The sequence below is a fragment of the Wolbachia endosymbiont (group A) of Lasioglossum morio genome (genome assembly GCF_947250585.1).
Lineage (GTDB): Bacteria > Pseudomonadota > Alphaproteobacteria > Rickettsiales > Anaplasmataceae > Wolbachia > Wolbachia pipientis.
Map to the genome: position 1 here is coordinate 865,072 of NZ_OX366327.1, position 230,686 is coordinate 1,095,757.

At 35.0% G+C, this 230,686-nt stretch carries 204 protein-coding genes, 7 tRNA genes, 1 other RNA gene and 8 pseudogenes (2 of these 220 running past the window's edge); 104 read left to right on the plus strand and 116 right to left on the minus strand.

Going from position 1 to position 230,686, the window contains the following annotated elements; translation table 11 throughout:
- Nucleotides 1–802: the 5' portion of a pyruvate, water dikinase regulatory protein gene (locus tag OOK89_RS04255; protein ID WP_006280267.1), read on the minus strand. Its footprint begins 29 nt before the window's first position; the window shows 802 of its 831 coding nt (coding positions 1–802); it begins with the start codon at nucleotides 800–802; its stop codon lies beyond the left edge, outside the window.
- A gap of 135 nt (nucleotides 803–937) precedes the next feature.
- On the opposite strand from OOK89_RS04255, the gene ccmC reads away from it, so the two are divergent.
- The 6 genes and pseudogenes from ccmC (at nucleotide 938) to OOK89_RS04285 (ending at nucleotide 7,754) form a co-directional block, all read left to right on the plus strand.
- The gene (gene ccmC, locus OOK89_RS04260) at nucleotides 938–1,648 is read left to right on the plus strand and encodes a heme ABC transporter permease CcmC (RefSeq protein WP_012673161.1); all 711 of its coding nucleotides are present in this window, start codon (nucleotides 938–940) and stop codon (nucleotides 1,646–1,648) included.
- Nucleotides 1,649–1,923: 275 nt separating this feature from the next.
- Nucleotides 1,924–3,201: an adenylosuccinate synthase gene (locus OOK89_RS04265; protein ID WP_264719322.1), complete on the plus strand. Its 1,278-nt coding sequence runs from the start codon at nucleotides 1,924–1,926 to the stop codon at nucleotides 3,199–3,201.
- A 103-nt stretch (nucleotides 3,202–3,304) separates the two neighbouring features.
- A pseudogene (locus OOK89_RS04270) lies at nucleotides 3,305–4,033 on the plus strand (IS5 family transposase).
- A 251-nt stretch (nucleotides 4,034–4,284) separates the two neighbouring features.
- A complete protein-coding gene (locus OOK89_RS04275) occupies nucleotides 4,285–6,804 on the plus strand; it encodes a coiled-coil domain-containing protein (RefSeq protein ID WP_264718808.1) in 2,520 nt (839 codons plus the stop codon).
- A 112-nt stretch (nucleotides 6,805–6,916) separates the two neighbouring features.
- Nucleotides 6,917–7,180 carry a translation initiation factor IF-1 gene (gene infA / locus OOK89_RS04280; protein ID WP_007550159.1) on the plus strand — a complete coding sequence of 88 codons (264 nt, stop codon included), beginning with the start codon at nucleotides 6,917–6,919 and terminating at the stop codon, nucleotides 7,178–7,180.
- Entirely contained in the window at nucleotides 7,158–7,754 is a 597-nt protein-coding gene (locus OOK89_RS04285) for a Maf family nucleotide pyrophosphatase (protein WP_007550161.1), read from the plus strand. The genes infA and OOK89_RS04285 overlap by 23 nt, the downstream gene beginning before the upstream one ends.
- On the opposite strand, the gene OOK89_RS04290 is transcribed toward OOK89_RS04285, so the two are convergent.
- From OOK89_RS04290 to OOK89_RS04315, 5 genes and pseudogenes are all read right to left on the minus strand, one after another.
- Nucleotides 7,746–10,400 carry a hypothetical protein gene (locus tag OOK89_RS04290; protein WP_264718809.1) on the minus strand — a complete coding sequence of 885 codons (2,655 nt, stop codon included), beginning with the start codon at nucleotides 10,398–10,400 and terminating at the stop codon, nucleotides 7,746–7,748. The two genes, OOK89_RS04285 and OOK89_RS04290, sit on opposite strands and share 9 nt — an antisense overlap.
- Nucleotides 10,401–10,512: 112 nt before the next feature.
- A complete protein-coding gene (locus OOK89_RS04295; RefSeq protein ID WP_264718810.1) occupies nucleotides 10,513–11,847 on the minus strand; it encodes an alanine:cation symporter family protein in 1,335 nt (444 codons plus the stop codon).
- Between the two features lie 282 nt (nucleotides 11,848–12,129).
- Nucleotides 12,130–12,633 carry a protein-disulfide reductase DsbD domain-containing protein gene (locus tag OOK89_RS04300; RefSeq protein WP_264718811.1) on the minus strand — a complete coding sequence of 168 codons (504 nt, stop codon included), beginning with the start codon at nucleotides 12,631–12,633 and terminating at the stop codon, nucleotides 12,130–12,132.
- Nucleotides 12,634–12,937: 304 nt separating this feature from the next.
- A pseudogene (locus tag OOK89_RS06650) lies at nucleotides 12,938–13,854 on the minus strand (IS5 family transposase).
- Between the two features lie 249 nt (nucleotides 13,855–14,103).
- Nucleotides 14,104–15,702, minus strand: coding sequence for a hypothetical protein (locus OOK89_RS04315; RefSeq protein ID WP_012673171.1), 1,599 nt, complete (start codon nucleotides 15,700–15,702; stop codon nucleotides 14,104–14,106).
- Between the two features lie 568 nt (nucleotides 15,703–16,270).
- On the opposite strand from OOK89_RS04315, the gene OOK89_RS04320 reads away from it, so the two are divergent.
- Both OOK89_RS04320 and lpdA (OOK89_RS04325) read left to right on the plus strand, forming a co-directional pair.
- Nucleotides 16,271–16,444 (plus strand): hypothetical protein, encoded by a 174-nt coding sequence (locus OOK89_RS04320; RefSeq protein ID WP_160142653.1) that lies wholly within the window; start codon nucleotides 16,271–16,273, stop codon nucleotides 16,442–16,444.
- A gap of 1,017 nt (nucleotides 16,445–17,461) precedes the next feature.
- A complete protein-coding gene (lpdA, locus tag OOK89_RS04325) occupies nucleotides 17,462–18,835 on the plus strand; it encodes a dihydrolipoyl dehydrogenase (RefSeq protein ID WP_151807945.1) in 1,374 nt (457 codons plus the stop codon).
- Between the two features lie 5 nt (nucleotides 18,836–18,840).
- Here lpdA (OOK89_RS04325) and OOK89_RS04330 read toward each other — a convergent pair whose 3' ends face one another.
- Nucleotides 18,841–19,233: a hypothetical protein gene (locus OOK89_RS04330; protein ID WP_006279962.1), complete on the minus strand. Its 393-nt coding sequence runs from the start codon at nucleotides 19,231–19,233 to the stop codon at nucleotides 18,841–18,843.
- Between the two features lie 69 nt (nucleotides 19,234–19,302).
- Between OOK89_RS04330 and murG the strand changes: the two genes are divergently transcribed.
- On the plus strand, nucleotides 19,303–20,334 hold the full coding sequence (gene murG / locus OOK89_RS04335) for an undecaprenyldiphospho-muramoylpentapeptide beta-N-acetylglucosaminyltransferase (RefSeq protein WP_007549072.1): 1,032 nt from the start codon (nucleotides 19,303–19,305) through the stop codon (nucleotides 20,332–20,334).
- Here the strand turns inward: murG and gshB are convergent.
- Nucleotides 20,319–21,248, minus strand: a complete 930-nt coding sequence (gshB, locus tag OOK89_RS04340; protein WP_007549071.1) for a glutathione synthase — start codon at nucleotides 21,246–21,248, stop codon at nucleotides 20,319–20,321. The two genes, murG and gshB, sit on opposite strands and share 16 nt — an antisense overlap.
- Before the next feature lie 60 nt (nucleotides 21,249–21,308).
- Nucleotides 21,309–21,905 carry a BON domain-containing protein gene (locus OOK89_RS04345; RefSeq protein ID WP_006279461.1) on the minus strand — a complete coding sequence of 199 codons (597 nt, stop codon included), beginning with the start codon at nucleotides 21,903–21,905 and terminating at the stop codon, nucleotides 21,309–21,311.
- Between the two features lie 140 nt (nucleotides 21,906–22,045).
- On the opposite strand from OOK89_RS04345, the gene OOK89_RS04350 reads away from it, so the two are divergent.
- The 5 genes from OOK89_RS04350 (at nucleotide 22,046) to lon (ending at nucleotide 28,004) form a co-directional block, all read left to right on the plus strand.
- Nucleotides 22,046–22,127, plus strand: a tRNA-Leu gene (locus OOK89_RS04350).
- Between the two features lie 158 nt (nucleotides 22,128–22,285).
- Nucleotides 22,286–23,620, plus strand: a complete 1,335-nt coding sequence (gene tig, locus OOK89_RS04355; protein ID WP_151808083.1) for a trigger factor — start codon at nucleotides 22,286–22,288, stop codon at nucleotides 23,618–23,620.
- 11 nt (nucleotides 23,621–23,631) lie between these two features.
- Entirely contained in the window at nucleotides 23,632–24,258 is a 627-nt protein-coding gene (gene clpP, locus OOK89_RS04360) for an ATP-dependent Clp endopeptidase proteolytic subunit ClpP (RefSeq protein WP_006280254.1), read from the plus strand.
- Nucleotides 24,258–25,535, plus strand: coding sequence for an ATP-dependent Clp protease ATP-binding subunit ClpX (gene clpX, locus OOK89_RS04365; protein WP_006279985.1), 1,278 nt, complete (start codon nucleotides 24,258–24,260; stop codon nucleotides 25,533–25,535). Before clpP ends, clpX begins: the two co-directional genes overlap by 1 nt.
- A gap of 15 nt (nucleotides 25,536–25,550) precedes the next feature.
- On the plus strand, nucleotides 25,551–28,004 hold the full coding sequence (gene lon, locus OOK89_RS04370) for an endopeptidase La (protein ID WP_264718813.1): 2,454 nt from the start codon (nucleotides 25,551–25,553) through the stop codon (nucleotides 28,002–28,004).
- A 12-nt stretch (nucleotides 28,005–28,016) separates the two neighbouring features.
- Here the strand turns inward: lon and OOK89_RS04375 are convergent, their stop codons facing one another.
- A complete protein-coding gene (locus OOK89_RS04375; protein ID WP_458694368.1) occupies nucleotides 28,017–29,798 on the minus strand; it encodes an ABC transporter ATP-binding protein in 1,782 nt (593 codons plus the stop codon).
- Nucleotides 29,799–30,084: 286 nt separating this feature from the next.
- Here OOK89_RS04375 and OOK89_RS04380 point away from each other — a divergent pair, with 286 nt between their 5' ends.
- The 5 genes from OOK89_RS04380 (at nucleotide 30,085) to recJ (ending at nucleotide 35,373) form a co-directional block, all read left to right on the plus strand.
- Nucleotides 30,085–31,092: a Na+/H+ antiporter NhaC family protein gene (locus tag OOK89_RS04380; protein WP_264718815.1), complete on the plus strand. Its 1,008-nt coding sequence runs from the start codon at nucleotides 30,085–30,087 to the stop codon at nucleotides 31,090–31,092.
- A complete protein-coding gene (locus tag OOK89_RS04385; protein ID WP_264718816.1) occupies nucleotides 31,037–31,381 on the plus strand; it encodes a Na+/H+ antiporter NhaC family protein in 345 nt (114 codons plus the stop codon). Before OOK89_RS04380 ends, OOK89_RS04385 begins: the two co-directional genes overlap by 56 nt.
- 34 nt (nucleotides 31,382–31,415) lie before the next feature.
- Complete coding sequence (locus OOK89_RS04390; protein WP_264718818.1) at nucleotides 31,416–32,675, plus strand: cbb3-type cytochrome c oxidase subunit I; 1,260 nt, start codon at nucleotides 31,416–31,418, stop codon at nucleotides 32,673–32,675.
- Nucleotides 32,676–33,211: 536 nt separating this feature from the next.
- Nucleotides 33,212–33,577 (plus strand): hypothetical protein, encoded by a 366-nt coding sequence (locus OOK89_RS04395; RefSeq protein WP_264718819.1) that lies wholly within the window; start codon nucleotides 33,212–33,214, stop codon nucleotides 33,575–33,577.
- Nucleotides 33,578–33,633: 56 nt separating this feature from the next.
- The gene (gene recJ, locus OOK89_RS04400; protein WP_264718820.1) at nucleotides 33,634–35,373 is read left to right on the plus strand and encodes a single-stranded-DNA-specific exonuclease RecJ; all 1,740 of its coding nucleotides are present in this window, start codon (nucleotides 33,634–33,636) and stop codon (nucleotides 35,371–35,373) included.
- An 897-nt stretch (nucleotides 35,374–36,270) separates the two neighbouring features.
- Here recJ and ygfZ read toward each other — a convergent pair.
- On the minus strand, nucleotides 36,271–37,077 hold the full coding sequence (gene ygfZ / locus OOK89_RS04405) for a CAF17-like 4Fe-4S cluster assembly/insertion protein YgfZ (RefSeq protein WP_015589111.1): 807 nt from the start codon (nucleotides 37,075–37,077) through the stop codon (nucleotides 36,271–36,273).
- Between the two features lie 186 nt (nucleotides 37,078–37,263).
- Here ygfZ and OOK89_RS04410 point away from each other — a divergent pair, with 186 nt between their 5' ends.
- Together OOK89_RS04410 and groL are read left to right on the plus strand one after the other, a co-directional pair.
- Nucleotides 37,264–37,545 carry a co-chaperone GroES gene (locus tag OOK89_RS04410; protein ID WP_173862882.1) on the plus strand — a complete coding sequence of 94 codons (282 nt, stop codon included), beginning with the start codon at nucleotides 37,264–37,266 and terminating at the stop codon, nucleotides 37,543–37,545.
- Between the two features lie 100 nt (nucleotides 37,546–37,645).
- Nucleotides 37,646–39,295: a chaperonin GroEL gene (gene groL, locus OOK89_RS04415; protein ID WP_010962503.1), complete on the plus strand. Its 1,650-nt coding sequence runs from the start codon at nucleotides 37,646–37,648 to the stop codon at nucleotides 39,293–39,295.
- A 223-nt stretch (nucleotides 39,296–39,518) separates the two neighbouring features.
- Here groL and OOK89_RS04420 read toward each other — a convergent pair whose 3' ends face one another.
- The 7 genes and pseudogenes from OOK89_RS04420 to OOK89_RS06655 all read right to left on the minus strand — a co-directional run bounded on the left by OOK89_RS04420 (nucleotide 39,519) and on the right by OOK89_RS06655 (nucleotide 49,005).
- Nucleotides 39,519–39,641, minus strand: a complete 123-nt coding sequence (locus OOK89_RS04420; protein ID WP_255703183.1) for a hypothetical protein — start codon at nucleotides 39,639–39,641, stop codon at nucleotides 39,519–39,521.
- A gap of 216 nt (nucleotides 39,642–39,857) precedes the next feature.
- Nucleotides 39,858–42,791, minus strand: a complete 2,934-nt coding sequence (locus tag OOK89_RS04425; protein WP_264718821.1) for a DUF3971 domain-containing protein — start codon at nucleotides 42,789–42,791, stop codon at nucleotides 39,858–39,860.
- Entirely contained in the window at nucleotides 42,784–43,221 is a 438-nt protein-coding gene (rnhA, locus tag OOK89_RS04430) for a ribonuclease HI (RefSeq protein ID WP_151807582.1), read from the minus strand. Before rnhA ends, OOK89_RS04425 begins: the two co-directional genes overlap by 8 nt.
- A gap of 176 nt (nucleotides 43,222–43,397) precedes the next feature.
- The gene (locus tag OOK89_RS04435) at nucleotides 43,398–44,285 is read right to left on the minus strand and encodes a heme o synthase (RefSeq protein WP_264718823.1); all 888 of its coding nucleotides are present in this window, start codon (nucleotides 44,283–44,285) and stop codon (nucleotides 43,398–43,400) included.
- A 1-nt stretch (nucleotide 44,286) separates the two neighbouring features.
- Nucleotides 44,287–45,837, minus strand: coding sequence for a cytochrome c oxidase subunit I (gene ctaD, locus OOK89_RS04440; RefSeq protein WP_006280406.1), 1,551 nt, complete (start codon nucleotides 45,835–45,837; stop codon nucleotides 44,287–44,289).
- A 15-nt stretch (nucleotides 45,838–45,852) separates the two neighbouring features.
- Nucleotides 45,853–46,617, minus strand: coding sequence for a cytochrome c oxidase subunit II (gene coxB, locus OOK89_RS04445; protein WP_015589127.1), 765 nt, complete (start codon nucleotides 46,615–46,617; stop codon nucleotides 45,853–45,855).
- A gap of 1,330 nt (nucleotides 46,618–47,947) precedes the next feature.
- Nucleotides 47,948–49,005 (minus strand): annotated as a pseudogene (locus OOK89_RS06655) (IS3 family transposase).
- A 579-nt stretch (nucleotides 49,006–49,584) separates the two neighbouring features.
- Between OOK89_RS06655 and OOK89_RS04475 the strand changes: the two are divergent.
- Nucleotides 49,585–50,496 (plus strand): Rpn family recombination-promoting nuclease/putative transposase, encoded by a 912-nt coding sequence (locus OOK89_RS04475; RefSeq protein WP_264718827.1) that lies wholly within the window; start codon nucleotides 49,585–49,587, stop codon nucleotides 50,494–50,496.
- On the opposite strand, the gene OOK89_RS04480 is transcribed toward OOK89_RS04475, so the two are convergent.
- The gene (locus OOK89_RS04480) at nucleotides 50,485–51,087 is read right to left on the minus strand and encodes a hypothetical protein (RefSeq protein ID WP_264718828.1); all 603 of its coding nucleotides are present in this window, start codon (nucleotides 51,085–51,087) and stop codon (nucleotides 50,485–50,487) included. The two genes, OOK89_RS04475 and OOK89_RS04480, sit on opposite strands and share 12 nt — an antisense overlap.
- Nucleotides 51,088–51,157: 70 nt before the next feature.
- Here OOK89_RS04480 and OOK89_RS04485 point away from each other — a divergent pair.
- Nucleotides 51,158–52,169 (plus strand): IS630 family transposase gene (locus OOK89_RS04485; RefSeq protein WP_094745768.1). Its coding sequence is split into 2 segments (ribosomal slippage): nucleotides 51,158–51,619 and nucleotides 51,621–52,169, totalling 1,011 coding nucleotides; the frame shifts between segments, so codons are not numbered across the junction.
- Between the two features lie 189 nt (nucleotides 52,170–52,358).
- Here the strand turns inward: OOK89_RS04485 and OOK89_RS04490 are convergent.
- The 4 genes and pseudogenes from OOK89_RS04490 to OOK89_RS04505 form a co-directional block, all read right to left on the minus strand.
- Nucleotides 52,359–53,294 carry an ankyrin repeat domain-containing protein gene (locus tag OOK89_RS04490; RefSeq protein WP_264718829.1) on the minus strand — a complete coding sequence of 312 codons (936 nt, stop codon included), beginning with the start codon at nucleotides 53,292–53,294 and terminating at the stop codon, nucleotides 52,359–52,361.
- 423 nt (nucleotides 53,295–53,717) lie between these two features.
- A pseudogene (locus OOK89_RS04495) lies at nucleotides 53,718–53,919 on the minus strand (transposase); the annotation flags it as partial.
- A gap of 183 nt (nucleotides 53,920–54,102) precedes the next feature.
- Nucleotides 54,103–56,706, minus strand: coding sequence for an ankyrin repeat domain-containing protein (locus OOK89_RS04500; RefSeq protein ID WP_208571662.1), 2,604 nt, complete (start codon nucleotides 56,704–56,706; stop codon nucleotides 54,103–54,105).
- A 240-nt stretch (nucleotides 56,707–56,946) separates the two neighbouring features.
- Nucleotides 56,947–58,803 carry a hypothetical protein gene (locus OOK89_RS04505; RefSeq protein WP_264718830.1) on the minus strand — a complete coding sequence of 619 codons (1,857 nt, stop codon included), beginning with the start codon at nucleotides 58,801–58,803 and terminating at the stop codon, nucleotides 56,947–56,949.
- Between the two features lie 634 nt (nucleotides 58,804–59,437).
- Here OOK89_RS04505 and OOK89_RS04510 point away from each other — a divergent pair.
- The 4 genes from OOK89_RS04510 (at nucleotide 59,438) to OOK89_RS04525 (ending at nucleotide 68,817) form a co-directional block, all read left to right on the plus strand.
- Nucleotides 59,438–62,251 carry a lipase family protein gene (locus tag OOK89_RS04510; protein WP_264718831.1) on the plus strand — a complete coding sequence of 938 codons (2,814 nt, stop codon included), beginning with the start codon at nucleotides 59,438–59,440 and terminating at the stop codon, nucleotides 62,249–62,251.
- A 422-nt stretch (nucleotides 62,252–62,673) separates the two neighbouring features.
- Entirely contained in the window at nucleotides 62,674–64,509 is a 1,836-nt protein-coding gene (locus OOK89_RS04515; protein ID WP_264718832.1) for an ankyrin repeat domain-containing protein, read from the plus strand.
- A gap of 317 nt (nucleotides 64,510–64,826) precedes the next feature.
- The gene (locus tag OOK89_RS04520; RefSeq protein WP_264718833.1) at nucleotides 64,827–65,846 is read left to right on the plus strand and encodes an ankyrin repeat domain-containing protein; all 1,020 of its coding nucleotides are present in this window, start codon (nucleotides 64,827–64,829) and stop codon (nucleotides 65,844–65,846) included.
- Between the two features lie 211 nt (nucleotides 65,847–66,057).
- Nucleotides 66,058–68,817, plus strand: coding sequence for an ankyrin repeat domain-containing protein (locus OOK89_RS04525; protein ID WP_264718834.1), 2,760 nt, complete (start codon nucleotides 66,058–66,060; stop codon nucleotides 68,815–68,817).
- 298 nt (nucleotides 68,818–69,115) lie between these two features.
- Here OOK89_RS04525 and OOK89_RS06660 read toward each other — a convergent pair.
- Both OOK89_RS06660 and OOK89_RS04545 read right to left on the minus strand, forming a co-directional pair.
- Nucleotides 69,116–70,312 (minus strand): annotated as a pseudogene (locus tag OOK89_RS06660) (IS3 family transposase).
- Between the two features lie 142 nt (nucleotides 70,313–70,454).
- Nucleotides 70,455–71,975, minus strand: coding sequence for an HlyD family type I secretion periplasmic adaptor subunit (locus tag OOK89_RS04545; protein WP_174516815.1), 1,521 nt, complete (start codon nucleotides 71,973–71,975; stop codon nucleotides 70,455–70,457).
- A gap of 266 nt (nucleotides 71,976–72,241) precedes the next feature.
- Between OOK89_RS04545 and fabG the strand changes: the two genes are divergently transcribed.
- Both fabG and OOK89_RS04555 read left to right on the plus strand, forming a co-directional pair.
- On the plus strand, nucleotides 72,242–72,976 hold the full coding sequence (fabG, locus tag OOK89_RS04550; RefSeq protein WP_264718835.1) for a 3-oxoacyl-[acyl-carrier-protein] reductase: 735 nt from the start codon (nucleotides 72,242–72,244) through the stop codon (nucleotides 72,974–72,976).
- Between the two features lie 95 nt (nucleotides 72,977–73,071).
- The gene (locus OOK89_RS04555; protein WP_151807567.1) at nucleotides 73,072–73,407 is read left to right on the plus strand and encodes a TrbC/VirB2 family protein; all 336 of its coding nucleotides are present in this window, start codon (nucleotides 73,072–73,074) and stop codon (nucleotides 73,405–73,407) included.
- A 27-nt stretch (nucleotides 73,408–73,434) separates the two neighbouring features.
- Here OOK89_RS04555 and OOK89_RS04560 read toward each other — a convergent pair whose 3' ends face one another.
- From OOK89_RS04560 to carA, 36 genes are all read right to left on the minus strand, one after another.
- A complete protein-coding gene (locus OOK89_RS04560; RefSeq protein WP_151807568.1) occupies nucleotides 73,435–74,715 on the minus strand; it encodes a M48 family metalloprotease in 1,281 nt (426 codons plus the stop codon).
- Nucleotides 74,716–74,786: 71 nt separating this feature from the next.
- A complete protein-coding gene (ribB, locus tag OOK89_RS04565; protein ID WP_007549343.1) occupies nucleotides 74,787–75,431 on the minus strand; it encodes a 3,4-dihydroxy-2-butanone-4-phosphate synthase in 645 nt (214 codons plus the stop codon).
- A 6-nt stretch (nucleotides 75,432–75,437) separates the two neighbouring features.
- Entirely contained in the window at nucleotides 75,438–75,932 is a 495-nt protein-coding gene (gene greA / locus OOK89_RS04570; protein ID WP_007549342.1) for a transcription elongation factor GreA, read from the minus strand.
- 9 nt (nucleotides 75,933–75,941) lie between these two features.
- Complete coding sequence (gene atpA, locus OOK89_RS04575) at nucleotides 75,942–77,483, minus strand: F0F1 ATP synthase subunit alpha (protein ID WP_012673176.1); 1,542 nt, start codon at nucleotides 77,481–77,483, stop codon at nucleotides 75,942–75,944.
- Nucleotides 77,480–78,040 (minus strand): ATP synthase F1 subunit delta, encoded by a 561-nt coding sequence (atpH, locus tag OOK89_RS04580; protein ID WP_264718836.1) that lies wholly within the window; start codon nucleotides 78,038–78,040, stop codon nucleotides 77,480–77,482. Before atpH ends, atpA begins: the two co-directional genes overlap by 4 nt.
- A gap of 41 nt (nucleotides 78,041–78,081) precedes the next feature.
- On the minus strand, nucleotides 78,082–78,432 hold the full coding sequence (locus OOK89_RS04585; RefSeq protein ID WP_012673177.1) for a YraN family protein: 351 nt from the start codon (nucleotides 78,430–78,432) through the stop codon (nucleotides 78,082–78,084).
- 23 nt (nucleotides 78,433–78,455) lie between these two features.
- A complete protein-coding gene (gene rplQ / locus OOK89_RS04590) occupies nucleotides 78,456–78,884 on the minus strand; it encodes a 50S ribosomal protein L17 (RefSeq protein ID WP_007550873.1) in 429 nt (142 codons plus the stop codon).
- 7 nt (nucleotides 78,885–78,891) lie between these two features.
- Nucleotides 78,892–79,959, minus strand: coding sequence for a DNA-directed RNA polymerase subunit alpha (locus tag OOK89_RS04595; RefSeq protein WP_012673178.1), 1,068 nt, complete (start codon nucleotides 79,957–79,959; stop codon nucleotides 78,892–78,894).
- Between the two features lie 21 nt (nucleotides 79,960–79,980).
- A complete protein-coding gene (rpsK, locus tag OOK89_RS04600; protein ID WP_012673179.1) occupies nucleotides 79,981–80,367 on the minus strand; it encodes a 30S ribosomal protein S11 in 387 nt (128 codons plus the stop codon).
- Between the two features lie 24 nt (nucleotides 80,368–80,391).
- Complete coding sequence (gene rpsM / locus OOK89_RS04605) at nucleotides 80,392–80,760, minus strand: 30S ribosomal protein S13 (protein WP_007550179.1); 369 nt, start codon at nucleotides 80,758–80,760, stop codon at nucleotides 80,392–80,394.
- Between the two features lie 59 nt (nucleotides 80,761–80,819).
- On the minus strand, nucleotides 80,820–81,461 hold the full coding sequence (locus OOK89_RS04610; protein ID WP_264718837.1) for an adenylate kinase family protein: 642 nt from the start codon (nucleotides 81,459–81,461) through the stop codon (nucleotides 80,820–80,822).
- Nucleotides 81,458–82,786, minus strand: a complete 1,329-nt coding sequence (gene secY, locus OOK89_RS04615) for a preprotein translocase subunit SecY (protein WP_264718838.1) — start codon at nucleotides 82,784–82,786, stop codon at nucleotides 81,458–81,460. The genes OOK89_RS04610 and secY overlap by 4 nt, the downstream gene beginning before the upstream one ends.
- 3 nt (nucleotides 82,787–82,789) lie before the next feature.
- A complete protein-coding gene (gene rplO, locus OOK89_RS04620; protein ID WP_006279863.1) occupies nucleotides 82,790–83,260 on the minus strand; it encodes a 50S ribosomal protein L15 in 471 nt (156 codons plus the stop codon).
- 3 nt (nucleotides 83,261–83,263) lie between these two features.
- Nucleotides 83,264–83,776, minus strand: a complete 513-nt coding sequence (gene rpsE, locus OOK89_RS04625; RefSeq protein ID WP_010962748.1) for a 30S ribosomal protein S5 — start codon at nucleotides 83,774–83,776, stop codon at nucleotides 83,264–83,266.
- Between the two features lie 12 nt (nucleotides 83,777–83,788).
- A complete protein-coding gene (gene rplR / locus OOK89_RS04630; protein WP_006279867.1) occupies nucleotides 83,789–84,160 on the minus strand; it encodes a 50S ribosomal protein L18 in 372 nt (123 codons plus the stop codon).
- Nucleotides 84,161–84,165: 5 nt separating this feature from the next.
- Complete coding sequence (rplF, locus tag OOK89_RS04635; protein ID WP_007551152.1) at nucleotides 84,166–84,711, minus strand: 50S ribosomal protein L6; 546 nt, start codon at nucleotides 84,709–84,711, stop codon at nucleotides 84,166–84,168.
- Between the two features lie 16 nt (nucleotides 84,712–84,727).
- Nucleotides 84,728–85,123 carry a 30S ribosomal protein S8 gene (rpsH, locus tag OOK89_RS04640; RefSeq protein WP_264718839.1) on the minus strand — a complete coding sequence of 132 codons (396 nt, stop codon included), beginning with the start codon at nucleotides 85,121–85,123 and terminating at the stop codon, nucleotides 84,728–84,730.
- 21 nt (nucleotides 85,124–85,144) lie between these two features.
- Nucleotides 85,145–85,453 carry a 30S ribosomal protein S14 gene (rpsN, locus tag OOK89_RS04645; protein WP_006279345.1) on the minus strand — a complete coding sequence of 103 codons (309 nt, stop codon included), beginning with the start codon at nucleotides 85,451–85,453 and terminating at the stop codon, nucleotides 85,145–85,147.
- Nucleotides 85,454–85,469: 16 nt separating this feature from the next.
- On the minus strand, nucleotides 85,470–86,003 hold the full coding sequence (rplE, locus tag OOK89_RS04650) for a 50S ribosomal protein L5 (protein WP_010962750.1): 534 nt from the start codon (nucleotides 86,001–86,003) through the stop codon (nucleotides 85,470–85,472).
- A gap of 6 nt (nucleotides 86,004–86,009) precedes the next feature.
- Nucleotides 86,010–86,327, minus strand: coding sequence for a 50S ribosomal protein L24 (rplX, locus tag OOK89_RS04655; RefSeq protein WP_006279347.1), 318 nt, complete (start codon nucleotides 86,325–86,327; stop codon nucleotides 86,010–86,012).
- Nucleotides 86,327–86,686 (minus strand): 50S ribosomal protein L14, encoded by a 360-nt coding sequence (gene rplN, locus OOK89_RS04660; RefSeq protein WP_006279348.1) that lies wholly within the window; start codon nucleotides 86,684–86,686, stop codon nucleotides 86,327–86,329. The genes rplX and rplN overlap by 1 nt, the downstream gene beginning before the upstream one ends.
- Before the next feature lie 13 nt (nucleotides 86,687–86,699).
- Nucleotides 86,700–86,936, minus strand: coding sequence for a 30S ribosomal protein S17 (gene rpsQ, locus OOK89_RS04665; RefSeq protein WP_007549925.1), 237 nt, complete (start codon nucleotides 86,934–86,936; stop codon nucleotides 86,700–86,702).
- The gene (rpmC, locus tag OOK89_RS04670) at nucleotides 86,929–87,132 is read right to left on the minus strand and encodes a 50S ribosomal protein L29 (RefSeq protein ID WP_006279350.1); all 204 of its coding nucleotides are present in this window, start codon (nucleotides 87,130–87,132) and stop codon (nucleotides 86,929–86,931) included. Before rpmC ends, rpsQ begins: the two co-directional genes overlap by 8 nt.
- 11 nt (nucleotides 87,133–87,143) lie before the next feature.
- The gene (gene rplP / locus OOK89_RS04675) at nucleotides 87,144–87,557 is read right to left on the minus strand and encodes a 50S ribosomal protein L16 (protein WP_010962752.1); all 414 of its coding nucleotides are present in this window, start codon (nucleotides 87,555–87,557) and stop codon (nucleotides 87,144–87,146) included.
- Between the two features lie 14 nt (nucleotides 87,558–87,571).
- Nucleotides 87,572–88,186, minus strand: coding sequence for a 30S ribosomal protein S3 (gene rpsC / locus OOK89_RS04680; protein ID WP_010962753.1), 615 nt, complete (start codon nucleotides 88,184–88,186; stop codon nucleotides 87,572–87,574).
- A 39-nt stretch (nucleotides 88,187–88,225) separates the two neighbouring features.
- The gene (gene rplV, locus OOK89_RS04685) at nucleotides 88,226–88,573 is read right to left on the minus strand and encodes a 50S ribosomal protein L22 (RefSeq protein ID WP_007549821.1); all 348 of its coding nucleotides are present in this window, start codon (nucleotides 88,571–88,573) and stop codon (nucleotides 88,226–88,228) included.
- A 5-nt stretch (nucleotides 88,574–88,578) separates the two neighbouring features.
- Nucleotides 88,579–88,863 (minus strand): 30S ribosomal protein S19, encoded by a 285-nt coding sequence (rpsS, locus tag OOK89_RS04690; protein WP_006279181.1) that lies wholly within the window; start codon nucleotides 88,861–88,863, stop codon nucleotides 88,579–88,581.
- A gap of 3 nt (nucleotides 88,864–88,866) precedes the next feature.
- Nucleotides 88,867–89,691 carry a 50S ribosomal protein L2 gene (gene rplB, locus OOK89_RS04695; RefSeq protein ID WP_015589143.1) on the minus strand — a complete coding sequence of 275 codons (825 nt, stop codon included), beginning with the start codon at nucleotides 89,689–89,691 and terminating at the stop codon, nucleotides 88,867–88,869.
- Between the two features lies 1 nt (nucleotide 89,692).
- Nucleotides 89,693–89,980 carry a 50S ribosomal protein L23 gene (locus OOK89_RS04700; RefSeq protein WP_015589144.1) on the minus strand — a complete coding sequence of 96 codons (288 nt, stop codon included), beginning with the start codon at nucleotides 89,978–89,980 and terminating at the stop codon, nucleotides 89,693–89,695.
- Nucleotides 89,977–90,591, minus strand: coding sequence for a 50S ribosomal protein L4 (gene rplD / locus OOK89_RS04705; protein WP_012673183.1), 615 nt, complete (start codon nucleotides 90,589–90,591; stop codon nucleotides 89,977–89,979). Before rplD ends, OOK89_RS04700 begins: the two co-directional genes overlap by 4 nt.
- Nucleotides 90,592–90,593: 2 nt before the next feature.
- Nucleotides 90,594–91,316 carry a 50S ribosomal protein L3 gene (gene rplC, locus OOK89_RS04710; protein WP_006279218.1) on the minus strand — a complete coding sequence of 241 codons (723 nt, stop codon included), beginning with the start codon at nucleotides 91,314–91,316 and terminating at the stop codon, nucleotides 90,594–90,596.
- A gap of 9 nt (nucleotides 91,317–91,325) precedes the next feature.
- Nucleotides 91,326–91,646: a 30S ribosomal protein S10 gene (rpsJ, locus tag OOK89_RS04715; RefSeq protein WP_012673184.1), complete on the minus strand. Its 321-nt coding sequence runs from the start codon at nucleotides 91,644–91,646 to the stop codon at nucleotides 91,326–91,328.
- Between the two features lie 14 nt (nucleotides 91,647–91,660).
- A complete protein-coding gene (tuf, locus tag OOK89_RS04720) occupies nucleotides 91,661–92,833 on the minus strand; it encodes an elongation factor Tu (RefSeq protein WP_010962759.1) in 1,173 nt (390 codons plus the stop codon).
- A 78-nt stretch (nucleotides 92,834–92,911) separates the two neighbouring features.
- Nucleotides 92,912–92,982, minus strand: a tRNA-Gly gene (locus tag OOK89_RS04725).
- 4 nt (nucleotides 92,983–92,986) lie between these two features.
- Nucleotides 92,987–93,069: transfer RNA gene (locus OOK89_RS04730), tRNA-Tyr, on the minus strand.
- A 114-nt stretch (nucleotides 93,070–93,183) separates the two neighbouring features.
- Nucleotides 93,184–94,275: a glutamine-hydrolyzing carbamoyl-phosphate synthase small subunit gene (carA, locus tag OOK89_RS04735; protein ID WP_264718840.1), complete on the minus strand. Its 1,092-nt coding sequence runs from the start codon at nucleotides 94,273–94,275 to the stop codon at nucleotides 93,184–93,186.
- 213 nt (nucleotides 94,276–94,488) lie between these two features.
- Between carA and OOK89_RS04740 the strand changes: the two genes are divergently transcribed.
- A complete protein-coding gene (locus OOK89_RS04740) occupies nucleotides 94,489–95,166 on the plus strand; it encodes an SDR family NAD(P)-dependent oxidoreductase (protein WP_264718841.1) in 678 nt (225 codons plus the stop codon).
- On the opposite strand, the gene OOK89_RS04745 is transcribed toward OOK89_RS04740, so the two are convergent.
- A protein-coding gene (locus OOK89_RS04745) for an IS5 family transposase (protein WP_264718686.1) occupies nucleotides 95,146–95,978 on the minus strand; the annotation gives its coding sequence in 2 pieces (ribosomal slippage) (nucleotides 95,146–95,612 and nucleotides 95,612–95,978; 834 coding nt in all). The two genes, OOK89_RS04740 and OOK89_RS04745, sit on opposite strands and share 21 nt — an antisense overlap.
- Nucleotides 95,979–96,298: 320 nt before the next feature.
- Between OOK89_RS04745 and OOK89_RS04750 the strand changes: the two genes are divergently transcribed.
- On the plus strand, nucleotides 96,299–96,775 hold the full coding sequence (locus OOK89_RS04750) for a hypothetical protein (RefSeq protein ID WP_264718842.1): 477 nt from the start codon (nucleotides 96,299–96,301) through the stop codon (nucleotides 96,773–96,775).
- Between the two features lie 420 nt (nucleotides 96,776–97,195).
- Here the strand turns inward: OOK89_RS04750 and OOK89_RS04755 are convergent, their stop codons facing one another.
- Nucleotides 97,196–98,563: a hypothetical protein gene (locus OOK89_RS04755; protein WP_264718843.1), complete on the minus strand. Its 1,368-nt coding sequence runs from the start codon at nucleotides 98,561–98,563 to the stop codon at nucleotides 97,196–97,198.
- 81 nt (nucleotides 98,564–98,644) lie between these two features.
- Nucleotides 98,645–99,571: a class II fructose-bisphosphatase gene (glpX, locus tag OOK89_RS04760; RefSeq protein ID WP_151807620.1), complete on the minus strand. Its 927-nt coding sequence runs from the start codon at nucleotides 99,569–99,571 to the stop codon at nucleotides 98,645–98,647.
- 189 nt (nucleotides 99,572–99,760) lie between these two features.
- Here glpX and OOK89_RS04765 point away from each other — a divergent pair, with 189 nt between their 5' ends.
- A complete protein-coding gene (locus tag OOK89_RS04765) occupies nucleotides 99,761–100,672 on the plus strand; it encodes an ankyrin repeat domain-containing protein (RefSeq protein WP_237357308.1) in 912 nt (303 codons plus the stop codon).
- 85 nt (nucleotides 100,673–100,757) lie between these two features.
- Here OOK89_RS04765 and ppdK read toward each other — a convergent pair whose 3' ends face one another.
- Entirely contained in the window at nucleotides 100,758–103,484 is a 2,727-nt protein-coding gene (ppdK, locus tag OOK89_RS04770; RefSeq protein ID WP_264719324.1) for a pyruvate, phosphate dikinase, read from the minus strand.
- A gap of 210 nt (nucleotides 103,485–103,694) precedes the next feature.
- Between ppdK and OOK89_RS04775 the strand changes: the two genes are divergently transcribed.
- Nucleotides 103,695–104,546, plus strand: a complete 852-nt coding sequence (locus tag OOK89_RS04775) for an Rpn family recombination-promoting nuclease/putative transposase (protein WP_015589151.1) — start codon at nucleotides 103,695–103,697, stop codon at nucleotides 104,544–104,546.
- Nucleotides 104,547–104,652: 106 nt separating this feature from the next.
- Here OOK89_RS04775 and OOK89_RS04780 read toward each other — a convergent pair whose 3' ends face one another.
- Nucleotides 104,653–106,008 carry a phosphomannomutase/phosphoglucomutase gene (locus tag OOK89_RS04780; RefSeq protein ID WP_264718845.1) on the minus strand — a complete coding sequence of 452 codons (1,356 nt, stop codon included), beginning with the start codon at nucleotides 106,006–106,008 and terminating at the stop codon, nucleotides 104,653–104,655.
- Between the two features lie 127 nt (nucleotides 106,009–106,135).
- On the opposite strand from OOK89_RS04780, the gene OOK89_RS04785 reads away from it, so the two are divergent.
- Nucleotides 106,136–108,241, plus strand: coding sequence for a coiled-coil domain-containing protein (locus OOK89_RS04785; RefSeq protein ID WP_264718846.1), 2,106 nt, complete (start codon nucleotides 106,136–106,138; stop codon nucleotides 108,239–108,241).
- An 83-nt stretch (nucleotides 108,242–108,324) separates the two neighbouring features.
- Complete coding sequence (locus tag OOK89_RS04790) at nucleotides 108,325–108,468, plus strand: hypothetical protein (protein ID WP_264718847.1); 144 nt, start codon at nucleotides 108,325–108,327, stop codon at nucleotides 108,466–108,468.
- A gap of 254 nt (nucleotides 108,469–108,722) precedes the next feature.
- Here the strand turns inward: OOK89_RS04790 and tsaD are convergent, their stop codons facing one another.
- The 4 genes from tsaD to OOK89_RS04810 all read right to left on the minus strand — a co-directional run bounded on the left by tsaD (nucleotide 108,723) and on the right by OOK89_RS04810 (nucleotide 112,900).
- Nucleotides 108,723–109,730, minus strand: coding sequence for a tRNA (adenosine(37)-N6)-threonylcarbamoyltransferase complex transferase subunit TsaD (gene tsaD / locus OOK89_RS04795; RefSeq protein WP_006280520.1), 1,008 nt, complete (start codon nucleotides 109,728–109,730; stop codon nucleotides 108,723–108,725).
- A gap of 140 nt (nucleotides 109,731–109,870) precedes the next feature.
- Nucleotides 109,871–110,002 (minus strand): hypothetical protein, encoded by a 132-nt coding sequence (locus OOK89_RS04800; protein ID WP_255407355.1) that lies wholly within the window; start codon nucleotides 110,000–110,002, stop codon nucleotides 109,871–109,873.
- Between the two features lie 203 nt (nucleotides 110,003–110,205).
- On the minus strand, nucleotides 110,206–110,943 hold the full coding sequence (locus OOK89_RS04805; RefSeq protein WP_012673220.1) for a WD_0702 family putative metalloprotease: 738 nt from the start codon (nucleotides 110,941–110,943) through the stop codon (nucleotides 110,206–110,208).
- Between the two features lie 820 nt (nucleotides 110,944–111,763).
- A complete protein-coding gene (locus OOK89_RS04810) occupies nucleotides 111,764–112,900 on the minus strand; it encodes a cysteine desulfurase family protein (RefSeq protein WP_264718850.1) in 1,137 nt (378 codons plus the stop codon).
- 155 nt (nucleotides 112,901–113,055) lie between these two features.
- Here OOK89_RS04810 and OOK89_RS04815 point away from each other — a divergent pair, with 155 nt between their 5' ends.
- Nucleotides 113,056–113,754, plus strand: coding sequence for an alpha/beta hydrolase (locus OOK89_RS04815; protein WP_151808056.1), 699 nt, complete (start codon nucleotides 113,056–113,058; stop codon nucleotides 113,752–113,754).
- A gap of 238 nt (nucleotides 113,755–113,992) precedes the next feature.
- Here the strand turns inward: OOK89_RS04815 and OOK89_RS04825 are convergent, their stop codons facing one another.
- On the minus strand, nucleotides 113,993–114,667 hold the full coding sequence (locus OOK89_RS04825; RefSeq protein ID WP_010962776.1) for an ABC transporter ATP-binding protein: 675 nt from the start codon (nucleotides 114,665–114,667) through the stop codon (nucleotides 113,993–113,995).
- A 39-nt stretch (nucleotides 114,668–114,706) separates the two neighbouring features.
- Nucleotides 114,707–115,168: a HesB/IscA family protein gene (locus tag OOK89_RS04830; protein ID WP_010081891.1), complete on the minus strand. Its 462-nt coding sequence runs from the start codon at nucleotides 115,166–115,168 to the stop codon at nucleotides 114,707–114,709.
- 47 nt (nucleotides 115,169–115,215) lie between these two features.
- Between OOK89_RS04830 and OOK89_RS04835 the strand changes: the two genes are divergently transcribed.
- From OOK89_RS04835 to tnpC, 3 genes and pseudogenes are all read left to right on the plus strand, one after another.
- Complete coding sequence (locus OOK89_RS04835) at nucleotides 115,216–116,415, plus strand: deoxyguanosinetriphosphate triphosphohydrolase (RefSeq protein ID WP_065106726.1); 1,200 nt, start codon at nucleotides 115,216–115,218, stop codon at nucleotides 116,413–116,415.
- Entirely contained in the window at nucleotides 116,415–117,497 is a 1,083-nt protein-coding gene (gene ribD / locus OOK89_RS04840; RefSeq protein WP_264718852.1) for a bifunctional diaminohydroxyphosphoribosylaminopyrimidine deaminase/5-amino-6-(5-phosphoribosylamino)uracil reductase RibD, read from the plus strand. Before OOK89_RS04835 ends, ribD begins: the two co-directional genes overlap by 1 nt.
- A 112-nt stretch (nucleotides 117,498–117,609) precedes the next feature.
- A pseudogene (gene tnpC / locus OOK89_RS04845) lies at nucleotides 117,610–118,965 on the plus strand (IS66 family transposase).
- Between the two features lie 143 nt (nucleotides 118,966–119,108).
- Here tnpC and rpe read toward each other — a convergent pair.
- Together rpe and OOK89_RS04855 are read right to left on the minus strand one after the other, a co-directional pair.
- Nucleotides 119,109–119,789 carry a ribulose-phosphate 3-epimerase gene (gene rpe, locus OOK89_RS04850; protein ID WP_264718853.1) on the minus strand — a complete coding sequence of 227 codons (681 nt, stop codon included), beginning with the start codon at nucleotides 119,787–119,789 and terminating at the stop codon, nucleotides 119,109–119,111.
- Between the two features lie 111 nt (nucleotides 119,790–119,900).
- A complete protein-coding gene (locus tag OOK89_RS04855; protein ID WP_182366253.1) occupies nucleotides 119,901–120,329 on the minus strand; it encodes a zinc-ribbon domain-containing protein in 429 nt (142 codons plus the stop codon).
- Nucleotides 120,330–120,404: 75 nt separating this feature from the next.
- On the opposite strand from OOK89_RS04855, the gene dapD reads away from it, so the two are divergent.
- Nucleotides 120,405–121,235, plus strand: coding sequence for a 2,3,4,5-tetrahydropyridine-2,6-dicarboxylate N-succinyltransferase (gene dapD, locus OOK89_RS04860; protein ID WP_264718855.1), 831 nt, complete (start codon nucleotides 120,405–120,407; stop codon nucleotides 121,233–121,235).
- Nucleotides 121,236–121,241: 6 nt separating this feature from the next.
- Here the strand turns inward: dapD and OOK89_RS04865 are convergent, their stop codons facing one another.
- Together OOK89_RS04865 and OOK89_RS04870 are read right to left on the minus strand one after the other, a co-directional pair.
- A complete protein-coding gene (locus OOK89_RS04865; protein ID WP_010962783.1) occupies nucleotides 121,242–121,526 on the minus strand; it encodes a DUF2610 domain-containing protein in 285 nt (94 codons plus the stop codon).
- Nucleotides 121,527–121,898 carry a hypothetical protein gene (locus tag OOK89_RS04870; protein ID WP_405196811.1) on the minus strand — a complete coding sequence of 124 codons (372 nt, stop codon included), beginning with the start codon at nucleotides 121,896–121,898 and terminating at the stop codon, nucleotides 121,527–121,529.
- A gap of 101 nt (nucleotides 121,899–121,999) precedes the next feature.
- On the opposite strand from OOK89_RS04870, the gene OOK89_RS04875 reads away from it, so the two are divergent.
- Complete coding sequence (locus OOK89_RS04875) at nucleotides 122,000–123,049, plus strand: class I SAM-dependent methyltransferase (protein WP_264718857.1); 1,050 nt, start codon at nucleotides 122,000–122,002, stop codon at nucleotides 123,047–123,049.
- A gap of 1,008 nt (nucleotides 123,050–124,057) precedes the next feature.
- On the opposite strand, the gene OOK89_RS04880 is transcribed toward OOK89_RS04875, so the two are convergent.
- A complete protein-coding gene (locus OOK89_RS04880; RefSeq protein WP_151807964.1) occupies nucleotides 124,058–125,632 on the minus strand; it encodes a penicillin-binding transpeptidase domain-containing protein in 1,575 nt (524 codons plus the stop codon).
- Nucleotides 125,587–126,426 carry a polysaccharide deacetylase family protein gene (locus OOK89_RS04885; RefSeq protein ID WP_065106681.1) on the minus strand — a complete coding sequence of 280 codons (840 nt, stop codon included), beginning with the start codon at nucleotides 126,424–126,426 and terminating at the stop codon, nucleotides 125,587–125,589. Before OOK89_RS04885 ends, OOK89_RS04880 begins: the two co-directional genes overlap by 46 nt.
- A 122-nt stretch (nucleotides 126,427–126,548) precedes the next feature.
- Between OOK89_RS04885 and OOK89_RS04890 the strand changes: the two genes are divergently transcribed.
- The 4 genes from OOK89_RS04890 (at nucleotide 126,549) to OOK89_RS04905 (ending at nucleotide 130,432) form a co-directional block, all read left to right on the plus strand.
- Nucleotides 126,549–128,051 (plus strand): YifB family Mg chelatase-like AAA ATPase, encoded by a 1,503-nt coding sequence (locus OOK89_RS04890; protein ID WP_264718858.1) that lies wholly within the window; start codon nucleotides 126,549–126,551, stop codon nucleotides 128,049–128,051.
- An 83-nt stretch (nucleotides 128,052–128,134) separates the two neighbouring features.
- Nucleotides 128,135–128,599, plus strand: coding sequence for a hypothetical protein (locus OOK89_RS04895; protein ID WP_264718860.1), 465 nt, complete (start codon nucleotides 128,135–128,137; stop codon nucleotides 128,597–128,599).
- Between the two features lie 238 nt (nucleotides 128,600–128,837).
- A complete protein-coding gene (gene ftsZ, locus OOK89_RS04900; protein WP_010962790.1) occupies nucleotides 128,838–130,034 on the plus strand; it encodes a cell division protein FtsZ in 1,197 nt (398 codons plus the stop codon).
- Entirely contained in the window at nucleotides 130,034–130,432 is a 399-nt protein-coding gene (locus OOK89_RS04905) for an EVE domain-containing protein (RefSeq protein ID WP_264718862.1), read from the plus strand. Before ftsZ ends, OOK89_RS04905 begins: the two co-directional genes overlap by 1 nt.
- A 228-nt stretch (nucleotides 130,433–130,660) precedes the next feature.
- Here OOK89_RS04905 and OOK89_RS06535 read toward each other — a convergent pair whose 3' ends face one another.
- Nucleotides 130,661–130,792 carry a hypothetical protein gene (locus OOK89_RS06535; protein ID WP_259348783.1) on the minus strand — a complete coding sequence of 44 codons (132 nt, stop codon included), beginning with the start codon at nucleotides 130,790–130,792 and terminating at the stop codon, nucleotides 130,661–130,663.
- A gap of 24 nt (nucleotides 130,793–130,816) precedes the next feature.
- Here OOK89_RS06535 and ybeY point away from each other — a divergent pair, with 24 nt between their 5' ends.
- Together ybeY and OOK89_RS04920 are read left to right on the plus strand one after the other, a co-directional pair.
- Nucleotides 130,817–131,269: an rRNA maturation RNase YbeY gene (ybeY, locus tag OOK89_RS04915; RefSeq protein ID WP_010082473.1), complete on the plus strand. Its 453-nt coding sequence runs from the start codon at nucleotides 130,817–130,819 to the stop codon at nucleotides 131,267–131,269.
- Between the two features lie 86 nt (nucleotides 131,270–131,355).
- Nucleotides 131,356–132,144 (plus strand): succinate dehydrogenase iron-sulfur subunit, encoded by a 789-nt coding sequence (locus OOK89_RS04920; protein WP_010082472.1) that lies wholly within the window; start codon nucleotides 131,356–131,358, stop codon nucleotides 132,142–132,144.
- Nucleotides 132,145–132,147: 3 nt separating this feature from the next.
- On the opposite strand, the gene OOK89_RS04925 is transcribed toward OOK89_RS04920, so the two are convergent.
- From OOK89_RS04925 to OOK89_RS04940, 4 genes are read right to left on the minus strand one after another with little or no spacing between them, the layout of a single operon-like run.
- Entirely contained in the window at nucleotides 132,148–133,284 is a 1,137-nt protein-coding gene (locus OOK89_RS04925; RefSeq protein ID WP_010962793.1) for a hypothetical protein, read from the minus strand.
- A 42-nt stretch (nucleotides 133,285–133,326) separates the two neighbouring features.
- Nucleotides 133,327–134,106: a GNAT family N-acetyltransferase gene (locus OOK89_RS04930; RefSeq protein ID WP_006280097.1), complete on the minus strand. Its 780-nt coding sequence runs from the start codon at nucleotides 134,104–134,106 to the stop codon at nucleotides 133,327–133,329.
- Entirely contained in the window at nucleotides 134,096–134,578 is a 483-nt protein-coding gene (locus OOK89_RS04935) for a phosphatidylglycerophosphatase A family protein (protein WP_006279290.1), read from the minus strand. The genes OOK89_RS04930 and OOK89_RS04935 overlap by 11 nt, the downstream gene beginning before the upstream one ends.
- Nucleotides 134,579–134,597: 19 nt before the next feature.
- Complete coding sequence (locus OOK89_RS04940) at nucleotides 134,598–135,581, minus strand: NAD(P)H-dependent glycerol-3-phosphate dehydrogenase (protein WP_151807959.1); 984 nt, start codon at nucleotides 135,579–135,581, stop codon at nucleotides 134,598–134,600.
- 325 nt (nucleotides 135,582–135,906) lie between these two features.
- Between OOK89_RS04940 and OOK89_RS04945 the strand changes: the two genes are divergently transcribed.
- The gene (locus OOK89_RS04945) at nucleotides 135,907–136,677 is read left to right on the plus strand and encodes a response regulator transcription factor (protein WP_010962797.1); all 771 of its coding nucleotides are present in this window, start codon (nucleotides 135,907–135,909) and stop codon (nucleotides 136,675–136,677) included.
- A 51-nt stretch (nucleotides 136,678–136,728) separates the two neighbouring features.
- Here the strand turns inward: OOK89_RS04945 and rnpB are convergent.
- From rnpB to OOK89_RS04960, 3 genes are all read right to left on the minus strand, one after another.
- An RNA gene (rnpB, locus tag OOK89_RS04950) (RNase P RNA component class A) lies at nucleotides 136,729–137,078 on the minus strand.
- Nucleotides 137,079–137,235: 157 nt separating this feature from the next.
- Nucleotides 137,236–138,888: a hypothetical protein gene (locus OOK89_RS04955; RefSeq protein WP_246165608.1), complete on the minus strand. Its 1,653-nt coding sequence runs from the start codon at nucleotides 138,886–138,888 to the stop codon at nucleotides 137,236–137,238.
- A gap of 308 nt (nucleotides 138,889–139,196) precedes the next feature.
- Entirely contained in the window at nucleotides 139,197–139,442 is a 246-nt protein-coding gene (locus OOK89_RS04960) for a hypothetical protein (protein WP_264718864.1), read from the minus strand.
- Nucleotides 139,443–139,666: 224 nt separating this feature from the next.
- On the opposite strand from OOK89_RS04960, the gene nuoE reads away from it, so the two are divergent.
- From nuoE to OOK89_RS04975, 3 genes are all read left to right on the plus strand, one after another.
- Nucleotides 139,667–140,167 (plus strand): NADH-quinone oxidoreductase subunit NuoE, encoded by a 501-nt coding sequence (nuoE, locus tag OOK89_RS04965; protein WP_010962799.1) that lies wholly within the window; start codon nucleotides 139,667–139,669, stop codon nucleotides 140,165–140,167.
- Nucleotides 140,168–141,385 (plus strand): tRNA guanosine(34) transglycosylase Tgt, encoded by a 1,218-nt coding sequence (gene tgt, locus OOK89_RS04970; RefSeq protein WP_264718865.1) that lies wholly within the window; start codon nucleotides 140,168–140,170, stop codon nucleotides 141,383–141,385. It abuts the gene before it with no gap.
- A 143-nt stretch (nucleotides 141,386–141,528) separates the two neighbouring features.
- Nucleotides 141,529–143,196, plus strand: a complete 1,668-nt coding sequence (locus OOK89_RS04975; RefSeq protein WP_264718867.1) for a hypothetical protein — start codon at nucleotides 141,529–141,531, stop codon at nucleotides 143,194–143,196.
- A gap of 122 nt (nucleotides 143,197–143,318) precedes the next feature.
- Here the strand turns inward: OOK89_RS04975 and OOK89_RS04980 are convergent, their stop codons facing one another.
- Complete coding sequence (locus OOK89_RS04980) at nucleotides 143,319–144,590, minus strand: M16 family metallopeptidase (RefSeq protein WP_264718868.1); 1,272 nt, start codon at nucleotides 144,588–144,590, stop codon at nucleotides 143,319–143,321.
- Nucleotides 144,587–145,207 carry a superoxide dismutase gene (locus OOK89_RS04985; protein WP_010082437.1) on the minus strand — a complete coding sequence of 207 codons (621 nt, stop codon included), beginning with the start codon at nucleotides 145,205–145,207 and terminating at the stop codon, nucleotides 144,587–144,589. Before OOK89_RS04985 ends, OOK89_RS04980 begins: the two co-directional genes overlap by 4 nt.
- A gap of 944 nt (nucleotides 145,208–146,151) precedes the next feature.
- On the opposite strand from OOK89_RS04985, the gene OOK89_RS04990 reads away from it, so the two are divergent.
- The 7 genes from OOK89_RS04990 (at nucleotide 146,152) to OOK89_RS05020 (ending at nucleotide 153,986) form a co-directional block, all read left to right on the plus strand.
- Entirely contained in the window at nucleotides 146,152–147,558 is a 1,407-nt protein-coding gene (locus OOK89_RS04990) for a cytochrome ubiquinol oxidase subunit I (RefSeq protein WP_138264951.1), read from the plus strand.
- Nucleotides 147,551–148,573, plus strand: coding sequence for a cytochrome d ubiquinol oxidase subunit II (gene cydB, locus OOK89_RS04995; RefSeq protein ID WP_010962802.1), 1,023 nt, complete (start codon nucleotides 147,551–147,553; stop codon nucleotides 148,571–148,573). Before OOK89_RS04990 ends, cydB begins: the two co-directional genes overlap by 8 nt.
- A gap of 166 nt (nucleotides 148,574–148,739) precedes the next feature.
- Nucleotides 148,740–149,624 (plus strand): GTPase Era, encoded by an 885-nt coding sequence (gene era / locus OOK89_RS05000; protein WP_010082484.1) that lies wholly within the window; start codon nucleotides 148,740–148,742, stop codon nucleotides 149,622–149,624.
- Nucleotides 149,617–150,438 carry a 3'-5' exonuclease gene (locus OOK89_RS05005; protein ID WP_264718870.1) on the plus strand — a complete coding sequence of 274 codons (822 nt, stop codon included), beginning with the start codon at nucleotides 149,617–149,619 and terminating at the stop codon, nucleotides 150,436–150,438. Before era ends, OOK89_RS05005 begins: the two co-directional genes overlap by 8 nt.
- Before the next feature lie 207 nt (nucleotides 150,439–150,645).
- Nucleotides 150,646–152,625, plus strand: a complete 1,980-nt coding sequence (locus OOK89_RS05010; protein WP_151808035.1) for a WD0745 family porin — start codon at nucleotides 150,646–150,648, stop codon at nucleotides 152,623–152,625.
- Nucleotides 152,626–153,061: 436 nt separating this feature from the next.
- Nucleotides 153,062–153,868, plus strand: coding sequence for a DUF2163 domain-containing protein (locus tag OOK89_RS05015; protein WP_044471259.1), 807 nt, complete (start codon nucleotides 153,062–153,064; stop codon nucleotides 153,866–153,868).
- 31 nt (nucleotides 153,869–153,899) lie between these two features.
- Nucleotides 153,900–153,986: transfer RNA gene (locus OOK89_RS05020), tRNA-Ser, on the plus strand.
- Nucleotides 153,987–154,092: 106 nt separating this feature from the next.
- Here the strand turns inward: OOK89_RS05020 and OOK89_RS06665 are convergent.
- Nucleotides 154,093–155,019: pseudogene (locus tag OOK89_RS06665) on the minus strand (IS5 family transposase).
- A gap of 357 nt (nucleotides 155,020–155,376) precedes the next feature.
- Here OOK89_RS06665 and OOK89_RS05035 point away from each other — a divergent pair.
- From OOK89_RS05035 to OOK89_RS05045, 3 genes are read left to right on the plus strand one after another with little or no spacing between them, the layout of a single operon-like run.
- Nucleotides 155,377–156,486, plus strand: coding sequence for an outer membrane protein assembly factor BamB family protein (locus OOK89_RS05035; protein WP_264718872.1), 1,110 nt, complete (start codon nucleotides 155,377–155,379; stop codon nucleotides 156,484–156,486).
- The gene (gene lpdA, locus OOK89_RS05040) at nucleotides 156,479–157,849 is read left to right on the plus strand and encodes a dihydrolipoyl dehydrogenase (protein WP_264718873.1); all 1,371 of its coding nucleotides are present in this window, start codon (nucleotides 156,479–156,481) and stop codon (nucleotides 157,847–157,849) included. Before OOK89_RS05035 ends, lpdA (OOK89_RS05040) begins: the two co-directional genes overlap by 8 nt.
- 2 nt (nucleotides 157,850–157,851) lie before the next feature.
- Entirely contained in the window at nucleotides 157,852–158,772 is a 921-nt protein-coding gene (locus OOK89_RS05045; RefSeq protein ID WP_264718874.1) for a tyrosine recombinase XerC, read from the plus strand.
- Here the strand turns inward: OOK89_RS05045 and OOK89_RS05050 are convergent.
- The 5 genes from OOK89_RS05050 to grxC form a co-directional block, all read right to left on the minus strand.
- The gene (locus OOK89_RS05050) at nucleotides 158,769–160,265 is read right to left on the minus strand and encodes an ankyrin repeat domain-containing protein (RefSeq protein WP_264718875.1); all 1,497 of its coding nucleotides are present in this window, start codon (nucleotides 160,263–160,265) and stop codon (nucleotides 158,769–158,771) included. The two genes, OOK89_RS05045 and OOK89_RS05050, sit on opposite strands and share 4 nt — an antisense overlap.
- 89 nt (nucleotides 160,266–160,354) lie before the next feature.
- The gene (trxB, locus tag OOK89_RS05055; protein ID WP_264718876.1) at nucleotides 160,355–161,302 is read right to left on the minus strand and encodes a thioredoxin-disulfide reductase; all 948 of its coding nucleotides are present in this window, start codon (nucleotides 161,300–161,302) and stop codon (nucleotides 160,355–160,357) included.
- The gene (locus tag OOK89_RS05060; protein WP_012673206.1) at nucleotides 161,289–161,888 is read right to left on the minus strand and encodes a peroxiredoxin; all 600 of its coding nucleotides are present in this window, start codon (nucleotides 161,886–161,888) and stop codon (nucleotides 161,289–161,291) included. Before OOK89_RS05060 ends, trxB begins: the two co-directional genes overlap by 14 nt.
- A gap of 876 nt (nucleotides 161,889–162,764) precedes the next feature.
- Nucleotides 162,765–163,637 carry a hypothetical protein gene (locus tag OOK89_RS05065; RefSeq protein WP_007550039.1) on the minus strand — a complete coding sequence of 291 codons (873 nt, stop codon included), beginning with the start codon at nucleotides 163,635–163,637 and terminating at the stop codon, nucleotides 162,765–162,767.
- 115 nt (nucleotides 163,638–163,752) lie between these two features.
- Nucleotides 163,753–164,091 carry a glutaredoxin 3 gene (grxC, locus tag OOK89_RS05070; RefSeq protein ID WP_264718878.1) on the minus strand — a complete coding sequence of 113 codons (339 nt, stop codon included), beginning with the start codon at nucleotides 164,089–164,091 and terminating at the stop codon, nucleotides 163,753–163,755.
- Nucleotides 164,092–164,159: 68 nt separating this feature from the next.
- On the opposite strand from grxC, the gene ribF reads away from it, so the two are divergent.
- The 4 genes from ribF to OOK89_RS05090 are packed head-to-tail and all read left to right on the plus strand — an operon-like array spanning nucleotide 164,160 to nucleotide 168,232.
- Nucleotides 164,160–165,092: a riboflavin biosynthesis protein RibF gene (gene ribF / locus OOK89_RS05075; RefSeq protein WP_264718880.1), complete on the plus strand. Its 933-nt coding sequence runs from the start codon at nucleotides 164,160–164,162 to the stop codon at nucleotides 165,090–165,092.
- The gene (gene lspA, locus OOK89_RS05080; protein ID WP_006279329.1) at nucleotides 165,089–165,565 is read left to right on the plus strand and encodes a signal peptidase II; all 477 of its coding nucleotides are present in this window, start codon (nucleotides 165,089–165,091) and stop codon (nucleotides 165,563–165,565) included. Before ribF ends, lspA begins: the two co-directional genes overlap by 4 nt.
- A gap of 29 nt (nucleotides 165,566–165,594) precedes the next feature.
- On the plus strand, nucleotides 165,595–166,935 hold the full coding sequence (locus OOK89_RS05085) for a M16 family metallopeptidase (protein ID WP_264718882.1): 1,341 nt from the start codon (nucleotides 165,595–165,597) through the stop codon (nucleotides 166,933–166,935).
- Nucleotides 166,922–168,232: a M16 family metallopeptidase gene (locus tag OOK89_RS05090; RefSeq protein ID WP_264374012.1), complete on the plus strand. Its 1,311-nt coding sequence runs from the start codon at nucleotides 166,922–166,924 to the stop codon at nucleotides 168,230–168,232. The genes OOK89_RS05085 and OOK89_RS05090 overlap by 14 nt, the downstream gene beginning before the upstream one ends.
- Before the next feature lie 2 nt (nucleotides 168,233–168,234).
- Here OOK89_RS05090 and purN read toward each other — a convergent pair whose 3' ends face one another.
- A complete protein-coding gene (gene purN / locus OOK89_RS05095; protein ID WP_077188224.1) occupies nucleotides 168,235–168,801 on the minus strand; it encodes a phosphoribosylglycinamide formyltransferase in 567 nt (188 codons plus the stop codon).
- Between the two features lie 304 nt (nucleotides 168,802–169,105).
- Between purN and OOK89_RS05100 the strand changes: the two genes are divergently transcribed.
- On the plus strand, nucleotides 169,106–169,522 hold the full coding sequence (locus OOK89_RS05100; protein ID WP_006279382.1) for a hypothetical protein: 417 nt from the start codon (nucleotides 169,106–169,108) through the stop codon (nucleotides 169,520–169,522).
- On the opposite strand, the gene OOK89_RS05105 is transcribed toward OOK89_RS05100, so the two are convergent.
- Nucleotides 169,515–170,045, minus strand: a complete 531-nt coding sequence (locus tag OOK89_RS05105) for a Na+/H+ antiporter subunit E (RefSeq protein ID WP_264718883.1) — start codon at nucleotides 170,043–170,045, stop codon at nucleotides 169,515–169,517. The two genes, OOK89_RS05100 and OOK89_RS05105, sit on opposite strands and share 8 nt — an antisense overlap.
- Before the next feature lie 68 nt (nucleotides 170,046–170,113).
- Between OOK89_RS05105 and OOK89_RS05110 the strand changes: the two genes are divergently transcribed.
- From OOK89_RS05110 to dapA, 10 genes are all read left to right on the plus strand, one after another.
- A complete protein-coding gene (locus OOK89_RS05110; RefSeq protein ID WP_264718885.1) occupies nucleotides 170,114–172,156 on the plus strand; it encodes an ankyrin repeat domain-containing protein in 2,043 nt (680 codons plus the stop codon).
- Between the two features lie 120 nt (nucleotides 172,157–172,276).
- A complete protein-coding gene (gene smpB / locus OOK89_RS05115; RefSeq protein ID WP_007548863.1) occupies nucleotides 172,277–172,726 on the plus strand; it encodes an SsrA-binding protein SmpB in 450 nt (149 codons plus the stop codon).
- Between the two features lie 6 nt (nucleotides 172,727–172,732).
- On the plus strand, nucleotides 172,733–173,524 hold the full coding sequence (lgt, locus tag OOK89_RS05120; RefSeq protein ID WP_264718888.1) for a prolipoprotein diacylglyceryl transferase: 792 nt from the start codon (nucleotides 172,733–172,735) through the stop codon (nucleotides 173,522–173,524).
- Nucleotides 173,525–174,214: 690 nt separating this feature from the next.
- Nucleotides 174,215–175,960, plus strand: a complete 1,746-nt coding sequence (locus OOK89_RS05125) for a type I secretion system permease/ATPase (protein WP_264718889.1) — start codon at nucleotides 174,215–174,217, stop codon at nucleotides 175,958–175,960.
- Between the two features lie 361 nt (nucleotides 175,961–176,321).
- Nucleotides 176,322–177,761, plus strand: coding sequence for a hypothetical protein (locus OOK89_RS05130; protein WP_264718890.1), 1,440 nt, complete (start codon nucleotides 176,322–176,324; stop codon nucleotides 177,759–177,761).
- A 4-nt stretch (nucleotides 177,762–177,765) separates the two neighbouring features.
- Entirely contained in the window at nucleotides 177,766–178,374 is a 609-nt protein-coding gene (locus OOK89_RS05135) for a hypothetical protein (RefSeq protein WP_015589194.1), read from the plus strand.
- A gap of 4 nt (nucleotides 178,375–178,378) precedes the next feature.
- Entirely contained in the window at nucleotides 178,379–179,185 is an 807-nt protein-coding gene (locus tag OOK89_RS05140; RefSeq protein WP_264719326.1) for a hypothetical protein, read from the plus strand.
- Between the two features lie 13 nt (nucleotides 179,186–179,198).
- Nucleotides 179,199–179,272, plus strand: a tRNA-Arg gene (locus OOK89_RS05145).
- 67 nt (nucleotides 179,273–179,339) lie between these two features.
- Entirely contained in the window at nucleotides 179,340–179,822 is a 483-nt protein-coding gene (gene ssb, locus OOK89_RS05150) for a single-stranded DNA-binding protein (RefSeq protein WP_010082448.1), read from the plus strand.
- Nucleotides 179,823–179,831: 9 nt separating this feature from the next.
- A complete protein-coding gene (gene dapA, locus OOK89_RS05155) occupies nucleotides 179,832–180,713 on the plus strand; it encodes a 4-hydroxy-tetrahydrodipicolinate synthase (RefSeq protein ID WP_264718892.1) in 882 nt (293 codons plus the stop codon).
- 38 nt (nucleotides 180,714–180,751) lie between these two features.
- Here dapA and ligA read toward each other — a convergent pair whose 3' ends face one another.
- Nucleotides 180,752–182,749 carry an NAD-dependent DNA ligase LigA gene (gene ligA, locus OOK89_RS05160; protein WP_264705399.1) on the minus strand — a complete coding sequence of 666 codons (1,998 nt, stop codon included), beginning with the start codon at nucleotides 182,747–182,749 and terminating at the stop codon, nucleotides 180,752–180,754.
- Between the two features lie 214 nt (nucleotides 182,750–182,963).
- Between ligA and gltX the strand changes: the two genes are divergently transcribed.
- From gltX to OOK89_RS05200, 8 genes are all read left to right on the plus strand, one after another.
- Nucleotides 182,964–184,286 carry a glutamate--tRNA ligase gene (gene gltX / locus OOK89_RS05165; protein WP_264718893.1) on the plus strand — a complete coding sequence of 441 codons (1,323 nt, stop codon included), beginning with the start codon at nucleotides 182,964–182,966 and terminating at the stop codon, nucleotides 184,284–184,286.
- Nucleotides 184,287–185,157: 871 nt separating this feature from the next.
- Complete coding sequence (gene dnaE, locus OOK89_RS05170; RefSeq protein WP_264719327.1) at nucleotides 185,158–188,487, plus strand: DNA polymerase III subunit alpha; 3,330 nt, start codon at nucleotides 185,158–185,160, stop codon at nucleotides 188,485–188,487.
- Nucleotides 188,488–188,535: 48 nt separating this feature from the next.
- On the plus strand, nucleotides 188,536–189,309 hold the full coding sequence (locus OOK89_RS05175; protein ID WP_010082465.1) for a 30S ribosomal protein S6: 774 nt from the start codon (nucleotides 188,536–188,538) through the stop codon (nucleotides 189,307–189,309).
- Nucleotides 189,309–189,584, plus strand: coding sequence for a 30S ribosomal protein S18 (rpsR, locus tag OOK89_RS05180; protein WP_007548890.1), 276 nt, complete (start codon nucleotides 189,309–189,311; stop codon nucleotides 189,582–189,584). The genes OOK89_RS05175 and rpsR overlap by 1 nt, the downstream gene beginning before the upstream one ends.
- 7 nt (nucleotides 189,585–189,591) lie before the next feature.
- Nucleotides 189,592–190,146 carry a 50S ribosomal protein L9 gene (gene rplI, locus OOK89_RS05185; protein ID WP_006279792.1) on the plus strand — a complete coding sequence of 185 codons (555 nt, stop codon included), beginning with the start codon at nucleotides 189,592–189,594 and terminating at the stop codon, nucleotides 190,144–190,146.
- 6 nt (nucleotides 190,147–190,152) lie between these two features.
- A complete protein-coding gene (locus OOK89_RS05190) occupies nucleotides 190,153–190,386 on the plus strand; it encodes a hypothetical protein (protein WP_077188215.1) in 234 nt (77 codons plus the stop codon).
- Nucleotides 190,383–191,675 (plus strand): adenylosuccinate lyase, encoded by a 1,293-nt coding sequence (purB, locus tag OOK89_RS05195; protein WP_264718894.1) that lies wholly within the window; start codon nucleotides 190,383–190,385, stop codon nucleotides 191,673–191,675. The genes OOK89_RS05190 and purB overlap by 4 nt, the downstream gene beginning before the upstream one ends.
- Nucleotides 191,675–191,747 (plus strand) — tRNA-Met (locus OOK89_RS05200). The genes purB and OOK89_RS05200 overlap by 1 nt, the downstream gene beginning before the upstream one ends.
- A 170-nt stretch (nucleotides 191,748–191,917) precedes the next feature.
- Here the strand turns inward: OOK89_RS05200 and OOK89_RS05205 are convergent.
- The gene (locus OOK89_RS05205; protein WP_151807590.1) at nucleotides 191,918–193,174 is read right to left on the minus strand and encodes an iron-containing alcohol dehydrogenase; all 1,257 of its coding nucleotides are present in this window, start codon (nucleotides 193,172–193,174) and stop codon (nucleotides 191,918–191,920) included.
- A 42-nt stretch (nucleotides 193,175–193,216) separates the two neighbouring features.
- Here OOK89_RS05205 and dapE point away from each other — a divergent pair, with 42 nt between their 5' ends.
- Nucleotides 193,217–194,413, plus strand: coding sequence for a succinyl-diaminopimelate desuccinylase (gene dapE, locus OOK89_RS05210; RefSeq protein WP_264718895.1), 1,197 nt, complete (start codon nucleotides 193,217–193,219; stop codon nucleotides 194,411–194,413).
- A gap of 117 nt (nucleotides 194,414–194,530) precedes the next feature.
- On the opposite strand, the gene nth is transcribed toward dapE, so the two are convergent.
- The 3 genes from nth to icd all read right to left on the minus strand — a co-directional run bounded on the left by nth (nucleotide 194,531) and on the right by icd (nucleotide 197,957).
- Nucleotides 194,531–195,169 (minus strand): endonuclease III, encoded by a 639-nt coding sequence (nth, locus tag OOK89_RS05215; protein ID WP_209472633.1) that lies wholly within the window; start codon nucleotides 195,167–195,169, stop codon nucleotides 194,531–194,533.
- A gap of 21 nt (nucleotides 195,170–195,190) precedes the next feature.
- The gene (locus OOK89_RS05220) at nucleotides 195,191–196,447 is read right to left on the minus strand and encodes a molecular chaperone DnaJ (protein WP_264718896.1); all 1,257 of its coding nucleotides are present in this window, start codon (nucleotides 196,445–196,447) and stop codon (nucleotides 195,191–195,193) included.
- Nucleotides 196,448–196,529: 82 nt separating this feature from the next.
- The gene (gene icd / locus OOK89_RS05225; protein WP_264718897.1) at nucleotides 196,530–197,957 is read right to left on the minus strand and encodes an isocitrate dehydrogenase; all 1,428 of its coding nucleotides are present in this window, start codon (nucleotides 197,955–197,957) and stop codon (nucleotides 196,530–196,532) included.
- Nucleotides 197,958–198,102: 145 nt separating this feature from the next.
- On the opposite strand from icd, the gene OOK89_RS05230 reads away from it, so the two are divergent.
- Nucleotides 198,103–198,639 carry an RDD family protein gene (locus OOK89_RS05230; RefSeq protein ID WP_006279799.1) on the plus strand — a complete coding sequence of 179 codons (537 nt, stop codon included), beginning with the start codon at nucleotides 198,103–198,105 and terminating at the stop codon, nucleotides 198,637–198,639.
- Nucleotides 198,640–198,661: 22 nt separating this feature from the next.
- Nucleotides 198,662–199,138: an RDD family protein gene (locus tag OOK89_RS05235; protein ID WP_006279800.1), complete on the plus strand. Its 477-nt coding sequence runs from the start codon at nucleotides 198,662–198,664 to the stop codon at nucleotides 199,136–199,138.
- Between the two features lie 270 nt (nucleotides 199,139–199,408).
- On the opposite strand, the gene rho is transcribed toward OOK89_RS05235, so the two are convergent.
- Nucleotides 199,409–200,812, minus strand: coding sequence for a transcription termination factor Rho (rho, locus tag OOK89_RS05240; RefSeq protein ID WP_007549497.1), 1,404 nt, complete (start codon nucleotides 200,810–200,812; stop codon nucleotides 199,409–199,411).
- A gap of 204 nt (nucleotides 200,813–201,016) precedes the next feature.
- Nucleotides 201,017–201,619 carry a cell cycle transcriptional regulator TrcR gene (locus tag OOK89_RS05245; protein ID WP_010082495.1) on the minus strand — a complete coding sequence of 201 codons (603 nt, stop codon included), beginning with the start codon at nucleotides 201,617–201,619 and terminating at the stop codon, nucleotides 201,017–201,019.
- Nucleotides 201,620–201,926: 307 nt separating this feature from the next.
- Between OOK89_RS05245 and OOK89_RS05250 the strand changes: the two genes are divergently transcribed.
- The 5 genes from OOK89_RS05250 (at nucleotide 201,927) to trpS (ending at nucleotide 207,092) form a co-directional block, all read left to right on the plus strand.
- Complete coding sequence (locus tag OOK89_RS05250; protein WP_151807587.1) at nucleotides 201,927–203,726, plus strand: peptidylprolyl isomerase; 1,800 nt, start codon at nucleotides 201,927–201,929, stop codon at nucleotides 203,724–203,726.
- A gap of 401 nt (nucleotides 203,727–204,127) precedes the next feature.
- Entirely contained in the window at nucleotides 204,128–204,448 is a 321-nt protein-coding gene (rpsP, locus tag OOK89_RS05255; RefSeq protein WP_006279266.1) for a 30S ribosomal protein S16, read from the plus strand.
- A 10-nt stretch (nucleotides 204,449–204,458) separates the two neighbouring features.
- A complete protein-coding gene (locus OOK89_RS05260; RefSeq protein WP_010962840.1) occupies nucleotides 204,459–205,445 on the plus strand; it encodes a polyprenyl synthetase family protein in 987 nt (328 codons plus the stop codon).
- A gap of 61 nt (nucleotides 205,446–205,506) precedes the next feature.
- On the plus strand, nucleotides 205,507–206,076 hold the full coding sequence (locus OOK89_RS05265; protein ID WP_182282656.1) for a nucleotide exchange factor GrpE: 570 nt from the start codon (nucleotides 205,507–205,509) through the stop codon (nucleotides 206,074–206,076).
- Nucleotides 206,077–206,093: 17 nt separating this feature from the next.
- The gene (gene trpS, locus OOK89_RS05270) at nucleotides 206,094–207,092 is read left to right on the plus strand and encodes a tryptophan--tRNA ligase (RefSeq protein WP_264718898.1); all 999 of its coding nucleotides are present in this window, start codon (nucleotides 206,094–206,096) and stop codon (nucleotides 207,090–207,092) included.
- A gap of 175 nt (nucleotides 207,093–207,267) precedes the next feature.
- Here the strand turns inward: trpS and OOK89_RS05275 are convergent, their stop codons facing one another.
- From OOK89_RS05275 to OOK89_RS05285, 3 genes and pseudogenes are all read right to left on the minus strand, one after another.
- Nucleotides 207,268–208,029: an alpha/beta hydrolase gene (locus OOK89_RS05275; protein ID WP_012673268.1), complete on the minus strand. Its 762-nt coding sequence runs from the start codon at nucleotides 208,027–208,029 to the stop codon at nucleotides 207,268–207,270.
- A gap of 1 nt (nucleotide 208,030) precedes the next feature.
- Nucleotides 208,031–208,558 carry a c-type cytochrome gene (locus OOK89_RS05280; protein ID WP_010082469.1) on the minus strand — a complete coding sequence of 176 codons (528 nt, stop codon included), beginning with the start codon at nucleotides 208,556–208,558 and terminating at the stop codon, nucleotides 208,031–208,033.
- 440 nt (nucleotides 208,559–208,998) lie between these two features.
- A pseudogene (locus tag OOK89_RS05285) lies at nucleotides 208,999–210,254 on the minus strand (IS4 family transposase).
- 181 nt (nucleotides 210,255–210,435) lie between these two features.
- Here OOK89_RS05285 and OOK89_RS05290 point away from each other — a divergent pair.
- From OOK89_RS05290 to OOK89_RS05310, 5 genes are all read left to right on the plus strand, one after another.
- Nucleotides 210,436–210,600, plus strand: a complete 165-nt coding sequence (locus tag OOK89_RS05290; protein ID WP_162829040.1) for a hypothetical protein — start codon at nucleotides 210,436–210,438, stop codon at nucleotides 210,598–210,600.
- Between the two features lie 353 nt (nucleotides 210,601–210,953).
- The gene (locus tag OOK89_RS05295; protein ID WP_264718899.1) at nucleotides 210,954–212,204 is read left to right on the plus strand and encodes a WH2 domain-containing protein; all 1,251 of its coding nucleotides are present in this window, start codon (nucleotides 210,954–210,956) and stop codon (nucleotides 212,202–212,204) included.
- Between the two features lie 102 nt (nucleotides 212,205–212,306).
- Nucleotides 212,307–213,575, plus strand: coding sequence for a proline--tRNA ligase (gene proS / locus OOK89_RS05300; protein WP_264718900.1), 1,269 nt, complete (start codon nucleotides 212,307–212,309; stop codon nucleotides 213,573–213,575).
- Nucleotides 213,572–213,928 (plus strand): holo-[acyl-carrier-protein] synthase, encoded by a 357-nt coding sequence (locus tag OOK89_RS05305; RefSeq protein WP_151807997.1) that lies wholly within the window; start codon nucleotides 213,572–213,574, stop codon nucleotides 213,926–213,928. Before proS ends, OOK89_RS05305 begins: the two co-directional genes overlap by 4 nt.
- A gap of 381 nt (nucleotides 213,929–214,309) precedes the next feature.
- Nucleotides 214,310–215,806, plus strand: coding sequence for a proton-conducting transporter transmembrane domain-containing protein (locus tag OOK89_RS05310; protein ID WP_264718901.1), 1,497 nt, complete (start codon nucleotides 214,310–214,312; stop codon nucleotides 215,804–215,806).
- Here OOK89_RS05310 and OOK89_RS05315 read toward each other — a convergent pair.
- The 5 genes from OOK89_RS05315 to OOK89_RS05335 all read right to left on the minus strand — a co-directional run bounded on the left by OOK89_RS05315 (nucleotide 215,803) and on the right by OOK89_RS05335 (nucleotide 219,407).
- Nucleotides 215,803–216,465, minus strand: coding sequence for a conjugal transfer protein TraJ (locus OOK89_RS05315; protein WP_264718902.1), 663 nt, complete (start codon nucleotides 216,463–216,465; stop codon nucleotides 215,803–215,805). The genes OOK89_RS05310 and OOK89_RS05315 overlap by 4 nt on opposite strands.
- A gap of 58 nt (nucleotides 216,466–216,523) precedes the next feature.
- Nucleotides 216,524–217,318, minus strand: coding sequence for a hypothetical protein (locus tag OOK89_RS05320; protein ID WP_012673269.1), 795 nt, complete (start codon nucleotides 217,316–217,318; stop codon nucleotides 216,524–216,526).
- A 73-nt stretch (nucleotides 217,319–217,391) separates the two neighbouring features.
- A complete protein-coding gene (locus OOK89_RS05325) occupies nucleotides 217,392–218,213 on the minus strand; it encodes an AAA family ATPase (protein WP_151807995.1) in 822 nt (273 codons plus the stop codon).
- A gap of 17 nt (nucleotides 218,214–218,230) precedes the next feature.
- Nucleotides 218,231–218,818, minus strand: coding sequence for an L-threonylcarbamoyladenylate synthase (locus tag OOK89_RS05330; protein WP_006280292.1), 588 nt, complete (start codon nucleotides 218,816–218,818; stop codon nucleotides 218,231–218,233).
- A 118-nt stretch (nucleotides 218,819–218,936) separates the two neighbouring features.
- Nucleotides 218,937–219,407: a hypothetical protein gene (locus OOK89_RS05335; RefSeq protein WP_010082479.1), complete on the minus strand. Its 471-nt coding sequence runs from the start codon at nucleotides 219,405–219,407 to the stop codon at nucleotides 218,937–218,939.
- 75 nt (nucleotides 219,408–219,482) lie between these two features.
- Here OOK89_RS05335 and miaA point away from each other — a divergent pair, with 75 nt between their 5' ends.
- The gene (miaA, locus tag OOK89_RS05340) at nucleotides 219,483–220,367 is read left to right on the plus strand and encodes a tRNA (adenosine(37)-N6)-dimethylallyltransferase MiaA (protein WP_006280293.1); all 885 of its coding nucleotides are present in this window, start codon (nucleotides 219,483–219,485) and stop codon (nucleotides 220,365–220,367) included.
- Here miaA and OOK89_RS05345 read toward each other — a convergent pair.
- Nucleotides 220,364–221,311, minus strand: a complete 948-nt coding sequence (locus OOK89_RS05345) for a hypothetical protein (protein WP_044471267.1) — start codon at nucleotides 221,309–221,311, stop codon at nucleotides 220,364–220,366. The genes miaA and OOK89_RS05345 overlap by 4 nt on opposite strands.
- A 298-nt stretch (nucleotides 221,312–221,609) precedes the next feature.
- Here OOK89_RS05345 and recG point away from each other — a divergent pair, with 298 nt between their 5' ends.
- The 3 genes from recG (at nucleotide 221,610) to OOK89_RS05360 (ending at nucleotide 224,950) form a co-directional block, all read left to right on the plus strand.
- Nucleotides 221,610–223,631 carry an ATP-dependent DNA helicase RecG gene (gene recG, locus OOK89_RS05350; protein ID WP_264718903.1) on the plus strand — a complete coding sequence of 674 codons (2,022 nt, stop codon included), beginning with the start codon at nucleotides 221,610–221,612 and terminating at the stop codon, nucleotides 223,629–223,631.
- A 595-nt stretch (nucleotides 223,632–224,226) separates the two neighbouring features.
- Nucleotides 224,227–224,427 (plus strand): hypothetical protein, encoded by a 201-nt coding sequence (locus tag OOK89_RS05355; protein WP_010962861.1) that lies wholly within the window; start codon nucleotides 224,227–224,229, stop codon nucleotides 224,425–224,427.
- Between the two features lie 235 nt (nucleotides 224,428–224,662).
- Complete coding sequence (locus OOK89_RS05360; RefSeq protein ID WP_264718905.1) at nucleotides 224,663–224,950, plus strand: hypothetical protein; 288 nt, start codon at nucleotides 224,663–224,665, stop codon at nucleotides 224,948–224,950.
- A gap of 15 nt (nucleotides 224,951–224,965) precedes the next feature.
- On the opposite strand, the gene OOK89_RS05365 is transcribed toward OOK89_RS05360, so the two are convergent.
- The 4 genes from OOK89_RS05365 to walE1 form a co-directional block, all read right to left on the minus strand.
- On the minus strand, nucleotides 224,966–225,424 hold the full coding sequence (locus OOK89_RS05365; protein ID WP_264718906.1) for a hypothetical protein: 459 nt from the start codon (nucleotides 225,422–225,424) through the stop codon (nucleotides 224,966–224,968).
- A 135-nt stretch (nucleotides 225,425–225,559) separates the two neighbouring features.
- Nucleotides 225,560–225,634 (minus strand) — tRNA-Gln (locus tag OOK89_RS05370).
- A complete protein-coding gene (gene cutA, locus OOK89_RS05375; protein ID WP_015589221.1) occupies nucleotides 225,625–225,960 on the minus strand; it encodes a divalent-cation tolerance protein CutA in 336 nt (111 codons plus the stop codon). Before cutA ends, OOK89_RS05370 begins: the two co-directional genes overlap by 10 nt.
- Before the next feature lie 776 nt (nucleotides 225,961–226,736).
- On the minus strand, nucleotides 226,737–228,260 hold the full coding sequence (walE1, locus tag OOK89_RS05380; RefSeq protein WP_264718907.1) for an actin bundler: 1,524 nt from the start codon (nucleotides 228,258–228,260) through the stop codon (nucleotides 226,737–226,739).
- 453 nt (nucleotides 228,261–228,713) lie between these two features.
- On the opposite strand from walE1, the gene hflK reads away from it, so the two are divergent.
- The 3 genes in view from hflK to OOK89_RS05395 are tightly spaced (at most 3 nt apart) and all read left to right on the plus strand, a layout consistent with a single transcriptional unit that may run on beyond the window.
- Nucleotides 228,714–229,748, plus strand: coding sequence for an FtsH protease activity modulator HflK (hflK, locus tag OOK89_RS05385; RefSeq protein WP_264718908.1), 1,035 nt, complete (start codon nucleotides 228,714–228,716; stop codon nucleotides 229,746–229,748).
- A 2-nt stretch (nucleotides 229,749–229,750) separates the two neighbouring features.
- On the plus strand, nucleotides 229,751–230,623 hold the full coding sequence (hflC, locus tag OOK89_RS05390; protein WP_155969359.1) for a protease modulator HflC: 873 nt from the start codon (nucleotides 229,751–229,753) through the stop codon (nucleotides 230,621–230,623).
- 3 nt (nucleotides 230,624–230,626) lie between these two features.
- Nucleotides 230,627–230,686 carry the 5' end (the start) of a DegQ family serine endoprotease gene (locus OOK89_RS05395; RefSeq protein WP_264718910.1) on the plus strand. It continues 1,425 nt past the right edge of the window, so 60 of the gene's 1,485 nt are visible here — the first part of the coding sequence; its start codon is at nucleotides 230,627–230,629; its stop codon lies beyond the right edge, outside the window.

Here is a 230,686-nt window from a genome sequence, read left to right on the forward strand (position 1 = left end):
ATTGTATAATTGTTGCTGATACTTCTTCAATTGACTTTTGCGTAACATCGATAATTGGCCAGTTATTCTGTTTAAAGAGCTCCTCTGCTTCTTTAATTTCCTTTTCTACTTTCTCAGGGTTAGCATATATATTATTATCTTCGTTGTTAATTGAAGTAAGTCTATTTTTGCGTATTTCTATTAGCCTACTTACGTCTATTGTTACCCCTATTGTCAGTTTATTTTTTAATTTTGCCAAGTCGACATAAAAGGGTACCCCACTAACAAAAGGAATATTTGCAACCTTATAGCCTCGGTAAGCTAAATACGTACTGGTGGGAGATTTTGATGTACGTGAAACTCCAACCAAAATTATATCTGCTTTATCAATATCTTGAATATTTTGTCCATCATCATGATTAATAGTGTAGTTTATTGCCTCAATGCGCTGAAAATATTCGTTATTTATCTCAGTATGCAAGTCAAGCTTTTCGTCTTTTTCAATTTCAAGATAAGACGAAATTTCTCTAATAATATGTGATAATATTGCTCTATAGGGAATTTTCAACTTTATACAGTTATCTTTTAGATATTTTCTTAGCTCATCATCAGTAATAGTGCATATAACAAAATTATGCTCATCACTTTTCCTATTAATTTCCTCCAGAATTTTGTCAATCTGCTCTTCTCCTTTTACAAAAGACCAAACATATTCGATCGTTTCTACAGAACGAAAGTGTTTCAGAGCTGATTTTGCAACTGATATAACAGTTTCACCACTTGAATCTGATACTAAGTGTAGATTAAGCTTTTTAAGGGTCATATACTAAAAATAATAGCTAGCAATCTGCTACTGAAATTATGCTAATTTGTTGACCTACGTAAATATAGAAAAACTATCCTGTTGATAAAACTCAAACTAATTGGTAAATTCTTAACACAATTATTCTCAAAATGAATGTTTTTATTAAAGCCTACAAATTTCTCTTATTTTTCTAAGAAAGCTCTACCTTGGCTTGGGGTGATTTGTTTCGCATGTTTTTTAATTGGAATGTCTTTGGCGTTATTCTTCTCCCCAGAAGATTATAAACAAGGAGAAATTGTACGAATTATGTATCTTCATGTGCCTTCTGCATGGCTTGCTCTTGGAATATATGGATTAATTGCATCACTCAGTTTCATTTCATTGGTGTGGAACAATAGCATTGCTAGTGTCTTGGCACATGCTGCTGCTCCTGCAGGGACAGTCTTTTCGGCAATATGTTTAATCACAGGCAGCATCTGGGGAAAAGGAACCTGGGGCACTTGGTGGGTATGGGATGCAAGGCTTACTTCAATGCTGATTTTATTTTTTCTATATGTTGGCTACCTTTCATTGTGGAGCGCTTTTGATAATGAAGCGAGGGCAGAAAAATCAGCAGCAGTATTTGCCATTTTTAGTGCTATAAATATTCCCATAGTAAAATTTTCTGTGAATTTATGGTCTACTCTTCATCAGCCTGCAAGCATTTTGAGAAGAGGTGGAGTAGCAATAGAAGGTTCTTTGCTGTTGCCACTCATTGTAATGTTTATGTTTTGTGCCACATTTTTTTTAGTAGTGTGGATACTGTATTCGCTTTACTTAATTAATTTATATAAGATAAAGAGAGAAATTAGTGTGCGGTATTAGATAGTCTTGCAATTCTATAGCTAAAGTGGCTTGGGTTTATCTACAATTTGAAAAACAACAAATTCGTCATTCCGCTACTCGTTAGCGGAATCTATGCTGAGATACCGCGAATGAATCGCGGTATGACGTAGGGAAACCATTCTTGCAATTCTATAGGAAAAATGTTTTATCTGGCTTGGAAACTCTTTATTTAAGAGGTGTAGGAAAGGCGTAGATTTCTCTTTCCATTTGTAGCGTACTGCATTAATATTTATGTATTAATCTAGAAAATAATGATGAATAACATTGTAATTGTTGGTCTGCAATGGGGTGACGAAGGCAAGGGTAAAATAGTAGATTATCTTTCTGAGAATGCAGATGTAGTTGTGAGATTTCAGGGAGGAAATAATGCAGGGCACACTATAGTAGTAGATGATGAGGTTTATAAATTAAATTTACTGCCCTCTGCTGTTTTGAGGCCAGGCAAAATATCTATCATAGGAAATGGCGTTGCTCTTGATTCACACGCTCTAATCTCAGAAATAGAGTCATTGAAAGTTAAAGGAGTAGACGTAAACTATAACAACTTGATGGTATCTGAGAGCTGTCCATTAATACTTAGCGTACATAAGGACAAGGAAAAGCTATTTGAAGATTTAAATGGAAATCACAAAATTGGTACAACAAATAAAGGGATAGGACCATGTTATGAAGATAAAGTTGGGAGGAGAGCTATACGCCTTTGTGACTTAGAAAACGCAGATGAGCTCAATAAAAGATTGGATACTCTTTTGAATTACCACAATGCTATCAGGAAAGGCCTTAACTACCAGGTAGTTAAAAAAGAAGAAATATTAAAGGAAATTCAAGAGATTTCAGAAAAAATTCTTTCATATAAAAAACCTGTGTGGAAGATATTAAATGACTTGATGAAAGAAGGTAAGAAAATAATATTTGAAGGTGCCCAAGGCGCATTTTTAGATATCGACCACGGAACTTACCCTTTTGTTACTTCAAGTAATACTGTAGCATCGCAAGCAATAACAGGCTCAGGGTTATCCTCCAATGCTTACATTATTGGTGTGGTAAAAGCTTATACAACAAGAGTGGGCAATGGCCCATTTCCTACTGAGCAGAAAAATGAAGTAGGAGATAGCTTGTTTACTATAGGTAAGGAACTTGGAACAGTGAGCAATAGAAGAAGGCGTTGCGGATGGTTCGATGCAGTTTTAGTGCGCCAGGCCGTACAACTCTCTGGAGTTTCAAGCATTGTATTAACCAAATTAGATGTGCTTAATTCTTTTGATACAATTAAAATATGCACTGGTTACAAGTATAGCGGAAAAATGTATGATTATTTACCCGCATCGCATTCAATACAAGGGGAATTAGAGCCAATATATGAAGAGTTTCCTGGCTGGAAAGAAAACACTCAAGGTAAAAGGTCGATTAAAGCATTGCCTATCAATTTAATAAAATATATAGACAGGTTAGAAAAATTAATAGGTGTACCAATTCATCTAATCTCAACTAGTCCAAAGAGAGAGGATGTTATTAAGCTTAAAGATTTCTGAAAACGTCTTTGTATCTTAGAGCCTGTACGTAATCTCAAAAAAGAGATAAAGTGAGAGGATAAAGTATATAAAGTAGGATATGCGAAGTTTATAACCAAGTGACATAAGTCGAGAAAAGTTTGAGATTATTGTAGCAGATCTGGAATCTTGCAGAAAGAAGACAAAACCAAGAACACTTGATTTACATGATGTATTTTGTGGAGTGTTATACGTGTTAAAAAGTGGTTGCCAGTGGAGAATGGTATCAAAAGAGTTCCCAAAATGGCGCAATTGTTACGACTATTTTAAGAAGTGGAGTGAAAAACCAGATGCAAATAAAGAAAGTGTTCTGGAGCTGGTATTAAAAAAAAATAATTGCGACAAAACAATGGTCGGAAAAGCTTCTGCATAATTGATGCACAGAGTATAAAAAATGCAGATACTGCTGAAGCTATGATGCAGGCAAGAAGATTTCAGGGCCGTATTGCAGTAGATACGCAAGCATGCAATTTATACAACAACAGCAGAGATAACTGACCGTAGCAGTGCTGTGAGAATGGTCGAAAATGCAAAAGAAAATCTCTCGGGAGTTAAAAATGTACTGGTTGATGCAGGCTATACTGGAGAGAATTTTGTAACTCAAATAAAAACGATTATTGGTGCAACCGTTGAAGTGATCAAAAGAAATGAATTACGTTCCTTTGTTGTATTGCCCAAAAGATGGGTTGTGGAGCGATCTTTTGCTTGGTTAGAAAAATGTAGAAGATTGTGGAAAAATTGTGAGCGAAAACTCAATACTAGCCTACAAATGGTAGTTCTGGCTTTCACTGCCTTACTTCTGAAAAAATTATGAACAGGCTCTTACTAACTCTTATCTAATAAAAAAAATACTTGTGTAACTTCGAATAGTCTATTATGCAAGACAGCAGTATAAACATGTAGTAAGAAATGTATAATGAAAAATAAAAGCTCAAGTTTAACACTTGCAGTTATTTTTACACAATTAAGTAATCATAAAAGTTAGTGTAGGACGAGGTTATACAGTTTGATTTCTTTTAATATATGTTAATTGGTATAATATAAATATAGTTAAGGAGGTGTATTATGATTGGAAGTTTGGCTAAAGAAGAAAAAACAGCAGAGGCAGGAAAAACAGGTGATCAACTTGAAAAGTGTATTGGACCAACTTCACTGAATAGGGAAGTTTATTACTCTACGCTTATCTACCATACATTGAAAGAGTTATATTCACAATTAGGTGATATCTCTTATGCTAATAAAACGGGATCAGAAAAAGAAATAATCGATTTTTATGTTCTACCTCAATTTGCACATTTTAAAGAAATTCTTGATGAAGGTATAAAAAAAGATCCTTTGTTTGCAAATTCTGCTATTGTAAAGTTTTGCTACTCAATTATAAAAGATAATAAATTATTTAAAGAATTAGAAGAAATGAATATTCCTGCCAAAAACTCTAGTGTAAAGGCAAGGATAAGCTTTCAACTGAAAAATCTGAAAGAAAAGGTGTGGTTCTTAAGAGAACTAAAGGAAAAAAAGAATTTCACTTACGTGCAGGGGGCTTTTGGGGATGGGTGGAGTTTTTATGACCTAATAAACGATAGAGATTTTAAACAAACGTACATAGATAAAGCAGTAACAGAGTCTGCTAATAAGAGCTTTAAGGAAGATATAGATAAATGCATAGAGTTGGCAGAGCAGGGAAAAAAAACTGCAAGTAAATATTTTGAGAGGAAAGACGTAGAGCTTCAAGCTTATTACACAGAAACTGATAATGCTCATAGAGTTTTGAATGTTAACCTTATTAATTACAATAAAAGTGAGCCAACAAGAATTAGTGACATTTTACAGCAAGAGAAAGATATTAAAAAATTGAATATCTATTGCAATAAAAAACATGAAATATACGCTTATCAAGAAGATAAGAAAAGATATTATGAATTTAAAGAAGGCACATGTTATGAAATGACAAGCACTTGGCCTATAAAGGATGAGTTCGGGAATGTTTCAATTTGTACCATGATTATGAATGTGAGTAGCGGTCGCATAACTGAAGTACTAAAATTTAATGGTGAAGATTTTGTTTCATCGGAGGAGATCTTAGAATTGATAAAGCAAAATGATGAATTATATATTCAAAGTCTCTCCTTATATGATGCTGTACTAGAAAAGGGTAAGGCTGCTGATGTTGTGCCTACTGCTAATAACAATTTTCAAAATGAATCTATAGTGGCCTATCGCAAGGAACCAGAGGGGGAATTAGACCCTAAAGTTGATGCTGACAATAGCCTTCCTCCTTCTATTAATAGCAATGCATCAACTCAAACAGAAGTTGCTTCACAACAAATCGAAACTCAAACGGAAGTCAATTTACAGCACACTGAAACTCAAACAGAAGTTGCTTCACAACAAATCGAAACTCAAACGGAAGTCAATTTACAGCACACTGGAACTCAGACAGAAGTTGCTTCACAACAAATGGATGAATTGATTTTAAATAATCAGATGCTGTCCGAAAAAAACGTTGAATTGAAGCAAGAAATGTCAAATTTGAAAAAAGAAGCTGTTGAATTGAAGCAAGAAATAGAAGCAGGGTTGCAAGTGATAAATAAAAAGCACCATGAATTAATACAAGAAAATCAGCGACTACAGGAGAAACTAGAAACAACCCAAGCAGAAGCTAATCAAACAATTGTAAAGTTAGAGAAGCAGAATAGCGATTTACAAGACAAGTTTGAAAAAGAGGAGCAAAAAAACACGGAATTGCAAACTGAACTGGCACAAAAAAATGAAGAATTAGCAGGTGTGTTAAAAGAGCTACAAGGGAAAGCACAAGAACTTAAAGGTGTATATGAAGAAAAAAGAAAGCTAAAGGAAGAGCTGAAAATTGTTAATGCAGGAAAGAAGAATTTGGAAAAAGAGCTAAATCAAGCACGAGAAGATGCGGAACAGATAATGGTTGAACGACGCCAGCAGAAAGAGCGCTTGAAAGATCAGCTAAGAGAATTAGATCAGGAATATAAGGTACAAGTAGAAATTGAGCAAAAGATTAAAGAATCAGATAGGCAGGATAGCGATTTACAAGATACACTTGGAGAAGAGAGACTAAAACTCAACATTGAAGAACTAGAAAACGAGTACGAGGAATTTCCAGGAGATAAGGTGCTTACACTTGAACTCACTAAAGATGAAGATAAAGTCGAAGAGTTAAGAAACGAGCTAGAGCGTGAGAAAGAAAAGTGTAAACAATTATTAGAAGAAGAAAATGAATGGGGTGATGAATTGGTAGGAATGCTTGATGGACTGGAAGAAAAAATTCGTGCTGATGAACAAAGGAGCTTCAACAATCAATTAACGGGAGAAATTTCTAATGAGTCTGGTAATGCTCCACGACAGAAGAAAAGGTTATCCAAATCTTCAAGCGTTGATAATGAGTCTTATGTTCCACTGAGAGAGAAGACAACATTACTCAGATCTTTAAGCGTTGATAGTGGACTTGATAGCGATGAAGAAAATTGTGATAATGATTTATCTTTCAACATAAGTCCTATAAGTTCTATTGAGAAGGTGGCAGAGAGTAGAAACGTAGGTAGGGTATCATTGTGAAGATGGTTGGGGTTAAGTTGCAACTTAAGTGGGGCGCAAAAGGTCTTTTGTGTTGATAATAATTTAAAATCTATAGTAGACTAAAAAAGATTATTAAATTATAATATAACATATGATAAAAGACGAGAAATCGAAAACAATTTTTGAAGTGGAAGGGGCAGTAACTGCTTTACTACCTGCAGCAGAATTTAGAGTGAAACTGGACAATGAACATGAGATTATCTGTCATGTATCAGGGAAAGTGAGAAGAAGTAAAATACGCATCATTATAGGGGATAGGGTGTTAGTTGAGATGAGCATTTACGATAGGAATGCGAGAAAGGGTAGGATCATTAGAAGGCTTAAAGGTACAAGTGACAGAACGATCTCTAAATAATCTTATTCTTGCTTCATCATCGAAAAGGCGTATAGCTTTACTAAAACAAATAAACATTGAGCCAGGTTTAATTTTGCCAGCAGATATAGATGAAGCCCCTTTAAAAAAGGAACTTCCGAAGGATTACTCAATCCGTATGGCAAAAAGTAAAGCGGAGAAAATACAAAGCTCAAATCCAAATTACTTTGTGCTTGGTGTTGATACAGTTGTTGCTTGTGGTAGAAGGATATTGCTCAAAGCTGAAAACGTTGAGCAAGCAGAAAAATGTATCCGCTTGTTATCAGGAAGAAGGCATAGAGTATACACCAGTGTATGTCTATTAACTCCCGATCAATCTAAACAACATATCAGGACTGTGGTTACAATAGTGAAATTTAAACGTCTCAGTGAACAAGAAATTAAGTATTATTTAGCATCAGAAGAGTGGAAAAATAGGGCGGGAGGATGCAACATACAAGGCCTAGCTGGAGTGTTCGTATTGTTCTTACGCGGCTCCTACTCTTCCGTTATAGGGTTACCATTACATGAAACCTATTGTTTGCTAAGCAATTATTTTAACTTCAATTTATATTGAAATACCTTTATTAGTATCTTTTTTTTGTTGTGACTCAGCAACCTGTTTAGCCCAATCTAGTGGTCTTTTATTTCTGTTAGCTAATGCAATTCTATTGCGATCATAACCATCAGTGTGTTCTGTTAAAGTATCTCCTCTTTCTTCTTCTATTACTCCAGCTTTCAGTTGTGCTTCATCTTTCTCTAGTAATTTATATAGTTCGCTATTTTTATCTACGGTTGGATTAGTGTCAGCATTTTCTCGTTCTGCCACTGTTTTTACATCTGTTGAGCTGTCTTTTAGCAACCCGGCTGCTAATAAATGTTCTTTGGTTTGTTCACTAATTCCTCTTTGATCCACTGGTTTTAGTGGAAACTTCTGAGTTTCTTTATCCAACTTACTGGTAAATTCCGTAAGTAGAGTATCATCTCTTTGTTCAACATTCATTAGGCTCGCTTTTAACTGTCCAGGATTTACTTGAGATCGTTCATTATTGTCATGAGTTGGAGATGAATAGCCCGAATCGTTTGCTTTTATGTCTGTTGAGCTGTCTTTTAGCAACCCAACTTCTCTCAAGCGTTTTTTAGTTTCTTCGCTAATCTGACTCTGATCAGCTGGTTTTAACCCGAGATTTTCTTGACCTAATGTATTTTTAAGTTCTTCAAATAGAGTTAGATTACTTTGTCTAATATGTTCTTCTAATTTCCTTCCTACCTGTTTTAAATCTGTTTGAGATTTACTATCACTATTAGTTGGAGATATATAGCCTGAATTACTTATACTATTTGGTGTTGAAGCAGAGACACTAACAGTTGGACCTTCCACTATTTTTACATCTGCTAAATCGTCTTTTTGCAATCCATCTTCTTTATCTTGTGACAGTTTATCAGTAGGATCAACTTGCCTTAATCCTCTATTATCCTGCTGTGATCTATCTCTGATTTCTTTAAGAAGATTTTCAGGTGGAGTTTGATCACTTTGTTCAATGTTCTCTAAGCTCTTCTTTAACTGTTCAGGATTTACTTGAGATTGTTCATTATTGTCATGAGTTGGAGATGAATAGCCCGAGTCACTTTTATTATTGAGTGCTGTAGCAGAGAGCGGCTGTTCACTTTCTTTCCACTTAGCATCACTAGCATCTTGGTTATCACTGTTATCTGGAGAAGATGAATAAGGAATTCTGTCCTTTAATGTCTCTAACGGTGATGGGTTATTTTTTCTACTTCCTGCAATTGATGCTTTCCTATCATCAACATCAATGTGCCGTAAGTTGTTTTTCTTGAAATTTCTGATGTCTTGTAACAGATCGCCTTTGCTATTTCCTTCTTGTTGCTGGGTTTTAGGTTGTTGCTGATCATTAGGTGTTTGCTCACTTCTATCTGGTTTTTGGCTTCCAGGTACAGCATGTCCAAATGTAGGATTGTCATACCGTTCATCTTCTTGCCTATTATCTTGATTGTGGCTTACAGACTTGGTGAAAGTAGAACTATCTGAAGAATCAGAAGTTGCACCTTTTTGCTGATTATTAGGTGTTTGCTCATTTTCGCGCAAGTCATCTGGTTTTTGGCTTCCAGATTTGGCTCCCCCTTGCTCATCGAAAACACCTTTTTTAGGTGGTAGTGAACTAGTTCTAGGTGGAAGTGGCGGAGGAGTTTTTTTGTTCTGAGGATTCTCCTCAAAAAGCGATTGTAGGTTATAAACTTGACCTCCCGAATTTGCTTCTCGTGCTGCTTGTCTAAGCTCACGCTTTTCTTTAGCCTCCTGAGAATTAATTTTATCGTCAAAATCTTTTCCAATTCCGCTATCGTAAGACTGCCTTCTGCTGTTAGATTGTGGTCCAAAATGTGAATGGTGATCTTCTTTTTTTCGAGTTATATCAGTAGCTTGAACGCTAACATCTCTATTAACATCAATTCTTGTTGTAGTTTCAGATGATAGCTCGTTACTGTCTTTATTATGTTGCATCTCATTCGCTTTTCCTTGTCCTTTCTCCCTGAATTGTATTTCATGCAAGAATAAACCACCTATTTTTACATCTCTGTTTACTTCTAACCGTTCTAGAGAAAAATCATCACCTTTAACAAGGTCTACACCGTTAGCATCAATCTTAATTTTGATCTTACATTCCTTCCCCTCCGCATACCACTTTAAAGTCATTTCATATGAACCATCAGTTACGACATAATGTCTTATTTTTTTCCCTTCTTCCTCGGCAACAAAACCATGCATTCCGCTCTTTCCATCACTATGCAATGTTGAAAATCCCGAGATTTCATTCTTCTCACAAAAATCACTGTTTAAAAATTCGCTGATTTTAAACTCTTTTTTGTTATTTCCCAGCGTAATACTTGCGTGATTACCGTATATTGAAACTCCTGCAACATCATCAACATACTCTTTCAACCTTTCTTTAACTTCACTTTCAAGGTCTTGTCCAGCTTTCTTTGTCTTGTCGCATTTCTGAAGAATAACTCCATATGCTTTATCTTTGTTTTCTTCTTCGTCCCAATTCCAGTTGGCGTGTTTTGTTAAAAACTTTACTGTGTTAAAATCAACTCTAGCATTATAAATTGGGTCGTCTTCCTTTTTTATTTTATCAAATAAAGGAAAAATTTCTTGAATGCGCTCATTATAAATGTGTTCTTGTTGTGTATCGTTAGTGCCCATATATCCCTCACTAATAACCCTCTGCCTTTAGTTCTAGCTAATACTAGCTAATATAATTATCACAAGCATTGGTTGAATTTTTATTAAGGAAGGTTGTGTTAGATGGCAACTTTTAGTTGGCGCCTAATTTCAAGTATCTGTCACTCATAGTAAACACTTCTGGATCTTGAGAGGTTAGCTTGAGTATAGCGAGTATGTTGATAAACAACAAAGCGGCGATCGAAATATCAGCAACATCCCATAGCAATTGAACTTTACCTATCGCACCAAGCGGAATAATCAAGGTAAAAATTACAACCCAGATTTTAGTGTATTTATTATCCATAGACACATAGCGTATTGTCTGTTTTGAGCAAAAAAACCAAGTAAAAATAGTAGTAAAAGCAAAACAAAACATTATGGCCATAATTAAATAGTCAATATAAGGCCAATTCATTGCCTTTCTAAAAGCAAATATGCACATGTTAGTGCTCTCTAAATCAGTGACCCAAGAATCTGTGACAAGCAGTACCATTGTTGTAATAAACACTATAAACGCAACTATAAAAGGCGATATTATCGTAATTAGACTCTGCTCAATAATAAATTTATTATTATTTTTCTTAGGAACAATTGAAGAATGTACGATTCCTTCAAGGCCAAGCCCTATATCTGTTGCAAAAATACCTCGCAAAGTTCCGACTTGAATAATAGTCAACATTTCTAGAATCAAACCTAGAGATAAACCAGAGTTAAAGCTACTGGTTGTAAAAAAACTGCTTGTTATTAGTTTTAGAGAAGGAAGAATATTTTCACTAAATTTAAATAATATGATACCGCAAAGTGTGAGGTAACTTACCGTCATTATCGGTATCATAGCCGATATAAAAATTTTAATTTTTTTTAAGCTGAGAGCTGCAACAACAAAAAATATTATGGCCATTACAATGCCACCAACAACTACAGGCACATCTATCATATTAAGTGGTATTGATAGAGAATTTACCTGAACAAGGTTACCAACTGTTATTGAAACCATCATCATGATAACTAGAAAGACAATTGTGGCCTTCCTAGAGTTAAACGCATCAGTCATGTAGGCTACAGGGCCACCTATAAACCGTTCGTTCTTTTCCTTTCTGGTTTTTATACTTAGATAACAAGTGACATATTTTATCACAGAAGTGATAACAATAATTATTGCCATCCATAAAATAGAGCCCGGTCCTCCGGTTTTTAGAGCAACAGCAGTTCCTGAAATATTTCCTACTCCTAAATTTCCCCCTAAAATTGTAAACAGAGCGGCTATAGAAGAAAATTTATTTTCTCCTTTTTTAGCTCCAAGGAGTGAAAGGGCGTATGGTAATCTAAATACCTGTAGCCATTTTAGTTTAATCGATAGGTAAACACCAGCAACTAGCATGAGTAATATTGTTGGCAGTAATAAAACAAACTTTACTATACCCATTTACATACTAAAAGTGAGTGTTTTGACTTAAGTATACATACAAAAATTGAAAATACCTAACCTATTTTCTATGTATGACTTCGTTTCTGTCATCCTAGCACCCCTTTCTGTCATCCTAGCGCTCCTTTCTTGTCATCCCAGTGCGTGACACTGGGATCTAAATTTTTTATGCGAAACCATTATGTTTATATACTTGTAGGCCCAAGTTCCTCACATAGTGAACAAAAAAGTAAATGAGATTCCAGTGTCACGCACTGGAATGACACCTACCCCATGAGAACTCTATTTTTCATACCACTCATTTATAAGTTCATTGACATCAGAATCTATAAAATTCTTTAGTGGCTGTTTGATTTTTATCTCAGCATTTTTAGGGATGCACCTATCTTTACATATCGCATAATTTATATGGAAGTTAAGGTCAATATACCCTTGATTTGAAAACACATTCATCTTAAAGGGAAATAACACCATGTCCTCATATACGTTACTGATAAATACCTCTCTTCCTACTTTATCTCTATGTTTTTTTGGAGTAGGCCAGTAAATATCTATGTTTAATGTGTTACCCTTGCAATCAAAAGAAGTGGGAAAACCGAAATCTCCAGGATCTTTATAATATATGTGCCAGCCTGGTTCTACTGTAACCTTTATTGCACCTTTAAGAGTGAAGCTTGCTTCATTTATCTCGCCAATAAGTAAATCAAATTTTGCAATTTCCTCGTCAGCATATAGTTGAGTGCAAGAAAAAAATAAAAACAATATTAAATATATATGTATTTTCATTAAGGTAAATTTCTCCTTTTATAGAGAAAGTAATTTAGATTTTAATTATTATATTTAATAGTATTATATAGATTATTTATTAATATAGCATTATGCTATAGCTAAACTGACTTACGACAATCTGAAAAACGACAAATTCGTCATTCCGCTACTTGTTAGCGGAATCTATGCCGAGATACCGCGAATGAATCCACAACTGTACGAACATTGTGATTTTGGCCCATAAGGAGGGTGTCATCCCAGTGCTTGACACTGGGATGGCTTTGTTGCATCACACTTTATGAGATGGTGATTTATGGTAAATTCATGTAACTATCTCAAATTTAGCCATACCAATATCAGTGAATTTATTAAGCAAATAGCATTTGATTAGCAGTTCTTTTTCTCGATTTATCTCAGATTTATTCCTAAAACTAAATCCGAATATTTGCTTTAATCTTGAGAAAAACCCTTCAATGTAAGATCTTTTCCCATAATTTACTTCTTTTTTCCATTCTTTCATGCCATCTTCACCGTATAATTTTATTAACCTAATAGCAGCATTCCTGTCAGACATATAATCTATTTCTGGATGTTCTGCCGCATTGTTTATTGGTGGAATTTTTGTCTTTATATCATATTCGTTACACAACTTATAAAACTTGTGCCTATCACATGCTCTATCTGCATATAGTGCTTTTATGGCATGCTGAAAATCAACTTCTTTTAGCAAATCACAAGCTCCATAGTGATCAGCCGTTACTGTATTTTACAGCTATGGCTTTTTTGTTGTTTATATTCAACATTACGTGCAATTTTCTCGTTTGCTCATAGCCACGATATTTTCTGTCAGTGCTATTTTCCTTGCTGTGTGTTGTTGTATATACTAATTCCTGTACTGTCTATAGCAATTTCGATATCTTCCATATTATTTTCTGCAATCATTTATCTTAATATTAAGTTTCTTTTGATGCTTGTGAATAGCTGCAAATCTCTTCCTATTTGTTGCAAATACCCTTTTATAAACCCGACTGTTTGTCTTAAACCAATTCTAAAGAAACTGACGATTATATGCACCAAAATCACAACTTTATCACTATAAATATAGTTGCCGCCCTGCATTTTTGGACAATTCTCGTACCAATTTTCTATGGCGTCATTGATATAACAAAAAATGCTTCCTCTTTCTTGGAGAAATTTGTTATATTCATGGCAGTTACTGACTCTCATTTTTTGTGGCATATTTTTTCTTCAACAGTTAAATGGCTATTTATAATGAATTTTGTCAGTAACTGCCAGTTCTTTTCACTTGAGCGATGCAACAAAGCCCACTGGGATCCAGAAAATTTGATTGTGTACTATACAACATTTTCGATTAAAAGCTGGATTCCAGTGTCAAGCACTGGAATGACATCACAGGGGCACTGGAATTTTTGTTTCAATATTTGTACATTAGCCATGCATCTGAACAGATACTGTAAATTAGCTATATTACATTAGCCCATCAGATGAGTTGTAATGGTTATAATTGTCTGATAAGTGATCTCTAACATCGTGACCTAACTCATTGGCATCAGGCTTAACTTCGTGATCTAACTCATTAGCATCGAGCTTAAACAAAGAAGGATTATCATCAGATTGTTGATTAGACTCTTTCTCTTTCGACCCAAATAACCATGAAAAGAGTGATGAGATAGAATCAATAATGGATTTAATTGTTGAAAAAATATTGGATAAGAAATTACTGGGTTGCTGAGTATCCTCTTCGGCTGATTCTGGTTCAGGCTCTTTTCCTGCTGTGTCATCCACATCTTCTTCAGGTTTACTTCTGCTTATAAGTGTCTTATCTAACCATTTGAATATATTCTTGTCTAGATTATGAAAATACATTTGACTTATCTCCTTATTTTCATCAACGTAAATCACTAAAGTTGTATTCTCATTCCCCAATCCATCACATTCACTAACGAGCGATTCATGAGAGTTCTTAATGTCTTTGATAAATTGAAGTTTTTCTTCTTCTGCTGAAAGATAATCTCTGTGTTCTGCTCTATAAGTGGTGCCTTTGTATTTAAAACTAAACATTGATTCACGATCTTCATATTCATCTAGTCCAGAATTCTTGACACGTTGTATAATTTGAAATTTCTCTGCTTCTGAAAGGTCCTTGAGGTATATACTACCAGTTGTATCTTTATATTTAAATTTAAACATCCATCCATGGTCTTCATATTCATCTAGTCCAGAACTCTTGACACGTTGTATAATTTGAAATTTCTCTTCTTCTGAAAGGTTTAGGCGGTATACACTACCAGTTGTACCTATGTATTTAAAAATAAAACTCCATCCATCGTATTTATATTCATCTACACCCATCTGCTTGCAAATAGCTTTATAATTTTTTTCTTCTACTTCTCGTCCAACAACATTTGCTATGAGTTCAGTATCCTGAGTACTCAAATCTTTGACTGTTGCCGATGGTGAAAAACGCAATTGAAATATGTGGCCTAGCTCATGACCTAGAACAAAATCCATGGCACTTTGCTTATATGTCAGAATATTCTGACAATCTGTTACTCCTCGTGTAATATATCCTGGACCACCATCTTCATCTATGCCGAGAAGATTGTTATACTTTGTATAATCGCTTCTATTATTAAAAATGTAAACCGTTATATCTTTAATTATGCTACTATCTTTGAAGCAAAACTTTTCTTTAAATGCCTCATAGGCAGTTTTAATGTCTGTTTCTATTTGGTTTTGTTCTTGCTCAGATAAGTTGTCGTATTTTATAGTACAATTTATATATCCGTATTTAACGGTAAAGCTGTTAGACAAAACATCATGTATATTTGTGGAAAAATAATTGAACTGCTTTGACTCAGCTTCCTTATACAATTGATGCCCATATTTATCCCTAGAATACTTTGGTAGTTTAGGTACTTTGGCAATTAAGTTTTTGTTACTATCAAAAAAAGAAATGTCTGTATTACCAATCCTAAAATCCGTTATAGATTGCCCGCAAGTACCATCGTTTGCACAATCATGATTATCTTTCTTATTAAACCATGCGTTGGTGTATTTTTCCATTTTGATACTTCACTACCAAATCTTACTATATTATTATCTTGGTAAAAATCATAATAATTCGTTAACTTGTGTTTTAAATTTATGTATCAAGTATATCCCATAAAGTGCCAATTGTGAGGCTAATGAACTTTATTTGTTTGAAACTTTGCTGAAATAGCTCTTTTTATACTATGTTTTATATAGCTAAACTGACTTACGACAATTTGAAAAACAAAAATTCGTCATTCCGCTACTATAGTATTTTCTAAAACGAATGATAAACGTCTAAAATGGTATTACCAACTAAAAGGTGTAAGTCTGTACATTGATGCATTAGAGGTCTGAGGCGACTTTTGATGGTGTGCCAACAATGCTCTATCGGATTTAGATCTTACTATTACCCACAAATATAAATGTTTGTTGCATAGCTCTTAATGGCATAACTTTTGCTTGAAATAACTGTTTATATGGTGCAATTTACAGCTTTTAGTTGCTAAAATTATAACTCTTAGTTTAATAATTTTAATCTAATAAGCTTTCAGGTTAATAAAATTAAATTATTTGAGTAAATACAATACTATGTTTTTATTTGTGGGTAATAGTAAGCGCTAACAAGCAGCGGGATGACGATTGTCAGGGTGTCATCCAAGTAGCCTCCCTCTCCTGTCATCCCAGTGCCCTCTTCTTGTCATCCCAGTGCCCCTATAATGTCATCCCAGTGCGTGACACTGGGATCTCATTTTACTTTATGATGATGTCATGAAAGTAGCTAACACTGGGATCCAGAAGACTTAATTTCAACCAAATAATAAAGGCTAGATCCCAGTGTCTGGGCACTGGGATGACAGCAGTCCTACGTCATACCGCGATTCATTCGCGGTATCTCAGCCGCTAACAAGAGATCCCGCTAACAAGCAGCGGGATGACGATTGTCAGGGTGTCATCCCAGTGCCCCTATGATGTCATCCCAGCACCCCCTATGATGTCATCCCAGTGCCCAGACACTGGGATCCAGAAAACTTAATTGCAAGTAATGCATTGGGTTTGGTGAGTATGGGTTTTGCGTTATAGAATGAAACATTTTTGGTGAATTTGTAAAGAAAACTGGATCCCAGTGTCTGGGCACTGGGATAACAGCAGTCCTACGTCATACCGCGATTCATTCGCGGTATCTCAGCCGCTAACAAGAGATCCCGCTAACAAGTAGCGGGATGACGGTTGTTGTTTAGCTACAAACGTTAAGAAATTTACCAAGTGAAAAAAAAGGCAAAAGAAGCCCTGGGGTTATTATCCGCTTTAAAATATTGGCGTTTTTTATGTTTTAAACGCTTGACAAGCGAAATTCAGCTGCTTTTAATTGCAACTAACCTACGCTGCAAATGTTTAAGAAATTTACTAAGCAGAAAAAAAGACAAAGAATCCCCGAGTTAGCTAGTCTTTTACTATCTCTGTCGAGTATTGGCATTTTTTGATGTCTTGTAACGCTTTATAAGCGCGTTCAGCTTATTTAGATAAAAATCTAGATGTAGATGAAGTTTTGTAAAGACATACAGTATCTATATACTGCAAAAAATTGAACATAAGACGCCGATACATTAAGTAATCCTTACCTTTTAATCTGCAGATTGGCGAAAGCAAATACAATAGCTTCAGTTTCATGATACGGGGGCTGGCGGAGTTTGTCAAGTAAGTTTTTCGTTTCTATGTTGTCAGCTACCTGAATATTGATCATACGGGTTCCATCTGTTATATATAATCTTTTTGAATACGAAGAAAACTGATGAATGAGTATGATATTACGGTTATAGGTAGCGGTCCTGGTGGTTATATAGCGGCAATTAGGGCGGCACAGCTTGGGTTTAAAACTGCAATTGTGGAAAAAGAAAAAAATTTAGGCGGTATATGCTTAAATTGGGGATGTATACCAACAAAATCACTGCTTAGAGCATCTGAGGTTTATAGGCTAATAAAAAGATCAAAAGAGTTTGGTATAGAAGTAAAGGGAGCGAATTTTGATATACAATCAATAGTGAAATACTCAAGAAACGTTGTTGATAAATTGTCAAGCGGTGTTGCATATTTGATGAAAAAAAATAATATCAAAGTTCATCAAGGTTTTGGTAAACTTGCAGGCAATGGTACTATAAAAGTCGTTAGCGATAAGGAAGAACAAGAAATTGTTTCCAAGCATATCATTTTAGCAACAGGCGTGAGGGCACGGAATCTGCCTGGAATAGAGGCAGATGGAGATTTAATATGGAATGCGCAGCACGCTATGACTCCAGAGAGATTACCAAAATCGCTACTAATTATAGGGTCTGGTGCAATTGGAATAGAATTTGCAAGTTTTTATAGTACTTTGGGTGTTGATGTAACAATCATAGAGATAAAGAGCACTATTTTGCCGCTGGAGGATAAGGACATTTCAGATTTAGCACAAGAAATATTCACAAAACAGGGGATAGAAATATATACAAGCAGTAGCGTAAAAGCTCTTACTAAAAGTAAAGACTCTGCTCAAGTGCTACTAAGTAGTGGTGAGAGCAAAGAATTTGAGAGGGTGATTGTTGCGGTTGGAATTCAAGCAAATATTGAAAATATAGGTTTAGAAAATACAAAAATTAAATTAAGCCCTTCTGGCTTTATTGAAACGAATGAATGGTATGAAACTAGTGAATCAAATGTGTATGCAATAGGTGATGTAGCTGGCCCACCATGTTTAGCACATAAAGCGAGCCATGAAGCCGTGATCTGCATTGAAAAGATTGCTGGTAAAAATGCTCATGCGTTAAAAAAAGAATGCATACCAAATTGCACTTATTCTCATCCACAAATAGCGAGCATCGGCCTTACTGAGGAACAGGCAATAAAAGGTGGGTATGATATAAAAATAGGAAAATTTCACTCTAACTTTAATGGTAAGTCTGTTGCACTCAGTGAAACTGAAGGGTTAGTGAAAACGATTATAGATAAAAAAACCGGAGAAATTCTGGGTAGCCACATGATAGGTGCAGAAGTAACGGAGTTAATTAGCAATTTTGCTCTTGCAAAGCAACTAGAAGGAACAGACTTCGACATAAAATCTACGATTTTTCCTCATCCAACCATTTCAGAGATGATACATGAATCAGTGCTTGCTGCAGATGTTAAATAGTTGAACTAACGTTCCATCGTTTTAGAGTTGTCAATGTCTTGAGTAGTAGTTTGATTAGGCACTTTAGTTTCAATAGATTGATTACCACCAGCATCAGAATTCTGTAACTCTTCTTTCAATCCCTTAGCTGCTTCTTTAACTTCAAGCTTTGCCTTTGGATGAAGATCTTCTGGGCCTTTTCCTTTAGTATCCAAACCTTGTTGTAGATTAGTGCTTTTCATTTTATTATGCTGCTCGTGCTCAGGTAGGTCAACGACCGAATTGAAAAGAATTTTTATTATATTTTTTAGCAGTTCTAAAAAACCTCCGCTTCTGCCTTCTCTTTGTTCTTGAGGTTTATTTTTCTCATTAGGTTCTTTTTTACTATTACTTTTAGGCATTTTTAACTCAACTATCATAACGCTTAATAAAATTCTACGTGCAAATTGTTAAATAACAGTTAACAATCTAGGATTTATTATTTACAGATGGATATTATTTTAGCAACAGGTGGCACAGGTGGGCATATCTTTCCGGCCATAGCTTTAGCAAAAGCACTAAAGACACAAGGATACAATTGCATATTATTCACTGATAAAAAAACAAATAAAAATACCGACATAGAAAGCTACACCTTACCATTACGTAGACCAAGCAGCAACAAATTTAAGTTTTTCCTTTTCTTGATATACAGCTCTATGTTAGCACTGTATCAAGTAAGAAAATTAAAACCAAAATCGGTCATTGGTTTTGGTAGCTATGCTTCTTTTCCAACTCTTCTTGCAGCAAGAGTTCTTTCTATACCTATAATTTTACATGAACAAAACACAGTTTTAGGGAGAGTAAATAGATTCTTTTTCAAGAGTGCAAAATTAATTGCAACCAGCTTTCCGGAGACTAAATATGCAGAGGGCAATAAATGTATTTTTACAGGAAATTTTGTTGATATAAAAGCACAGAGCCATTCTAGCACTGAGAAAATCCTAAATATATTGGTCATAGCAGGCAGCCAAGGTGCAAATTTTTTTGATGATGTAGTAAGCAGCGTAATTTGTGATTTACCTATTAAAATGAAAAAGAAAATTAGAGTGACGCAGCAATGTACGAAGAAAAATGTAAACAAGGTCAAAAGTCTATACAAAAGTGAAAAGATCGATTGTGAATTGAGTGAATTTTTTGATGATATGGAGAATAGACTGGCCAATGCTCACTTGGTAATTAGCAGAGCAGGAGCAACTTCAATAGCAGAGATCACTCTTGCTAGGCGTTCTGCTATATATATTCCTTACCCTTACTCAAAAGATAATCACCAATTTTATAACGCAAAATATATTGAAGACTCGAGAGCAGCTATAATAGTTAAGCAGAATAGTGAAGCAAAAAAAAATCTAACAGAGGTACTATTTGATCTATTAAATAATTCTCAAAAATTGCGTGATATGACCAATAGTACAGAAAAAACAGGGATAAAGAATGGGACTACTGAGTTTGTTAAGGTGATTGTTCACAGGTTTAGTTGATGGCTGCTTGCTTTTTCTTCAAACACGTCCCAAAGATCCTTTTCTAGCGATATATTATACAATTTATTGATATAAACTACTCCCGTGGGTGAAGTTGTGTTAATTTCGAGCAGGAAGTCATCTATAATATCAATACCAACAAATATTAGCCCTCTTTTCTTTAATTCAGGACCAATTTTGTTACATATTTCATTGTTTCTATCGTTCATTTGAGCGGGCTCAAAACTTGCTCCAAGTCGCATGTTTGTTCTGATCTCTCCACTGATTTTTGGAATTCGTTTCATTACACCAATTGGTTGGCCATAAAGTAGCAATATTCTTTTATCTTTATCTATGTTTTTACAAAATGATTGTGCAATCACAGGGCATTCGTATTTTGCTATCATGAGATCCACTACTACTTGAATACTATTCTCATCTTGTATTCTTATCACATCGTTTCCTCCATAACTATACAATGGCTTCAGAATAATATCTTGATAGTTGTAGTAGAAATCTCTAATCATTGATATATTTTCAGTAATCAAAGTTGGCGGAATTAGCTCTGGAAATAATGAAGTTATCAATTTTTCAGGACAATTTCTTATTTCTGTTGGATTGTTAATTACCAATGCGCTGGTTTTTTCTAAGATATATGTTGTTGTAATATAACGCATATCAAAGGGTGGATCCTGTCTGATAAATATGATGTCCATTTCATTCAAGTTGATTGCTACATCCTCTTTAGAGATAAAACTAAAATCATCAACGCTGACTTTCTGAGCCAGAGCAATTGGATGGTTTAGCTTTAGTGCTAAATTGTTAGGAGCATAGACAAAAACTTCGTGCTTCCTCCTTTGTGCTTCCTTTATTAGCACGAATGTAGTGTCAGTTTCAAAATTTATATTTTCATCCATCTGAAAGGCAACTTTCATTTATGTTCTCTACCTATTGTCACAATTGTACAAATGTTATAATTTGAAAGCGATTTTTGCCTAATGGCGTAACTTACTGTACCTATATCGTACATAACTTACAACTTGTTTTACTCCCTTTACTTTTCTTGCAATTGCTATTACAGCTTTTAATTCCGCTTTATTTTGGGCTATACCCATCAAATAAACAACTCTATCAACCGTATTAACGCTATAATTAATTGACTTAATATTTCTTTTTCCCAGGAGTCTTGTTCTTATTTCCGCTGTTATCATGCCATCTACAGTGGTGTCTAGCATGGAAGCCATTTGAATTGGTATTACTCTTATTTCATTTATCACTTCTTTAATTTCTTTTTGCTGCCAAGCTATTTTTTCTGCTGTAAGTTGTTTTTCAGGAGTGTCAACACTTCCAATGAGCAATACTCTTCCTTCACTTACTTTAACCTTTATGGATGAAAATAGCCCATGTTTTAAGAGCCCCTTATTAATTCTGATGACCATAGTCGTATCATCAATGATATTTCCCAAGGATTTGTCCTGCATTGTTATTGCTGTTGCTGTCGCTGTAGCCACCACACCACCTATTATAAGGGTTGTGCAACCACTTTGTGTAATCAAAAAAATTGCGAGTAAGAAGCTTGTTATTAATCTCATTATTGATTTTCAGGGTTTAGAGCTTTCATTAAGAAATGTTAATAAGCTTTTTTGATTGTGTAAATACCATAAATTAAGTAAGACTTTAAACCTTGAATATTTTTAATGGAATACCTATAATAGGGTACTGAAAATTTCTTGCGGATATGGCGGAATTGGTAGACGTGCCAGGTTTAGGTCCTGGTGAGCTTGCTCGTGGGGGTTCAAGTCCCTCTATCCGCACTTTAAAGTCATGTAACTTAGGTTTTAAGGGAAAATTTATAATCACTAAATACACTTTTGTTTGTGTAAAAACCTGTTCTTAAGGATTGTGTTTAACTTAAATTCTGGTAAAATGACTCTATTAAGATATGAATTAAAATGTTAATAAATGAATTATGATGTCTAATAATATACCTCAAAATACAGTCGAAGTAAGTAGCGTATATACCTACAAAGAGCTTAGTATAGATAAACTAAAGTATGAGTATGAAATCACAGTTGGTAGTGATTATATAAAACAAAAGGTAAATTCCAGGTTGCAAGAGATAGCAGAAAATGCAAAATCACCTGGATTTAGGGCTGGAAAGATGCCCTATGACCTTGTTGTTGCAAATTATAAAAACGAGGCTTTGGAATATGTGATAAATAATACAATTGATTATTGCTCAAGTGATTTGATGAAAAAAATTGAAGTCAAGTCTCACATTTATCCTAAGGTTGATGTTATATCATTACCAGATCTGGGCAAAGAAAATGAGGAGGGCAATTTTGTATACAAGCTATCTTTTGAGTCGATGCCTGAAGTACCGATGATAGATCTTGACAAAATAAACTTAAAGAAAATTGAAGCAAAGATTGAAGAGGAAGATATAAAAGAATTTATTGATTCTATCAAAACAAAGTTCCCCAATTTTGCCTCTGTTGATGATGCTTCTTATCAAGCGAAAGATGGGGATAAATTGATAATTGATTTTGAAGGGCGGATTAGGAATAAGCTCTTTCAAGGTGGAAGTAGCAAAAATTTTGCCGTTAATTTAGGGTCTGGCACATTTATTAATGGTTTTGAAGATCAATTAACTGGTATGAAAAAGGGAGAAACAAAGAACTTTAAGTTGAAATTTCCTGAAAATTACCAAGCCATTTCCCTTGCAGGACAGGAAGCTGATTTTTCTGTGCGAGTTAATGAGATTCAAATTGCCAAAGATTTTGAAAATGATGATGAAATAGCTAAGAGTATTGGGTTTAAAGATTATTCTTTGCTAATAAATCATGCAAAAAAAATGATTGGTGATCAGTGCACCGAAATGAGAAATCTCTTAATTAAAAAGGAGCTGTTTGATTATTTGGATGCTAACTATAGTTTTGATTTACCCACAGACATAGTAAAACAGGAGCAACAAAGAATGGAAGGAGAATTGGGTGCTCAAAATGATTCTCGTAAAGAAGCTGAAAAACGTGTAAAGCTTGCTATGTTATTTATGAAATTTAGTGCAGAACATAAAATATCATTAACTCAAAATGATGTTTTGAGTGTTATTGTAAATCAATATGTCAGTAAAGATGTGCAATTTGACAGAGTACTTAAGCATTTTGAATCAAATAAACAATTTCAAGAATTAGTTAGAGGGCAAGCGCTTGAGTATAAAGTGACAGATTATATAATAGAAAAAGTTAGTAAAGAAGAGCAGATTGTTTCTGTGAAAGAATTAAAGGAATTATTTGATAATATTTAGTAGGAAAAGGTATGACTCTTATACCAATTGTAGTTGAACAAACTAGTCGCGGTGAGCGCGCTTATGACATATATTCAAGACTAGTGAAAGAAAGAATAATTTTTGTAACAGGTCCTATTGAGGACAACATGGCCAGTGTAATAGTAGCACAGCTTTTATTTTTAGAATCGGAAAATCCCGATAAAGACATTTGTATGTACATCAACTCACCAGGTGGTGTTGTAACTGCTGGTTTGTCGATCTACGATACAATGCAATATATAAACCCAGACGTTTCAACTTTATGTATAGGTCAAGCTGCGTCTATGGGTTCTTTATTGCTTGCAGCTGGTACAAAAGGTAAGCGCTACTCTCTACCTCATTCAAGAATTATGATACATCAGCCATCTGGTGGTTATCATGGTCAAGCAACTGATATAGAAATACATGCTAATGAAATTTTGCGGGTTAAGAAAAAACTAAATCAAATTTATGAAAAACATACTGGAAATTCACTGAAGAAAATTGAAGGAATGATGGAAAGAGATAAATTCATGGATCCTGAAGAAGCAAGGAAAATTGGCTTAATTGACAGGGTGATAGCTGAGCGTACAGATATTGAAATTGAAAATATTAAAGTTAAACAAAAGGTGGGTTAATGGATAACAATAATGATTTACACTACTGTTCTTTTTGCAACAAGGCGCAAGATGAAGTAGATAAATTGATTACTAACTCTTCGGATGGTTTAAAGGTGTTTATTTGTAATGAGTGCATAGAATTATCCCATAAAGCAATAAGTCAAAAGAAAGATAGATCTTTTAATTCAGATCGTATATCTGATATGAAGCTATTACTAAAGAAACCTGAGGATATAAAAAACTTTCTCAGCAAGCATGTTGTAGGTCAAGAACACGCGCAACACGTTTTATCTGTAGCTATGTATAACCATTGTCAATCCATGGTACAATTTCATGCTATAAGTGATATTGAAATCGAGAAGTCAAATATAATGCTTATTGGTCCCACTGGTTCTGGTAAGACTTTGCTAGCCAAAACACTTGCTAAAGTTTCAGATGTGCCATTTGCTATGGCTGATGCGACAACTTTAACTGAGGCAGGTTATGTGGGTGATGATGTAGAAAGCGTGTTGTCGCGTTTATTACAAGCTGCAAATTATGACGTTGTAAAAGCACAGCGTGGTATAGTGTTTATAGATGAAATAGACAAGATTACAAGAAAATCTGAAAGCACTTCAATAACCCGTGACGTTTCAGGTGAAGGGGTCCAGCAAGCTCTGCTTAAGATTATGGAGGGTACAGTTGCTTATGTTCCGCCACAAGGAGGGCGAAAACACCCGCAACAAGAGTTTATACAAGTGGATACTAGTAACATACTGTTTATTTGTGGAGGAGCTTTTGAAGGCCTCGATAAAATTATTGAAGCGAGAAAAAAGGGAACGTCAGTTGGCTTTGGAGCAGATATAAGTCAGTCTAAAGAGCAAAAGAAAAAGAATGCTTTACATGATGTTCAACCTGAAGATTTAATCAAATTCGGTTTAATACCCGAATTTGTAGGGCGGGTTCCAATAACTGCTGTTTTAGATGAGCTGGATCATGAAGATTTAATACATGTGTTGACAGAGCCAAGGAATGCACTAATAAAACAGTACAAAGCATTGCTTGCGTTTAGCAAAGTAAACCTTGAGTTTTCAGATGAAGCAATATCAGCTATTGCTAAAAAGGCTATAAGCTACAAAACAGGTGCAAGAATGTTACGTGCTATCTTGGAGTCACTTTTGCTTGACATTATGTATACATCTGGAAACGGAGGCTTTGAAGGTAGCACTATAGTAATCACTAAGAAAATGGTAGAATTAGGAAAAGCAACGGTTAATCATAATAACAATGGCAATGTTATAACGGTTAATGATTAATTTGAGGCATATATTATGAACATTGAACGTTCTGTAAGCTCTAGTTTTACTGCATTGCCAGTATTACCTTTAAGAGATGTAGTAATTTTTCCAAATATAATGGTGCCTTTATTCATAGGCAGAGAAAAATCTGTTAATGCACTAGAGTATGCAATAAGTAGTAGTAATCACCAAAATGAGATTTTTCTTGTAGCACAGAAAGATGGCTCTGTTGATAATCCAGAGCCTGAAGATCTTTATGAAGTAGGTGTGTTAGCAAGCATTGTACAACCGTTAATAAAATTACCTGACAATGCAGTAAAAGTTATAATCCGGGGGATAAGAAGGGGAAGAGTTGTAGAATATATTAGCTCTCATACTTTATTACAAGCCAGGGTAGAGTTAGACAATCATTATAAAGAAGATGAAGACAATATTGATTTAGAAGCTTTAAGGCGGTCTGTTGTAGACGCGTTCGATAGCTGGTGTAAGCTAAACAAGAAAAATCAGCCCGAGGTTGCCATTAACTCCATTGATCAAATCAAAGAAGTTGATCAACTTGTAGACACGGTAGCTTCACATTTAAATATAAAAGTATCAGATAAACAAAGCATACTTGAGGCTTATGACCCAGAAGAGCGTTTAAAAAAAGCTTTTGCTTTTATTGAGAGAGAAATGAGTATTTTGAACGCACAAAACCGTTTATATAAGACAATTAAATCGCAAGTTGAAAGCACTCAGAAAGTTTACTACCTTAACGAGCAATTGAAAGCTATACAGAAAGAATTAGGCGAATTTGAGAATGGTGATGAAGGGAATATACTCAATGAATTTGAAAAAAAGATAAATGAAACAAAGCTTTCTCAGGAAGCAAGAGAGAAAGCTATAACTGATTTGAAGAGATACAAGAAAATGAATCCCATTTCTCCTGAAGCTACAGTTATATCTAGTTACTTGCATTGGTTGCTTGAGTTGCCATGGGGAAAGTACAAAGATGCAAAAATTAACTTAAATGCAGCTAAGAAAATCTTAGATGAAAATCATTATGGCATAGAGAAAGTAAAAGATAGAATAATAGAATTTTTAGCGGTATTAAAAAGAGTAAAAGAGATAAAAGGTCCTATACTTTGCTTAGTTGGACCGCCAGGTGTTGGTAAAACTTCTTTAGCTAAGTCTATGGCAAGAGCAGTAGGAAGAGATTTTGTTCGCATAGCTCTTGGTGGTGTGCGTGATGAGTCTGAGATACGAGGGCATAGGAAAACTTATATTGGCTCAATGCCTGGTAAAATCATTCAACACATGAAAAAAGCTAATTCATGCAACCCGCTTTTTCTGCTTGATGAAATAGATAAGATGGGTTCTGATTCGCGTGGCGATCCTGCATCTGCATTACTTGAGGTTTTAGATACTGAGCACAATAAACACTTTACGGATCATTACTTGGAAGTTGAGTTTGATCTTTCAAGTGTAATGTTTGTAGCTACGGCAAACAGCTTAAATTTACCACATCCTTTGCGTGATAGGATGGAAATTATACAATTGTCCGGGTATACTGAAGATGAAAAAATCAGTATTGCTACACACCACCTTATTCCGAAGTTAAAGAAGGAGCATGGTTTGTATCAGAAGGAATGGGACATAACTAATGAGGCGTTATACGAGTTGATACGTTTATATACACGTGAAAGTGGTGTGCGGAGTATGGAAAGGGAGCTTGCAAAGCTCATGAGAAAGGCAGTTAAAGAAATATTGACTGATAAAAATAAGAAAATATCCGTAGGGGTTGACAATTTACAAGATTATTTAGGGGTACGTAAATATACCTTTGGCATTGCGGAAAATGAGAGTTTAGTAGGAATAGTAACTGGGCTCGCCTATACTGAAACAGGTGGTGATATTTTGATGATAGAATCAGTCCTAATTCCGGGCAAGGGAGAAATAAAATACACAGGAAAGCTTGGAGAGGTTATGCAAGAATCTATAAAAGCTGCGTATAGTTATATTCGATCAAATTGTTTGTTTTTTGGTATAAAGCCCGAAAAATTCCAAAATAATGATATACATTTACATGTACCTGAGGGTGCGGTACCAAAAGATGGCCCTTCTGCTGGCGGCGCGGTATGTACGTCTATTGTTTCTCTTATGACGAATATACCAGTTAACAAAAATGTTGCTATGACAGGCGAAGTGACATTGCGTGGTAGAGTTTTAGCTATTGGGGGCTTAAGAGAAAAATTGCTTGCAGCGCTCAGAGGATCAATCAAAACTGTGATTATACCAAGTGAAAATGAGAAAGATATGCAAGAGATTCCGGCAAGCATCAAAGAGGGGATCAACGTAGTTTTTGCTAAGAATATTGATGAAGTTATGAAAGTTGCTTTAATGCACCCTACTACTCCAATTGATGGTGATGATAATCAAAATAGTGTGCCTTCCTCTATAGAAAATAAAGATGATACTTTTCCTATGTCGGAAACATTGAAGCATTAGATTAAGAAAATATTATACAATCTCCACTTCTTTTTTATCCGGCAAAAACCCACCAACTTGCGCATTCCATAGGGTCTTATACATTCCGTTTTTATCAAGAAGTTCCTGATGCGTGCCATCTTCTAAAATCTTACCTTGATCAAACACTAAAATGCGATCCATATGCAAAAGCGTAGATAGGCGGTGGGCTATTACTATTGTAGTTTTATCTTGCATCAACTCCCATAGAGATTCTTGAATATTACTTTCAGTCACAGAATCAAGCTGTGAAGTTGCTTCATCCAGAATTAATATAGGAGCATTTTTTAAGATAGCTCTGGCAATTGCGATACGTTGCCTTTGTCCACCAGAAAGTTTCACACCTCTTTCACCAACGAGTGAATCATAACCTTGGGGTAATTTTGAAATAAACTCATGAACATGTGCTTTTTTTGCCGCTTCAATTACTTCATCATCGCTAGCATTTGTTTTTCCATAGCGAATATTCTCCATCAAAGTCCTATGAAAAAGCGATGGATCTTGTGGGATCATTGCGATTTTTGCACGCAAAGAATCCTGCGTAACATTACAAATATCTTGATCATCTATGAGAATTGCACCATCAGTTACATCGTAAAGCCTTAATATCAGGTTCACAAAAGTAGATTTACCACCACCTGAATAGCCAACAAGTCCTACCTTCTGTCCAGCTTTGATAGCGATTGATTTATTCTGGAAAAGAGGTTCGGTACCATCGTAATGGAATTTGACATTATTAAAAGTGATTTGCCCACTATTACATTTGAGAGAAACTGCATCAAGTTTATCCTGAATTTCGCAATGTATCATTAATGAAATTAAACTTTGCTTACATCTACCGACTGCTTTATTGAATTCATCGACCTCTGACATGGTGAACCACATCATATGTCCTGTTTCCATCGATAAACCTAATATTAAAGCAAAATCACCTATAGCCACTAAGTTTTTGCTGTAAAGATAAATTAGAAAACAAGCAGAAGAAGCCATCATAATGGCTATTAATCCTCCTTGTATGGAGTGCATGATAAATGAGTAAAAATGGGTTGCTGTATACGCTTTTTGCTGATTACACAAAAATGGAATCATTCTTGAATTTTCATAAGACTTTCTAGAAAAATTTCTGACATTACTTTGATTAGATAGAGAATCAACCAGCTCACCTATCACTATCGATTCTTCTTTAGCTTGAACATCAGACAGCGAAATAAGCTTTCGTGACATCATAATGCTTGCACTTGCAAAGAATATGAACCAGACAACCAATATGAAATAAAATATAGAATTTACAGAGTAAGCAGCTATAAAAGCAGCCAACAACAATGAAGCTCCTCTTAAGAAATTCGGTGCAACTCTGCTTATCAGAATTTCAATTCCATCTGCTAGATTAGTAATTTGTCTTGAAATTTTTCCTGATAAATTATCCTGATAAAATTTATTAGATTTTCCGAGTACATGATCCATCACTTTTCCAATGACACTATTAATAACAACAGGAATAAATCTACAGCGTATATAACCAATTCCTCTCCAAGTGAAATTATCAAATACGATAAAATTCATGACAATCAGGCTTGATGGTAATATTAAAATTGAAATATCTCCATTCTGCACATGTGGTAGAAGGTTGATGATGTTCTTAATCAGTATGCTGTTCAACGGTCCCCAAAATCCCGCAAAGATTGCAAGGGAAACAAAAATCGAGACCGATAATTTGTATGGTTTCAAAAAATGCCAGATGAAAGAATATAAAGTTTTAGGTAGCTGATGATTCATTTGAACACTCAATTTCTTCACCTTCCTTTCTATCTGGCAAAAACCCACCAACTTGCGCATCCCATAAGGATATGACTTGCTTTGTTGTTATGTCATTCATATTTTTTACTTATTCTATCTCCCAGTTTAATTCAAGTAGATGATAACAATCATATTATAATAGTCCTTTTCATGGAAACCTTTTCTGGTAGATTGCTTTCTAGAAAAACATTGGTCAAGATGCTAACTGTGGTTTATAATAATATAAATTATATCATAGTTGATTTGCATTTATCAGAGCTGAGGTATGTTTTATCTTACAAATTTTTTGCCTATTTTACTGTTCCTCTTTCTTTTTGTAGGAAGTGGTATATATTTTACTATTCTTGGCGTGTCAAATGCTTTTTATCAGTTATCTCCACTGGTAGCCATTGTTCCTGCCATAGCTCTGGGTTGGGTTTTATACAAGGGCAATACTGAAGAAAAAATGTATGCCTTTCTAGATGGGGTAAGAGATCGTAATATTATCACTATGTGCATCATTTTTTTACTTGCAGGTGCATTCAGTGAAGTAACTAAAGCAATCGGTAGTGCTGATGCCACAGTTAATTTGGCTCTTTCATTTATACCAACACAATTTTTACTCATAGGATTATTTTTTGTAGCAGCTTTCATCTCCACTGCTATTGGTACATCAATGGGTACCATTGCAACAATTGCTCCTATTGCAGTTGAACTGACACAAGCTGGGATTTCTCCTTCCTTAGGAGTGGCAACCGTTGTAGGAGGAGCAATGTTTGGCGACAATTTATCTATTATCTCTGATACTACAATTGCATCTGTGATGTCTCAAAAGGCTGATATAAAGAAAAAATTAAAACTGAATGCAAAAGTGGCACTAATTGCTTCTATATTCACAATAATTATATTATTTTATAGCTCAAGCAATAGTGCTGCTATTTCAGTTAAGGAGTATTCTTTATTGCTTGTGACTCCTTACATCATACTTATATTGCTTGCAAACTTTGGAATCAATGTATTTACGGCGTTGGTTTTAAGCATAACTTTTGCTGGAATTATTGGATTTATAAATAACAACAATTATGGGTTATTGTTTTTAAGCCAAAACATCACCAAAGGGTTTATGAGTATGCATGAAATTATGCTACTGTCATTGATGGTTGGCGGACTTTCAGGACTGGTAGGTAAAAATTCTAAGGAGTTTGCAGATAAACTTTCATCTTGGGTTATGATACAACGTGGTGGACAAAAAAACTGCGCAATTATTTATTGCAAAAATAGTCAGCATATTTGATATTTTACTTGCAAATAACACCATCGCTATAATTTTTAGTGGTGAAATTGCTAGAGATATTGCTAAGAAATATGAAATACCGCCTCACTATAGTGCAACATGGTTAGGCACATTTTCTTGTGTATTTCAAGGATTAATACCGTATGGCGCTCAATTGCTTTTGGCTAGCACTATTGCTGGAGTTTCACCTTTGGCAGTCGTGCCACACGTATACTATTGCTATGTTTTAGGTATTATTGCAGTGTTATATATTGTATTGAACAAAATTGAGAAAAAAGATTGTGCTTAATATACAAGACAACGCTCCGCTCTGTAGAAAATGGATGTTCTTAGCAGTATGTGCCCTTGCTTGCTCTGGATTGTTGTCAATAATTGTTATTTTTCTACGATTGCCTTTTATCTCCTCTCTTGTTCCTTCTGCACAATATATTTTTGATAATGCGCTGGTGATACACGTGAACTTGTCAATTTTAGTGTGGATGTGCTCTATAATATCTCTGCTCTTTATCATAAACCTACAAAATACCAATAGTTGGTTTAACTTTTCATGGGTTCTATCAACCCTTTCGATGCTGCTCATGTTTATATCCGCATTCGTTCCAAACACTGAAGTTATCAAAAGTAATTATATTCCCGTGTTACAAAACAAATTATTTTTACTTGGACTCAGTTTATTTATTGCCAGTATATTAATAAATGCGGTTCTTGCATATATGTCAAATAAGCAAGCCTCATACCTCTGCGTGGGACAAATTGGACTGGTTATTATACTTGTATCATCATTTCTTTGCTTTGTTTTAGCATATAATAATATGCCTCCAGGTCTATATCACTCAGATAATAATTTATTTTACGAATATCTCTTTTGGGGAGGCGGACATTTATTGCAGTTTGCTTTTACTCAAGGAATGTTTTTAGTCTATTTAATAATGCTAAGTTCCAATGATATTAGTCTAGCTTCAAGCAATAAAATTACTATTTTACCACTATTTATAAACACGATTTTAGCTGTAGGCGCACCGTTTGTATATTTTGTTTATCCAGTTGATAGTGCCAAGTTAATACAGTTTTTTACTTGGCATATGAGAATTGCTGGAGCAGTTTTGCCGTGCTTTTTGATAATATTAGTGTGCTACAACATCAGAACTTTTATTAATGATAAAAGCAACTATTTATTACATTCATTTTTGTTGTTCACTTATGGAGATGTGCTCGGAGTGTTGACTATTGAAGGTAATGTCACGATTCCTGCTCATTATCACGGTTCTGTAGTTGGTATCACTATAGCTTTTATGAATTTTGTCTACTGGATGTTACCTAAATTAAACTTTAAAGAGATAAAAAGTTCCATGGTAAGATTACAGATTTATGCCTACAGTATAGGGCATTTTCTCCATATCACTGGCCTTGTGTGGCTTGGTGGATATGGTGCTTTAAGGAAGGTTGCAGATCTGCCAAGTATTTCGTCAATGTTAGCACGCACGTGCTTCATTATAGGTGGCGCTATATCAGTTGTTGGTGGAATGTTGTTCGTAATAATTGTGCTTTTACATCTGTTAAAAGGCAAAGCGCGTACCAACTGACCCATAGAAACGAAAAAACTTCCTTGACAAACTCCGCCAGCGCCCTTATCATGATACTGAAGCTATTTATTTATCTTCTCTGTACAGATTAAATGACAAAAAAACTCACGTATCTGGCGTCCCATGTTTAATTTTTTGCACTATGTGCATCTTATGTCTTTATAAAATTTCTAGGTTTTTACCTAATATAAGCTGAAATGCGCTTATAAAGCATTTAAAACATCAAAAAACGCCGATTTAAAAAATGGATAGTGAATAACTAGCTACCCTAGGGTTTCTTTTGCCTTTTTTTCTGTTTAGTAAATTTCTTAATGTTTATAATTTAGATTAGTTGCGGCTTAAAAGCAACTAAATCGCGGTTATTAAGCGTTTAGAATAAAAAAACGCCATACTTGAAAGTATAATGTAAGTAATTAGCCAACCACGGGGCTTCTTTTGCCTTTTTTTTCATTTGGTAAATTTCTTAATGTTTATGGCTAAAGATTGCACGAATGTTGCAATTACAAAAGCGTTTCTACTAGGAGGGTGTCATCCCAGTGCTTGACACTGGGATCCAGCCTTTCTGCAATCTCATCGGAAACGTTGTAACCACTTTCTATACTAGTTTGCTTGTGAGCAACCTGGATCCCAGTGTCAGCTACTCGGATGACACCGAAGGGGCTACTCGGATGACACCATTCTTTTTCCTGGATCCAAATAGTCAAGGCACTGGAATGACAAAAAAAGGAGGCACTGGAACGACAAAGTGGAGTGTCTGCTTCTGTCATCCTATGATAGCTAAAAAGACCTGGTCACGCGCTGGAATGACACCGAAGGGGCTACTGCCCTCTTGGATGGAGACCAGTGTCAGCTACTTAGATGATACCTTTTTGCTACTTAGTTTAGGTTATGCAGAAGTCTAATACAATTATAGAACAAGCTTAAAAATTCTGGTAAAGTAGTTTTATTTACAAAGAATATGCTACTTGAAATTGAAAAGCGCAGCATAACAAATGCATTGTGGAAGTTGCAAGAAGCAGATCAAAGGCAAATCTTAACTCTTACACAGAGATTTGAGTTACCAGAAATATTAGCAAGAATATTGGTTACTCGTGGTGTTAACATAGAAAATGCAAGCGACTTCTTATATCCACTAATCAGATCGCTATTACCAGATCCCTTTCACCTTCTTGATATGGATAAAGCTGTTTCTCGTATAATACGGGCAATAAAAAATGATGAAAACCTTGCAATATTTGGTGACTATGATGTTGATGGTGCAACGTCGTCAGCATTGATTAACAGGTACCTGAGAGCAATCGATATACACTCTATAATCTACATTCCAGATCGTGTTGATGAGGGTTATGGATTAAGCACAGATGCTTTATTACAACTTAAAAAGAATGGAATTGATTTATGTATTTCCGTTGATTGTGGTACGCTTGCATATCAACCAATAGAAGATGCAAAGGCTTTTGGTCTTGATATTATAGTTGTTGACCATCACCTTGGTACGGAAAAATTACCAAGCGCCGTAGCAATTGTGAATCCAAACCGCCTTGATGAGAGCTCTCCTTATAATAACCTAGCAGCAGTTGGAGTGTCATTTCTGCTAATTGTTGCTCTTAATAAAAGCCTACGTGAGCAAGGATTTTTTACCAACAAAAAAGAACCAGATTTATTTGATCTGTTGGATTTGGTTGCCCTGGGAACTGTCTGTGATGTTATGCAGATCACAGGCCTCAATAGAGCACTTGTCTCACAAGGATTAAAAGTGATGTCAGCAAGAAAAAACGTTGGCTTGCGTGTTTTATTTGATGCTTTGGGAATCCTTGAAAAACCAAGTGTTTCGCGGTTGGGGTTTAGCATTGGACCGTGCATAAATGCTGGAGGAAGAATTGGAGAAGCATCGCTCGGTGCAAGGTTGCTTTCCACCGATGATGAAGAAGAGGCACATTCAATCGCGCTAAAATTAATAGATTTGAATAATGCAAGAAAAGTGTTAGAAAATGAGGCTCTCTTGGAAGCTACAGCACAAGCGGAAGAGTCTGCCCAATCAGGTGCGAATTTTATAATGATAAGCGGCAACTGGCACCAGGGAATAATTGGTATAATTGCATCAAGGCTAAAGGAGCAGTTTCACTTGCCAACAGTAGTGATATCTTTAAATAATGGAATAGGAAAAGCAAGCTGTAGATCAATTTTGGGAGTTGATATCGGTGCTGCAGTCCTTTCCGCAAAGTTTATAAATTTGATTATTGAAGGTGGTGGCCATAGTATGGCGGCAGGATTTTCAATTAAAGAAGACAAAATAAATGATTTACATGATTTTTTTACTGAAAGATTTTCAAACTCTATAAATGAGAAAACTTTAAAAGCTGATAGTATAGTAACTGCTAAAGCAATAAATTTGTCTTTATGGAATCAATTGCAACGCTTGGGACCATTTGGAGTTGGGAATCCTGAACCAAGGTTTATCATTCAGGGAGCAAAGATAAGAAAGCCTGAAGTTATAGGAGTTGACCATATAAAATGTTTCATCGCTGATGATAATGTTATGGTGAAAGCTATTGCATTTCGCTCTGCAAATACTCACCTTGGCTCTGCTATCATGCAGGGTAATGTTAAAGCCGTTTTGGGTAAAATCTCTATGAATTACTGGAATGGCAATGAATTTGTACAATTTTTAATAGAAGATGTATTGACCATTAGTTGAGTGTATCTGTTCAGCAGAGTGGCAAAATAGGTAGACAAGATAAACCAAAAAATCGAGAAAAAGTGAGTTTACAACAACTGGTGTCATGAAATTATCTGACACTGATTTCCATCCAAGAGGGTGTCATCCCAGTGCTCCTATAATGTCATCCCAGTGCGTGACACTGGGATGACACCCTACTTAACCGTCATACCGCGATTCATTCGCGGTATCTCTTAGCCGCTAACAAGTAGCGGGATGACGAGCTTATCGTCATGCCACTGCGAACCGTCATACCGCCGCGAACCGTCATACCGCGATTCATTCGCGGTATCTCTAGATCCCGCTAACAAGCAGTGGGATGACGAGCTTATCGTCACGCCGCCACGAACCGTCATACCGCCGCGGCGCTAACAAGAGATCCCGCTAACAAGCAGCGGGATGACGGTTGTCGTTTAGCCATAAACATTAAAAAATTTACCAAATGAAAAAAAAGGCAAAAGAAACCCTAGTCATTGTCTATTTTCAGTATTGGCGTTTTTAAGTCTTAAACACTGCAATTTAGCTGCTTTTGAATGCAACTAACCTACGCTGCAAATGTTTAAGAAATTTACTAAGCAGAAAAAAAGGCAAAAGAAACCCCGTGTTAGCTAGTTGTCACTCTCTAATCCTGCAAATTGGCGTACTATACTGTCTTAAACGACTTATAAGCGCGTTTCAGCTTATATAGGTAAAAACCCAGAAATGTTGTGAAGACATAAGGTGCACATAGTGCAAAAAATTAAAAATAAGACGCCAACTACGTTGTTTTCTTGCTGTTTAATCTGCACAGATGAAGATAACTGAATACCTTCAATACCATGATAAGGGCGCTGGCGAAGGGTGTCAAGCAAGTTTTTCGTTTCTATATGCGCTACCTTAAGACTTCAACGTCTTAACGCACCTAACTCCATCTGCATATAAATTTGCATGGCTCTTTCCAGTATTAAGCAATGCAAATCCAATGTTGTCTACACTAGAGCGCAGTTCCCCTATTTCCTCATTGTTTTCATTTGTCACTTTAGTGCCAATATCTGGAAGTGCGTTATCCCCCTCAACAAGGTAAAGTTTTCTTCTGAATATTTCTTGTCTGCTCATTCGATTTACGACTTCCTGACCTATATAACACCCCTTATTAAAGCTTATACCGTTTACCTTATCGATTAAAAATTGCAGCGGAAACGATGAATTCTGCACCATATCTTTCGCTCCATCTGGAACGAGATTTTGAATTCTAACTTTTTCATACTGAGTAAAATCCCCAACCGGCTCTTTTATTTCATCTTTATGTATGATCCTCATTCCTAGCAGCTTGTGCCTTGGATCTTGAAAAATAACTTGTGACTTACCACTACACTCCGCCAACTTAGTATTAAACAAAACTCCAACCTTATATAGTGCGCTAACGTCTTTAATCTTCACTCTCAAGTAAGTTTTAAGCAAATCCAGTTTCTCGATTATTTGCTGCAAGTGCATGTTTTCGCACTCTAAGAGGGTGTATTTACCATATTCAATAAGAAAAAAATCATATAGATATTTTCCCTGAGGGCTAAGCAATAAAGAGTAAATGGCTTTTTGGCTATCCAACTTATTAATATCATTGGTTATAATACCCTGCAGAAAATCTCTAGTGTCAGGCCCATATAGCACTATCACACCACGACTTAAAAATGGTATATAACTCATGAAATCTCTATAAATAAATCTAAATTTTATTATATAACATTAGGCTTTTTTAGAAACTGCTTTTGGCGTGCATATTTTATAATGGCGTGCATATTTTACAAGCTCCAGCCCTTGAAATCTAACTTACGAGTATATATATATAAACTTATAAGTTAATTTGTTGATGAGGAAAAACAAATGTCAAGTATAAGTTTAAATGTATTAGATGATAGCGTGCTGATCAAGCCTATTAGCGAAGAAAAGCAAGGTGGAATTGTGCTTCCATCAAGTGCTGAAAAGAAACCTACTAAAGGTGAAGTTATAGCAATTGGTGAAGGTTCACGCAATTCAAGTGGCGAACGCGTAACTTTAACTGTGAAAGCTGGTGATAAAGTGTTCTATCGCCAATGGGCTGGTACAGAAATAGAACATAATGATGAAAAGCTTATCGTGATGAAAGAGTCCGATATACTTGCTGTCATTAAATAGCAGTCTTTATTTTACTAAACTTAAACAAAGCGCAACATGACGCATTGTGAATGATTTTATTATAGTTTTCTAAATTTTTTATTAACAAGAGGTGATAAAAATGACTAATGTAGTAGTATCAGGTGAGCAGTTGCAAGAAGCCTTTCGTGAAGTCGCAGCAATAGTGGATTCAACGGTAGCAATAACTGCAGGACCTAGAGGAAAAACAGTAGGGATTAATAAGCCCTATGGAGCACCAGAAATTACAAAAGATGGTTATAAGGTGATGAAGGGTATCAAGCCTGAAAAACCATTAAACGCTGCGATAGCAAGCATCTTTGCACAAAGTTGTTCTCAATGTAACGATAAAGTTGGTGATGGTACAACAACGTGCTCAATACTAACTAGCAACATGATAATGGAAGCTTCAAAATCAATTGCTGCTGGAAACGATCGTGTTGGTATTAAAAACGGAATACAGAAGGCAAAAGATGTAATATTAAAGGAAATTGCGTCAATGTCTCGTACAATTTCTCTAGAGAAAATAGACGAAGTGGCACAAGTTGCAATAATCTCTGCAAATGGTGATAAGGATATAGGTAACAGTATCGCTGATTCCGTGAAAAAAGTTGGAAAAGAGGGTGTAATAACTGTTGAAGAGAGTAAAGGTTCAAAAGAGTTAGAAGTTGAGCTGACTACTGGCATGCAATTTGATCGCGGTTATCTCTCTCCGTATTTTATTACAAATAATGAAAAAATGATCGTGGAGCTTGATAATCCTTATCTATTAATTACAGAGAAAAAATTAAATATTATTCAACCTTTACTTCCTATTCTTGAAGCTATTGTTAAATCTGGTAAACCTTTGGTTATTATTGCAGAGGATATCGAAGGTGAAGCATTAAGCACTTTAGTTATCAATAAATTGCGTGGTGGTTTAAAAGTTGCTGCAGTAAAAGCTCCAGGTTTTGGTGACAGAAGAAAGGAGATGCTCGAAGACATAGCAACTTTAACTGGTGCTAAGTACGTCATAAAAGATGAACTTGGAATCAAGATGGAAGATCTCACGCTTGATGATCTTGGTACGGCTAAAAATGTTAAAATTACTAAAGATAATACCACAGTTGTCAGCGAAAATAGCGATTCTGACAGTGTGAAAGCTAGAATCGAGCAGATTAAATCTCAAATTGAAACTTCAACTTCTGATTATGATAAAGAAAAGCTAAGAGAACGTTTAGCGAAATTATCAGGTGGCGTTGCTGTGCTCAAAGTTGGTGGAGCAACTGAAGTGGAAGTTAAAGAACGTAGAGATAGAGTCGAAGATGCGCTGCATGCAACAAGAGCTGCAATTGAAGAAGGCATAGTTCCAGGTGGTGGAGTTGCGCTTCTTTATGCTTCATCTGTTCTCGACAAATTAAAAGGTGCAAGTGACGAAGAGCAAATAGGCATAAACATTATCAAGAAAGTTCTCAGTGCTCCAATTAGAAGGTTAGTTAAAAATGCTGGTCTTGAATCTGCTGTTATAATTGACTATTTGATTAAGCAGAATGATAAAGAGCTTATATACAACGTTGAGGCTATGAATTACGCTAATGCATTTACAGCTGGTGTGATTGATCCAGCAAAAGTGGTGCGTATTGCTTTTGAAACAGCGGTATCTGTTGCGAGTGTGCTGATAACTACTGAATCTATGATAGTTGATGTACCAAGCAAAGAAAATGCTTCATCTCCTATGGGTGCAGGAGAAATGAGTGGCATGGGTGGATTCTAAGTAGAATGAAACCGTGGAGCAATTGCTCCACGGTAGTTCCAAAAAATCTCACATTTTACTATTCGTTAAAGGTAATACGTTTGGTGCAGAAATGCACTACTGTTTGCATCCGTTTCACTCCTTTATATTGTGGTTGTCTAATAACAAAAAGGCAGCATAAGAAAACTATAACCCCTAGTATATTTATACTATAGCTGACCCAAGCAACACGTCATACCGCGATTCATTCCACAACTGTACGAACATTACAATATGGCACATAGTAAACGATGTCATGAAAGTAGCTGACACTGGAATGACACCCTTTTGGATGGAAACCAGTGTCACGCACTGGCATGACACCCATTTGTTCCTATAGTTGTCTTTTCTCGTCTACCTTATTTTGCCACTCTGCTGAACAGATACAATTTACAACCACCCCCCTACCCTTTTTAGTTGTTCAGCAAATATAGAGAGGTTAAAGGGAGTGGTATTACTTAAACAACTAAATAAAAAACCAGGTAGATCATTCTGAAATTCTTGCATTTTTGTCCATAATTTTGTTAAATAACTTCCCTTTTGGTCATATCGAACCAAATTTCTTTTTCACGCCACCTTTTAAGCCACTTTCGTTAGTTTTTGTCATAATGCGATCAAACACTCCCAATAACCTCTTTAATAGGTTTGGAGTTAGCGAAGAGATAAGATCAACAGATACGTTATTGTTTTTGTCATCACCACTTGCTTTATAGTCTATTGAAACGATTCCCCTACTTTTCCCGCCAGTAAGAAATTTCCCAATTATAGGAATTTTTAACAAAGATTTATTAATTGAATATGCTGGTATTACCTGTCCTTCAACTTGGAATTTATAATTTCTAATGTCGAGCTTACCGCTAGTGCTAATGCCTAATTCCGCTCCTTCAAGCCAAGATTCTTCAATTTCGACAGAGCCGTCTTTGTATGAGAAAGGTGCATTGCATTTATAAAAGTATACACCTTCATTTTTTATGGCATTTACAATGCCAGGCAATGAAGACATCGACAATAAAGTAGTAAGTAGTGGAGCATCTTTGATGTAGAAATTGCTAATGGATAACGTACCATAATGTTCTCCACTTTCTCTCTGAGGAGAGAGATAAAAAGACAATTTGCCGTTTTTAATTGATTTACTAATGCCTAAAGAACGCGAAAGTATACCTGCATTATCCGCATATATTTCGAGCCCTATTCCACTGTATTCTGCTAGTATATTGCTGCTATCTTCCAGAAACTGCCCTGTAAATTGACTTCCATTGCAATTACCTTTAGTACAGGTTACATTCAGCTTAGCATTTTTGATAACGATGCCTTCTTTCATCATTGCATTGTCAACATTCATACTAATCTCTATATCTTTGTTTAATCCATTACTGTTTTTGCCAAGCAAGCCTAAAATATCACTTAAGTTAATTTCCTCACCATAAATAGTTATGGCATTTTTTTCCTTACCTGATTCAATTTCTATACTAAAATCATTATCAGGCAATTTAAAGCTACTAGAATTTAAATATAAATTTCCATTTTCTACTCTTCCGCTGAATTTTATATCTAGGTCATTTCCTACAACATCTAATTTGTCTATTAACAATTCACCTGCTCCTTTTAACCTTGTAGAAAACAAAATTTTATTGTGATCTTCAAAACGATTTTTCCATCCTAAATAACTTGAACGTGATTCAAGCTCTGATAAATCCATATTACCATTAACATGCCCCGTCTTATCTTGATTTATCACCGATTCTATATTTGTATTGACATAGCCACCTATATTTTCATCAAAATTAAGTATTTGAGCGGGTAAATCTCCGGTCAAATTCCAGGCGAAACTTTCATTCCTATTGCTACTTTTCAGGTCAAATAATAGCTGTGTGTTATTCACCATACCACTACCATTTAAATCTATAAAGTCACTGCCAAAACTAAGCTTAATATCATATTTACCAAGACTTGCATTATAGACGGCTAAATTGTCAATTTCAGAATGAAAATTGGCCGAAAAATCTACTTTTTTGTCATCAGCGTTTAGATTAAAAATGCGAAAATTAAATACGGATTCTGCCATTCCACTTACTTTATCCCTTTCAACCTTCACCACATCATCCAGCTTAAATTTTATAGGCTCATATAAACCATAAGCATCACTTACAGCTTGGCCATTAATGGTTAGAACTGAATTTTCCTTATCGAGAGATTTCATTTCAATATCACCACCATTAATAGTGAAATTCTGAAACTTAGCGCTATTTACAGTAATTTCAAGATCGTTATTCTTGATGATCAAATCACCCTTTAATTCCTTTACTTGCTCAAAATCTTCATCAAACTTTACGCTACCGTTTTCTATATCAGCAACAATTACAATGTCTGACAGATCGCCATCAACCAATTTGCCATTGAAACTTACAATGGTATTTAAAACATCCCCATCAATATTATCACAATACCAGCTTTTAAATTTATTATTCACTACACCATCTGGTACATAAGTACATAAATCTTTTGCAGCAAACTTACTAATATTAATTCTAAGCAAAGCATGGCTTGTACTAAAGTTCATTTTGCCTATTAAAGAGAGATACGTGCCATTTAACTTAAAATGAAAGTTTTTTACACTAATAATTCCATCACTATATGTTAAATTTATATTTACATTAGTTAAGGCCAAATTTTTGTTCAAATAATTTTCTGTATTCAATACGTATATATTTCCATCTACAATTTCATCCTTTTTATTAATTTTCACTGAGAAGCTTCCTTTGAATCCTATATTTTTGTCCAAATTGTAGCTTTTAACTAATGTAGAAAACTTGCTCAATAGTCCCAATTTTAGATCATAAAATGTCCCGTACACATTTAGCAAATTGTTGCGATTTTTTATCGTAATTGATAAATCATCCAAAAATCCCTTTCCATCTTTTGTATTCACATGAATATCTAAAACATTAAAATCTTCCCCCTTCCCTATATATAATTTATCAATAAAAAATTCATCTTCTGTGCTTTTATCAATAGCGATGTTAGTAAATTCAATTTTTGAATCCGCACTTAAGTCAAAAAAAAATTCCCTTATTGTTTTTACTGAGTTTTGCAGATTAAAATTTACTGCTTTAAAGTCAGCTTCTTTCTGATTGATACATACATGCACATTATCAGCTGAAACCTGAGAGAGATTTGTGCTAGCTTTAAATAAGGAACTTAACTTAAAATGTACAAAAAGCTCAGGAACTTTTATAGTAAAATTAGGGTTTGCTATTGCCAAATCTGTAATGACTAAATACGGATCTTTGCTACCTTTCTGCCAAACAACTGAGGTATTCTCCATATTAACGCTTGAGCCAACAAATATTTTTGATATTTTATGTTTAACATAAAAATTAATATAATTAATATTGATTTCTAAAGGCTTTAAAGAAATAAAGAAGCACAATATGAACAATAAAACTACGGAAAATAATATAGTAATTTTTTTAAGCATCGATTATTGCTTTTCTCGCTAAACTATCAGCCTCCTCATTATACTTATCGCCACTGTGTGCTTTAACCCACTTCCAATCAATTTCGTGTTGTGAAGCAACGTTGTCTAGCTCTTTCCACAATTCCATATTTTTTACTGATTTTTTATTACTTGTTTTCCAGCCATTCATTTTCCACTTATTTATCCACTCTGTTATGCCATGTTTAACATAAAGACTATCCGTATATAAATTAATATTACAAGAAAATTTCAATACTTTCAGCCCATTGATCACCGCTGTTAACTCCATTTTATTGTTTGTGGTATTTTCTTCTCTACCATAAATGTCTTTTCTGTAATCTTGAAATAATATGATAGCTGCCCATCCTCCCGCTCCAGGATTACCAGAACACGCCCCATCCGTATATATTGTCACTTCCTTTTTGCTCATCTTTAACTGTAATGAATTAATAAAGTATATAGTTGCTTCTATGAAAGCACAATTTCTAAAGGTAGTTTAAGCTGCACCTTTAAATTTTATTATAGAAACAAAAAAAAGTGTGACAACGAGCATTACCAAAAGGAAAAGTAAAAAATAGTTTTTATGCTTCTGCCGTTCTTTCATAATTAAAATAAATCAATAGAACAAAAAATAATACTGGCGAATAGGGAAAATAGATAAGAAATTGAGTAAGAAAACATTTGTTTCTGTGAGTTGTGGTTCTTGAATCTGAGAATTGATATAGCGTACCAAATAAAGATGCAACCTGCAAAAATTGCCATGCTTAGATAAAGTAAAGCCTTTTTCAAGAATAGAGCTGGAAGCAAGCTAGTTAGCACCAGCAACACACTATAAATTAATATATATTTTCTTGTTTTTTCCGGACCATAAACAATATTGAACATAGGAATCGATGCTCTTGCATAGTCTTCAGACTTATTTAAAGATAGGGCCCAAAAGTGTGGTGGAGTCCACATAAAAATTACTAAAAATAAAATGAAACTTTCCCAACTTACAGAATTAGTCACAGCTGCCCAGCCAATCATTGGAGGGAAAGCACCTGCTGCACCACCGATAACGATATTCTGCGGAGTGCGTCTTTTGAGCCAGATCGTATATACAAAAACGTAAAACAATATGCTGATTGCAAGTAAAGCAGCAGAAATATAGTTTACTGCTATTGCCATGATAAATACTGACAATATTCCAAGAGTTATACCAAATTCAAGCGCACTTTCTGCAAGAATTCTGCCTGAGGGTATAGGGCGGTTTTTTGTCCTTTCCATGAGCAGATCTATGTCTTTGTCATACCACATATTTATAGCACCTGCAGATCCTGAGCCAAGAGCAACACATATAAGAGATATTAGTGCTAGAAAAGGGTGCATACTACCTGGTGCAGTAACCATACCAGCAACTGCAGTAAATACCACAAGATACATTATCCTTGGCTTCAGCAAACGCCAAAAATCCAGTATTGTTGATTCAACATTTAGCAAAACACTTGTGTACATTCTATTTTACCACTGGTGGTTTTTCGAAAGTATGAAAAGGCGGTGGTGAAGATACCGTCCATTCCAAGGTGTCACCTCCCCAAGGATTATCTCCAGCTTTCTTGCCCCATTTAAAAAGATGTATAACTATAAACACAAAAAACATAACTGAAACAAAGGACATATACGAACCAATTGAGGATATATAATTCCAAGGGATAAACGCATCAGGATAATCAGGTATACGCCTTGGCATACCAGCTAATCCTAAGAAATGTTGAGGTAAAAAAGTGATATTGGTGCTAATAAAAGTAAGCCAAAAGTGGATTTGACCTAAGCGCTCATTATATTGTTTACCCGACATTTTACCAATCCAATAATAAAAGCCAGCAAAAGCTCCAAATAATGCAGCAAGTGACATGACATAATGGAAGTGAGCAACAACATAATAGGTGTCGTGCAGGAGCTTATCTATTCCACCATGAGAAAGAATTATTCCCGTTATGCCACCGCCAACAAACATAAAAATAAAACCTAGTGCAAATAGCATAGGGGTTTTAAACTCAATTGCTCCGCCCCACATAGTTGCAATCCAGCTAAAGACTTTTACACCAGTTATAACACCGATAAAAATTGTGGTAGTGCTAAAAAATGCAGCAGCGTCAGCACTAAGCCCAACAGTGAACATATGGTGAGCCCAAACCATAAAGCCAAATACTGCTATACCTATCATTGCATAAACCATCCCTATGTAACCAAATACAGGTCTGTGAGAAAAAGTTGATACAACCTGACTTATGATGCCAAATGCAGGAAAAATAATTACGTAAACTTCTGGATGACCAAAAAACCAAAATAGATGTTGAAATAACACAGGATCGCCACCACCGGCAGGATCAAAAAAGGAAGTACCAATATTGCGATCAGTAAGAAGCATAGTTATAGCACCGGCAAGCACTGGTAAGGCAACAATCAACATAAATGCTGTTAACAAGACAGACCAAACAAACAGTGGCATCTTAGTTAATGACATGCCTTTTGCGCGCATGTTAAATATAGTAACTATAAAGTTGATCGCCCCAACAATTGACGACATACCAGCAACATGAAGTGCAAGTATAGCAATGTCAACTCCTGCACTTGGATGGGACATTACCTGTGATAAAGGTGGATATAAAGTCCAACCTGTACCTGGACCTTCACCAATAAACACTGAGAGAATGAGCAAAATAAAAGATGACACTAATAACCAAAAACTCAAATTATTCATACGAGGAAATGCCATATCGGGTGCACCGATCATAAGAGGCACAAACCAATTACCAAATCCTCCCATGAGGGCTGGCATTATCATAAAAAACACCATTATCAACGCATGCCCTGTAACCATTACGTTATATAATTGATAATTATTGTTAAGTATATTAATGTGCATTAGCTGAGTGCGAATAATCACCGATAATAATCCACCAATAATTCCAGCTAATATGGAAAAAATAATGTACAGTGTCCCTATATCTTTATGATTGGTGGAAAACAACCAACGCTTTACGCCCTTTGGTACGTCACTCATATCTATACTCCAAATTTAACTCACTAATTTTCTATTTTCAATCCACTTATTAAAATCTTCTTTGCTTACTGCTTCAACAACAATTGGCATAAACCCATGGCCTTGACCACACAATTCGTAGCACTGCCCATAATAAACACCAGGCTTTTTGATATTAAACCACGCCTCATTCAGCCTTCCTGGTATTGCATCAATTTTTACACCGAAAGCTGGTACTCCCCAGCTATGTATAACATCTCCTGCTGTAACTTGTAAACGAACGTTAGCATTAACGGGTAAAACGATGTTGTTATCAACAGAGAACAGCTTTAAATCTCCTTCGATAAAGTCTTCTTTTCCCTTAATATAACTATCAAATGACACACCTTGATATTCTGGATATTGGTAACTCCAATACCATTGATGGCCAATAACTTTCAGTGTTATATCAGCTTTCGGTATTTCTTCCTGTAGCTTCAGTAATTTAGCGTTTTCAAAGGCTAATATTCCAACAATGATAGTTGGTATAACAAACCAAATAATTTCTAAAGGAACACTATGGGTAGTTTTACTTATGTTTGTTACTTTGCTTTTACGAAAGCGAAACGCTATATAAGCAAGCAGCGCCCACACAAAAAGCATTATTGTAACCATCACAAGCATCACAAACGAATGTGACCTAACTACAGCCTCCATTACTTCAGTTGCAGGAGCAGGAAATCCAAATTGCCAGGAAGTAGGAGCAGAGGCAACAGATATATTTGAGTAAAATATTATCAATAGTGCAAATAACTTCACCATATCTTTTGTTTGTTTGCTATAAAACTAAGTGATATACTGTATAATAGTATATATAAACTTACTATGCAAATAGAGATTAGTGATGGTTAATAATTTTTTAGCATTCAACAAGTATAATAGTACAATACTAATTGAGGAAAAAAGCATTTACATAAATCTATTGTAAGTAAAAATATTATAATATTTTAAATTAAGTATTTACTTTAAGTAAATTCTATAATAAGTTTAATAGTGTCTGTTACTGCTAATAACCCTCTAGCCTCACACCTAAAAGCAGTAACAGACACTATTAAACTTTATGACAAGTTTATAATCTGTAAGATCAAAGTCTTACAAGTTTCTTTATTTCATTATACATTGCAGTTTGTTAATTAACTTTTAATGCCTATGGTGGCATTTACAGCTTGGACCAAAGGTTTATGTATTATAGAAAATAATTATAAAAAAAACACACTATTTGTATACCATACAAACTTTTTTTATTCTGCATAGCTGAGTTACTAGATTCTGTAAACGAAATCTTTAGAGAAGCCAAATGGGCAAAGTTTCATGAAGGTCTTTGGCATCTCTTAGCATAGATCCCTTACTTAACCATCATACCGCGATTCATTCGCAGTATCTCAAAGCATAGATCCCGCTAACACGTAGCGGGATGACGATTGTCAGGCTAGCTGTCATCCCAGTGTCAAGCACTGGGATGACAAGGTATAAACCTTATCGTCATGCCGCCACAAACCGTCATACCGCGATTCATTCGCGGTATCTCTAGATCCCGCTAACAAGTAGCGGGATGACGATTGTCGTTTAGCCATAAACATTAAGAAATTTACCAAATAAAAAAAAGGCAAAAGAAGCCCTGGGGTTATTATCCGCTTTAAAATATTGGCGTTTTTTATGTTTTAAACGCTTGACAAGCGAAATTCAGCTGCTTTTAATTGCAACTAACCTACGCTGCAAATGTTTAAGAAATTTACTAAGCAGAAAAAAAGACAAAGAATCCCCGAGTTAGCTAGTCTTTTACTATCTCTGTCGAGTATTGGCATTTTTTGATGTCTTGTAACGCTTTATAAGCGCGTTTCGGCTTATATAGGTAAAAACCCAGAAATTTTTAAAGACATGCGATGCACGTAGTGCGAAAAATTAAACATGAGACGCCAAATACCCTAAGTTTGACTCGCGACATAATGTTGAACATTTTTTTTTGCATTTCCAGAGCAAGTTCTTGAAACCTAAACATTATATGTACATCATCATGATCAATTCTAATGCATCTAACTAATGCTATGATGACCTTACCCAGAAAAAGTGGAGAGAAAGTTTGGAATGTTTTTCACAAAGAAAATGATGAATCAAAATGCTCAGGAATGCAATAGTTAATAGTGACGTTGTTTGTTATAAAAAATTTCTATATATTCAAATATAGCAGTTTTGATATGCTGTTTAGAGTGCCGAGAGGTGTCTATTAGTAACTCCCTTTTTAGAGAACTGAAGAAGCTTTCCACAACAGAATTGTCGTAACAACAACCTTTATGACTCATCTATGTTTTTTATGGATAAGAGATATTGATAACCTTGCGAAGTATATTGTGAACCTTGATCACTATGTAATAGTAGATTTTCAGCAGGTTTACGCTTATTAACGGCCATTAATAAAGAGTCTATAACCAATTGTTTATTTATTGAACTGCTCATTGACCAGCCAACTATCATGCGTGAATATAGATCGATTATTGCTGCCAAATATAGCCATCCTTCCTTGGTTTTTATATAAGTAATCCCATACTTTATTTGGTTGATCGACAATAAAGTTTTGGTCTAATATATTGGGAGCTACAACTCTACTGTCCGTTTGTTGTTTCTTAACTTTAAATTTTCTTCTCAATATAGCCCAAATGCCATTTTTCTGCATAATACTTTGCACTGTTTTTAAGTTGCAACTTTTACCAGAAGCCTTTAATTCAGCATGAATTTTAGGAGCTCCATATCTACATTTAGAAGCTTGATATATTTTTTGAATATCTGCTAATAACTCCTTATTTGCTGATTCTCTACTGCTTATTTTTCTTGTGGTCCACTTATAGTAGCCACTAGCAGAAAATCCTACATAATTCCTGTACTTTATAGCAGTTACTATATAAAAAAATATTTTACTCTTTTTGACTGGCCAGGGCTTTTTTTTAAATGTCTCTTTCCCTTGTTACTCTTGCTTTGTAAATCAAACCTCTCTTTGTCGTAAGGAGCCATGTTACCTCTACCTGGAAATGCATTTGCCGCTGACTTTTTTTCGTTATATTTCTTCATCCATTTTCCTAATACACTATCCCTTATTCCTAGATCTCTTGCTACTTTTGCAACTGGTTGACCTACCTTTCTTTGTTCATTTGCCATTTCTAATCCTCCAAAATTTTATTTTACCCAAAAAAACTCCTTTCTTTCTCTCCACTTTTTCTGGGTAAGGTCAATTCGGAACTCTATTTCTTTTTTACGATCTTTACTTTTATTCTTATTGTTCATATAATATACCCTTCACTAATAATAAATTATTTTTAAATGTTTACTGTTATTTTCTTAGCAGTATTGGCATAAAGCCATAGCTTTTGGGTGAAGTCAAATCAAATTTTCAATTTTTTTTTGTTTATTTTTTTATGAAAAGGTAGAAGATATTAATAGCTGCTAATTTCTTTAAACGATGTTGTCGTAGATTCGTATTTTTATACACCAAAAAGGGTATCTTTGATATCTCCTACAGCTCCAAACTCATAGCATCCATTTGCCAGCCTTTTAAGGCGCTTTATAGAAGGGTTAATAAAAGATGTAAAAAGGACGTCTAAGGTGCGTAGTAGCATTCTAAAGCTATCTATGGGAGACATTTTTTTCATCAACGCATTCAAAACTTAAAAAAATAAAAAACTTGAACATTTCTTCAGAATTGTGTATAATTATTAATGCTTTTTAAGGTTCTTTCTTATGACTTTTTCTAAGTTTCTTGATCCCAAAAATGATGTATCGTTTAAGCGTATCTTCGGTACTGAAAAAAATAGAGATATCCTTATTCACTTCCTCAATGATATTCTTGGCTTTACTGGTAAAAATGAAATAAAGGATATAGAGTTTTTAAGTACTATTCAAGACCCCGATATCGCCGCTAAAAAGCAAAGTATTGTTGATGTTCTCTGTAGAGATTCTACAGGTGCTCAATACATTTGCGAAATGCAGGTCGCTAAAACTAAAGGCTTTGAAAAACGTGCCCAATACTATGCTGCTAAAGCTTACTCAAGGCAAGCTGATAAAGGTGACCAGTATCATAACCTTAAGGAAATTATCTTCATTGCTATAGCAGATTGTGTACTGTTTCCTAATAAATCTGAGTACAAATCAAAGCATACTATTCGAGATGAAGACACTAATGAGCATGATCCAAAAGATTTCTATTTTATATTTATTGAGTTGCCAAAATTTCCAAAGAATAAGGAAGATCAGTTGGAAAATATAGTTGAAAAATGGGTTTATTTTTTTCGATATGCAGATGAGACTAGTGAAGAAGAGCTGGAAAAAATAATAGGTAGTGATGTAATAATTAAAAAGGCCTATGAAGAGCTAAATAGATTCAACTGGTCAGAAAAAGAATTTATTGCCTATGAACAGGAAATAAAACGTATTCTTGATGAACAGGCTGTCCTCGCTCAAAAACTTGATGATGCTACTGAAAAAGGTAGAGAAGAAGGTAAAGAAGAAGGCATCCAAATCGGACATGAAAAAGGCAGAAAAGCAGAGAAAATCGAAGTGGCAAAGAACTCACTTAAGGCCGGTGTCTCTATTGATGTTATCGCTCAAATTACCGGCCTTTCGATAGATGAAATTCAAAAATTAAGGAATTAATACTTTACCTTGACCTCTAGCTTGAGTTAAATGACATTGAACAGAAGTATTATTTAGATAACTTTTAGGCTCCAAGCTTATTTGTTGTTCTTTTACGTCACTCACTTCTAATCTGCTTAACATTTGTTGCATTAATTGATTTATTACTGGGTCTATTCTTCTATTAAATTCAGCCATAAACTTATCAAACTTTTTCGGACTTAATCTACCGGGATCTCCGGGTTCTCTACCAGGCAATGCTTCCTCTGCGTATGATTTTAAAATCCCTGAAATTTCATTAAATTCACCACTCCTAATTTTTTCATTAATCTTCTCAAATAATTTCTCAAAATTAATATCTAAGCGGTGCATTTTTATACCACCTTTCGATTCAGCTTGCTTCTCTAATACTTCCTTGAACGACTTTATAATATCCGATGTGTAAAAAAGAGCCTTTACAGGATTAACATCAGAAAACTTAGGAAGAGGACACTTTTTATCTAGAAAAGCTTGTAACAAGAAAAACATCAAGCTAGCATTATTACTCGCACAAACTTCACGACTAAATTGGCTAGTATATTGGATATTTGGGTTTCTTATACCAATTCCCATTACACGGCAAACAGATGGACAAAGATGGAAGAAAAGCCATAATGAAGTAAGTAAAATAGTTGAGGTATAAATGGCATTAAGATCAAAATTATTGGATGAAAAAGTAGTAGAATCAGCAAAAGAAATGCTGAAGAAAGTAAGGAATAATGCATATGTTTCAAAAAAACTAAATGCTGTAATTGCAGCAAAAAAGTACAGTATAACGGCTGTAGCAAAAATATATTGCATTTCAAGAAGCGCACTAACTTCGTGGGTAAAACTCTTGAAATTTGGCAGAGAAGAAAAACTGTTTGCTCCTCCACAACGCCGTAGAAAAACTAAATTAAATCAGGTTCAACTACAGCAAATTGAAGAGTGGATAGAAGAAAATCCTAATATTACCATTAAAGAAATGAGAATAAGAATCCAGGAAAAGTTCAGATTAAATATCAGCAAATCTACAGTACACCGCTATATGCAAAAGATGAAATTCTCATATATTACACCAAGACCAGTTCATAATGGACAAGATAAAAGCAAACAAGAGGAATTCAAAAAAAAATCTCAATGGCGCTATTAGCAAGTATCCAGAAAAAGAGCTATTTTTCTTTGATGAATCACGGTTTGGCACACATTCAAAGGTTGGACATGGGTGGTTTAAAAAGGGGATTAGAACACAGGTTAAAACAAAATTAGGTAGGCAAAATTTCTATCTCTATAGTGCGGTTAATCCTAGAAATGGAGAGAGTTCTAGCTTATTTGCACCAAATGTCAACACTGATTGCATGAACATATTTCTTGAGCAGATGTCGCAATATCTAGAAACACGAGAGGCTTTTCTTGTTATGGATTGTGCTAGTTGGCATAGGTCAAAAAATTTAAAGGTACCTAAAAATATCGATATTATATACCTACCTCCGTACTCACCTGAGCTAAATCCTGTTGAGAGGCTTTGGTTATATATAAAACAGAACATTTTGCGCAATAAAATATACGATACAATTGCTCTGCTTGAGGGTGCTTTGTGCAAATTTATTACTTCTCTTGCCAGCTCCACAATTAAACAACTCTGCAATGTCTCCTATTTGACTGGCCAACAATGAGAGTTGGTATTACTGTATCAGAATGATTGGAGCTACTTCCTGCTGTACCAGAACGGCTAGAGCTATTTTCTGAAAATGAAGGCAACGCAGCCCTTAAAGGGGAAGAGATAAACTGAAAAACACCTTTAACAGCATCTATCCATGAAGACGGCTTACTTGCTCCGCTTGTAGCTCCTATTTTGTTATAGCCTATTTCGTCACTTTGCGATGAATTGTCTGATGCATTATCATAAGATAGATCACACTTAGCTTCTTTTGTAATACTATATTGTACATCACGCTTCTTGCGAGTAGATCCACAATCCTCAATTTTCCATTGACATGGACTATCTTTGCCCCTGGCCTCCAAGTAAATACTCTCCTTCTATCCCTATCATGGCTAAGACCATTACCAGCAGGATATAAATACTCATTAAAATAAGTGCTTTTTATATATATGTTGTTACCTTCAGGTTCAAATTTCCATTGACATGAACTATCTTTGCCCCCTGGCCTCCAAGTAAATACTCTCCTTCTATCCCTATCATGGCTAAGATAATCACTAGCAGGATATAAATACTCATTACTATAGTAAACACTTTTAATACATACCTCCGATGAAAATACTGCATTCTTTACTGACTCTGGTAATTCTCCTTTTATCCTTTCAAGCTCAGATTTTTTTTCCGAATGAACATTATGGTAATTACTCATCTCCATAATTCTTTTTACATAACGGGCTAACCTAAACTCCGCATTTTCTACACCTTTAACTTCAATACTAGCTCCAATATTGAGAAGATTTGTAACTTCACTAACATTCCCACTTTCTACAGCAGCAAATAAAAGTCTATCATACTCACTTTGCTTTGGTCCTAAAAAGTTTACTACTTCTGACTGACGAGAGGTATTTGCTACATCTAAAGGTTTTCCACCATCCTTATTTTTAGCTCCAATGTTAGCCCCCTTATCTATAAGAAATCTAATTATCTCTAAATGACCTCCTTCAGCAGCCCTATGCAAAGATGTGTAACCATCACTATCTCTAGCTTCAATATTAGCCCCTTTCTCAAGAAGTTCTCTAACGTCACTAAGGCGTCCTGCTCCTGCAGCACTAACTAATAAATCATCATTGTTTAAAGTCATTTGTCCCTCCACATTTATAAAAACTTACCTAACTTAACTAAGCAATCACACTATAACAAGCCACTCTTACCCTGAGCTTTTTTCTTTCCTCAAGCAACACAGAAAGGACCATCTTCCCTCAAACAAGAATTCTGGAATGCCCTCACATAACATAGCCCGCTCACAAAAGTAAAATTACCTTAGCCATCACACACTTACATACCATAAAAAATTAATAATCTAATGTATTTCAGGAATAGTACTCCACTTTTAAAACTTGTCAACCCCTAATTTAAAATTTTTTTGAAATAATTTTTGATGAAAATTTTTAATGAATTACTATTAATTTAATATTAAATATTACTAAGAACCTAAATAATACAACCACTTTCAGCAATAAAAACCAGCTAGCATGAGAAGATTTTTTTGGAAATCGATTGGTATTGCAAATGTGCTTAAAATCTTCGTTTCAAGCCCTGGATGTAAGTTTGTTTGCCTTTTTTTGACTATTTGGGGTTCCTTCTCTATCTCTTGGTGTTAAAAGTTCAAATGAATCTGCACTTGTACGTAAAGCCTTTGCATTTCTCCCATTTTTTCTATTATTTTCTTCACTTTCAGCCAATAAGTGGTTTTCTATTTCACCTTTTTATATCAATTTATTACTTTCTTTTTGATTTGACACACTTTTTTGAACATCTCTATTGTGGAACAAACTTTCTCTTGGTTCTCCAATTTAGACACATGAGCAAAGATTGTGAGCTTTCTCCTCTTACTTCAAAAACCAATATCTTCTTTAATATGATTACTTCTATGTACTTACTAAATTAGGCTACTTAAATTCCTTAGGCAGGTTATAAACGGATACCTTTGCTGAGCTTTCAAAGCTCTTTATAGAGGTAGGTGATTCTAATGTTCCAGGTACGTCATCATAATCAGATAGTTGCGTAGAAATTGAATTCGTCCTAATACCCTGAGATGTACCTTCTTGAAAATGAAGTAATTTATTTTCCAACTTATCTCTTGCTTCTCTAAAACTGTCCAATTTTTTTTGCAAGCTAACACTTTCTTCTTTATACTTTGAAAGTGTTAAATCGATAAAATGATTACACAACACTATTAGACCTGTAGCACTAGAAAATAACAACAAGAGAGGATGAATGGTAACACCTGGCATATCTCCACTTCTTGCATCATGAAAATTTTTATACATATTAAGACAAGAGCCAAAAGCTGCAGAGCATACAAAAGCAAGTTTTGTTCTGCACAGGAAATACTCGACTTGCGCTAATTTTTCATTGCAATGTGCTAATTCTTTACGCAAATCATTAATTTTATCACTATAATACCTAATAAACAATTGTTTTGTTTCTTCATTATTAACATATTTCCATGCTCTGTAAGATCTTCCATCTATGAGCTCAACGTTTACATGCTCTGATTTTAGAAGCGCACTAATTGCGTTACTACTTCTAGAACGCACAGCTTCATGTAGAGGTGTGTAATCGCTTTTAACATCTTTCCTTCTGTTAATATTTTCATAAGTTAAATACTTGAAAAGAGCCGAAATACATTCTGGGTCATTACCTTCAATAGCCAGAGTAATTGCATCTTTTCCGTCTTTATCCTTAGAATTAATAACTTTAGAAAGCGGCTTTTCATTTTCTTGCTTATCTTCAAAATACTTGCACTTATACACCTTATTCGAACGATATGGCTCCTTAAGAATACACAAAAGTTCTTTTACAAGATCAACCTGATTTTCTTTAATAACCACATGCAAAAGTGTGTTTTGATTTTCCTCATCTTGTAACAGTAAAACATCATACAAATAAGCATTTTCATGTAGATAACTAATCTCTTTATTGAAACGTGTTTTATCTATACCTTCTCTTCCTCCTTTACAGATACTGAAGAGTCGTAAACTACCTTCCAAAGCATTGTGATCAATTGCAGAGGCACGTTGCCTTCTGTATAAAATTGGCGCTCCTTCTACGCAAACACTTCCGAAGTAACGAGCAATAGGGGAATGGATACATGCACTTAAAAAATTAGTAAGAGGGTTACAAGTGTTCACACCATTCCTACCTTCAAGCAGTCTAACTACATCTAATTTATTATACGAATCAGCATAATATAAAGGATCCCGATCATAACAGTCCTTAGCATCAATTATAGCATCACATTCAAGAAGAAGTTTAGCTACATCTAAATGACCTTCCCTAGCAGCATAATGTAAAGGTGTTCTAGCTTTTTCATCCATGGCCTCAACTTTAGCACCTTGGCTTATAAGAAAGCTAACCATACCCTCTCTATTGTAGTAAGCAGCATAGTGTAGAGGAGCTATACCCAAACGGTCTTTAGCATTAATTATAGAATCATGGTCAAGAAGAAGTTTAGCTGCATCTAAATGACCTTCCCCAGCAGCATAATGTAAAGGTGTTTTATCTTCTTCATCCATGGCCTCAACTTTAGCATCTCGGCTTATAAGAAAGCTAACCACATCCTCTCTATTGTAGCAAGCAGCATAGTGTAGAGGAGTCATACCAAAACGGTCTTCAGCATCAATTATAGCACCACGGTCAAGAAGAAGTTCAGCTACATCTAAATGACCTTTCCCAGCAGCATAATGTAAAGGTGTTTTAGCTTCTTTATCCACGGCCTCAATTTTGGCATCTTGTTTTATAAGAAAGCTAACCATATTTTTTCTATTGTGGTAAGCAGCATAGTGTAGAGGAGCCATACCAAAACAGTCTTCAGCATCAATCATAGTACCACGGCCAAGAAGAAGTTCAGCTACATCTGAATGACCTTCCCTAGCAGCATAATGTAAAGGTGTTTTTCTACTATCATCTTGAACGTTAACCTTAGCATTTCTACTGAGAAGAAGTTTAAGGACATACAAATTACCCTTACAAGAAGCTACACACAAAGGCGTTTGATTGTTTATACCTTTAGCCTCAATATTAGCACCTCCATCAAGAAAATCACTAACCTTTCTAATATCTTTTCTTTCTATAGCAGAAAATAAATATTTATCTAGCTTTGCTCTCAAAAAGTTTGCTACTTCTGTGTTACCAAGCTCATTTACTATGCGTAAAGGTGTCTTAACATTATTATCCTTAGCTAAAATGCTGGCACCTTGATCAACAAGAAATCTAACCATATCGTATTGACCTGCACTAACAGCATAGTGTAGAGGTGTCCAATTTTGGTCACATCTAATGTCAATATCAGCACCAATACTAAGAAGAAGTTGAGCTACATTTACACTATTTTTACAGGCAGCCCAGGACAGCAAAGGCAACTTATCTAAAAGTTCACGATTAACATTATATTTATCAATATGTTGATCAATATATTCCTCCAACCGTTTAAAGTCGTCATTTTCTATAGCATGCGTAAAATCCGTTGTGAGGCTCGTTTGATCTTTCATAAACTATATAAAAAAAACTATTTTCCTACTCAGTACAATACTCCATTTTTAAAACTTATCAACCCCTATTTAGAAATTTTTTATGGAATAATTTTTGATGAAAGTCTTTAATATATTGCTACTAATTTAGCAATATATACTGTTAAAAACCTAAACAATATAACCATTTCCAGCACCCAAAACCAGCAAGCGTGAGAACAATTTTTCTTGGAATCGGTTGGTCTAGCAAAAATTACATTACTAATTCCAAGAAAGCGGAGCATTTGGATCATCTGGAATTTCATAAAAAGGCAGCCTATCAATTAACAGACTTTCTTCATCTCTACTAAGATCTCTTGTTACAATATTGCAAAAATCTCTATTGCTCCCAAAATTAGCTGTTACTGCAGTCCTTAAATCTTGATTTCCTGCCACAGCTTCCTGAAAGCTGCTGTTATTGGCAAGATGAGTTTCCAGCACAGGTTTTGCGTCATTACCAAATTTGTTTTTCACATTCAGAATAGCTTGTCCCAATTTATTTGTGTTGCTACTAATTAATTTTTCTGCCACTCCTTCCTGCAAAATACGACTACCTGCTAAGATCTCTCTATTTTCATTATCCTTCACAACCGCTTTCCCTATTTCATCTACCTTGGTATTCAAAAGGTGCTGAGTTACGTTATTGACTAACGTCTTCGACTCATCTATATTATCGCCTAAGCCACTTGCATTAAACAAATATTCAGCTAATTTTTCAGGGCTAACCTTCCCTTCAGTAATTCTTTTTGCTTCACCTTTCTCTATACTGCCAGCATTAAATAACAACTCAGCTAACCTAGAAGTGCCGACATTTTTTATTATATCTTCAATAAAGCTCTTTTGATCCCACTGATAATTCTCTGCTAGTGCATTCTTAGCATCGTTAAATACTAGTTCAGAAATCTTATACGAGCTAACTTTATCTTCGGCAATCTTTTTGGCTGCAAGTTGATCTAAGTTACTTTTATTAAAAAGCAACTCAGCGAGTTTTATTGGATCAGCTTTATTTATAAAATCCTGCGAATTAAGATTTATTTTATTAGCAACATGAGTAGCAAGATTTTGACCAGTGCTATCAGTTATATCAAGTACTGTTTTTCCCAATATATCTTTATTTTCATCAGTAAGTAGCTGTACAGCGACTTCCTCAATTGATGGGCTTTTTCCATCTCTACCTGCCGGACCTTGAGGACCATCTGCACCTTTTGATCCCTGCACCCCCTTGTCTCCTAAAAAAGCTTTTGCTATCTTACCATCATAAGCATTTTCGTTATCAGCAGTTTGATCAAGAAATCTGCCTAATTTCTCCACTAAAATTGATTTCTTTTTCCCATCTCCTATATCCTCTGTTGCATCAAGTATTTTTTTCGTGAATTCTAAAATTTTTATATTAGAGCCATCAGCTTTAGCAAAATTACCCTTTTCTGCCAAAAAATCTTTTGCTGTTTTATTATCACCATATATTTCATATTTTTCATCAAGAAGCTTCCCTAATGTATTAACTAAAATTGAAGTTGCATTGGGATCATGTTTATAAAATAATTCACTTGCTAATCTATTGATTCCGTCACTGTCACGAGAAATAAATCCTCTATCTGTATCTTCCTTAGTATATACATTTTCAACATCAACCTTTTTATTTAATCCTTCATCTACTTCTTCCTTAGTATATACATTTTCAACATCAGCCTTTTTATTTAGGTAAGCAGGCAGAACATCTCGCCTAGGAAATGTACTATCTAGTATCAAGTTAGAGATTCTATCACCCTTATCAAAATCTTTTGCATAAAATATCGCCTCCACTATGGACTTTTCTGCTAACTTCTCTTCAAGTACTGTATGTTCATCATTGTTAGTACTTTTCATATCAAGTAGACTTTTAAAAGCTGCCGCTAAACCTTCTACTTTATGGCTTATTTCATTTTGACCATTTTGTTTATATTTTAATTCCAGACTACCATTGCTTGCATCTAAAGTATACTTATTACCTTTCTCATCACTCAAGGTTATAATTTTAACATTTTCCAAATTTGATATTGATGTGCCGTGATTATCTTTAAACTCTACATTAGGTGTCATATCACTTCATATTAATTAAAACGAAAGGATACGCAAAAAAATATATTTTTTTATTAATACATGATGCAAAAAGAGCTTTATTCTATTTTAAATATAGAATTGCAATGAATTTTCCTTTTATTTCCAAATAAACTAATTTTCACTCTTTAACATTAATTACCACTAACTCAAATAACACAACCATTTCCAGCATTCAAAACCAAGGGTCGTGAGAAGAGTTTGTTTTGGGATGGATTGGACTACCAAGTGTACCGTTCGAACTTTTCTTTATAGTAATTTTACTATAACGCAAAACCAGCTATATTAGCCTATTTTGCCACATTTATATACGAACTAATTCGCTTAGCTTTGTTGTAATAATTTTACGTTTTTGTTTTTGAAACACCCCTTTTACGTAAAAAACTCTCACAAATATACGTACTTTTTTTGTGTTTTGTGAAGAAAGTAAATAATTGAATTGCTGTTAACGCTAGTTACTGTAATATTCCTCCCAAAAACGCTCCTGAACAAATATTGCTTGTACCGTTGAAGACGAAAAGATTTATGGTTAATCTTATTAAATTGATAACTTATTTGACTAAATAATTGCATAGTGGTATACTAAGTTAATTAAGCTTGCAGTAAGGTAAGAAATATGCCAAGTATCGCTCATGATCAAAATACGGATTCTATTGGTGATAGTCTTGTAAATATTGGTGATGATGAAATAAAAGATTGCATAATTAAAGAACTAGAACCATTTAGGGGCACATTAGAAGCTCAAGGTGTTGACTTTAATGAGCTTTTGAATCGAAAAGTTTCTAATCTAATTAACATATGGAAGGATGTAGAGTGTTCTGAGAATGGTGAGTTAAATGATGCTTCTGAGCTTGTCGATCTGATAACAGGACAAATTGCAGGATTTAATAAAGAAAAATTACTAGAAATGTGTACTCTCAGTAAAATTGCCTATGGTGATGTGGACAGAAAGTTAGAGAAAAAGGGATTTAAAACTAAAAGGCAATTTGAAGAAGCGGGTTATCAAATAATAAAATTTTATGACAATGAACTCATTCAAGATAAATATTGCTCGGATAGTGATTATAAATTAGAACAACACAATGTCGGCTATGCTTTGACGGGTAGCAATTCATACAATCGAGATGTTGGTTATGTTTTTATTAAAGACGAGGAAGTAACTATAGCTTATCATGGTACTCGCGATTTGAATGATTTGAAGGAAGATCTTCGTGCATCTTTGACTAAGTTATCATTTTTATCTGGAAATAATTATATCCACTCTGGTTTCTACTCTTTATTCAAACGCTCTTGGCCCAGCGTACACAAGATATTACAAGGGCATGCTAATGACAAAGGATTAGAAGGAATCAAAAGTTTAAAAATTAATGTTACAGGTCATAGCATGGGAGGTGCTCTTGCTACTATAGCTGCTTTATGTCTTGATAAAACAGAAGAAGCCAAAGACATTAATGTTGCAACTTTTGGCTCCCCAAGAGTTTTCTACAATGATGCTGCTGAAGTTTACAGTGAGTGTCTTGGAAAGAAGACTATTAGAGTAGCTTGTCAATCAGACCTAGTACCATGTCTGCCACACGGTAATGCTGGTGCGCATTATAAACATGTAGGTAAACCATTAAAACTAGAAACAGATAAAACTCTAGAGTATTTAGAGCCATACTACCATAAAATTGATACCTATTATAACCTTATTCAAAAAGTACAGCAGGAAAATTTTAAATCAGACAGCAATGCATCTAAGTATTATTATCTTGCTTACGTGTGTAGTCCAATTTACCACTTCATAAATTGTCTATCTAACTATATAGATGATGAGAAACTCTTTGAAGAAGTCAGGGAAGAAAATAAAGATATTAAGCTTTCTGAAATACCGATTGAATATGCCCCAAAATTAGAAGAAAAATTGAAACAAGCAGAACAAAAGCGTTGTAAGCTTAATGATAAAGTAGCTCAATTGACTCAAGACAAGAGTCAACTAAAAGAAACGCTAAAGAGTACACAACAAAGCTTGAATGAAAAAACTGAGGAACTTAACAGCAAGGATCAAGAGCTGAATGATGCGAACCAAAAGCTGGAAGAGTTTAAAAATACACAAGCTCAGTTTGCGCAGGAGAAGAAAAAGCTAAATCAAGACTTGGATGCAAAAGCTAAAGAACTTAAGAGTACAGGAGCTCAGCTTGCAGAGAAGGAGGAAAAGATTAGCAAGCTAAATAATCAAGTAACTAAATTTACTGAAGAAAGCAGTAAGCTTAAAGAGCAATATAAGAACATAAAAGTTAACCTTGAAAACAGCAAGACAGGGCTGGATAATGCAAATGAAAATATTTTAAAATTAAAAGAAGATTTGGAACAAGCAAAACAAAAGATTGATGATGCAAATCAAAAGGTTTCACAATTACAAGCTCAGTTAGAACGAGAGCAAGAGAGTGCAAAGCAAGAATTGGCTAAAATAACTAGGGAATTTGAGAGCAAAGAAGCTAACCTTGAAAACAGCAAAAAAGAGCTGGATGATAAAAATAAAGCCTTGAATGCAGAAATTCAAACATTTAAGAGCACACAAACTCAGTTGGAACAGGAGCGGGATAGTGTAAAGCAAGAATTGGTTGGCAACACTAGTGAAGTAATTCAACTTGCTCAAGAACTTGAGGAAACAAAAAAACAACTCGTAGAGGGGAAGAAAGAGCTAGATGTTGCAAAGAAAAATATTTCACAATTAGAAAAAGATCTAAAGCAAGCAAAACAGCTAGAAGGGTACCTGAGTAGTGCAAAGCGAGACTTAACTAACAAAACTGGTGAAGTAACTCAGCTCACTGAAGAAAACAACAAACTAAAGAATGAGCTAAAGCTGAAAAAGCCCAAAAATGAAAATAACGACCTGAAGACAAAGCTGCAGGAATCTGAAACCAAAAGTAAAGAACTAGAGAGTCAAGTTAAAAATCTACATGAACAACTTGAAAGCAAAAATAGGGTGGAAAGTCAAATCCAATGTTTGCAGGAACAACTTGAAGGTAAAAATAAAGAGCTGAATAGTACAAAGAAAAATGTTTCACAACTAAAGCATGAGACATTAAGTAAACAAGCAAGTATTGATTGTCTTACTAAAAAAGAAATTCAACTTTTATCAGAAAATAGTCGGCTCGCCAAAGAAAAAGATCTCAGCCTGGGTAATGAAAACAAAAAACTCTCAGCAGTAAATGCTCAAAGTAGAAAGCAAGTAATCTATGCTTCTGTTTCTTTTTTGTTATCTGTGGCATTTGCTGTTGGTGCAAGTTTAACAATGTTTCATTTAGCAATGTGTATTTCACTTGCTGTAGCTGCATTAACTTTTCTTGCAGTAGGATGTTACTGTTCGTATGAAGCAAATACAGCGCTTAGCAATGTTGAAATTGATCAAACAAACGGTATCGATCTTGCAGATGCTAAAAAATAGTTTTTAAGGTTTTAAATTATACTCGTCCCACCACTTGTACCGTTTGAACTTTCTTGTATAATAGTTTGACTATATCGCAAAACCAGCTATATTAGCCTACTTTTGCCACATTTAGGTACGAACTAATTTGCCCAACTTCGTTGCAACAATTTTACGCTTTTATTTTCACAACGCCGCTTTTATTTAAATTATTCTCACAAATATACTTACTTTTTTGCGTTTTTGGGGAAAGTCAATAATTAAAAATTTTGTGATGCTGAAGAAAGGCATGTTTCTATTGAATTGCACAAATATGCTCCTTCTACCGATCAAGCAGAGCAACTAAAACAATCGCTCGTAATTTTCAGGAAGACATATAAAATTCTTGACTTTTGTATCAGGCATATAATGATTAAAGGCGTGTTTTAAACTAAGGTAAAATTATGAATTTAAGTGAGTTGCAAGAGATATTAAGTGCAATAATACAAGATGGTGTAGATGAGAGTAATGTTATTGATAGAATAGAAAATCAGCTAAAAGAACAAGATTTTGACATAATATTTTCCGATATGGATGTAAAGACTACTTTACTGCATGTAGCTGCTTCCATGGATCGCTTAAGAATAGTTGAATATCTTGTAGGTAAAAAAAATGTTGCTATTGATTTACAAGACAAGGATGATCATACTCCCCTACACAGTGCTGTTCGCAAGAATAATTTCAGTATAGTTGAATATCTTATAAAAAATCATGCTGATCCTAATGCAAAGAACAATCACGGCTTTACTCCTTTGTACTTTGCTGCCTTTAAGGGTTACTTAGACATAGTTAAACATCTTGTAAAAAACGGAGCTACTCTTGATCTACAAGACAAGGATGGTGATACTCCTTTATATGCTGCTGCTTCAAATGGTCACCTAAACATAGTTAAATATTTTATAGAAAAAGGAGCTAATCCGAATATGAAGAACTATCGTGGCACTACCCCCTTATATGCTGCTGCTAAAGGTGGTTACTTAGACATAGTTAAATATCTTGTAAAAAACGGAGCTACTCTTGATCTACAAGACGATCGTGATACTCCTTTATATGCTGCTGCTTCAAAGGGTCACTTGAACATAGTTGAATATCTTGTAGAAAACGGAGCTCCTCTTAATCTAATTGGTAGTATCACTTTATACTGTGCTGCTTCAAATGGTCACCTAAACATAGTTAAATATTTTATAGAAAAAGCTGATGTTGAGACAAAAAACAGTTATATCTACACTGCTTTCTATTTTGCTGTTCTAGGAGGTCACTTAAACATAGTTGAATATCTTGTAAAAAACGGAGCTGCTCTTAATGTGCAAGACTCGATTGGTAATACCCCTTTACACCATGCTGCCACTAAGGGTTACTTAAACATAGTTGAATATCTTATAAAAAACGGAGCTGCTCTTAATGTGCAAGACTCGATTGGTAATACCCCTTTACACCATGCTGCCACTAAGGGTTACTTAAACATAGTTGAATATCTTATAAAAAACGGAGCTACTCCTGAGGCAAACTATCGTGGCACTACCCCTTTACACCATGCTGCTTTAAAGGGTCACCTAAACATAGTTAAATATTTTATAGAAAAAGCTGATGTTGAGACAAAAAACAGTTATATCTACACTGCTTTCTATTTTGCTGTTCTAGGAGGTCACTTAAACATAGTTGAATATCTTGTAAAAAACGGAGCTGCTCTTAATGTGCAAGACTCGATTGGTAATACCCCTTTACACCATGCTGTTTTAAACAAGCACTTAGATATTGTTAAATATCTTGTAGAAAATGGAGCTGACCTTAATGCAAGGAATTATGATAATAAAACTCCTTTAGATGTTGCTAATGAAAATGGTTGCTTAGATATAGTTAAGTATTTAAATGAAAAGAAGGTTGCCGCTGATGCAAAGAATAATGCTGACAAAGCTCCTTTATATATGGCTGTTGAGAATAGTAAACAGGGTATAGTGCAAGCTACATCAAACGCGGAAGCCAAACATATCGCTAATAAAGCGGTAAAAATTGGCTTCTCTGTAGGCATAATAACCATGTTGACAGTGGCTATTGGATGTTTTGCTGCGAATGTTGGGTTATCAATGTTAGTTATGGCTGGCATAGCTGTAGCTGCTGCGTTGGCAGTTGGAACTGTTGCTGGTAGTATTACATATGTAGTATCGAAGCCTGGCAATGAACTAAATGAAATCAGTATAAACGAAAAAACATTTGTTCGCCAACCTACTTATAGTGGATAGAAAAGTTTACTAAGAAATATCAAAAACCATACAGTGTAGATATAACTGTTTTTGTCTACAGAGACTATAGCTAACACAAGAAAGGTCTACTTGGGTGCTGAGAGCGGAATCAACTTTTATTGATTAATACCGTCCCTATATTATTTCAAGTCAAGCTTCCCTTGGTTAGCTAAGAAGAATTGCAAATACGTTGCTGCCTTATGCCTACAACAAACTGAAACAATCACTTATAATTCTGGAGATGGTATATAAAATTCTTGATTTTGACATCAGTCATGTAATAATTAAGATATGAATCTTTAAGATGAGGTGAAATTATGAACTTTGGTCAGTTACTGGAATCATTAATAAGTGCTATAAATAAGGAACATATAATGAACAGAATAAAAGAAGAGTTAGAACAACAAGGTAAAGATTCAGAAGATGTATATGAAGAGTGGCTTGACAGTAAATTGGACACAGAATACGCTTCCGCCATGTTAGATTCTCAGGAGGATATAGGTGTAGAAGAGACATTTCTGTATGCAGTTGTCTGCCTTGGTAAATTAGAGACAGTTAAATATCTTGTAGATGAAAAAAAAGCTAACGTTGATGCAAAGAGCAGCTCAAGCTGCACTGCTTTACACTTTGCTGCTGAACGTGGTTACTTAGATATAGTTAAATATCTTGTAGATAAAGAAGCTAACGTTGATGCACAGGATAATAATGGCTGCACTCCTTTGCACATTGCTGCCCAAAATGGTCACTCTGACCTAGTTAAATACTTTATAAATCAAACAAAGGTTGACGTTAATATAAGATCAGGTTGTGGTTGCACTCTTTTACATTTTGCTGCTGAAGGTGGCAATTTAGAGGTAGTTGAATATCTTGTGAGTAAAGGAGTTAACGTTAATGTGAGGGATGATTGGGGTTATACTCCTTTACACTCTGCTGTTGAACGTAACAACTTAGGTATAGTTAGATATTTTGTAGAGGATCTTACAGGCGAAAAAGAGGTTTACATTGATGCACAGAATGATGATGAAAGTACCCCTTTACACCTTGCTGTTGAATGTGGCTACTCAGATATAGCTAAATATCTTATAGAAAATGGAGCTGACGTTGATGCAGTGGATGTTAACAAAAAAACTCCTTCAGATATCGTTGATGAGTATAGTCATCCAGGTGTAGTTGAGTTTCTTAATAAAAAGCGTGTTGCTTCTGATGCAAACAGTAATGTTCCTTCACAGGCTGCTAAAAGAACTAAACTGGATAAAGTGCAAGAAGATAATATTGAGTTACTTATAACATCCATTTCAAAATTAAGTCGGACTGAAGGTATCACTGATAAGATGTAGCATTAAAGCCTAGTAATAGGCTAAGCGAGTCCAACGTAAGTAGGCAACATCCACTGATACATCTTGACAGTAGATGGGTTTTTGTATAACTAATTGTGTTTAGTAACAAATTAAATATGGAAGAGCTAAAAAAATGTGGTTGTGAGACAAGTGCTGCTAGGTGTAGTGGTAAGAGCTAAATATAAACAATTCAATAGCATAGGGTAGAAATATGATACATTATAAGTGGTTAGAAATATTAAGTGCAATAAATTCTGACAATGATTTAAATAGGGATAACATAATTGAAAAAATAAAAGAGAAGTTAAAAGCAATAGATCCAACCACGTATAAAGAGTGGAAAAATTTTAATTTTAATGTGAATTATTGGATAAACAATTGCGCAGAGAGATGTACTCTATTGCATATCGCTGCTGGAAATGGTTATATAAAGGCAGTGAAGACTCTATTGGAAATAGGTGCAAAGGTCAATGCAGTAGATCTAGATAGGATGACTCCGTTACACTTAGCTGCCGAAGGAGGTCATGCAGAGGTAGTAAAAATCTTAATAAACGCAGATGCAAAGGTCAATGCAGTAGATCTAGACAGGGTGACTCCGTTACACTTAGCTGCCGAAGAAGGTCACGCAGAGGTAGTAAAAATCTTAATAAACGCAGATGCAAAGGTTAATGAAGTGGATAGAATGAAGCGTACTCCATTGCATATGGCTGCTAAAAATGGTCATATAAAGACAATGGATGCTCTATTAGAAAAAGGTGCAGAAATTAATATAATAGATAAAAAGGGGTTGACGCCATTATTTCTTGCTGCCGAAAATGGTCATAAAGAAGCAGTATGTGCTTTAATGGAAAAGGGAGTAGATTTTTTATTGGGAAATAAAAATAGAATCCTAAAGTACTTAGAAAAACTAACCAAAAGTGATAATTTAAAACAGTTTCGAAAAGAGCAAAGGGATGATGAATATGAATCACTTAAATACTCATTGCTATGTCGTGATGATCATTCTTTAGTTGATATTGTTGGAGGAGATATATTCAATAGCTTAATGCATATACGGCTTGCTGGCATATCTGGTCTAACACCAAGTCAAAGAGAATTAAATAAAGAATTATTCAGTATCCTCCAAGCATACCTGTCTTTTAGTGATGAAGGTGATTATAATGAACATGGTTATATTGTGAGACTTAGAAATTTTTTACAAGACAATGGAGATAATCAAGATCTAGAAAAAGTCCTTAATCTTAGAAGAGGAGAATCTAAATTAACAGTATTACACATAATATCAAGTATAGCTGGGGTAGAAAAAGAATATGACGATTCTGTAGCTTTACTTTTGGAGGCAGGAGCTAACCCTAATGTAAAGGATGATAGAGGAAAGACACCCTTGCATTATGCTACTGGACCTAATAGTATAGCTTCTCTTATGGAAAAAGGAACTAATCTTAATGAGCAGGATAATGAAGGAAAAACACCCTTACATTGTATTGCAAGCACTGATTACAATGATCTCATCTCTTCACTTCTGGATAGTGGAGCTAGATCTGATATATGTGATAAACAAGGAAAGACCCCACTAGACATAGCAATTGATAATTGTAACTACTATGCTGAAGGTTATCTTTTAACTGAGGATCACAAAAGGTTGCAGCAAGAATTAGACTGTATTCTTGGTGGTGTTGACAAAGATAACCCTTCTTCTCTAAGTAAAGGTCTTACTGTATTAGAAAAGTTTTTGAATGAACGCAAGGGTACTCAAGACTTAAAGAGAGTTTTAAGCCTTCATAACAATAAAGGGAAGTTACGAATCTTTCAATATATCAGAGATGTTTTTCATAGTGATGAAACTTGTTGTAAAGAAGCAGAAAGATTGTTGCTGGCAGCAGGAATAAAAGATTTCAAAGGGTTAGATAGTGAAAAGCATCTGCTTAAATCTAGGACTCTATGGGATAATTTAATACTAGACCAGCAGGCAAAGTTAGAAGTGTTTTTAGATGAAGTAGGTAAAGCGCAAGACATGAATCAATTAGAACAAGTTGTAAACGAAGCTATAAAGTCTGGAATAAGGTTTAATTTTCCTCATCAAGGAAAGCTATATGGAAAGATGTATGAAGATAAGTATAACTTTATGGATTGTGTGATGAAAAGAATAAAAGAGATTAGTGAATTAGAAAAGAACTCCAAGGTTGCTAGTGATATAATATGTAAATTAGTATCAAAAGGAGCGGTGTGGTATGTTGTAGATAGTATGTATGTGCTCAATACACTGGAATTAGAATTTGAAGATCATGAAACTAATATGATAAAAGCTCATGGAAGTTGTGCAAATCTTACTCTCAAGTTTATGGAAGTTGTTAGAGGTGCAACTAATGGTAAGTTAAAAGATGCAAAAATGGACAACTCTACTTTCTACTTAGAGTATTCAGAGGATAGCATAATAGATGTCGCAAAGATAACAGATGGGGCAAGGAGCTTAGGGTTAACTCAAGGAAAAATAGAATACGGAAGAGATATAGTAAAGATCGGTAAAAGTGAGGTAGAAATTATAACGGAAAATGGCATAAGGCATTACACTAATCTTGCAGACAATAGTAATATAGTGTTAACTTTCTCTACTAGTTTAGGAGAATTAGAAGTTAATTTGTACCCTGACAAGCAAGATAAAATAATAGTAGAAGTTAGTAACAAAAAGGAAATACTGGAAAAGTTCAAAAATTGTAAAGAAGAATTAGGTGAGAATTGCTCGCTTGGTGGATATTGGGTCTACGATGCTATTAAACAGGGATATTTTGAAAGGTCTGGAAAACTTTGTCAATCTTTTGAAACAATTAGTCTATCTAAAAAAGTCTCAGAAGGAGTCAAAGCAGCGGTAAAAGGTTTAAAGTGTGGTGATATAGTGAGTTCTTCATCCAGTAATATATTTCCTCCAAAAGCGATTATGCAGGAAGGTAAAGCAAGAGTACCAGGAGCATGAACTCAAAGTTGCTTAGGGTCAAGTTTTGAGTATTTTACTAAAATAGCTTTAACATTTTTTGGGGAATGTTTTAAATCCTATGGTGATGTTAAGTTAATAGCTTAAGAGATATTCTAAAGGAGTTATCTTATTTAAAAAATTACTTGGACGCTTATAGTTTTTTGAGCATAGCCTTTCATGTTAGATTCAAAGAAGACTGAATAGGCTGCTCCACACTTTCTACTTTCTCGAGCTTGGTGTTGGGCTTAAAGGTATTGACCTTACCCAGAAAAAGTGGAGAGAAAGTTTGGAATGTTTTTCACAAAGAGAATGATGAATCAAAATGCTCAGGAATGCAATAGTTAATAGTGACGTTGTTTGTTATAAAAAATTTCTATATATTCAAATATAGCAGTTTTGATATGCTGTTTAGAGTGCCGAGAGGTGTCTATTGGTAACTCCCTTTTTAGAGAACTGAAGAAGCTTTCCACAACAGAATTGTCGTAACAACAACCTTTATGACTCATCTATGTTTTTTATGGATAAGAGATATTGATAACCTTGCGAAGTATATTGTGAACCTTGATCACTATGTAATAGTAGATTTTTGGCAGGTTTACGCTTGTTAACGGCCATTAATAAAGAGTCCATAACCAATTGTTTATTTATTGAACTGCTCATTAACTACCATGCGTGAATATAGATCGATTATTGTTGCCAAATATAGCCATCCTTCTTTGGTTTTTATATAAGTAATCCCATACTTTATAGCTCTTTTTACAATAATCCGAACAGACCGTAATATGCTACTGGCCTGCTATAGCCATAAACACATATCTTATCGCATTCGGACTATTATAAGAAAGGCTATATTTGGTTGATCGACAATAAGGTTTTGGTCTAATATATTGGGAGCTACTGTCCGTTTGTTGTTTCTTAATTTTAAATTTTCTTCTCAATATAGCCTGAATACCATTTTTCTGCATAATACTTTGCACTGTTTTTAAGTTGCAACTTTTACCCAAAGCCTTTAATTCAGCATGAATTTTAGGAGCTCCATATCTACATTTAGAAGCTTATATATTTTTTGAATATCTGCTAATAACTCTTTATTTGCTGATTCTCTACTGCTTATTTTCCTTGTAGTCCACTTATAGTAGCCACTAGCAGAAAACCCTACATAATTCCTGCACTTTATAGTGTTTACTATGCTCTTTTATGAAAAAATATTTTACTCTTTTTGACTGGCCAGGGCTTTTTTTAAAATGTCTCTTTCTCTTGTTACTTTTGCTAACTCTTTCTGTAAATCAAATCTCTCTTTGTCATAAGGTGCTACATCTGGAAATGCATTTGCCGCTGACTTTTTTTCGTTATATTTCTTCATCCATTTTCCTAATACACTATCCCTTATTCCTAGATCTCTTGCTACTTTTGCAACTGGTTGACCTACCTTTCTTTGTTCATTTGCCAGCTTAACAGCTTCCAATTTGAATTCTGCCGTATATTCTCTTGCCATTTCTAATCCTCCAAAATTTTATTTTACCCGAAAAAACTCCTTTCTTTCTCTCCACTTTTTCTGGGTAAGGTCAAGAAGCCTATTGTCTAATTATGTACCTAAATTTTATTACGGCACTTTCACTACTACTTTAACGAGTGAGCTACCTTTCTATAAAAGACCTATCGACTGTTGCAATTATAGGCGTAAACAAGAATGATAAAAGAGTACGAGATTGAGTAACTATGTACACTTCTGCTGGCATACCAGGGTATAGGTATACGTTTTTAAACTGAGCAAGCTCTGGTTTTGGTATCACTACACGTACTGAATAATAACGCCCTAGCCTTGGATCATCAAGGGCATCGGGAGAAATATTGCTTACTATACCATTAATTAAACTTAAACGACGTGCACTGTAAGCACTTAAACGAACTTTAACCTTTAGCCCTTCTAGCCCATCAATAGAGACTATGTTGCTATCTTTCTTTTGTGCTGACAGTATCTCTTCTATGTTTCTGGTCTGAATTTTAGCATCTATTATTAGGTCATCATCCGATGGCACTACGCTCATGATCGGAACTCCAGATTGTATAACACCACCTTCAGTATGGTATCTTATATCTGTGACTATCCCATCTTGAGGCGATTTAATTATTGTACGTGCTAATGAATCTTCAGCAACCATCAGTCTCTCTTTCAAGTCTGCAATAGACGTACTAACTTCCTTAAGTTCAGCGTTTGCTCTTTCTTGAGAATCATTTCTCACGTTTATAATTTCTAATTCGTTCTCTCCAATTTTTTGCTGCACTTGAGATATTGCAGAACGGTAATGTCCAACTCTGCCTTCAATTTCAGCAAACTGCTTTTCTAAAGCTAAAATGTGTGGTTTGCTTATATGGCCACTATCAAGTAATTGTCTTTTTGTTTCCAACTCCTCAGTTATCAAGTCATATTGCTTATGAGCTGCATTTAGTTGAAAGTTTAGCCCCGCTAATTCATCATTTAACTGCTTTATACGTTGTTGCAGTATGTCTGTTTTTCCCAATATGCTCTTTCTCTGAGAGTTGAACAACTTTACTTGATTCTTTATCGCTTTATTTACAAGTTCATCGTGAGATAATTTTTTAACCTCATCAGGAAACTCGAGCGTGTCCAAATCTACTCTGATTGCAAGAAGCCTTGCTTCTGTTGCTAAAAATGATAAGAGCTTCTCTTTGATGATACTTAAATTCGCCTTCTCGTTAACATCACTCAACAAAACTAGAGGCTCATCTTTTTTAACTGCTTGACCCTCTTTTACTAAAATTTTGCTTATTATTCCTCCGCCCAAGTGTTGAACTATTTTTCTATTTGAAGATACAATAACTTCTCCACTTGCATGCACCGCACCGTCAATTGGAGCTATAGCCGACCAAATACCACCTATCCCAAAAAAGATGAGTATTACTACCAGACCAAAAAATAGTGGTCCCCATGTTACTTTCAGGACTTCATTTACGTTATTACTTTCGCGTTTTAAAATAAAATTTATCACTGCATCAATCAATGCAAACGTCTTATCCAAAAATTTTGGGTACTTCTTCTTTTTATTTTTTGCTCCTTGCATATTTATATTATCACCATGGCCAATCAAGCCTGTCAAAGAAAATCCAGCGCTAAGCTTTTTTAACTTACTTATCATAATACTACTGTGAATTTGTGTTAACTCAAGATAACACACAAAAACAAAGAATCTATAATTTAAGCATTCCATTTAGACTGTAGAGCACCAGAATAAACTATTTAGTAACAATTCCTGCATCAATTATGTTTTTAAAATTTTTTGACGTTTAACTTTATTATAACTTTTCCTTTATTTTGTGAATATCTGAGTTACTTATATTATGTAAGAAATCTATTGCCAACCAGTCGATATTCTGTTAGGAATTAAGATAATATAAAGTTATTATGTTTGGATTGGAAAGCAGAAAGTTCCTGATCACTGGCGCATCAGGCGGAATAGGGCAAGCAATTGTAAAAATTATGCACAAAGCTGGAGCAACTTTATGTATTTCTGGCACAAAAAAAGAAGTGCTCGAAGAAGTTGCTAAACAATATGAAAAAAACATACACATACTCCCTTGTGACTTATCAAATGCTGAGGAAGTAAATCAACTAATAAATAGAGCAAGTGAGTTGATGGAAGGCTTTGACGGGCTTGTATGCAATGCGGGCATTACGCGAGACAGTTTATTACTGAGAATGACAGATGAAATATGGCAAAAAGTAATTGATATTAACTTGAGTTCTACATTTAAGCTGAGTAGAGAAGCATGTAAGAGACTAATTAAGAACAATTGGGGAAGAATTATAAATATTTCCTCAATAATAGGGCTGACAGGAAACGCCGGGCAAGCAAATTATGCGGCGTCTAAAGCTGGAATAATAGCTATGAGCAAATCTATAGCAAAAGAAGTTGCAAGTCGTAATATAACAGTAAATTGTATTGCTCCTGGATTTATAGATACTAAAATGACTGAAGTTTTAAATGAAGGACAAAAGGGAAAAATATTAGATAATATTCCAATGAAAAGAATGGGAACAGGGGAAGAAATAGCAGCAGGGGTCTTATTTTTAGCAAGTGATGAAGCAAAATATATAACAGGGCATGTGCTTAACATTAATGGTGGGTTATTTATGTAGCAACACTTATGTATGGACAAATTATAATTTTTACTTTAAAATAAAAATATGTGTAGGTTTAGGTTTACGTTAATTTATTATTTAGAGGCAAAAAAATGAGCTCTATAATAGAATTTTTTGGTATTTTTTGTGTAGTATTGCTTTTCTCTTTCTCAGGTTATGCAGATAACCCTGGTGTTGATATGGATGACACAACTAAAGTAATATGCAATATTATTGGTTATGTTTGGGGGATAGGCGGTCCACTTATGACGGTAGTAATAATTGGTGCAGCTTTGCTTGCAATATTTGGCAGGATGCCTTGGCCTGCTCTTTTTGCTCTAGGCGTGTTTTGTGCTGTATTTTTTGGCGCTAAAACTATCATAACGAAAATTATGCCCAACGTAAGCGATGAAGCAAAAACTATGTTGGAAAAGTGTGGACAAAAATAACCCAAAAAGTGCAGAAATGCTTTTTTGTTACCCATTAAATTGCTTCATATCTTCAATTTGCAACAAGTAAGGGCTATTCTTTGGTAGAGTTTTAACAGCTAACTCAGCGTATTTCATAAATTGCTTTGAATTACCTTCAATACAAGCCTTTTTTGTCAAAGCAAAATAATGCATTGCCGTATCAGCGTCACATTTATATGCAATGCTTAAATATTTCCAGACAAAAGCGTTATTTGGTTCTACATTCAAAATCTGCTCCAGGTAAAAAATCGCCTTTTTTGCATCACCGTGTAATAATAAAGTATGAGATAATGCAAGTTTCACTAAATAACTGTTTTTCTCAGATAAATACCTAAGCGATTCTTCATACATTTTTATTGCTTCACTTAAGTTTCCAGCTTTGTATAGCATTTCTGCTTTTAATTCATATAGGTATGGGTCATTGCGTGACTCTTGAATCAATGAATTCATTTTAGCAATAGCCTCTTCTATCTTTCCTTGCCTATAGCAAACTATAGCATTTACATACTCAGAATTATTTTCATATTTATTAGATAACACATGAATAGGAGCAAAGAAAGAGTCTAGCTTGGCAACCACACGCTCAAACTTTAGTAACTTATCCGCAAAAATTGGTTTTACGTTGTTTTTAACCTTATAATTTTGTACAGCAAATATACGTTTCTCACTAAGTGGGTGAGTGCGGAAATATTCCTCGGTGTTCTCATGCTCAATACTTTTAAAATAATCAAAAATCTCTTTCATACCTGAATTATCATAGCCAGATTCATCAAGATACCTTAAAGCATAGCTATCTGCTACACTTTCTTGCTCTTGAGAATAGTTAAAAAATAGCCTTGAACTAAACGCTACACCACTAAGCAAAATTGCACCAGCAACCTGAGGGTTAATGATAATACTAGAAACTAATCCTACCATATAACTAATCATTGCTATCGATTGAAAATAACCCATAGCACTACTCATTTGCAATATATGACCAGCAGATATGTGAGCAATCTCATGTGCTAATATACCAAGCAGGACATAAGGTTTAGCCGAATATTGTAAAAGTCCTAAATGAATGAAAATACTGTTATTGTTAATTACAAAAGCATTAATCGAATTGTCATTAATTATAAAAACTTTTATTTGCTCATGATCAATATCCGCAGCAGAAAATAAAGGTTGCGCTAGCTCTTTCACTATTGCTTCCACTTCACTATCTCTAATAATGTTAATAGAGTAAGCATTATTACAATATGCAAAAAAGAACAATAAGGTCAAAAACTTAGCAACTCTAAACATGAAAATTCTGTGCTTGTATAATTTATAGAAATTCTATATTTTAACACTTAAATTATACAAATTTATAAACGCTAGTTTAAATTTTTAACGTAACTGATAAGTTTGTCGATGGTAGTTAACTTAATTTTATGTTGTTCAGCAAATTTAAGTAACTGAGGTAAGCGCATCATAGAGCCATCATCATTCACTAATTCACAAATAACTGCTGAATGATCAAACCCTACTAACTTCGCCATTTCAACACTCGCTTCAGTATGACCAGCACGTTGTGCCACCCCACCTTTATGTGCAATTACAGGAAAAACATGACCTGGAGTTATGATGTCATCCTGAGTACCATCCTTGTTGATAGCAGCATGTATAGTTTTCGTTCTATCCTCTGCTGAAACACCGGTTGTAATGCCATAACGTGCATCAATTGATGTAGTAAATGCGGTATGATTTTCACCAATATTTTTCTTTTCCATGAAATTAAGGCCTAACCTTTTCATGTGAAATTTAGTCATTGCTAAGCAAACAACCCCTGTACCGTACCTAACCATAAAAGCCATATGTTCCGGCTTTATTTTCTCAGCTAAGACAATCAAATCGCCTTCATTTTCTCTATTTTCATCATCAACTAAAATGAATAATTTACCGGAACGAGCATCCTCTAATACATCTTCCACAGAAGAAATACCTGGTAGACTCATTGAAGCATAAGTGGCCTGTACCATAATAATTTACTTAAATTCAATCTTAACTATTTTATACAATTTCTCTCCATTTGGCACTGTCACTTCCACATATTCACCGACTTTTTTGCCGATTAAGGCACTCCCAAGTGGTGAACTAGTAGATATTAACTGCTTTGAAACATCAGCTTCATATTCGCCTACAACCTTATAAACATATTCCACTTCACCGTTATTATCACTTAACATGCTTAATGTCACAGTTGCACCAAACATTACTGAATCACCAGACAAATTTTTTACTTCTATTACTTCCGCATGTGAGAGCTTACTTTCTATCTCCATTATACGGCCTTCAATAAAACCTAACCTTTCCCGTGCTGCATGATACTCTGCGTTTTCAGACAAATCACCTTGATCACGAGCATCAGAAATAGCCTGTATCACAGAAGGTTTTTCTTCCTTTAATTTTTCAAGTTCGGCTTGCATATTCTCAAAACCTTCCCTCGTCATAGGAAATTTATTAATAATGGATGAAGCCATAATCACCACCTAAACGCAATTAAATTGAGTAACGAAATTACTCACAATGTTAAAAATATCACCTTTTATATCATCACTCATGTCATTTGACAACTTTTTTAAAACCCCAGGGTGTACAGTATGAAAATAATTAATAAGATCATGTTCAAATTTATTAATGTAACTTATTTGTATTTTACTTAACTGATTATATAGGTTAGAAAAAATATACATCAGCACTACTTGCTCTTCTATTGACATAGGTAAATGTTGTTTTTGCTTTAATAACTCGACAAGATATTTACCCTTATTCAAGGATAATTGAACACTAGCATCAAGATCAGAACCAAATTTTGCAAAATCTTCTAATTCTCTATACTGAGCTAAGCTTAGCTTTATAGAACCAGCAACTTTCTTCACAGACTTTAGTTGTGCAGCAGAACCAACCCGTGAAACTGACAAACCTATATTTACTGCAGGTCGAAATCCTTTATAAAATAATTCAGACTCAAGAAAGATCTGCCCATCGGTAATTGAAATAACATTTGTTGGCACATATGCAGATACATCACCAGCTTGAGTTTCGACAATTGGCAAAGCAGTTAAAGAACCCTGCCCTTTTTTATCAGACATTTTAGCAGCTCTTTCAAGCAAGCGAGAATGTACATAGAATATATCTCCAGGGTAAGCTTCACGACCAGGAGGACGTCTGAGCAATAAAGACATCTGCCTATATGCCACAGCATGCTTAGATAAATCATCATATATAATCAAACAATGCATTCCATTGTCACGGAAAAATTCCCCAATAGTGCAACCAGCATAAGGTGCTAAAAATTGCATAGGCGCGCAGTCAGATGCACTAGCCACAACTACAGTTGTATACTCTAATGCTCCGCTTTCTTTCAGCTTATTTACCACTTTTGCTACTGTTGAAATTTTTTGCCCAATAGCAACATAAACACAGTAAACTTTTTGATTTTCGTTTACCTCATCGTTAATCTTCTTCTGATTGATAATAGTATCAAGCGCAATAGTAGTTTTACCAATTTGTCTATCACCAATAATTAATTCACGCTGCCCTCTACCTATTGGAATTAGCAAATCTATAATTTTAATTCCTGTTTGCAGTGGCTCATGCACAGACTTACGATCAATAATGCCTGGCGCTTTAGATTCTATATCCATTCTGTTTTTGGCTCTAATTTCCCCACCGTCGTCCATAGGATGGCCCAACGCATTTACAACTCTCCCTAACAATTCATGCCCTACAGGCACCTGCACAACATCACCACTACATTTTACAACGTCCCCTTCTTTCACATCACGGTCATTACCAAGCACAACTATTCCAGCCGTATCATGATCTAAATCGAGAACTATTCCTTCTACACCACTTGCAAAAAATACCTTTTCACCGAATTTTGCTTTTTCCAGCCCATAAACCAATGCGATACCATCTGTTACTGAAATTACTTCACCTATATTTTCCCGCTTTATAGGATTATCAAACGTCTCAACCTTTTCTCTTATTATACTTGCTATCTCAGAAACATTCATACTGTTCTTCATACAAAATTCCTTACTTTTAATATTTCCATTTTACTTAAGTCAACTAACCTATCCAAGTAACTTTTTAGCGAAGCATCGATCAAATTAAAACCATACCTAACTACGAAGCCACCTAGTATAGAAGGGTCAACCACATTGCTTACTTTTATTATTTTACCAAGAAAGCTCAAAGATTCAGTAATTATTTTTATATCAGATTCCTTTAAAGTTTCTGCTGACTTTATAGTAATTTCGAATTCATTTTCATTTTCTCTTGCAAGACTTAAGAATTTTTCTAATATAAGGATCAATAAACTAGAGCGTTTATTTGCAAATATAACCATAATAAATTTTACTAAATTCTCACTCAAGTGCTCATTTACAGAAAGCATCACTTCTTTTTTGTGTGCAAAAGAAATCATAGGATGAGATAGGTACACAAAAACATCACGTTGATCCTTAAAAAAAGCCAACAAAAATTCTACTTCTTCCCTTATAATACCTAACCTGCTTCCTGAGACATGAAATAGCACTCTAGCGTAAGATGAAACTAAATTATTGTATTGGGTCTTTTTCATATTAAATCCAGTAAATCTAAATTAATTCAGCTACAAATCTTTCATTCTTCAATCCAAGCATTTTTTATATAAACAGGTCTTCTCTTTAAGGAAAGAAAATATAAATCATATCTGACTGAATAATCTAAAAAACTAAGGTTTTTACTTAAGAAATACTTAGAAGAATTTATAATAGACTGACATTGAAGATGAGATATCGGTATTTCTTTTCCAAGTAAACTTGTTTTAACTTCTATAAAAATCAGCTCCTTTTTTTTAGATACAATTAAGTCAATTTCACCGAACTTACAACGGTAACGGCGTTTTATAACATTATACCATTTCAGTTTTAAATATACTAAAACTAATAACTCGCCAAAGTAACCTACAAAGTAGCGTAACCTACTTACCACAAGAAGAACAATTATGATAACAATTAACTTTGTGTAACTACTTTGCCTCCTTCTTTATTTTTACTATAAACCTTACCTCTTGCTGCAATATCCCTATCAACCAGTTCTATCACTGCCATTGAAGCGCAATCACCCTTTCGAGTGCTAAATTTTATTATTCTAGAATACCCACCTTTACGATCTTGATAACGGCTGGCTAAGACGTTTAATAACTTATCAACTGCTAACTTACTATTATGAAGGCGTGAAAGCAAAAGTCTTCTACCATGTAAAGTATTCTTATTCTTAGCAATTGTAATAAACTTTTCGACATATGGACGAAGTTCCTTAGCTTTTGGTAAAGTAGTTACAATCTGCTCATGGTTAATTAATGAGATAGATAGATTCTTTAACGTCGATAATCTATGTTCAGTACAACGAGATAGTTTACGTTTTTTTATTCCATGTTTCATATATCACCTAATCTTCATCAGTATGTTGTTTAGCCAACTCATCTATATCCTTAGGTGGCCAGTTTAGCACATTCATACCCAAAGACAAGCCAAAATTAGTCAAAACTGCCTTAATCTCATTCAAAGACTTTCTGCCAAAATTAGCAGTTCTTAACATTTCACCTTCTGTCTTTTGCACAAGATCACCTATATAAGTGATGTTTTCGTTTTTCAGACAGTTATGAGACCTGACAGATAATTCCATTTCATCTACCTTACGCAATAAGACAGGGTCATAACCCAAATCTTTAGCACCACTAGACGAAGAAACCTGCGATTTTTTATAACTTACATCAGAACTAATAAAGGGCTGAAGTTGCTCCTGTAATATTCTTGCAGCAGAGTCAACAGCTTGACTCGGAGAAATTGTACCATCAGTTTCAATTGACAATATCAGCTTATCCTTATCAGTCACTTGGCCAACACGACTGTTCTCTACCCTGTACGAAACCCTGTTGACAGGGCTATACAAAGCATTAACTGGAATAAAACCAATTAAATCCTGTTCACTCATAAGCTTCAAAAGTTCATTTTCTTTATATTTAGTTACAGGAAGATAACCTTTTCCGCTAGCCACATATATGGTCATGTTAAGCTCCACATTTTGCCCCAGCGTACATATTAACAAATCTTTATTAACAATAGAGCATTGATCATCAGTTTCTATCATCCCAGCTAATACCTGGCAAGGCCCTTTAGCGTTTAAATTTAAGCATTTATTAGAAGCACCATTTAATTTACACCTCAACATACCCATATTTAATACTATATCAGTTACGTCTTCTCTCACCCCTTGAATTGAAGTGAACTCATGAGTTACACCTTCAATTTTTATTCCATAAACAGCACTACCTTTAAGAGAAGATAACATTACACGTCTTAATGCATTACCTAATGTTAAAGCAAAACCACTTTCCAACGGTTCTAGCACTATATCACTTTTTTCACTTGAATCATCTGATATTACCTTAACTGAACTAGGTTTAATCAATTTATCTAAATTGCTACAGAGAGAAACATCATTATTATAATACATAAAACAACCTTTTCAAATATCCTATACTCTTCTTTTTTTTCTTAACCTGCACCCATTATGAGGAATTGCGGTTTTATCTGCAATTGAAGTCACAGTCAACCCACAGCTCTGAAGTGCTTTAACCGCAGCTTCGGTACCAAAGCCAGGACCACGAATTATTACAGAGACAACCTTCATACCAAATCTCTCTATTGCATTCTTCGCAGCAGCCTCCGCAGCCTTACCTGCAGCATAAGGTGTGGATTTTCTCGAACCTGAAAAACCACATGCACCCACAGAAGTTTGACATAGCGTATTACCATGAACATCAGTTACATTTACAAAAGTATTATTAAAAGTTGCACGAATATGGACAACACCAGTAATAAACTCCTTCTTACTCTTACCAACCGTTTTGACTTTTTTCATTAAAACTCACAATAATAATAAATTTTATTTTTTCCCAGCAATAGGCAACCGAGATCTACCTTTACGAGTCTTAGCATTAGTATGAGTCCTTTGCCCTCTCACAGGTAAACCTTTTCTATGTCTCACCCCTCTATAGCATCCCATTTCCACTAAAGATTTTATGTTCATAGCCACTTCTTTTCTGAGCTCACCTTCTATAACATAATTTTGTCTAATGAAACTGCTGATCTTTTCTATATCTTCATCTCGTAATTCTGAAACACGTTTGCGCTTATCAACTTCGCAAGCGTGACAAATTACATTCGCAGTAGCAATACCTATACCATATATATAAGTTAATGCAAAAGGAACACATTTCCTCACTGGAATATTTATGCCTGCAATACGTGCCACTGGTACCTCGATACTTTATTAATAACAACTCTTAATTTATACCATAAAACAACTCAGAGTCAAACCAAATTACAAGAAATTTTACTTTCAATCTCTTGCGTTACCTCATAAACACTCAAATTAGCGTCAATTGTTAATAATTTGCCTTTATAATACTCGCGTAAACCTTTCATTTGAAGGTGATATTCACTTATTCTCTTATTAATTGCAGACATATCAGCATCATCAATTCTTTTCTCTAACCTTGTACTTTTACATTTAGCACAAGTAGTACTCTTAAAAGAAGATACACTATATATGCTTTTACAGTCCAAACACGCGAGACGATTTTTTAACCTATCGATTGCAATATTATCGTCAAGCTGCAGCTCAACTACAATGTCAACATCCCTATTATATTTTTCTTGCAAAACTTGAGTCAAAAAATGAGCCTGGTTTAAATTTCTCGGAAAACCATCTAATAAGCAATTATCATCCACTAATGCAAGCTGGTCACGTAATAATCCACATATAATTTCATCTTGAATTAAATTACCAGATTCCACGGTACCCTTTATTTTTTTACCTAACTCACTACTGCTAGATATAATATTCCTTAATAAATCCCCTACTGAAATTAATTTTAAATTATATTTTGCTATTAACAAGCTTGACTGAGTACCTTTACCAGAACCTGGAGGACCAAAAATCGTAATGATCATCTTACTTTCCTCGTTTTAGACTCATATTTCTTTATCCAGTTGTCGTACCTATTTGAAAAAATATAAGATTGTATTTGCATAATAGTATCAGTAATAACGTTCACTATAATCAGTAAGCTCGTCCCACCAAAAATAAATGGTATATCATAATAATATCTCATAACTTCAGGTACAGTACATATGACTACCAAATACGCAGAGCCAATGAATGTCAACTTAAAAACTATATCTTGAAGGTAACCAGAAGTATGTTTCCCAGGCCTTCTACCAGGTATAAAACCACCATTTTTTTTAAGAAAATCTGCGTTTTCCTCTGGATTAAATATAAAATTGGTATAGAAAAAATTAAAAAATACTATCAGCACCAAATAGGCTACAATATATACTACTTTATTTGCCATAAAGTAATTCAAAATAAAATCAGAAAAAGCGTGCCCCTTATAGAAATTTGCAATTGAAATAGGTGTCAATAAAATTGCATTAGCAAAAATGGTTGGTACTACACCAGATAAATTAATCTTCAATGGAATATAAGTAAAATCGTCATTATGTAATCTTTTAAATTGCTTTTTAGGATGTTGAACAATAACCTTTCTATAAGAAGACTCTACAAAAATGACTAAGAGTAGCAGCAAAAAAAACAATACCAAAACAAAAAGGATAATAAATAACGATACGCTACCGTTTTTATTTAACGTTAACAAAGATGACAAAGCGCTGTGTAACTCTGATATTATACCCGTGAAAATGATTAATGAGATACCATTGCCTATACCGCTAGCGCTGATTCGTTCACCAAGCCATATTAAAAGCATAGTTCCACCTAAAAGGCTGAAAACACCTATTGTACGAAACATAACACCAGGTTCGATTACAACCAATACCCCTTCCCTATTCATCCCTTCCAATCCAACCAAAATTGGAATTGATTGAAATACACAAATTACTATGGTCAGATAGCGTATATAAGAATTCATCTTTCTACGGCCTGACTCTCCATCATTCTTAACTTCCTTCATTCCTTTAATCGCAGAAGAAAGTAACTGAATAATGATAGAAGCCATTATATATGGCATAACGTTCAATGCTAGAATTGTCATTCTAGCCAATGCACCACCAGAAAATAAATTAAATACTCCAAAAACGCCTGAGCCATCTTTGGGAAATATATCATTAATTACATCAAGATTAATTCCAGGAATAGGCACATAAGTACCCAAGCGATAGCAAATTAAAGCTATTAGCGTAAAAAATATACGCTTTAATAAATCGCCTTTATATAACAACGTAGGATCCAAGCTATTAAATGCTGATTTATTGCCCATGACTTACGATAGTATTTCCACACTACCACCAACTGAAGCTACAGATTTTTTTGCAGCTTCTGACGCAAAATCAACATGAAACACAAATTTTTCGCTCAACTTACCTTTATTAAGAAGTTTAATTTTATCCTTAATAGACTTTATAAAACCTAATTTATACAGCCTCTCCTTATCTATAACAGAGTCTTTCACTATTTTTTTAGCTTCCATTAAGCGCTGTATATCGCCAACATTAATTATAGAGTATATGCTCCTACGTATAGGCTTAAAACCTCTTTTAGGCAAACGAGTATATATAGACTGTTGTCCACCCTCAAAACCATTTATAGAAACTCCACTTCTAGCCTTCTGCCCTTTATGCCCTCTACCGGATGTTTTACCTTTACCACAACCGATACCTCTACCCAGCAACTTAGGCTTCTTTTTCTTAGATAATTTAGTAAATATAGAGTTTAATTTTACAGCATTATTCATACTTTACCTGTTTCCAACTATCTCGCTAATCTTTTTGCCTCTTTTGCTTGCTACCTGACGAGGAGATAACATACTATCAAAAGCCTTAAACACCGCACATATAACGTTATGAGGATTATTTGATCTAGTGGATTTAGCTACCACATCCTTTATACCTAACACCTCAAAAACTGATCTAATCGCTCCACCAGCAATAATACCTGTTCCGGCTCTTGCGGTTCTTAAAACTATCTCACCAGAACAAAATTTAGCTTTAATATCATGATGCAAAGTTCTACCTTCACGCAAGTACACTCTAATCATTGATTTCTTTGCAGCATTTACAGCTTTGACTCTTGCTTCAGCAACTTCTGCGTGCTTACCTATTCCACACCCTACCCTACCCTTCTCATCGCCAACAACAACCAAAATTGAAAATGAAAATCTTCTACCACCTTTGGTAACCGTTGTCACTCTTCGTACCGAAACTAAAAGCTCTGATAAATCATTATTATTTTGTAAATTCTTTATAGCCATATTCAAAACCTTCTAAAATTCAAATCCAGAACTTCTTAAAGCCTCAGCAAATTGAGAAACTAATCCTGTGTATTTATACGCTCCACGATCAAACGTAAGCTGCTGCTCTAATTTCATGCCAGACAGACGCTCAACCATTAAAGAAGAAACCTGTTTTATAGTTTCAGCGTTGACTTTCCCTTTACATACATCCTTAATTTTAGCATCCAAAGTAGAAGCTGAAGTGAGAGTTATTCCTTTTACATCATTAATTAACTGGACATAAAAATGCCTATTAGATTTAAATATGGATATACGTAAACGTTCAGCGCTCTTGTCAAGCTTCGCTCTATTACGTAACTTCCTTTTTTCAGAATTACTTAAAAAATTATACGATCTTTTCATTTTTATTACTTCTTTTTACTTACAACCTTACGCAGCATAAATTTGCCTTTTATTACAACACCCTTACCTTTATAAGGATCATATTTTCTAATTTTGCATATATCAGACGCCACCATATAGACCTTCTGCTTATCCATACCACTAACTACTAAGTGAGTTGGCTTTATGCACTTAATCTCAACATCTTTAGGCACTTTATATTTAACATTATGGCTATAACCAAGATATAAAGTCAAATACTTACCATCACACTCTGCCTTATATCCCACACCGTTAATCTCAAGATTAACAGAAAAACCATCAACCATGCCGTTAATGATATTATTAATATTACTCCTATAAGTGCCCCACATAGGCTTTATTTTATCATAATTATCTTTATCTTGATCAACAGAAAGCAATAGCTGATTATCAATAATCTGACACACAACATCCCTGATCAAGCTAACTTCCTTTTCAGCCTTAGCGCTCTTTATTAACATACTACCATTATTATATTCAACTGAAACACCAGCAGGAATATTGATAGGAGCAGCACCTATACGAGACATGAATTTCTCCTATTATTTAAAACACACGACACAAAACTTCTCCACCAACCTTTAACTTATGTGCATTATAATCAGTCATCACTCCTTTGGGTGTCGATATAATAAAAATACCAAGACCATTATATGCTTTAGAAATGTCCTGATACTTAGAATAACGACGACAACCAGGCTTTGACACCCTAACTATGTCACTAATTACAGGTGACTTCTCATAATACTTCAATTTTACAATGAAAGAAGGTAAATTATCTACAACTTGCTTTTCATAATCAAGGATATACCCTTCCTCTTTTAAAATCTCCAATATAGAAGAATTCATCTTAGAAAATAGTACCCTTGTTGCCCTATGCATTGCCAATTGAGCATTACGTATCCTTGTTAAAAAATCACCAATACTATCAGATAACGCCACAATATACTCCTTATATTATATTTACCAACTAGACTTTGTAACTCCTGGAATTTGCCCAAAAGAACATAAATCACGCAAAACAATTCTACATAAACCAAATTTTCTATATACTCCTCTTGGTCTCCCAGTTAAAGCACACCTATTTCTAATTTTGGTTTTAGAAGAATTTCTAGGCAATTTTTTAATTAATTTATTTTGAGCTGTAAACCTTTCTACAATAGACAAATTCTTATTATTTATTATAGATTTCAATTTTTCTCTTTTTTCTTTATATTGATCGCACAACTTTATTCTGCGAAGATTTCTTTCTATCATAGATTTTTTTGCCATATATTTCTCCTCTCAATTAATCAAAAAAAGGAAATTTAAGAGCCAGTAATAATTCCTTTGCTTCCTTATCACTAACTGCACTTGTTATAATATTAATATCCATACCTCTAATTTTACTTATTTTATCATAGTCTATTTCTAAAAACGAGATATGTTCCTTTATACCAAAGGAAAAATTACCATTACCGTCAAATTGCTTCACACTAAATCCTCTAAAATCTTTTTCCCTTGGCAAAGCAATATATATCAATCTTTCTAAAAACTCATACATTTTATCTCTACGCAAAGTTACTTTGCAACCTACTGTAGCACCTTTTCTGATCTTGAAGCCAGAAATAGATTTTTTTGCAAAAGTTGATAAAGGCTTCTGCCCAGCAATCAAATATAGGCTATCAAGTGGTTCATTTATTGCTTTACTATCTGTAGCAGCATCTCCAACGCCCATATTGATACACACCTTGACAAGTTTAGGCACTTGCATTATATTGCCGTAATTAAACTTATCCTTCAAGGACTTTACTATGCTATCTTTATACAATTCTTTAAACATATCAACCTAATCTATCACTTCTCCAGAAACTTTTGCAAAACGCACTTTTCTACCGTCTATAACCTTAAACCCCACTCTAGTTGGAGTTTTATATTTAGGGTCCAATGTTGCAACGTTGGATATATCAATAGCTAACTCTTTATTTAATATACCACCACTACTACCAGCTTTTGGTTTAGTATGTCTCTTATGCACATTCACTCCAGAAACAATTACTTTCTTTTTAGCATCACGTGCTATAACTTTGATTACCTTACCAATTTTTCCCTTATCTTTACCAGTTAAAACTATAACGTCGTCACCACTTTTTATTTTAGCACTCATTATAAAACCTCAACAGCTAATGACATTATCTTCATAAAAGAACCAGATGATAACTTTTTTACCGGACCAAACACCCGAGTGCCAAGTGGTTCACCTTGATCGTTAATCAAAACTACAGCATTGCTAGAAAAACGAATTACAGAACCATCAGATTTTCTAATAGGGCTTTTCACCCTCACCACAACTGCTCTATATACTTTTCCCTTCTCAACTTTCCCTCTTGGAGTAATAGATTTAGTAGATACAATAACTGTGTCACCTATAGATGCAGACTTTCTACCACCCAATAAACCAATACAAAGCACTGCACGCGCGCCAGAATTATCAGCTACTTCCAACAATGTATTTTTTTGAATCATATAAATATCCTATTCAATGTGAGCTATTAACAATAACCCATTTTTTAGTAGTAGAAATAGGCTTGTGTTCTTGTATTAAAACCTTGTCCCCTTCTTTACAACTATTATTCTCATCATGTGCTGTATACTTCTTGTATTTTTTTATAACCTTTTTATACAGCTCATCCTTATACACTTGTAATACCGAAACCTTTACAGTCTTATCACACTTAGCCTTAGTTACAGTACCACAAAAAACCTTTTTAGGCATTCTTTTCCTCTCTTCTTCTTTTATTTAATGTAGTTAAAATACGAGCTATGCTCTTTCTTATTAAGCTAAAACGCGAAATATTGTTGCACTGGCCCAGCTTCTTTTGAAAAACCAAATTAACAAACTCTTTTCTCAAATTCACAAGAATTTCATGCAATTCTTGCGAGGACCTCGATTCAATGTCAGCTATATCCATTGCAACTCCATTTAATTATGATTAGATACAAATTTACACTTCATAGGAAGCTTAGCAGTTGCCTTTTCAAGCGCCAATCTTGCTAAATGCATGGGAACATCACTGCTAATTTCAAACAACATTCTACCGGGCTTAGCTTTAAATACCCAAAACTCAACACTACCTTTCCCTTTACCCATACGCACATCCGCCGGCTTTTTACTAACAGGGGTATCAGGAAAAATTCTTATCCACACTTTACCAGAGCGTTTTAATGTTCTAGATATTACACGCCTTGCAGTTTCAATATGCTTAGATTGAATCCTACCTGCTTCCATAGCCTTTAGACCATAATCTCCAAAAGATAATGTGCTACCACCTTTCGTGTTACCCTTAATTCGTCCTTTAAATACTTTTTTATATTTACTTTTTTTAGGAATAAACATTTCAATATACCTAATTAGTTACCAATATAAACCCAGACCTTAACTCCTATGATGCCATATATAGTTTTTGCTTCAGCAAAAGCATAATCTATATTAGCACGTAAAGTATGCAAAGGCAAACGGCCTTCTTTATACCACTCAGTACGAGCTATCTCAGCTCCGCCAAGGCGCCCAGAACAACTTACTTTAATACCTCTAGCACCCATCCTCAAACAACTTTGAATAGCTTTTTTCATCGCTCTTCTAAATGAAACCCTTTTTTCTAACTGCTGTGCAATGCTGTTTGATATTAAAACTGCATCTATTTCAGACCTTTTAACCCCTACTACATTCACTTCCACATTATTTTTTACTTTTTCAGCTATCTTTTGCTTTATCTTCTCAATATCCGAGCCTTTCTTACCTATTATCACTCCAGGTCTAGAAGAATGTATTATTACAGATACCAAATCGATCGTACGCTCTATAATTACTTTAGAAACACCAGCATGCTTAAAAGATTCATTTATATAACTGCGAATAGATAAATCTTGATGCAACCCTTGTTTATAACCCTTCTCAGCATACCAAATAGATGACCAAGTATTAATTATTTTTAACCTAAATCCTTTAGGATTAACGTTTCCCATATTTTTGCACTTTCCTTATTAATTTTCTATTTTTATGAATCATATAATTTCCCCCAATTTTACAGTTATATTACTATAACGTTTACTAACTCTATTAGCTCTACCCATAGCTTTTGGACATACCCTACGCAAAGTAAGAGACTTACCTATTAAAATTTCTTTTATATATAAATTATCGATATCCAATCCATAATTTTGAGCATTAGCAATCGCAGAATTTAATACCTTCCTTATAAGACCTGCAGCTTTCTTTTCACAAAATCTTAATTGCACAGTGGCAAAAGAAACTTTTTTATTACGTACTAAACCAGCAACCAAATTCAATTTACGAGGAGTTGATTTTAAAACCCTAGAACCAGCTTTAACTATTACATCTCTGTTTTTCATATCAATTACCTTCTTGTCGCCTTTTTATCACCACTATGCCCAGTAAATTTACGAGTGGGTGAAAACTCACCAAACTTATGACCTATCATATTCTGATCATTAACATTCACAGGAATGTAATCCTTACCATTATAAACAGCAAACTTTAAACCTAAACAATTAGGAAGAATTACAGAAGCCCTGGAATGAACTTTTATAGCCATGTTAACAAACCCCTTGTTTAAAGCATTATTCACCGACTTTAATATAGAAGGATGACAAAAAGGAGGCTTCCATGCAGATCTACTCATAAACTAACCTTTCAATTGTTTTATATACTTATCACTAGATTTATTTCTCCTTCGAGTTTTCTTTCCTTTTGTTGCAACACCCCAAGGAGTAACAGGATGACGACCACCAGAGGTTTTTCCTTCCCCGCCTCCATGAGGATGGTCAACCGGATTCATTGCAACTCCACGTACAGTAGGTCTAATCCCAAGCCACCTACTTCTCCCAGCTTTACCCAACTTTCTATTCTTATGGTCAGGGTTAGATACTACACCAATAGTAGCCTTGCAAGAAGATAAAATCAACCTAATTTGACCAGACCTGAGTCGTAATAAAACATATTGGCCATCACGACCAACGATTTGTGCATAACAACCAGCAGCTCTAGCAATCGCAGCACCATTACCTGGCTTCAGCTCAACATTATGAACGAAAGAACCAACAGGTATATGCTTGAGTAGTAAACAATTCCCTGGCAAAATATCAGCATCATTCCCAGCTGTAACAACATCACCTGGCTTCATACCTTGAGGAGCTAATATATAAGACTTAATATCATCTTCCTTATATGATATTAACGCCAAAAACCCACTTCTATTTGGGTCATACTCTATTTTTTCAACTATACCTTGACCACTTCTATTACGCTTAAAATCTATCACTCTATACTTCTTTTTGTGACCACCACCCCTATGACGAGTTGTAATTCTACCATGATTATTTCTTCCACCACTGGACTTTTTACCGGATGTAAGAGACTTTTCTGGCTCATCTTTTGATAAACCAACTTTACTTACTAACACAGTCCCACGAGAAGACGGAGTAACAGGATTAAAAAATTTCATACCCATACTAAACGCTCATTATATCTAATTTTTGACCATCCATCAAAGAAAAATAAACTTTCTTTTTCTGTTTTTCACAACCAATCACACCCCTAAAACGCCTATATTTAGGCTTAATTCTAACAACATTTATAGAAGAAATTTTAACATCAAATAGAGACTCTATTGCCAACTTTATTTGACGCTTATTTACATTTACAAAAACATACAAAGAATATTTATTAAACTTCTCCCTCAAAAAAGAGGCCTTTTCTGTAATTATAGGAGATTTTATTATATTATTATATTTGATCATAACAATCTACCTTCAAGATGCTTTAAAGTATCCTTTGTCAACATCACGCATTCGTGATTCAATATATCAAAAACATTTAACCCAATAGGTTTGATTAAGTCTACATAGTGCAAGTTTTTAGCCGCACGCAACAAATCATCTCCATAATCACCAACTATCAAAAAGGAAGAAAATTTAAAATTTTTAATACATTTACACATTTCAGACGTTTTCTTCACATCAATATTTAAATTATCCAGAATAATTACTTGATTATTTAAATACTTTAGAGATAAAGCAATTTTTAAACCAAATTTGCGTACCTTCTTATTAAGAGAATAAGTATGACTCCTCACAACAGGGCCGAAAATAATCCCACCACCTCTAAATTGAGGAGATCGCAAGCTCCCTTGTCTTGCCCTACCGGTACGTTTTTGACCATAAGGTTTAGCTGTTGTACCAGAGACATCACTAATACCTTTTGTTTTATGAGTACCAGCTCTTCTCTTCGCTAATTGCCATCTCACTATATCATGCAAAATACTCAATTTTTGCTTAGCAGAAAATATCAAAGGATTGAGCTGAGCAGTACCTACATTATCATTAGATAGATTAACTAAATTACATTCCATAACTAACTTACCAAATTACTAGCATCATCATTTACATCTAACAGTAAACCTACCGGAAAAGGAACATCTTTATGTAAAGATTTTTTAACTGCATCTCTTACAAAAACATAGGAATTTTTAAACCCAGGAACATTATTACCCTTCACAGCAATTATACTATTTTCATGATCAATGGATAATATCTTCATATTTTGTGCAGTTATCCTGCTGTTACCTAAATGACCAGCCATTTTCTTTCCTTTGAATACTCTACCAGGATCCTGACATTGGCCAGTGGAACCTTGTGATCTGTGAGCAATAGAAACACCATGAGATGCCCTAAGCCCACTGAAATTATGCCGCTTCATCACACCAGCAAATCCTTTACCTATAGAATAACCCGTAATATCAAGATATTGACCAACCACAAAATGATTGATTCCCACTTTTTTACCACATTCTATTCCCGACAGGTCATTTAATCTACTTTCGTATAACTTACATTTATTATTTATACCCTTTTTCTTTAAATATTCCAACTGAGGTTTTGCTATATTTTTAAAATCTCCTGTGCCTAAAATGACTGAATTATAGCCACATTTATCTTGTCCTTTTATATCAATAATATAAGTTTCGCTGAGGTGCAATAAAGTTACAGCCATGCGACTATTGTCAGAATACATAGCAGTATGACCAATATTCATCATTAGTAAACCAATTCTCCTCAGCGAATTTATTCTCTTCATTTCCTTCTCCTAAACCTTAACTTCCTTGACTTTTAAATCCACTTCTACGCCAGCAGAAAAAGATAAACCTGTAAGCATCTGCATCATAGTAGGAGTAAGATCATGTAAAACAATCAAACGCCTAGAAGTTCTCATTTCAAACTGTTCACGAGATTTTTTATCAACGTGAGGAGATCTATTAACAATAAATTTAGAATCTTTCCTTGGCAACGCAATCGGACCAGATAATTTTGCACTGGACCGCTTTAATTCATCAACAAATTTTCGAACACACTCCTCCAATAAAGAACAATCGAAAGCCTTAATGTTAATATATATATCTTGCTTCATCTTAGTTACTACACTCACTCCAAAATTTCAGAAACAACACCAGAACCAACAGTTCTACCGCCTTCTCTTATCGCAAAACGCAATCCCTTATCCATTGCTATCGGTACTTGCAATTCTACTTCTACACTCACATTATCTCCTGGCATTACCATCTCCTTCCCATCTAGCAATTTTATGCTCCCAGTTACATCCGTTGTCCTTAAATAGAACTGTGGCTGGTAATTCGCAAAAAATGGTGTATGTCTTCCTCCTTCCTCTTTCTTTAATATATAAACCTCCGCCTTAAACTTTCTATGCGGTGTTATCGTCCCCGGTTTCGCTAATACTTGCCCTCTCTCCACTTCTTCTCTTTTTGTTCCTCTTAACAATATTCCTACATTGAGTCCTGCACTTCCCTTATCCAGCAACTTCTTAAACATCTCAACACCTGTGCATATCGTCTTTTGCGTCGCTTTCAGACCTATTATCTCTATCTCTTCTCCCGTCTTTATCTCTCCCTTCTCTATTCTTCCTGTTACAACTGTTCCTCGCCCCGATATCGAAAATACATCTTCGATTGGCAATAAAAATGGTAAATCCACAGGCCTTGGTGGAACCGCTACATATTCATCTAACTTTTCCATCAATTTGTCTATTGATTTCTTTCCATATTCGCTGCTGTCATCCTCCAGCGCCTTGAGCGCTGAACCAACCACCACAGGCACTTCATCCCCTGGAAATCCGTATTTACTCAGTAATTCCCTCACTTCCATTTCTACTAAATCTATCATATCAGCATCAGCAACATCAGCTTTATTTATATACACCACGATATATCCAACACCTACCTGCTTCGCCAGCAATATATGCTCTCTCGTTTGTGGCATTGGCCCATCAACCCCCGACACTACCAATATCGCCGCATCCATCTGTGCTGCACCTACTATCATGTTCTTTACATAGTCAGCGTGTCCAGGACAATCAACGTGTGCATAATGCCTTTTTTCCGTCTGATACTCAACATGCGCTGTTGCTATCGTTATCCCCCTCTTCCTTTCTTCTGGCGCTTTATCTATCTGATCGTACGCTACAAAATTTCCATAATGCTTCGTTATCGCCGCTGTTAACGTCGTCTTCCCATGATCCACATGTCCTATTGTTCCCACATTTACATGCGGCTTTCCAAATGCTTCCACTATTGCTGTCATAATTTAAACTTTTCTACCTAAAATACAAATACATCAATAAATAATATGTTGATTTTATAAAAATACAACAAAAAAAAGAGCGGATAGTGGGAATCGAACCCACGTCACTAGCTTGGAAGGCTAGAGCTCTACCATTGAGCTATACCCGCACAATGGAGGAGGTAGGATTCGAACCTACGTACGCTCACGCGGACAGATTTACAGTCTGTTACCTTTAACCACTCGGTCACTCCTCCGCAAAAATTTGTTAAGAGAATACTATTTTAGCATCTTAACTTAAGCTCTTATTGTATTTAATACTAAACGCCTAAAATTAAAAAATCAAGCAATAAAACCTACCCTGATTAAAATCACGCAGATTTCATTTTATACAACACAATATTGTCAATAAAACGTTTAAACAAATAATGCGAATCATGCGTACCTGGCGCTTCTTCTGGATGGTATTGCACAGAAAAGACTGGGTAATCCTTCATCATTATTCCCTCTACACTATTATCAAATAGAGAAATGTGAGTAATTTCAACATTACTTAGAAGAGAAGCTGAATCAACAACGAAACCATGATTTTGGCTAGTGATCTCAACTTTTCCACTAATTACATCATAAACTGGATGGTTACTCCCTCGGTGACCTATATCCATCTTGATGGTCTTTGCCCCCAAAGTAATCGCAAGTAATTGATGGCCCATGCATATGCCAAAAATTGGTATTTTAGATTTTATAATAATGTCTATTTCTGAAACTACACTTTCTCCTATTTCTTGCGGATCACCAGGACCATTTGAAAGCACTATCCCATCTGGATTCATACTCAACACTTTTTGAGCAAAACCTGTGCTTGGTCTGATTAATTCAACTGTACAACCAAGTTCTATTAAGCGTGAAACTATACTGATTTTTACGCCAAAATCAACGATTACAACCCTATATTTTGCATTAAGGTCACTTTTAAAATTACTATGCAAGCTGACTTTATTGGTTATTTCTATCCCATTTACAGGTTTGTATTCCTTCAATTTGTCTAATGCATGCGCCTTACTCGATGAGCATATCATTCCATTTTGAGATCCATGTTCTCTCAAATGTCTCGTTAAAGCTCTAGTATCAACTCCTGATATCCCAATCACGTTATTTTTCTCTAACCAATCATTTAAACTGATATATGAAGAAGGGTGGGACATAGAAGAAAGTTCACGCATAACCACACCACTTGCAAAAATTTTCTTTCCTTCATTATCTTTATGGTTTATTCCAATGTTACCAATATGAGGAAAAGTGAACGTTATAATTTGATCGGCAAAAGAAGGATCAGTTATAGTATGCTGATAACCGGTCATACCAGTGGTAAAACAAACCTCGCCTATGCACTTGCCTTTTTTACCTACTGATTTTCCCCAAAAGCATTTACCATCTTGTAAAATTAAAACTGCGTCCTGCACTTATTTCTCTCTTAGCTCATTTTAAAGTATTATATAAGAATTTTAAATCACAAGTAAGTAAATACTAAAGTTTTCTTTAATTTACATAATTAAAAAAATTCAAAATTATAAATAGCTTTCCTTTTTTATTATTTAGCCAATATTATAGCAAGTTTAACTTGTATGAATAGGCAATAGCTGTTATAGTTCATGTCTCATGTCAGGTAAATCCACATGGATAGAAAAATTTGTCTCATTACAGGAGCATCATCTGGAATTGGAGAAAGTTTAGCACGGTTACTCATTAAAGATGGATGGTTTGTGGTTGGCATTGCAAGGCGCACTGAAAAACTGGAAAAATTAAAAAAAGAATTAGGTAGTAATTTTTTACCTGTAATGTGTGATGTAGGTAATTGCGAAAATATTAGAAATTCGTCTGATTTTTTAAAAAAGCAAAACATTATACCAAAACTCTTTTTCCTTAATGCAGGATGTGGTGAGATAGAAGGTGAGTTTCATACCGACATCCATAGAAAAACATTTGAAACCAATTATTTTGGGATTATTAACTGGATTGAAGAATGGCTTAGTTACAGCCATTCAACAACTTTTGTGGCAATATCTTCTCTTGTTGCTGTACATGCAACACCACATGCTTCTGGGTATTGTGCAAGCAAAGCAGCACTAAGAAGTTGTTTTGAATCACTAAAAATCCAATATGCTAATAGTGCCACAAAATTTATTACCGTAATGCCAGGACCAGTAAAAACAGATATGCTTAAATCTAATAAACTACTTCCCTTTACATGGGAACCACAAAAAGCTGCAGCATATATTTTAAAAAGTGTATTTAAAGGAAAGAAAGTTAGAGGTTGTCCACAAACCAGTAAATCAAGCATATTCCCTACTTAACATAACTTTACTCATAGCCAGATATATGAAACTTTCAGTAGATGTTGTAAGTAAATCGTACTCCTTTGATAGCCTTCTATTTCTATTGATCCAAGCAAAAGTCCTCTCTACCACCCACCTTCTCGGCTGTACTGAAAATCCAGGATCCCGTTGTGGCAATAGTTCTAGTGGTGTATCTTTATGCACCCAAAACCTACATGGAGGCCTTTTGACAATTTCAATATCTATCCCATATTCTCTCTTTACGTAATCCTTTAAATCTTTTCCTTGGTATCCCATATCAGCCCACATTTTCTTAATATTGCTGTATTTTTCCTTCATATTGTCCAATGCCATCTTCACCCCATCTCTGTCATTTTCGCTTGCAGCTCCTACATAGCAACCAAGCACAAATCCTTGAGTATCTGTGATTATATGTCTTTTTCTCCCCTTTACCTTTTTCGCACCATCATAACCTTTGACCCCCCTTTTTCCGTGGTTTTTACCGATTGACTGTCCACTATGCATGCGCTCGGCTCCTCATTTCTTCCCATTTTTGACCTACTATATTTAGTGATATCATAGTTCATTTTCTCAAAAATTCCCTGCTTTTTCCATCTTCTAAACTGTTCATGCACAGCCTTCCACGGCGGAAAATCGTGTGGTAAATAGCGCCATTGACATCCTGTGCGCAGTATATAAAGAATTGCATTTACTATCTCACACTTACTGTATTTTGGTGGCCTTCCTCCTTTCTTGTACGATACTCTGAAGTGTTTTTCTATTCTTGCCCACTCCCTTTTACTTAAATCTGTTGGATATTTTTTCCTCATCTCTTACCTCAATATTCTTTCTTTATATACTACGTATTCCTTGGTTTGTGGACAACCTCTTATAGCGTTTCCAATTTTTTGGCAGTTATTTTTTCATATTTTACGAATTCTTCCCACTAAAATAGTTGCAAGAATCTTACGATAATCACTAAAAAACATCTCGTAAAGCTAAACCCCTCTCTCTAAGATTCCAAATTTAACCACGAGGCGGCGAAGAACAATATGAAAAAAATTTTTAATGTGCCCTTTCATAAAATATGTTGACTATCTCCGTATTTTATATTAGATATAACTTAGTATTAGAAAATAGAGGGGTTATTATGTTTACAAGTGGGATCCAACCTAAAAACAAGTTACTAATTGCAGGAGCTGGCTTACTATTCTTTGCGATGGTGTTGCCATCATTTTTTCTCTTGGCAAAAATAGCCATAGGATTAGCTATGATCGCAATTGCAACAATCGCGATAAAAATTTCCTCAAAAACAATATCAAATGCTCTTGAAAAAGAAAAAGCAGAGGTAGCACAACAAACAACACAAAGTAAAATTATAAACCTGGCTATTGGATTAACATCTATATTCGTAGGAGGATTATCACTATTCATTATAGCACAAACTGGCTTAATTGCAGCATGTGCAGCTATAACTGCTTTAGCTCTACACGAATATGTTAAAAATCAAGAAATAGGAAAAGAGATAAATGATAAATTCGATAAGGTAGCTGACGATACAATCAATTTTATTGTTAGCAGTGTTGAAAAACTTATTCCAACAAAGCCGCCAGGCATAACAGCCTAAACTGTCTCCGTTCAGGGCATAAGTGTTACAAGTAGCATTATATAAGGCGATTAATGGCATCCTCCTGATAATAGAATAATTGTATCTGTTCAGGGGCATCGCAAATATTGAAGCAAAAGTGGTCAGTGCTTACTATACGAATATTGTGATTTGAATCCACTAGGGAGGATGTCATCCCAGTGCCCAGACACTGGGATCCAGGAATTTTGATTAGAGATTAAATTGGTGAGTATAAAAGTAGCTAATCCTACGTTAAAATACAACGTTTTTAATGGGACTGCGTAAAAGGGCCGGATTCCAGTGTCAAGCACTGGAATGACACCTTTGTGTTTGAGGCAAAACCTGCTATAACATTTCTTCGCAAACAAACGTTCGTACAGTTATGTATCAGCTACTTTCATGGCACCATTTGTTGTAAACTCACATTTCTCTATGATTATCTTTATTTGCCGCTTTCCCGAACGGATGCTCTACAGTTATTTCCTCATTAATAGAGCGAGGTGCACCGGAACCAGGTACAACGATATTCTCGTGCGATTGCATATCCTTCTTTTCCTCACATGGTGTTTGCTTAATGAAATGTGCTGCTAAAACTTCATGTAAAGCTTTACCTTTTATAAGCACAGCCTCGTTTTGCTTAGCTAACTCTAAAATTTTCTTTGGTTCAACATCTTTACCGTCAATAGTTGATTTTTTAATACTAACTTGACCTAAATTTATATTTAGAACAACAGTACAGTTAAGGTCTTTTCCAGATTCATCTTTTGCACCCCAACTAATTTCGATGTCACATATTGCAAATTTTGTAAAGGAGTAGTTCCTCTGTTGTTTCTCATTCTTCTCAATTGTTACTATTCTTTCACCATTGCTGTATATTTTTGCTCTTTTTACCTCGCTTTTCTCTTCTTCCATTCTTTTAGTTTTTTCAGTGAAAAGACGACTGGTTTCTAAACTTTGTTCAGGTTTAGTAATGTTGATATTAAGATGGTCATAATGATTAAGAAGACGGTTTGCATATGGACATGGCACATAACACCCATCAAAGAAAGCAATTGCACTACCAGTTTTTAGAAATTCTTGTCCATCGCTCATTCCTTCACCAATTCGAATAAGATATCTACCCAACCTCTTTTTAAAATTTTCTTTTAACTCCTCCTGATCTTTAGAAGTAAGCTTCTTATCCAATATACCCATTATTTCTTTTCGCTTACTCAATACTACATAATTGAAAAGGAAAATATCATCCTCTCGATAATAATTTGCTATCTTGTCAAATGGATCTGCCGGCCAACCGTTATTATAATTTACGGAATCAGAAGAATCTTCACACTTATTATCCTTAAAATCAAAATTCAATCTTTCAAAATCTGATAATACTTTTTCTGCCCTATCTTCAAAAGACCGAAGTCCATCTTGAAGTTCTTTTCCATAACTCATTCCTTTGTCAATTTGAAGAACATATTGACCATATTTCTTTCTAAACTCCTCCTGTTCTTCGAGGAGAGGAAGATTCCTATCTAATATATCGATTATTTCTTTCCGCTTATTCAATATCACGTAATTAAAGAGGGAACTCTTCCCCTTCTTTTCATAATCGTCTGCTATTTTGTCAAAACACTTATTATCCTTAAACTCCAATTCCTCAAAATCTGAGAGCACACTTTGTACCTGAGTCTCATCGAATTGAAGATTTGCTTTAGGAGATAGAAGAGTCAACTTTTCTTCACTTTCCTTGGTACTCGAATTTTTGTACAAACCATTAAATAGATTTATAATACTAGAAAACATTTCACACCTCTATTGTTATAAGTAAACTTGATTATATCTTAATGCTAAATGTTGTAAAGCTAAAATTAGAAACTAAAAAAGCTAACATAAGTTCTGCATTGTTTGCAGCTTTATCAGCCTATTAGGCAGAATTATTAAAGAATTAGTTGAATAGGTATTATGATTCAATTTAACTCCATCCACAAGTTCTCCGCTTGTTACTCCAGTTGCAATAAACACTGATTCACCTCTTGCCATATCTTTTACGGTGTAGATTTTTTCTGGATCGTGAATGTTCAAATCTTTTGCTCTTTCTTTTAACTGATCTGTGTCAAATATTAATCTTCCTTCCATCTGCCCACCTATTGAGCTTAGTGCTGCAGCCGCAAGCACTCCCTCTGGTGCTCCTCCTATGCCGATATACATATCATGATTGCCATTTACTAGTGAAACTACGGCCGCAACATCACCATCATCTATTAGTTTAATTTTTGCTCCTAATTTCCTGATTTTCTCTATTAATTCACTATGCCTTTCACGTTTAAGTACAGTTACCACGAGATCATTCACTTTGCACTTTTTTGCCTTGGCTAAATTGTCTAGATTCTTTTCAATGCTATTTTTTAGTGAGACTACACCCTCTGGAAGATTTTTTCCTACTGCTATCTTTTCCATATAAACATCAGGTGCATGTAAAAAATTACCTTTTTTCGTTGCAGCAAGAACGGACATTGCCCCTGATTTGTAATGAGCACAAATCGTAGTGCCTTCAAGTGGGTCAACAGCAATGTCAATCTCAGGACCATTTCCAGTGCCAACCTTCTCGCCAATATATAGCATCGGCGCTTCATCTCTCTCACCTTCACCAATTACGATAGTACCATTTATTTCCATTGAACTTAATACTGTACGCATTGCATCAACTGCAACCTGATCGGCCTTTTTTTCGTCACCGAAGCCTGCTAGTTTATATGCAGCAAGCGCCGCAGCTTCGGTCACTTTAACTAATTTATAGGCTAAATCTTCCATCATTTGCTTTAAGAACTATATTCAATATATATCATGCTGCTTGAAACTGCAATATGCCTTGACTCATTGCGAGAGAGTTGCTATAATAAATTAGATAGTAACAGTGGTAAAATTTGACATGACTTATGAAGAGATAAAGGAATTGTAACTAACAATCCTAATATAACTGCTGAGAAGTTTTACAGGACATTGATACAGGGAGGAAAAACAGATGCAAAAATTTTTGATTTACTTGCAGATGCCACCAGTTCAGAAAGGCACGGTGTTTCAGACGATTATACTGTATTTCTAAAAACTATTGAATTGTTCGCACAGTTAGATATTCAAGTTAAGAAAAGCAGCGGTGGTAGAACTATGTTGGACATAGCTGTAACAAATAACCAAGCTGACGTTGTTAAGGTACTTTTGGATAGTGGCAAATTTAATGAAGAAGAAAAATTGCATGCCTTGAATTCTGCTATTGTTCAAGGTAATGTCCAAGAAGTTGAGCTAATTTTAGGTTACGTGAGTCCTGCAAACAGGAAAGAGGCTTTAGAAGTGGCCATACAGGTAGGTAAAACTGAAATTGTTAATGCGTTCTTGAATAGTGGTAAGCTTAATGAAGAAAACAGAGCAAAACCTTGCAGCAGTAATGGGAACATTGGTAGTAGACCTATAGCAACAGTTCCTCTAACCAGTACCAATGGTGATAATCATAATAACAAAAACAAAACGCCTGTAATACCAGAGGAAACAAATACTAAGCAAACTGCCACACCAAATAATGATAATAAAGCTAACGGCTTCGTAGATGCTCAATTTTCTATGCCAAATGAACAAGAAACTAAATATAAAGAGAGCAAAAAGGATTTTTACACCTCATTGACAAAAGATGTTGTTGGAGTTGTTATTACAGGATTATTCATTACTGCTGCTGTAATGGTTCCATTTGTAGCTGGTGCAGTAGTTTGCAGTGTCATAGCTGCTTTGGTTGCAATATACACCGGGTTGCATGTAAAAAATTCTACATTACCAAGTTATAGGGAGATGAGAGAGAATGAAGTTGAACGTGTAACAGGATGTCATCCCAGTGCCCAGACACTGGGATCCAGAAGGCCATAATAAAAACTAGATTCCAGCGTCACGCGCTGGAATGACACCCTCTGGTGGGCTCAAACCATATGAGTAGCCAACACTGCCACTATACTTACCTAGCAAATTTAGATCTAACACTAAACTGTGCTGCCACTAACTTTGCAATCGGTACTCTATAGGGTGAGCATGAAACATAATCCACCCCTGATTCGATGAGAAACTCTATAGATTTTGGATCTGCTCCATGCTCTCCACATATACCCAGTTTTATTTCTTTTCGGGTTTTTTTGCCTCTTTCAATGGCCATCTTGATTAACTCCCCTACCCCTTCGATGTCCAGCACTTCAAATGGGTCGTTTTCGAATATGTTGCTTTCCTTATAAGAATCGAGGAAATTAACTGAATCATCTCTTGAAAGTCCCATGGTTGTTTGCGTTAAATCATTAGTGCCAAAACTAAAGAACTCTGCATGTTTTGCTAACTTATCAGCAATCAGTGCTGCTCTTGGTAGTTCTATCATCGTTCCAATTGAATAAGCCTTGTCTGATGTCATTCCAGCGCGTGACGCTGGAATCTGCGTCTGTGAGATGACAGAGGATTCTTTCTTTGCTAGCTCGCATATCAGAATAAATTCTTTCTCGCTCATGATAAAAGGAATCATGATTTCAGGCTCCACTTCTATCTTCTTTTCTTTCTTTAATTCACTTGCAGCACTAAGTATTGCCCTAATCTGCATGCTATATATTTCAGGATGAGAAATAGCAAGTCTACAACCTCGATGGCCAAGCATTGGGTTCTTTTCTGATAACTGTGCTATTTTATTTTTTACTGACTCAACTGACTTACTAAGTGATTTGGCAATTTTTTCTATAGTAGACTGATCATTGGGTAAAAATTCATGCAAAGGTGGATCAAGCAACCGTATAGTGACTTCCCTGCCCTCCATAATAGAAAATATTTCTTTGAAATCAGACTTTTGCATTTCTTCTAGTTTAATGAGCGCATTTGCCCTTTCATTTTCATCGTCAGCTATTATCAATTTTTGAATGAATTCGATTCTATCACTAGCGAAAAACATATGTTCTGTGCGACATAAGCCTATACCTTCTGCACCGAATTCTTTTGCAATTTTTGCGTCTTTTGGAGTATCAGCGTTCGCTCTCACTTTGACCGTTTTGATTTCATCTATCCAGTTGATTACCGTTTTGAATTCTTGCGATAATTCAGGTGAAATTGTAGGGAGAATGCCAAGCATAACCTCCCCTGTTCCTCCGTTGATGGTAATTGGTTCACCTTTATTTACTTTTGTATCCCCTACAGAAAAGAAAGTTCCATCTTTATCGATATAAAGTCCACTCACACTGCAAATGCATGGCTTACCCATTCCACGGGTTACAACAGCAGCATGCGAGGTCATCCCTCCCCGTGCTGTTACTATGCCACTTGCAGCATTCATTCCATTAATATCTTCAGGACTCGTTTCTGACCTTACTAAAATCACTTTTTTGCCCTGCTCTGCAGCTTTTTCAGCATCACTTGCACTAAACACTACATATCCAGAAGCAACCCCTGGAGAAGCCGGCAGCCCCTTCCCTATTACTTTTTGGTCACTCTTAACGTCAAGAACTGGATGCAATAAATTGTCAAAGGTTTTTGGATCAATTCTCAATATTCCTTCTTCTTTTGTAATCGTTCCTTCGTTTACCATATCAACTATTATGCGAATAGCAGCTTCAGCCGTGCGCTTGCCAGACCTAGTCTGCAAAATCCATAATTTACCGTCCTGTACAGTAAATTCGATATCCTGCATGTCTTTATAATGCCTTTCAAGTTTTTCACATACCACGCATAATTCTCGGTAGACACTTGGCAGCAACTTCTCCATGGTGTTTTTTTGCTCTCCGTCAATTGGCATAGGAGTATAAACACCAGAAACCACATCCTCACCCTGAGCATTAACCAAAAACTCACCAAAAAGCTTTTTTTCTCCAGTTGAAGGATTTCGTGTAAATATCACACCAGTTGCAGAATTATCATTTAAATTACCAAAAACCATTGCTTGCACGTTGACCGCTGTTCCAAGGTTTTCAGGAATATTATGTATTCTTCTATAGGAAACAGCCCTATCATTTTTCCAAGAGGCAAATACTGCATTAACTGAGTTTAACAATTGCTCTTCAACGTTCTGCGGGAAATGTTTCTCAGTTTTTTCATATACTATCTTTTTAAAATCGTTAACAATTCTCTTTAAAACATCAACATCAAGATCAGCTAAGCTTTTTGCTCCACTCTTTTGCTGCTCATTATCAATAACATCTTGAAATAGGTGATGATCAAGCTGTAGTACAACATTGGAGTACATCATGATGAAACGGCAGTAGCTATCGTAAGCAAAACGTTCGCCACTTTTTTTTGCAAGCCCAACAACGGTTTCATCATTTAGACCAACATTTAAAATAGTATCAAGCATGCCCGGCATTGAACTAACACTACCAGAGCGTATGGAAACTAATAAGGGATTATTTAAATCCCCAAATTTACAACCGATGTCATTTTCGAGCATCGTCATGTAGTTTTTAATTCCACTACATATGTCATTCCAGTGCGTGACCACATTTTTTTCTGGATCCGAGTAATCAGATACTTGGATGACAGAAGATCTATTGTCTTGATAATAGACTTTGCAAGCAGAGGTGGAAATTGTGAAACCAGGTGGAACAGGAATGCCAACATTGCACATTTCTGCTAAATTTGCCCCCTTTCCTCCCAGCAGATTTTTCATTTCTGCATTGCCTTCGCATTTACCCTGGCTAAAGTAATGTATTAACTTTTCCCCCATCATTTTCTCCGGATTTTCACTGATAAACACATTGTACATATAGTTCCAATAAACCTGTGAGGACTTGAAACCTTAGGATAATAAATTTTACAAAATTTTGCAACAACGTTCCCTCTGGCAACATCAGTAAAGTTAACAAAAAAGATGACAAATTATTGAATTATTATCAATAAGAATATATAATATAAAGATACATTTAAAAATTTTTTTATGGCTCTTTCTAAGTTTCTCGACCCCAAGAATGATGTTGCGTTTCGGCGTATTTTTGGTACTGAAAAAAATAAAGACATCCTCATTCACTTTCTCAATGATATTTTGGGGTTCACTGGCAAAGATGAAATAAAAGAAATAGAATTCCTCAGCACTATTCAAGATGCTGAAATTGCCTCTAAAAAACAAAGTATCGTTGATGTTCTTTGCAGGGATGAAAATGGGGTGCAAGTAATAGTCGAAATGCAAGTTGCCAAAACTAAAGGCTTTGAAAAACGCGCTCAATATTACGCTGCTAAAGCTTATTCAAGGCAAGCTGATAAAGGTGATCAATATCAGGGTCTTAAAGAAATCATTTTTATAGCTATTGCTGATTGTATTCTCTTTCCTAATAAATCTGAGTATAAGTCAGATCATGTAATGTTAGACAAAGATAGCTATGAACATGATTTAAAAGATTTTTATTTTACATTTATTGAGTTACCAAAATTTCCTAAAACTAAAGAAGACCAATTGGAGAGTATAGTTGAAAAATGGATCTATTATTTTAAATATGCAGATGAAACTAGCGAAGAAGAATTGGAAAAGATAATAGGTAGTGATGTAATAATTAAAAAGGCATATGAAGAACTAAATAGATTCAACTGGTCAGAGAAAGAATTTATTGCCTACGAACAGGAAATAAAACGTATTCGTGATGAACGGGCTGTTCTTGAACAAAAACTTGATGATGCTAAAAAGGAAGGAAAAATTGAAGTTGCAAAAACAATGCTAGCTAATAATGTTGATGTCACCACTATTGTTAAGTTTACTGGCCTCTCCATGAGTGAGATCAAAGAATTGCAGAATTAAGTGGACCCGCAAACGGTTACACGAAATAATGCTGCAGCCTGACCAGATGATAAGTACATTTAGCCTATTTATCTTTATACTTTCATGTCAATTTTATAAATCAAATTTATTTCTGTGAGTAGCTACAATTTAAAGACCTTGCTTCATCAATGTAATGGAACAAAACCTTTTTAGTAAGTTCAAAACCCTCTAAAGTCTCTCCTTCGCATCTTGCTGTAATGCAGTTTTGCGTATTTGATACCCTAAGAAGCCACCAACCTTTATTATCGGTTACCTTAACACCATCAAGATCTGAAAATACAATATTTTGCTGCTCCAGTGTTTTCTTTATTGACTCAATTATTTGAAACTTTTTCTCATCTTTCACTACAATCTTCACTTCATGAGTGATATATAACTTCGGTAAATCCTCAATCACCTGAGATAGGCTTTGGTTTTTCTTAAGCAAAATGTCAACTGCTTTAACAGCAGAATATAGCCCATCATCAAAACTTAGCTCAGAAAAGAAGAAGTGCCCGCTTAATTCACCAGCAAACTTTGCCTCTTCCTCTACCATCTTCTTCTTAACTAGTGAATGTCCAGTAGCACAGGTGATAACTTGCCCTCCTAACTTGCTAACAAAATCATGCACTTTCATACTCATTTTTACGTTAGCAATAACTTTGCTTTCTGGATATTCCTCCAACACTTCACGTGCAAAAATTATAAATAAATGGTCATTGGAAACAACGTTGCCTTTATTATCAATTAAGCGCACCCTATCGCTATCGCCATCTAGCGCAATGCCAAGATCACATCCATATTCCTTCACAATGTCAATTAATTGAGCAAGATTTTTTTCCTCTATGGGATCTGGATCATGCAGTAGAAATGCCCCATCTATAGAGTTATTGGTTACGATGTGCGTATGACCAGGCAAGATCTTTTCAATATACCTTATAATTCCACTTGCTGGACTATTTCCACAATCCCAGGCTATTTTTAATTTCTGTGTAGTATTATTCTTCACTGCACTTTTCAATATGCTAATGTACTCACTATATATATTTATGTTAATTAAGCTTCCAATTCTTGTGCTGTTTTTAATTGGACTGCTTATAATTTCCTTCATTTCTTGATCTGAGAAGACTTTTTTATTACTAAAAAATTTAAAGCCATTATATTCGCTGGGGTTATGAGAGGCAGTTATTATGATACCAAGATCCGCCTGTGTGATTTGTGTTGCAGCGTAAAGCATAGGTGAAGAGCATAGTCCAACGCGTATAACATTTGCACCGGATAAAGTTAAGCCCCTAATTAATTCTCTTTCTATACCTGGTGAATCTATTCTGCTATCGTAGCCGACACAAACACTAGCTACGGTTTGGCCAAACTTTCTACCTATCTCGTACCCATCATTAATCTGCAAGTCTTTGCCTATTATACCTCTAATATCGTATTTTCTTATAATGGTATTGTCCATACTGTACTTCTTGAAGTGACTACTATATAACATTTTGGCCAAATGCTCAAGTTTATTTATCCAACAATTAGTTGACTTTTTAAAGAAATCTGTTAATATTATAGTATATTTTTTAAAATGTAAAATTATGCCACAGGAAAACGAAAATGTATTTATAGCTGAAAGTCAAAGTTTAGATGTAGATGAACAGCAGAAAAAGGATATTTTAGATGTGATTGAATCTTGTAGCAGCTTTCAAGAGACTATAAAACAATTGGAGGAAAAAAATTTAATCTGGTATTTTATTGGCCCTTTACGCAAAGATGAGGACATTACAGGACAGATAAATTTAAAGTGGGAAAAGGAGTTCCAAAAATTTGAGCAATCAATAAATGAAACACATAGAGAATTTGAAGCATCTTTACCAAATCAAAATTTCTTAGCGTATTCAACAAAAGATGATGACTTCAAAATTAGATTTGAAAATGAAGAAAAACCAATAGAAATTAGCAATATTTTAAGAGCTAGCAGTGAAGGTAAGGTTTATAACATATCTTTAGGGAAAGATAGTCAAATAACTGCAACCAAAAAAGGCAGCGAAAGGCACTATGATTTTACTGGTTCAAGCTCATGTGAAATGACCATTAATTGGCAGGCTAAGGATTCTGAAGGTAACAGCATAGACTGTAGCATGACCGTAAAATTGGATTCTGGTGGTATACAGAGTGTTATTGGTGAGCCAAAATTTGGAGGAATAACGAGTTCAGAAGAAGTATTAAAGTTAGTTGGACAAAATAAAGAAGTTTTTATCAACGGAAAAACTCTGTATCAAGCTTTTACTGGCATATCCAAGAGTGTAGACGATCAGCAAGTACCAGCAGAGGAAATATTTACAAAAGATCTACATATATCACCACAGTCACCTACACCAAGCAGCAGTGGGTATTCCTCTCCTAGCACACCTTCTTCACGTAGAAGTTCTATATCCACCAGCAGTGAATTTAGTGATGAAGATGAAATATTTGAGGATGATATGTCTGGTGATGAAGAAGAGTATGAGCAAGAAGGATTAAAAGATGAAGTAGATGAAATTATAAACGAAATTGAGGAATTAAAGGAAGGAAAAGAAACATTTGCTCAACATTTTGCAGCGCAGGCAAAGCAGCTTGAGGATCTAAGATTAGAACGTGACTCCTTGAGAGATAAAGTCAATGAACAACAGCGAGCGATATTTGAAAGAGGTCAAAGAATAAAGGAACAAGAGGAAGAACTACAGGATAAAAATGATGTAATAAAGAACTTAAATGATCAGTTGAAAGATAAGGAAGGTGAAACAAATGAGGCAAATAAAGAATTACAGAGAAAATTGAAGCAAAGTGAAGCTAATTTAACTGTACTAAAGGAAAAGAATGCAAATTTGGAGAATGACCTGAAGAAAATAGTGGAAGGTTTAAACGATGATCATAAAAAGCAGTTGGCAGAACAGTTAATGGAAACAAAAAAGGAAAACAATACATTGGCTGAAACGGCGAACCAATTGTCTAAAGAATTAAATGAATTACAGAGAGAAAAGGAAGATTTAGAGAGGGAAATTCGACAACTTGAACCTGGAAAATCACTTGCAGATGAGCTAAGCGAAGAAAATACGAAGAGGGAAATAGAAAAACTTCAATATCAACTTAAGGAAAAGGAAGGGATGTTAACGTGTACACAGGAAGAGCTGGCATCTGTCAAAGAGAGTCTAGAGCAACTGCAGAACATATTACAGCAGGAAAAAGGTCAGGCAACTCAAACTGAAGTTGAATATGAAAGTAGAGGAACAAGCATGCAGCAGCAAGACCAAGGTATACAAGCTGTAAACAACAACTCAAGCAGAATAGCTAGTGGGTTAAGACAAGAAAACAAGAAATTGACTAGAGACAAACTAACTATATCTGAACAATTAAAACAAAAAATAAGAGAGATTGACGAGTTAAAGAAAAATTTAAAGCAATTACAAGAAGAAAATAAACAACTAAAACAAGAAGTTACCAAAAATGCAGGAGTTGATGCATCATCTTCAACAGGTCAAAAAGAAGCTAAAGAAGCAGAAGTTATACCGCAAAACATTATGGATTGGCCTGTTCCAATTCCAGACGATAAACCGGAAGAGCAGAAAACTCCATTAGAGCCAATCAAGGTAAATACAGAATTATCAGATCCAAAATCAATCCCCGCTGAGGTTTCAGAAAAATCTCCTCCTCTTTCAAAATGATGAGTTTTGCTTCTATAGCTGACCCAAGCAACACGTCATCCCGCGATTTATTCGCGTTATCTCAGCCGCTAACAAGTAGCGGGATGACGGTTGTCAGGCTAGCTGTCATCCAAGTAGCTCGACTACTTGGATCCAGGCAAAAGAATGGTGTCATGAAAGTAGCTGACACTGATTCCTTTATGATGGTGTCATCCCAGTGCCCAGACACTGGGATCCAGGAAACTTAATTGCAAGTAATGCATTGGATTTGGTGAGTATGGGTTTTGCGTTATAGAATGAAGCACTTTTGGTGAATTTATAAAGAAAGCTGGATCCCAGTGTCAGCTACTCGGATGACAAGGTATAAACCTTATCGTCATGCCGCCGCGAACCGTCATACCGCGATTCATTCGCGGTATCTCTAGATCCCGCTAACAAGCAGCGGGATGACGATTGTCGGTCAACCTAAGTCACTTTAGCTATAATTCAGAATTGAGAGCTTTTAATAACTCTCTAACTCCCACTTAGGTCTTGGTGCAAAATTAAGTGGATCTATATAATTTTTCTGTAACCTTTCAATTCCTGTCCATCCAACCATAATTGCATTGTCTGTACATAGGTCGTTAGGGGGAAAAAATATGTTTAAGTTTATGTGTTGTTTTAATTTTTCTCTCAAGAAATTATTTGCTGCAACTCCGCCGGTAATCACAAAGTCATTGATTTTGATATTTAAAGATTCGGCCATAATAATCGCATTACTAACCCTGTCCAGCAGTATGTCACTAATACACTCTTGAAACGAAGCACATACATCACACACATCTTGCTCGCTCATTTTAAGTTCTTGCACTAAGTTTTTTACTGCTGTTTTAATTCCAGAAAACGAAAAGTTACATCCATAACGTTTTATCATTGCCCTTGGCAATTTAAATCTTGCACCATTGCCTTTTTTAGCTAACTTTTCAATTAATGGCCCTCCGGGATAGCTTAAACCCAGCATCTTAGCAACTTTATCAAATGCTTCTCCTAGTGAATCATCGAGCGTTTCTCCAAGTTTAATGTATTTACCTACATCCTGTGCAATTAAAAATTGACAGTGACCACCTGATATTAGTAGGACTAAAAATGGAAATTTTACCTCATGCAGTAACCTAATAACCAATGCATGCGCTTCTAAGTGATTCACTGCAATGAATGGTTTTTGTGCTACATGCGCAATTGCTTTAGCCATCATTGTACCAACTATTAATCCACCTATGAGTCCTGGTCCTGATGTTGCTGCAATTGCATTGAGGTCACAAAAGTTAAGGTTAGATTTTTCCACGGCGCTTTTTATTAGACCACTTAAATGCTCCATATGAGCACGTGAAGCTATTTCAGGGATCACCCCACCACGTTTTTTGTGTTCTGCTTGGGAGAGAATTTCGTGAGCAAGGACTTGCTTGTCACTATTTACAATCGCTACTGCAGTTTCGTCGCAGCTTGTTTCAACAGCTAAAATGGTTTTCATGTATATTCGAGCACTTTATTATCAAAACTATATCTTGAAACGCTGTAGAAGTTAACTGCAAAGTTAACTTCTACAGCTAAAAGATTTACCGACAACCGTCATCCCGCTACGTGTTAGCGGGATCTATACCGCGAATGAATCTACAATCGTATGAACATTGCGCTATTGAGATGGAGCACTTTCTTGTTATTCCAGGTCTCCTCTCTCGTCATCCCAGTGCCCTGACTACTTGGATCCAGAAAAAAGAATGGTGTCATGAAAGTAGCTGACACTGATTCCTTTATGATGGTGTCATCCCAGTGTCACGCACTGGGATGACAGGAAGAGGAGACTGAGATGACAAATGTGAGTGCTGATGTAACAAATGTAAATGCTCGAATGACATCAATAGTTATATACATTTTATCACTAAACTAGACGTTCGTACAGTCGTGGAATGAATCGCGGGATGACGTAGGAAAACCTGCACTATAAGCTAATCATCATCTCCAAATATAGAGCTAATTTTTTTGCCCCCAGGAGAAAATTTATTAGTCCAACTGCTTTGCACTTTGGTTACGTCTTTAGTGGCAGTTTTATTGCTGTATTCCTTGATTTCCTTATCTATTCTCTCCATCATTTGTGAATCAAGGTAGCTCTTTTTCCATTGGCCAGTAGCAAGGAACACTTTGTTTAAGTCTTGAGTGCGGATTAAGTATTCTTTATCTTTAGGGTAAACCTCCTGCGCCCAAGCAAATAGCTCAAAATAGCGTGCAAATAATTCAGATGCACGTGATTTTGCAGTTTGATAAGCCTGTATCTCCTTAAATATAACTTGGCCGATAATTTTCTGCACAAGAATATTTGCTTGCTTTAGGTTCTGCTCAATATCCTGGTAAACTTTATGGAGGAATTCCTGCTCCAAATTTAAGTTCAGTTCATTTTCAACCATGTGTGAAAGTTCATGCACTATAATGTATGGGTTTGACTTCCTCAGTACAATAACATATCTATTTACACTGGAAGACCTGATTGTCTTACACACTCCCTCTTCCATATCCACTAATCCCTCTTGGTATATTTCAAATGAGAGCCTGTTTTGCTTTATTAGTGATAAAGTGAGGTTTAATGTGTTTCTAAACTTCTCAAATTGATAGAGATATTCGACATACCGTATTGCATTTTCACTGCTTCCTACTTGAGTTGCTTGTTTTATTAAATTCCTGATTAGCATACCTTATTATTAAAGGAATTCTTTTTATACTCAAGAATTGATTGGCTACAAAGTGTTTTTAGGAAGCCTGATTGCATAGCTAAAGTAATTCATGTTTACTGATAACCGTCATACCGCGATTCATTCCATAGCTGTACGAACATTTTGATTTGAGAGCAATTTCCATAAGGGAGGATGTCATTCCAGTGCTTGGCACTGGAATCCAGCCTTTCCATAATCATCAAAACATTGTATTTTAACGTAAAACAGCTATTTTTATGCTCACCAACTTAATAAAATTCCTGGATCCAAGTAGTCAGGGCACTGAAATGACACCATTTTCGGTCTCTTAAATTGCTTTAGCCATAAATATTTAAGAAATTTACTAAATAAAAAAAAGGCAAAAGAAGCCCCGTGGTGGTTGGCTATTTACTATGTACTAAAATATCGGCGTTTTTTTTATTCTAAAACGCTTGATTAAGAGCGATTTAGCTGCTTTTAACTTGCAACTAACCTACACCGCAAGTGTTTAAGAAATTTACTAAGCAGGAAAAAAGGCAAAGAAACCCCATAGTAGCTAGCATTCAAATTCTCCCTTGTCAATTTGACGTTTTTTGCTGTCTTAAACGCTTTGTAAGCGCGTTTCGGCTTATATAGGTAAAAACCTAAAAATTTTTAAAGACATGCTGAGACGCCAAATACCCTAAGTTTTTTGTCATTAACCTGCACAGATTGCGAAGATAAATAAATAGCTTCACTGTTATGATAAGGGGGCTGGCGAAACTTGTAAAGGAATTTTTTACATCTAATTTATAGCTCCCTGCATGATATCACGTATTATCTATACCAAGGAGTTCTGCTTGTAGATATTATACCAACAATCCACTATTTTTTTTATGTCTTGTGGTTTAGTTTCTGGACCTATACTGATTCTAATTGAACACTCTGCTTGCTCTTTTGTTGCCCCCATTGCAAGCAAAACATGGGAAGGCTCAACTTTTCCAGAAGAACATGCGGAGCCATTACTAACTGCAATATGATTCAAGTCAAAATGCATAAGCTGCACATCACTCTTTACTCCTGGCATATAAATAAAACTTGTGTTTGGCAGCCTCTTAGAGTTTTTACCGAAGATTCTTATGTCACTGGCAAGATTTAATAATTCACACTCTAATTGATCACGTAGCTCCTTTACTTCATCCATTTTTGATAGAAGGTCTGGAATATTTTGCAGTGCAGCAGAAAGGCCTGCAATCGCAACAATATTTTCCGTACCACCACGAAATCCCTTCTCTTGTCCACCACCTATTATAATAGGTTCTATCGCAAGTTCTTTATTGAATATTAAAACTCCACTGCCTGCTACACCGCCAAATTTATGGGCGGATAAAGTGAGTAAATCCACTCCTAGATCTTCCATATTAACTTTAATTTTTCCAACACTTTGAGCAGTGTCAGTGTGGCAAATTGCTCCAAATTTTTGTGCTATTTCAGCTATTTCCTTAACAGGCTGAATAACTCCGGTTTCGTTATTTGCCATCATAACTGAAACTATTGCTTTGTTTCCTTTAAGTTCGCTTAGAATTTTTTCTAGCTCTAAAAAGTCAACAATGCCCTCCTGATTAACGGGTATTATATATGGATTACATGCAGAATTAAGAATTGAAGGATGCTCTATAGCTGAAATTATATGCAGGTAGCCTGCTATTCCTCTCATAACAAGGTTATTCGCTTCAGTTGCACCAGACGTAAAAACTATTTCTTTATCACTTGAGACGCCAATAGCACCACGTACGTTATCTCTTGCATCCTGAAGAATCTTCCTCGCTTCTTGTCCTCTTTTATGTAGTGATGATGGATTGAGCGTTTGTTTTAACAAGACCTCAAATATACTTTTTTTTACATTTTCACTAATTGGAGCAGTTGCATTGTAATCAGCATATACGCAACCACTATTTTCTAAAGAGAATGGACTCATCTGTCACTTAAATAAGTTTACCATCAACTATAGCCATAACTATGTACGTTAGCTTTAACACGATAAAAAATTTATTGCAAAAACAGCGAAATTAATACATAATTAATAACTCACGTCATTAATACCTGTCAAGCGGGTTCTTATTAGGGGTTACCATGGTTGAAGTTTTTTTGAATAATGCAACAAGAAAGATAGAAGGTGAATACCACCAAAGCAAAGATGCCAACGCGCCGGTTGTGCTGGTTTTACATCATCATCCTCAATATGGTGGTAATATGGATAGTAAAATTGTACATAGTACATATACGTCTTTTATCGATAACAATTTTTCTGCATTGAAAATTAACTTTCGTGGTGTGGGAAAATCTACCGGAACTTTTGATAAGGGTATAGGAGAATTAACTGACGCTGCGGTAGCCATTGATTGGCTTCAGGAACATAATCCTAGCAATGTTCCAATTTGGATCGCTGGTTTTTCTTTTGGAGCATGGGTGGCTATGCAGCTAACAATGCGCCGCCCTGAGATAGTGGGTTTTATTGCTCTTTCTCTTCCGGTAACTAAGTACGATTTTTCTTTTCTTTCTCCCTGTCCAGTTTCTGGGCTTATAATACAAAGCAGTAATGATACAATCTCAGAAGAAAGCGATGTAACAGAATTAGCAAAAAGGTTGATAAATTCAGTAAGAAGTGATCACATGAAATACCATATAATAGATGATACTAATCACTTTCTAAAGGATAAAGAAGAGGAAGTGACTCAAATCGTGGACAATTATATAAAACTGCGCTTGAATAGTGCAACTATTTCTTTTCAAAAGGTCAAAAAAGAGGTAAGGGTAAAAGAATATGCCTAATCTTTACAAACAAGAGAAATGAGTGTAGTAATATAAATGAAAAGGTTTTGTTATGTTTAAAAAGCTATTATTTTTTGTTTTAGCTGTGTTTATGTTATCGGGGTGTTCCCTAAGTAAACAGCGTAAGTTAAAAAGTCCGTGTATAAAAAGCAATGAAAGCATTTCATGCGAGTTGTACTCTGTTAATGATCATTGGTTAGATAAGTATAAGGCATAGAAATTGTGCTATTTTTCCTATTCACAACTTCACTAATGATCGATCTCTCAATTGGAAAATGCAGTCTGCCTTTTCTGCAAGGAGATGATTGTGTGTTACTATAAGCATAGAGCTGTTATTTTCCTTTACGTATGAATGTAGCAGTAAAAACACGTTAAAAGAATTTGTTGGATCTAAGTTTCCTGTTGGCTCATCTGCAAGTAAAAGCTTTGGAGAATTTACAATGCTTCTTGCAATTGCAACTCTCTGCCTTTCCCCACCCGAAACTTCAGATACCATGCTACTTGCTTTGTTTTCCAGACCAAATTTTTCCAACATTGCTTGCGAATTTTTTTTTGCTTCAGCTTTGCTTTTTCCTGCAATGAGTTGAGGAAGCATAATATTTTCCAACACCGATAACTCTTGTAACAAATAGTGAAATTGATAAACAAAACTAAGAAAATTTCTTCTTACATGAGTTTTATGCTTATTACTGGCTTGTGTGCAATTTATTCCATCTATCGTAACTATACCTGAAGTTGGCTTGTCCAACAAGCCTGCGATTTGCAATATAGTTGTTTTCCCTGCACCTGAATCGCCAATCAGCGCTACTACTTGCCCTCTTGTGACACTTAAGTTGATATCCTTTACAACAGCAGAATTGTTCTTGAAGCTTTTATCTACGGAAGTTAGTTCTAGTGCTACATTACCACCCATGTTTAAAAGATCCAGAAGGCATCTAAGTTTTAGTAATAATTAAACCGAAAAACTGTTACCACAACCACATTGAGACTTAGCAAAGGCATTCTTTATTTGAAAACCAGAACCACTGAGATCCTCAGTATAATCTATAACTGAGTTATTTAAAAATTTTGCTGAACAATTATCAACCATTAATACAGGGTTTCCATTTTCATCATTAATTACTATATCTTTACCTTTTTCGCTAAAACTGGAGTGGCTTCTATAGTCCTCACTTTCTTCATAGTCATCATCTTCGTCTTCGTCATCAAACTCATCATCGTAATCATCGTCTTCATCATCCAAAGATAGATTTTTATTCATTTGATCCATAAGAAAATTGTATTTGAAGCCAGAACATCCACCACCTGAAACTGCAACCCGTAAAATGGAACTCTTATCCCCTTCCTGCTCTGCAAGAGAGTGGATTTTTTTTAGTGCATTATCAGTTAAGTTGATGTTGTAATTTGTTGACATAGTAACCACCGTTTATTATTGATAACTTATTATAGTAGAAATTTTACATGTCAAACAATAATTTTCTATTAAATTATGCATGTTTTCCAAGCAAAACAAAAGGGAGATACTTCAAAGAGCCAGAAGATGAGAATCGCAGCTGCTTTCAGCGTGATAGGGACCGTATCATTCACTCTAATGCGTTTAGAAAGTTGGAGTACAAAACACAAGTTTTTATCAATTATGAGCACGACTACTATCGCACTCGGCTTACTCATAGCCTTGAAGTTGCACAAATTGCAAGGTCCATTGCGCGTAGACTTGGCTTAAATGAGGATATCACTGAATGCATAGCGCTCGCACATGATCTTGGTCATCCTCCATTTGGTCATGCAGGTGAAGATGCTCTAAAGAAATCAGTTCAAGATTTGAATCTTGATAACGAGAAGTATGAGTTTGATCATAATGTTCAAGCTATAAGGATTTTAACTTATCTTGAACAAAAACATGCTGATTTTGATGGTATGAATCTAAGTTGGGAGGTGATTGAAGGAGTTGCAAAACATAACGGTCCCTTGCTTGGTCAAAACGCGGAGTCTTCTACAAGTAATCAGCTGTTATTAGAATACAACAAAAAATATGATCTAAAACTTGAAGAATTTTCAAGCATTGAAGCGCAAGTTGCTTCAATTGCCGATGATATTGCTTACAGTGTTCACGATCTTGATGATGCACTCAGGGCGAATTTAGTAACCATCGAAGATTTGCTGAATGTTCCTTTAATTGAAAAAATGTTTAAAGACATAAGGAGCAGATATTCAGAATTGCCTCAGAGCAAACTCATACATGAATCACTGAGTGGAACTATAGGAACTATGATAAGTGATGTTGTTTCTCAGACTGAAAGAAATATTGAAGATCACAAAATAAAAAGCGTAGAAGACGTAAGAAGTCTAAATAAAATGCTAGTCACATTTTCACCAGAAGTTGCGAATGCTACAAAAGAAATGAAAAGATTCAACATGGAGAAAATATACAGAAGCTATAAACTGAGTAGAACGATGAACAAAGCAAAACGCATAATACAGGAACTCTTTCAATGTTTTTATGAAAACCCAGGATTACTTCCCACAGAGTGGAGCAAACTCGCTTGTGAATCTCAGCGTTCAGTAATAATATGTGACTATATCTCAGGTATGACAGATAGATTTGCTATACACGAGCACAGAAGAATTTTTGATACCTCATACGAAATGACTTCTTTCTAATGACTGATGATCATTTCATGTCAATTGCATTAAGGCTTGCAGAAAAAAATCTTGGAAATGTTGCACCAAATCCTGCTGTCGGGTGTGTTATTGTAAAGGATGGTACAATTGTTAGTGAGGGATACACAGGGATTGGTGGGCGTCCGCATGCGGAGGTAGTCGCTTTGCAAAACGCTAAAGATTCAACTCATGGCGCAACTATATATATCACTCTTGAGCCATGTTGTCATCACGGAGTCACGGGGCCTTGCACTGCAAAAATCATAAAAGCTAGCATAAAAAGAGTAGTAATTGCAACTATTGACCCAGATAGTAGAGTTTCAGGTGGAGGCATTAAAGCTCTGAAAGAAGCAGGAATTGAAGTTGAGCAAGGTATTATGCAAAAAGAGGCAAAAGAACTGAATGTCGGTTTTTTCACCACTAAAGAATTACATAGACCATTTATAGCTTGCAAAGTCGCAACAACTCTTGACGGAAAAATCGCAACATTTACAGGCGATAGCAAATGGATAACAAGTGAAAATACGAGAAACTGGGTGCATGAGCTCAGAACGAAATATGATGCAATTATGATTGGCAGCAATACTCTTATTAATGATGATCCACTCTTAACTTGCAGATTACCAGGACTCGGAAGTAGATCGCCAATAAGGCTAATTATAGATAGCCAAGGGAGATTAAAGGAAGAGCATAACATTGCAAAGACTGCAGATAAAGTAACAACTTGGGTGATAACGAATAAAGAAGTAAAAGAAAAAATAAAAAATATTAACTACTTGAAAGTCAATTCAAACGATGCAGGCAAAGCCTGCCTAAAGGACATGGCATTAAAACTTGTTTCAGAAATCGGTATAACAAGGTTATTAGTTGAAGGTGGAGGAGTGTTAATCACAGAACTATTAAAGTGTAATTTAATCGACAGGTTGATAATATGCCGCAGTGGTAAAATTTTAGGCAATGATGCCACTCCTTTTGTAGGAGATTTAGGGATTCAATTCATTAACAACTGTTATCAGTTTAAAAAAACAAAGATAATAGAGTTTAGTGAGGATATAGTTGAGGTTTGGGATAGGTCGTCATAATCCTTACATACTCAAACAGTAAAAAAAAGGTATCCGTTCAGCGGAGCGGTAAAATAAAAAGTAGACAAGGAGTGCTAAAAACATAATATCACAAGTAGTATGTGTGGTAAATATGTCTGATCTACTAGCTAGTCTTCTCAAGCTCTGTGAAAGCTTTAAAATAGAGATAGAGCAACTAAAAGCAGAGATAAAGAGGTTAGAGATAGAAAACGAAAATTTTAGATCTGAGAATAAGGCGCTAAGAATCGAAAATGCTGAATTGAAAGAAAGACTAGGTCTGAATTCACAAAATTCATCGATACCGAGCTCAAAAGAGTTATACAAGCTAAAGAAGAAAAAGAAAAAAAGTGACAGGAAAATAGGGGCACAGATTGGGCATGAAGGAAAGTATCGCCCTAAAATGGAAGCAGATGAAGTGGTGAAAATAGAGTTCTTGCGAGTGCGGAGGAGAAATTGCGATATCGAAAGAGCCATACATTCATCAAAAAGTTGATTTGCCAGAAATTAAGCCTTATATTGTGGAATACCAATTACAGAATGGCCGCTGTTGCAAGTGTGGAAAAAGAAAAAGTAGCAGGCTACCAGAAGGTGTTACTGCGGATACATTTGGTCCAAAAGTTAAGTCAACAATCGCGGCGCTGAGCGGATTTTATAAGAACTCGAAAAGAGAAGTAGCAAATATTATAAAAAATATTTTCAACCTGGACATCAGTGTTGGTAGCGTGTCAAATAGCGAGGCTAGAGTTGCAGAAAAATGCCAAGAAGCGTATGAGCAAATCGAGCAAGAAGTAAGTAAAAGTGAAGTTCTGCATATCGATGAAACGAGCCATTATAACAAAGGTAAACTTGGTTGGTGCTGGATGTTTGCCAGTAATACAGCAAGTTTTATAAAATTGACAGAGTCAAGAGGAATGAAGGTTTTACAAAATAGTAAGTTCTGCAATCGCAATAGCTTACGACAGGTACGCAGCATACAACTACTTTGCCGATAAGAACAGGCAAATCTGTTGGGCACATTTATCAAGAGATTTTGAAAGATTAGCACATAGTTGAAGTTAAAGTTCTGGGCTGTTACTTAAGAAACGTAGCCACTGAATTATTTGCACTAAAAAAGGCCTTGCTAAAAAATGAGATAGATGTTTTTAGATTTACCAGACGTGCCAGAAAGTTGCGAAAACGTACAAGGTATTACTTGAAGCCGTTTACCTGAAGCAATTGGAGCTTCTCGAGTTGCAAAAAATATTTTGAAATCTGAAAGAATAATGTGGAATTTTTTAGATGACCCAGAAAATATTCCGCTGACAAATAACCATGCTGAACGGCAAATACGGCATTATGTCGTTTATCGCAAAAATTCATATTTTACCCAATCGAAGTGGGGAACTTGAACGGATAATTTCATTATACTTGACATGGAAACAAATGGGCTTTCCAAAACCTCTTATCTATCATCTCTCACACCGCTTAGCTGAACGGATACAACCCAAGAAAGGTTTTTCTACGTCATACCGCCGCGGTATCTCAGCATAGATTCCGCTAACGAGTAGCGGAATGACGAATTTGTTGTTTTTCAAATTGTAGGTAAACCTAAGCCACTTTAGCTATATAGGGTCACAACAATAGATTTTTAAGATCGTTTACGGCCTTCTTAATATCTTCAGCCTTGAATATCGCCGATCCCGCAACTAAAATATCTGCACCTGCTTTTATTATATCAGCTGCGTTAAAAGAGTTAATTCCACCATCTACTGAAATTTGTGTTTTAAGGTTACGCTCTTGTATCATTTTTTTTATAGTAGATATCTTGTTCAACTGTGAATGAATGAATTCCTGCCCTCCAAAGCCAGGGTTGACTGTCATAATCAGCACAATATCTAGCTCATGTATTATGTATTCAAGCACACTTGGAGAAGTTGAAGGAACAATTGAAACTCCAACTTGAATCGGTTTTTTTTCGTCGTTTACATTTTTGTATGACTTTATCTTTCTTATCAACCTCTCAAGGTGTATCTCTGCTTCTGCATGTACAGTGATAATATCAGCACCAGCATTTATAAAGCTTTCAATGTGGTTACCAGGAGATGTGACCATTAAATGCACATCAAAAGGAAGATTGCTATATTTACGTATTGCAGAAACAACGCTAGGACCAATTGTAATATTTGGAACGAAATTCCCATCCATAACGTCTATGTGTATGTAATCCACACCTAAATCGCTAATTTTTCTTACTTCTTCCCCTAATTTTGCAAAATCTGCTGAAAGTATAGAAGGTGCAATTTTAATACTCATGAGCTGCCTTTTTTGCTAAAAAATAACTTATTTTTAAAACTCTGTCACCCTAATACTATGCGCACCATCTGAGTAGCTATAGAAACTGGATACTGATATCGGTATGCCTATTTAACTAGATCTTAAATTAGATAAAAAAAGGTAGTCTTGATAAAACTTATTTACAGCAAGTTTTTTTACATTTGGACTTTCTGTTTGTTCTTTTTTGTACCCTAATTTATAGCTTATTGAATCCTTGTATAAACTGATCGTTTTGTATGCTTTGTTCATCTCTCTAGGAAAGATGCCGTTAGCAATTACGACGCATAACCCTGTAGCTGTTGCAAAAGCTAGAGTGGTAAATGCTAGATTTTGTAAAAAATTCCTTCCACTAACTTTTTTTTCCTGTATATTAGCAGAGTGCTGTTTGTTTGACACTTCTTCTAGATATTCATGCCATATGTGATTGCAGTTCGTACATTTTACCTTTCTTCCAGACGCGCCAATTTGCTTAGGAGATACTAAGTAAGTTTTAGTACAACTATTACATTGTATTTTCATAGCACTTACATATAAAGTAGTAACAAGCTCAAATGATACAGAGCTACAAATTTAATATCAATATATATATAACAAATGGAAGGTTTGCAACTAAAAAAAACACAGAGTGAGATAGAAAATATTTGGAAAAATAGAGAAAAATTTAATGACTGTAATCTAAAGAAAACAGCAAGAATAGCAATTAAAGAGGTAATTGAGCTCCTTGATAGTGGCAAAATTAGAGTAGCAGAAAAGCTATCAAGTGGAGAATGGGTAGTACATAAGTGGATAAAGCAAGCAATATTATTACATTTTCTCACTGAAGAAAACAAAATAATAGACAATACCAATTGCTGGTTTGATAAGATCGGTAACAAGTTTAGTGAATGGAATGAGGAGAAATTTCGCCGGTTAAAAATTAGAGCAGTTCCTGGGTGTTTTGTTCGCCGATCTGCTTATATAGGTACAAATGTTGTTCTAATGCCAAGTTTTATCAACGTTGGTGCATATGTTGATTCAGGAACAATGATAGATACCTGGTCAACGATTGGTAGCTGTGCGCAAATAGGAAAAAACTGTCATATTTCCGGTGGAGTGGGAATAGGTGGAGTTCTTGAGCCTATTCAAGCTTCACCTGTCATTATAGAAGATAATTGCTTTATTGGAGCACGTAGCGAAGTGGCCGAGGGTGTGGTAGTGAGAGAAGGATCAGTCCTTGGCATAGGTGTGTTTATTGGGGCATCAACAAAGATTATTGATAGAGAAACTGGCAAGGTATTTTATGGCAAAGTGCCGCCTTATTCTGTAGTGATACCAGGATCTATTCCATCTAAAAATAATATTTCAACCTATTGTGCAGTCATAGTAAAAAAAGTGGATGAAAAGACGAGATCGAAAATCTCTATAAATGAAATATTGAGGGATTAAACTATCTTACTCCTTGTCGTCACTTTTTTTATCATTATTACTAACCACAGTAATGGCATACGCGCATAACTCTGAGAAAGAGACTCCATTTTCTTGAGATAGTTTATATAATTTTTGTAGACTTTCTTTTACTTTATTAGGAATATTCCCTCCACGTTCTTTTACAAGCCAGGAATCTTGATGATGAATTGGATGAGCATCACTTTTTGGATTTCCTATGTATATTGCAAAAGGTGAACTTTGCCCTTTGAAGTCACATTGTACAGTAAATTTTTTTATAGATTCAGCCATCTAAAGACCTCTACTTTTCTTTTTGGTCGATTTTATAGCAGGTGGAAGAGGTGGTTTCTTTATAAAATCTTGTCTATTGACAACACTTTCTCTACCTTCCAAAGCTCGGCGAACATCAGCTCTGCTTAATTGCGACTCTTTTGCTACCTTCATTCCATGCTTTGCCATAATATTAGCACATGCTAGTACTTTTTTTACCAATTCTAGATCACCATTTAGCATTTGAACTAGCACTTGAAACACTTCCGCTAAAGTTAGCCCATCAGCATTTATAACCTTATTTTCTATAAAATTGACAGCTTCTTCAAATTTGTATTCAATACTATCATCTTGAGCTATAAGGGCAACATAATCGGTGTTTTTGTCGTCCATAACTGAAGCACTATTACTCACAAACTTAAGTTTATACTATATATATAAATACTCTACTATTTTATATTATGGCACGCTACAGTTAAACATTTATTAATAACATGCTCACTTATATACACGAATTAATTGACAAAAGTCAAGGATCAATATCCATCAGTGATTTCATGAATGCCGTTTTGTACCATGAAAAATACGGCTATTATACAAGTAAATTACCGCTTGGTAAGGATGGTGATTTTACTACCGCACCTGAGATCAGCCAATTATTTGGTGAAGTAATTGCAGTTTGGATAATGCATACATGGGAAAAATTAGGAAAGCCATCAAAATTTTCTCTAGTTGAACTTGGGCCAGGCAAAGGAACACTCATTCACGATATAATAAGAGTCACTAAAAAATACAGCAGCTTTTTTAATTCAATGTTGATCCACTTAGTTGAAATAAGCCCTACTTTACAGAAGATACAAAAGGAAAAATTAAAAGGCTTAGATGTTAATTGGCACAAAAATATTGACAACCTACCAGAACAACCAACCATTTTTTTAGCAAATGAGTTCTTTGACGCTCTTCCGATAGATCAGTTTGTATATCATGATGAGGGGTGGTATGAAAATATGGTGACAAAACAAGATGATGGCAGTCTCTTGGTGTCATGCCAGTGCGTGACACTGGAATCCAGAAAAAAAGAATCATGGATTCCAGTGTCAACTACTCAGATGACAAATGGAAAATTTTTTAATGGTGCAGTGGTGGAAATATGTTCAGTTGGGGTTGAAATATTAAAAAAACTTGAGAAGAAGATATATAATAATAAAGGAGCTGCTTTGATTGTAGATTACGGTTATGTATACCCCGCATATAAGAGCACTTTGCAATCGATAAAACAACATAAGTATGCTAATTTTCTTGAGAATGTTGGTAATAGTGATATTACCGCACTTGTGAACTTTCAAGCATTAAAAGATTCATTAAAATACGTAGATTGCGAGATTTTAACTCAAAGAGAATTTTTATATCTTTTTGGCATAAAAGAAAGAACCCAGGCTTTAATGAAAAACGCAAGTGATGAACAAAAGAATAGGATCTTTAGTGAATTCTTAAGGTTGACTGAAAATATGGGCACTCTTTTTAAAGCAATGCTATTGATATAGCTAACCCAAGAAAGGTTTCCCTACATCATACCGCCGCGATATCTCAGCATAGATTCCGCTAACGAGTAGCGGAATGACGAGCTTATTGTCATGCCGCCGCGAACCGTCATACCGCGATTCATTCGCGGTATCTCAGCCGCTAACAAAGCGGGATGACGAGCTTATCGTCATGCCGCCGCGAACCGTCATACCGCTGCGGTATCTCAGCCGCTAACACGTAGCGGGATGACGAATTACTTAACCATCATCTACACCGTCATACCGCGATTCATTCGCGGTATCTCAGCCGCTAACAAGTAGCGGAATGACAACAATCCTACGTCATACCACCGCGGCGCTAACAAGAGATCCCGCTAACAAGCAGCGGGATGACGAATTACTTAACCATCATCTACACCGTCATACCGCGATTCATTCGCGGTATCTCAGCCGCTAACAAGTAGCGGAATGACAACAATCCTACGTCATACCACCGCGGCGCTAACAAGAGATCCCGCTAACAAGCAGCGGGATGACGGTTGTCGTTTAGCCATAAACATTAAGAAATTTACCAAACGAAAAAAAAGGCAAAAGAAACCCTAGTCATTGTCTATTTTCAGTATTGGCGTTTTTTAAGTCTTAAACACTGCAATTTAGCTGCTTTTAAATGCAACTCACCTTAGTTTAAATGTTTAAGAAATTTACTAAGCAGAAAAAAAGGCAAAGAGAACCTAGGGTAGCTAGTATTCAAATTCTCCCTTGTTCTATTTGACGTCTTTTGATGTCTTAAACGCTTTATAAGCGCGTTTCGGCTTGTATAGGTAGAAACCCAGAAGTTTTATAAAGACATGAGGTGCACATAGTGCAAAAAATTAAGCATGATTTACGCCAAATACAAAGTTCCCTTTGTCGTTTTAATCTGCAGATTGCGAAGATAAATAAATAGCTTCAGTTTTATGATAAGGGGGCTGGCGAGGTTTGTCAAGTAAGTTTTTTCGTTTCTATTCCCAATAAAAGTTTGTTATATGGTTATGCAAGAAGTTTAATACTCATAGTTTCAAGCATATACTGAAATATTTCATTAGCTATAGCAACATCTTGGCGTGGGGCTTTGCCGTGTTCTATAAACACAGAGATTGCATAGCGCGGGTTATGGTAAGGGCCATAAGCGATAAATAACTTATGACTTTCACCCTTAGAGTTTATCTCTGGTGTACCGGTTTTACCGGCAATTTGTATACCGCTTAGCCCTTTCTTATAGGTTCCAGTTTTAGAATTCACCACATCAAACATAGCTTTTCGAACTATGCTAAGATGCTCACAATCCACATCAATATCGGGAAAATCTTGTATCGTTTCATTCATCTTAATGCGGGGAATTACCTCTTTTCCTGTTGCAATCCTCGCTGCAAGAACTGCAAGCTGTAGTGGTGTTGTAAGCATATACCCTTGTCCTATAACTAAGTTGATAGTGTCACCTAAATACCACTGCGAATATAGCTTTCGTGTACGCCAATCTCTATCTGGCAACAACCCTGGAGCTTCTTCTTTAAACGTTCCAATCAGTGGCCCACTTCCAATACCAAATTTTCTGGCCATTTCTACTAGAGAGTCTACACTTATTTTTTTTCCTATATTATAAAAGTAAGTGTTGCATGATAATGCCATTGCCTCATTTAAAGATACATATCCATGGACTTTGCTTTTCAGGCAACGAAATTTCCGCTCGCCTATTTTCATATAGCCCTTACACGAGAATTTTTCTTCTGGTGTTATTATTCCATCTTTTAAAGCTGCAAGCGCAACTATTATTTTAAATATTGAACCAGGTGGAATTTGATATGATAACGCACGATTCACGAGCGGCAATGAAGGAGCATTCAAGCTCTCCCAAGTCTCATTTGATAGCCTGCTAGCAAAAAGATTATTATCGTAAGAAGGTGAATTATATAATGCTAAAATTTCTCCATTATTTACATCAATTACCACTGCGGAGCCTTGGTGATCTTTAAATACCTCTGCGGTTTTCTCTTGCAGATTAATATCAATTGTCAGTTGTACATCTTGTCCGTCTTGTTGTGGTATGCTTGATAATTCTTTTATGACGCGTTTTTTAGAATTTATTTCCTGCTCAGATTTTCCTGACTTGCCTTTCAATATATGATCATATGTATATTCAATACCGCTGATTCCTACTTCGCTTATGCCTTGCTGTCTTTTTGTATATCCGATTACATGAGAACACATTGAACCAAACGGGTAATAACGTTTATAAAGAGCAGTTATTTTTTCTGACGATTTTGCTATTTTAGACTCGACTTCTGATAATGTCTGCAAATCAACTTCCTTACCAGAACCATCAAACAAAACAACATACGAAATTTTGTTTACCGCAAGTTCAATGCTATTCCTATCTAAAATTTTGCCCCGCTTAGGCATAATAGTAGCAACTCTTATTCTATTACTATTAGATAGTGCTTCGTACTTTTGTCTGTTTCGTATTTGTAAATTATATAACCTGCAACTAAAAACCGCAGAAATGGTAAGCTGAATACCACCTAATATGAATGCTCTGCGGTTAAAGACTTTGTTTTTTGTCCACATAACATTCCTTCAAAACACACTTTTTTCCCCTCTTTTATTGTTACACTTCTGGCTTTTACCGTATTACAAACCCTTTTTTCCCACTCACTTAAGGTCACAAACTTATAACCTGATTTTTTTAGTATTTTAATAATATGAGGTAAAGCTTCAATTGTGTTTGACCTGTTATTGTGATCATGAAACAGTATAACTGCTCCATTATGTACATTACTTAAAACTCTTTCAACTAAAGTTTCTGGCTTATCACCTTGCCAATCTAGCGAATCAACTGTCCATAATATTGAATACATATTTAATTGATCAGTATTTTCAATCAGATTATCGTCATAACATCCATATGGCGGACGAAACCATTTTACATCTTGTTTTATTGCATTTTTAATTGCTGTATTTGTCTTTTCCAATTCTTGCAATTGTTCCTCACTTGAAAGTGATGTCAACTTCCTATGCGACCAAGAGTGATTACCTAACTCATGACCTGATTCATGAATTTTCTTTACTATTTCAGACGTTTTTTCATTTATACGTTCACCAAGCACAAAAAATGTTGCTTTTGCTTCATAGCTTTCCAGAACATTAATAATATCGTTTATTCTATTGTTGGAAGGTCCATCATCAAACGTAAGCGCAACAAACTTATCGTCGTTATTCAATAATTTTTTTATATTACTTAAATTTCTATATGATAGATCTAGATTACAACTGAGCCCACAGTATGGTAAATTAAAATTACAATCACTACAAAAAGCCGTACTTGAATATAGTAAGAAAAAAGTGATTATCCTTATAAACATTTGTAATCAGCAAAGTGATAGAATACTACACTTTTTTGCTAAGTTAAGCCATCTTTAATTGCTGTAGCCTTTACTTCATCGCTTCTTTAATATATTGTATTAACAATTTTATATAATATATTATGATTGCAAATATAAATACCGTTGCGCTTCAGGGAATTAGCACAGTAAATGTCAATGCACAAATTCATATGGCAAATGGTATTCCAGCTTTTAATATTGTTGGATTGCCAGATAAAACTGTTGCGGAATCCAAAGAACGCATCAGAGCAGCGTTAAATTCAATCAATCTACTACTACCTCCAAAAAGAATTACAGTTAATCTCTCCCCTGCGGATTTGCTGAAAGAAGGCAGTCATTATGACTTGGCTATTGGACTACTTGTTGTAATGAATGTGATACCAGTTGAAAAAGTTCAGTCTTATATAATCATGGGTGAACTGGCTCTTGATAGCAGAGTTATTCCAGTTTCAGGTGTGCTGCCAACAGCAATTAATGCAAAAAAGGACAATAAAGGAGTAATTTGCCCGAGAGGAAATGGTGTAGAAGCTGTATGGGTGAAGAATGTTTCAATTCTGGCTATAGAGAAATTAACTGATATTATCAGACACTTTAAGGGTGAGCAATTAATTCAGCCAGTAATTTTTAATTATAGTGATGCACCCAAAGAAAAAAGATTGGTTCCCGATATGAAGGATATCAAAGGCCAAGTTGTTGCAAAAAGAGCAGCTGAAATTGCAGCAGCAGGTGGGCATAATATGCTTCTTGTTGGCCCTCCTGGTACTGGAAAATCAATGCTTGCTAAGCGCTTTATAGGATTGCTGCCTGATTTAACCGAACAGGAGATGATTGATGTTAATATTATTTCCAGCATAACAAAAACTGGTAATGAAATATTCAAAGTAACTCGTCCCTTTCGTGAACCTCATCATTCATGCTCTATGCCAGCGATGATAGGGGGAGGAAAGAATGCAAAACCTGGAGAAATTACCATGGCTCACAATGGCGTGTTATTCCTTGATGAGTTGCCAGAATTTCCAAGACTTGTGCTTGATTCTCTGCGCCAACCACTTGAAGATAGAAAAGTTACCGTTGCAAGGGCAAATGCTCACATAACCTACCCTGCAAATTTTCAACTGATTGCTGCAATGAACCCTTGCAGGTGCGGTTATTTAGGTGATGCAAGCAGATCGTGCAACAAAGCTCCAAAGTGTGGCACAGATTACAAAAACAAAATATCAGGCCCATTGCTTGATAGAATAGACATATGCATTGAAATGCCAAACGTTAGCATACTCTCTCCTGAAATCTCTGTGGAGGGAGAAAGTACTAAAATCATAAGAGAAAGAGTGATAGCAGCAAGAAAAGTTCAAACTGAGCGCTATAGTGAATTAAATATTCGTTGCAATTCAGAAGTAAGCGGTGAAGCATTTAATAAATTTACTGAACCAGATCAGGCAGGGTTAGAATTGCTAAAATACGTACTGAAAGAAAATTACATTTCCAATCGAGGCTACACACGCGTATTAAAAGTTGCAAGAACTATTGCAGATCTTGCAAAAAGTGAAGAAGTAAAAAGAGCACACATTGCTGAAGCGCTCAATTACAGAATAAAGGTATATTAAAAAATTAGTTTACTTGACAGGCAATTTTTTTTACTATATGCTTCCTTAATGAAATTTTAACATTCTATTTAAGGAGTAGAGTTATGGCATTAACAAATTATGAGTATAGAAAAGGGGATGGCATTTTTCATGCTATTTCAAAAGGATATATACGAGCTGAAAAATACTGGGGAATTCCTGGTGCTGCTGGTGGAGCTGGTCAGTACGCTATGCATAATAAAGGGAGAACAGCATTATTTCCGCTTGCAGTTGCAAGTGTTGTCTTTACAGCAATGCATATGAAAGCAGGCTTTGTTAGTGCAGCAGAAGCTTCTGGGTTTCTTGCTAAGACTGCCAGTTACTTTGTTGGAACAAATCAAGCAATAGCTGCTTCATTACCTGGATTTATCGGAACAGGTGTTGCTGGTCAGATAGTTGCGGGTGCCATAATGGCAATTGCTGCAGCTGCTGTTCTTTATGGAACATATCAAATTGCCTCAAAATTAAAAGATGTTGCGGTTGAAGCATTGAAAGGGGAAGAGAAAGATAAGGAAGCTAATAATCTTTAACAAAATAAAAAGGGATAGGTTTCTGTCCCTTTTTATAAACGTTTTCTATTTTTTGCATCGGTTAAGTGATGTCATCTAAGAATCTAGTTATTATAATTAACGGCACTTATTAGTATAAATGTTAAGAATAAGTAAATCCCGTTTACTGTTTACGCCTATAGAAGTGAAAAGTATTTGCATATTATTAAAAAAGCGGTAACTTATTATCAAGTGAATTCGCTAAATTTGAGTAATTTAAATGTCTATTGATCTTAGTCTGCCGGAGTTACCTATATTGCACCCAAGGATTACCGTTGTGGGAGTGGGTGGTGCTGGTGGAAATGCTGTGAATAACATGATCCAATCTAATTTGCAAGGAGTGAATTTTGTTGTCGCAAATACCGATGCTCAAGCACTAGAAAAGTCGTTATGTGATAAAAAAATTCAGCTTGGCATTAATTTAACTAAGGGGCTTGGTGCTGGTGCTTTGCCTGATGTTGGCAAAGGTGCAGCAGAAGAGTCAATTGATGAGATTATGGAGCATATAAAAGATAGTCATATGCTTTTCATCACAGCAGGAATGGGCGGTGGTACTGGAACCGGTGCAGCACCGGTAATTGCAAAAGCAGCCAGAGAAGCAAGAGCCGCAGTTAAGGATAGAGCGCCAAAAGAAAAAAAGATATTGACTGTTGGAGTTGTAACTAAACCGTTCGGTTTTGAAGGTGTGCGCCGTATGCGCATTGCAGAGCTTGGACTTGAAGAACTGCAAAAATACGTGGATACACTTATTGTCATTCCAAATCAGAATTTATTTAGAATTGCAAATGAAAAAACTACATTTTCTGATGCATTTAAACTTGCTGATAATGTTCTGCACATTGGCATCAGAGGAGTAACTGACTTGATGGTCATGCCAGGGCTTATCAATCTTGACTTCGCTGATATAGAAACAGTAATGAGCGAGATGGGCAAAGCGATGATCGGCACCGGAGAGGCAGAAGGAGAAGATAGAGCAATTAGTGCTGCAGAGGCTGCAATATCTAATCCATTGCTTGATAATGTATCAATGAAAGGTGCGCAAGGAATATTAATTAACATTACTGGTGGCGGAGATATGACTCTGTTTGAAGTTGATGCTGCAGCCAATAGAGTGCGTGAAGAAGTAGATGAAAATGCAAATATAATATTTGGTGCTACTTTTGATCAAGCGATGGAGGGAAGAGTTAGAGTTTCTGTTCTTGCAACTGGCATTGATGGTCGCAATAATAAATCAGAAACTTCACCTATAAGTCAGAGCGAAGACTCAGAGAAAGAGAAATTTAAGTGGCCATATAGTCAAAGTGAAAGTACACAAGACAAAACACTGGAAACAAAACCAGCTGAACAGGTAAGCGAAGGAGCTAAGTGGGGCAGCAATATCTATGATATACCAGCTTACTTAAGAAGAAAAAAATAATGCAATTTTGGCTACTTAAGTCAGAGCCAAGTGAATACTCATGGCAAAAAATGGAAAAGGAGCAGGTAGTTGAGTGGGATGGTGTGCGCAATTATCAAGCTCAAAATTACATGAAAATTATGAAAGCAAGCGATCTTGCGTTTTTTTATCATACAGGTAAAGAGAAAGCAATACTTGGAACCGTTGAAGTATTTAAAGAGTATTATCATGTTAATGATCCCAAGTTCGGATTAGTGAATGTAAAGTTTTTGAAACCTTTAAATAACCAAGTAACGTTAAATAATATAAAACAAAACCCACTTTTGAAAAATATGACTATATTAAAACAACCACGTTTATCAATTGCCCCAGTTTCGGAAATTGAATGGAATGAAATAATAAGGATGAGTGATGTGTAATACCTGTCATTTCAGTTCCTAAATGATGTCATCTCAGCACACAACGCACAGCTGTATGAATATTTGTCTCGAAGGCAGTGCATTAAACGTTATAGCCGATTTTGCATCAAACACAAAGGTGTCATTCCAGTGCTTGACACTGGAATCCAGCCTTAATGTAACCACATTAAAGCCGTTGTGTTTTAATATAAGATTAGCTACTTTTATATTCACTAACTTGATGTCTAATCAAAATTCCTGGATCCCAGTGTCTAGGCACTGGGATGACATCCTTCTAGTGTACAATATTCGTACAGTTGTGTACATGACACAAGGGTCTATAACTCTTCTTTTTTGGATTCCAGTGTCAGCTATTTGCATGACACCCTTACTGATGTGTCACTCATGTTAGAAGTAAATATTCTTGACAAGAAATGGTGCAGCATTATAGAAAATCCTAAAAATTTTGTATTAGGTGTCATCAATGCTTCTCTAAAAGAATTAAAAATAGACCACTATAAACCAAATATATCAATAGCTCTGGCTGATGATGACTTGCTACATCAACTTAATTTAAAATTTAGAGAAATGGATAAGCCAACTAACGTACTATCATTTCCGTATGAACAATTGTCTAATGAGTGCGATTTAGGAGACATAGCAATTTCAATAGACACAATAAAAAGAGAATCGCATGAGTATTATATACCCATTCTTGCTCACATTGCACACATGTTAGTGCATGGATTACTGCATTTACTTGGTTATGATCACCAAAAAAAAGATGAAGAAATTATAATGAAAAATCTAGAAAGAGAGATTTTAGCTTCGCTTGGCTACAATATGTGTGCGATTTAAAAGGAATTTAATAAAAATATAGTAGATGATAATAAAATATGTTATCTACAAAGGGTTTTAGCTATAAACAATAAAAGGTAAGTGATATGGTTCAGTTTTCTTTGCCAAAGAATTCTAAAATTAATCAAAAGGGCAAAATTTATCCTATTCCTGCTAGAGCAAAAAACATCAGAAGATTTCAAATTTACCGTTGGTCTGCTGATGACGAGAAAAACCCTAGAATAGACACATTTTTTATTGATATGGATAGTTGTGGCCCTATGGTACTTGATGCATTAATAAAAATAAAGGATGAAATAGATTCGACTTTAACTTTCAGACGTTCTTGTAGAGAAGGCATATGTGGATCTTGTGCCATGAATATTGACGGAACCAATACTCTTGCATGTACTAGATCTATACATGATATAAAAGGTGACGTAAAAATATATCCATTACCTCACATGTATGTAATAAAGGACCTAGTCTCGGATTTGAGCCAATTTTATGAGCAATACAAATCAATTAAACCTTGGTTACAAGCAGATAAGCCTGCCCTACCAAATAAAGAATACTCTCAATCTTCTGAAGATAGAAAAAAATTAGATGGCTTGTCCGACTGTATATTATGTGCTTGCTGTTCGACTGGTTGCCCAAGCTACTGGTGGAATAGTGATAAATTTTTAGGACCAGCAATACTATTACAAGCTTACAGATGGATTGCTGACAGCCGTGATAATAAGACAGGTGAAAGACTTGATGTTTTAAACGACCCATTCAAGTTGTATCGTTGTCATACAATAATGAATTGCACAAAAACTTGTCCTAAAGGACTTAATCCAGCAAGAGCAATAGCGAAAGTAAAACAGCTCATGGTAGAGAGAGAAGGAGTTTAAGTATTATCTTTTGCATTCTTCGTAAGAGAACAGCAAACCTTCCGAAGCGTAGGGTATTGTTAATACCCTGAACGCTTTTCCGTTTGTGAAGTGCATCGTATCATCGTACGATTCAAATAATTTTTTGAACAACTCATGTCTTTGGTTACTAATAGTTTGAAAATCCTCTTTTTCTAAAAGCTTTTTAGATTCGAAGAGGTAAAGCATAACTTCGTGATAAGTTGGGTAAGATGCCAAAAATTTTGGGTCAAATTGAAAGGTTTTTATAAAAGCATTATTATAAAATTTTAGCTTTTGATTCTTACTATATATTACTATAGCAACCGGTAACCTCTCAAGCAAATTTTTCTGTGTAGCTAAATAACTGTTTAATTCAGTATATAATTTCTCTGCATCACTAACATCTTTCCCATACATTACTATGCTACCAGAACCTTGTATTGGAATTTTAACAAAATCGAAAACCTTAGGTTCGTTCTTATAAGTTATGACATGTCTTCCTGGTTTTGTGCTATGAGCGCTACCGGTAATAGCAAATTTCTTAGAACCATCTACATATTTATCATAAAACAAGTTATAAAATTCCACCTTTCTACTCTTGTTATATCTTAGTATTGGAAATGGTAAAGAGTTGAAAACGTTTTTATAGCTCTCCACTTCCTGTGTAAGCTTACTATTTTCTAACTCAAGTCCGTTAGCCTTTATCTTACAGTCTGAGACATTCCTTATCCATAACAGCACACCTATCACATTGTTAGAATCATCTATTATGCTTCTACCGTAACATATGCAATAAACCTCACTGTCTTTTGACTTTAAATCTAGAGTAAAAGATTTATTTATTTCCTTTGCCTCAACAAAATTTTTGATTAAGCTTTCTGATTGCTCAAAAAAATTCACAAACTCATTAAATGAGTAAAAAACAGTATTAAGCAAAATTAGTAAATTGGGAGAGAACTTTTCTATACGTTTTTTTGCATCCCAAATATAAAACCCATCATTCACAGTATCAATTAAATTATTTATGATAACATTTTGATGCTGTAAGTTCTTAATCTTATTACTAATTTTTAATTTAGAATAAGAGAGAAAGAATAATATTAGAATCAATATTAAAACCACTTCATACAAAAAAAACATAGCACTTTTAAAACAAATGTAAAAATTTGTAACCGCTCAGAATTATGCTGAAGAGGTATATAAGTAAAGATTGCCTAACATTTGAAAGCCCAATCTCTTATAAAGGTTCACAGAAGATTTCATACAATGTGCTACTATATATTTGCATTCAAGCTGTTTAGCTATCTTTATTCTTTCTAAAACCATTTGGGTACCTATTCCACGATTCCTGTAAATTGGTAAAACTCCATCACTATAAAAACCAGCTACGCTATCTTGAACATAAAGACCGCATGTCCCAATAATTTCATTATTTAGTGTTACAAGAAAAAATCTTAATCTTGAGTTCTTATCATCATAATTTGATAATCCGCGAAAAAATGTGCTGACAATTCCAACGCCATGATAAAAAATTTTAGAAGTGTGTAGATCTAACTGTTCTAAGAGGTTGCTACCATTCACAGCATTTAACCTCAAGTTTGGAATAACATCAGCAGGTAAAAAGTAATTTTTCATATTAAGTAAAGCTTTTTTTGGTGTGCTAACGTGTTTTATTTCACACTTTTCTAAAATATCTCTTATTTTCATATGTGAATTTATTACCCATGTTGCTTCTATATCTCTTGTTCTGAGATAATCTAGAGTTTTTTGTATAGAAAGCTCGGTACATTGATCTCCACAGAACACAAAATTAAATAATGACTCCCTGGTACCATTTATTGTAAATATGATGTTATCAAATTCATCGTGTACTTCCCACTCAGATAAATTCGCTGTGTACAGTATATAATCCTTTAGATTTTGAACAATTAAGCTTGAATAATAAATTTTTTTATCCTGCATACACCAACAATAAACAATAAAAGGCTCCTATAAGAACACAGGCTAAAATTGCAGCTATAACGTCATCTAGCATAATACCTAAAGGACCTTTGGTATTTTTATCGATTAAATTTATAGGCCACGTTTTTATTATATCAAAAAACCTAAAAGAAAAAAAGCACAACAACAATGAAGAACAATTCATCTCTTGGCTTAACAATATCGAAACTAAAAGTATCGTCAGCAATTGACCAACCACTTCGTCAATTACTACCTCTTTTGGATCACATGAAGTCTTGTAATGTTTTATATAATTACCTGTAGACCATAATCCAATTAAGAATAAAAAAGAAATAATTGCTGCACCTAAAATTTTGTTGCTCAGGATTACAGGAACAAGCGGAAAAGAAGCCAAACTACCCACAGTACCTGGCATTTTTTTTACTGTTCCAGACAGCCACCACGTTGATATTAATTTATATAAAAATTTCACAATATATCCAAATACAAAATTAACTTATAAGAACAGAAATAGTATCCTCTATAGAGGCGCTTTCATACAATAATCTATAGACCGCTTCACATATAGGCATTTTTATCTTTAGCTTTCCTGCTAAATTAAATATGGACTCAGCAGTGCTAAAACCTTCAATCACTGACTTGCCTTCTGACAAAATCTGCTGAACATTAAAGCCATTGTCACTATTACCTATTTTAAACCCAAAAGATAAGTTTCTTGAATTCAAGGATGTGCATGTCATAATTAGGTCACCCAGACATGCTGGCCCAAGTAGTGTATTTATATCCACACTACCGTCACCAATTTTTGCTGAGTATAAAGCCTTAATTTCGCTCATACTTTTCGTAATCAATGCTGCATGAGCATTAAACCCAAGTTTACTACCTAGAACAATCCCACACGCTATAGCAAAAACGTTCTTTAACGCTGCACAAATCTGTACTCCTATAATGTCGTTACTAAACTCCAATTTAACATTTTCTTGTTGCAGCTCTGATACTAGCTTTGAACCTAATGTGTTATTTTGGCATGCAAGAACCATTGAATAGGGTAATTTTCTTGCAACTTCTACAGCAAAGCTAGGACCTGAAAAAATAGCAATAGGATTGTTAGGTAAAATTTCATTTACTATTTCACTAGGTAATTTTAATGTAGACTTTTCTATTCCCTTACAAGCTAAAATTATTGCTACATCTTTTTTCAGATTACAATTATGCAATTGCTGACATACCTTCCTCAGAGACTGAGTGGGAACAGCGAGGATTGTTACTGAAGCATTAATTGTGTCTTCAATAGCCAATTTTACTGACACATTATCAGAAATTCGACAACCGGGTAGCTTGTCACTTTCTCTTTTCCCGTTGATTGATTCAAATGTAGTTTCATTGTGAGTCCACAAAATCACATCTTTCTTACTATCTAATGAAATTGCGATTGCTGTACCCCATGCACCAGCACCTAAAATTGATATTGCCACACAATATTCCTGAAAATATTACTTATACTTTAAAATAGTAGGATAAGTAAATTAAAAATATAACACAGACATATAGAATAGTTAAATATTTATTAACCGAAGTATTCTTTTAATAATAGTAACTTTAATTCAATATTTACTAAAAATATTATTACTATCATGGTATGTCTATTATATTTTAGATCTATTTATATAACTTTGGAACAATATATTTACTATTAATTAATAAGTGTAATTTTGATCATTTGTTAATAAAAATTTGATTTATTACTTTCCTTAGTTATATATATTACTAAAATTATAAATTATTTATGGGGTGTAAAATATGCGTATATTATTAATTGAAGATGATCAAGTAAGTGCAAAGACTGTGGTTAACGCCTTAACTTCTGATGGACACTTCTGTGACGTTGTTACTTCTGCACAAGATTATAACAATAATATGGTTTCCTCAAACGGAGATTACTATGACCTAGTTATTTTAGATATACACTTACCTGGTGATATTGACGGATATGATATATTGTTAAGACTAAGAAGTGCAAAAATCAAAGTTCCTGTCTTAATACTTTCATGCATATCCGCTGTCAATCACAAAGCTAAAGGACTCGGGTATGGTGCCGATGATTACTTAACCAAGCCATTTCATAAAAGCGAGTTATTAGCTCGAATTAAGGCCATAGTGCGTCGTACTAAAGGCCATCCTGAATCGGTGATAAAGATTGGTAATATAAATATCAATTTTGATCACAGGGTTGTTGAGGTGAAAGGTAAAACGGTTCACCTTACTAATAAAGAGTATTCTATGATAGAATTGCTAGCACTGCGTAAAGGAACAGTACTAACAAAAGAAATGTTCTTAAATCATCTTTACAATGGCTTGGATGAACCTTCAGATAACAAGATAGTTGATGTTTTTATGTGCAAATTACGTAAGAAACTTGAAAGTGCAAATGATGGAAAAAGCCACATAGAAACCGTTTGGGGCAGAGGGTATGTTCTGAAAGAGTATATTGATGATGATGAATATTCTAATGTTAATGTAGGCGAAAGTAGTGATGGCTATCAAGCAGAACAAGTGAAGGACAACGCATGAAATGCCTACACATTTAAATATAGCATGGCTTATATCGCACGTATCATGTGAACGCCTAGGTGAAATATAAGCCGAGTTCTGTTTATGTAGCTATTTATCTGGAGTAAATGTTACCATTTACCGCATGCGATTTACCCGAGTAGATATGAGGAAAACATAAAATCTACTTCTATTTAATCTTGCTCCTAGTGTTGGTTACTCGACTACCAATGTTGCCATTGCCATGGTGTGCTCTTACCACACCTTTTCACCCTTACCTAAAAATATTTTAGGCGGTAATTTTCTGTAGCCCTATAACTGGAGTTACCTCCGGCGGGCATTACCCGTCACTATTTTTCCTTGGAGCCCGGACTTTCCTCTGCTATGTTTATCACACAACAGCAGCTACTTATTTCACCTAGGAATTATACTTTAACATGAAAATCACAAAAGCAAAAGACAATTTCCTAACAGTCTACATATTAAAAACATTTAGACAAATAGCTAAAGGTGATATTCCGGCACATCATCACTATCCCAAGATAAGCTTTTTTCACTTTTAGACTCCGCTTCAGTTAGTCAAGAGCCTGGTCCACCGCTTGAAGACGATGAGCTACTTCTTGATCGACTACTACTTTCTACTGATATACTATTTAGCACTGTTTCAGATTGATATATAGTTCGCATTCTGTTACCAGTGGTAAAAATTTCTTCATCGCTACTTGAAGATGATCGCCTTCTATAACCCAAATCAGTTAGTTCTAATACAGGAGCAGCATTACGACCCTTAACATATCTATATGCTATGAATCCTATAATTCCAACAATACCTATTGCTCCAACCAAAGATCCCCCTATCATTCCTGCCTTATTAGACCCTATAGCAAGTTGAGTAGGTTGTGGTGAAGAAGTAGACTGAGGAAGTAAAGTCGTGGTGAATATAGGAGTTGTTGACTCTTTTGTTCTAGTACTTGGTATACTAAATACTGTTTGTGTAGTTTTCTCTGAGCTTGTTGTTGGCGCAGTTGGTTCCACTGTTACTGTGCTTGTTTGAGTCGTTGACTCTGTTGAAGGTTTATTCGTTGTAGAAGTAGGTGCAACGGCTTCTGTTGTTGGCTTCACTGTTACTGTACTTGTTTGAGTCGTTGACTCTGTTGAAGGTTTACTCATCGTAGAAGTCGACGCACCAGTCGCTGCTGTAGGTTTTACAGTACTTGTCTCAGTCCCTGAAGTTACTATCGGCACACTAGTTGACGTTGTAGCAACCGTGGTCGCTTGTGAAGTAGTAGTTGTTTTTGCTACTGTCGTTGACTCCGTTGAAGGTTTACTTATTGTAGAAGTAGGTGCAACGGCTTCCGTTGTCAATTTAGTAGTCTTCACAGCATCGGTTTCTGCTGTGCTAGTAATTGCAGCAGTCGGCGTTTTCTTAGAAGTCACAACCGTTTCTGCAACAGTTATAGGAGCCACGGTACTACTAGAAATAATATCTGGCGTTAATCGACCGTTAATGATATTAACAAAATCACTGAGAGTTTTGATGCTATTTGCCGGTATTATTGTTGCTTCAGAAGATTTTCCAGAGCCGTTTTGATTAAAAGTTACAATATTTTCTCCACTTACCGCAGTTACGATAAAACCACCCTGACCGTTGCCTTTAATATATAATTGCTCTATAGGATCTGTAAATTGATAGATAGGAAAATCTGACACTGATCCATTTTTAAGTAGAGTTGCTATATGTAACCTCTGCTCATTAGCTGATTGGTCATTTTCAAGAAAAGCAACTAGATCATTTCCTTCCGTTTGTTCAACATACTGCAAAAAGCTTATTTCATGTTCTCTAGAAAGAGATAGTGCTTTATTATCTATTTGACCTTTTCGATTACCAAGTAAAAAGCCATTAACTCCATCCTTCAGACCCTGAATCACTTTAGCCATATCAAATTTAAAAATACGTGTTTTTCTCACCTCTTGATTTTCCTTAGTAATCCTTTTGCTCACTTGCGAATAAAGCATCGTGTTTCCATTTAATGCCAATTGCCCCTGATTATCAAAATTGAACAATTTTCTTTCTGTAACACCTTTTTCTCCAGTCAATACCTTAAATTTTCCGCTCTCGCTTGACTTTAAGTACCAAGAAACTAAAGTTTGATCCTTTAAGTTATGGGCGATTACAATTACGTCACCATTACCAACTTTCACTGCTCTTGGTTGAAAGTAACTATTGCCCACATTTGCAAGACTATTATTATCAATATTCTTTTGTAATTTTCTTTTATCTAAATGTTCAACTGAAGGAGTATTAACTGATTGTTTAATTCCGTAAGTGTTAAAAGATAAGCCTTTAACGCATTTTTCTCCTTCTTCGCTAATTCCTTCTTCAGGAAAGATAACTCCAACTTTATCTATTTCAGCTGAATCTTCTATTAATGTGAGAGATATAGCTCTTTTTACAATAATCCGAACAGACCGTAATATGCTACTGGCCTGCTATAGCCATAAACACATATCTTATCGCATTCGGACTATTATAAGAAAGGCTATAATTGATCTTTGAATTCATTTGCTACGCTGATATTTGTACCACATTCGTATGTTTTTGATTGATATAATGGACTAATAAGTAATTTTACTTTACTGCTCCCATTACCATTATCTTGATAGCTGAGTCCGTAAGCAACTCCATTCCCCTCAATTAATTCTACGTTTGTTGGATTAAAACCTATCGCTTCTTTAATTTCCGGTGTATTTGAGTTGATCCCGAGCAATCTTCTTAATATAGACATAATTTTATTTAAAATATTAATAAAATGCTATTATGATTACTCCTGTGTGTTAATGTCAATGAAAATTTTAACTAAAATTAAAAAATTAATATAATATTTTATACTAAAAGGTAAATATAAGCTTGAAGAGGGCTAAGAAGCTTTATGCTATTTCTCAAAAAACCAACAATTGCAATCATTGGTTCTACAGGTATAATCTGTTAAAGTTTACACGAGTCTCATGAATGATAGAAAAAGAAGAGCAGTTTAGTTTTACATCAGAAAACCTCAAGAAAGCGGGAAAGTTTATAGAGATGTATCCCAAAGGTAGAGAAGGTAGTGCTGTTATGCCTTTACTATATCTGGTTCAAGAGCAATGCGGATGGGTTTCTGAATCTGCTATGCGTTATGTTGCTGATATGCTGCATATTCCACATATTCGTGTATATGAAGTGGCAAATTTTTACACCATGTATAATTTAAAACCAGTAGGCAAATATCTAATACAAATCTGTAGAACAACTCCTTGCTGGTTGTGCAATAGTGAAGAAGTTTTAAATACCTTTAAAAAAAAACTTGGAATCAATATCGGTGAGACTACTAAAGATAATTTGTTCACTTTAAAAGAAGTTGAATGCCTAGGTGCATGCGTTAATGCTCCCGTTGTGCAGATCAATAATGACTTCTATGAAAATCTTACTCCTGAGAAAGTAGAAAACATCATAACAGAACTTTCAGGCAAATAGATGAAAGAAGAATTTTCATTCAAGAGAATCAAGCAATCAGGTTCTGCAAGAGTTGGAACAATTAAAACTCCAAATGGAAGCATAGAAACCCCCGCTTTTATATTCTGCGCAACAAAAGCTGCAATTAAAGCTGCAGATATTGAAAGAATAAGTGAAGCTGGTACCCAAATCATACTTTCCAACACCTATCACCTAATGCTTCAACCAGGAGAGAATACTGTTGCAAAACTTGGTGGTTTGCGCAAGATGATAGGATGGAATGGGCCAATGCTAACTGACTCAGGTGGATATCAGATATTTAGCTTAGGCCACGGATCAGTTTCGGAAGAGATAAAAGGAATAAGAAAAAAACAAAAAACTTTGATCAAAATTAATGAGGATGGGGCAATTTTTCGTTCTTACATTAATGGTAAAATTTATTGCTTAACTCCTGAAAAATCTGTACAAATTCAACAGAAATTAGGTGCAGATTTAATCCTAGTTTTAGATGAATGCACTCCATTTCACGTAAGCAAAGAATACACAGCAAAATCAATGCTCATGAGCCACAGATGGGCTGAACGTTCTTTAAATGAATTTGAAAAAAACAATAATGGCAAGCAGGCACTGTATGGAATTAGTCAAGGCGGAGTGTATCAAGATTTACGTAGAGAAAGTTGTGATTTTATCAACGATTTGCCATTTTTTGGTCAAGCAATAGGTGGATCACTTGGTCAAAGTAAAGAGCAGATGCATGATGTAGTTTCTTTCACTATGGACCACCTGAAAAAAGACAGGCCTACTCATTTGCTTGGTATTGGTGGAATTGTGGACATCTTTCGCGGAGTAGAGCTTGGAATTGACACGTTTGATTGCGTGCATCCAACCCGCTTAGCAAGGCATGGTGGCGCACTTGTTAAAGTAAAAAACAGAAATTCTATTTCTTCAAAGTGCAAAGAGCATATCAATTTGCGAAATCAACAATTCGAGCTGGACAATAACCCAATTGAAAGTGACTGTTTATGTTTTACCTGCAGAAAACATTCAAGAGCTTATATACACCATTTACTGAAAGCTAAAGAACTGCTAGCTTACACGCTCATCACTATTCACAATGTTTTCTTCATTAATAAGCTTATGGAATCAATAAGACAGGCAATATTAGATGATAGGTTAGATCAAGAGAAGAATAACTGGATTAGTGAAATACCATTGCACTTTGATTTGGCCTCTCTTTAAGTCTTTTCTTTATGCCGTTGATTTTTACTTCTTGTTATATTTACTTTATTTATCACACTATTAATTAGAAAGGTTATAATAAATAATTAATCTATTAATGTTAGTCTCTACCCATATGATTTGTAAGGATTAGAGGTGAAGATATGGCTAAAGGAAATAATACCCTATTAATATTTGATTTTGATAACACTATCACTAATGGACACATGCATGGTGTTTTCTTTGGTAGACACTCCGGAATTAAAAAAAGTGATTTTAATTCTGCTGTGGAAAATGCAGTGACTGATCACAATATAAAAGATTTTCTAAAAAATACAGACGGAATAAAAAATGAAGAGGGGCTGAAATCTACATTACAGTCTGCACTTTCAAACGGAATAGAAGTGAATATTGCATCATATACAGGATATCCAAATGCTGTAAAAAGGGTTGTAGAAAATCATTTGGGCTTATCTAAAGAACAAGCAGACAGTATTTCTGTATTTGGCGGATTTCCAGCAGATTATGATAATGAGCTTCCAAAAGATCTCAAAGAACAACAAAGTCAAGTTGGAAAGAATTTACACATCTGTAAAGCAATTGTGAACTATAAGAACAATCACAATGGTCAGTTGCCAAAAAATGTAATGTTGGTTGATGATAGTGCAGGTAATATAAAAAAAATTAATGAGTTTGTTGAATCAATGAGCAAAAGAGAGGGATGGCTTGCAGAAAATGGACTTAGTCTTCAAGATATAAAAAACATTAAATTTGAAGGTGCACAAGTACCTATGAACAGAAATGGTAAAGTGGTAGGAGATGCTAATTATCTAGAAAGGGTACAGGAGTTTGTCAATGCTAACTTGGTACAAGAACCAATTTATGAAAATTTGAAGAAAGAAGAACCTATATACCAAAATCTTCAAGATATTCAGAGATCATTGTCTGAAACGGTACCAAAAGAACCTATATATCGGAACAATGAAAATCGACCACCATTACTTCTTAAAAAAAGGAAATCAAGTGATGGTATGGTTGCTGATGGTGAGAATAAAAAACAAGATATTAAGGGCATGTTGTCATCTGAAACACAAGCAAACCCAACACGCTCAAAACGTCATGCAATGATGCTTGACCCTCAGCAAATAGAATCTATACACCAGAATGCTGAAGAGCCACCACTAGGTAAAAAATACGCACATACTGAAACCATCTCCTTATCAAAGGCATTTGATACAATCAGAGATTTTTTTCAAGATTGTGGTCAAAAAATAATAAATACTATTCATAGATTACTAAAGAAGGAAGTAATAACAGGAGTTAAAGAGCAAGGCTATGATGTGAATAGTGAAAAAGGTAAAAGTGAAATTACGATTTATGGTAATAAATTGATAGATATTGACAAAATAAAAACGGATTTTATTGATACCTCTCTAATTCGAATAATGGAATTGGGTGAGGAGAAAATCAAAGATCTTAACAATAATTATAAAGGTGATCAGCTAGGGCGAGAGATATCGAAATTATTGAACGCTGGTTCGCAAAAGGAAAATATAAACTCAAACTATAATGATGAAGAGCCTATATTTCAGACCGTTCAAGAAGCACGGAACTATCATCGGCAAAAGAAAGACATAAACTCGAACTCTGTGGGAGGAAACTATAATGATGAAGAGCCTATATTTCAGACCGTTCAAGAAGCACGGAACTATTATTGGCAAAGGAAAGGTATAGACTCAAACCCTGTAAGCAAAAAACCACTTGCACCACCAGCACCTCCTAAAAATTATACGGAAAAAGTTACGCAAAATAAAAATATTATTGAAAGATGAGGTTGAAGATTCGCATAATTTCTTGCATATCCGGTTCATGGCACATTGTTTCAACTTTACGCTTCTTTAATCACTGTGCTAAATTATATTGTAAAGCAGCCAAATCAATATAACAGAATACACTAAGCTTTAAGCATAGAAACCACTTTATCGTAACTTGGCAATGATTCAATTTCTCCAATTGCAGCTAGAGTGGTTTTTTCATGCTGAGATAACAATTCTTCTGCTGCTTTTTTTACGTTAGCAGTGGTAACTGCACTAATTTTTTCTATTAATTCATTTTTACTGATGTACCTATTATAGTTACCGTAGTAGTGTCCCAATGTTTCAGCACGTGAGCTAACACTTTCGCGTGACATTAAAATTTGGGATTTTACTCGCTCTTTCACTCTATTTACTTCTTCTTCCTTCAGATCATCTGTAGACAACTTCTTCAACTCTGTCGTTATAGATTTTAAAAGCTTATCTAAGTTACTACTGTCTGTACCAGCAAAAATGGAAAACATTCCTGTATTAGTATAGCTGGAATTAAATGAATAAACAGAGTAAGCTAATCCCTGCTTTTCCCTTACTTCCTGGAATAAACGTGATGACATTCCGCTCCCTAATATAGAATCAAGCACTTGAAACGTGTGATATTTATCGTCATGGCGAGAAACACTAGGTAGACCAATTAGCAAGTGTACCTGATCTAATTTACGATGTTCTAAATACTCACCACCAGTACAGCTCGCATTTTGGCTTTTTTTCAGCTTTTTAGAATGAATCTTTGAGAAAAAATCTTTGGTTAATGCAACAACTTCTTCATGTTCAACATTTCCTGCAACGGCAAATAGCATATTCTCACCAAAGTAATGCTCATTTATGTAATTATCTAGATCTCCTCGAGTAAAAGATTTTACAGTATTTTGCGTGCCTAAGATTGACCTACCAAATGGTTGGTCTTTATAAGCTGCCTCAAAATATTTGTCGAAAATAATGTCACTTGGTGAATCATTAGTTTGAAAAATCTCTTGTATTACAACACCCTTCTCACGTTCCAATTCATCTTCTGGAAACGTGGAATTCATCAATATATCTATTAATATATCAATACCAGTTTTTATGTCTTTCTTGAGGACTTTTGCATAATAGGTGGTGCTTTCCCTACCGGTGCTAGCGTTGAAAACTCCACCTATGTCATCAAAAGCTTTTGCAATTTCAAAGGCAGTTCTTGTCTTCGTCCCTTTGAAAGCCATGTGTTCTAAAAAATGGGATATTCCATTTTGCTTTGCACTTTCTGCTCTACTGCCAACACCAACTCGTATGCTTAAAGCTACGGAATCAATATCACGCACCTGCTCAGTTATTATGCGCAGACCATTATCTAATTTTGTTACCCGGGGTATATTCATCTCATATATTCTTCTAAGTTCTCTTCTGCAAAATCCCAATTAATCAAATGATCAAGGAAAACTTTTATGTAGTCAATTCTACGGTTTTGACAATCTAAATAATAGGCGTGCTCCCACACATCCATAGTGAGTAGTGGCACTTGGCCATAAATTATTGGCAAATCTGCATTTGGAGTCTTGGTGATTTTGAGCTTTCCTAACCTACCTTTTTCGAGCACTAACCATACCCATCCACTGCCAAACTGGCTTACTCCATGACTCGAAAATTCTTCATAAAATTTATCAAAGCCACCGATATCGTCTTGAATTTTTTTTGCTAGAAGACTACCATCTTTAGGCTTACCACCACCATTTTTTTTCATTGAATTCCAATAAAAAGTATGGTTCCAAACTTGTGCTGCATTATTAAATATAGGCAAGTTGCCGCTATTACCATGCACTTTTGTTATTAATTCCTCAATTTTTACATGTTGATAATCTGTATTTTCAACTAGCTCGTTGAGTTTATTTAAATATCCTTTATGGTGCTTATCATAATGAAAATCTAAGGTTTTTGCAGATATATAAGGCTCCAAAGCTGTTTTATCGTATGGTAATTCAGGTAAAGTAAAACTCATAAAAACCTCTTTATTTCTAACCTACTTGGATGGTAGGGCAATATATGCTTTTGTGCAACATATAATTAATAGCTAAAACATTTAGGTATCTATTGCATTATTCTAAATTATACTACAATAACGATTATTATATAAGCCATAGAAATGGATTAAATGCAAAAGTTACTTGACACCCTTCGCCAACCCCCTTATCATGAAAGTGAAGCTATTTATTTATCTTCTCTGTACAGATTAAATGACAAAAAAACTCACGTATCTGGCGTCTCATGTTTAATTTTTTGCACTATGTGCACCTTATGTCTTTATCAAACTTCTACCTACATAAGCTGAAACGCGCTTATAAAGCGTTTAAAACATAAAAAAACGCCAACTTAAAAAATGGATAGTGAATAACTAGCTACCCTAGGGTTTCTTTTGCCTTTTTTTCTGTTTAGTAAATTTCTTAACGTTTATAATTTAGATTAGTTGCGGTTTAAAAGTAGCTGAATCGCGGTTATTAAACGTTTAGAATAAAAAAACGCCATACTTGAAAGTATAATGTAAGTAATTAGCCAACCACGGGGCTTCTTTTGCCTTTTTCTCCGCTTGGTAAATTTCTTAATGTTTATACGGAAGGTGTCATTCCAGCGCGTGACGCTGGAATCCCAAAAAAAGGATGATGTCATCCGAGTAGCTGACACTGGGATGACAAAAAAAGGAGCACTGGGATGACATCATAGGGGCGCTGGCCTGACAATCGTCATTCCGCTACGTGTTAGCGGGATCTAGAGATACCGTGACGGTATGACAAGGGAGAACAGTTGTATTCCTGCACAATTTATTCTCATGACAAAAACGTCTTAACTTTCTCTCTACTTTTTCTGGGTAAGGTCAATTTTGTGAAAAAATGGATTGAATTATAGGCAGATTTGGCTATTATTTGTAATACATAGGTATTGGGTAAAATGTTTGAATTTAGTTCTGTGCTGCTAGCTCGAATTCAGTTTGCCTTCACAATAGGCTTTCACATTATATTTCCTGCTTTCACGATCGGACTTGCAAGTTTTCTAGCCTTTTTGGAATGGTGTTGGCTTAAGACTGGTGATACACGTTTCCGTGATGTTTATAAATTCTGGATCAAGATTTTTGCCGTTGCTTTTGGCATGGGAGTGGTATCTGGAGTTGTAATGTCATATCAACTTGGTACCAATTGGTCGATTTTTTCTGACCGCATAGCCAATGTTCTCGGCCCTCTATTTTCCTTTGAGGTTTTAACAGCCTTTTTTCTGGAGGCATCTTTTTTGAGTATTATGCTATTTGGATGGAATAGAGTAAGTTCTCGTATGCACTTTGCTTCTACTTGTATTGTTGCAGTGGGAACGCTTATTTCAGCTTTTTGGATTATTGCGGCCAACAGTTGGATGCAAACACCCGCTGGATTCACGATTGGTGAGAATGGTCTCCTATATCCAACCAATTGGTTAGAGATTATTTTTAATCCTTCTTTCCCTTATCGCTTTATTCATATGGTAACAGCAGCCTATCTTACAACAGCTTTTGTGGTTGGTGGTGTAGGAGCATTTTATCTTTGGAGAAAACGACATGCTCCTCAAGCAAGAATTATGCTTGGTATGGCAACCATTATGGTAGCTTTAGCTGCACCATTTCAGCTGTTCATGGGAGATAGGCATGGATTAAATACACTAAAGCATCAACCTGCTAAGATTGCTGCAATGGAAGGTATATGGGAAACCGAAAAAGGGGCTGGCTTACTTTTATTTGCTTATCCGGATCAGCAAAATGAAATTAATCACTACGAGATAAAAATTCCTAATCTTGCCAGCTTGATCTTAACACATGATTTTTTAGGAGAAGTAAAAGGATTAAAGGAATGGAAAAAAGAAGATAGACCACCTGTAGTATGGGTATTCTGGTCCTTCCGTATAATGGTTGGAGTTGGAATTTTAATGATCATAATTGGGTCAGTAAGTGTTATACAGTATCTTCGTGGCAAGTTATTCCAAAGTTGTTTCTTACATGGATGGTGGATATCAATGATGCCGTCTGGGTTCATAGCGTTACTTGCAGGTTGGTTTACTACTGAAATTGGCCGTCAACCTTACACTGTATATGGAATTATGCGCACAATTGAATCATTTTCATCTGCGATTACCGGTCCTCAGGTTGCATGGTCTTTGATTGCATTTATCGTTATGTATACCCTTATATTTGGAGCAGGTAGTTACTATATTCTGAAACTTATATACAAAGGAATTCCTGTCATTAAAGAAGAAGAGCAATTTTATAAACACGGTATTGGAGCTTCAGTGATTGATGCTGGTACATCTGGAAAGGACAACAATCATGTTTGATTTTTCTTCCTTAATTAATTTACCCCTAATCTGGGGATTACTAATTGCCATAGCTGTTTTACTGTATATTTTAATGGATGGGTTTGATTTAGGTATTGGTATTTTACTTCCTTTTGCACCGTCAGATAAATGCCGTGATCACATGATAAGCTCAATTGCACCATTTTGGGATGGAAACGAAACATGGTTGGTATTGGGTGGTGGAGGGTTGTTTGCTGCTTTTCCTCTTGCATATTCAATATTAATGCCTGCTTTTTATATTCCAATCATTATTATGCTGCTTGGCCTTATAGTGCGCGGAGTATCCTTTGAGTTTCGTTTTAAGGCAGAAGGAAAATACAGGCGATTATGGGATTATGCCTTTCATTTTGGGTCACTTGGTGCTGCATTTTGCCAAGGCATGATTTTAGGTGCATTTATACATGGTGTAGAAGTAAACGGACGCAACTTTTCTGGTGGCCAATTTGATTGGGCAAGTGCTTTTAGTGTAATGACAGGCATTGCTGTGATATTTGGATATGCACTTTTAGGTTCTACATGGCTCATAATGAAGACAGAAAATATAACACAAGAATGGGCACGCAAGGTTGCTTCTTATACGCTTGGTTTTGTAGGTATTTTCATGGGACTAGTGAGTGTAGTGACACCATTTTTAAATGAACGTATTAAAAACTTTTGGTTTAGCATGCCAAATTTTTATTATTTATTTTCTATTCCATTACTCACATCTTGGCTATTTTTCATGCTGTGGTTTGATCTTCAGAATACTAAACGGGAGTACCGTCCATTCTTTCTCAGTATTGCTATTTTTTTTATGGGATATTTAGGTTTAGGAATTAGTATCTACCCATGGATTATACCTTTTCAATATACCATTCTGGATGCAGCCGCTTCTGGGCCAAGTTTATCTTTAATGCTCATTGTTATAATACCGCTTTTACCAATCATTTTAACTTACACTGGTTATTGCTATTATGTCTTTCGTGGAAAATCAAATTATGAACACACATATTAAGGAGTTAGTGACTTTATGGTTAAAACGTTACCCTTAAATCAAGCAGTCGTTCTGGCAATGGCGTCAACTTAAGAGCCTTCATTAGCAAATCCTCCTATGGATTTTCTGACTTCTTGTTATATAAGTAGCTTGACGCTGACATTCAGTTTTCTTTATAATTTTCTTTGTGAAAGAACAAAAATGCTTATTTGTAACGATAGCTGGCTTACCAAATGCTGGGAAGTCTACATTAATTAACAGCATCATAGGCAAGAAAATTGCAATTGTCACCCCTAAAGTGCAAACAACAAGGACGCAAATAAGGGGTGTTGCAACATGCAACAACACACAAATTGTCTTTACTGACTCCCCAGGAATTTTCTCAGCAGAAACAAAACTTGAAAAAGCTTTAGTCAAATCTGCATGGTCGGCAGTTAAGGATAGTGACATCACTTTGTTGCTTGTTGATGTAAGCAATTATTTGAAAAATATAGAAAGAATTAAGACTATATTTATGCGGCTGCAGCGCACAAAAGGCAGATGTATTTTGGTTATCAATAAAACTGATTTGGTAAAAAGGCCTGAATTAAAGATGGCGCATGAGCATCTGAATTTGCTTTATAAATTTGAAAAGGTTTTTATGATATCAGCATTAAAGAATGATGGACTTTCTGATTTGATGAATTACTTGTCTGAAGTTGCATCGGTGAGCCCCTGGTTTTATGAAGAAGATCAAATAACCGATTCCTCGACAAATTTTTTATCAGCAGAAATTACGAGAGAAAAATTATTCTTGAACTTGCGTGAAGAATTGCCATACTCTACAGCTGTTATAACTGAACAATTTGAGGAAAAAAAAGATAAGAGTTTAGTCATCAAACAGATCATATTTGTGTTGAAAGATAGTCATAAAAAAATAGTACTAGGAAAAGATGGCAGTAATATTAAAAAAATTAATATCGAAGCGCGTGCTGAACTAGAAAAATTATTTGAGTGCAAGGTACACCTCTTTTTATTTGTGAAAGTGCGACCTTGGATCGACCGTCCGGAGGAGTATATAGGCAATGCTTAATTCTTTATTGGTATTTGATATTGAAACTATACCAGATGTAAATTCCTGCAAAAATTTACTCAATATTAGTGATGATAGTAGTGTAGAAGAGAAGAGGGATGCATTAACAAAATATCATCTTGAAATAACAAACGGGCAAAACTCTTTTCTGCGTCAGCCTTTTCACCTTGTTGTAGTTATTAGTTTTTTACTTTGCAATATAAGCTACCAGAGTGGTTATGAGGTGTTCACACTGCAAGAAATAAGATCTGGAGGCACACTAAATTCCAGTGAAAAGGAGCTAGTGAAAGGATTTTTTAACTACATATCAGAGAAAAAGCCAAGATTAGTTTCGTTCAACGGACGCACTTTTGATATACCAGTGCTGAAGTATCGTGCTATGGTCCATGGCATTCAAGCGGAATATTTTCATAAAGCTGGCGATAAGTGGAATAGCTATAATCAAAGATATAGTAGTGATTGGCATTGTGATTTACTTGAAACCCTCTCTGATTTTGGAGCCTCTGCAAGAGTAAAAATGAACGAAGTTTGTGCAGCATTTAATCTTCCTGGTAAGATTGGAGTTGATGGGTCACAAGTTATGGGCTTATACGATAGCGGCAAGATACAAGAGATTCGAGATTATTGTGAAACAGATGTAATTAACACTTATTTGATTTACTTAAGGTTCATGCATCATCAGGGAAGGATTACTACTGAAAGCTACAACAAAAGTGCGGAAGAGCTGCTTTTAGAGTGCGAAAAAAAAGAATACCTAAAGAAATTTAAAGAAGAATGGGAAAGAACTTGTGGTGGAAAAATTTTACTTCCATAGAATAAATAGTCGAGTTATAATGCACTAACAAGCGAACCTCTGTACTAAATTTTGGTTAATATACACGTTGAGCATATTAAGAAAGTTGCTTTTAAGGTATTGCATTTTACTTTTATTTTCGTTATAAGGTTGCTTTAAGTTGAATTTTCAACATTTTTATACTATTTACATTTAAGATATGATTTCGAAATTTTTTGGGGGCACTTCATGAAAAAGTCTATGTATACTAGAACTGCTCTAGTTTCTTTATTAACTTTATGTTCTTTCAGCAGTTTTGCAGCTGACTTTCCTGATGAGAGTATGAAGGAAATAAAAAAGCAAGAGAGCACAAAAACTTCTGGAAAAACAGAAGTTATGAAAACATCAAATAAAAAACTGAAAGAAAAGATGGACAGAATATGTAATGCTGATCCAAGAAAAAAAGCTGAAGAGCTTAAGAAAAAGGAAGAGATGAGATTAGCAGCCGAGCAGAAGAAAAAAGAGGAGATCAGGCTAGCAAATGAGAAAAAAGCAAAGCTTATAGAGGATTCAAAAGCGAAAGCTCTAAACGCTAAGAATTCTAATATAGAAAAAGGTAAAGTTTCAAAAACTAAGCGTTCTAAAACTAAGAATGCTAAAGTTGAAGCTAAAGATGTAAAGAAGGATATAAAAGTTGTTAACAAAAATACAGAGGAAAAAGGTAAGGCAAGTCCTGTTGTTTCAGTTGGTGGAGTTGATATTATCGATACCAATCAAGGGCAAAGTAATTTAAGAATAACTTTTGGTGGTGTTGTTGATGCTCAAGGTTATGGCAAAGCTGGACCAAGTGGCGCAGATTATAAACGTTATAACGTTATGCCAAACAGATCTACAGAGTATTATAATGCCACTCCAGATATAACAAAAGGAGCAAATCCAATATTCTATGAAGGAATAGGAAATATTGGTGATTACAGCAACGATATGGGTATGATTGCTGATGCAATATTGCACCTCAGAGCAGAAAATAAGAATGAAGATTTAGGTCTTCTTTATGGTGCTGACGTGCAGTTTCATGTCCCAGTGACCGAAGGTAAGGGAGCTTCACAGGGTGTTTATGCTGCAAAAGGCAGAAGTGCGCATGTGTTTGTTAACTCAAAATATGGTGACGTGAAGCTTGGTTACCAATTTGGTCCTGAGGCTCTGATGAGGCTTGATGCAACAAGAATTGCGACTGTTGACGGAGCTGCAGATAGTGACTGGTTCAGAAAAGTGAACTTAGAAGGAAGCGCTGCTAGCTTTCCATTTTATGTAACACCACGTCTTTACACTGAAAGTTTTTCGAGTGAAAGTGAAAAATTCTCTTTCCGTATGGCAGGGAAATATAACAAAGGCGTTATGACTACACTGCCATTTAGAGTTGCTTACTACTCACCAAATTATATGGGCGCAAGATTTGGTATCAGCTACTCACCTCGTTATGATAGTGGTTTGTTTACTGTAAAAGAAACAGTTTCAGAAGATAAAGGCGGTAAGATAGAACATAAGGAAACGATAAAGCATGTCGGCCCAGACTATGAGCACATAGTAAGTGCTGGTGCATCATATGAATATGACTTTGATAAACATAACATAAAAGTTAAAACTTCTGCAGTTGGTGAATATGGCTTTCCAAAGCAACCAAGTAAAGATAAGCATCTTTATAAGGAATTTGTGGAGTATAATGACCTGATGGGTGTTAATTTTGGTGTAAGCGCTGATTATAAGATTAATGAAGATCAAGGCGTAAAGTTTGCTGCCTCTTTTGCATACTTGGGCAAATCTGGTCAACCGAAGGGTATTAAAAAATTAATTGGTGATACCTATACGGAAATTGATAGTAAAGATGCTACTGATGGCAAAAGAGTGGAAGGGCTGAAAGCTCAATTTGGTAAAGATAGTATAGATACCATGTATTGGACTGTAGGAGCTGGGTATCAACATGAGAATATCTACACAAGTTTGACGTATTTTGGCAGCAGAATGAATGACAAAGATATGCTTCATGATGGTGCACTTGGCGTTCAATATGATCTGTCTCCTGCATGCAGTAAGAACAAATTTGTTCCTTACGCAGCTCTCCATTATTTTATGACTAACGAAACAGGTAAGCTGAAAGATGAGTCTGATGCTGATGTACCTTCTAACCAAGGAATTCTCCTTCTTACTGGTGTGAAGTTTTCTTTCTAACCAGCCAGTACACACCACAGTTAATTGTGGTGTATTCTTGTCTGTTAGTGTTTATTTGTCGATCAAATAAACATATGGTGTCCTCTCTCCTGTCATCCCAGTGCGTGACACACAACTGTACGAACATTGTGATTTGAGGACACTCCACCAAGAAGGATGTCATCCCAGTGCCCAGACACTGGGATCCAGCTTTCCATGCAACTTCATCAAAAGCGTTTATTCAGCATAAGATCAGCCACTTTTTATGCTCACCAAATCAGTTTGCTTACTTACAAGCAAAATTTCCTGGATTCCAGTGTCAAGCACTGGAATGACACCCTATGGTCACCGGAATGACGCTTTATGGCTACTTAGATGATGAGAAAAGAACACACTGCCCTTATTCTACTGGCCGTATAGCTACTTTCAAATTTAATCAATTAAGCAGGAGGACCCTATGCAAACCACACTAAAAAATCATTTAGCTGGAGAATTACTTACCACTGCTACGTGCTGGAAATTAACGCTTGCAGGTGGAGAAGTAATGGGATTCACTGACTATGATGAAGACTTAAATATTGATAATATACTCTATAAATCTTCAAGTGGATTTACAGCCAGTAGTATAATATTAAACAGCGATTTAAAGACTGATAATTTGGAAATTGAGGGAATATTAAATAGTGTTGATATCAAAAAAAAAGATGTTTTATCAGGAAAGTACGACTTTGCAAATATTGAGATATTTCTTGTGAATTATAAAGACTTGACCCAGGGAACAATGAATCTACATTCAGGAATTTTTGGTAAAGTGACATTAAGTAGTGGAAGATTTATTGTTGAAATTAGAGGGCTTTCAGCAAAGCTTGAGAGAAGCATAGCAGAATTATACTCTCCTGCATGCAGAGCACAATTTTGCGATGATAAATGTAAAGCCGATACTAAAAAATTTAGTAAAATAAGTACAATCACTAAAGTAATAGACGAAAGAAGATTTGAAGACACGAATTTAACTGAGAGTGATGAATATTATAAGCACGGAGTAGTAAAATTCTTTGGCTCAATAGCGTTTGAAGGTGTAGTAAAAGAATATAAAAATAAAGTAGTTACGTTGTTTACTTCGCCTCCATACCAAATTTTTGCTGGAGATAAATATTCAATACTCGCAGGTTGCGATAAAACATTTCCAACTTGCAGAAGCAAGTTTAACAATACTGTGAATTTTCGTGGTGAACCCTATATACCAGGTTTTTATATTGTTTAGCAGTACAATTTTCAATATTATGAATAAGCATGGAAAGGTGGCTGAGTGGTCTAAAGCACACGCTTGGAAAGCGTGCACATATGAAAATATGTCGGGGGTTCGAATCCCCCCTTTTCCGTATGTTACTTCTAGAATAGAATAAAACCCCCGGTCGCGCACACAACTGTACGAACATTGTAATATGGTACAATGTTACAACTATGCGGTGGTAATTTACGATAAATTCATGTAGCCATTTCAAATTTAGCCATACCAATGTCAGTAAATTGATTAAGCAAATAACACTTGAGTAGCAGTTCCTTCCCACGATTAATTTCAGATTTGTTCCGAAAATTAAACCCGAATGTTTGTTTCAGTCGCGAGAAAAAACTTTCTACATAAGATCTTTTTCCGTAGTTTGTTTGCCTTTTCCACCTCTTCATTCCATCTTCGCTGTATGACTTTATTAGTCTAATTGCAGCATTTCTCTCTGCCATACTTTGGATGCTCTGCTGCATTGTTTTTTTGGAGGAATTTTTGTCTTTATGCCGCATTCATCACACAATTTATAGAGTTTATGTCTGTCATATGCTCTGTCTGCATATAGTGCTTTTATGGCATGCTGAAAATTAACTCCTTTAAGTAAATCGCAAGCTCCATAGTGATCAGACCGTTACTGTATTTTGCAGCTATGGCTTTTTTGCTGTTTATATTCAACATTACATGCAATTTTCTTGTCTGTTCATAGCCACGATATTTTCTATCAGCGCTATTTTCCTTGCTGTGTGTTGTTATAAATGCTGATGCTTGTGCTATCTATGGCAATTTCGATATCTTCCATATTATTTTTATCAATTCTGCAATCATTGATCTTAATATTAAGTTTTTTTTGAAGCTTGCGAATAGCTGATAACTGCCAAATCTCTTCCTATTTGTTGCAAATATCCTTTTATAAACCCGACTGTTTGTCTTAAGCCAATTCTAAAAAGATTAACGATTATATGCACTAAAATCACAACTTTATCACTATAAATATAGTTGCCGCCCTGCATTTTTGGACTATTTTCATACCAATTTTCGATAGCTTTATCGATGTAACGAAAAATATTTCCTCTTTTTTCTAGAAATTTGTTATATTCATGGCAGTTACTAACTCTCATTTTTTGTGGCATATTTTTTCTTCAACAGTTAAATAGCTATTTATAATGAATTTTGTCAGTAGCCACCAGATTTTTTCAGTTGCTATGCAACAAAGCTATCCCAGTGTCAAGCACTGGGATGACAGGAAAAGAGGCTATTTGGATGACATCTTTCTTCTTGGTATAAATTATTTTATATCTCAATGTTCATACAGCTATGCACGTTGCTGCATAGTGGATGAGGTGTACTACCTCTAAGAATATACATTATCTCACATAATAATATAATATTTCGTTCATAAATCAACGTTTTTAACATGCAGCAAGAACATTTCCGTTGTAATTAAGGTTCTTAAGATGTATATTAATGAATCTTGTTTTCAATAAATAATGAAAGTAATAATTGTCATGATAATGTTATTGTGTAGCAGTTACACAATGGCAAGCGAGAGAATAAGTCTAGTGGATAAAAAACTATCTCAAGGATATGTAGCTCCAGTGCTTATAGAAAATAGCGTTATTTTATCAGACAAGCACGGCGCTTTATATTCCTTTGATATTGATAACTCAAAGGCTATGAATTGGAAATTACACCTCTCACATAGGAAAAAAATTGGTAACATGAGCCTATCACATTATGAAAAAAATGTTTTCTTTATAGTGGATAACACTTTACACGCAATAGGCGCAAAAACTGGCAAGATTGAGTGGGAAAAAGAATTGAGAGCTCCAGTAAGAGGAAAAGCAGCAGTAATAAATAATAAATTGGTAGTATTGACTATTGATAATTATCTGTACGTGTTTGATATAAAAGATGGCAGCTCCGCTTGGGCTTATCAAAACGGTATCAATGAGGTTCGAGGTTTGTATTCCATATCGCCAACAATTTCTAACGATAAAATAATAGCACCATTTTCAAATGGTGAGTTAATAGCTTTTAATGAAGATGGTAAAAAATTGTGGAGCCAAAAATTGGCTACAAACCTTTTGGATACACAGCTCACAGATGTAACTACTACACCGAGAGTGCTTGGCGATACTTTAATAGCTACAAATAATTCTTATATTTATGGTATTGACGTAAAATCAGGAAATATTTTATGGTCAAAGTCACTGCAAGTAAAAAGTGTATCAGACATTGAGTCATATTATAGTCCTCTTATTCCTGCAGAGAAACAAAAAGAAGGCGGAAGAATTTTTATAGTTACTAAAGATGATAAAATAATTGGCCTGGATATAAAAAATGGAGAAATAGTCTGGGCATCTGATTTAATAGAAAATACGCAACTATTTGCTCCAATTATGCATGCCCATACACTGTGGGTGACAAGCAATAAAGGTTCAATGTTTGCTTTTCCGGGATCTGAAAGTGCAGGAAAGGTAGTCAAAGTACCTGGTAATGTGTTTCACACTCCAGTGTTTACTCGCAATAAGATATATGTAACAACTGAGGGAAAAGGTGTTTATTCTTTAGAAAATAGGTTTGTTTTTTATGACTGATTATGATTTAATTGTTATAGGTGGTGGCCCAGGTGGTTATAAGTGTGCTATCGCTGCTGCAAAGCTTGGATTAAAAGTTGCCTGTATAGATCAAAATAGCATTTTTGGTGGCACATGCCTCAGAGTTGGGTGCATACCCTCCAAAGCATTGCTCCATTCTTCCTATCAGTATGCTCACACGAAAAATGATCTGTCGAAGCTTGGCATAAAAATTAAGGATGTAAGTTTCGATTTAAAAGAAATGCTAGGTTATAAGGACGCCAGAGTTCAGGAACTTGGAAAAGGTATAGAATATCTGTTTAACCTTCACAAAATCACTAAAATCAATGGGCTTGCTTCTTTTGACCAAGGTAATCTTGAAGTTTCAGTTGAAGGTAAGGTGCTGAAGACAAAAAATATAGTAATTGCAACCGGTTCTGACGTTATTTCTTTGCCAGGAATTAATATCGATGAGAAAAATATTATTTCATCAACTGGTGCATTATCTTTAACTGAAGTACCAAAAAAACTTGTCGTAATCGGAGCCGGGGCAATAGGGCTTGAAATGTCTTCTGTATGGAGCAGGCTAGGGTCTGAAGTCACTGTAGTAGAATTTTTTGATAGAATCGCTGCAGCAATGGATGGAGAATTAAGTAAGTCTCTACTTTCTAGTCTACAAAAACAAGGAATAAAATTTTTACTTAGCACTAAAGTCGAGGAGATAAAACAAAGTAGCAACTCTTTGAGTGTGAAAGTTTGCTCTGTAAAAGATAACCAAACAAACGTTATAGAGGCAGATAAGGTGCTGGTTGCAGTAGGTCGCAAACCATGCACTGAGAGTCTTGAAAAAATAGAGAAAGACAGTCGTGGTTTCGTTCAAGTTAACAACAGATATGAAACTAATGTAAAAGGAATATTTGCTATTGGTGATGTGATCGGTGGAGCAATGCTTGCTCATAAGGCAGAAGAAGAAGGAGTGGCAGTTGCAGAGATAATCGCTGGGCAAGTACCTCACGTTGATTATGAAATCATACCATCTGTCATTTACACTCACCCTGCGGTTTCTTCAATCGGTAAAACTGAAGAGGAGTTGAAAAGTGTTGGCCGTAAGTACAAAGTTGGTAAATGTCAATTTGCTGCAAACGGCAGAGCAAAAATCACTGATGATGCTGAAGGATTCGTGAAAGTGCTGACTTGTAGCAGAGCAGATACAATACTAGGTGTGCATATCGTAGGAGCATACGCTGACACGCTAATAAACGAAGCAGCGGTTGCAATGGCATATGGCGCAGCAGCAGAGGATATATACAGAATTTGTCACTCTCATCCTGATATAAATGAAGCCTTTCGAGATGCGTGCATCGATGCTTTCTTTAAAAAATAATTGTGGACCTCGGTTCAATCATTGAAAAATGGTATGAGTGGCTGAGGTGTAACAGATCTTATTCACCAAACACTTTGGAATCATACATGAGGGACTTGAAGGATCTTATAAGTTTCCTAAATACTCACATTGGTGGAGAAGTAAATGTTGGTACTCTGAAAAATTTAAGCATACCTGAGTTAAGAAGTTGGCTTACCTCTCGTTACGCAAGAGGTGTAAACGCAAGATCCAACACTCGAGCACTCTCAGTAATCAGAAATTTCTTCAAGTACATAAAAAACAACTACAATATAGACAATGAAGCTGTATTTTCCTTATCAAGGCCAATTCAGAGAAGAACTTTGCCCAAAGCACTTTCAATATCTAATATAAAAACTTTATTGAAAGAAATGAAACTATCCGACCTGGGCGAACCTTGGGTGGTAAAAAGAGAAATTGCGATTATCGTCCTGCTATATGGTACAGGCTTAAGAATCAGTGAAGCGTTGAACCTTAGGGTTAGTGATATTAACAATGAAAGTTTAATAGTAACAGGTAAAGGAGATAAACAAAGGCAGGTATTCATTCTCCCAGTAGTAAAAAAATGTATACAAGAATATGTAAAAGCCTGTCCTTACCTTGATGAAGCACAACATCTTTTTGTGGGAGTAAGAGGAAAAAAATTGGGAAGAACTTATGTGGCTAATCGTTTGCAAAAAATAAGGAGAATGTTAAATTTACCAGAAATTTTATCTCCACATGCATTTCGCCATAGTTTTGCTACTCATTTGCTTCAGGAAGATATTGACATAAGATCAATACAACAACTGCTTGGTCACTCAAGCCTGGAAACTACTCAAATTTACACTCACCTCAATTATCAAGATGTTTTTAACATGTACAAAAATTTTCAGCAGGGCCTGGAGAAGAAATCAAAACTTTAACTTCGTTCTAAACCACCAAGCTGAGTGCTTTCAACATCACTAAGTATTGTGTTTGCTTTATATAAATTACAACATCCTAATAAAAAAAAAGCCAGTGCAACTGCTGTAAAGAAAGCACTTATTATCCCTGGATAATCTTCTATTACTAAACATGCAACAACAGTATATACTCCAAGCAATATAAAACATGCAGAAGCGTAGTTGCTTAGTTTTCTACCAGAAGAAATTGCTTGCGAGGATTTTTCGTTTTTATTACTACGGAGCCGTCTATTTTCTGATGAAAGCCTATCTCTTTCTTCCCTTACTTGTTTCAAATCTCTTTTTAATCGTGAAATTTCGACAGTGTCGCTTGCTCTTCCACACACAATTCTTTTAAATTCAATCAATTCACTTTGTTGAGCCGATTTTTCCTGCCTTACTTGTACTAAATCTTTTTCTAATTGTGAAATTTTGCCAGTTTTATTCGTTAGCTCTTGCTCTTTCTCTACAAGTTGAGCTTTTGTTCTTTCAAGCCCTTGTAAAAACTTCTCAAAATCTTCTGGTATATTATTCGTATTTGCAGGAAATTTTTCATTTAAATAATCTTTAATAGAGTTAACTGGATTATCAACACCCCCCAATGCAGCAGTAACAACTGCACGATTTATAAAACAATTATCTTCTACTAATTTTTTCACATCATCTAAATCTTTTCTATTAATAGTATCAGTTAATCGGCTCTGAATAGCTTGTTCAATTGTTTGCTTTAATTGTGCATACTGCTCGTAACTAAAATCTAGGTCTTTATGTTTTAAAAGTTTTGTCAATACTTCTTTTTCATCTTCTGTTATCGTTCGTAAACATAATCGAATAATTAAGCTAAGTGGTGTTTTTATTCTTCCATCTTGGGTTCTTCTCCAGCAATTAGGATGAAGCTCTTGATTCAATAGTCTTTTCGCTTGGCAAATATTTCCGCTAGAAAGAGCAGCTAATAATTCTTTTCCTTTCTGTGCTTTTTGTATTTCTATTATCAAATGCCCAGCACGATTTTGTCTAGCACATTCCTCAGGATTTTGATGGTTTTTATTGGTTAGATAAGTGTTTATGTTTGGATGACTTAGTAAGAGTTGTAAAGTTTTCTTTTGTTGAAAGCACATTGCTAGATGCAAAACTGTATTGTTATTATTTTGTTCAGAAATATTAACATCTATGCTCCGGTGCAGTAGGAGCAACCTAATCATATTCTGATATTCTTTTTCTGTTTCAGAGCCTGCAGACAAATTAGTAACTATGGACATCAAAGGTGTCATGCCTTCTTTATCAAACGCATTAACATCCGCACCCTCTGCCAGAGCTTCTTTAAAATCTTCTAGGTTTCCATCATCAATAGCCTTAAATAGCTGTTTTGTTGATTCACTTAGCTGTCTTGAAGTTGTCGGATTTCGAGCTTGCGATGCCGTGTTATCACCACCTCCATAAGCTCCATAATATGCTACACCGTTTCTATAAGGCATACTAAACCCTCTTTATTAATGATTTACTAATATAATTATGTAAAAGAAAAGGAAAATTGCAAGCAATTTATCTAAAATCCTAGAATTAACTACGACTCCAAAAACTTTTCTGCATCAAGCGCAGCCATGCATCCTGTTCCTGCTGCAACTACTGCTTGACGATATACCTTATCTTGAACATCACCTGCAGCAAACACTCCTGCCCTACTAGTTAAAGTTGTTCCAGGTTTTGTAATGATGTAACCCTGCTCATCCATTTCAACAAAGCCTTTAAAAATACCCGTATTTGGTGCATGCCCGATTGCAATGAACACTCCATCCACTTTTAATTCTTGGGTTTTATCGATCTCTGCTGATTTAATCGCAATACCAGCAACCCTTTTTGGATTTTCTTCTCCAAGAATCTGCTCTACGGTATGGTTCCACATTACTTTTATTTTATCATTTTTAAAGAGCCTATCTTGCATTACTTTTTCCGCTCTTAATTTATCACGCCTGTGTATTAATATCACTTCTTTGGCAAATCGAGTTAAAAATATTGCTTCTTCAACAGCAGTGTTTCCACCACCAATCACAGCTACAACTTTATTCCTAAAAAATGCACCATCGCAAGTCGCACAAGCTGAAACCCCATAACCCTGAAATTTCTTTTCACTTTCTAAACCAAGCCACTTCGCTTGCGCACCAGATGCAATGATAATTGCATCTGAATAGTAGTCATTGATATTACCAGAAGATCTAAACCTATACTCATTAGAATCCTCAAGTTGTTCAACGCTTTTTATCTCATCATCTATTATTTTTGCTCCAACCTTTTCTGCATGCAACCTCATTTGCTCCATTAGTTCTGGACCCTGTATTGAAACAAAACCAGGATAGTTTTCAACATCTGTAGTAATTGTAAGCTGACCACCAGGCTGCATTCCCGTTACTACAATTGGCTCTAAGTTTGCACGTGCTGCATATATAGCAGCAGCATAACCCGCTGCCCCAGATCCAATAATAAGAACTTTTGTACTAAATTTATAATTCTTCACTGTATGAGTTTAGATAATCAGCTACTCCTTCATCGCTTGCCTGCATTGCTGGCTTACCTTTCTTCCACCCTGCTGGACATACTTCACCATGCTCCTCATTATGTTTAATTGCATCAACGATTCTAACGAATTCATCGATATTACGCCCTAAAGGCAAATCATTTATCGATTGATGACGTACAATAAATTTATCATCAATAACGAAAGTTGCTCTCAGCGCAATTGAGTCATCATATAAGACCCCATAGTCTCTTGATATAGACTTTTTGATATCAGACACTAAAGTGTAGCTAATCTCTCCAATACCACCATCATTAACTGGAGTGTTTCGCCATTTATAATGTGAAAATTTTGAATCTACACTTATTCCTATCACTTCAACACCACGCTTTGCAAACTCATTTATTCTATTATTGAGCGATATCAATTCAGTTGGGCAAACAAAAGTAAAATCAAGTGGATAGAAAAAAAGGACAGCATACTTATTTTTTATGCGCTTACTCAGACAGAAATCATCAACAATTTCTCCGTCAGAGAGAACAGATGAAGCAGTAAAATCGATAGCAGATTTTGTTACAAGATTCATAATTAACCTATTCTTTTAAAATAACTTCAATTTTACATCTTGATAAACTTATATGCAAGTTTTCTTTGGTTTTAGTCCTATAAAAACTTCCTAAAGTAGCTCTTCTTTTTTACCGATAAGATACAATCCAGGTTGGAATACTGAGTTGGTGAGTATAAAATTCTACGTCATGCCACCGCGAACCGTCATACCGCCACGAACCGTCATACCGCGATTCATTCGCGGTATCTCTAGATCCCGCTAACAAGTAGCGGGATGACGGTTGTCGTTTAGCTATAAATGTTAAAAAATTTGCCAAACGAAAAAAAAGGCAAAAGAAGCCCCGTGGTTGGCTAATTACTTACATTATACTTTCAAGTATGGCGTTTTTTTATTCTAAACGTTTAATAACCGCGATTCAGTTGCTTTTAAGCCGCAACTAATCTAAATTATAAACATTAAGAAATTTACTAAACAGAAAAAAAGGCAAAAGAAACCCTAGGGTAGCTAGTTATTCACTATCCATTTTTTAAGTTGGCGTTTTTTTATGTTTTAAATGCTTTATAAGCGCATTTTAGCTTATATTAGGTAAAAACCTAGAAGTTTTATAAAGACATAAGGTGCACATAGTGCAAAAAATTAAACATGAGACGCCAGATACGTGAGTTTTTTTGTCATTTAATCTGTACAGAGAAGATAAATAAATAGCTTCAGTTTCATGATAAGGGAGTTGGCGGAGTTTGTCAAGTAAGTTTTTCGCTTCTGCGGGCTACTTGAATAACGGCTACAATGTTCATACAGCTATGTACATAGCTGGAACCCAAAAAAAGAACCAAGTAGCCAAGGCTACTTGGATGACAAAAGGTAATACAAGAAATCTATTGGCTCTCGTATATCTTAGTGAAACTTAACAAGTTTATCTATAGTTTTAGTGATGATTCTTGGAGTATCCGGAGAAACTGCTGAGCTCAGCCTATTTAACCGCTCTATAGCGAACTCGCTATTCTCATTTGCTATGAAATCACATAAAATATTTTCTATATCCTTAGTAACACTTTCATGCTTTCTCAGAGGATGATTATGTGGATACCTACTGATGGTTTTGATACTGGAATACTCAACAAAAGCTTGATCCTTAAAAGCAAGTTGTCTCAATTTCTCTTTGAATTTTCCTTCTTCCTCTTTTGCTAAAAGGCGAGACTTTATCAGTGATTTTATAATCAAATTTATAGCTTGATGTATTTCAGAATGCACTATAACTTTAATGGTATTTTCTTCTACTATACAATCATAAATATTTTTTTCGCTCTGTAACGACTCTATTAATTTCTTGCTACTTTGTGAATTCAATTCCAAATTCTCCTCACTCATAGGAGTTATTATGAAGGTGTTCTTACTCACTCTGATGTTAAATTGTGGAGAGCCTTCAGAAAAGGAAAATGCTACATCCTTAAATTCAAGTGCATGATTGTATGCAGCAAAAAGGGTGTGTGCTATAACACTGCTGGGCACCTTCATTCCATGTTTACTCAGGTGGTTCAATACATTTTCAACCTCATGATATGTAAAGTCTGTATCTTTTAGCAATTCAACAACTTCTATGCCGTTGTGTTGTTTATACTCTATTCTCACTTCTTCTGTAAAAAGTGTTTTAGCTGCTATATGTTTATCAAGCACTGTGAAAATCTTGATGAAATTCTCTAAATCTTGTTTGTTAACTAATTCGATACTAATTAAGTTTCTGCTAATAATTGAAATATTTTTTGTCATTTTTTCCCACTAAAAAAACTCACTGAATGAATTGTATTTTTAATTCATTAAGAATTGTTTAAAGTGAGCATACTAGTTTTCATTTACGTATTACACGACAAAACAAGATAAAAAGTTACATAAAATCATCATGTGGTATAACACACTCTCCACATTCATCATTGCTGTTTGTGTAGGTTGTGACATCAATGTGATTGTCATTATTATTTAGCATATCATCCAACTTTCCTTCTTTTTCAAGATCCATCAATTTGTCACACCCCCCAATGTGCTTATCGTTGATAAAAATCTGTGGAACTGTTCTAACGTTATACTTTGATTTTATGTCGTTAAATAGATCTGAGTTTTTGAGCACATCAATTTCTTCATACTTCACACCTTTTTTATCTAGTAAATCCTTTGCCCTTATGCAGTATGGACAGCCCTTCTTTACATATATCACAACATTTTTCACAATTTATCTCCGTAGCTTACTAAAATATAGTTATTATATATAAGAAACATGTAAAAACATCAAATTGTATGAAAATTATTTATAATTGTGAGCAAGGAATAGAAAATAATATAGCACTAACCTTCGGAAATTTCGATGGCATTCATTTAGGACACGAGTTTGCAATTTCTACTCTAAAGAAGGTAGCACAAGAAAGAGGATTACCCTCTGCAGTTTTAACTTTTGAGCCTCACCCATCAACTGTTTTATTTGGTAGAAACAATTTTAGGTTAATAGACCAAGAACAAAAAAAGGAACTAATCAGCAGCTATGGTATAGATTACTTATATATTATTAATTTCAATAGAGGTTTTTCTGAGGTTAGCTGCGATGACTTTATCAGTGAGATTTTAATAGATAAATATGGCGCTAAACACATAATTGTCGGAGAAAATTGCACTTTTGGTCATAAACGATTGGGTAATATATTAACTCTAGAGAAATATTCTGAAATATATGGATACTCTTTGACTAAATTAGAGCCATTAACAATTGACGGCAAAATTTGCTCTTCTTCTTCAATAAGGGAGTATGTACAAAGGGGCGAAATAGAAATTGCTAATAAATTGCTCGGCAGGCCTTATCAAGTTTCTGGTGTTGTGACAAAAGGTGCATGTAGAGGTAGAGAAATAGGATTTCCAACCATAAATATTCCTATAGAAGATTGCATGATAAAACCTAAGTTTGGCACATATTACGCTAGAGTGACTTTTCCTGATAGTAATCCAAATTGGTTATATGGAGTAGTCAATATTGGTATGAGACCTACATTTAAGGATCTGAAAAAGCCTATAATAGAAATGCACATATTCGGTTTTGATGAAGACGTATATAGTCATAAAGTCAATATACAACTTTTAAAATTCATAAGGTCAGAAAAAAAATTCCATAGTATTGAGGAGTTAACAAAACAGATAAATTATGATATACTTAAAGTTTATAGGTTAAAGGCAAATTTATGAAAAAGTTATGCTTAGTTGTTATATTAATTATAGTATTGATTGACCAAACGAGCAAATTGTACATAAACTCATTGATTGATGAAGGAGAATCAATTGAGATCGCTAGTTTTATAAAACTAGTTGAAGTTTGGAATTCAGGTATTAGTTTTGGAATGTGTAGCGCTTTACCACATGGCGGTTTCTTTTTTTCAGCATTTTCAATACTAATAATTGGTATACTTGCATATTTGATATACAAGTCTGACGATCAGTCAACTTACCTTGGTTTTTCTCTGATGATTGGTGGAGCAATCGGAAACGTAGTTGATAGGATCTATTGGGGAGCTGTATATGATTTCATATATTTTCATATTGATGATTGGTATTGGCCAGCCTTTAATTTAGCAGATTTATCTATAGTTTGTGGAATGTTTACATTGTTATATAAGTGGTATATATACGATATGCTTATTTCTAAACAAAATGAGGAATAAAATAATTGTTTTTATATTAGGTCGAAATAATGCTTCATAAGTTTTTTAGTTTTCTTATACTACCTGTACTTTTTTTTACTTACCCAATTTCTTCGAATGCTTTAAACATAGAGCACAACATAAAATATACTAAACTCAGTAACGGACTAGATGTTTATGTTGTTTCTAATCATCGGATTCCAGCCGTTTTACATGCAGTAATATACAAAGTTGGGGGAATGGATGATCCAATCGGCAAAGCAGGATTGGCTCACTACTTTGAACATTTAATGTTTGAAACTACAGGAAAGTTCACAGATATAGAAGCCACTATGAGTAGCATTGGGGCTCAATTTAACGCGTTTACCACTAAAGAATATACCTGTTATTATGAGTTGGTCCCCAAAAAAGATTTACCACTGGCAATGGAAGTTGAAGCAGATAGAATGGGAAACTTTAATGTTACTCAAGACAAAATAGATAGAGAAAAAAACATTGTACTGGAAGAAAGAAAAATGAGATTTGATAACCAACCTCATAACTTGTTATGGGAAGAAATGGATAGTGCATTTTATCGTACTGGCTATGGTAGATCTGTTATTGGCTGGGAGAGCGATATCAAAACTTACAATCAGGATGACATAACGAGGTTTCATGATAACTATTATCACCCCGGCAATGCAATATTACTGATTGTGGGTGATGTGGAACTTGATGAAGTAGTGAAATTAGCAGAAGAAAAGTATGGCGAAATTAAAGCTAAGCCTATAATTAGGCATTACCCTAATCAGGACCCAGTACATAACGCAGGTCTATCGGTGACCTTAGAAAGCACTGAAGTAAAAGAACCAGTTTTATATTTTCGTTATCGTGTACCCTTATTTGAGCATATAAACGAAGCTTCCGCTGCTCATTTAGCGGTTGACATTTTAGGTGGCGGCAAATCCAGCAAACTGTATAAAGATTTGGTTTTAGATAAAGATGTGGCAGTATCAGTGTTTGCTTATTATAATAGCCTAGCTTTTAGTGATGGCTACATTGATATTATGATAATTCCAAAAAGTGGCGCTAATTTAGATATTGTTGAAAGAGAGTTAGATAATACTATTAATGGCTTCGTATCTAAAGGGGTGACGAGCGAGGAATTACAAAGCTCAAAATATAGATACAAAGCAGCACAGTTTGATAATCTATCTGACTTAACTCATATAGCAATGTTTTATGTGCCGCACCTAGCACTTGGCATTCCACTTGATGAAATAGATATTTCATATAGCAAGATTAATGATGTCAATCTAGAGGATGTAAATAATAAAATCCGTGCTATTTTTTCTGCTAATAAGTTAATTGGTCGTTTATTACCAAAAGGAGATAATAATGAGAATAAGTAAAATTATATTTCTATTTTTTTTCTGTTTAGGCTTTAATTTACAAGCAAGTGGTAACCTAAATATAGAGGAGGTCACCACCCGTAAAGGATTTAAGTTTTTATTTGTAGAAAATCATGATTTGCCAAAAGTTTCACTAAATATATCATTCAAGGATGCAGGTTATGTGTATGAGAATGCAGAAAAACAGGGACTTACCTGGTTTACTTCTCTTATAATTCAAGAAGGGGCAGGAAAAAATGATGCCAAAGATTTTGCGAAAAAGCTTGAAGATAAAGGGATTAGTTTAAATTTTATTGCTGATTTAGAAGCATTTAGGGTTTCATTAAATACTTTGTCTGACAATCTAGAGGAAGCAATTTCATTACTGAGCGATACTATAATGCGTCCTAAAGTTGACCCTGAAGGGTTGAATAGAGTTTTCGAGAAAGCCAAAGTTGATTTTAATAATCTTGAAAAAAATCCTGGCTTTGTTGCTGTAGAAGAATTGAATACGTTGTTGTTTAAAAAACACCCTTACTCAAAAAGTATGTACGGTACTCTTGACACTAGAGTGAGCATTACTAGAGACGATGTTTTAACATACATAAAGCGTAATTTTGCTAAAGATAACATAGTTATCAGTGTTGCTGGTTGTGCAAAAAAAGAAGAAATTATTACGCTATTAGATAAATATTTATCTAAATTGCCGTCAAAAAGATCAAAAGTTAGAAAAATACCTGTGAAAAATGATTTTGGTCCTGCAGAAAGTAAGAATATTTTTATGGATATACCACAGAGTGTGATACTTTTTGCTCAAAAAGGTATAGCTTATGAAGATCCAGACTACTATAATGCTCAAGTTTTGGTTAATGCGCTTGGTGGTATGGGGCTGAATTCAGTGCTGATGAAAGAACTAAGGCAAAATCTTGGAATTACTTATGGTATTAGTGCCTCTATGGCCAGTTATACGCATGGAAATATTATAGCTGGGGGTTTAAGTACTGATAGCTCTACTGCCAGTCAATCCATATCTGCAATAAGAGATACATTGAGCAGGATAAAAAAGAAAGGAATTGACGAACAATTGTTCAAGGATGCAAAAATTGGCTTGGTAAATAATCTTGTCCTTCGCCTGTCCAATAACATAAATACAGCAATGCTGCTGGATGATATGCAGATAAATGATCGTGATGTTAACCGTATAAATAATTATGCGAATGTCATTAATGACGTTAAATTAGAGAAAGTAAACGAACTGGCAAGTTCTTTGCTGGAACCAGAAAATTTATTTTTTGTTGAAGTTGGAAGAAACACTTAAGATCAATAATTAATACTTTCTGCTATTGATCTTACTGCTTTTACATAGCACTTATGCTCCTCAGCTAGAATGCGTTCTGAGAGGCTTTGAATATCATCAGCTAGTAACACTGGCACAGCAACTTGAGCAATTATGGCTCCAGCATCAACTTCAGGAGTGACATAATGTACAGTACAACCTGTAATTTTTACACCTGCTTTTAGAGCTTGCTCTTGAGCGTTTAGGCCTTTAAAAGACGGAAGTAAAGAGGGATGAATATTTATCACCTTGTTATGCCATTTACTCAGAAAATCAGCTTTGAGAATTCTCATAAACCCTGCAAGGCAAATTAAATCAACCTTATGTTGAACAAGTATTTCGTGAATTTTACCAGCATCAAGCGGTTTATCTTTAACAATAAACGCTGAGATTCCTGCTTGCTCTGCTATTTTCAGACCAGCAGCTTCGCTATTATTTGTGATAACACATGCAACTTCTGCGGAAAAATTCTGATCTTGACATGCTTCTATTAAGGCCTGCATATTCGACCCCCTACCTGAAATTAGTATTCCGAGTTTTATCTTTTTCATTATAGCACAGTTAGTTTAGAATTTAGTTAATACTAACAAAACAGCTCAAAAGGAAAACTTATTTTATAGCAAAGAAGGCAGACTAAACTCTTTATATAAGTGGACCTCTAATTTTGGACCTCACTGGACAACACAAAATAACGAATAGCCCCATGTATCCAGCTAAAACTAGCTTTAATGCTTAGATATTGTGCTATTTTTGTATAATATACCACTATAAGTATATATTTTTGTAATCGCGTTATTATTTATTTAACAAAGTATTAGTATAATTTATTACACTGGATTAAATGGAGAAAGTTCAATGAGTAAATTACCGAACAATGCAAAAATAGGTAAATCTCAGGTTACTCAGTGGGAGGTAATAAAAAATTGTGAATATGCTGATAATTGCTTGTCAAAAATAGTAACTTTGTACGTTATTAGAATAACTCAGCTATCAGATTTTTATACGAGTGACGAACCTGAAATTAACACTGTTTTAGCAAGAATAAGCGTGACAAGTGAAAATGTATTTTTAAACAAGGCTACTACTATTGAAGTTATGGAAGGTATTTTTCCGTATAAATTTAACAGCAAGAAGAGAAATAACATATTAAGGTTAGAAGATTTATATAATTATTTATGTTCTATTGTTAATAATAGCCTTCCAAAAGAAATGCTTGAAAGTCTTGTAAGGGAATATAAGGATGCTGTTAACTTATTTAAAGCAATTACTTAACTGAACGTAGTATTTTTAAGATTTTGTTTTCTATTTCAGAAATGCCGCTTTCAAGGTTTTTATCTATCAAGCATATGGTAGACAAATACGTTTTTTGCTTGCTTTCAACATTGATAGTTAAAGTTCCGGGAGTGATTGTGATTGAATTGGCAAATAACGCAATGCTTTCGTCATTATGCCCTTTGCATTTTCTTAGGATAATAATCGGTTCAAGCTTAGATTTGAGTTGTAGCACCTTTTTTGTTACATAAACACTTGATAAAATGATTTGGTACATTAACCACGGTATATAACTTACTAACTTATAAAACGATAGTCTACTCGTACTATTTAAAATCTGGCTAAGAGCTCTTTCAGCGTTTATCAACCTTCTAAAGATAAACGATGTGAATATAGAGGAAAACACTCCACAAAAAATAAAAAACGGCTCAAAATAACCAGACAATACAGTCCATAGAACAAATAAAATTATAAATGACAGAGAAAAAAACTTGATTTCCTTCCTAAAGTTGAGGTTTTTCATAGTCTGTAATATAACTTAAATGACTCTTTAAGGAAAGATAATAACGAATATTTAGGTTCTTGACTTCTATGTTGAAAGATATAACAACTAAGTTATGTTTTTTAAGTGAGGAAGTTATGAAATATGACAAATTTATGGAAATATTAAAAAAAATAAATGACCTTTCAGATTTGAGCAAGGACAATATAGTTGAAAAAATAAAAGCTAAGTTACAAGAAGAAGATCCAGATTTATGTCAAGAGTGGGAAAAGAGTAAACCTGACAACGATAGTGGATCTGACATAAATTACATATTTACTATATCTTGTGGTCAAAATTCTAAGAAAGTCAAATTGTTACATCTTGCTTCTTATTGGAACTATGCAAATGTAGCAAAAGCTCTGATTGAAAACGGGGCAGATATTAATGCAGAACATGATAATAAAATTACTCCTTTACATATTGCTGCTCACTATGGCCACAAAGATGTAGTAACCATTCTAACTGGAAAAGGAGCAATTGTTGATGCAAAAAATGGTGATGGATGGACTTCTTTACATTTTGCTGTTGAAAAGAACCACGAAAATGTAGTAAACACTCTAATTGGAAAAGGAGCAAATGTTAATGCAGAAAATGATAAAGGATGGGCTCCTTTACATCTTGCTATTACAAATGGCCACAAAGAGATAGTACAAGTTCTATCAAAAGCAGAAGGAATCAACGTTGATGCAAAAAATAGTGATGGGTGGACTCCTTTACATCTTGCTGCTGCAAATGGCCGCGAAGATATAGTAGAAACTCTAATTGAAAAAGGAGCAGATGTTAATGCGAAAGATCATTATAAATGGACTCCTTTAACATTTGCTTCTCAAAAAGGCCATGAAGTGGTAAAAGGAGCTCTATTAAAGGCACAAGAGAACATCAAAGCTTTGCTTTCAGCTGTTAAACATAATAATGAGGAGGAGGTGAAAAACCTATTAAATAAAGGAGTAAACGTTAATGCAAAAGATGATGATGGATGTACTCCTTTACATCTTGCTGCCAGAGAGGGCTGCGAAGATGTAGTAAAAACTCTCATTGCAAAAGGAGCAAATGTTAATGCAGAAGGTATTGTGGACGAGACTCCTTTACATCTTGCAGCCAGAGAGGGCCATAAAGATGTAGTAGACATTCTAATCAAAAAAGGAGCAAAGGTTAATGCACAAAATAATAAAAGATATACTCCTTTACATATTGCTGCTAAAGAGAACCGCATAGAGGTAGTAAAAATTCTAGTTGAGAAAGCAAATGTTAATGCAAAAGGTATTAAGGACAAGACTCCTTTACATCTTGCTGCCAAAAAGGGCCATAAAGATGTAGTAGACATTCTAATCAAAAAAGGAGCAAAGGTTAATGCAGAAAATGATGATAGATGTACTGCTTTACATCTTGCTGCTGAAAATAACCACATAGAGGTAGTAAAAATTCTAGTTGAGAAAGCAGATGTTAATATAAAGGATGCTGATAGATGGACTCCTTTGCATGTTGCTGCTGAAAATGGCCACGAAGATATAGTAAAAACTCTAATCGCAAAAGGAGCAAAGGTTAAGGCAAAAAATGATGATAGACGTACTCCTTTACATCTTGCTGCTAAAAATGGCCACGAAGGTATAGTAAAAGTTCTGCTAGAAGCTGGAGCAGACCCTTCATTAAAAGATGTTGATGGAAAAATGCCAAGAGACCTCACTAAAGATCAAGGTATAATTCAGCTTTTAGAGGAAGCGGAAAAAAAGCAAACGTTAAAAAATGAGAATAAAAAAACGCCAAAGGATCTTACTGAAAATAAAGATGTAATGCAGCTTCCAGAGAAAAAGGAAGAAAAACAAATTGGAAAAAATGCAATTGTGAAAGAAAAAGAACAATCTGCAAAAAATGCAATTGTAAAAGGTGTTATTGTGTGTTTTGTAACTGCAGTGATAGTTGGTGTTGCACTTGCATTTGCTACTGCCCTATCTGTACCAGCAATAATTGGACTAGCTGCAGGATCTGCGCTCATAGTTGGTGCTGGTCAATATATAATGTCAAAGCCTAAAACTGAAATGAAAGAAGTAAAGGAACTTGTGCCTAGAGAGACAGAAAAAGCACTTACTTGATTTTTGTTATCCTGTTGCTATCAGACTAGCCTGGCACCTTATATTTATTGGGATAACTGTTTTATTATGAATTAAGTCAAAAACTCTGTAATATATTGAAGCTTAAAGATATCTTTAGATATGGAAGTTATTGCAGAAAATAGGAAAGCAAGGTTTGAATATTTCATCTTAGAAGAATTTGAAGCGGGTATGGTCTTATTAAGCAGTGAAGTTAAATCGCTAAGAGAAAGAAAAGTAAATATTTCCGACGCCTACGTTGTTGAAAAGAATAGCGAAGTATGGCTGCACAATATGCATATTGCAGAATATAAAGCTGCGAACCGAAAAAATCATAAACCAAAAAGGGAACGTAAATTACTCTTGCATAAAAAGGAGATAAATAAACTAATTGGTCAAATCAAGACTGCTGGGATAACTGTTGTGCCGCTTTCGGTCTATTTTAACGATAAAGGATTTGCAAAAACTAAAATTGCCATTGTAAAAGGAAAAAAACTCTACGATAAGAGAGCAACCATAAAACAGAGAGAGTGGGATCGTGAAAAAAGTAGATTGTCTAAGAATAATTTGTAGCAAAATATGTCTTTAAATCCAGTAATTTTCAGCATCGGTCCTGTTTCTATATATTGGTATTCCTTAGCCTACGTTTTGGGTATAGTGTTTGCATATTGGTATTTACATAAGCTAGATGACCAAAAAATACTTACTAAGAATTTTTACGATTCGTTATTAACAGCCACTATTGTAGGTATTATCCTTGGAGGTAGACTTGGCTACGTATTGATATATGATCCAGTTCTTTATATAAGCAACCCTATTGAGATATTGAAGACCTGGGAAGGAGGGATGTCATTTCATGGCGGTGCTATAGGAGTTTTGCTTGCAGTAATAATCTCCTGCAGAAGACATAACATTCCTATATTTTATGCACTGGACCTAGTTTCTTGCGGAGTTCCCATAGGTTTATTTTTAGGTCGCATAGGCAATTTTATAAACGGAGAGTTATTTGGCAGAGTTACAACTATGCCATGGGGTATGGTATTTCCAGAGAGTGGTGATAATTTGCTGCGTCATCCAAGCCAGCTTTATGAGGCACTTTTTGAAGGACTGCTACTTTTTGCAGTTGCAAATTCACTGTTTTTCTTAACTAGAATAAGACTGTATCACGGTGCGTTAACTGGTATTGCAGTTATGTGGTATGGAATAGCACGTTTTTTCGTTGAGTTTTTTCGCGAACCAGACTATCAAATTGGCTATTTGTGGCTTGATTTAACTATGGGGCAGTTGCTTTCTATACCTATGGTTTTGCTAGGAATGCTTGTATATCTAGGCGCATTAAATTTAAAATTTAATACGAAATCTGTCACATAGAGAAAAGGTGAGTTCAATAGAAAAATGTAGCCAGAAGCCCCATATTATGCACAATTGTACGAATTTTCTGCGTTGCAGTAGAATGAATCGGTGGGCTTTGTTGCATCGCTAGCTATGATGGATTAAAGATAAAAAAGGTGGAGAATATCAGTAGCTTATTATTCTGGTATTTATAACAAGAACGGTCAGTGAATACCTAAATTTGAGTAAAAGAAATTTCACTACCACTCACTAATCTGGCTAAAATTCAAGAATTTCAATGCTTTAGCTATTTTCAATAGAATTAAATTTATTAATATAAATAACAAATTACTATTCTTAAATTTGATCAGATTGATTGCAAAAAAACAAGATTTTCAATAAGTTGCTTATAATCCTAATTATAGTTAGCCTTTCATAAGTAGCGATGCAACAAAGCCATCCCAGTGTCAGCTACTTTCATGACACCATTTGCTGTGCAGTTTACCTTCAAAAATGAATGTTCGTACAGCTATGGAATGAATCGCGGTATGACGTAGCTTCGCTATAGGCAATGAAGGAAATATTAACTATACTTCTTTTTACCATTGTTTATATTTCCTATTCACATATATTAATATTTTACTCACTTAAAGTAAGCTAACTACCGTTATTAATATTTTTGTAATAAAAATTGTATATGGTGCATGTAATCAAATTAAGAGGAAGATTGTGGAAATTACGCCATCAATAAAAAAAGAATTGAAGCAAAGTACTCTATATGTTTGCCTAGAAAAATGCAAAAGTGCATTTTGGTTTATCTTTTGGTTTAGTGCGGGAATCAATTTATTAATGTTATTCCTACCACTTTATACCTCTCAAGTGCTTGATCGGGTGATATCGAGCGAAAGTGTATCAACACTAACTATGCTGACAATTATCACTTTATCTGCATTTGCATGTTCTGCAATGCTTGAAACTTGTCGATATTTAGCCATGGCAAAAATAGGTGATTGGATCGATAAAACTGCAACACCAGATCTGATAGTAAGGTCAATCAGGCTAACGTCAGTGCAGAGCTCAACTTCAAGTGGTGAAGCAATACGAGATCTCGGAGTGATAAAAAATTTCATTACAGGAAATAGTATATTCTCACTGTTTGATACTCCATGGTCGTTAATTTACCTTGTTGTGATTTTCATGATACATACCTCCACGGGGTTTATAGCTATTACTGGAATTATTATATTAGTCTCTATGGCAATATGGAATGAACTTGCCACTAAACGAATATTACAAGAAACCAACGAAGAAACTATACGGAATATCAATGCTATAGATGTTGCAACAAGAAATGCAGAAGTGGTTGAAGCTATGGGCATGTCAGAATTCATAGTCTCTGATTGGTGTAAACGAAATGATCAGAACCGAGCAATGCAAATTAAAGCACAAAATCGCTCTAATGTAATTACTGGAATCACTAAGTTTTTGCGCTCAACTCTGCAAATATCAGTGATTGGAACAGGTGCATTACTTGCAATCACAGCTCATAAGACTGCCGGTAGCATCATCGCTGCTTCAATTTTAATGGGTAGAGTATTAGCACCATTTGACGCTGCGGTTCATACTTGGAAGTTTTTAAATCAGGCTAGAATGTCATATGGAAGGCTACAAAGACTTATATTAACATCGCCAAAAAGAGAGCAAACGATGGCTCTACCAGAACCTGAAGGAAAATTGGAATTTGATAGAGTATTTTTTACTCCTTATGGAAGCAATAAGCCGACAGTAAAAGGAATATCATTCATTATAGATCCTGGAGATGTAGTTGGTGTTATTGGTGCAAGTGCTTCTGGTAAATCCACTATCGCAAAATTAACTGTTGGTGTATGGAAGCCAATATCTGGTGTAGTCAGACTAGATGGCGCTGATGTATATACTTGGAATCGAGAAAATTTTGGTAATTATGTTGGCTACTTACCTCAGGATATTGAGTTATTTAACACTAGTGTCAAAGCTAATATTGCTCGCATGAGGCCAGATCCAAATCCTGAAGAAATAATCAAAGCAGCAAAAATTGCAGGAATACATGAACTAATACTAAGCTTACCAAATGGATATGATACAATAATAGGAGGTCCTGGAGGGGTAACGCTCTCTGGCGGCCAAAAACAGCTTCTTGGACTTGCCAGAGCTTTTTACGGTCACACAAAACTTTTAGTACTTGATGAACCAAACGCTAACTTAGATAGCAATGGAGAGGCATGCTTAATTAATGCAATTGGCATTGCAAGAAAACAAAATACTACTACTGTTATCATCACTCACAAGCTACCGTTATTGTCCGTAGTTGATAAGGTGATCCTCATGTCAGATGGTGTCATTTACGCTATGGGACCAAAAGATGAGATTTTGAGCAAATTAGTTGCTCCATCATCAAGTACCACAGAAGATGAGCGCTCTTCAGCAAATGGTTAGTTTACTTACAATAAATTCTGTATCTGAAATAACAACTGTTCCAGAAAAATATATATTTCTTTACCATTAGAAATAATATTACAAGAATAGTAAATAGATTAATAACTCTTATTAATTAAAGTCAATTGGCAGATATAGCTAAAGTGGCTTCAGTTTACCTACAATTTGAAAAATAACAAATTCGTCTTAATGAATTTTCTTAATTTGTTATCTAAATAACTTAATATTAGTGGTAATTTTATAAAAAAATTATAATATAAATAATGTTGCTGCGAAAATTTATAACAATATTTCCCTCTAACGTTTAATGAATTTCAATAAATTGCCTTTTTAATTCTAGATAAGTATATGCTTTGTTAATATGTTTAGTTCAAAATCCAAAAGTAAGTTTATGCTTTCTATTGGAGAAGAAGGCATAATGTTACTATATTTTAAAAATAATACTTTAAATAAAAGGTATTTTGTTAAGGGCAAAAACGATAAAGCAGTTTCCGATTTAATTTCATGTCTTTCGTCAGATAAAAAAGCACCTTTATACCTGGTGCTTAATCATGCAGATCAAAATTACTCGCTACAGTTTATTACAAGGGCAAACAAGATTAGTGCCTATCTATCAGCAAAAACAAAGATGGAGCATTTTTCTCGTAATAATGACATAAGTTCAGTTTTTTTGGTTGAGAAGCCAAACAAATTCAATCAAAACTGGTGCTATCTTCTTGTTTCATCAAAAGCAAAGCATTTAGTAGAATATTGGTTGAATGTGTTTATTGAGATAGGCTCCAACTTTAAGGGAATATTAATGTTTCCTATAGAAATAAGTAATATAACAAAAAAGATTCTACATAAAGATCCTAATAATTGGAAAATTATAGTTGCTGCAACTAAAACGGGAGGCTATAGACAAGTGGTTCTTAAAGAGAATAAAATGGTATTTACGCGCTTAACATCATTTACTAATGATAATTTACCAGGAATTATCGCTGGTGGAATATATCAGGAAGTGCAAGATACTATTCGATCCTTAACTAAGTTTGGGTTTGAAAAAAATAACCCTATCGACCTTTGTATCATAGTGTCAGAAGATATCAAAGCTAGTTTATCAGTCATAAATTTTTCAGAGAACAGTGTGAACATATTAACTCCATATGAGTTAGGCAAACTATTAGGAGCAGAACTAGCTATAAGTGAAAAAGATAACTTTTGCGATACCATAATTTTGTTTCATAGCTTTAAGAATAAATTAGCAGCTATTTTTAATACAAAGGAAACTAAAGAATTTTATCTATTCAATTACCTTTATTTAAACTCTCCTCGAATTTTTCTATACTTCGCCCTGGCTTTAGTTATAACAAACACCCTTTGTTTGCTAAATTTGTATTCAAATTTCAATGTCGCTGATAATTTATCAGCAAAGCAGAACACCTTAAATAACCAATTAACAAAACTTAGCCAAAGCTATAATGTAAAAAAAATAGATGAAATTTATGATTTTATTAATATCAATAATATTTTATCAAAAATAGAATACTCTCCTCTGACACAAGTTAAGTATGTAGAAAAGTTAAAAATACCAGGTATAGAGCTTCGATCATTTGAATGGAATTATAATGAGGCAAAAAGTTATATTACCACAACTTTAAAGTTTAATTTTCAATCCGGTAAAAATATTTCTCATCAATACGAGAAACTACGAAAAAATTTAAACGATAATTTTCGTACCTATGACATTAATATTTCTAGCTTACCTGCTGCTAAAGAGCAAAATCTATCTATTGATGTTGAAATAGGAGAGGCAATGTAGATTAATGACTATCTCTCAATTAAAAAGAAAAGCTACAATTCAGTTTATATCGTATTTGTTATTATCTGTTGGATTAATAGGGTTATTAACATATGTTGTTATCTATAACGAAAAGATTTATAATAAAAACCAAATTGCGATTGATAAAATACGTTCTATTAATTTACAGATTACTGGAATTCAAAAAAAGGAAGTTGTTCTAAATAAAAACCTAGATTTATGGAAAAAAATTTCTTCTTCAAATTTACATAGTAGCAGATACATTGCAAATTTAAATTTCGAGCTTAGCAAGTTATATAAAAAGCACTATATATTAGAACCTGAAATATCAATTTCTATACCCGAAGAAGTTGAGCTCCACAACAAAAGTGAACGCACAAAAGTAATAAAAAGTGAAGTGGTCCTAAATTTAAGCTCAATCAGCGATAAGCATATTTTTTTATTTCTACAGTCTATTCCAAATCTGCCCGGTTATGTTATGATCAAATCTCTTATTTTAAATAAGCAGAGAAATATTGATGCTGCAACTATGAATCAGATTTTGAATGGTAATATGATAGAGATAGTGAGAGCTAATATAGTCTTTGATTGGTATACTATATTAAGTAGATAAGGTGATGAACATAAAGCTGTTTTTTATTTTTACGCTACTCATTTCCAATGTTAATGCATATTGCAGTTGTGAAGATATCATAGAAAGCATAGAAATTTGTAAGGAGTATTCTTGCCGACAATATATTGGCAATGAAGATTTTATTGAGCATAAAATATTAGGATTAAATAGTGGAAATTTATGCGTATATATAGAAAAACAAGGTAATGATGAAATGGTTTGTCATCATTCTCAGTATGGAATGATGATAGAAAAAAGATATTTTGAAAGTATTCTTAAAGTTGGCAATCAAGAAATCGACGATTTTATTGATATAGCAAATTTGCGTGCAAAAGAGTGTTTCTTTATCAACAATCAAAAACTAAGCTATACAGATCGGGACGATATAATAAGAGAAGCAGTGGAAAGTGACTTTGACGTTTTGTCACAATATAGTAACGTAAAAAGCATTTTTTTTGATGAAGAGCCAGTTAATAAAATGGTTCATGAAATGGAAAAGTTCAATTTATGGTCTTCAAAAGCTGCGAAAGAGGAGAATTTCAACTGTAAGGTAGTGAGTTTAGACTCAATTTTATATCTTTCTCCCGATACATGGAAAATATGGGTAAATGGAAAACTGTTTATAAATACTAAGGATTTAAAAGTGCACTCAGTCACTGAAAATTATGTAACTTTTGTATGGACCGTAGATCAAAAAGCAATAAAAAAGCATGCGAATGATTCTCAAAATGTATATTTTGGATATGGGAGTATTATGTTTACGCTTTATCCAAAACAAAAATTTGACTTGGATGGCTTATCTATTAAATAACTTAAATATATATGCGCTTGTAGCTCAGTTGGATAGAGCGTTGCCCTCCGGAGGCAAAGGCCGTGGGTTCGAATCCCTCCAAGCGCACTTTTAATTAAATTTGACAATAGTATTTTCACATAAGATAATAAAAGGATTTATTTAGAGCATAATTATGTCTGGTGGTACCATAAACAAAGTCATACTAGTTGGTAATTTAGGAAAAGATCCTGAAATTAGGACTACACAAAATGGAAAAGAAATGGCAAGTTTTTCAATAGCCACGTCTGAAAGTTGGACTGACAAACTTTCCGGTATGCGCTCTGAAAAGACAGAATGGCATAATATCGTAATTTTTAGTGAAGGATTAGTAAAAATCGTCAAAGATTTTGCACGCAAAGGCAGTAAAGTTTATGTTGAAGGTTCTTTGAGAACTAGAAAATGGACTGACCAAAACGGTGGTGAAAGATACACAACAGAGGTGGTTCTATATAATTTTAATAGCGCTCTTACTCTCTTGGATTCACGAAATAGTGCGCCAAATTCTGATTACAAGCCAAGTGAATACAAACAAGGTGAAACAGAACAAAAAGATAAACACGAAAGTTTTGACAACGATATAAAAGATGAACTACTCGATGATGAAATACCATTTTAACAATTTAAATTGAAATCTACATTTTTATGGACTGCTTGTGTTACTCCTTTTAATTGCAATGGAGATAGCATAGATTATAGCAGTTTGCAGCGTTTACTGACAATGCAAGTTAAAGCTGAAAATGGCGTAGTGTTGCTGGGTAGCACAGGTGAGAGCCTATCGCTTACTGATTCTGAAAAGCGTACATTAGTTGAATTCGTATGTAAGCTAAAATTAAATACGAAAATTATAATTGGCGTACCAGGAGTGAATCTATATCAGACTCTTGAATGGCTTGATTTTTGCAAGGGTATGCCTATTCATGGCTATCTAATGACAACTCCCATTTATGCAAAGCCCGGAATTATGGGGCAGACTTTATGGTTTGAAAAGCTGCTTGAGAAAGCACATGTGCCGGTTATGTTTTACAATATTCCATCAAGAGCAGGAATAAATCTTCACGCTGAAACTGTACGCAACTTATCCAGCCACGAAAAATTTTGGGCTATCAAAGATTCAAGTGGCACTGTTGATACTTTAACTCAGTATAAGAAAGTTGCACCAAATATTGAGGTCTTTTGCGGAGATGATAATATGATATCCGATATGGCCGCTTATGGTGCAGCTGGCCTGGTTTCCGTTGCTGCCAATGTTTGGCCACGCATAGCGCATGAATACGTTAAGAAGTGCCTCAATGGCAGGAACCCTCAGGCAGATATCTGGCAACAGGCTTGCGAAGCGTTATTTACTGCCAGCAACCCAATACCCACTAAAGCACTTTTGCATGATATTGGGCTCATAGAACATCAAACTGTCCGCCTACCACTCAGCACAGAAGACTTGCCTTCTGTTGAAAAATTGAGGCAAGTCAATAAAATGATTCTTGGATGGAAAGAATTGGCTACTCTCTAAATAGTCTTGCAACTTTGATTTAATATACAATCCAAGTGTCATTTGAACACTCCCAAACTTATCACTTTATGCCACTGGTCTTCATCTAAAATTTCTACACCTAATTCCACTGCCTTTTTATATTTGGATCCTGGTTTTTCTCCTGCAATTAGGTAGTCAGTTTTAGCAGAAAGATGTGAGCTGACCTTTGCTCCTAGAGTTTTGGCTCTTACTTTTGCCTCTCCTCTACTCATAGCAAGTAGCTTACCAGTAAACACTATAATTTTATTATTTAAAACAGAGTTACTAGAGTTGGAGCTCACAGGAAGAATTTGAAGACAAGCAGTAAGATCATTTAACATTTTGATGTTATGTTCCTTAGAAAAAAATGATTCCAAAGATTCAGCCACTTTTTTTCCTATGCCGTCTATACCCACTAGCTCAGTATTATCTGATGACAGTTCAATCATCGAATTATACCAATTATCATAAGAAACATAATAATCTGCAAGCAATTCTGCTGCAACTTGGCCAATAAATCTAATACCTAAAGAAAATATAAACCTATCTAGAGTTATTACCCTTCTGCTTTGTATAGCATTTAATAAATGAGCTATTGATTTCTTGCCCCAACCAGACTGTTCTTCCAGATTAAATTCATCCAATCTTTCTTCTAAAGTAAAAATATCGGGAATTTGTTTTATCAGACCAAGGTCGTAAAAAAACTCTATCTGCTTATCACCAAGGCCAACAATGTCAAATGCATCTTTCGATACAAAATGCTTTAGTTTTTCTATTATTTGAGCTTTACAGGCAAATTCCTCAGGACATCTTACTGCAGCCTCTCCCTCAACCTGACGTACTTTACTACCACATTCAGGGCATACTTCAGGAAACACAAATTCAGGTGTATTTGGAAGACGAGAATCTCTGCTTACTTCAACGATCTGGGGAATTACATCCCCTGCCCTTTTGATTGTTACAATATCTCCCTCTCTTATGTCTTTACGTTTTATCTCATCTTGGTTATGCAGACTTGCTCTACTAACTAGCACCCCACCAATATTAACTGGCACTAAATCTGCAACTGGAGTTAAAACCCCTGTTCTGCCCACCTGTATAAATATTTTATTTAACTTTGTTTTTGCATAAACCGCAGAAAACTTGTATGCAAGTGCTGAGCGCGGTGCTTTGTGAGTATTCCCTAGACGATTTTGTAGTACCAAATCATTTACTTTATAGACTATTCCATCAATATCATAATCCAAGTTATAGCGACAGTTATAGACCTCGTTATAGAACTTCAGCATTCCATCTAAACTACTCGTTAAGGACTGATGCTCATTTACGCAAAAACCAAGTGCCTCAAGCTTATTTAGTACCTCACTTTGACTTTTCTCTGCTCCACCAATCAAAGAATAAGCAAAATATCTAAGAGGTCTGCTTGCTGTAATGTTTGCATCCAATTGCTTTAGAGAACCAGCGGCTGCATTTCGAGGATTGGCAAATTCATCGTTTTCATTTAACTTTAAAAAGTCGCTGTTACTGATGTATATTTCACCTCTTACTTCTAGTCTTCCTTGCACACCTTGCAAAAACTTAGGAAAGCCTTTTATTGTTGCAACATTGTGAGTGACATCTTCCCCTACAAAACCATCACCTCGAGTTGCAGCTTTAACAAATCTTCCATCCTCATAAATTGCAGAAAACGACAACCCATCAATTTTTGGTTCACATAATATCTCTATTTTGTCCTCAATTAAAAACCTCTTTATTTTAGACAAAAATTTCTCTACACCTTGTTCATCATAAGCATTCTCAAGGGAAAGCATAGGTTCTTGATGTTCCACCTTAGAAAACCTCTCATCAGGTGGAGCACCAACACTATCTTGTGTTGCATAAGCTTCTGGAAGTTGTGCCTCTATTTCAGCTAACTTTTTCTTCAGTTCATCATATTCAGCATCACTTATTTCTGGCTTATTTTTTTGGTGATACAAAACATTATGATAATTTATTTGATCTTGCAGTTTTTCTCTCATCTTTTCTAAGTTAGTCATGATATCAATATAATGCTGCATTAGCATTTGTCGTCAAGTTGTGAATTTTCTTGAATTTATCATATGGTCTTAATCCATCAAATATCAAAGGTACCACAATGCTATAGCCATACTTATTCTTTTCTTGCTCAATTGTATTAGCAGATCTCGCTTGCTCTAGCCATATATTTATATAAAATTAAAATAAATTAGAGTAAACAATATTGCTATTTAAATGTTAACAAGATTCGCTCCAAGCCCAACTGGCTACCTCCACGTAGGAAACGTACGAACTGCCTTGGTTTGTTGGATGTACACACGCAATCAAAATGGAAAATTTTTACTCCGTTTTGATGATACTGACCTTCAGCGTTCAGATGTCAAATATATAAATAATATCATAGAAGACCTAAAATGGATTGGTATCGATTGGGATGCAAGTTTCAAGCAATCAGAGCGCTTTGAGCGTTACAATGAGGTGTTTTTGCAGTTAATAAAAGAAGGGCATATTTATGCATGCTATGAAACAAGAGAAGAGTTAGACATTAAACGAAAATTGCAGTTAAAACAAGGACTTCCCCCTGTATATGACAGAAGCGCGTTACTTCTAACTGAGCAAGAGAAAATTAGTTATGAGCAAGAAGGAAGAAGACCACATTTTAGATTTAAGTTGGATAGAAATGAGGTTGTTAAATGGAATGATGAAGTTAAAGGTGAAATAAATATTGCAACCAGTAGCATAAGTGACCCTGTGGTAAAAAGAGAAGATGGAATTTACACATACATGTTACCTTCTGTTATTGATGATGTTGACTTTAATGTAACCCATGTTGTACGCGGGGAAGATCATGTAACTAATACCGCAGTTCAGCTCCAAATGATTAAAGCATTAAAAGCGAAAATCCCTACATTTGCTCACCTTTCTCTGCTACATTTTGATGATAGCAAGATATCCAAGCGAGCCGGCGTGCTAGATATCAAATCTATAAAAGAAGATGAAATTGAACCGATGGCACTAGTTAGTTATTTAGTGAAGCTCGGAACATCCAATCCAATTGAAGCTTGCGCCTGTATGCAATCTTTGATTGATTCATTTAATATTAAAAAATTTAGCTCAGCATGTACGCAATTTAGCTTGAGTGAAGCATACAAGCTAAATAGCAAAGTGCTGCAACAAATGCCATTTGAAATTATACAAGAACGTTTAAATCAAATTGGAGTGGACTCCTCAGAGTTTTGGTATTTTATAAAGAACAATATAGAAAGGTTTTCTGAGGTGGCCAAGTGGTGGAAAATATGCAAATCCGATATAGAGCCTGTGATTCTTGATAAGGAGCTTATAAAAATCGCGCTCAATACATTGCCTCAAGACGATTATAATGAAAACACATTATCAGAGTGGGTCACAACTATTCGGCACACAGTAGATATAAAGGCAAAAGACCTATTTATGCAGTTGCGCTTAGCTTTAACAGGAACAGAAACAGGACCAGAGCTCGCTAAATTATTAATTTTTATCGGCAAAGAAAATATCATTGCAAGGTTAAAAGAAAAGTGAAAACTAAAGAATTATAGCTAATGCAATCCCTACGTCATACCGCGATTCATTCGCGGTATCCCTTAGCCGCTAACAAGCAGCGGGATGACGAGCTTATCGTCACGCCGCCACGAACCGTCATACCGCGATTCATTCGCGGTATCTCTTAACATAGATCCCTTACTTAACCGTCATACCTTAACATAGATCCCGCTAACACGTAGCGGGATGACGAGCTTATCGTCACGCCGCCACGAACCGTCATACCGCCGCGGCGCTAACAAGAGATCCCGCTAACAAGCAGCGGGATGACGGTTGTCGTTTAGCCATAAACATTAAGAAATTTACCAAATGAAAAAAAAGGCAAAAGAAGCCCCGTGGTTATTATCCGCTTTAAAATATTGGCGTTTTTTATGTTTTAAACGCTTGACAAGCGAGATTCAGCCGCTTTTAATTGCAACTAACTTACGCTGCAAATGTTTAAGAAATTTACTAAGCAGAAAAAAAGACAAAGAATCCCCGAGTTAGCTAGTCTTTTACTATCTCTGTCGAGTATTGGCATTTTTTGATGTCTTGTAACGCTTTATAAGCGCGTTCAGCTTATTTAGATAAAAATCTAGATGTAGATGAAGTTTTGTAAAGACATACAGTATCTATATACTGCAAAAAATTGAACATAAGACGCCGATACATTAAGTAATCCTTACCTTTTAATCTGCAGATTGGCGAAAGCAAATACAATAGCTTCACTATCATGATAAGGGAGCTGGCGGAGTTTGTCAAGTAAGTTTTTGTATTTTAATTTTAGAATTTTATAGGCTTTTGTTCTCATGAAAATTATGTTCTCATGAGTAAATTAATGTTATCCTTTTTTGTTGATCTAAAGTTTCTTATGTTCATACACTTACGTGTTCATAGTGTTTATTCGCTGCTTGAAAGCTCGGTTAAAATTGAGGAGCTGATCGGCCTTTGTTTGCGAAATAAAATGCCAGCGGTTGCAATTACTGATTCAGGTAATTTATTTGGTTCACTTGAGTTTGCAGAATATGCGGCAAGTAGGGGAATACAGCTAATAATAGGATGCAATATTATAGTTAAACATTCAGAACAAAATTTACCTATATTATTGCTTGCAAAAAATGAGCAAGGGTACACTAATTTAGTCACTTTGGTGAGTGAGTCTTTTAGAAAGCGCAAGAATAACAGCGATATTCCTTACGTTGATTTTGATGAGCTATTGAATTTAAGTACGGGTCTGATCGCTTTAACCGGTGGATGTTTGGCTCAACTATTGTTGGGGCAAGATAAAGAAACGGTTGAAAAACTGCTTTCAGCATTCAATGGTCATTTATATGTTGAATTGCAGCGTCATGGGTTGAATAAAGAGCTAGAGCTTGAAGAAGCTTTGATAGACTTTGCTTATCAGCGCAATATACCACTAGTTGCAACGAACGATGTATTTTTTCCAAATAGGTCTGACTATGAGGCTTATGATATATTAACGTGTATATCGGAGGGGAGTTATGCCCTGGAGAATAACAGAAAGAAGTTAACTACCGAGCATTACTTCAAATCTGTGGCAGAAATGGAGGAGCTGTTCAGCGACATTCCCGAAGCAATTCATAACACTTTAGTGATAGCTAAGCGGTGCTCTTACATGCCAAGAAGCAGGCAGCCTATTTTGCCTAAATTTCCTTGTCGAGAAAATAAAACTGAGAATGAAGAACTGAGGGAGCAGGCAGTTGCAGGATTAGAATTCCGTATTGCGAATGAGACAGACATAGACCTTAAACAATACTACGATCGGCTGAATTACGAACTGAGTGTGATAACTTCGATGAACTACGCTGGCTACTTTTTGATAGTTTCTGATTTCATTCGTTGGAGCAAAGCAAATGGCATTCCAGTTGGTCCAGGAAGAGGCTCTGGTGCAGGCTCAATTGTTGCTTGGGGCTTACAGATTACAGACCTTGATCCAATAAAGTTTGGCCTAATATTTGAAAGATTTTTGAATCCTGATCGTATATCGATGCCTGACTTTGATATTGATTTTTGCCAGGAAAAAAGAGACCTGGTTATTGATTATGTTCAGAAAAAGTACGGTTATGTTGCTCAAATAATCACTTTTGGAAAATTGCAAGCAAGGGCAGTATTGCGTGACGTTGGAAGGGTATTGCAGATGCCTTACTCTCAAGTGGATAAAATATCTAAAATGGTTCCATTTAATCCAGTAAATCCTGTAACTTTATCACAAGCGATAGAGTTTGATCAAAATCTGCAGAAAGAACGGGATAGTGATGAGGTAATTGCAAAGCTTCTTGATATATCTCTTAAGCTTGAAGGAATATATCGTCACGTTTCAACTCATGCTGCTGGAATTGTAATATGTGATCAAAAGTTGGAAAATTTTGTTCCTGTGTACTACGATCCAAATTCGGCTCTGCCAATCACTCAATACAGCATGAAATATGTGGAGAAAGCTGGGCTAATAAAATTTGATTTTCTTGGACTTGGTACGCTAACGCTAATAGATCATGTGTGTCGTTTAATTAATCGTGATGGAAAAAAGATCGATATTTCTTCGGTTCCTTTTAATGACCAAAAAACCTATGAGATGCTCTCAAGCGGTGATTCAATTGGAGTGTTCCAGCTTGAAAGTTCGGGAATGAGAGAAGCTTTAATTAAACTAAAACCGGACTGCATTGAGGACATCATCGCTTTAATCTCCCTTTATCGTCCAGGACCTATGGATAACATTCCAACTTATGTTGCAAGAAAACACGGACTTGAAAAGCCAGATTATATTCATCCGTTACTTGAGGAAGTATTAAAAGAGACATTTGGGGTAATAATTTACCAAGAACAAGTGATGGAAATAGCCCGTATTCTTTCCGGGTATAGCTTAGCGGAAGCAGATCTGCTGAGACGTGCCATGGGTAAGAAAATCAAGGAAGAGATGGATAAACAACGTGAACTTTTCATCCAAGGGGCAACGAAGAATGGCGTTGATTATGACAGGGCAAGTTACATCTTTGACCTTGTTGCAAAATTTGCTGGTTATGGGTTCAATAAATCTCACGCAGCCGCATATGCGGTTATATCTTATCAAACGGCTTACCTTAAAGCTAATTATCCATTAGAATTTTTTACAGCACTAATGAATCTGAATATTGATGATAGAGATAAACTGAATTTATTTTATCATGCAGCAAAGTTTAGTGGCGTTACCGTTCTTTCACCTGATATAAACAAGTCTCAAGCTGAATTCTCAATAGAGGATGAACGCATACGTTATGGTATTGCTGCCTTGAGGAATGTTGGTTTTTCTATAGCGGAAGGAATAGTGAACGTACGTTCAAGCGCTTGTAAGGACATATGGGAATTCATTCAAAATTCAGGTCATATAATAAATAAGAGAGCGCTAGAAAGCCTGATTAAATCCGGAGCATTCGATAGCGTGCATAAGAACAGAAAGCAGCTATATGAGTCAATGGACACGCTGATTTACTTTGCAAATAAAAACAAACAGGATAGAGAATCAAGTCAAGCTGCTTTGTTTGGTAGTCTTGATGTCCTCAAACCGAAACTTGAGAATGTGGAAGATTTTGATGAAGAGGAAAAATTAGAACATGAGTTATTTTCACTAGGATTTTATTTAACTAATCATCCGCTTGAAAAATTTAGAACTCTTCTGGAAAAGTTAAATATTGGGTTTATCGGAGAAAATAGAACAGCAAAAACTGCTGGGGTAATATTAAATGCACGTATGAGAACTTCAGAGCGTGGAAGGTTTGTTATCCTCACACTTTCTGATCCCCATAACGTTTCTGAAATAGCATTCTATAATAATGAAATAATAGAAGAAAAAAGAGATTTATTTTCACCAGGAACGTTTGTGATAATTGATCTTGAAGCTTCGGAAAATACAACAAGATTAGCAGGCAAGGATATATCTGAGTTTACAAAAAGAGTCACTTCTACAATAAAAGAATTAGTTCTCACCACTGAGTGCACGGATTCGCAAAAAGCCGCTATGGAATTAAACACAATATTGAAAGATGAAGGCAGAACCAAAATAATGCTAAAACTTCTTCTCGAAAAACATAAAGTGAGCATCTTATTACCAGGTGCATACTCAATTGCTCCTCAAGTAATTTATGAAATATCTAATTTAAGCTGGATTAAAGGCGTAGAAATTAATACAAATAACTTGCTTATATAAAAAAGCTTTATATAATGAAATATTTAATCGGTATTAAAGGAAGATATAGTGAATCTTTATGAATTTACTTTTATAGCACAACAAGGATTGTTACAGCAAGAAGTAGAGGAGATGGTCCAAGAGCTAGCTGTTTCATTGAAAAATATTAAAGCAGATATTATGTTCCAGCAAATCAGGGATATTCTGAAAAAAGGAAATGACAAGCTTACAAAACAAGAGTTAGAAGTGCGTGCTGAGGACATTAAAGAAAGTCTAGTTGCTTACTCTGATTTCTTGGAAGATCTTACAAAAATTTTATGGGTTGAATTAGAAGAAGATCTTTCAAATTTGAAAGAAGTGAAGTCAAAAATCGATAAAGAGTTGAAAGATGACCTAAAAGATTTAGGAATAACGCAAGATTTTACAAAATTTCTAGGAGGCAGTACTAAAAGTGCGTTTATCCATAACGCAGTAAATGCTTTGAAGAGAAATATTTCAGAACATCTAATAAAGATTTTTCAAGATATTTTGAAAGATTTTAGAATAAACGGTCCAACTCAATCGAGCAAAGCGTTGGAAATGCTTTTGAAAAACATTGAAGCATCAGGATTAATCAAGTATGAACATTGGGGTCTTTTGGATTTTGCATATCACAAAAATAAAATGAAGAGCGGTCATTATTGTATAATGTGCATAAGTTCTACTGCAAGCATTCTGGATGAATTTATGCGTAGAATGAAACTTAATGAGAACGTTATTCGCCACTTTCCTGTGCAGGTTGATAAAATTTTTGAAGGTAAATCTCATATGATGAATAAACAAATTGAGGAGCAAAGCGCATAATGATGAAAAGACGAAATAGTTTTAATAATTCTTACGTATCTGTAAATAATAGGACTGGCTTTAGGCGTTCTAAAGTTTGCCCTCTTGCTGCATCTAAAGATGAAGACATAGATTATAAGAATATAGATTTATTATCCAAGTTTACCTCTGACTATGGTAGGATATTACCTAGAAGATTAACAGGCGTATGTGCAAAAAAACAAAGGAAGTTACGCTTAGCGATCATAAGGGCACGTTTTTTAGCTCTTATTCCTTACTGTACTAAAAAAGTTTAGGTAATTTATGTTGATAATTTTAAAGGAAAATATAAGGACTTTAGGTAAGCTTGGTGAAGTTGTCAAAGTTAAACCAGGTTATGCACGTAATTTTCTTTTTCCACAAAGAAAAGCGGTGAAAGCTACCAAGGAAAATTTAACAAAGCTAGAGGAGCAACGTTTATTACTGGAAGAAGAGAATATAAAAAGATTAAATGTAGCAAAAGAGCTTGCATTGTCACTACATGATAAGTTTGTGGTATTGATAAAGCAAGCTTCAGAGGATGGTAAAATTTTTGGTTCTGTAACAACACGTGAAATTGCGAAAATTTTACTACAAGAAGGACATGTGATAGATCACCGTAGTTTATCTTTTGGTGGAGTAAGCATCAAAAACTTGGGTGAATACCAAGTAAACGTAGAATTACATAGTGAAGTAGTAGTACCAATTACTATATACGTCGTGAAATCCGAAACAGATGCAAATGAGCTAAGGCAAGTAAAATTGCAAAATCAGAAGTCTGAGCAACAAGAGGCAGAGCAAGATGCGAATAAAGAAGCTACTGATGGTGATGATAGCTGATCAAAGATGATCCCTTGTTATAGTCGTAAAGAAATGTCTGCCATGGCTAAGCTGGTGTCATCCCAGTGCTTCCCTCATGTCATCCCAGTGCGTGACACTGGGATCCAGTTTATTTCATCATGGACATTATTTTATGCTTCTAGAATCCGTTGTCCATTGAATAATTTGCAAATACTTTTATACCTGGATTCCAGTGTCACGCACTGGAATGACACCATTATTGGAATAAATCAAAAATGATTCCCCGCTATAGCAGAAAAGAAATGTCTTCCATTTGGGAGGAAAATAATAAATTTAATATATGGCTTAAAATAGAAAAATTAGCGTGTGAAGCTCAAGCAAAGTTAGGAGTGATTCCGAATAATATTGCTGAGAACCTCTCTGGTGCTATTGAATTTGATGTTGAATGTATCAACGAAATTGAATCCATTGTAAAACATGATGTTATAGCTTTTCTGACATATATTGCTAAAAAAGCGGGAGTTGATGTTCGTTATCTTCATTATGGAATGACAAGTTCTGATGTTTTGGATACATGCCTTGCGGTGCAACTGAAAGAGTCCTGTGATATTTTGCTCGAGAATCTAAAAAATTTACTTGCAGCATTGAAAAAAAAAGCTGAGGACTATAAAGATATTGTTTGTGTTGGACGCAGTCACGGAATGCATGCAGAACCAACAACTCTTGGAATAAAATTTGCCAGATTTTATGCTGAATTTAAACGCAATTATCAGAGATTAATTAGCGCGCAAAAAGAAATCTCAATTTGTAAAATATCAGGTGCGGTAGGCAATTTTGCAAATGTTGATCCGTTTGTTGAAGAGTATGTAGCGAAAGAAATGGGACTCATACCTGAAACCATATCATCTCAAATCATTCCTCGTGATAGACATGCCATGTTCTTTTCAGTTTTGGGAGTGATTGCAAGCTCAATAGAAAATATTGCAATTGAAATTCGTCATTTGCAAAGAACTGAAATCGGCGAAATTTCTGAGCATTTTTCCACTGGGCAAAAGGGGAGTTCTGCTATGCCACACAAATGTAATCCTATTTTAAGTGAAAATCTGACTGGACTCTCACGTTTAATACGCAGTTATGTTTTTCCTGCGTTAGAAAATGTTGCATTGTGGCACGAACGTGATATATCACACTCATCTGTGGAAAGATGCATTGCTCCTGATGCTTGTATAACAATGGATTTTGCTTTAGTGCGATTAACAGATTTGATAGATAAATTGGTGATCAATAAGGAAAACATTGAAAAGAACTTAAATTCTTCAAAAGGTTTAGTTTTCTCACAGCGTGTATTGCTTGAGTTAGTAAATAGTGGTTTGGCGAGGGAAGAGGCGTATAAAATTGTTCAGAGCAATGCAATGAAAGTGAAACAAAACAACAGTGATTTTCTGGCCGAATTGAAACAAGATAAACCCTTACTTAAGGTTATTAACTCGGAAAAACTTGAATCTTTGTTTGATTTGAAGTATTATACGAAACATATAGATCATGTGTATAATAAGGTTTTTAATTAGGCTGAGTAGCTCAGTTGGTAGAGCAGGAGGATCATAATCTCTTGGTCGGGGGTTCGAGTCCCTCCTCAGCCACTCGAACTAAACTATGTTTAGCAAAGCAGTGCTATTGGTGAAACCCAGTGTCAGTTACTTGGAATGAGTTGTATATCCACTCAGGTGAGGAGACAATGGATAAGAGATTGTGAAAAGGGTTTAGCTTTTGGCCTATGATCTCTTTAAATGACAGAATTTCACTACAAAACTTAACTTTCTTCTATGCAGTTAGCTAAGTCAAGAAAGGTGAATCTATCTCTTGTTGCAAACGCAAGATCGACCACTTTACAATATTGTTCTTTATTCCAATTGAGGTGCTCTGGTAAGTGTGGAATTGATAGATCTTCAAATATTTTTTGCAGGTGTTTTGCAGGTAGTAAATTTTGCTTAATTAAACTGGAAATATTATGCCATTCTTTACAAATAATCTCTTGGATTTTTTGCTGCATAATTTGCTTCTGTTCAAAAGTTCTTACAAATTCGATATTATCAAAGCACTGAGTTATATGTTTTACATCTAAAGTGGTCGGTTTGATAATCGGGTTTTGTATTGATAATATCTTTTCCTGCAAATTAGCCATGGTAATCGTCGTAACAGCAATTTTTTCGCCATGTAGTAAGGAATGATCTCTTGTTACCATTTCCATTGCGTGAGCTATCATATGCTCTCCTTGGCTTGCAGAATAGCTGCCTTTTGATATTACCATTCCAAGTCCTGAAATTAGTAGAACTTCCATAAGTAATAGGACCACTTTTCTACTTCTTTTAGTAAGCGCCGTATACTCTCTTAGCAAAATTTGCTCCAAATCGCGAACAAGTGTAAAAGGTAATTCATTGTATTCTGTGCCAAGCAACAAATGAGATAGTAGCCAGTCAGCCTGAACTGTTGAACGACAAATGAAATCTGCAAATCCGCTTAATGTGAGACGCAGTGGTGCATTGGCAAGTATGTCTATATCTATATATACTGCTCTTGGAAGATGTGCTTTGAACGATTTTTTATATCCATTTACTAATATTGAAGCATTTGCAGAGGTATATCCATTCATAGAAGCGGCTGTTGGGAACGATATATAATCTTTTTTCTCGAGGTAGCTTGCATATTTGCAGATATCGTTAACAGTGCCGCTACCAAATGCAACTATTAAGTCACTGTCTTTTGCTTTGTTTCTAACTAGATTTACGGTTTCAAGAGAGGCAGCTCTGCTTGGTGTCATTTCTCTACCTGATGTCATCCCAGCGCGTGACACTGGAATGGCAGGTGGAGCTGGAATAATTAAGTTAGGAATTTTATTAAGTACGTTTTTGTTTAAAAGTTTTGCTGTATTTTTATCTGCAACTAGAAAGACGTCATTTCCGTGTCGTGTGCATATTTCATAGATATCATCAGCAAGGTAGTAATCTGTTATTACTTCCCTTAGAAAAGTTTGTTCGGTTTGATGTAATATTTGTTTTAAATAGTGCATAGAGTGTTTACAATATAGCAGTATAAGTATTTTAAGATTGACATGAAAATTGACCCTGTAGAGCTAACTAGGAAATTGATCTCTTTTGAGAGTATAACACCAGAAGACAGCGGGGCAATAGAGTATATAGCAACAATCTTCAAGAAGAGCGGCTTTGATTGTGAGATTTTAGAATTTGGTGATAAAGTTAAAAATCTTTATGCGAAATATATAAATGGAGTACCAAATTTGTGCTTTGCTGGGCACGTTGATGTTGTACCACCGGGTCAGTTAAAAGATTGGGCGTTTGGTCCATTTAATCCAGAAGTGAGGGATGGAATGCTATATGGAAGAGGGGCCGCTGATATGAAAAGCGGAGTAGCTGCATTTATTGCTGCTATGGTAAATTTGATTGCAGAGAAGTTTCAATTTAATGGTTCGATAAGTGCATTGATTACCAGTGCTGAAGAAAGCATGGAAGAATATGGAACAAAGGCAGTTTTGGAATGGATGAAAAGTAAGCAAAAAAAGGTGGATTTCTGTGTGGTTGCTGAACCAACCAGTAGTGAGAAATTAGGTGATACCATAAAAATAGGCAGAAGAGGTTCTGTAACATTTGAATTAATTTGCCATGGAAAACAAGGGCACGTTGCCTACCCAGACCTAGCAGATAATCCAATATATAAGGTAATATCGATATTGAGTAAGATAAAAAATGCTACTTTTGATCGTGGTAATAAATATTTTCAGCCTTCACATTGCGAAGTTACTACTATCGATGTTGGAAATAATACTAGCAATCTAATACCTGGTTCAGCAACTACATGTTTTAACATTCGATATAACAATGAACAAACACCGGGTGGCCTATATAAGCTGATTGATGAAATATGCTCTAGTGTAACTAACGATTATAAGCTTTCTATGCATAGCAGCAGGGACGTTTTCCTCTCTACTCCCGATAGGAATACTGATATTATGCTTGATGCAATAAGTAAGGTTACCAACATTGATGCTATACTTAGCACAAGTGGTGGCACATCTGACGCTGCGTTTATCAAAGATGTTTGTCCAGTGATTGAATTTGGTATAATCAACAAAACTGCACATCAGATAAACGAATGCGTATCAGTAAACGATATACACAAGTTAACAGCTATATATAAGGAATTTATAGAAAATTATTTCAATCCCACTAATAAAATATTGAATCAGGTCAACGTAGTTAGTAATATATCTAGTGGTCCATTGTTAGCTTAGATGTAATCAGATCTCTTGCATAACTGTTGTTTGAATAATAACTTGTATCATTCCAGCAAAATGTGTCAAGTAAGTTTTTTCGTTTCTATAGCTACTTGGATGACAAAAAAAGAAATACTAGACTTTATACCTTTTGCACTCAAATTCACATAAATCATGAATTATGCACGTTTCACACGAAGGTTTCTGTGCTTTGCAAACATATCTACCATGCAAAACTAGCCAATGATGAGCATAAAGCAGGTATTTTTTGGGAACCACATTTAAAAGAGATTGTTCTGTTTTAAACACATCTTTTTCTTTCACAAGCCCGATTCTATTGCTCACTCTAAAAACGTGAGTATCAACTGCCAATGTTGGAATGCCAAGCCCCGAATTTAAGAACACATTAGCGCTCTTTCTTCCCACTCCCGGCAAAGACACCAAATCATCGAAATCAGTAGGCACTTTGCTATTGTACCTCTCAATCAATATTTTGCTGAGCCCGATTATGTTTTTTGCTTTGGAATTATATAAACCAATACTGCTTATGCATTTTCTTAGCTCACTCTGCCCAAAACTCAGCATTTTTTCTGGCGTATCAGTGATACTAAATAGCTCCTTTGTAATTTTATTAACGCTTATATCAGTTGTTCGCGCTGATAGAACTATCGCAACTAATAACGTAAAATCATTGGTATAATTCAGCTCTATTTTTGGTGCAGGATTTGATTGCTTGAATTTTTCAAATATCAGTTCTACTTTTTTTGAGTCCATGCATAGAGCTAAAAGCTTATACTACACTGGTTGCTGTGCAAATTCAATTCCTTTAGGCTTAGATAGTCCTTCAGCATTAACATCAGACATATCAGTTTTTACCTCATCAAAATTCCTCTCAGCAAATTCGCTTGCCACTTCCGCAAAACACTTTTTAATAAGAGGCATAACAATTGGCATTAACAGTTTTCGTGGATCATACCATCCTAACAGGTCAGTTTCCTTTTGTACCCTATCTCTTGGATCCTCTTCTAGTAAATCTTTTGTGTGCTTTTCAGCATATATTTCACAGCCTTTTGAGAAAACAGGAGCTAACATTTCAATTAATACTGCCAATAACAATAGTGAACCAAGTATGGTTCCACCAACAGTTAATCTATTAGCAATGAAATTTGTTGTAAGTAGATAAACAGAAAAAGCAGCTAAAGGATAGTTGATAAGAAGCTTACTGCCTAGCGCGATATAGTTCATTTTACTTATGAATTCATCAGTGGAAATTTCTGAATTTTTATACTTTTCCATATAATAATTCACTAATAAACCAAAGGCTCTACTAATAGCGATGTTAAATGCTATGATCCACCATGAAAAATAGCAACCTATAGTAACTGTAGTTAACAGGCCTAAGGGTAGAACACTACGAGTCCGAATAAATAGTAAGGCATTTTTACGTTCTATAAATCTTAACGCTAATTCTTTTTTATCCTCATCTACTAGGTTCTTTTTTTCCTTTAGAGGAGAAATATAAAGAAATAGCCGTATACTAGGTTTTGATAAGCGTTTATTAAGCTCGCCAGGGTCTGACGGCCTAAAAAAACTGCCATAAATATCTCCTGAAAAACAGTATTCCACATCCTCTTCAAACGCACTATCATTCTTTTTTAATATAGAAGTCAATTCATCAAAATCTTTACCTATAGCTTCTTCACCAATCCCTAGTGTATCGAACAGCTTCTTTCTATAATGAAATTCACGTGCTGTTAAACGTCCATTACTTTCAGCACCAACACTGACTTTAACACAAGGATTTCCTGACTCTAAAGGTTCAATGTACTTTTTTAGCTCTTGATAAGCTTTATAAATCTGATCAAATCTATTTTTGTCTCCACCTTTGTCAGGATGGTTTACAAGTATCAATTTATTATATTGTTTTTTCAGAAACTTGCTAAGAGCTTGATAATCCTTACCTACAATTTGTTCAGCTTTTATCTCTAGTACGTTAAACAGATCATTATTATCATAAAACTCCTGACCAGTTAACTTAAAATGTTGACTCATTACTACACCTCACATAAATACACGATACTATTAGTATAATATATTTAATGTTTCACACAAGCATAAAAATATCAAGCAACCACTAAGAGAAGAAACCCTCTTTCCCATCATACAAATACAACTTATCCATTCTCACCACATCAAAATTATGTTCCTCAAATTTGATTAGCAAGTTATTCACATCACTATTTGTAATTTCATTATTTGCAATGAACCTGCAGGTTATTTGGTCACTTGAAGACTTTGAACTTCCTGGCCAAATCGCAAGTCCTTTTGAGTATATTGCTATCATTTGCAGATTACTTGATTCAAATAATCCTACTATTTGATCAACATTACTGGATTTGTCCCAAGCGAGAGTTATATCACTACCCACTAGCTTTTTAACTTTGTAATCTTGTTCGTAATTGTCTTGTACTTTATTTATTTTACTATCCAAATTTATTTTACTATCCGAACCACTGCCAATTATAAGCTCAGCAGGTTTCTTTCCTAAATTATCTATAACAGCTTCTGCAAATTCTTTGGTACCAACTTTCTGTTTACTTCTTTTCTCCTTATATAAATCGGCAGTGTGTATTCCATCCTCCAAAGTCTTGAGCCATGCATCGTAGATTAGTTTTGCAGTACCCACTTGACCTATGTAAATTAGCATATGCACTGCAGCATTTAAAAGACCAGAAGGATTGGCTATGTTTTTTCCTGCAATATCAGGGGCAGAACCGTGCACTGCTTCAAACATTGCGTATTCATTCCCGATGTTGCTACTTCCGGCAAGCCCCACAGATCCAGAGGTTTGTGCGACTATATCTGATAATATGTCGCCATATAAGTTCTCGGTTACTATAACATCAAAATTCTCCGGTTCTGTTGCAACACGCGCCATTCCAATATCAACTATATAATGTTCTGCCTTTATATCTGGGTATTCCTTTGCAATGCGATCAAACGCGGCATGGAAAGTTCCGTCAGTCATTTTCATGATGTTATCTTTAGTCAGGCAAGTTACTTTTTTTCTGTTGTGTTTTTTTGCATATTCAAAAGCGTACCTGCATATCTTCTCTGAGCCAGATCTAGTAATAATTTTAGTGCATTGGTAAGAGTCACCAGTGAGCCTATGCTCTATTCCGGTGTAAACGTCCTCTTCATTTTCACGTATCACTACGATATCAAACTTATCGAATTTATTTTCTATAACAGGATGATATGAAATGCATGGTCTGATATTTGCATACAACCCTAGATTTTTTCTGAGTGCAACGTTTAAGCTTTTGTGCCCTTTACCTTGAGGAGTTGTTGTCGGAGATTTTAATAATATTTTTGTCCTTTCAATTGATTCCCAACCACTTGGAGAAATTCCGTGAGACCATTCTTTACTGTAAACACGCTCCCCTATTTCAATAATATCTATTGAGATTTCCGCTTCTGCTTCGCGCAATATCGACAGCACCGCTTCCATGATTTCTGGTCCGATACCGTCGCCATATGCAACTGTGATTAGTGTTGACATAACTTCCCTAGTTATAAATGATTTAATATTAATTTAAATAATAGAGTGGCACAAGTAGCTAATATTACCCAAGTTAGTATATTTACGGTTATTTAATAACGTATTTTTATATCATATGATGATATTATGAAATATAGGTGGGGTTATGAATACTGAAATAAATGTTAAAGTAAATTATGTAGGATTTACAAGGCGTATTGTAGCAGAAATACTTGACCTCATCATATTTTCCCCTCATTTTATCTTCGGTTTTATCTATGGTGTATTCATCGTATCATTACAAGATCAAGATAAAGACTCTTTTCAGGAACTTGCACAACTAGCAACAGAAATACCATTTATAGTTTCTACAGTGGTCGCAACATTAGTACTAACAATATCCAAAATATTAATGGTAACAAAACTTGGTGGTACCCCAGGAAAACTATTGTGTGGTATGCATATTAAAGATGCTAATACATTTACAAATGTTACCCTTATGCAAGCAACAATAAGATGTATTTCTAAGGGAAGCATCTGGATTATTTTTCGCTTTTTGCTTCATCTGCATTATCATGGTTATACTTTTCTATATCTTTTAATTGTGCTAATTTTATTTTTGTTTGCAGTATTTGATCAACGCAAACAGACTTTTTACGATAAAATTGCAAAAACAGTAGTGATAGACTATAAATCTAGTTGATATTTTTCTTTATAGGTAGTACATGGATAAAAAAGTAAACTACTCAACGATGACAAGACGTACTCTAGCATTTATAGTTGATTGTATTTTATTTATCGCAATACCATTTGGTTTAATGGCGGTGGGTTTCTCACTTACACACGCAATACAAGGGATCATGGGTGCAATAATTGTAATCACCACGATTGTATTTTCTTTATTTTTAATGATACCATGTATATTTCATATATTCATGCTAGTAAAATTTGGCGGCACTCCAGGACACTTGTTATTTAGCATGCGTGTAAAAGACAAAGATACATTTGAGTCAATCACTACAATGCAAGCAATGAAAAGGACTATAGCTCTTTTTATAATTTATTGCATATCACTTTGTAATCCCATTTTATTCTTAGCTATACTAATCTTAGTTTTAGTATGTGCAGTAGGTGATGAACATAAACAAGCTTTTCACGACAAAATTGCAAACACGGTAGTGATAGATTATAAACCTAGTTGATATTTTCCTTTAGCTGTCTGCCACCAAGGGTGTCATTCCAGTGTCACGCGCTAACTTAAGGTAAATTGCCAACTTATAGCCTTTCTTATAATAGTCCGAATGCGATAAGATATGTGTTTATGGCTATAGCAGGCCAGTAGCATATTACGGTCTGTTCGGATTATTGTAAAAAGAGCTATAACTATAAATATATTTTGGTAAATCCAAATTATTTTAGCTATAAGAGCGTTTTACTTTTTGCTCAGCATATCCATCATAACTGGCTTACTTTTAGTGATTCATGGAGTTAAAAAAGTCAGCATTGCTCTTTGTTAAAAGTAGTTTGTCACGTAAAAATTCCATTGCTTCAACGGGTCCCATAGGATTGAGTATCCTACGCACCACCCATATTTTATTTAGTATAGCCTTATCAACTAATAGCTCTTCCTTCCTTGTTCCGGATTTTGTAATATCAATAGCTGGAAATATACGTTTATCAGAAAGTTTTCTATCAAGTATGATCTCAGCATTTCCTGTACCTTTAAACTCTTCAAAAATAACTTCATCCATTTTTGAACCAGTCTCTATAAGAGCTGTGGCGATTATAGTTAAAGAACCCCCATTCTCAATATTACGAGCTGCTCCAAAAAAGCGTTTTGGTCTCTGCAGTGCGTTTGAATCTACACCACCAGTTAGAACTTTCCCAGACGAAGGAATAACCGCATTATAAGCACGTGCAAGTCTAGTAATATTGTCAAGTAGAATTACCACATCTTTTTTATGCTCAACCATTCTTTTAGCTTTTTCTATTACTATTTCAGCAAGCTGTACGTGACGGTAAGCAGGCTCATCGAACGTAGAACTTACTACCTCACCTTTTACAGAACGTATCATATCTGTTACTTCTTCAGGTCTTTCATCTATAAGTAACACTATTAATTCTACTTCAGGGTGATTTATAGCTATAGAGTTAGCCATTTGCTGAAGCAATACAGTTTTTCCTGTGCGAGGTGGAGCAACTACTAACGCTCTTTGCCCTTTTCCAAGAGGAGCTACTATATCTATAGCACGCATGCTTAAGCCTTTTTTATCATCACCATTATTACACTCAAGTACTATGCTTTCCTCAGGATAAAGAGGAAGCAAATTATCAAAATGGACGTACTTTCTTAATTCACTTACTTCAGTAGAGTTTATACTTTGAACCTTAGTTAAAGTAAAATATCTCTCTTTATCACCAGGTGGCCTTATTTCTCCATATGCCATATCTCCTGTACGTAAATTAAACTTCTTTATTTGCCCGTTAGAAATATAAACATCATCGGTACTTGGGGCATAATTTGCACTTGCTGAACGTAAGAAACCAAAACCATCAGGCAATATTTCCACTATTCCACTCCCTGTGGTTATGCCTCCTTCTTCACTCATTTTTTTCATTAAGCTGAATATTATTTCCTGCTTTAGCATTCTACCATTGCTTTTACCGTTAGTTGAAATTTTTCTTTCTTCAGCTAACTCTAACAATTCTTCTGCTGTTTTCTCTTTTAATTCGCTCAGATCTAATGTTTTTCTGTTTTTCTCAGTACCTTCATTGACCATCTGTTTTACTGTATCGTTATTGTAAATTTGCTCACTTTTTTCAGGTTGAGCTGTAACCTTTCCTTTTGCCAAAACATCTTCATTGATTGTTGTCATAATCCTCCAAAAATTTTAATTGATGCTTACTAACCTAAAATGTGACTATAAGATAATAAATTAGGCTGAGTTAGTTTCAGTGCGTATTAAGCTTAATTATCATTAAACCCCGTACTTTACTTACATTATACTAATAAACACTAGCAAGTCAAGTTAATTTAATTTAATGTTAACAAAGCACAAAAATTTGAGGATTTTCAATAGCTATTCTTTATATTTTTTTAACCTTTCTTGCTTCTCCTCTTCTACTTTTGCTTTTTCCACTTCTGCTTCTAAATTTTCTTGACTACATAAGCCGAGTAGTACAGGATCTTGGGGTTTTATATTTTGCATGTTATGATGAGATCCATCTCTTACCTGCTCAACTGTGTAATTTGTTGTACTAATTAATTTAGCTATAACGTTATTGTCCAAGATAGGAAATTTTTTTACTAAATAATAAATCGCATCAGGTTTATCTCTACGTCTTGCCGTAGAGGCAAAGCCAAGAATGCTACCAATCGCTTTACTCCTTTTTTTTATATTTTTTATAATCAAATTTGGTACACGATTTGGATTTTTTTTGCAATCATCGATTTCTTTTTCAGTAATTATTCCAGAAATAATAGGGTTATATTTTTCTACTTCTATTTCCTCATCAGCTATGTCTTGTACTTCTTCAAGGGCCAATCTGCAACATTGTGCTATTTGATTAAAAGTTAAACCAGTGTTGTCTACTAACCAAGCAGCTATTTGCACTAGAAACTGTTTATTTCTATCGTTATTGCCCTTAGAAGATTCCATTGACATCAAAAAAGCATCTCCCATTTAAAGTATCCATTACTGTTATACAGAGCTAAAATATAAGCTATTAAAACTAAAAAAGCATTAATTTTGTCATTCAATAACTTTTTGTTTGTCACTTCCCACCTCTTAAGTTAATTAAATGCTCTCACCTTTAAGCATATTTCCCCTTCTTAAGGTATAGTATAACTCAGTTAAACATATGTTTCTATTTAAGAAGAGAGTTAAATTTTAAGTTAATATATTATATATATTATCTAATAAAGCAACAGGTTTACAAGTATTAAATTATCACTATTCTATAATTAACCATTAATTAACTGAGTTTAAAATGAATGTTAAAAATTTTTTCACTAAAGTAACTGTTGTCCTTTTAGCTTGCTTGTTAATCTTTGTGGGAGTTGGCAACCTTTTATCAGGTGATGATGAAAAAGAAGAGGTAGCTAGGGTTGGAAAAGAAGTTATAACGTCAGATGAGTATAAATCACTATATCAAAATTATGGAAAACAAATTTCTGGATCTGATGCGAGTAGAGAACAAGTAAAAAAGCTGAAATATGATTTGCTTAACGCACTTATAGAGCAAAAACTATTGTTTAACCTAATTAGTGAGCTGGGGTTGACAGTTGGAGAAGAGTCTATAAAAAACCATATTAAAAATACCAAATACTTTCAAAATGATAAAGGCGAATTTGACAAAAACAAATTCCATGAAACGCTAAATGACCTGCATATGACAGAGAAAGAGTATATAGCAAAGCTAGAGAAAATCCTGCCTGCAATGATGTTTATGACTTCGTTATTTAAAGATAATTATCCGGTAACTTTTGGCGAGAAAATTGATGAGCAGATATACAACAGTCGCTACCAAACTAGAGTAGTTGATATTGTTAAGATAACTGAAGATGCAGTTACAAACATTCCTGAACCAGGTGATCAAACCTTACTTGATTTGTACGAAAGAAATAAATCTCATTTTTATTATCCTGAGTATCGAACTGCGCAATATATTTCCTTAGGTCAAAAGTATTTTGAAGATCAAATCAAGATCTCAGATGAAGAAGTTGATGGCATAATAGAACAACAAGAACTTAAAGATCAAAGAGACATATTTAATGTAATATTTTCTACCAAAGAAGAAGCTGAGACAGCAAGAAGAGCATTTGAGGAGGGTAAAACAAGCTTTGAACAGATAGTAGAAGAGTTTGGCAAAGCAGAACTTGAAGAAACTAGAGTAAATAATATAACTAAGGATTTTCTACCGGAAGACATGAGAGAGAAGGTGTTTGCTCTTAAAGTAGGTGAAGTAAGTGAAGTTTTAGCAAGCAGTTTTGGTTGGCACATAATAAAAGTGGAAAGTGCGCATCAAATCTCTGATGAAGACTTAGTTGATTTAAAAAAAGACATAAAGTCAGTTTTAACTAACCAAAAGTCTTTTGAAAGAGTCAATGATTTCATAAACCAAGTGAACTATAAGATATACAATGGTTCAGCAATCGAAGAAATATTGAGTGAATATAATTTACCTATACAAACTATTGGTCCAGTAGATGCGAGTGGAAAAGATCAAAGCGGTAATAACGTAGGAGATTCTAGTGATTTGATTTCTTTCATTTTTTCGCGAGAAAAGGATCAGAAAGGTTATTTTAAGGGCGTTGGGGACGCTGTTGTTAGTGTAAAAATCATCGATATCGTTCCACCTAAATCACAAAGTTTTGAAGAAGGCAGGGCATCAGCAGTAGAGCTTTGGCAGAGTGAGTTTATAAAAGAAAGAATGTTTAAAATTGGGCAAGAGTTTGCAGTTCAACTAAGAGAAAAAACAGATTGGGAAAAAATTCAAGGTGTGGAATTAGTTGAAGATCAGCAGATGCATCGCAATGAACAAAACTACCCATTTTCTTTTGTAGAAGAGATTTTCAATATGAAAACAACTGGTTCAGTGACAGACCCTATTCAATACAATAATGAAATTATAATAGGTGTTCTAAAAGAAATGCATTCATCAAATGGCAAATTAAACATGCTTGACACTGGAAAACGTGTGATGATATCGCTAAAAGAGCAATTAATTAGCTATCTGGAATCAAAGTATAAAGTCGAAGTTAATCACGCTATACTTGATGATATATAGTCAAAAATCTTATAAGTTGCTTCAAACGCTTCCAGTGCCCAGACACACAACTGTACGAACATTGCGATTTGAGAGCAATCTTCACTAGAAAGGATGTCATCCCAGTGCCCAGACACTGGGATCCAGGAATTTTATTAAGTTGGTAAGCATAAAAGTAGCCGTTTTATGTTAAAATACAACGTTTTAATGATTAAAAAAAGGCTGGATTCCAGTGTCAAGCACTGGAATGACACCATTTGCTGTGCAATTTACCTTCAAAAATGAATGTTCGTATAGCTGTGCGCCCGGCACTGCCCTACATTATTGGTAATTATATTATAAGGTGCAAAAGTTGTATAATTCATTTGACTTAAAACGGCTCATTGTATAAAATTGTGGCTAATATATGAATAAAGGTTAACATGGCAGTTAAAATAAGGTTGGCGAGGTTTGGCGCAAAGAAACGCCCTTTTTATAGGATAGTTGTAGCTGATTCACGAGCACCAAGAGATGGGCGTTTTATTGAGAAAATAGGACAATATGATCCAATGTTACCAAAAGACAATAAAAATCGTGTTGTGGTGAAAGCTGATAGATTAAAACATTGGCTAAGTGTAGGCGCGCAGGCAACTGAAAGAGTACTGTGGTTTATCAAAAAAGGCATAGTAACTTTAGAAACAGAACCAAAGAAAACAGAAAAGAAGAAAGTAGAGAACGAGAAAGCACAAGGGCAAGAGGCATAAGTCTCTTAAAATGCTAAATACTGATTTAACAAACAGCGATAAATTAGACGATATTGTATCTTCTGATTTGTCAGCTATGAATGACTTTGTCTTCAAAAATGTCAATGATGAAGATGCTAAGCTTGCTACTGATATTATATCTCATCTTGTTAGGTCAGGTGGAAAAAAAATAAGGCCTAAACTAGTTTTTATTATATGTAAAATGCTAAACTATTCTGGGGAGAATAGGATCAACGTTGCTGCATCGGTAGAGTTTATACACAATGCTACTTTACTTCATGATGATGTGCTCGATGAAAGTGAGGCACGCCATGGAGTTAAAACAGCGAATAAGATTTGGGGAAATAAATCAAGCATTTTAGTTGGTGATCTATTGTTGACTCTAGCATTTAGATGGCTTATAGAGTGTGGAAATTTAAATATTCTCTCTATTTTATCTAAAGCATCGCATTTACTTGTGAAGGGTGAAATAAAGCAGATGACAGCACGCTTTGACCCCCACACAGTCAGGGAAAATTATTTTGATATCATTGGAGAAAAGACAGCATCTTTATTTTCTGCATGCTGTGAAGCTGCATCAACAGTATCTGGTGCAACAAATGACGAAACAGAGAGGCTAAAGAATTTTGGTTTTAATTTTGGTATGGCATTTCAAATAGTTGATGATATGCTCGATTATACTGCTAATCAAGGCACTTCTGGAAAGCAAGTCGGAAAAGACTTTTTCGAAGGTAAAGTCACCTTACCTGCTATTATAGCATACGAAAAGGGCAGTCCAGCAGAGCAAAAATTCTGGGAAAAATGCTTTTCTTCAGCTAGACACAATTTTGACCAAGCATTACACTATATTAATCACCATAATGCCATTCAGCTTTCTATGGAAAAAGCTAGACACTACATTAATATGGCACAAAATGATATTAGTACTTTTTCTGATTCTTTTTATAAAACTACTTTAATTAACTTTTTAAATGCGAGCATAGAAAGACGAATGTAGCTGGCGCTTGATATTTTCAGATTAATTGTTATATATTTATTAGATTCTTAAGGGTAATGATATGTCAGATAGCAGTAAGGAGAAAAAGAAGAAGTTTGCTGATATGGTAAGTAGGCAGAAAGGTGACGACCAACAAAGTGATAACCATAAGCAAACTGATGATTTAAATGAAGATCTCAATACATTAAAAGAACGTGCAGTTCAGCTTGAAGATCATTTACGCCGTGCTGTTGCAGATAATGAAAACGTCAAACGTATAATGCAAAAGCAAATTAGCGATGCAAGTGACTACGCAGTCACAAAACTTGCACGTGATATGATCGACTCGTGCGACAATTTAAAAAGAGTAATGGAAATTTTGAAAGACGGTGATCCTGTTCATGAGGGGATTAAAGTAGCTTATCAAAAAATTATAAATGATCTAAAAAAACATGGAATAGAGGAAGTAGACCCACTTGGTGAGCTTTTTGATAGTAATTTACACCAAGCTGTTGTGGAAAGAGAAGACAATGAAAAAGAGCCTGGCACCATTGTAGAGGTACTACAAACTGGTTATACTATCAAAAATAGGTTGCTCCGCCCTGCAATGGTTATTCTTTCTAAGAAATCTGCTGATTGTGGAAACGATTAGCATGAGGTAAATGTATAATGACAAGTATTGTCTTTTCAGGTATCCAGCCAAGTGGCGTACTACATTTAGGTAATTATCTTGGTGCAATCAAACAGTGGATAGACTTACAGGATAAATACAAATCTCTTTTTTGTATTGTCGACCTACATGCAATCACAGCAAATAAGCTTCCCGCAAGTGAATTAAAAAGTAATATTTTCAAAACAGCAGCAGCTTATATTGCATGTGGAATAGATCCAGAAAAGTCCATTATTTTTAATCAGTCCACAGTTAGTGGTCATGCAGAACTGGGCTGGCTGCTTGGGTGCTATACACCAATTGGTTGGCTTAATCGCATGACTCAATTTAAAGATAAAGCTGGCAGCGATAAACAAAAAGCCTCTCTTGGATTATATAGTTATCCAGTACTTATGGCTGCAGATATATTGTTGTATCAAACTAAATACGTTCCTGTTGGTGATGATCAAAAACAGCATTTGGAGCTTGCACGTGATATTGCATCAGCTTTTAACAATCATTATAAGCTGGATCATTTCATCGTACCTGAAATCTTAACTTTGGATTGCACATCAAGGATAATGAGCTTAAGAGATGGTACAAGCAAGATGAGTAAATCTGATCCTTCAGAACATTCGTGCATTAACCTTGATGATACGGATGACTTAATTGTCAAAAAAATAGAAAAAGCAAAAACAGATTCAATTCTAGGCTTTGCTACTTTAGAGTGCCGACCAGAAATAAGCAATTTGATAAACATTTATTCAGTGCTTAGTAATGTAAATGCAGAAAAAGTATGTGAAGAAGTGAACAAACATGACATGAAGCACTTCAAAAAAGAGTTAGCTGATTTAATTATCAGTGTTATATCACCCATACGTGAGAAAATGAATGATCTTTTAAAAGACCAATTCCATTTACATGAAATATTAAAAAAAGGCACAAAGAAAGCAGCAGAAATTGCAACCCATAATATAAAAGAAATCAAGGATATTATTGGATTTGCTCAATATCTGTAAGGTTCCAAAGTGTGATGGTGCGAACCGTCATACCGCCGCGGTATCTCAGCCGCTAACACGTAGCGGGATGACGGTTTTTCAAATTGTCGGTAAATCTAAGTCAGTTTAGCTATAGGCAGCAATTTTCTGTATTTATTTTAAGTTGAAGAAAGCTCAAATGAAAAATCGTGTTTTGCTAAAAATCACAGAATGCAGTCTGGTTACAAAATTCTCTAATGGTCTTAAATAAAACTTCCAGTGAATGATTGTCAGACATATTGTGCTCTGCTGATTTTATTAAGTGTACTTCAACATCGGTTGACTTAATTTTTTCAGCTAAATTCAATGAAGTTTGATAAGGAACATCTTTATCATTAATGCTATGCAGCAAGCGCACAGGACAGTTTATATCTATTGTCTTTTTGTTTAAAAGAAGGTTCTTTCTGCCATCTTCGATCAAATTTTTAGTTATTTTGTATGTACAATGCTCTGAAGTAAAATCTATTACACCTTTAGAATCTAGTTCTTCTTTTTGCTTGCCTGACAATTGCTTGAATATCAAATCTTCAGTAAAATCGGGAGCAGACGATATACCAATTAGTGCTGCAATTTTTTCTGGAAATTGAAGGGCAGTGAGCAACATCAGCCATCCTCCCATACTTGAACCTATAATTATTTGTTTATCGCTAGTTAATTCACTCATTACTTTAGCACAATTTTTTTGCCAATCACTTATCGTGTAATCAATAAAATTACCACTTGAATGACCGTGACCAAAATAATCAAATAGCACAAGTGCTACGTCATTTTCTTGGCAAAATTTGTAAATAGCAGTTGCTTTAGTTCCATCCATATTGGATGCAAATCCACCGAAAAAAACTACAGAAGCTTTCTTTCCTTGTAGCTTTCGATATGCTATGTGACCATTATTTCCATCAAACAATTTACAATAATCCATACTACTTTGGCAAAGCAACCGGGCTATCACTCAATTGATGCAAATAACTAACTAGATCTGCAATTTCTTGTGGATTGGAAATACCTGCAAATGCCATACGTGTACCTTTTATATAGGCTTTTGGGTTCTTTAAAAAGGCAAATAGCTCCTCATACCCCCATTTTCCACCTCTTTCAAGCACTGCTTTTGAGTAATTGAATGAGTTACCAAGATGGGCCTTTTTATTTCCAACTATGTTCCATAAGTTTGGTCCTACTTTATTCATTCCACCTTTCTCAAAACTATGGCAGGCTATACATTTTTTTGCTGCTGATTTACCTTTCTCAAAGCTAGCATTCTGCATGAGCGCTCCAATATCAAGCGCCACTTGCTCGATTTTTTGCTGGAACTCATTGCTGCCAGCAGCTACTATCGTTTGGTGTTCAATCTTATATTCTTCTGGACTGTAAAGCATATCAACTACATTACTAACTATCATAATGATTAGCCCAGAAAGTAAAATCGATGCTGCAATCTTATTAAGCTCCATAGTTAATTTTTATTAAGTAATGTTACTTAAATTATGCGAATATTTTCGCAAATAGCAACCAATTACCTTGAAGCTCGCTAAAGATGAGAGTCTCTATAGCTGACCCAAGAAAGGTTTTCCTACGTCCATACCGCCGCGAACCGTCATACCGCGATTCATTCGCGGTATCTCAGCCGCTAACAAGAGATCCCGCTAACAAGTAGCGGGATGACGAGGTTCACTGCCATTAAGTTAAGGAAAGAATGGTTAAAAACTGAACTAAAAAGTCAGAAATAATTAAGGATTTATGACAAATGCTGAAACAGAATAGAGTAAACTTTAAAGCAGATAAACTCTGAAGTGTAAATTACTTAAGAAATAGTTTGTTTAGAAGTCATTTTACAGGAGCTATGGCAATAAGCTACCCAGTTATTATCAGAAGATATGAATACTACCTCTAGTCAAAATATGTGTTTTCTAACCCTTTTTTGGTAATTGAACGAACGAAGATAAGGTACCTTATGACGATCAACTTTCCTTCCCTTTCTTACCGCCAAAGTGTTCATCAAAAATAGCTTTGATAATTGATCCATAATGCAGTCAGTATCTGATTCCGTAGCAAAAATGTCGAAAGCCAAGTTTTTGATCGCGTTAAATGAGACAGATTTGTTAATGCTCCTCTTAAGCTTATCATCGGTTAAGTCCATATTCAACGCTTCTTCTACATCTTCTGTCATAACACTTTCTAGGTTGCTAATAAAGATAGCTGACCAAAAATCCTGTTTAACAGACTCAACACTTTTTCCTGTAAAATTTTCTAGACTTAGTCTTCCTTTGAGTTTTGCAAAAAATGTCTCAACTCCCCAGCGTAAAAAATATAACTCCTTAAATCCTCCAGTTTGAAACTTTTGTTCATCCATTAATGATGTAGCTAACACTTCAATTTCACCAGATGGCAGTACCACTTTGAAGCGTTATTCCACTATTTTCTTGTTTTATCTTACGCTGAGCACATATGGTAACCTCAACACTAGATGGGCTTTTTTCTTCAAACATAGCATTCACTTCATTAAAAGATGATCTGGGACATCGAATGACATAAGCAATTTTTCTTTTTGTAAGGCTAGAAAGAAATTTATAAGATAAATATACAAATCAGTAAGTCATTAGTATTTACAACTTTAAGCATTTCATCTGCTAAGTTAATTTCATGAGTGTTACCTCTATCTAACACTGACCTTATGGCAACATTATTTAGCACATCTTAACAAACCGCAAAGGTTGCACTTGCATAATCACCTAAATCTTTTGGTTTTTGGTTACGTATTTTTCTTGAGCCAAATTCATTTTTTATTTCAACGCTTGTTGGTAAAATGATTTTGGAGGCATCAAGAGCTAACACTCTAAAGCCAAAACAAGTTTTAAATTTTTGGTCTTGGTAGTACAAGGAAACCACACCTTCGTTAATTTCTGAAAATGCACTGTGTTTCATTTTTTTTCTTGCTTGACTAAAAGCACTAGCAGTAACGGTATAGTCTTTTTTCCTATATAAAATAAATTCGTTTAGTATTACTTGCAGCGACTTTACACTTTTTCTTAAAATTAAGATAAATATGTCAATAAAAGATAACTTCCTCTTTCTCATAAAATCTTTTGAAGATGATTTATGGGATTCTATAAATTCTAGACTTGCCAATTCATTTTGAATAAATTTTATTACTGCCTTTTTTACTCATACTACCTTTAAACTTATTGGTATACATCATTATCCCATAAAATCTATCTTTTTTCCTTAACTTAATGGCAGTGAGACGAGGTTATCGTCATGCCGCCACGAACCGTCATACCGCGATTCATTCGCGGTATCTCTTAGCCGCTAACAAGTAGCTGGATGACGATTGTCAGGGTGTAATCCCAGTGTCCCTATGATGTCATCCCAGTGCCCAGACACTGGGATCCAGGAAAGTTTGCTTGTAAGCAAGCAAACTAGCACAGAAAGTGGTTACAACATTTTCGATGAGATTATATGGAAAACTGGATCCCAGTGTCAAGCACTGGGATGACAAAAAAAGGAGCACTGGAATGGCACCATTTGTTATGTTTAACAAAGTTCGTACTTAGCTTCATGTTAGCCATAAATATTTAAGAAATTTACCAAATGGAAAAAAAGGCAAAAGAAGCCCCATGGTTAACTAGTTCTGACACTGGTTTCCATCCAAGACGGCAGTAGCCCCTTCGGTGTCATTCCAGTGTCAAGCACTGGAATGACAAAGGAGAGCAGTGTCAGCTACTTGGATGACACCTTTTTTCTACTTAGTGTGGGTTATACAAGAAGTCTATTGTATAGCTATTGCTGATCGTATATTACTTATAGCTTATCTATTCAAATTTTGACTTTATTTTTCATAATTCATTATTGCTAAAAGATAGTCAGGAGCTTACTAAAACTAAGGGGACTATATGGAAACCTTTAATTGCTGTTTCATTATTATCTGTATTTAGTTTTACAGCTGGTCAATATCTTCCTTATGTTATTATAGCAGTTTCTGGTTCTGGTCCTATTGCAGCAGTTCCTTTAGCAATTTTTGCTGTTTCTACGGTTGTTGCACTTATTTCAGTGACATATCTTGTTAAACTGGCTATTTCTAGAGATGATAATAAGAAAGAAGTAGGTCTTAATGGACAGAAATTCGGCCATACTCCATCTCAAGAACCACAAAAATTTGTGTGTAAAAATTGTACTAATCTGGAGAATAAATCAAATGTACCTACTCCTCAATCACCTCCAGTAACGTTTGGAACACAACCAAATCCAAGTGCCAATATGCTACAGCCGCCGCCTCCTCCTCTATCAAGCTGTGCATCACCACCACCTCCTCCTATGCCAACTCCTGAGCAATTGAATCAAACAAGTGGTGCAGTACCTCCACCACCTCCTCCTCAAAATTCATCAACTCAACAGGGTAGTAATGATTTACTTAATAGTATAAAAAAAGCTGGCGGTAAGGCAGGTATGAGCAAAGAACAGAAAAAAGCACGCGATGAAAAATTAAAACAAAATAGGGAAAAACGAGAAAAGAATAGTGAAGATGAGCAAACAGATTCCAAAAATGCTTTACTTGCAGAAATAAGAGGAGGTTTTAAATTGAAATCAGTTAATAAAAATCAACAAAGCCCTGAGAAGAGTACTCCAAAAACAGAGTGTGATATAGCTGTTATTCTTGCAAGGAGAGTAGCCGTGGAATGCTCAGATAGTGAAAGTGAGAGTTCTAGTAGAGAGTCAGGTTGGTCTGATGAAGGCGAACAGGAAGAAGTAGGACCGAAACAAAAGATGCCGACAAAACACAGGAAAAAATCTATGCCTTCAAACCCCCAATCGTTCCATAAAGAAAGAAGCAAGAGTCCTGACAGTGGGCATGTATCTGGTGATGATGCAAAACCTGAACCCACATCTCCGTCACATCCTGCACCAGAGGCAGGGAAGCCACCGATACCGCCTAAGCCTGCTGGTTTACAAACGAAACCTGAAGCTCCTCCTGTAAAAGAAGAGAGTCCAGTAAGCAGTGAGATGAAAGATCCATCTACTCTTTCTGTTGAGGATCGCATAGCACAGTTTGGTGGAAAAGCGTTGCGATGCCAAAAGGAAAATGTTGTACAAGGACTATGATAACTATGAAATGGTCAGCCATGCACTTCCCTTCCTTTTCAAAATAAGTTTACCTACAGGTCTGATTGTATTAAGATTACTTAATACAATCAGATCTATTATATGCGTTTATCCAAATATTACCTGCCAACTCTAAAGGAAAAGCCTGCCCATGCTAAAATTATCTCCCATCAATATTCTTTGCGTGCAGGTTTAATAAAGCAGATAGCATCTGGCATCTATACGTGGTTACCACTTGGTCTCTTAGTGCTTAAGAATATTGAAGATATTATCAGAGATGAAATGAACAAATCCGGTGCTATTGAAGCATTAATGCCTTGTGTGCAACCAGCAAGTCTTTGGCGAGAATCAGGGCGTTACGATGATTACGGTAAGGAAATGCTACGCATAAAGGATAGGCATGAGGAAGATATGCTTTTTGGTCCAACGCATGAGGAGATAGCAACTGATTTAATTAGAGATGTGGTAAAAAGTTACAAAGATTTGCCACTTTGTTTATACCAAATTCAATGGAAATTCCGTGATGAGGTAAGACCACGTTATGGTGTTATGAGGGGCAGGGAATTTTTGATGAAGGATGCATACAGTTTTGATGTAGATTACGAAGGTGCACTGAATTCATATAATTTGATGTACAAAACTTACATAAAAATCTTCAAACGCATGGGACTTACCCCAATTGGAGTGAGAGCTGATACGGGGCCAATTGGAGGAAATTTGAGCCACGAGTTTCATATATTGGCAAACACTGGTGAGAGCACTTTATATTATGACAATAAATTTTCTGAACTACTAGAGAGTGAAGATATTGAAAGTTTAAAGAGTATATACGCAGTTGCAGATGATATGCATGATCCTGAGACTTGCCCTATATCACAAGAGCAGTTAAATGTTAGTAAAGGTATTGAAATAGGGCATATTTTTTATTTTGGCGACAAATACTCAAAGCCTATGAAGGCAAGTGTTACTTCTCAAGATGGAAAAAATGTCAATATACATATGGGTTCGTATGGCATTGGGGTTTCAAGACTTGTTGGTGCGATAATAGAAGCTTTTCATGATGATAAGGGAATTATCTGGCCGGAGGAGGTAGCTCCTTTCAGAATTGGTTTAATCAATTTACAAACGAAAGTAACGGAGGCCGCAGATAAAATATACAAAGCTTTGAAGAGCGATGAAGTGCTTTACGATGATACGGAAGGGAGTGTAGGAGTAAAATTTTCTAGAATGGATCTGATAGGCTTGCCGTGGCAAATAATTGTCGGAAAGAAAGCAGTAAGTGAAAATATAGTTGAAGTAAAAAATAGAGCAACTGGAGAGGTAAAGGAAATGCAGATTGAGGAAGCAATAAATCACTTTAGCGCAAAATGATACACGGTATCGGCACTGACATAGTATATATACCAAGAATATTGAGAATATTACAAAAATACGGGGAAAAATTTCTCAATAGAATCTACACTGAAAAGGAAATAGAGCTAAGTAGAAAGTATAATAGTCAAGAAATGCGAGCAAGGTATTTTGCTAAACGCTTTGCAGCAAAAGAAGCTTTTGTTAAAGCACGAGGTAGTGGTCAGGGTATTACAATGAAAGATATAGAAATATACAATGATGTAAGAGGCAAGCCATATCTTACCGTTAGCAAGGATTTTATCTCCAAAATTCATCTTTCTCTGAGTGACGATGGAGATTACGCTACTGCATTTGTTGTAATTTGCGTCTAGCAGATATTGTTTCAATTTATGCAGTTGACTTTATGCTATCTATATAGCTAAACCGACTTACAACAATTTGAAAAACCGTCATCCCGCTACGTGTTAGCGGGATCTATGCCGAGATACCGCGGCGGTATGACGGTTCGCGGTGGCATGACGATAACCTCATATCCCGCTACTAGTTAGCGGATGAGATACCGCGAATGAATCGCGGTATGACGTAACGACAAATTCGTCATCCCGCTACGTGTTAGCGGGATCTATTGCCAAGATACCGCGGCGGTATGACGTGTTAGCTATAGCATACACAAACAACTAGTTTACCAAAAAAACATAGCAGTTTTTCTATGATTTGAGTATAATTCTAGCTTTACCTAAACAGAAAATTTAATGGACTATATCTTAATGTATCTTTCCTTACCATTTTCAATTACCGAGAATTATTTATTAATTACTGCGTTGATTCCACTTTTAAGTGCGTTAGCTATTTTTTTTACTAGTAAATGGCCCAGAGTGAACAATAGTATTACTGTCACTTCTTCTCTACTTCTATTTGCGTATACGTGTCTGTGCACTTTATATTGGGTGTATGGTGATCATTCTCAATTTATCCTCATGGATTTTGGTAATAATTTGCACATTAGTTTAAAGCTAGAGTCTACCGGAGTAATATTCAGTTTATTAATATCGTTTTTATGGGTGCTGACCAGTATATATGCAATATGTTATATGCAGAATAACTATACTGATAGCAATCACTCAAGTTTTCTATGCTTTTTTTCAATATCAATTAGCTGTGCAATGTTTATTGCTTTTTCTGGAGATTTGCTCACTACATTTGTCTTTTATGAGCTTCTAACTATTAGTACATACCCTCTGGTTACTTACAACTCAACAAATGAATCAATGATTGCAGGGCGCTATTACTTTGGCGTGCTATTTTTCTCTTCTTTGGTATTGTTTTTTCCTGCAATAGGCCTTTTATATAATGAATTTCATACTTTAGACTTTGTAAGTGGTGGAATATTCAAATTTGATACTTCACTCATCACTTTCATTGCAGTGTGTTTTGCTATGCTGATTTACGGAATAGGAAAAGCTGCATTAATGCCAATGCATTTTTGGTTACCAAAAGCAATGGTTGCACCAACTCCTGTAAGCGCACTACTGCATGCTGTTGCTGTTGTGAAATCCGGAGTTTTCATCATCATAAAAGTTATATTATACACTTTCGGTATCGGTAACATGCAACGTTTTGCGCAGCAAAGTTGGTTTGCTGGAGGGTGGCTTCCGTACGCTGCTGGATTTACTATTATTACTGCATCATTGATTGCATTAAAGCAAAAAGAATTAAAAAAATTGCTTGCTTACTCTACCATCTCTCAATTGTCGTATATTATATTATTCGCTTCAATTTTTAGTGAGCTCAGCATGAGGGTTGCAATTTTCCAATTAGTTTGCCACGCATTTGCAAAAATCACTTTGTTTTTCGTTGCCGGAGCAATAATAACAAGAGCAGGTGAGAAGTATATAGATAAGATTTACGGTATAGGACGCAGTATGCCAATTAGCATGACAGCATTTGCTATAGGTGCGTTGTCTATGATAGGGGTGCCGCCTGCTCCGACTTTTTGGGGTAAATTTCTCATTTTTCAAGCTGTTTTCAACTCTGGCAATGTAATACTTTCTGTGTTTGTAACTTTAGTGTTAATTGTTAGTACTATACTCAACGCTCTGTACTTTTTGCCGATAATCTACAACGCCTTTTTCTTAAAACCTTCTCAGAATTACTTTATTAAAAAAACGCCAATTCTTCTAGTTTTACCTCCAGTTATTACTGCTATGTGCACTTTGGTTATTTTTTTTAGCTACCAAGTAATATTTTAAAATCTGTATTTATAACCATTAACAATAAATTTAAATGGTATTATACCAGCCAGAGTTGCTTTTATATTCGACAAAGTGAAGCTAATCTCCACAGTATCCTCCTTATTTTGCTCGTTTGTAAAAACTACAGTAGCATTTCCAGCAAATGTAACTAAGTCCTTGGTCGATCGATCAATAGATAATGTTATTACATTTATGTTGGCGATTTTTCTTTTAGATAAAGACAAATTACCAACTTCATTATTCGTTTTTTCCTGAAAGCCTTGATAGATTTTATGTATAGAATTGTTTCTTATAAAATTTTCTTGGTACTTCGGTTCAACGGTCTTAATGGACTCGTATATTTCAATGTATTTACTTATTAAGTACCTCGCTGTGGAAGTGTATTCATCTTCCTTTTTACTGAAACTAAGCTTATGCATTGCAGAGAACTCATCTTCTGTGTGGTTCATATACTTCACAAAATTTAAATCTTTTTTAACAGGAAATAACAGGTATATGTTTAATGTTAATAAACATAAGCATACTAGGAGAAGCGATACTATTAATGCCATCCAAGATCTTTCTGCTACACAAAACAGATACCTATGGCAGTACCATTCGACTGCTTTACTGAAATAACTTTTGTTTTTTACTGATTCAAGCAATTTATCTTCCATAACACAATGCTACCAAATCCAATTATAATAACAACAAGATTAGATACTCTAAAAAACTTTAAAATATGTCTAAATTTTCCAAAATAGGATGAATGATTATATCACCTTGTTCCGCAATAAGGTAGAATTTATCGATTTTGCTCACATCTATATTTATCATTTTTACACTGAAATTTTCAGGATCATAAGTATTACTTTCTACACTTTTGTGATAATTATAATAATGTAATTTATTTTGATCATCAAAATAACCAAATTCATCAGCAAAGGTTCCCACTTTGCTACCTTTACCACTTTTGACTAGCTCAAATAGATCAATTACATGGTTTTGGGATCCAGGCTCAATAGGCCCTTCTGCAGCAAAAAATTTAGGTGCATGACCAATGTATTCCTTAAATTTTAGATTATGAGTCTTTTTTACACTACCAAAATCCACAAATTTATATTCATCTGAAATACCAGAATATTGTGGATCATACTTTTTATATTCAAAAAACTCATTACCTAAAAAATTACAAAACGTTAATTTATAATTATCATGATCGGATTTAACGACTTTAAGGTAATGAAAATCTCCAGGAATCTTTACTTCCTCTTCCGTAATATGATTACGTACAACAAGCTCACCATTTAGCATATGATAGCCAATTTTTGGCAAAGTAGCTATATTGATTGTCTTGTTTAGCTTAAAATTTGCTTCATAAATGCCACTTAACAACTCCTTTCCTTTTTCTAGGGTTATGTCTTGATCTGAAGCTATATTCTTAATTAAGCTTAATTTTTTCTGCATGTTCAATATGGCTTTCGTCAAAACTTCTATTGATTGCCATACAGTTAATTTATTATCAGTCAAATTATATACTTCGAGTATTAAATTAACAGAATTTTATCATGAATTTATGTTAAAAGTATTATACTTTGTAAACTTATGTCATGATATTAACTACATTAGCTAAAACATGCTTTTTATCTAAGTGGAGTTGCTTTGCGGCAACGAAAAGTTCATCTATTTTTTTCCACTGACTTAGCAGAATTTCAACACCATTTACCTCTCTCTTTATGCTTTCTAAAATGAAGGCCTGAATTATATATGATGCTAGTTCTAGTTCGATTTCGCTATTAATTACTTTATTAATCATATTGGGATTCTTTAAATCATGAAGAAATTTATAAAAGCATTTGTATGCTTCATAAGCATCACTACTTATTGTATTTATTATCATTCCTGGCATTCCAGGAAATAAAGTAATCATTTCGTCAAACGTTTGATTATCAAATTTACATTGAGATGAAGCAACTTGCTTTGTTTCATCATAAGTTAATGGGAGTAAATTTAGCTGAAAGCACCTACACAAGATAGTGGTTTGTATATCATATGGCTTATGGCTAATTATAAATATCTTAGAATTTTTTGGCGGCTCTTCTAATATTTTCAATATTGCGTTTTTAGCGTTATTAGTCATTGCCTCTAAGCTATCTATTATAGCTATTTTGTGTTCTGATTGAATGGGACTTAAGTGTAGAAAGTTTTTCATTTCTCTGACTTTTTCTATTCCGATAGTATCACCTTCAACAATGTGTAAGTCCAATGCTACTTCATTATAGTTTTTTATGAGTAACCAATTGGAGAAGGATTTTGCAAGTGTTGCTTTTCCTATACCTTTTTTACCACAGATCAGCCAAGACTGAACAGATAAGTTGTTCATTATTTTTTTTTTGGCTTGGTTGTGGCCTATTACTTTTTTCATTCTTTCTCCTATAGATTTTAGTTTGAAAATGCGTTGTTTACTGTTTGTAATGAAATTGCACCTTCCCTTAAAACCTTAATCTTATCTTCGGTTAAGTCAATAATAGTAGATTCTATACCAGAAACTAGTTCGTCATCTTCAATCACTACAGATAAATGTTGCTTAATGGATTGTGGTATATCGTTTGCCTTACATACACTTTCTTTTCCTGAAATATTTGTACTAGTTGCAACTATTGGAACTTTCAGTTTGTTTAGTATTGAAATTGCAATAGGATGCTCAGGAATTCTGATACCTATACTATCTTTAAAGAATTCGTTTGGCAATATGTTGTTGTTTTTAAGTGGTAAAATATAGGTAATTGGTCCAGGAGAAAAGTGGTTTATTAAATCAATATATCTTTCCTTTACCTTTGCTATTTTTGTCAAATTGTAAATATCACTAACAAATATAGACAGTGGTTTATTTTGAGAGCGTTTCTTTATCTGATATATTTTTCCTATAGATTCATTATCTAGTGCATTACAAGCAAGAGCATACACTGTTTCTGTTGGAAAACACACTAATAAATTGTTCTGTATTGCATTTATTATTTTAGATACCATATAGCTAAAAACTTATTCATAACAACTAGATCAGTTTTGTTGCACTGTATCTTATATAGTAACTGCTAGTTTTTGTAAACGTAATGCAACGCAGCTTACCATTTGTTATGCAGATTTGCTACAACCCAAACTCTTCATTGACTTTATCAATTATTGCCTGTGGTGGATCCTCTCCCCATCCTGAATACAAAATCTCTCCATAGTCTGCAACATCTATAGAGCCAGTTCTGCTTTTTGCTAGAAACATTTCTCTTTTCTCTTTATCAACTAATACATAATGCCACGCTGATTTTCCACGATCTTTACCACGGACTAAGTATATAAGATCTGACCTACTTCTTTTTGTTGCATCAGCAAAAGATCTTTCATTGACAGTTCTGCTTTTACTTTTTATGCCGCCACTTTCAGAAAAAGCTTCCTTGGATTCGGTTTTTTTGCCTGCTAATTCAGAAATTTTTCCTTTTTCCCCTAATGCCCGTTCTTTGGTGTTTTGAGACGAATACTTACTGGAAAAACCTTCCCCTGTACCGCCAGGAGTCCTGTTTGTGAAACGCTTAGTAAATGAATTATTGTCGTTGTTTTCTGCCATAAAAATCTCCAAACTTTAGATTGTAGAATCCAAACTTTTACTACACTTTATCATATGTTAATTAAATTAATATAAATGAAAAATAATATAGTAATTATTACAGGAATTACGGCCTCAGGTAAATCAGAATTATGCGATAACCTGATAGAAAAATATGGAAATATTAGTATAATAAATTGTGATTCAAAGCAGGTATATGAAGAAATTCCCATAATTACTGCTCAACCACCAAAGCAAGAAGTATTTTATAAACTATATGGTTATGTTTCAGCAAAAGAAAATTATTCCGTGGGTCTATGGTTAGAAGATTTAGAAAAAGAAGTTAATCACGCATTAGAAAATGCTCAAATACCTATCATCACTGGAGGAAGCGGGCTTTACATCAGCAGTTTAATCAAAGGCTTATCATCAATGCCACAAATAAGTCAGAAAGTGAGAAAAAACGTAAGTGAGCTCAGGAAAAATTTAAGTAAAGAGGAGTTTTACAAATTAGCGCTAAGCAAAGATCCAAGGATTCAAGGTAAAGTGTTCATGAATGACTCGCACCGCCTTTCAAGGGCACTTGAAGTTATCACTGAAACTGGCAAGTCAATTTTTGTATGGCAAGAGAATAGACAGCCTCCTTTATTCAATAATTTTAAGATATATACAATTCTGCCTAAACGTGAAGATGTATACCGAAAAATAAATTCTCGTTTCATTACAATGATTGAAAATGGAGCAATTGATGAAGTAAAAAAGCTACTTAGCATGAACCTAGCCCCACATTTGCCAGCTATGAAAGCACACGGAGTGCCAGAAATTATAAAGTACTTGAAAGGTGAGATTACTTTAGACGAAGCGATACAAATTGCTCAAACAAACACAAGACACTACGCGAAACGTCAGTATACCTGGTTTAAAAAACAATTTCTAAATGCTGAAGTGATTGATTGTGCAAACAAGCTCAAGATATTTTAATTCAGGCCGTGCTCATTACTACGAATAGGGGGTTCCATATTTTCCAGATGGTCGCTTACTTCTAGTGGATCGCCTAAACCATGCTCTATTTTTATTTTAAAAAATCCAAGCCTCTCGCAAAATTTCTGAAAACACTCTTTTATAACGTCAAACAAGTTTTTATCACCTATATTATAGTCCTTCAGTCTCTTAGGAACAGTAAGTGACAATTTACCATCTTCATATGTTACATTTTTATCACCTTGAGACTTAAGTGTGAATTCTAGCGAGCTATCCAATTTACATAATTCTTCTTCTGATTTTGCTAAAGTGCAAACTGCAATTTTTTCTTCAATTCTGATTGTTGCATGACTTGGATCACTACAATTAATATGTGTTGTATGACTAGAACCGAAAACTAACTCATATGCCATAGCTACATGAAAAAGAGGTTTATCTTCAGCGTATAATGCACCTACGTACCCTGCTTGATTACAATTGATAACCAGTTCTTCCAAAATAGAATCACTTGGAACTTGAGCTTCAGCATATTTAAATATTTCCTTAAAAACTTCTTTTGCAAACGCACGATAACTCTTATTTTCATCTTCTTCTTTCGGTAATAGGTTAGTATATCCTTTACCTATATTGTAGAATTTTTCAACTTCCTCTTTATACCGATCAGTTTCTTTATCATTAGAAACCTTCAGACCTTCGCAATACTTTTCCCAAAATTTGTCAAATTCTTCTTTATCTCTATTTATTAGTGCTTTAATCAAAATTGTGTCTATATTTTTCTTGTTAATAACAAAATTCATTCTGTCAAAATCCTCATACATCTGTTTACCAGAGTTCGCTGAGATATCCTTTTCATCAGCTCTTAACTTACTAAAATCAAACTTTTCTGCTTGAGCTCTTAGTGTAACTATTGGATTTTCCTTTTCTTCTGATATAGGGCTACTCATTATTAGTACCTCAATATAGACTACTGTATAATAATACATGAAAATGATTAATAAGTCAATAAAATACTTTATATAAACGCAAGTTCTATGACAGCAAATATAGTTAGGGGTAACTTAGGCTTACCGACGATTTTAAAAACAACAAATTCGTCATTCCGTTACGTGTTAGCGGCTGAGATACCGCGAATGAATCGCGGTATGACGTTAGAGAGCTGTGCTAGCTATAGTGCATACCTGACCATAAGGTGACAAGATTTTAAAAAGGCTCTATAACAGTTTTACACATGTATGAATCTCAATGAGCAATCAGATTTTTCTAAATAGCAGGCTGGAGAATATACCTAAGTTCCATTCCGCAATATTGCCTAAACTTTGTGGTGGGGACAAGGTGGTGGATCTGCTGTTTTATAAGCCACTTAGTTATGTGGATAGAAGCAAGTTACTATCTGATGCTCGAGTTGGAGAATTTACAACTTTCATTGCAAAAGTTTATGAACATCAGTCGCCCACTTTTAGAGGTAGACCATATAAAATAGTCGTTGAAAGTGAGAGTCAGTATATATTCATAGTCTTTTTTAATTACTCAGTTAAGTATTTATATAAGTTATTTCCAATTGGAGCTTCTGTAATCATCAGTGGTAAACTCGAAAAATTTGCTGAACATTGGCAAATTACTCATCCAGATTACGTGTCGCTTGACATCAACCAATTTAAAGAAATAGCTTGCATAGAGCCAGTTTACCAATTATGCCGTGGCATTACCAATAAGCGCATTGGGAACATAATAAGCTCTAATCTAAAGGAATTGCCTGATTTACCAGAGTGGATAGATGATACATTAATCAAGCAAAAAAAATGGTTAAGTTGGAGGGAAAGCATCATAAAGTTGCACAGACCAAGCTCATTGGCGGAAGCTGAGGTTTGTAGAAAAAGGCTTGCTTATGATGAATTGTTTGCGTATCAGCTAGCGCTGAAACTTGCAAGAAAAAATCATGTGAAAGAAAGGGGAAGAGAATTTATAATATTGAGTAAATACAAAGAGCAAGTTTTAAATGAATTGTCGTTTCAATTAACAAATGATCAAACTCGTGCAATAGATGAGATCTCAGAGAGACAAAAATCCAAGTATCGCATGATAAGCTTGCTGCAAGGTGATGTTGGTAGTGGCAAAACCGTAGTTGCACTTTTTGCAATGATAAATGTGGTAGAAAACAACATGCAGGCAGCTCTAATGGCACCGACTACTATCTTGGCGGAGCAACATTATAATTGGATTGAGGAAGTTTTATCCTGTACCGATATAAAAGTTGCGCTGCTTACTGGTAAAACTTCGCGCAAGGAAAGAAAGATTATCATGAACGAACTTGCAAGTGGTGTTTTAAATATAGTGATTGGCACTCATGCACTATTTCAAGCTAACGTTACATTTAAAAATTTAGGGCTTGCAGTCATAGACGAGCAACAGCGATTTGGAGTGATGCAGAGAAATCGCTTGGTAGGAAAAGGAAAAAATGCCGATATACTTTTCGTTACTGCAACTCCCATTCCAAGAACTTTGCAGCAAGCTATGTATGGTAACGTTGAATGTTCAATTTTGAAAGAAAAACCAAAATCCAGATTGCCAATAAAAACTGTAACTATGAACATTAGTAGGGTGCCAGATGTTATTGAAAAGCTAAAAGGTGCTATAAACAGGGGCGAAAAAGCATATTGGATTTGTCCATATATAGAAGAAAACGAAGAGACCAATATTGCTGCAGCAGAGATGCGTTTTCAGGAATTACAAAAAACATTTCTTGATAAAGTCGGGATAATACACGGAAAATTGACTCAGGAGCAGAAAGATCAAGTTATGTTTTCCTTCAAAAGGAATGAATTTTCTCTGCTTGTTGCAACCACTGTGATAGAAGTTGGTATAGATGTGCCAGATGCAACCATCATGATTATAGAAAATGCAGAGCAATTTGGGTTATCACAATTGCATCAGTTAAGAGGCAGAGTAGGGCGAGGAAACAAGCCATCTTTTTGTGTATTATTATACGATAATTTAAGTAAAAGCTCATCTTCAAAGTTAAAGATCATGTGTGAGTCACAAGATGGATTTTACATTGCTGAAAGGGATATGATGCTAAGAGGCAGTGGAGATATTTTAGGCACAAAACAATCAGGATGTATGGAATTTAAATTTGCTGATTTATATCAGGACAAAGAGCTGCTCAATCTCGCGTATAATAACGCAAAAGGCGCAATGGCTGATTTTGAATTACTGCTTGATATATTTGAATATAGGAGTAGATTACATTTTTCAAAATTTCAGTAGGAAAACCAGGTAGCCCGCAGAAACGAAAAAACTTCCTTGACAAACCTCGCCAGCCCCCTTATCATGAAACTGAAGCTATTGTATTTGCTTTCGCCAATCTGCAGATTAAAAGGTAAGGATTACTTAATGTATCGGCGTCTTATGTTCAATTTTTTGCAGTATATAGATACTGTATGTCTTTACAAAACTTCATCTACATCTAGATTTTTATCTAAATAAGCTGAACGCGCTTATAAAGCGTTACAAGACATCAAAAAATGCCAATACTCGACAGAGATAGTAAAAGACTAGCTAACTTGGGGATTCTTTGTCTTTTTTTCTGCTTAGTAAATTTCTTAAACATTTGCAGCGTAAGTTAGTTGCAATTAAAAGCGGCTGAATCTCGCTTGTCAAGCGTTTAAAACATAAAAAACGCCAATATTTTAAAGCGGATAATAACCACGGGGCTTCTTTTGCCTTTTTTTTCGTTTGGTAAATTTCTTAATGTTTATGGCTAAACGACAACCGTCATCCCGCTGCTTGTTAGCGGGATCTCTTGTTAGCGGCTGAGATACCGCGATTCATTCGCGGTATGACGTAGATTGCTGTCATTCCAGTGCTCCTTTTTTTGTCATCCAAGCAGCCTCCTATGGTGTCATCCCAGTGCCCAGACACTGGAATCCAGCATTTCACACAATCCCATCAAGAACGTTGTATTTTACATAACACTTTTATGCTTACCAACCCAGTGTCCAATCAAAATTCCTGGATCCCAGTGTCTGGGCACTGGGATGACATCATAGGGACACTGGGATGACACCATAGGGGCACTGCCGTCATAAAGGAACCAGTGTCAGCTACTTGAATGACATCATAGGGGCGCTGGCCTGACAACCGTCATCCCGCTGCTTGTTAGCGAGATACCGCGAATGAATCGCGGTATGACGGTGTAATGACGGTTAAGTAATTCGTTATCCCGCTGCTTGTTAGCGGAATCTGCTGTGGCAACATAAACTCAAATCATTCAAATTTTAATCCAAAGAGGTATCATTATGTCAAACAACTTCAATTTTAAAGAATTTTTTAACCACTATGAAACAAATAGTACGTCAGATGATATACAAAGGTATTATTTGCCGTGGAAATCAGTAATAGCGCAGGCGATGACTGATGCAGCAAGTAACTGTAAAAAAACAGAAAGCTTGGTAGAAAAACGTAAGGCAATTTCTTGGTTGTCAGACTTTAGTCAAGATTTTGTGCACACATGTATATTGGCTGATTGTGATCCGGTATACGTAAAAAATAAAATACAGCCAACCTTAAAAAGCCTTACTAGATAAAGCCTTTTTATATACTTAATGAGGTTTACTCCTTTTACCGAAAAAAATATAATTCAATCTCCTATCTATAGTTGCCTCTATATCTTTGATTAATAGCTGCTTTATCATGTTTACTTTTCGCTTTGCATCTTGAGCTTGACGCTCATTGTTACCACTGTTATTGCTGTAATTATTCTTATCACTATAACTACTGCCACTTGGTTTGCTACTGTTACTGAACTCACTACCCTTTTTTCTTCTTGTGTTGAGTATCTGTATTATCTTTTCCTTTAAAAAGGACTTCCAGCCTGTGCTAAGGAACAACTTATAGAGAAAATGCGGAGTAAGGAATGCTACTAACACTCGAATAGAAATTCCATAACCGAGATCTTCCCTATTTTCATAATACAATTTGCAATATTGAAACAAATGGTAAAACGCATTTTTTAAAGAGCCAAATTCTACAGCATACCAAAAGCCATTGGTGAGAAACATGAGCATAATGCTGGATGTATAAAGATACATTGTGAAGAGAAACAGTTTCACAGTTATATCTTTTAGACTACCTAATATATAATTTAATAATCTTAATCTATAGAAAAGTGATATCATTTCACACCCACTTCAATATGGCTGGGGTGGAAGGATTCGAACCTTCGCGTGGCGGTATCAAAAACCGCTGCCTTACCACTTGGCTACACCCCAATACTACTTACATCAATAACACTATTAGCCCAATTAGTAAAAGATTTATTTGCTTTTTCTATGGGCATCACAGCAATAGCTGGCTGATCATAAGAATGCATTGCTTCGATTTTTTCTACAATTTTATCAACTTGATCATTTTTGCTTTTCATAATTGCTACTACTTCACAACTATTACTAATTTTACCTTCCCATAAATACAGAGAATTCACTTCGGGAAATATATTTACACATACAATTAATTTCTCGTTTAACAATTCTTCAGAAATAGTTTTAGCTTCTTCAAAATTTGAAAAAGTTGTATAAATCAAAACTAAACTACTCATTAGAATCTATATAAACGCACTGCTACTATACTCTACCGAGGTTTATTCATCAAGAGAAAATAACGCCAGCGCGTACTGTATGAACATTTGTTTGCAAAGGTAGTATGTTAAGTGTTATAGCTAGTTTGCCTCAAACGTAAAGGTGTCATCCCAGTGCCCCTGTGATGTCATTCCAGTGCTTGACACTGGAATCCAGTTTTCCATATAATCTCATCGAAAACGTTGTAACCACTTTCTATGCTAGTTTGCTTGTAAACAAGCAAACTTTCCTGGATCCCAGTGGGCTTTGTTGCATCGCTACTTATGAAAGGCTAACTATAGTTAGGATTATAAGCAACCTATTGAAAATCTTGTTTTTTTGCAATCAATCTGATCAAATTTAAGAATAGTAATTTGTTATTTATATTAATAAATTTAATTCTATTGAAAATAGCTAAAGCATTGAAATTCTTGAATTTTAGCCGGATTGGTAAATGGTAGTGAAATTTCTTTTACTCAAATTTAGGTATTCATTGACCGTTCTTGTTATAAATACCAGAATAATAAGCTACTGATATTCCCTATCTTTTTTATCTTTAATCCATCATAGCTAGCGATGCAACAAAGCCATCCCAGTGTCAGCTACTCGGATGACACCTTTCCTAGCAGAGAAATCACAATGTTCATACGGTTGTACGCATACCGCTGGGATCTAGGATTTTTCTATAGTTTAAAAACAAAAAAAGGACGTTACTCATTGAGTAACGTCCTTTTGGAGAAGGTAGAAGTTTTACTTATTACACTGTTCCTGGAGTTGCTGTAGCTCTTGAGTTGACAGGTTCTGCACTAGGTTGATCTAGAGATGCGCGTCGTTTTGCCAACTTTTCTTCGAGTTCTCTGTCAAATTCTTCTTTTAAAGGAAGAACTTGTTTTCTTGTTAGCGTAGAAGAACCAGAACCCATTCCACTATCAGTAGAATTACTGTGAGTGAGAGTTCTGTTACTCAAACTATCCAGGTTTTGCTCCACAATAGGATCACTGAGAACATCTTCACTGAAAGAACTTTGTCCATTTAAGTTAGTCAATGAGGCGCTTCTAGGTAGTTCTGGTGGAGCAACTGGAGTAAGCTTAGGAGTTAAGCTACTAGATGAATTGCTTCTACGGACTGTTGCAAAGTTCTGAGAATCTGAATCAGAGACAGTAGCAGTACTTTCAGTTCCTATAGAATTTAGTGAATTGCTTTTTGACAAGCTGTTAGATTGTTCAGAGCCTTTTCTTCCCAGTGAAGAGAATGATGATGACACAGACCTAGTTAAACTTTTGACAGAAGGCCTGTTAGCTTTTTTCTCTGCTCTGTCAAACATATTGCTTACGCTTGAGTACAAATGATTTTCTCTACATTCTTTAATAACCTTCTTAATTTCATCGTAATGTTCAGAGAAAACACTGTCGATGAAATAACTACCTTTAGGTAATGACCTTTGTGTTAACAAGTTATGCAAGCTTTTTTCATTTAAATTATTAATGAATTCTTTCTGTACTTGCCACTTAAGAGTATACTCTTCCCATCCTGATTTTGCCTCCTCTGCTATTTTTAAATCAATTTTTGACGATATTCCAGAAAGTATATTTTTCACTAACCCAGAATTATTTCCTTTATCAGCAAAAATTGCTTTCATATCATTTCTTATTTCGTCAGATTTCTTAATTTCATCTGGAGCAAACCTTTTTACCTTATCCAAATAGTCTGTCTCACCAGATGCCTTATGGAACTTATTTGCCACTCCTGCACCTACAACACTAGCGCCTTTTTTCAGCGAATCTACTGAATTTTCATAACCTTCTTTCACCTTATCTTTAACATGCACAGCACCATCTCTAACTTTTCCGGCAGCGTATGTTGATGCGTCCTTAACTTTCCCAGCAGTATATTTCGCCCCATCAACTGTTTTTTCTGCTGACCACTTGAGCCCTTTATATCCAGATTGAACTGTTTTTACAGCGACTTTTACAGCGAAATATAAAGCAAGACCAACTATAGCACCTGGTATAGCAAGTGTTGCACCAACTGCCAAAAGTGGTAGTACTGCCGTAAATAATCCACTTGCTGCACTTACTACAAGAATCTTATCTCCTTGTTTCATCTTAGAGAATTTTGTATCCCCTTTTAACAGGTCAGTAATTCTTTCTTTTAGCTTCTTGGGATCATTAGCAATATCTGAATTTGGTAGATTTTGCATCGTTTTATTCAAATCAAAACTATCTTCTGGTTGGTTTTGTTGAGTTCCAACAGAATTTGAATTTTTTTCATTATGTAACATTTTAAACCTCACTATTAATTAAATATATTATAATTGTATTCCTTGATTCTTAAGTTAGTGTTAAATTGATTGCCAGTATTTATTTGTCTTCAAATAATTTCGCTTGACGTGTTTTGTGGTAGCATAGAAAATTAGGTCAAGAAGCTGCAGCATTTATGAAGTATAGAAAAAGAACACTCATCTTTTTGGCTGTTATAACTTTAATAATAATAGCTTTACTATTTAGGTATAATTCCCATTTTCACAAAGACGTAGTGCACTTAAAGAGTGACAACAAAGAATTCAAAAAAAAGCCAGAAAATTCCATAGAGTCGACCATATTACATAGAGAAAAGGAAGTGTACGATCATGTTTTCCATCCTGATGATTAATTTGTAAATAAAATAGCAATTTATGTTTGCATTTTCTTATTAAAGAAGTAATATTAGCGTATTAATTATAGAATCAATCATTATGTTTGATGATAATAATCCTTGGAATCTGGGAAAGAAACCGGTAGGGAACAAAACTCCTAATAATGAAGATATTTTAAGTAAAGCTGTATCTGATATAAGGTTCTTTCTTAATGGATTAACCAGAAACAGGGGCAAAAAACCTTATTTCATCATTTTCATTATTTTGCTGTTCTATGCTTGCACTGGCTTTTATATTGTCCATCCTAGTGAAGAAAGTATAGAACTTACCTTTGGTAAATATTCTAATACAGAAACACCTGGTTTGCGTTATCACTTCCCCTACCCTATTGGCAAGGTTTTTAAAGTGAACGTTAAGGAAGTAAATCGTGAAGAAATTGGGGTAAGTAGTTCTTATGGGCGAGATACAGATCGCGGTGAAGGCGTGATGCTAACTGGAGATGAAAATATAGTCAACGTTAACTTCGAGGTTCAATGGCGCGTTAGAGATGCTAAGGACTATTTATTCAAAGTGCGGGATTACAAACCCGGTTTCAGTGTTAAAAATGCTGCTGAAAGTGCCATGAGAGAAATAATAGGTAAAAACACGATCTCTTTTGCACTTGGTCAAGGCAGACCAGAAATTTCTAGAGATACTAGAATTCTATTGCAGCAGATTCTTGATGGATACCAAATGGGTATAGAGATTTTATCTGTTCAAATGAAAAAAATTGATCCACCAGAAAAAGTAATCAGTTCGTTTAGAGATGTACAAAGTGCTCGTGCAGACAAAGAGCGTACTATAAACGAAGCATATGCTTATAATAATGATATTATACCTCGAGCAAAGGGTGAAGCGATAAAGATAAAATTAGATGCACAAGCATATGAAAATGAAATAATAAATGAAGCAAAAGGTAATGCAAATCGCTTTTTATCTCTTTATGAGGAATATAGACAGAATCCTTCTCTCGTTAAGAATCGTATTTATCTTGAAACTATGGAAAATATTTTCAGTAAGGTAGACAAAGTTGTTGTAACTGATGATCTGAAAGGTATGTTTTCTTATTTACCTCTTATAAATTTAGGAAAATAACCATGAGTAGTAATATTAAAATTGTTTTTGTTTCTGTATTTGTTGTTTTATTGATTGCTTTATCTAATTCAATATTTGTTGTGCAAGAAACAAAGCAAGCAATAGTTATACAACTGGGTAAAGTTGTAAGGGATGTTAGGGAAAGTGGCTTATATTTTAAGTTGCCATTCATAAATAGTGTAGAGTTTCTTGATAAAAGAGTTTTAGATTTAAGTCCTGATAAGATCCCAAGGGAAGTGATAACAGCGGATCAAAAACGTATTATAGTAGATGCGTATGCAAAATATAAAATAACAAATCCTGTTACTTTTTACCAGGCTGTGAGGAATGAATCAGGTCTGGTTAGAAGATTATATCCGGTTATAGAAGCTCACATAAGAGAAAATATAGGCAGATTTTCGTTGATTAGCTTGTTGAATGAAAAAAGATCAGAGGTTATGCAATTGATTCAGCGTGGAGTTTATTCTGAAGCTGAAAAATTTGGCATAGAAATAATAGATGTAAGAATTAAGAGAGCAGATTTACCAGAAGAAAATAGTTCTGCAATATTTCGCCGTATGCAAACTGAAAGGGAAAAAGAAGCAAAAGAAATTAGAGCAGAAGGAGAGCAAGCTGGGCAGGAAGTTAGATCAAAAGCTGATAAATTAAAAAGGGAAATTATCTCCAGTGCAGTAAAAGAATCGTACGAAATAAGGGGCCGTGGTTATGCTGAAGCAACTAGAATTTATAATGAGGCATTTAAGGTTGATGAAGAGTTCTTTAACTTTTATCGCTCTATGAGCGCTTACAGTAAATCATTTGCCGAAAATAATACTAAATTTGTACTTTCACCAAACAATAACTTTTTAGATATTTTAAATAAAGGATGGAAATAATTTATGAAAAGTAAGGCATTTATTTTATCTATATTTGCATATTTTCTAATTGCGTTTTCTTCG

Excerpts from the sequence above, each read along its gene's own strand:
- ccmC (WP_012673161.1), top strand. The coding sequence starts at position 938 with ATGTTTTTATTAAAGCCTACAAATTTCTCTTATTTTTCTAAGAAAGCT.
- OOK89_RS04265 (WP_264719322.1), top strand. The coding sequence starts at position 1,924 with ATGAATAACATTGTAATTGTTGGTCTGCAATGGGGTGACGAAGGCAAG.
- OOK89_RS04275 (WP_264718808.1), top strand. The coding sequence starts at position 4,285 with ATGATTGGAAGTTTGGCTAAAGAAGAAAAAACAGCAGAGGCAGGAAAA.
- infA (WP_007550159.1), top strand. The coding sequence starts at position 6,917 with ATGATAAAAGACGAGAAATCGAAAACAATTTTTGAAGTGGAAGGGGCA.
- OOK89_RS04290 (WP_264718809.1), bottom strand. The coding sequence starts at position 10,400 with ATGGGCACTAACGATACACAACAAGAACACATTTATAATGAGCGCATT.
- OOK89_RS04295 (WP_264718810.1), bottom strand. The coding sequence starts at position 11,847 with ATGGGTATAGTAAAGTTTGTTTTATTACTGCCAACAATATTACTCATG.
- OOK89_RS04300 (WP_264718811.1), bottom strand. The coding sequence starts at position 12,633 with ATGAAAATACATATATATTTAATATTGTTTTTATTTTTTTCTTGCACT.
- OOK89_RS04315 (WP_012673171.1), bottom strand. The coding sequence starts at position 15,702 with ATGGAAAAATACACCAACGCATGGTTTAATAAGAAAGATAATCATGAT.
- lpdA (WP_151807945.1), top strand. The coding sequence starts at position 17,462 with ATGAATGAGTATGATATTACGGTTATAGGTAGCGGTCCTGGTGGTTAT.
- OOK89_RS04330 (WP_006279962.1), bottom strand. The coding sequence starts at position 19,233 with ATGATAGTTGAGTTAAAAATGCCTAAAAGTAATAGTAAAAAAGAACCT.
- murG (WP_007549072.1), top strand. The coding sequence starts at position 19,303 with ATGGATATTATTTTAGCAACAGGTGGCACAGGTGGGCATATCTTTCCG.
- gshB (WP_007549071.1), bottom strand. The coding sequence starts at position 21,248 with ATGAAAGTTGCCTTTCAGATGGATGAAAATATAAATTTTGAAACTGAC.
- OOK89_RS04345 (WP_006279461.1), bottom strand. The coding sequence starts at position 21,905 with ATGAGATTAATAACAAGCTTCTTACTCGCAATTTTTTTGATTACACAA.
- tig (WP_151808083.1), top strand. The coding sequence starts at position 22,286 with ATGTCTAATAATATACCTCAAAATACAGTCGAAGTAAGTAGCGTATAT.
- clpP (WP_006280254.1), top strand. The coding sequence starts at position 23,632 with ATGACTCTTATACCAATTGTAGTTGAACAAACTAGTCGCGGTGAGCGC.
- clpX (WP_006279985.1), top strand. The coding sequence starts at position 24,258 with ATGGATAACAATAATGATTTACACTACTGTTCTTTTTGCAACAAGGCG.
- lon (WP_264718813.1), top strand. The coding sequence starts at position 25,551 with ATGAACATTGAACGTTCTGTAAGCTCTAGTTTTACTGCATTGCCAGTA.
- OOK89_RS04375 (WP_458694368.1), bottom strand. The coding sequence starts at position 29,798 with ATGAATCATCAGCTACCTAAAACTTTATATTCTTTCATCTGGCATTTT.
- OOK89_RS04380 (WP_264718815.1), top strand. The coding sequence starts at position 30,085 with ATGTTTTATCTTACAAATTTTTTGCCTATTTTACTGTTCCTCTTTCTT.
- OOK89_RS04390 (WP_264718818.1), top strand. The coding sequence starts at position 31,416 with ATGTTCTTAGCAGTATGTGCCCTTGCTTGCTCTGGATTGTTGTCAATA.
- recJ (WP_264718820.1), top strand. The coding sequence starts at position 33,634 with ATGCTACTTGAAATTGAAAAGCGCAGCATAACAAATGCATTGTGGAAG.
- ygfZ (WP_015589111.1), bottom strand. The coding sequence starts at position 37,077 with ATGAGTTATATACCATTTTTAAGTCGTGGTGTGATAGTGCTATATGGG.
- groL (WP_010962503.1), top strand. The coding sequence starts at position 37,646 with ATGACTAATGTAGTAGTATCAGGTGAGCAGTTGCAAGAAGCCTTTCGT.
- OOK89_RS04420 (WP_255703183.1), bottom strand. The coding sequence starts at position 39,641 with ATGGGTGTCATGCCAGTGCGTGACACTGGTTTCCATCCAAAAGGGTGT.
- OOK89_RS04425 (WP_264718821.1), bottom strand. The coding sequence starts at position 42,791 with ATGCTTAAAAAAATTACTATATTATTTTCCGTAGTTTTATTGTTCATA.
- rnhA (WP_151807582.1), bottom strand. The coding sequence starts at position 43,221 with ATGAGCAAAAAGGAAGTGACAATATATACGGATGGGGCGTGTTCTGGT.
- OOK89_RS04435 (WP_264718823.1), bottom strand. The coding sequence starts at position 44,285 with ATGTACACAAGTGTTTTGCTAAATGTTGAATCAACAATACTGGATTTT.
- ctaD (WP_006280406.1), bottom strand. The coding sequence starts at position 45,837 with ATGAGTGACGTACCAAAGGGCGTAAAGCGTTGGTTGTTTTCCACCAAT.
- coxB (WP_015589127.1), bottom strand. The coding sequence starts at position 46,617 with ATGGTGAAGTTATTTGCACTATTGATAATATTTTACTCAAATATATCT.
- OOK89_RS04475 (WP_264718827.1), top strand. The coding sequence starts at position 49,585 with ATGACTTTTTCTAAGTTTCTTGATCCCAAAAATGATGTATCGTTTAAG.
- OOK89_RS04480 (WP_264718828.1), bottom strand. The coding sequence starts at position 51,087 with ATGGGAATTGGTATAAGAAACCCAAATATCCAATATACTAGCCAATTT.
- OOK89_RS04490 (WP_264718829.1), bottom strand. The coding sequence starts at position 53,294 with ATGACTTTAAACAATGATGATTTATTAGTTAGTGCTGCAGGAGCAGGA.
- OOK89_RS04500 (WP_208571662.1), bottom strand. The coding sequence starts at position 56,706 with ATGAAAGATCAAACGAGCCTCACAACGGATTTTACGCATGCTATAGAA.
- OOK89_RS04505 (WP_264718830.1), bottom strand. The coding sequence starts at position 58,803 with ATGACACCTAATGTAGAGTTTAAAGATAATCACGGCACATCAATATCA.
- OOK89_RS04510 (WP_264718831.1), top strand. The coding sequence starts at position 59,438 with ATGCCAAGTATCGCTCATGATCAAAATACGGATTCTATTGGTGATAGT.
- OOK89_RS04515 (WP_264718832.1), top strand. The coding sequence starts at position 62,674 with ATGAATTTAAGTGAGTTGCAAGAGATATTAAGTGCAATAATACAAGAT.
- OOK89_RS04520 (WP_264718833.1), top strand. The coding sequence starts at position 64,827 with ATGAACTTTGGTCAGTTACTGGAATCATTAATAAGTGCTATAAATAAG.
- OOK89_RS04525 (WP_264718834.1), top strand. The coding sequence starts at position 66,058 with ATGATACATTATAAGTGGTTAGAAATATTAAGTGCAATAAATTCTGAC.
- OOK89_RS04545 (WP_174516815.1), bottom strand. The coding sequence starts at position 71,975 with ATGATAAGTAAGTTAAAAAAGCTTAGCGCTGGATTTTCTTTGACAGGC.
- fabG (WP_264718835.1), top strand. The coding sequence starts at position 72,242 with ATGTTTGGATTGGAAAGCAGAAAGTTCCTGATCACTGGCGCATCAGGC.
- OOK89_RS04555 (WP_151807567.1), top strand. The coding sequence starts at position 73,072 with ATGAGCTCTATAATAGAATTTTTTGGTATTTTTTGTGTAGTATTGCTT.
- OOK89_RS04560 (WP_151807568.1), bottom strand. The coding sequence starts at position 74,715 with ATGTTTAGAGTTGCTAAGTTTTTGACCTTATTGTTCTTTTTTGCATAT.
- ribB (WP_007549343.1), bottom strand. The coding sequence starts at position 75,431 with ATGGTACAGGCCACTTATGCTTCAATGAGTCTACCAGGTATTTCTTCT.
- greA (WP_007549342.1), bottom strand. The coding sequence starts at position 75,932 with ATGGCTTCATCCATTATTAATAAATTTCCTATGACGAGGGAAGGTTTT.
- atpA (WP_012673176.1), bottom strand. The coding sequence starts at position 77,483 with ATGAAGAACAGTATGAATGTTTCTGAGATAGCAAGTATAATAAGAGAA.
- atpH (WP_264718836.1), bottom strand. The coding sequence starts at position 78,040 with ATGAAAAAGACCCAATACAATAATTTAGTTTCATCTTACGCTAGAGTG.
- rplQ (WP_007550873.1), bottom strand. The coding sequence starts at position 78,884 with ATGAAACATGGAATAAAAAAACGTAAACTATCTCGTTGTACTGAACAT.
- OOK89_RS04595 (WP_012673178.1), bottom strand. The coding sequence starts at position 79,959 with ATGTATTATAATAATGATGTTTCTCTCTGTAGCAATTTAGATAAATTG.
- rpsK (WP_012673179.1), bottom strand. The coding sequence starts at position 80,367 with ATGAAAAAAGTCAAAACGGTTGGTAAGAGTAAGAAGGAGTTTATTACT.
- OOK89_RS04610 (WP_264718837.1), bottom strand. The coding sequence starts at position 81,461 with ATGATCATTACGATTTTTGGTCCTCCAGGTTCTGGTAAAGGTACTCAG.
- secY (WP_264718838.1), bottom strand. The coding sequence starts at position 82,786 with ATGGGCAATAAATCAGCATTTAATAGCTTGGATCCTACGTTGTTATAT.
- rplO (WP_006279863.1), bottom strand. The coding sequence starts at position 83,260 with ATGAATAATGCTGTAAAATTAAACTCTATATTTACTAAATTATCTAAG.
- rpsE (WP_010962748.1), bottom strand. The coding sequence starts at position 83,776 with ATGGCTATAAAGAATTTACAAAATAATAATGATTTATCAGAGCTTTTA.
- rplR (WP_006279867.1), bottom strand. The coding sequence starts at position 84,160 with ATGAAAAGATCGTATAATTTTTTAAGTAATTCTGAAAAAAGGAAGTTA.
- rplF (WP_007551152.1), bottom strand. The coding sequence starts at position 84,711 with ATGTCTCGTATAGGTGCTGCTCCTATCAATATTCCTGCTGGTGTTTCA.
- rpsN (WP_006279345.1), bottom strand. The coding sequence starts at position 85,453 with ATGGCAAAAAAATCTATGATAGAAAGAAATCTTCGCAGAATAAAGTTG.
- rplE (WP_010962750.1), bottom strand. The coding sequence starts at position 86,003 with ATGTTTAAAGAATTGTATAAAGATAGCATAGTAAAGTCCTTGAAGGAT.
- rplX (WP_006279347.1), bottom strand. The coding sequence starts at position 86,327 with ATGAGTGCTAAAATAAAAAGTGGTGACGACGTTATAGTTTTAACTGGT.
- rplN (WP_006279348.1), bottom strand. The coding sequence starts at position 86,686 with ATGATTCAAAAAAATACATTGTTGGAAGTAGCTGATAATTCTGGCGCG.
- rpsQ (WP_007549925.1), bottom strand. The coding sequence starts at position 86,936 with ATGCCTAAAAAGGTTTTTTGTGGTACTGTAACTAAGGCTAAGTGTGAT.
- rpmC (WP_006279350.1), bottom strand. The coding sequence starts at position 87,132 with ATGGATATAGCTGACATTGAATCGAGGTCCTCGCAAGAATTGCATGAA.
- rplP (WP_010962752.1), bottom strand. The coding sequence starts at position 87,557 with ATGTTTATTCCTAAAAAAAGTAAATATAAAAAAGTATTTAAAGGACGA.
- rpsC (WP_010962753.1), bottom strand. The coding sequence starts at position 88,186 with ATGGGAAACGTTAATCCTAAAGGATTTAGGTTAAAAATAATTAATACT.
- rplV (WP_007549821.1), bottom strand. The coding sequence starts at position 88,573 with ATGAAAAACAGAGATGTAATAGTTAAAGCTGGTTCTAGGGTTTTAAAA.
- rpsS (WP_006279181.1), bottom strand. The coding sequence starts at position 88,863 with ATGAGTAGATCTGCATGGAAGCCTCCTTTTTGTCATCCTTCTATATTA.
- rplB (WP_015589143.1), bottom strand. The coding sequence starts at position 89,691 with ATGGGTATGAAATTTTTTAATCCTGTTACTCCGTCTTCTCGTGGGACT.
- OOK89_RS04700 (WP_015589144.1), bottom strand. The coding sequence starts at position 89,980 with ATGATCAAATATAATAATATAATAAAATCTCCTATAATTACAGAAAAG.
- rplD (WP_012673183.1), bottom strand. The coding sequence starts at position 90,591 with ATGGAATGTAATTTAGTTAATCTATCTAATGATAATGTAGGTACTGCT.
- rplC (WP_006279218.1), bottom strand. The coding sequence starts at position 91,316 with ATGAAGAGAATAAATTCGCTGAGGAGAATTGGTTTACTAATGATGAAT.
- rpsJ (WP_012673184.1), bottom strand. The coding sequence starts at position 91,646 with ATGAAGCAAGATATATATATTAACATTAAGGCTTTCGATTGTTCTTTA.
- tuf (WP_010962759.1), bottom strand. The coding sequence starts at position 92,833 with ATGACAGCAATAGTGGAAGCATTTGGAAAGCCGCATGTAAATGTGGGA.
- OOK89_RS04740 (WP_264718841.1), top strand. The coding sequence starts at position 94,489 with ATGGATAGAAAAATTTGTCTCATTACAGGAGCATCATCTGGAATTGGA.
- OOK89_RS04750 (WP_264718842.1), top strand. The coding sequence starts at position 96,299 with ATGTTTACAAGTGGGATCCAACCTAAAAACAAGTTACTAATTGCAGGA.
- OOK89_RS04755 (WP_264718843.1), bottom strand. The coding sequence starts at position 98,563 with ATGTTTTCTAGTATTATAAATCTATTTAATGGTTTGTACAAAAATTCG.
- glpX (WP_151807620.1), bottom strand. The coding sequence starts at position 99,571 with ATGGAAGATTTAGCCTATAAATTAGTTAAAGTGACCGAAGCTGCGGCG.
- ppdK (WP_264719324.1), bottom strand. The coding sequence starts at position 103,484 with ATGGGGGAAAAGTTAATACATTACTTTAGCCAGGGTAAATGCGAAGGC.
- OOK89_RS04775 (WP_015589151.1), top strand. The coding sequence starts at position 103,695 with ATGGCTCTTTCTAAGTTTCTCGACCCCAAGAATGATGTTGCGTTTCGG.
- OOK89_RS04780 (WP_264718845.1), bottom strand. The coding sequence starts at position 106,008 with ATGGACAATACCATTATAAGAAAATACGATATTAGAGGTATAATAGGC.
- OOK89_RS04785 (WP_264718846.1), top strand. The coding sequence starts at position 106,136 with ATGCCACAGGAAAACGAAAATGTATTTATAGCTGAAAGTCAAAGTTTA.
- OOK89_RS04790 (WP_264718847.1), top strand. The coding sequence starts at position 108,325 with ATGACGGTTGTCAGGCTAGCTGTCATCCAAGTAGCTCGACTACTTGGA.
- tsaD (WP_006280520.1), bottom strand. The coding sequence starts at position 109,730 with ATGAAAACCATTTTAGCTGTTGAAACAAGCTGCGACGAAACTGCAGTA.
- OOK89_RS04805 (WP_012673220.1), bottom strand. The coding sequence starts at position 110,943 with ATGCTAATCAGGAATTTAATAAAACAAGCAACTCAAGTAGGAAGCAGT.
- OOK89_RS04810 (WP_264718850.1), bottom strand. The coding sequence starts at position 112,900 with ATGAGTCCATTCTCTTTAGAAAATAGTGGTTGCGTATATGCTGATTAC.
- OOK89_RS04815 (WP_151808056.1), top strand. The coding sequence starts at position 113,056 with ATGGTTGAAGTTTTTTTGAATAATGCAACAAGAAAGATAGAAGGTGAA.
- OOK89_RS04825 (WP_010962776.1), bottom strand. The coding sequence starts at position 114,667 with ATGGGTGGTAATGTAGCACTAGAACTAACTTCCGTAGATAAAAGCTTC.
- OOK89_RS04830 (WP_010081891.1), bottom strand. The coding sequence starts at position 115,168 with ATGTCAACAAATTACAACATCAACTTAACTGATAATGCACTAAAAAAA.
- OOK89_RS04835 (WP_065106726.1), top strand. The coding sequence starts at position 115,216 with ATGTCAAACAATAATTTTCTATTAAATTATGCATGTTTTCCAAGCAAA.
- ribD (WP_264718852.1), top strand. The coding sequence starts at position 116,415 with ATGACTGATGATCATTTCATGTCAATTGCATTAAGGCTTGCAGAAAAA.
- rpe (WP_264718853.1), bottom strand. The coding sequence starts at position 119,789 with ATGAGTATTAAAATTGCACCTTCTATACTTTCAGCAGATTTTGCAAAA.
- OOK89_RS04855 (WP_182366253.1), bottom strand. The coding sequence starts at position 120,329 with ATGAAAATACAATGTAATAGTTGTACTAAAACTTACTTAGTATCTCCT.
- dapD (WP_264718855.1), top strand. The coding sequence starts at position 120,405 with ATGGAAGGTTTGCAACTAAAAAAAACACAGAGTGAGATAGAAAATATT.
- OOK89_RS04865 (WP_010962783.1), bottom strand. The coding sequence starts at position 121,526 with ATGGCTGAATCTATAAAAAAATTTACTGTACAATGTGACTTCAAAGGG.
- OOK89_RS04870 (WP_405196811.1), bottom strand. The coding sequence starts at position 121,898 with ATGGACGACAAAAACACCGATTATGTTGCCCTTATAGCTCAAGATGAT.
- OOK89_RS04875 (WP_264718857.1), top strand. The coding sequence starts at position 122,000 with ATGCTCACTTATATACACGAATTAATTGACAAAAGTCAAGGATCAATA.
- OOK89_RS04880 (WP_151807964.1), bottom strand. The coding sequence starts at position 125,632 with ATGTGGACAAAAAACAAAGTCTTTAACCGCAGAGCATTCATATTAGGT.
- OOK89_RS04885 (WP_065106681.1), bottom strand. The coding sequence starts at position 126,426 with ATGTTTATAAGGATAATCACTTTTTTCTTACTATATTCAAGTACGGCT.
- OOK89_RS04890 (WP_264718858.1), top strand. The coding sequence starts at position 126,549 with ATGATTGCAAATATAAATACCGTTGCGCTTCAGGGAATTAGCACAGTA.
- OOK89_RS04895 (WP_264718860.1), top strand. The coding sequence starts at position 128,135 with ATGGCATTAACAAATTATGAGTATAGAAAAGGGGATGGCATTTTTCAT.
- ftsZ (WP_010962790.1), top strand. The coding sequence starts at position 128,838 with ATGTCTATTGATCTTAGTCTGCCGGAGTTACCTATATTGCACCCAAGG.
- OOK89_RS04905 (WP_264718862.1), top strand. The coding sequence starts at position 130,034 with ATGCAATTTTGGCTACTTAAGTCAGAGCCAAGTGAATACTCATGGCAA.
- OOK89_RS06535 (WP_259348783.1), bottom strand. The coding sequence starts at position 130,792 with ATGCAAATAGCTGACACTGGAATCCAAAAAAGAAGAGTTATAGACCCT.
- ybeY (WP_010082473.1), top strand. The coding sequence starts at position 130,817 with ATGTTAGAAGTAAATATTCTTGACAAGAAATGGTGCAGCATTATAGAA.
- OOK89_RS04920 (WP_010082472.1), top strand. The coding sequence starts at position 131,356 with ATGGTTCAGTTTTCTTTGCCAAAGAATTCTAAAATTAATCAAAAGGGC.
- OOK89_RS04925 (WP_010962793.1), bottom strand. The coding sequence starts at position 133,284 with ATGTTTTTTTTGTATGAAGTGGTTTTAATATTGATTCTAATATTATTC.
- OOK89_RS04930 (WP_006280097.1), bottom strand. The coding sequence starts at position 134,106 with ATGCAGGATAAAAAAATTTATTATTCAAGCTTAATTGTTCAAAATCTA.
- OOK89_RS04945 (WP_010962797.1), top strand. The coding sequence starts at position 135,907 with ATGCGTATATTATTAATTGAAGATGATCAAGTAAGTGCAAAGACTGTG.
- OOK89_RS04960 (WP_264718864.1), bottom strand. The coding sequence starts at position 139,442 with ATGTCTATATTAAGAAGATTGCTCGGGATCAACTCAAATACACCGGAA.
- nuoE (WP_010962799.1), top strand. The coding sequence starts at position 139,667 with ATGATAGAAAAAGAAGAGCAGTTTAGTTTTACATCAGAAAACCTCAAG.
- tgt (WP_264718865.1), top strand. The coding sequence starts at position 140,168 with ATGAAAGAAGAATTTTCATTCAAGAGAATCAAGCAATCAGGTTCTGCA.
- OOK89_RS04975 (WP_264718867.1), top strand. The coding sequence starts at position 141,529 with ATGGCTAAAGGAAATAATACCCTATTAATATTTGATTTTGATAACACT.
- OOK89_RS04980 (WP_264718868.1), bottom strand. The coding sequence starts at position 144,590 with ATGAATATACCCCGGGTAACAAAATTAGATAATGGTCTGCGCATAATA.
- OOK89_RS04985 (WP_010082437.1), bottom strand. The coding sequence starts at position 145,207 with ATGAGTTTTACTTTACCTGAATTACCATACGATAAAACAGCTTTGGAG.
- OOK89_RS04990 (WP_138264951.1), top strand. The coding sequence starts at position 146,152 with ATGTTTGAATTTAGTTCTGTGCTGCTAGCTCGAATTCAGTTTGCCTTC.
- cydB (WP_010962802.1), top strand. The coding sequence starts at position 147,551 with ATGTTTGATTTTTCTTCCTTAATTAATTTACCCCTAATCTGGGGATTA.
- OOK89_RS05005 (WP_264718870.1), top strand. The coding sequence starts at position 149,617 with ATGCTTAATTCTTTATTGGTATTTGATATTGAAACTATACCAGATGTA.
- OOK89_RS05010 (WP_151808035.1), top strand. The coding sequence starts at position 150,646 with ATGAAAAAGTCTATGTATACTAGAACTGCTCTAGTTTCTTTATTAACT.
- OOK89_RS05015 (WP_044471259.1), top strand. The coding sequence starts at position 153,062 with ATGCAAACCACACTAAAAAATCATTTAGCTGGAGAATTACTTACCACT.
- OOK89_RS05035 (WP_264718872.1), top strand. The coding sequence starts at position 155,377 with ATGAAAGTAATAATTGTCATGATAATGTTATTGTGTAGCAGTTACACA.
- lpdA (WP_264718873.1), top strand. The coding sequence starts at position 156,479 with ATGACTGATTATGATTTAATTGTTATAGGTGGTGGCCCAGGTGGTTAT.
- OOK89_RS05050 (WP_264718875.1), bottom strand. The coding sequence starts at position 160,265 with ATGCCTTATAGAAACGGTGTAGCATATTATGGAGCTTATGGAGGTGGT.
- OOK89_RS05060 (WP_012673206.1), bottom strand. The coding sequence starts at position 161,888 with ATGAATCTTGTAACAAAATCTGCTATCGATTTTACTGCTTCATCTGTT.
- OOK89_RS05065 (WP_007550039.1), bottom strand. The coding sequence starts at position 163,637 with ATGACAAAAAATATTTCAATTATTAGCAGAAACTTAATTAGTATCGAA.
- ribF (WP_264718880.1), top strand. The coding sequence starts at position 164,160 with ATGAAAATTATTTATAATTGTGAGCAAGGAATAGAAAATAATATAGCA.
- lspA (WP_006279329.1), top strand. The coding sequence starts at position 165,089 with ATGAAAAAGTTATGCTTAGTTGTTATATTAATTATAGTATTGATTGAC.
- OOK89_RS05085 (WP_264718882.1), top strand. The coding sequence starts at position 165,595 with ATGCTTCATAAGTTTTTTAGTTTTCTTATACTACCTGTACTTTTTTTT.
- OOK89_RS05090 (WP_264374012.1), top strand. The coding sequence starts at position 166,922 with ATGAGAATAAGTAAAATTATATTTCTATTTTTTTTCTGTTTAGGCTTT.
- purN (WP_077188224.1), bottom strand. The coding sequence starts at position 168,801 with ATGAAAAAGATAAAACTCGGAATACTAATTTCAGGTAGGGGGTCGAAT.
- OOK89_RS05100 (WP_006279382.1), top strand. The coding sequence starts at position 169,106 with ATGAGTAAATTACCGAACAATGCAAAAATAGGTAAATCTCAGGTTACT.
- OOK89_RS05105 (WP_264718883.1), bottom strand. The coding sequence starts at position 170,045 with ATGAAAAACCTCAACTTTAGGAAGGAAATCAAGTTTTTTTCTCTGTCA.
- OOK89_RS05110 (WP_264718885.1), top strand. The coding sequence starts at position 170,114 with ATGTTGAAAGATATAACAACTAAGTTATGTTTTTTAAGTGAGGAAGTT.
- smpB (WP_007548863.1), top strand. The coding sequence starts at position 172,277 with ATGGAAGTTATTGCAGAAAATAGGAAAGCAAGGTTTGAATATTTCATC.
- lgt (WP_264718888.1), top strand. The coding sequence starts at position 172,733 with ATGTCTTTAAATCCAGTAATTTTCAGCATCGGTCCTGTTTCTATATAT.
- OOK89_RS05130 (WP_264718890.1), top strand. The coding sequence starts at position 176,322 with ATGTTTAGTTCAAAATCCAAAAGTAAGTTTATGCTTTCTATTGGAGAA.
- OOK89_RS05135 (WP_015589194.1), top strand. The coding sequence starts at position 177,766 with ATGACTATCTCTCAATTAAAAAGAAAAGCTACAATTCAGTTTATATCG.
- OOK89_RS05140 (WP_264719326.1), top strand. The coding sequence starts at position 178,379 with ATGAACATAAAGCTGTTTTTTATTTTTACGCTACTCATTTCCAATGTT.
- ssb (WP_010082448.1), top strand. The coding sequence starts at position 179,340 with ATGTCTGGTGGTACCATAAACAAAGTCATACTAGTTGGTAATTTAGGA.
- ligA (WP_264705399.1), bottom strand. The coding sequence starts at position 182,749 with ATGACTAACTTAGAAAAGATGAGAGAAAAACTGCAAGATCAAATAAAT.
- gltX (WP_264718893.1), top strand. The coding sequence starts at position 182,964 with ATGTTAACAAGATTCGCTCCAAGCCCAACTGGCTACCTCCACGTAGGA.
- dnaE (WP_264719327.1), top strand. The coding sequence starts at position 185,158 with ATGTTCATACACTTACGTGTTCATAGTGTTTATTCGCTGCTTGAAAGC.
- rpsR (WP_007548890.1), top strand. The coding sequence starts at position 189,309 with ATGATGAAAAGACGAAATAGTTTTAATAATTCTTACGTATCTGTAAAT.
- rplI (WP_006279792.1), top strand. The coding sequence starts at position 189,592 with ATGTTGATAATTTTAAAGGAAAATATAAGGACTTTAGGTAAGCTTGGT.
- OOK89_RS05190 (WP_077188215.1), top strand. The coding sequence starts at position 190,153 with ATGATCCCTTGTTATAGTCGTAAAGAAATGTCTGCCATGGCTAAGCTG.
- purB (WP_264718894.1), top strand. The coding sequence starts at position 190,383 with ATGATTCCCCGCTATAGCAGAAAAGAAATGTCTTCCATTTGGGAGGAA.
- OOK89_RS05205 (WP_151807590.1), bottom strand. The coding sequence starts at position 193,174 with ATGCACTATTTAAAACAAATATTACATCAAACCGAACAAACTTTTCTA.
- dapE (WP_264718895.1), top strand. The coding sequence starts at position 193,217 with ATGAAAATTGACCCTGTAGAGCTAACTAGGAAATTGATCTCTTTTGAG.
- nth (WP_209472633.1), bottom strand. The coding sequence starts at position 195,169 with ATGGACTCAAAAAAAGTAGAACTGATATTTGAAAAATTCAAGCAATCA.
- OOK89_RS05220 (WP_264718896.1), bottom strand. The coding sequence starts at position 196,447 with ATGAGTCAACATTTTAAGTTAACTGGTCAGGAGTTTTATGATAATAAT.
- icd (WP_264718897.1), bottom strand. The coding sequence starts at position 197,957 with ATGTCAACACTAATCACAGTTGCATATGGCGACGGTATCGGACCAGAA.
- OOK89_RS05230 (WP_006279799.1), top strand. The coding sequence starts at position 198,103 with ATGAATACTGAAATAAATGTTAAAGTAAATTATGTAGGATTTACAAGG.
- OOK89_RS05235 (WP_006279800.1), top strand. The coding sequence starts at position 198,662 with ATGGATAAAAAAGTAAACTACTCAACGATGACAAGACGTACTCTAGCA.
- rho (WP_007549497.1), bottom strand. The coding sequence starts at position 200,812 with ATGACAACAATCAATGAAGATGTTTTGGCAAAAGGAAAGGTTACAGCT.
- OOK89_RS05245 (WP_010082495.1), bottom strand. The coding sequence starts at position 201,619 with ATGGGAGATGCTTTTTTGATGTCAATGGAATCTTCTAAGGGCAATAAC.
- OOK89_RS05250 (WP_151807587.1), top strand. The coding sequence starts at position 201,927 with ATGAATGTTAAAAATTTTTTCACTAAAGTAACTGTTGTCCTTTTAGCT.
- rpsP (WP_006279266.1), top strand. The coding sequence starts at position 204,128 with ATGGCAGTTAAAATAAGGTTGGCGAGGTTTGGCGCAAAGAAACGCCCT.
- OOK89_RS05260 (WP_010962840.1), top strand. The coding sequence starts at position 204,459 with ATGCTAAATACTGATTTAACAAACAGCGATAAATTAGACGATATTGTA.
- OOK89_RS05265 (WP_182282656.1), top strand. The coding sequence starts at position 205,507 with ATGTCAGATAGCAGTAAGGAGAAAAAGAAGAAGTTTGCTGATATGGTA.
- trpS (WP_264718898.1), top strand. The coding sequence starts at position 206,094 with ATGACAAGTATTGTCTTTTCAGGTATCCAGCCAAGTGGCGTACTACAT.
- OOK89_RS05275 (WP_012673268.1), bottom strand. The coding sequence starts at position 208,029 with ATGGATTATTGTAAATTGTTTGATGGAAATAATGGTCACATAGCATAT.
- OOK89_RS05280 (WP_010082469.1), bottom strand. The coding sequence starts at position 208,558 with ATGGAGCTTAATAAGATTGCAGCATCGATTTTACTTTCTGGGCTAATC.
- proS (WP_264718900.1), top strand. The coding sequence starts at position 212,307 with ATGCGTTTATCCAAATATTACCTGCCAACTCTAAAGGAAAAGCCTGCC.
- OOK89_RS05305 (WP_151807997.1), top strand. The coding sequence starts at position 213,572 with ATGATACACGGTATCGGCACTGACATAGTATATATACCAAGAATATTG.
- OOK89_RS05310 (WP_264718901.1), top strand. The coding sequence starts at position 214,310 with ATGGACTATATCTTAATGTATCTTTCCTTACCATTTTCAATTACCGAG.
- OOK89_RS05315 (WP_264718902.1), bottom strand. The coding sequence starts at position 216,465 with ATGGAAGATAAATTGCTTGAATCAGTAAAAAACAAAAGTTATTTCAGT.
- OOK89_RS05325 (WP_151807995.1), bottom strand. The coding sequence starts at position 218,213 with ATGAAAAAAGTAATAGGCCACAACCAAGCCAAAAAAAAAATAATGAAC.
- OOK89_RS05330 (WP_006280292.1), bottom strand. The coding sequence starts at position 218,818 with ATGGTATCTAAAATAATAAATGCAATACAGAACAATTTATTAGTGTGT.
- OOK89_RS05335 (WP_010082479.1), bottom strand. The coding sequence starts at position 219,407 with ATGGCAGAAAACAACGACAATAATTCATTTACTAAGCGTTTCACAAAC.
- miaA (WP_006280293.1), top strand. The coding sequence starts at position 219,483 with ATGAAAAATAATATAGTAATTATTACAGGAATTACGGCCTCAGGTAAA.
- OOK89_RS05345 (WP_044471267.1), bottom strand. The coding sequence starts at position 221,311 with ATGAGTAGCCCTATATCAGAAGAAAAGGAAAATCCAATAGTTACACTA.
- recG (WP_264718903.1), top strand. The coding sequence starts at position 221,610 with ATGAGCAATCAGATTTTTCTAAATAGCAGGCTGGAGAATATACCTAAG.
- OOK89_RS05360 (WP_264718905.1), top strand. The coding sequence starts at position 224,663 with ATGTCAAACAACTTCAATTTTAAAGAATTTTTTAACCACTATGAAACA.
- OOK89_RS05365 (WP_264718906.1), bottom strand. The coding sequence starts at position 225,424 with ATGTTTCTCACCAATGGCTTTTGGTATGCTGTAGAATTTGGCTCTTTA.
- cutA (WP_015589221.1), bottom strand. The coding sequence starts at position 225,960 with ATGAGTAGTTTAGTTTTGATTTATACAACTTTTTCAAATTTTGAAGAA.
- walE1 (WP_264718907.1), bottom strand. The coding sequence starts at position 228,260 with ATGTTACATAATGAAAAAAATTCAAATTCTGTTGGAACTCAACAAAAC.
- hflK (WP_264718908.1), top strand. The coding sequence starts at position 228,714 with ATGTTTGATGATAATAATCCTTGGAATCTGGGAAAGAAACCGGTAGGG.
- hflC (WP_155969359.1), top strand. The coding sequence starts at position 229,751 with ATGAGTAGTAATATTAAAATTGTTTTTGTTTCTGTATTTGTTGTTTTA.